Origin of the sequence: Acidovorax sp. KKS102 (genome assembly GCF_000302535.1) — a bacterium.
Classification (GTDB): Bacteria; Pseudomonadota; Gammaproteobacteria; order Burkholderiales; family Burkholderiaceae_C; genus Acidovorax.
In genome coordinates this window covers 2,276,271-2,502,234 of the sequence record NC_018708.1, presented here as the reverse complement: position 1 = coordinate 2,502,234, position 225,964 = coordinate 2,276,271, and the positions used below count along the sequence as shown (strand labels likewise).

The window sequence follows — 225,964 nt, the reverse complement described above, 5'->3', positions numbered from 1 at the left end:
GCGCCGCGCCTGCTCCAGCGCGCCCGCAGCCAGGGGGTGGCCCGTGGGGGTCTCCATGGCCGTAGTGGCGGTCAGCTGGCGCTGGGGGTCGAACAGCAGCGCGTGCGATGCGGCCTGCGCCAGCTCGGCCGCCGGTGTCTGGGCCAGCAGGTCCAGCATCGCCGCCGGGGTGTCTTGCAGCGAGGCCGTGGTCCACAGGGCGCCATCGCGCTGCCAGGTTCGCTCCCGCTGCCAGATCACTTCCGCCACATCGGCAGTCTTGGCGCCGCTCTCGCTGGACTGCAGCACGATGGACGGCGCAAACACCCAGGGCAACGCCGCCTTGCGCCCCGCCAGCAGGCCACAGTGCGCCAGCAGGCTGGACCCGTTGAACAGCGCTGCCACCAGCCCGCCCCGCTGCAGGTGGCCCCGCAGCATGGCGCCAAAGTGCTGGCTGTAGCGTTGACTGATCTCGCGCAATTGCGGCCCGGTGGGGACCAGCCAGCCGGGGATGACGACCACATCCAGTGCCTCAGGGCCCAGGTCTGCGCCGGGCACCGGCGGCGGTGTGGCATCGCGCTCCTGCGGCATGCGCAGCCAGAACCAGCGCACCACAGGCTGCGCGCCCCCGGGGCGCATCGCCGCCAGCATGTTCATGGCGCGCAGGGCGTCCACTGCAGCGGCGGCGGTGCTAGCAATGCTGCCGTGCCCCCAGAGGATGCCCACGTTCAGGCAGGACGGCAGTGAAGTTTTGGCAGTCGGCATGATGGCGATCTTGCCACCCTTTGTGGCCAAACCGCCACCGCTTGACAGTGTTACCGGGCAGTAGCATGACCATGCGACGACAGCGCCACGCAGCCATTGCCCTGCGTTGCGGGACCACACAAACGGAGACACTCACCCATGCACGAACCCTCAACCCACCGCAGCCTTTCAATGGCCCTGACGACCCTGGCTGCAGCCTGCACCACCCTCTTCCTGACGGGCTGCGCCAGCCAGCCAGGCGCTGCAGGCACAGACCGCAGCGTGACCATTGAGCGCACCACCTACGGCGTTCCGCACATCACCGCGAACGACCCCGAGTCGCTGGCTTACGGCGTGGCGTACGCCTACGCGCAAGACAACGTCTGCATGACGGCCGACCAACTCGTGACCGCGCGCGGCCAGCGCAGCAGCACCTTCGGCGCGCAGACCATCGGGCTGCTGGGCCGCCGCTACATCCCCAACGCGCAGATCGACCTGTTCATGGCCGCCCACATGGACGACGCCATGCTGGAGCGCGCGTGGGCCAAGACCAGTGCCGAAACGCAGGCCCTGGCGCGCGGTTATGTGGCTGGCTACAACCGGTTTCTGGCCGACAACGCCGCCACCCTGCCCGAGGCCTGCCGGGGCAAGCCCTGGGTGCAACCCATGACCATGGCCCAGTACCGCCGCATGGCCGAGGTGGTGGCCGTGCAGGCCGGCATTGCCGCGCTGGCCGACGGCATGCTGGGCGCCCAACCGCCCGCCGCCAAGGCGGCGCAGGCACCCGCCGCTGACGTGAACCTGGCCGATGCCGCCCAAGCGCTGCGCGATGTGGGCCTGCTCGACTCGCCCCTGGGCTCCAACGCCTGGGCCTTTGGCAAGGACGTGACGGCCAACGGCAGCGGCATGCTGCTGGGCAACCCGCACTTCCCGTGGAGCGGCCCCAACCGTTTCTATGAAATGCACCTCACCATCCCCGGCCAGATGGACGTGATGGGCGTGGGCATCGGCACCTACCCGATGGTCTCCATCGGCTTCAACAAGGACGTGGCCTGGTCGCACACGGTGTCCACCGGCAAGCGCTTTACGTTCTACGAAGTGACGCTGGCCGAAGGCGACCCCACCACCTACCTGGTGGACGGCAAGCCTGAGAAGATGACCGCCCGCAAGATCAGCGCCCAGGTCCCCAGCCCGGATGGCAAGCTGCAGATGCGGGAGCACACCGTGTGGTCCACCCGCTGGGGCCCGCTGGTGGTGGTGCCCCGCGCGGGCCTGACCTGGAACGCCAAGACCGCCTACGCCCTGCGCGACGCCAACACCGGCAACACCCGCATGATGGATGCGGCCCTGGCCTTTGCGCGTGCCCGCTCGGTGCAAGACCTGCACAAGGCCCACGCCAACCTGGGCCTGCCCTGGGTGAACACCCTGGCGGCGGACCGCAGCGGCCAGACCATGTATGCCGACGTGAGCGTGGTGCCCGATGTGGACGCCGCCCAACTCGCCCGTTGCGCCCCCAGCCAGCCCGCCGCCGCACTGCGCGCTGCAGCCGGCCTGGTGGTGCTGAACGGATCACGCGCCGAGTGCGACTGGCGCCGCGACAGCGCATCACCCGTGCCGGGACTCATCCCCATCGGCCGCATGCCGGTGGCCTTCCGCACAGACTGGGTGCACAACAGCAACGACAGCTTTGTCTACACCCACCCCGGCCAGAAGTTTGAGGGCATCTCTCCCCTGGTGGGCGACGCCAGCCTGACCCGGCCGCGCACCCGCGCCGGTCTGGCCGAGATTCCTGAAATGCTCAGCCGGGGCAAGGTCACGCTGCAGGCCATCCAGGGCCAGTTGTTCGAGAACCGCAACTTCATGGCCCGGGTGGTGGTGCCCGACCTGCTGGCCGCCTGCGACAAAGCGCCCACAGCCGAATCCCGCGACGGCTGCGCGGCCCTCAAAGGCTGGGACCGCCGCAACAACGTCGACGCCCGCAGCGCCCATGTGTTCCGCGAGTTCTGGCGCACCGCGCGCAACATCCCCGGCGTGCACCGCGTGCCCTTCGACCCTGCGCAACCCGTGGCCACCCCGGCAGGCCTGAAGATGGATGACGCCACCACCGCCGCCAAGGTGTGGGAGGCGCTGGACGGCGCCGTCAAGGCCATCCGCACCAGCGGCTACACGCTCGACGCCACGCTGGGCAGCGTGCAACGCCCCGCCATCACCGAAGAAGCGATTGCGCTGCACGGCGGCGAGGAGTTTGAAGGCGTGCTCAACAACCTGGGCCGCCAGGAGCCCGCGCCCATCACCAAGGCAGGCCTGCGCATCGACTACGGCACCAGCTATGTGCAGACCGTGACCTTCGACGCCAAGGGCCCGGTGGCCCAGGCCATCCTGACCTACGGCCAGTCCACCAACCCCGCGTCGCCCCACGCCAACGACCAGATGCGCGAGTTCTCTGCCAAGCGCTGGCACACCCTGCCCTTCCACCGCGACGACGTGGTGAAGGCGCGCGTGGGCGAACCGCTGCGGCTGGTGCGGCCTTGAGCGCCTGCGAGCACTGCGCCTTTTTTACAGGGCGGTGCCTCGCAGGTGCAAGGCCACATGCTGCAGCAGCATGATGGTCTTGCCGTCCTGGATCGTGCCGTTGGCAATGCCGGCCAGGGCGTCGGCCAGCGGCATCTCGATCACCTCGATGTCTTCACCCTCCCCCTCCAGCCCGCCGCCGCTGCGGATGCGGTCGCCGGGTTCGTATTCGGCCACGAAAAAGTGCAGCTTTTCCGTCACCGAGCCAGGGCTCATGTAGGCCTCGAACACCTTGCACGGCTGGCGCACGCGGTAGCCGGTTTCTTCCTCGGCCTCGCGGCGGATGCAGGTTTCGGGGTCGTCACCGTCGAGCAGGCCCGCGCAGGTCTCGATCAGCAGGCCGTCAGCGCAACCGTTGAGAAAGGCGGGCAGCCGGAACTGGCGCGTCAGCACCACGGTGCTGCGACGCGGGTCGAACAACAGCAGTGCGGCACCATTGCCCCGGTCATAAGCCTCGCGGCTCATCGTCTGCCATTGGCCATCGCGCCTGCGCAGCGAGCAGGTGACCTTGCGCAGCACATACCAGTTATCGGAGAGCACCTGGACGTCCAGCAGCTTCACATGCTCGGTGCGGGCGTTCAGCTCGGCGATGGGGACATCGGGCACGGGGCGGCTCATGCAAAGCTCCCTTCGGACTGGCTCGGATGGCAACTTACGGCAGGCGCCAACGCTGACGCGGTGCGGTCTGGTGGTTTGTGCATGTTTTTGACAAAGTTGATTTACGCAATATCATGCACAAACATGCAAATTCGTGCAATCACTAAGACGTAACGCTTCATGCTGACCACCCAACGCAAACAGCTCCTACTCGCTCGACTTCAGCAAGACGGGCAGATCGTGGCCAAGGCATTCAGCGAGGAGCTGGGGATCTCGGAAGACACCGTACGGCGTGACCTGCGCGAGCTGGCGGCCGAGGGCCGCTTGCAGCGCGTGCACGGCGGCGCCCTGCCCGCCTCGGCCGCTGTGGGCAATCTTCAGGCGCGCGAACAGCTGGCCCCCGAGGACAAACGCGCCTTGGGCCGCGCCGGGGCCGCGCTGGTGTTGCCCGGCCAGGTGGTGATCCTGGACGGGGGCACCACGTCATTGCAGGTGGTGCAGCACCTGCCGCTGGACTTGCGCGCCACCGTGGTCACGCACAGCCCGACCGTGGCGGTGGCGCTGGCTGGGCATGCGCAGGTGGAGGTGCTGATGCTGGGCGGGCGCTTGTTCCGCCACTCCATGGTGAATGTGGGCGCCAGCGTGGTCGAGGCCGCCGCCCAGTTGCGGGCCGACCTGTACCTGATGGGTGTGACCGGCGTGCATGCCCAGGCTGGCCTGACCACGGGAGACTTTGAGGAAGCCGCTGTCAAGCGCGCCCTGCACCAGCGGGCGGCAGAGACGGTGGTGCTGGCTTCGCTTGACAAGCTGGGCACAGCATCGCCGTTCAGCGTGGCCCCCTTGCGCGAACTTGCCGCATTGGTGGTGCCTGCCGCCACGCCCCAGGCGCTGCGCAAAAAGCTGGAGGCCGGTGGGGCCAAGGTAGAGATTGCTGCAGGCTGATCCTGCAATCAGGCAATCAGGCAATCAGGCAGTAGCGGTGCCCGCGCCCTGGCGCAGGTGAGCAACCAGAGCTGCGGCAAAGCCCGTCAGCACCGCGCCCTTGCGCACGCAGATTTGCAAGTCGCGCTGCGCCCACGGTTCGTCCAGCTCCACCAGCACCGGCGGCTCGCTCAGGCCCGCCACCTGCAAGGCCGCGCCCCGGGGCACCAGGCCGATACCCACGCCCGCGCCCACCATGCGGCACACGGCTTCAAAGCTGCGCACCTGAATGCGCACATCCAGATGCCGCCCCAGCGCGGCGGCGGCATTGGTCGTGAAGGTGTGGATGGCCGAGCCCGCGTGCAGCATCACAAAGGCCTGGTCCAGCACCTCGGCAAAGCCCACCCGGCCGCACGCCGCCAGCGCATGGCCTGCGGGCACGATGAGCACCAGGCGGTCCTGCCGGTACGGCGACAGCTCGACCCCAGCGCCTGTGCCACTGTCTGCCAGCACGCCCACCTCGATCTCGCCGCTGGCCACGGCCACCACAATTTCGGCGCTGGTGCGCTCTTCCAGGCTCACGCTGACATGGGGGTGCCGCTTGAGAAAGCCCGCCAGGTCATCCGGCAAAAAGGTGTGGGTGGCATGCGTGTTGGCCCACAGGCTCACATGGCCGCGAATGCCGGTGGCAAAGGGGGAGAGGTTGGCATGCATTTGCTCGATGCTGGCCAGCACCTGGCGGGCGTTGCGCAGCAGGGCCTCGCCCGCGCGGGTCAGCGCCACGCCGCGCGTCTGGCGCTCAAACAGCGAGGTGTTCAGCGCCTCCTCCAGCCGCCGCAGCCGGTGGCTGGCCGACGACGGCGCCAGGTAGGCACGCGCGGCGCCGCGTGTGAGGTTGCGCTCTTCGGCAATGGCGACAAACAGGCGCAGGTCGGTGAGGTCGTAGTTCAAAGCGGGCCCCTGGCGTTCGTCAGTAACGAACGCATGGTTGCTGGATCAGCAATTGTGCCTTGCAGCATTCAAAGGCAGGATGCCAACCATCCCGATACAAAGTACGCAAATCGTTCGGCATAACCGTACGAAAAGCGCCAACCCGACACATGCCCTGGAAAAATTGGTCCTCCGAACGCCTTGGTCTCGCCCTCGCCATCCTCGCGGCGCTGGGTTTCTCGTTCAAAGCCATCTTTGTGAAGCTGGCCTATGCCGTACCCCAGCCTGCGCCGGTGGACTCCGTCACCCTGCTGTGCCTGCGCATGGCGTTTTCGGTGCCCGTGTTCGCCTGGGTGGGCTGGCGCGCCAGCCGCAACCTGGCCCCGCTGGCGGGGCGCGACTGGCTGGCCATCGTGGCACTGGGCCTGCTGGGCTACTACGGCGCGAGCATTCTCGACTTCATCGGCCTGCAGTACATCACCGCCAGCCTGGAGCGGTTGATCCTCTTCACCTACCCCACGCTCACCATCGTGATCGGCGTGCTCTTCATGGGCAAGCGGGCCTCTCGCCGGGAGCTGGGGGCGCTGTTGTTGTCCTACGCCGGCATTGGCTTGGCCTTTGCGCACGACCTGCATGTGGCGGGCGATTCGCACGCCGTGTTGGTGGGCGCAGGGTTTGTGTTTGGCTCGGCCGTGTCGTACGCGTTCTACCAGGCGGGCAGCGAGCCGGCCATACGCCGCATGGGCGCGGCGCGCTTCACGGCACTGGCGATGCTGGTCTCCACCGGCGCCACGCTGCTGCATTTTGTGGTGTCGCAACCTGCGGGTGCGCTGGTGCAGCCCGCGCCGGTCTACCTGCATGCGCTGGGCATGGCCGTGTTCTCCACTGTGTTGCCCGTGTTCATGACCTCTGCCGCCATCCGCCGCATTGGCGCCTCCAAGACCGCGCTCATCGGCACGCTAGGCCCCATCCTGACGATCTTTTTTGGCGTCTGGCTGCTGGATGAACCGTTGACCTGGTGGCAGATGGGTGGTGCGGCGCTGGTGCTCGCGGGGGTGATGCTGATCGGGCGCCGCAGCGCACCGACACCCTTGCCGAAGGCTGCCAAGCCTGCAATGTAGGCCCGCCATCGGCCAGACTGGCTAGGGCAGGTTTTCCCGAAAAATGACTTGGCTGCGCGTGGCCTCCACACCGCTCGTGGCGTCCCGCCCGTCCCGCAGGTTGGCAAAGATGCGCACGCAGTTCATCACCGCGCCAAGCGGGTTCTGCGTGATGACCGCATCCATGGTGCCGTCGATCAGCAGCGCGCGGGTGTCCGGCGTGAGGCCGTGGCCGATGAAGACGACTTTGTGCTCCAACCCAGCCTCCTTGAGGGCGCGGCCGATGCCTTCGGCGCCGCCACCGATGTTGTAGATGCCGGCCAGGTCCGGGTGCTGCTCCAGCAGGCTGCGCGCCTGCTGGTAGTTGCGCTCGGCGTCGTCCTGGCCCTCGCGCACGCCCACCACCTGCACCAAAGGGAATTGTTCTTCGAACAAGTGCAGAAAGCCTGCCTCGCGCTCCTCGTGCGCACGGTAGCGCAGCGAGCCCACGATCATCGCCACGCGCGCGTTGCGGCCGTGCGCCGGCGGGCCCATGAAGCGGGCAATGAGGTAGCCGGCGGTACGGCCCGCCGCGCGGTTGTCCAGCCCCACATAGGCCGCCCGGCGCGAACTCGACAGGTCCGAGATCAGCGTGACGGTGGGCACGCCCTGTTCGGCCAGTTGCGCCACGGCCTCGCGCACCACGGGGTGCTCCAACGCCATGAAGGCAATGCCGTCGCAGCGCTTGCCGTGGAGCAGCAGCGCTTTGGCCAAAGCATCCGGGTTGAAGCTCTCGATGTAGGCCGCCTGGCAGCGCACGTTAAAGGGTGCCCAGTGCTCCTGCGCGTAGCCGATCACATCGCCCAGCATCTGCAAAAAGCGGTTGCTGCCCTCGGGGATCAGCACCATCAAACGCAGGGGCTGCGGCTGGGCCTGCAGCGTCGCTTGCGCCTCTGCCTGCGGCAAATACCCAAGGCTGATGGCCGCCTGCATCACGCGCTGCACGGTGGCGCTGCGCACGCCCGCGCGCTGGTTGAGCACCCGGTCCACCGTGGCGGTGGAGACGCCGGACAACTGGGCGATATCGGGGATGCGAGGGTGTTTGGACATAAAAATCAATCAAAATCCATCATTTCATTTGCTGGTATTTGATGGATTCTGCGGATAGTATCACTGCAGCTTCGGTGCCGAAAGGCATCAAATTCGATCAGTACAAACCCTAGATTGCGGCGGCACAGACCGACTGCACAGGAGACAAGCCCATGCCTGCTATCCCTTCTTCCTTCCGCCGACACGCGCCCTGCACCGCCCGCGTGGGCTAGATCGCTGCTGCGGCTTCATGCAATACGAATTCGACTTTGCCAGCGTGCTGGCGAACTGGCCCCAGTTTCTGGAAGGGGCCTGGATGACTATCCTGCTGTCCTTCCCGGCCACGGTGATTGGCTTTGTGGGCGGCACGCTGCTGGCGATTGGCCGGCGCGGCCACACGCCTTGGGTGGCCAAGGCCTGTGGCGCCTATGTGGAGGTGCTGCGCAACACGCCGCTGCTGGTGCAGGTGTTTCTGGTGTTCTTCGGCCTGGCCAGCCTGGGCTGGAAGGTGCCTGCATTTGCGGCGGCGTTGCTGACGCTGGTGATCAACGTGGCGGCCTACACCTGCGAAATCATGCGCGCCGGCATGGACTCGATCCACAAGGGCCAGATCGAGGCAGCCGAATGCCTGGGCCTGACGCGGCGGCAGGTGTACTGGCATGTGGTGCTGCGTCCTGCCATGGAGAAGGTCTACCCCGCGCTCACCAGCCAGTTCGTGCTGCTGATGCTGGCCTCGTCTATCACCTCCCAGATCTCGGTGGAGGAGCTTACGGCCATCGCGGCCCGCGTGCAGTCTGAAACCTTCCGCCCCTTCGAGGCCTACATCCTGGTCGCCGTGGCCTACCTGGTGCTGTCGCTGCTGATGCGTGCCGGACTGTGGCTGTTCGGCCAGATCGTGTTCACGCGCCAACGCAAATTGAGGAGCGCCAAATGATCGACGGCGGACTGAATGCCTACCACCTGCAGTACCTGCTGTTCGGCGCGCTGTGGACCATCGGCCTGTCGCTGATCGCCTTTGTGGGCGGCGGCCTGGCCGGGGGCGTGATTGCGCTGTGCCGCGTCAGCCCCATCAAGGCGGTGCGCTGGGCCACCATTGCGTGGATCCAGATCATCCAGGGCACGCCGCTGCTGGTGGTGCTGTTCCTGTGCTACTTCGGCCTGTCCATCATGGGGCTGGAGCTGCCCGCCATCGTGGCCGCCAGCATCGCGATGATTGTTTACGTCAGTGCCTACCTGGGCGAGATCTGGCGCGGTTGCATCGAATCGGTGCCGCGCACGCAGTGGGAGGCGGCCGAATGCCTGGCCCTATCGCGCACCCAGCGCATGCGGCTGGTGGTGCTGCCCCAGGCGGTGCGCATTGCCACCCCGCCCACGGTGGGCTTCATGGTGCAGATCGTCAAGAACACATCGCTCGCGTCCATCGTGGGGTTCATCGAGCTGGTGCGTGCCGGGCAGCTCATCAACAACTCCATCTTCCAGCCGTTCACCGTGTACCTGCTGATTGCCATCGTGTACTTCGCGATGTGCTACCCGCTGTCGGTCTGGAGCCGCAAGCTGGAGCAGCGCCAGCAGTTTGGAAACCGTGGCACAGCCACCCCTTCTGTGACCACCGCATGAAACGAGAAGACACCATGAACCTCGCCCGAGACGCTGCCGCGCAACCCTCCCAGCCAGCGGCTTCGCCTGCGCCCACCGTCGTTGAGCTGAAGGATGTGCACAAGCGCTTTGGCAGCAACCAGGTGCTCAAGGGCGTGTCGTTTTCCATTCCCAAGGGCCAGGTCGTGGCCATCATTGGCAAGAGCGGGTCGGGCAAAAGCACGGCGCTGCGCTGCATCGACCGGCTGGAGATCATCGACAGCGGCACCATCCACGTGTGCGGCCACGCGGTGCACGACCCGGCCATCGACCTGCGCCAGCTGCGCCAGGACGTGGGCATCGTGTTCCAGAGCTACAACCTGTTCCCGCACCTGACGGTGGAGCAGAACATCACGCTCGCGCCCAAGGCCGTCAAGAACCTGCCCGCCGCCCAGGCGCGCGCCATTGCCGCCCGCACCCTGCAGCAGGTGGGCCTGGCCGACAAGGCGCAGGCCTACCCCGAGCAGCTATCGGGCGGCCAGCAGCAGCGCGTGGCCATTGCCCGGTCGCTGGCCATGGAGCCGCAGGTGATGCTGTTCGACGAAGTGACCTCGGCGCTGGACCCACAGCTGACCGGCGAGGTGCTGCGCGTCATCGAATCGCTAGCCCAGGGCGGCATGACCATGGTGCTGGTCACCCACGAAATGGAATTTGCTGCGCGCGTGGCCGACACCGTGATCTACATGCACGAGGGCAAGGTCTGGGAGACAGGCCCCGGCGGCATGCTGAAGAACCCGCAAACGGCCGAGCTGCGCGACTTTCTGTCGCACGGGCTGTGATCCGTTCCTTTTTTTGATTCCCTTGCCAAAAACCACCAGGAGACATTTCACATGACCGCTTCCCGCACCCGCATCCTGCGCCGCGCCCTGCTCGCCACCGCCGCAGCCGCCCTGTGCCTGCCCGCCATGGCAGACCTGGCCGAGATCAAGTCCGCAGGCAAACTGCGCGTGGGCATCGACTTTGGCGCGCCGTTCTATGGCTATGTGGACGAGAAGATGAAGCCCGTGGGCTCGGACGTGGAAGCGGCCGAGTTGCTGGCCAAGGACCTGGGCCTGACGCTGGAGATCGTGAACACCACCAACTCCGCGCGCATCCCCAACCTGCTGTCGAACAAGGTGGACCTGATCATCTCGTCGCTCTCCATCACGCCCGAGCGCCAGAAGGCCGTGGACTTCTCCATGCCCTACGGCGCCATCCAGGCGGCCGTGGGCGCGCCCAAGAGCCTCAAGCTCACCAACATCGACGACCTGGCCGGCAAGACCGTGGCCGTGACCCGCGGCGGCCCGCAGGACAAGATCGTGACCGAGCGCGCGCCGCAGGCCAAGGTGGTGCGCTTTGATGATGAATCTGCCTCCATCACCGCTGCCGCCACGGGCCAGGCCGATATCGTGGCCATCACGCCGCCCATCATCGCGGCCATTGCCAAGAAGAACCCCGCCCGCGAGTTCGAGACCAAGTTCATCCTGCAGTCCTACCAGTTGGGCATGGCCATGCGCAAGGGCCAACCCGAGCTGATGAAGGCCGTCAACGGCTGGATCAAGACCAACCTGACCAACGGCAAGCTCAACGACATCCACCTGAAGTACGCGGGCGTGCCGATCCCCAAAGAAATCATCGACGGCGCCAAGTAAGCGCCTTCCAACCCAGCGCCTGCAACGTGGGGCGACATGACGGGCGGTGGGCCATGCCACCCGCCCGGCTGCGCCCTGCCCCGCCCCATCACCACCAAAGGAAACTCTTATGAGCCGTCATTTCGGCGCCATCCGCCAGCTGGGCTATGTGGTCCACGACATCGAAGCCGCCATGGACTACTGGAGCAAGACCCTGGGCGTGGGCCCCTGGTTCTACAACCCCAAGGTTCCGATCAAGAACTATGTCTATCGGGGCGAGTCGCACGAGCCGCACAACTCGGTGGCGCTGGCCAACTCCGGCTACGTGCAGGTCGAGCTGATCCAGACCCGCAACGACGTGCCCTCGATGTACCGCGACTTTTTGCAGGCCGGGCGCACCGGGCTGCAGCACGTGGCCTACTGGACCAGCGACTACGACGCGGACCTGGCGCGCCTGACCGCCCAAGGCTTTAAGGCGCTGATGAGTGGCGAGGTGGGCGAAAAGGGCCGGTTTGTGTACTTCGACACCGAATACCACCCCGGCACGGTGATCGAGCTGTCGGAAGTGGCTGGCCCCAAAGGCCGCATGTTCGACCTGATCCGCGCCGAGTCGGAAACTTGGGACGGCAAGACCGACCCGGTACGTCCTTTCCCGGACCTCTCCAAGATCTGATTTCAAGCCAAATAGCCCTCTAGTGCTTATCTTTAAAGCGCTAGCAGCTATCAAAACCATAGTGCACTCTGCCCATGTCCCCAGACCGCTTTGAAGCCACCTATCTGATCGAAACCCCGCTGGACCCCGCCCACGTGGCCGAGGTACTGGCGGGCGAGCAATCGTGTGGCACCTTCACCCGGGTGGAGGGCGAGACCGATGCGCTGCGCGAACGCGCCCGCGCCACGGTCGAATCCATCGAGCTGCTGGACGTGGCGCTCGTCCCCTCGCTGCCCAACGGCTGGATGCAGCGGCGCGGCATGTTCGGCACGCCGCAGACCTGGCAGCGCGCCCGGCTGCGCGTGAGCTTTCCGTGCGGCAACATCGGCCCCAACCTGCCGACGCTGGCAGCCACGGTGTCGGGCAACCTGTTCGACCTGGGCGAGGTCACCGGTTTGCGTCTGGAGTCGATGAAGCTGCCCCGCGCCTACCGCGAGCAGTTTGATATGCCCCGCCAAGGTATTGCAGGCACACGCGCGCTGACCGGCGTGCAGGGCCGCCCGCTCATCGGCACCATCATCAAACCCAACGTGGGTTTATCGGCCGAAGAAACCGGTGAACTGGCGGGCCGCCTGTGCGCCGCCGGGGTGGACTTCATCAAGGATGACGAGGTGTGCGCCAACCCGGTGCACGCCCCGCTGGCCGACCGCGTGAAATCCGTGATGCGCCGTGTGCGGGCCCACCAGGACAAGACCGGCAAGCTCGTGATGGTGGCGTTCAACATCACCGATGAGACCGACGCCATGCGCCGCCATGCCGACCTGATTGCCGCCGAGGGTGGCAGTTGTGTGATGGTCAGCCTGAACTGGTGCGGCTACTCCGCCGTGCAGACGCTGCGCCGCCACACCCCGCTGGCCCTGCACGGCCACCGCAACGGCTACGGCGCCCTGTCGCGCCACCCGCTACTGGGCTTTTCGTTCAACGCCTGGCAGACGCTGTGGCGCTTGGCGGGTGTGGACCACATGCATGTGCACGGCCTGCAGGGCAAGTTCTCGCAGACCGATGAGGAAGTGATCGAGTCCGCCCACGACACACTGGCCCCGCTGTGCGAAGGACTGGATGACCGCGTGCTGCCCGCCTTCTCCAACGGCCAGTGGGCCGGCACGGTGCCCGCCACCTGGGACAGTGTGCATAGCAACGACCTGCTGTTCATGTCCGGTGGCGGCATTCTGGCCCACCCCGATGGCGCGGCCGCTGGCGTGGCCAGCCTGCAGCAGGCTTGGGACGCGGTGCAGAAAAACGAAACCCTGGCGGAGCGCGCTGCACACGCGCCAGAGCTGCGCCGGGCCATCGAATTCTTCGGCAAGAAGTGACGAAACCATGACGACCACGGCCCCCTTGTTCGGCTGGTATGGCGACGACTTCACCGGTGCCACCGACACGCTGGCCGTGCTGGCCCAGGCGGGTCTGCGCTCGATGCTGTTCCTGGGCGTGCCCAGCGCCGAGGCCCTGGCAGCGGCCGGGCGGCTAGACGCTGTGGGCATTGCGGGCGCCGCACGCGCCATGCCGCCCGAGGCCATGCGCGCAGAACTGGCACCCGTGGCCCGTTTTTTCAGGCAGATCGCGCCCACCGTGTTGCATTACAAGGTGTGCTCCACCTTCGACAGTGCACCCCATGTCGGCAACATTGCCTGCGCCATCGAAACACTGCACCCCAGCGTGGAGAACCGCTGGGTACCTATCCTCGGCGGCCAGCCCAGCCTGGGCAGATACTGCGCCTTCAGCAACCTGTTTGCCGCAGCCGGCACGGGGGGAACCGTCTACCGCATTGACCGGCACCCGACGATGCACCGGCACCCGGTGACCCCCATGGCAGAAGCCGACTTGCGGGTGCACCTGGCGCAGCAGGGTTTGCAAGGCATCACGGCACTGCATTACCCGCTGTACGAAGCAGACGCCTTGCCCGGCTCTCTGAACACCCTGCCGGGCCATGGCGCGACCGCTGTGCCCGAGGTGTCCAATGTGTCCGATACGCCCTTCGTGCCTACGCTGCTCGACCTGACCAGTGCAGACCAGCTGGCCAGCGTGGGGCACCTGCTGTGGCAACAAGCCCAGCGCGCCCGCCTGCTCGCCGTGGGGCCCAGCTCCGTGGCCCAGGCGTTGATCGCGTGCTGGGGGGCGCAGGTCAGCCCACCTGCCCCTGCCTTGGCACCATCGCCCAGCCCCGTGTTCGCCTGGGCGGGCAGCCTGTCACCCATCACAGCGGCCCAGGTCCAGGCCGCAACGTCTTATCAGCGCATCCCGGTGGACGCGCACCGGCTGACCCATGACACCGACTACGCCCAGGCCGCCCAACGCGCAATATGCGCCAGGCTGCAGCAGGGCCATCACGTGCTGGCCTACACCGGGCCCACGGACGGCGCTTCTGCCCCGTCCGGTGGTGCTTCAGCGGCCGTCGCCCCCGCCAGTGCGGCCCTGGTCGCCCGCGTGGTGCAGGCGCAGGCCGACAACGGTACGCCGCTGCGGCGCGTTGGCATTGCGGGGGGCGACACCTCCAGCCACGCCGTGCAGGCACTGCACCTGTGGGGGCTGTCGTACCACACCACGGTCTGCCCCGGGGTCACGCTGAGCCGCGCGCACAGTACAGACCCATCGCGCCACGGGCTGGAGCTGATGCTCAAGGGGGGGCAGATGGGCGGAACGGACCTTTTCGAAAGACTGCTGGGCGCGGGCTGACGGAAATATCCAGGCGATAAAAAGCCCGCACATCGCGGGCTACTGGGCAGGCCTTGCGCGAAGGCCCGAGAGAAAAGCAGTGCGGCAGGCACGCCCACCGCCATCCCATCACACGCGAGGCACCGGGGTCCCCGAGTTCACGCACAGCGCCATGTTCAGCGCCTTGATGGCGGTCTTGTAGTCCTCGCGTTCGATCACGAACTGCATGTTCACCTGGCGCAGGGTCTGAGACACGCAATTCACGTTGACGCGGGCATCGGCCAGCGCCTGCGCAGCCTTGGCCAGCACGCCGGGGATGCCGATGTTGGAGCCAATGGTGCACACGATCGCGCTGGGCTTGATCGTCACGACCTGGTAGTCCTTCTGCAGCTCAGCCACCAGCTCGGGTGTGACCTGGTTGTCCCACACCAGATGGGCGATGGAGTTGGCGTTGGTCGCCTTGAGGATGTAGCTCACATCGTGCTTGCAAAACACGTTCATCAGGCCCGCATCAAAGCCGACGGTACCCACCATGCTGGGGTCGTGGATTTCGATCAGCGTGACCTTGTCGGTGCCGGTCACGATCTCGACGCGCGCGCGCTCGCCCACGAAGTCTTTGGTGATGAGCGTGCCGGGGTGGTCGGGCTCAAACGTGTTCTTCAGGCGGATCGGGATGCCGGCCAGTTCCATGGGCTTGGCGGCCTTGGGATGGATGGCTTCCATGCCCACGTCGGCCAGCTGGTCGGCCACGTCGTAGTTGGTGGCGCCCACCACAATGGCGTTTTCCAGCCCCACGAGGTTGGGGTCGGCGGACGACAGGTGGAATTCCTTGTGGATCACAGCCTCGGCGGGGCGAACTTCCACGGCGATCTTGCTGAAGGTGACCTCGGAGTAGCCCCGGTCGAACTCGCGCATGATGCCCTCGGTGCCTTTGGTGTAGCCCGTGGCCACCACCACCTTGTCGCTCAGGTCCAGGCCCTTGAAGCTGTTGGCAATGCGCTCGTCAATCGTCCAGGCTTCGTTGTCGTCAAAACCGGCCAGGTCCATCAGCAGTGCATTGACGCCATTGGCCTTGAGGATCTCGACGGAGTTGAACGCGCTGTGCGACTCGCCAATCGAGGCCAGCACTTCACGCGCCGCGAGCAACACGTCCTTACGGCTCAGGTAGCCGCTGGCCAGCACGTGCTGCATGGCGTTCAGATATTCGCGCGCCTGGGCAATGCGCTGATCAATAAAGGCATCGGCCACATCCAGCGGCAGGCCCAGGTCGGCGTAGCCCGCGTTGAGCTTTTTAAGGCTGGAAGCCAGCTGCGTCAAAGCATCCTGGTAGCCCTTGCCTTCGGCAAACAGGGCATAGATGCCGCGCTCACCCGTCTTCTTGTGCTCCAGCAGCTGGTTCGTCACGCCCGAGTAGGCGGACACCACGTAGATCCGGCCGTTGATGCGCTTGGGGTCGTGCAGGACGATGTGGCGCAGCACATCGCCAAAGGCGGTCATCGAGGTGCCGCCGATCTTCTCGACAGAGATCTTGGAGTTTTGAACGTCTTGCATGGACAGGCTCAGGGGAGCAAAAAGGTTGGAAAGCTGGACGAATGCTCTGCCAAGGGGCTCAGCGGCAGGAAACCCTCTATTTTCCACGACTTTTACCGGGGCACTTTGACGCAGGCCATCTTGATACAGGTGCCGTCAGCGCTCGAATAGCGTTGACCTGCGAAGCAGACGCAGGCCCCAGGCGCCGATCCATCACCAGACTGGGGACGTGGCGGCGTTTAGGAGAGTGGCTCGGGAGGCGCTGCGGCAGCCTCTTCGGCGCACAGGCCCCATTGGTCCCAGTCCTCGCCAAACAGCTCTGAAGGGTGCTGGGTGCGGTCAGAGCCATTGCCGCAGCGCATGGCATTGGCTGGGCAGTAACGATCGCACCCCCAGCACACCCGCTCCGGATGGGCGGGGGCTTGGGGGAACCTTTTGGCTGCTGCCATGGCGGCGCTCAGGCGATTGCGACTGCTGCCTTCGCTCGGATCGTCAGATCACTTCTTCTGCGGCGGCACATCCGTGCAGCTGCCATGCGCAATCTCCGCCGCCATACCGATGCTTTCGCCCAGCGTGGGGTGCGGGTGGATGGTCTTGCCGATGTCCACGGCGTCAGCGCCCATCTCGATGGCAAGAGCGATCTCGCCGATCATGTCGCCCGCGTGGGTGCCGACCATGCCGCCGCCCAGGATCTTGCCGTGGCCATGGGCCTCGGGCGAATCGTCGAACAGGAGCTTGGTCACGCCTTCGTCGCGGCCGTTGGCAATGGCGCGGCCGGAGGCCGTCCAGGGGAACAGGCCCTTCTTGACCTTGATGCCTTGGGCCTTGGCCTGGTCTTCCGTCAGGCCCACCCAGGCCACTTCGGGGTCGGTGTAGGCAACGCTCGGAATCACGCGGGCGTTGAAGGCGGCGGCTGCCAGCTCCTTGTTGCCCTGCAGTTCACCAGCGATGACTTCAGCCGCCACGTGTGCCTCGTGCACCGCCTTGTGCGCCAACATGGGCTGGCCCACGATGTCGCCGATGGCAAAGATGTGCGGCACGTTGGTGCGCATCTGGATATCAACGTTGATGAAGCCACGGTCCGTCACCGCCACGCCAGCCTTCTCAGCAGCGATCTTCTTGCCGTTCGGCGTGCGGCCCACAGCTTGCAGGACCAGGTCGTACACCTGCGGCTCAGGGGCAGTGCCGCCCTCTTCCGCTGGCGCGAACGTGACCTTGATGCCTTCAGGCGTTGCCTCAGCACCCACGGTTTTCGTCTTCAACATGATGTTGTCGAAGCGCTTGGCGTTCATCTTTTGCCAGATCTTGACGAGGTCTCGGTCAGCGCCCTGCATCAGGCCGTCCATCATTTCCACCACATCCAGGCGCGCGCCCAGCGTGCTGTAAACCGTGCCCATTTCCAGGCCGATGATGCCGCCGCCCAAAATCAGCATGCGCTTGGGCACTTCCTTCAGTGCCAGGGCGCCGGTGGAATCGACCACGCGCGGGTCGTTGGGCATGAAGGGCAGGCGCACGGCCTGGCTGCCAGCAGCGATGATGGCCTTCTTGAAGGCGATGACCTTCTTGGTGCCCGTCTTCTCCTGGCCGGTGCCGGTGGTTTCCTCCACTTCGAGGTGGTTGGCGCCGACAAAAGCACCGTAGCCACGCACGGTGGTCACCTTGCGCATCTTGGCCATGGCGGCCAGGCCGCCGGTGAGCTTGCCGATCACCTTTTCTTTATGGCCGCGCAGCTTGTCGATGTTGACGGCGGGCGCGCCAAAGTCCACGCCCAGGTCGGCCATGTGGCTGACCTCGTCCATGACGGCTGCGACGTGCAGCAGCGCCTTGGACGGGATGCAGCCCACGTTCAGGCACACGCCACCCAGAGTGGCATAGCGCTCGACGATGACGACCTTAAGACCCAGGTCGGCCGCACGGAAGGCGGCGCTGTAGCCGCCGGGGCCGCCGCCGAGCACGAGCACGTCGCAGTCCAGATCGGCCGAGCCAGCAAAGCTAGAAGCTACTGGATTGATAGCTGCCGGCACATTATTTACCCGCGCTACAGCCGATTTCTGCTCAGAAACGGCAGGCGCTGAGGATGCGGCAGGCGCTGGAGCGGCTGCGCCTGCACCCTGCACTTCCAGCGTCAGCACCACCGAGCCTTCGGCGATCTTGTCGCCGAGCTTGACCTTGAGTTCCTTGACCACACCAGCGTGGCTGGACGGGATCTCCATGGAGGCCTTGTCGGACTCCACGGTGATCAGGCTTTGCTCGGCCTTGATGGTGTCGCCGGGTTTGACCAGCACTTCGATGATGGCCACTTCGGCGAAGTCGCCGATGTCGGGCACCTTGATGTCGATGATTGCCATGGTGTGTCTTGCCCTTTCGTTACATCACAATGCGGCGGAAGTCCGCCAGCAGCGAGGCAAAGTACACGTTGAAGCGCGCAGCAGCGGCGCCGTCGATCACGCGGTGGTCCCAGCTGAGCGACAGCGGCAGCATCAGGCGCGGTGCGAACTGCTTGCCGTCCCACTTGGGCTCCAGGCTGCTCTTGCACACGCCCATGATGGCGACTTCGGGAGCGTTGATGATGGGCGTGAAGTAACGCCCGCCAATGCCGCCCAGGGAGCTGATGGAGAAGCAGCCGCCGGTCATGTCGGCCGGGCCCAGCTTGCCGTCGCGCGCCTTCTTGGCCAGGTCGCCCATCTCTTGCGAGATCTGGACGATGCCCTTCTTGTCGGCATCGCGGATGACGGGCACAACGAGGCCGTTGGGCGTGTCAGCCGCAAAGCCGATGTGGAAGTAGTTCTTCATCACCAGCTGGTCGCCGTCGAGCGAGCTGTTGAACTCGGGGAACTTCTTGAGCGCGGCCACGGCGGCCTTGATCATGAAGGCGAGCATGGTGACCTTGACGCCGCTCTTCTCGTTCTCTTTGTTGAACTGCACGCGGAAGGCTTCGAGGTCGGTGATGTCCGCATCGTCGTGGTTGGTGACGTGCGGGATGACGACCCAGTTGCGGTGCAGGTTGGCGCCGCTGATCTTCTTGATGCGCGAGAGATCCTTGCGCTCCACCGGGCCGAACTTGGTGAAGTCCACCTTGGGCCAGGGCAGCAGGTCCAGACCCACGCCGGAGCCACCGGCTGCTGCCGAGGGCGCCTTGGCCGCCTGGGCCTTGGTCTGCACGGCGCCTGCCATCACCTGCTTGGTGAAGGCAGCCACGTCGTCTTGCGTGATGCGGCCCTTGGGGCCGGTGCCCTTGACTTCGTCGATGGGCACACCCAATTCGCGGGCGAACTTGCGCACCGAAGGCGATGCATGGGGCAGGCCTGCCGTGGGGGTGCCGGGCTGGTGGGCGGGCACCGAGGCTGCGGCAGCGGCGGGCGCTGCTGCGGCTACAGCCACTGCAGGGGCAGCCACCGCCACAGGGGCTGGCGCCGGTGCAGCGGCCGCAATGGGTGCGGGAGCTGCGGCCGGGGCTGGGGCCGCTGCGGTGGCAGCGCCTTCGAGCACAGCGACCAGATCACCGATGTTGACGGTGTCACCGATCTTGACCTTGAGTTCCTTGAGCACGCCAGCGGCGGGCGATGGGATCTCCATGGAGGCCTTGTCGGATTCGACGGTGAACAGGGATTGTTCGACCTTGATGGTGTCGCCGACCTTGACCAGCATCTCGATGACGGCCACGTCCTTGAAGTCGCCGATGTCGGGCACGCGCACTTCGACTGGGCCAGCAGCCGCAGGGGCAGCAGCAGCCACTGGGGCTGGCGCGGGAGCAGCTGCGGCAGGAGCCGGTGCAGCCGCCGGGGCTGCTGCAGCGCCCGCGTCAGCGGACTCCACCACAGCAATCACCGAGCCTTGCTTGACCTTGTCGCCCAACGCAATCTTGAGTTCCTTGACCACGCCCGCATGGCTGGAGGGGATCTCCATCGATGCCTTGTCGGATTCGACCGTGATGAGCGACTGCTCGGCTTTCACGGTGTCACCCACCTTGACGAGCAACTCGATCACGCCCACCTCGTCGAAGTCCCCGATGTCCGGGACTTGAATATTGACCAATGCCATTGTTCTGTCTCCGTTCGTTTTAAGCGTAGAGCGGGTTGATCTTGTCAGCATTGATGCCGTACTTGGCAATCGCCTCGGCCACCTTGGTGGCGGGCAGCACGCCGTCTTCGCTCAGCGCTTTGAGGGCGGCCACAACGATGTAGTGGCGGTTCACCTCGAAGTGCTCGCGCAGCTTGCTCCGGAAGTCGCTGCGGCCAAAGCCGTCGGTGCCCAGCACCTTGTAGTTGCGGCCCTTGGGCACGAAGGGACGGATCTGCTCCGCATAGGCCTTCATGTAGTCGGTGGATGCGACCACGGGGCCGGTGCTGGTTCCCAGCTGCTGCGCCACAAACGGCACGCGTGGTGTCTCCAGCGGGTGCAGCAGGTTCCAGCGGTCCACGTCCTGGCCTTCGCGGGTCAGTTCGTTGAAGCTCGGGCAGCTCCACACGTCAGCCTGTACGCCCCAGTCGGCAGCCAGCAGCGTTTGCGCGGCCAGTGACTCGCGCAGGATGGTGCCGGAGCCCAGCAGCTGCACGCGCTTGTCGCCCTCGGCGCCTGGCTTGCACAGGTACATGCCCTTGATGATCTGCTCTTCGGTACCCGCCGTGAGGCCAGGCATGCTGTAGTTCTCGTTGAGCAGCGTGATGTAGTAGAAGACGTTCTCTTGCTGCTCGACCATGCGCTTGAGGCCACGGTGCATGATCACTGCGACTTCGTGGGCAAAGGTGGGGTCGTAGCTCACGCAGTTGGGGATGGTGTTGGCCAGGACGTGGCTATGACCATCTTCGTGCTGCAGACCTTCACCGTTCAGCGTGGTACGGCCCGAAGTGCCGCCCAAGAGGAAGCCACGCGCCTGCATGTCACCCGCCGCCCAGGCCAGGTCGCCAATGCGCTGGAAGCCGAACATGGAGTAGTACACATAGAACGGCACCATGATGCGGTTGTTCGTGCTGTAGCTGGTGGCGGCAGCGATCCAGCTGGCCATGCCGCCGGCTTCGTTGATGCCTTCCTGCAGGATCTGGCCGGCCTTGTCTTCCTTGTAGTACATCACCTGGTCGCGGTCGACCGGGGTGTACATCTGGCCCTTGGGGTTGTAGATGCCGATCTGGCGGAACAGGCCTTCCATGCCGAAGGTACGCGCCTCATCCACCAGGATGGGCACCACGCGCGGGCCCAGGGCCTGGTCGCGCAGCAGTTGCGTGATGAAGCGCACATAGGCCTGGGTTGTGGAGATTTCGCGGCCTTCGGCCGTGGGCTCCAAGATGGCCTTGAAGGTGTCCAGCGCGGGCACGGTAAAGCTCTCGTCAGCCTTTACGCGGCGGTGCGGCAGGTAGCCGCCCAGGGCCTTGCGACGCTCGTGCAGGTACTGCATTTCCGGCGTGTCGTCGGCAGGCTTGTAGTAAGGGATCTCGGCCAGCTGGCTGTCAGGGATCGGGATGTTGAAGCGGTCACGGATGTACTTGATATCTTCGTCCGACAGCTTCTTGGTCTGGTGCACGGTGTTCTTGCCTTCACCGGCCTTGCCCATGCCATAGCCCTTGACGGTCTTGACCAGCAGCACGGTTGGCTGGTTCTTGTGCTCGTTGGCAGCGTGGAAGGCCGCGTACACCTTGGCGGGCTCATGGCCACCACGGCGCAGCTCGAACACCTCTTCGTCGGTCATGTGCTCGACGAGCTTCGCGGTCTCAGGGTACTTGCCGAAGAAGTTCTTGCGAACAAAAGCGCCGTCATTGGCCTTCATGGCCTGATAGTCGCCGTCGAGCGTTTCCATCATCAGCTGCTTGAGCTTGCCGCTCTTGTCGCGGCGCAGCAGCTCGTCCCAGCCATTGCCCCACAGCAGCTTGATCACGTTCCAGCCCGCGCCACGGAACTCGCCTTCGAGTTCTTGCACGATCTTGCCGTTGCCACGCACCGGGCCGTCCAGGCGCTGCAGGTTGCAGTTGATGACGAAGACCAGGTTGTCGAGGTTTTCACGCGCAGCCAGGCCGATGGCGCCCAGCGATTCGGGCTCGTCCATTTCGCCGTCGCCGCAGAACACCCACACCTTGCGGTTTTCGGTGTTGGCGATGCCGCGGGCGTGCAGGTACTTGAGGAAGCGCGCCTGGTAGATGGCCATCAGCGGGCCGAGGCCCATCGACACCGTGGGGAACTGCCAGAACTCGGGCATCAGCTTGGGATGGGGGTAACTGGACAGGCCCTTGCCGTCCACTTCCTGGCGGAAGCTGTCGAGTTGCTCTTCGGTCAGGCGGCCTTCGAGGTAGGCACGGGCATAGATGCCGGGGGCGCTGTGGCCCTGGATGTAGAGCAGGTCGCCGCCATGGCCTTCGCTCTCGGCATGCCAGAAATGGTTGAAACCGGCGCCAAACATGCTGGCCACCGAAGCAAACGAACCGATGTGGCCGCCCAGGTCGCCGCCATCGGCGGGGTTCAGGCGGTTGGCACGCACCACCATGGCCATGGCGTTCCAGCGCATGTAGGCGCGCAGACGCTTTTCGATGGCGATGTTGCCGGGGCAGTGGGCCTCTTTTTCAGGCTCGATGGTGTTGACGTAACCCGTGTTCGCAGAGAACGGCAGATCGATGCTGCTCTGGCGGGCGTGTTCAAGAAGTTGTTCCAACAGGAAGTGGGCGCGCTCCGGGCCCTCCTTGTCGATGACGGCGGACAGCGCGTCCATCCATTCACGGGTCTCTTGCTGGTCGGTATCGGAACCGATGCCGAAACCGGCCTGAGGGTCGGGCTGAGCTGACATGCTTTGTCTCCTGTAGGTGTGGCAGCAATTTAGTACGTTGGCTCTAGTTTCGCATATTTTTTCGTAATTTCAAATGGTGCCTATGCATTTCATATTGCAATAATTTGCTGCAAATGCACATGACCCAGCAGACTGGGACCCCGCCAGGGCTCCTCTACACTCCACGCATGGATTCGATGCCCACCGCCCCCTCCCCCACGGCCCCGACCGTGGCTGCGCCCATTCGCTGGTGGCGCAAGTGGTGGCGCGGCTTGTCGCCCACCCGGCAAGACCGGTTTGCCGCACTGGCTCCGCTGGCGGCGGTGCTGATGTTTCTGGCGGCCATCGTGGCGGCGTTCTGGTATTTGCGCGCAGAAGAGGCCGAGCGCGAGCAAGAAGCCCTGCGGCGTGACGTGGAATACGCCCAGCAGCGGGTGCGCTTGCGCCTGCTGGAACGACAAGAGCAGCTCATGCGCATCGCGCGCGACCTGTCCAACCAGGACCTCGGCAAGGCCGAGTTCATCAGCCGCGCCGAGGCGCTGATCAGCCAGTACCCGGAACTGCAGGCCATCACCTGGATCGACGACCGCCGACGCATCCGCGCGAGCCAGGCCGCCCCCACGCTGGCCAGCGGCGAGTTGCGCATTGCAGGTGAAGTGCTCAAGCCAGGAGAAACGGCCGACACCTTTGGCCTGGCGCGGGACCTGCAGCAACCCGTGTACGCCCAGCCGGCAGCCACCACGGGCGACGCCGCCCCGCTGCTGCAGCTGCAGGTGCCCCTCAACAACCAAGGCAAGTTCAGCGGCGTGGTGCTGGGTGAGTACTCCATCGACAGCCTGCTGCGCTATGGCACCCCCACCGAAGTGCTGGCGCGTTATGCAGTGACCCTGCTCGACAGCAAGAACCAGGTGCTGGCGGGCACGCCGCTGGGCCCGCGCAACAAGGCCACGCAGTTGCTCCCCTGGACGCCCAAGGCCAACGAGTACGAGGTACCGGTCTCCCCCGTCGGCAACGGTCTGGTGCTGCGCGCCCAGGCCTACCGCACGTCGCTTGGCGTGGTGGGCAGCGGGCTGTTCTGGCTGGTGGGCACGCTGAGCGCGATGACAGCCTGGATGCTGATCGCCACCTGGCGCCACACCCGTCGCCGAATGCAGGCGCAAGAGGCCCTGGTGGCCGAAACCAACTTCCGCCGGGCGATGGAAAACTCCATCCTCACCGGCATGCGCGCTCTCGATATGGAAGGCCGCATCAGTTACGTGAATGCTGCGTTTTGCCAGATGACGGGCTGGAGCGCGGAAGAGCTGGTGGGTCTGAAGGCCCCCTTCCCCTACTGGCCCGAAGCCGACCACGAAACCCTGCAGGCCAAGCTGCGCGACGAGCTGCGCGGCAACACCATGGCCGGGGGCTTTCAGGTCCGCGTCAAGCGCAAGAGCGGGACGCTGTTCGACGCCCGCCTGTACGTGTCCCCCTTGATCGACGCCCATGGCCAGCAAACGGGCTGGATGACGTCGATGACCGACATCACCGAGCCCAACCGCATCCGCGAGCAGTTGTCGGCATCACACGAGCGCTTCACGATCGTGCTGGAGTCGCTGGATGCCTCGGTGTCGGTGGCCCCCCTCGGCAGCGAAGAACTGCTGTTCGCCAACAAGCTCTATCGCCAGTGGTTCGGATCACAAACCGGCGGGCACCTGCAGCTCGTAGCGCAGGCCGGCGTGGTGCCGGTAGCGGGCAAGGAGCAAAGCGGCATGGACGATGAGGACGGCCTGATGGGCCTGCCTACCGACACACTCACCAGCGCCCGCAGTGAAAACGCTGAAATCTACCTGCCCGACCTGGGCAAGTGGCTGGAAGTGCGCTCGCGCTATCTGAACTGGGTGGACGGCCGCCTGGCCCAGATGGTGATTGCCACGGACATCACCCCGCGCCGACTGGCTGAAGAGCAAGCCCAGCGACAGGCTGAGCGCGCCCAGTCGGTCAGCCGCCTTATCACCATGGGCGAAATGGCATCGAGCGTGGCGCACGAGCTCAACCAGCCGCTCACCGCCATCAACAACTACTGCAGCGGCATGGTCTCCCGCATCCAGAGCGGCCAGCTCACCGAAGAGGCCCTGCTCACGGCCTTGCAAAAGACGGCCCACCAAGCGCAGCGCGCGGGCCAGATCATCCAGCGCATCCGCTCGTTCGTGAAAAAGAGCGAACCCAACCGCGCGCTGGCCGACGTGCATTCGATGGTCAACGAAGCCGTGGAACTGGCCGACATCGAACTGCGCCGCCACAACGTGCGCCTGACGCACTATGTCGCCGCGCGCCTGCCGCAGGTGATGGCCGACACCATCCTGATCGAGCAGGTGCTGGTCAACCTGATGAAGAACGGCGCCGAAGCCATCCAGCACGCCGACCGCCCCGCCCCGAATCGCAGCGTGGAACTGCGTGTGGTGCCCAAGCAGATCGATGATCGCCAGGTGGTGGAGTTTTCCGTGCAGGACACCGGCAAGGGCCTGGCCCCTGAAGTGCTGGAGCGCTTGTTCGAGGCCTTCTTCTCCACCAAGCAGGAAGGAATGGGCATGGGCCTCAATTTGTGCCGCAGCATCGTCGAGTCGCACCAGGGCCGGATGCAGGCGGAGAACCTCTACAATGGCTCGGAGGTTACAGGCTGCAGGTTCTCCTTCTGGCTGCCGCTTGCCAAGCCTGCTGATGCCACTACAAATTCAGTAGCAAACGAACAAAACCCAAGGACTGTTGCATGAGCTTGATTCCGAAAAAAGGCACTGTTTACGTTGTGGACGACGACGAAGCAGTTCGCGATTCCCTGCAGTGGCTGCTGGAAGGCAAGGACTACCGGGTGCGCTGCTTTGATTCGGCCGAGACATTCCTGTCGCGCTACGACCCTCGCGAAGTCGCCTGCCTGATCGTGGACATCCGCATGGGCGGCATGACGGGCCTGGAACTGCAAGACCGCCTGATCGAGCGCAAATCCCCGCTGCCCATCGTGTTCATCACCGGGCACGGCGACGTGCCCATGGCCGTGAACACCATGAAGAAGGGCGCGCTCGACTTCATCCAGAAACCGTTTGATGAAGAAGAGCTGGTCGGTCTGGTCGAGCGCATGCTGGACCACGCCCGCGAAAGCTTTGCCGGTTACCAGCAGGCCGCCAGCCGCGACGCCCTGCTCTCCAAGCTCACCAGCCGCGAAGCGCAGGTGCTTGAACGCATCGTGGCGGGACGCCTGAACAAGCAGATTGCCGACGACCTGGGCATCAGCATCAAGACGGTGGAGGCGCACCGCGCCAACATCATGGAAAAGCTCAACGCCAACACTGTGGCGGACCTGCTCAAGATCGCCCTGGGACAGAACGCGCCCAAGGGCTGATAGCTCTTATTTTGATAGCTATCAGCGCATGTTCCACTAGCGCTACCGGCCATTTTGACTTGTATTTCTGACATGACAGCCCAACTCATCGACGGCAACGCCCTTTCTCGCCAACTTCGCAGCGAGGTGGCGCAACGCGCTGCTGCGCTCACCGCCCGGGGCCTTCAACCAGGCCTGGCAGTGATCTTGGTGGGCGAAGACCCAGCCTCGGCCGTGTATGTGCGCAACAAGGTCAAGGCCTGCGAGAACAGCGGCGTACGCTCCATCTTTGAAAAGTACGACGCTGATCTCAGCGAGGCTGCGCTGCTGGCACGCATCGAAGCCCTCAATGCCGACCCCACGGTGCACGGCATTCTGGTGCAGATGCCGTTGCCCAAACACATCGACCCGCACAAGGTCATCGAAGCCATTGCGACCTCCAAAGACGTAGACGGTTACTCCGTGTTGTCGGCTGGCGAACTCATGGCCGGGCTGGAGGGCTTCCGCCCCTGTACACCCTACGGTAGCATGAAGCTTATCGAGTCCACGGGCCAATCGATCAAGGGCAAGCACGCCGTGGTCATCGGCCGTAGCAACACCGTGGGCAAGCCCATGGCCCTGCTGCTGCTGCAGGCCAACGCCACCGTCACGGTCACCCACAGTGGCACCCCCGACCTGGGCTACCACACCCGCCAGGCCGACATCGTGGTGGCTGCGGTAGGCCGTGCAAACACGCTCACGGCGGACATGGTCAAGCCTGGCGCCATCGTGATCGACGTGGGTATCAACCGCAAGGCCGACGGCAAACTGTGCGGCGATGTGGACTTTGAGGGCGTCAAGGAAGTGGCAGGCTGGATCACCCCCGTCCCTGGCGGGGTTGGACCCATGACCATTACCATGCTGTTGGTGAACACCATCGAAGCCGCTGAGCGGACCGCCGCGCGCTGACCGCGCCCGGGGAAGACGCCAGCCGCTTTGCAACTTGAACCTGCGCCGCCTGGCGCCATATAACCCCGCATGAGCAACGCCCTCCTCGACTTCTCCGACCTCCCCGCCTTTGACCGCATCACCCCGCGGGATGTCGCCCCTGCGGTTGATGTGCTGCTGGAGCGTGCCAACCAGGCCCTGGAGACCGTCACGGCGCCCGACTTTCCTGCCCGCTGGGACGCCATCGCCAAGGTACTGGACGTAGCCACCGAACAGCTCGGACGCGCCTGGGGATCCGTCAGCCACCTCAACAGCGTGGCGGACACGCCTGAGCTGCGCGCCGCCTACAACGCCGCCCTGCCCCGCGTCACCGAGTTCTGGACCCGCCTGGGCGCCGATGAACGTCTCTACGCCAAGTACAAGGCCATCGACCCCGCCACCCTGACGCCCGAGCAGCGCCAGGCCCACCGCAACGCGGTGCGCAACTTTGTGCTCAGCGGCGCCGAACTGACCGGGGCCGCCAAAGAGCGGTTCGCCCAGATCCAGGAACGCCAGGCCGAGCTGAGCCAGAAGTTCAGCGAGAACGCGCTCGACGCCACCGACGCCTTTGCCTACTACGCCACCGCCGAAGAACTGGACGGTGTGCCCGCCGATGTGCAGCAGGCCGCTCTGGCGGCCGCGCAGGCAGAAGGTAAACCTGGCTACAAGCTCACCCTGAAGATGCCTTGCTACCTGCCGGTGATGCAATTTGCCACCCGCAGCGATCTGCGTGCCAAGCTGTACCGCGCCTATGTCACCCGGGCCTCGGACCAGGCCGAGGGCGATGGCCAGAAGTTCGACAACACGGCTCTGATCGGTGAAATCCTGGCCCTGCGCCGGGAAGAAGCCCAATTGCTGGGCTATGCCAACTTTGGCGAAGTGTCTGTCGTGCCCAAGATGGCCCAGTCCCCCGCCGAAGTCATCCAGTTCCTGCGCGACCTCGCCCGCCGCGCCCGTCCCTATGCGGAGAAGGACGTGGCCGATCTGCGCGCTTTCGCCGCAGAACACCTGGGTCTGACCGACCCGCAGCCCTGGGACTGGCCCTACATCTCCGAAAAGCTCAAGGAAGCCCGCTACGCCTTCAGCGAGCAGGAGCTCAAGGCGTACTTCACAGCCCCCAAGGTGCTGGCAGGCCTGTTCAAGATCATTGAGACGCTTTTTGAGGTGTCCATCCGCCGCGACGCGGCACCGGTATGGCACCCTGCGGTGGAGTTCTATCGCATCGAGCGCAACGGCCAGCTGGTGGGTCAGTTCTACCTCGACCAACCCGCCCGCACGGGCAAACGCGGCGGCGCCTGGATGGACGACGTGCGCACACGCTGGCAGCGCCCCGACACGGGCGTGTTGCAAACGCCCATCGCCCACCTAGTCTGCAACTTTGCGGACGGTGTGGACGGCAAGCCGCCCCTGTTGACGCACGACGACGTGATCACGCTGTTCCACGAGTTTGGTCATGGACTGCATCACATGCTGACCCAGGTGAACGAACGCGATGTCTCCGGCATCGGCGGGGTGGAATGGGACGCCGTGGAGCTGCCCAGCCAGTTCATGGAAAACTTCTGCTGGGAATGGGATGTGCTGCGGCACATGACCGCCCACGTGGATACCGGTGAGCCGCTGCCGCGCGCGTTGTTCGACAAGATGATCGCCGCCAAGAACTTCCAGAGCGGCATGCAGACGCTGCGCCAGATTGAGTTCGCGCTGTTCGACATGCTGCTGCACACCGAGCACGACCCGGCCCAGGACTTCATGCCCCTGCTGACCCAGGTGCGGCAAGAGGTGGCTGTATTGCAGCCGCCCGCCTTCAGCCGCACGGCCCACACCTTCAGCCACATCTTTGCGGGCGGCTACGCGGCCGGGTATTACAGCTACAAGTGGGCAGAAGTGCTCAGCGCCGATGCCTACGCCGCCTTTGAAGAAACCGCCGGCAGCGACGGTTTGCCCAGCACCGAAACCGGACGGCGCTACCGAGAGGCCATCTTGGAAGCGGGTGGCAGCCGCCCGGCCATGGAATCTTTCAAAGCCTTCCGCGGACGAGAACCCAGCCTGGATGCCCTGCTGCGCCACCAGGGGATGGCAGAAGAGCTGACCGCCTGAGGCTTAGACCGAACAAACCGCAGACTGCCCCACAACAAACACAGCCCACACGAATGAGGAGAACCCACATGCCCCGTCTTAAGTTCGCTCCTGCTGCAGCTGCCTCCTTGTTGTTGGCCTTGGCATCTGTAGGTGCTCAGGCGCAGGCGGTCTATCGCATTGTCGGTCCGGATGGCAAGGTGACCTTTTCGGACCGCCCCCCCGCCGAGGCTACTGCCCAGCCAGCGCGCAGCAGTGGCGCCCCGGCAAGCCCTGCGGCTGGCAACGGAGCGTTGCCCTACGAACTGCGGCAGATTGCCAACCGGTACCCGGTGACCATCTACACCGGCAGCGACTGCGCGCCCTGCGGCAGCTTGCGCAACCTGCTCACGTCACGCGGTGTGCCTTACACCGAACGCACTGTGGTCAGCAATGAAGACATCGCGGCACTACAGCGCTTGAGCGGCAATTCCAGCCTGCCCTTTGGCACCATCGGGGGTCAACAGTTGGTGGGTTTTTCTGACGCCGAGTGGATCCAATACCTCGACGCGGCGGGCTACCCCAAACAATCTCAGTTGCCCAGCAACTATCGCCAGCCAGCGCCCGCACCACTGGTCGCGGCTAAGCCGGTAGAAGCGGCACCAGCGGCCGCTCCAAAAGCTCCTGCGCGGCCCACGCCACCACCACCGGCGAATGATGGTCCCACACCGAGCAATCCAGCAGGCATCCGGTTCTGACAGTGCCATGTGACCGCTACCTGCCGTGAGACCATTTGTTCACCCAGCAAAAAGGGGCCTTGACAGGCCCCTTTTGCATTGACTTTGCATCAAAAGACAGTGGGCTTGGGAGTGCTCAAGCCACCGCCCTAATCGTCAATAGGTGATCGTCTGCACCCCCTGCGCAGTGCCCAGCAGGCACACGGACGCCTTCTGGTGGGCAAACACCCCCACGGTCACCACGCCAGGCCATTGGTTGATCTCGGATTCGAACGCCAGCGGATCGGTGATGGACAGGCCCTTCACGTCCAGAATGTGCTGGCCGTTGTCGGTCACCAGCGGCTGTCCATCCTTGAGGCGCAGGCTGGCCTGTCCACCCATGACAGCAAAACGGCGCGCAATGTGGTTGGCAGCCATCGGGATCACTTCCACTGGCAACGGAAACTGGCCCAGGGCCTTCACCAACTTGGATTCGTCTGCGATACATACAAAGCGTTCGGCCAGAGCTGCCACGATCTTCTCGCGGGTCAATGCAGCACCGCCGCCCTTGACCATGTGGCCCTGGCCGTCGATTTCGTCGGCGCCGTCGATATAGACGGACAGTGAAGACACTTCGTTGGCATCGAACACGGCAATGCCCAGTGCCTTCAGGCGCTCCGTGCTGGCGACCGAGCTGGACACCGCGCCCTTGATCTGGTCCTTCATGCCCGCCAGGGCATCAATGAACTTGTTCACGGTGGAGCCGGTGCCCACCCCCACAATCTCGCCAGGCACCACATATTGCAGCGCGGCTTGGCCTACCAGGGTCTTGAGTTCGTCTTGGGTCAGGGGAGTGGTGGTCGTCATGGGAGAAAATCGGGGGTAATCCTGAATTATCCCTCCATGTCCCTCATCCCCTACGCCATCACCCGCCCCTTTCTCTTCGGCATGGATGCCGAGGCCGCACACGAACTCACCATGGACATGCTCGCGCGCGGGCAGCGCACGCCGCTGCAGTGGGCCTGGTGCAACGAAACGGTGAACGACCCCATCACCCTGGCGGGACTGCAATTTCCCAACCGCGTGGGCATGGCGGCGGGTCTGGACAAGAATGCACGCTGCATCGACGCGCTGGGCGCCATGGGTTTCGGCTTTGTAGAAGTGGGCACGGTGACCCCCAAAGCGCAGCCGGGCAACCCCAAGCCACGCATGTTCCGTCTGCCCGAGGCCCGCGCCCTCATCAACCGCCTGGGCTTCAACAACGAAGGCCTCGAAGCCTTCTTGCGCAATGTGCAGCAGGCGCAGTTTCGCAAGCAGATCCGCCAACGGCACCCCATGCTGCTGGGCCTGAACATCGGCAAGAACGCCACCACGCCCATCGAGAACGCGACCAGTGACTACCTGATCTGCCTGGAGGGTGTGTACCCCCATGCCGACTACGTCACGGTCAACATCAGCTCGCCCAACACCCAGAACCTGCGTGCGCTGCAAAGCGACGCCGCTCTGGATGCCCTGCTGGGCGCCATCGCCGAGCGGCGTGAGGCCCTGGCCACCCAGCACCAGCGGCGCGTTCCAGTCTTTGTGAAGATTGCCCCCGACTTGGACGAAGCCCAAGTGGCCGTCATCGCTGCGACGCTGCAGCGCCACGGCATGGACGGCGTGATCGCCACCAACACCACCATCAGCCGCACCGCAGTGCAGGGCATGCGCCATGCGGAAGAGACGGGAGGGCTGAGCGGTGCTCCGGTGCTGGAAGCCAGCAACCAGGTCATCCGGCAACTGCGCGCCGCATTGGGCAGCGGCTTCCCCATCATTGGCGTGGGCGGCATCCTGAGCGCCGACGACGCCGTGAGCAAGATTCGCGCAGGTGCGGATGTCGTGCAGATCTACACAGGCCTGATCTACGAAGGCCCGGCGCTCGTCGCAAAAGCCGCCAAAGCCATCAAGGCGTTGCGCTGACCTGCAGGGCTGCGCGAAGCCCGCCTGATGAAAAAACGGAGCCGCTGGTGACAGGGCTCCGTTTTGCTTTTTCTAACGGGCAAGCCGCAGGTTACTGGCCTGCCCCGCAGCCATGTTCAGCGGCGCAGGCGCATCACCATAGGCAGCACAATACCCGCCCACCGAATCAGTCTGCGCGGGCCAGCAACCAGTGCAACGCCCGCCATGGCGGCCACCGCCAGCGGATGCTCCCGCGCAAACCCGGCGGCGCGCAGAGCCAGTGAGGCGTCCGCACCGCCCGAGGGGCCCCCAGCTTGCTCCGCGAGTGCGTGGGCGTGGGCCTGGGCCCGGGCTACGCGGCGGGCACGCAGCCGCTCACGCTGTAGTTCGATACGGTCGAGCACACGCTGCTGCTCCACGGTGGGTGTAGTCCGCGCCACAGGCGCACTCCGTGGTGTGGTGGTGGAATGTGGGGTACTCACAAGCGCTCCTTGATGTCACGCCAATCCTGCGCGAGCTCTCGCCGCGTCAGTGCGAAACCACTGCCCGCACGTTGGGCCACAGACACCAACGAGACCGTGGCAGCCGCCCAGCCAGCAGCCCACACGCCAGCCACCAGCCATGCCACCAGCGTGCGCTGTGGCGAATCCCAAAAGTGCACCAGCACGGCCAGCGACACCATGATGAGCGCCACCACCGTGAGCCCGGCCACCAGGATGGTGAGCACCAGCAATTGCTGAAGGCGTTGTTTAAGGTCCGCCCATTCGAGGCGGGCCAGGTCCATGCGGTCTTCGGCGGCGATGGCCCCCTCGATAAGGTTGGCACGCCAGCGGGCCGCCAAGCCCTCCAGCCCCAGCAGCGAGAGCCAATTCATGTCTTGTCGCCTTTGTGCTGAGCCGTCATATCGGATGAGGGATCAGCGGCAATCAACGGCGCGCCAGCAGGAAACCGACCAACGCGCCCACAGCCAACGCGGCACCTGCCACACGCCAGGGTTCGTCATGGGCATAGCGGTCAGCTGCCAGTGCAGCTTCCTTGGCCTGACGTGCCGCATCCTGGGCGGCGCGAACGGCAGACTCACGCACGTTGTGCATGCCATCGTCCAGACGCTGGCGCAGCAGCTTGATTTCGGGCACTGCGTCCAGATCCTTGTTGGCCAACAGCCCCCGCAGATCGGAAACCAGCTTTTCCAGTTCGCCCTGGGTGGTCGTGGTGTCAGAAGCAGTCATACAAGCCTTTCTGTGTAGTGCCAAAAGTGATGGGAAATCCCGCACGCCAACGTGGAGGACTGAAGTTCATCTTAGCCATCCGCGCAGAAACCCCTCGTAGGACGGGGACGCAAGAGGTTACTGATTGCAAATGGCTTGCCGCAGATCAAACCAGCGCAGCCACATGCTCCGCAATGGCGAGGGCACTTGTCAAGCCGGGCGACTCGATACCAAACAGGTTGACCAGCCCCGCCACCCCATGCACGGTGGGCCCTTGAATGACAAAATCTGCCGCCGGTGCATCCGGCCCGTGAATCTTGGGGCGCATGCCTGCATAGCCAGGGGCCAGAGCGCCATCCTGCAAACCAGGCCAGTATTTGCGCACTTCGGCATAAAAGGCATCGCCGCGCGCGGGGTCCACCTGCAGATCGTCAGGCGAATCCACCCACTGCACGTCCGGGCCAAACTTGGCTTGTCCGCCCAGGTCCAGCGTGAGGTGCACACCCAACCCAGCCGCCTCGGGCACCGGGTAAATCAGCCGGCTGAAAGGCGCCTTGCCCGTCAACGTGAAGTAGTTGCCCTTGGCGTAAAACGCCGTGGGCACATGCTGCGGGGCCAGACCGCCAAATCGCGCAGCCAGCGCGGGGGCATGCAGCCCAGCGGCGTTGACCACGGTGCGAGCGCGCAGGCGCGTGCCATCCACTGCTTCCAAATCAATAGCATCAGAGCCAATAGATGCTAGCGCTAGTGGCGAATTCAGCGCCACAACACCACCCGCATGCTCCAGATCGCCCTGCAGCGCCAGCATGAGCGCATGGCTATCGACGATGCCGGTGCTGGGCGAGTGCAAGGCACCGACGCAGGCCAGCGCGGGCTCCATCTCCAGGGCTTCTTCACGGCTCAGGCGTTGGAGATCGAGCACTCCGTTGGCACGGGCGCGCGCCTGGATGCCTTCCAGGCTGTCCAACTGCGCGGCAGAGGTAGCCACCAACAACTTGCCGCAACGGCGGTGGGGCACGCCGCGCTCCGCGCAGTAGGCATAGAGCAATTCCTTGCCCCGCACGCACAGGCGGGCCTTGAGCGACCCTGCGGGGTAGTACAGCCCCGCGTGAATCACTTCACTATTGCGCGAACTGGTGCCGGTGCCGATGGCGTCTGCCGCTTCCAGCACCATCACCTCCCTACCCTGCAGCGCCAGCGCGCGGGCCACTGCCAGCCCCACCACACCCGCGCCCACCACCACACAATCCACCATATCGATCATCCGTGTGTCTCCATGCCTCACCTGGCGAGTGACGGGTCAGCCTGTTCAAAACCATCGAGCACGTTGACGGCATTGGTGCCCAGCTCGGCCGCCGCATAACCGCCCTCAAGCACAAACACCGTGGGCAGACCGAGCCGCGCCAGCCGCTCGCCCAGGCGCGTGAAATCTGACGAAGCCAGTGCAAACCGCGAGATGGGATCGCCCTCGAAGGCATCCAGCCCCAGCGATATCACCAGCCCATCGGCGCGGTGCTCCGCGATGCGGGCGCACGCCCTCTCCAACGCTTCGAACCAGGTCGCCGCGCTGGTGCCGGCGGGCAAAGGCAGATTGAGGTTGCAACCGCCGCCAACCCCCTCGCCCGTCTCATCGGCGTGGCCCAGGTAAAAGGGGTACTCCGTGCGCGGGTCGCCGTGGATGCTGATAAACAGCACATCACTGCGGTCGTAAAAGATGCTCTGCGTGCCGTTGCCATGGTGGTAGTCCACATCCAGCACTGCCACACGCTGGGCGCCCTGGTTTCGTAGGGTCTGTGCGGCCACGGCGGCGTTGTTCAAAAAGCAATAGCCGCCCATGAAGTCCGGGCCCGCATGGTGTCCTGGCGGCCGTGTGCAGCAAAACGCGGCACGCGTGCCTTGTGCTACGCGAGCCGCTGCGCTGGCCGCCGCATCCGCCCCCGCCTTGGCTGCGGCCCAGGTGCCGGCAGCCATCGGGGTGCCGTTGTCCATCGAATACAGACCGAGGCGCGCCACGAAGTTGTTGGGCTCCACATCGCTGCGCAGCGTACGCACTGGCCACACCGACGGAAAGGGTTGTACTGCAGCGTTGGCGGGGTCCAGCGCCAGCCATTCTGGCCAGGCGGTTTGCAGAAAGGCCAAGTAGCGTGGTGCGTGCACTTGCTCCAGCACGGCACTGCAGTCCACATCAGGAGCCAACATAGAGTGGCCGCGTGCACGCAGGGCCTCCTCCACATAGTCCACCCGTGCGGGCTTTTCAAAACACGGCACACGTTCGCCCCGGAAGAATTCGTGGACGGGCGCATGCCCCTGGTGCAAGGGATTGTGGAAGGTGATCATGGATGCTGCGTTGCAGGTACGAGGGACAAATGTAGCGCGCCAGCCCCCCGCAAAGCTCCATCACCGATCCCTACGACGGTTTTGCGGGCTGCAGGGCCTCCCGGACTGGAAAAGAAAAAATCCCTGCAGATCAAGAACCTGCAGGGATTTTCAAATTGGTGGGTGATACATGGATCGAACATGTGACCCCTGCCGTGTGAAGGCAGTGCTCTACCGCTGAGCTAATCACCCGTCGCAAGCACCTTGGAGAAAGATACCGCTGCGAAAAGTCTGGCAGCAACTGGTGGGTGATACATGGATCGAACATGTGACCCCTGCCGTGTGAAGGCAGTGCTCTACCGCTGAGCTAATCACCCTTGTCGCTGCGACAGCCCTCTATTATGGCACAGCTTTTTTAGGCCGATTGGAGAGTTCTCCAAATTGTTTTGCCACCGCTGGCCTTGTCGATCTGCGTGAGCACCTCGGCATGCGCCGCCTGCTCCTGCTCGCTCGCCCGCAGCACGGGCAGCGCAAGGCCACGCAAATCAATGGCAGCCACCTTCACACCGTCGGCACTGTCATGGCCGTCATCGGTGATCAACAGGGCGTCCTGCCCGCGTGTGAGGTTGATGTACACATCGGCCAGCAACTCGGCGTCGAGCAAGGCACCATGCAGCGTCCGGCCCGAGTTGTCCACGCCCAGGCGGTCGCACAGGGCGTCCAGCGAATTGCGCTTTCCCGGGTACATCTCCTTGGCCATGGCCAGCGTGTCGGTCACGCTCTGCACATAAGTGCCAAACGCCGGGCGCCCCACCAGCTCCAGCTCCTTGTTGAGGAAGCCCACGTCGAACGCTGCGTTGTGGATGATGATCTCGGCGCCCTGCAGGTACTGCAGGATGTCATCCACCACATCCGCAAACTTGGGCTTGTCCTTCAGAAACTCATTGCTGATGCCGTGCACCTTCAGCGCGTCCTCGTGGCTGTCGCGGCCCGGGTTGAAGTACAGGTGCAGATTGTTACCAGTCAGCTTGCGGTTGAGCAGCTCCACACAACCCAGTTCAATGATGCGGTCACCCCCCTCGGCCGAAAGGCCGGTGGTCTCCGTGTCCAGAACAATTTGCCGGGACATCAGTGGTTTTCCTTGGCGTGGTTGATCGTGTACTTCGGAATTTCGACCACCAGATCGGTCTGCGCCAGGATGGCCTGACACGACAGGCGCGACTGCGGCTCCAGGCCCCAGGCACGGTCCAGCAAGTCTTCTTCCTCTTCTTCTGCCGCATTCAGCGAATTCAACCCCTGGCGCACGATGACGTGGCAGGTGGTGCACGCGCAGCTCATGTCGCAGGCGTGCTCGATGTTGATGTGGTTGTCCAGCAGGGCTTCGCAGATCGAGGTGCCTGCGGGCGCCGTTATTTCAGTGCCTGCAGGGCAGTATTCGGGATGGGGAAGGATCTTGATGACGGGCATGGGGTGGTTTTCTTCTTGTTCAGAGGGATGCGCAGGCTCGTATTACAGGCTCGCGACGTTCTTGCCGGCCAGCGCCTGCTGGATACCGCGGTTCATGCGCTGGGCTGCGAAAGCCTCGGTGCCCTTGGCCAGGGCTTCGGTGGCTGCTTCGATAGCCGCTGCATCGTCGCTGTCCAGCTGGTGGCGCAAGGCCACCATCAGGGCGTCGATGGCGGCCCGCTCCTTGGGGCTGAGCACGTCGCCATCCGCATCCAGTGCGCTTTGCGTAGCAATCAACATGCGGTCGGCGTCCACACGGGCCTCGACCACGGCACGGGCCTTCATGTCTTGCGCAGCCGTGGCAAAGCCGTCCTGCAGCATGCGCGCTATTTCGTCGTCCGTGAGGCCATACGACGGTTTCACATCAATGCGCGCCTCCACCCCACTGCCCTGCTCCTTGGCGGCCACGCTCAGCAGGCCATCGGCATCGACGGTGAAGGTCACACGGATGCGAGCAGCCCCTGCCGCCATGGGGGGAATACCGCGCAACTCAAAGCGCGCCAGGCTGCGGCAGTCCTGCACCAAATCGCGCTCGCCCTGCACCACATGGATGGCCAAAGCAGTCTGTCCATCCTTGTAGGTGGTGAAGTCCTGCGCCTTGGCGGTGGGAATGGTCTCGTTGCGCGAGACGATGCGCTCCACCAAGCCGCCCATGGTCTCGATGCCCAGAGACAGCGGAATCACATCCAGCAGCAGCAGGTCACCTGCGGTGTTGTTACCTGCCAGCTGGTTGGCCTGGATGGCGGCTCCCAAGGCCACCACTTCGTCCGGGTTCAGATTGGTCAACGGTTCCTTGCCGAAGAACTCTGCCACGGCCCGTTGCACCTGCGGCATGCGGGTGGAGCCGCCCACCATGACCACGCCCTGCACCTCGTCGCGCTCCAGATGCGCATCGCGCAGGGCACGGCGCACAGCCGCCATGGAGCGGGCAGTCAGATCGGCGGTCACGGCATCAAAATCCGAACGTTTGACGTCAAACTGCACGGAAGCGCTAGATAAATCTGCCTTGAACACTACCAAATCAGTAGCAGTCAGCGCCTCTTTGCATTGGCGCGCCGCCATGCGCACGGCCGACTTGTCGGCAGGCGTGACCGCCTGTTGCCCCACCTGTTGCAGTACCCACTCTGCCAGCGCGGCGTCGTAGTCATCGCCCCCGAGGGCAGAGTCGCCGCCCGTGGCGATCACCTCGAACACCCCCTTCGTCAGGCGCAGGATGGAAATATCAAACGTACCCCCACCCAGGTCATACACGGCGTAGACGCCCTCGCTGGCGTTGTCCAGGCCATAGGCAATCGCTGCCGCCGTGGGCTCGTTGATGAGACGCAGCAGGTTGATGCCCGCGAGCTTGGCCGCATCCTTGGTAGCCTGGCGCTGGGCGTCGTCAAAGTACGCGGGCACGGTGATCACCGCGCCGTAGAGATCGTCGTTGAAGGTGTCTTCGGCCCGGTAGCGCAGCGTGGCGAGGATCTCGGCGCTGATCTCGACGGGTGACTTGTTGCCATCCACCGTAGCGAGACTGACCATGCCGCCCGCGCCAGCGTCGTTTGCGACCACAAAGTCGTACGGCAACTTTCCTGCCTCTGCCACGTCTTTCAGGCCACGCCCCATGAAGCGTTTGGCCGAGGCGATGGTGTTGCGTGCATCCTGGGCTTGCGCCGCCACGGCGTCATAGCCAATCTGACGCCCGCCGTTGGCGAGGTAGCGCACCACCGAGGGCAGCAGCACCCGGCCCTGGGCATCGGGGAGGCATTCGGACACCCCATTGCGCACCGCTGCGACCAAAGAATGGGTGGTGCCCAGGTCAATGCCCACTGCAATGCGCCGCTGGTGCGGGTCGGGGGATTGGCCAGGTTCGGAAATCTGCAAAAGCGCCATGAAATTTCGGATCTCTACGTGGTGGAGCCCGCCATCGCATCAACACGCGAGGGGGCCCTTTGGGAATGCAAACCGCCCTATTGTCCCAGTTGCTCTCTGCGACGCTCAATGTCGTCGGCAAATCGCGCAATGAACATGAGGGCTCTGACCTGGCGGGCTGCGCCCGCATAGTCCTGCTGCTGGTCGATGAGTTGCTCGCACTGCGCCAGCGCGGCACGGTGGGCTTGCGCCACCTCATCATCCAACGCGTCCAGCTCGCTGTCTGCTCGGGCGTCTTCCAGCGCCTCGCGCCACTCCATTTGCTGCATCAGAAAGGCAGCGGGCATGGCGGTGTTGTCTTCGGCACGGATGGGCGCACCGTGCAGTTCGCACAGGTAAGCAGCGCGGCGCATCGGGTCCTTCAGGCGCTGGTACGCCTCGTTGATGCGTACCGACCATTGCATGGCCACACGCTGTGCCGCAGCGCCCTGGGCGGCAAACTTGTCGGGGTGGGCCTCGCGCTGCAGATCCTTCCAGCGCGCGTCGATGGCGCTGCGCTCCTGCGCAAAGCGGCGCGCGAGGCCAAACAGTTCGAAGTCGTCAGATTGCAGATTCATGCGCAGGGGCGAGAGAGAAATCCAAGAAAAAACCGCCAGCACAGAGCGCGTTGGCGGTTTGGTGTGACATCAACGAAAGGCGCTCAGAGGCTGAAAGTTTTTTAGCCAAGCCCGAAAGGCGCGCGAAAACGCCTCAGATCTAGGCGCAAAGCACAGCCATAGCTCGGGCTATGGCGAGCATTTGCAACGACGAGCCGGGGCGTTTTGGCGTGCAAGGCGGGCATGGATCAAAGACTCTCAGCCTCTCAGACGCGGAAGCTCTCCCCGCAACCGCAGCGGTCCCGCTCGTTGGGGTTGTTGAACTTGAAACCTTCGTTCAGGCCTTCACGCACGAAGTCCAGCTCAGTGCCGTCAATGTAGGCCAGGCTCTTGGGGTCGATCAGCACCTTGACACCGTGGTTCTCGAACACGATGTCCTCAGGCTCGCTCTCGTCCACATATTCGAGCTTGTAGGCAAGCCCTGAGCAGCCTGTCGTCTTGACTCCCAGGCGCACGCCCAACCCCTTGCCCCGACGGGTCAGGTAGCGGTTGACGTGCCGGGCGGCGGCTTCGGTCAGCGTAATGGCCATGTCTCTCGATCTATCTGTCAAACAATCAGGCAGCGGTGGTCGTAGCGGCGTGCTTGGTCTTGTAGTCCAGCACGGCAGCCTTGATCGCATCTTCGGCCAGGATGGAGCAGTGGATCTTGACGGGCGGCAAAGCCAGTTCTTCGGCAATCTCGCTGTTCTTGAGCGCCGCAGCTTCGTCCAGCGTCTTGCCCTTGACCCATTCGGTCACCAGCGACGACGAGGCAATGGCCGAGCCGCAGCCGTAGGTCTTGAAGCGGGCGTCTTCGATCACGCCAGTTTCAGGATTCACCTTGATCTGCAGCTTCATCACGTCGCCGCAGGCGGGCGCGCCCACCATGCCGGTGCCCACCGAATCGTCACCCTTGTCGAACGAACCCACGTTGCGGGGGTTTTCGTAATGGTCAACCACTTTGTCTGAGTAAGCCATGATGTGTACCTCTTCAATACGTCCAGAATTTGTGCGGAATCAGTGCGCAGCCCATTGGATGGTGCTGATATCGATGCCGTCCTTGTACATCTCCCACAGCGGGCTCAACTCGCGCAGGCGGGCCACGTTCTCGCGGATGGTGGAGATGGCGTAGTCGATCTCTTCTTCGGTCGTGAAACGGCCAATGGTCATGCGCAGGCTGCTGTGCGCCAGCTCATCGCTGCGGCCCAAAGCGCGCAGCACATAGCTGGGCTCCAGGCTGGCGGAGGTGCAGGCCGAGCCCGACGACACCGCCAGGCCTTTGATGCCCATGATGAGCGATTCGCCTTCGACGAAGTTGAAGCTCATGTTCAGGTTCTGCGGCACACGGCGCTCCAGGCTGCCGTTGATGTAGACCTGTTCGATATCCTTGAGGCCGTCGAGCAGGCGCTGCTGCAAGGCCTTGGCCTTGGCGTTGCTCTCTGCCATTTCTTCCTTGGCGATACGGAAAGCCTCGCCCATGCCCACGATCTGGTGCGTGGGCAAGGTGCCCGAGCGCATGCCGCGCTCGTGACCGCCGCCGTGCATCTGGGCTTCCAGCCGCACGCGGGGCTTGCGGCGCACGTACAGCGCACCAATGCCCTTGGGGCCATAGGTCTTGTGGGCGGTCATGCTCATCAGGTCGATGGGAAGCACGTTCATGTCGATCTCGACACGGCCCGTCGCCTGGGCGGCATCCACATGCAGCAGGATTCCCTTTTCGCGGCACAGCGCGCCGATGGCGGGGATGTCCTGGATCACGCCGATTTCGTTGTTCACGAAGAGGATGCTGATCAGCACGGTGTCGGGGCGGATGGCCGCCTTGAGCACGTCCATGTTGACCAAGCCGTCTTCCTGCACGTCCAGATAAGTAGCTTCAAAACCCTGGCGCTCCAGCTCACGCATGGTGTCCAGCACGGCCTTGTGCTCGGTCTTGAGCGTGATGAGGTGCTTGCCCTTGCCTTTGTAGAAATGCGCGGCGCCCTTCAGGGCCAAGTTGATCGACTCGGTCGCACCACTGGTCCAGACGATTTCGCGCGGGTCGGCACCGATCAGGTCTGCCACCTGGACACGCGCTTTTTCCACCGCCTCTTCGGCCTCCCAGCCCCAGGCGTGGCTGCGCGATGCCGGGTTGCCAAAGTGCTCACGCAACCAGGGAATCATGGCGTCCACCACACGGGGGTCTACCGGGGTCGTGGCGCCATAGTCGAGGTAAATGGGAAAGTGCGGGGTCATGTCCATGGCTGGCTCAGTAAAAGGTTCTGGCTGGCAAACAGAAGAGGCAGAACAAACAGGAAAACGATTAAAACGCGGTCAGGGCAGTGCCGACCCCAGGGCCAGCACCGCGCCTCATAGGTCAGGATTTGGCGAAAACGTTGCCCAGCGCAAACACCGAGTTCGGGGCATTCACGCGAATGGGCTTGACCACAGGGGTGGTGGAGATGGCACGGCGCACCACGGGCTTGTCTTCGATCTGCACGCCCTTGGCGAGCTGCTCGTCCACCAGCTTTTGCAGGGTGACGGAATCCAGGAATTCGACCATGCGCTGGTTCAGCGAAGCCCACAGCTCGTGCGTCATGCAACGACCGGCTTCACCCAGGCAGTTTTCCTTGCCACCGCATTGAGTGGCGTCGATGGGCTCATCTACCGACACGATGATGTCTGCCACAGTGATGTCACCTGCCTTGCGGGCCAGCGTGTAACCGCCGCCGGGGCCACGGGTGGACTCCACCAGCTCATGACGGCGCAGCTTGCCAAAGAGTTGCTCCAGGTACGACAGCGAAATCTGCTGGCGCTGGCTGATGGCAGCCAGCGTGACGGGGCCGTTGTTTTGGCGCAAGGCCAGGTCAATCATGGCGGTGACCGCAAAACGGCCTTTGGTTGTGAGACGCATCGCAAGCTCCTTGTGCTAAGGCTTGTTCGTTGAAGAAACCGCCGTCGCTGACTGTTTGCCAGCGTGGCACCGTCTCCGCCCCTTACTCCGCACAGTCACCTGCCGCGGAGCCCTTCATCGTTGGGCTGTTTTGTTGAGTGTTTTGTGCGAGTATAGCACAAATCCCTATTGATTCTGTCGGGTTAAAAAACCAAATAGTTATTAATCGACTCAATAGTAATTTCTCATCACACACCCGGCCGCAATCCTTTTTCTACAAGGCTACGGAATCGCTGCCGTGGGCTCCAAACGCTTGGTCCTTGAGCCGCGTCAGCTGGTCGCGCACCCGGGCGGCCTGCTCGAACTCCAGGTTGCGCGCATGTTCCAGCATGAGCTTCTCCAGGCGCTTGATCTCGCGGGCCACGTCCTTCTCGGACATGTCCTCCACCTGCGCACGCTGCAGGGCTTCTTGCTCCAGGCGTTCAGCGTCCTTGCCCGCTTTTTCGCTGTACACGCCGTCAATCAGGTCTCTTACCCGCTTGACAATGCTGCGCGGCGTGATCCCGTTGGCCTCGTTGTATGCGATCTGCTTGATGCGCCGGCGTTCCGTTTCGCCCATGGCTTTTTTCATGGAGTCGGTGATGCGGTCGGCGTAGAGGATGGCATGGCCGTTCAAGTTGCGCGCAGCACGGCCAATCGTCTGGATTAGGCTGCGCTCTGCGCGCAAGAAGCCTTCCTTGTCGGCATCCAAGATCGCTACCAACGACACCTCGGGGATGTCCAGCCCTTCACGCAGCAGGTTGATGCCCACCAGCACGTCAAACGCGCCCAGCCGCAGGTCCCGGATGATCTCCACGCGTTCCACGGTATCCACATCGCTGTGCAGGTAGCGCACCTTCACACCGTTGTCCGTGAGGTAGTCGGTTAACTGCTCGGCCATGCGCTTGGTCAGCGTGGTAATGAGTACGCGCTCGTGCTTTTCAACCCGAATGCGTATTTCTTGCAGCACATCATCCACTTGATGGGTGGCGGGTCGCACCTCCACCACCGGGTCCACCAGGCCCGTGGGGCGAACCACCTGGTCCACCACCTGCCCTGAATGGGTCTTTTCATAGTCGGCGGGCGTGGCCGATACAAAGATCACCTGCCGCATGCGCTGCTCAAACTCTTCGAACTTGAGCGGCCGGTTGTCCAGTGCCGACGGCAGTCGAAACCCATATTCGACCAGCGTGGTCTTGCGCGCACGGTCGCCGTTGTACATGGCGCTCAGCTGGCCGATCATCTGGTGGCTTTCGTCCAGGAACATGAGCGCGTCCTTGGGCATGTAGTCGGTCAGCGTGCTGGGCGGATCGCCCGGCGCAGCGCCCGACAGGTGACGCGTGTAGTTCTCGATGCCTTTGCAGTGCCCCACCTCGCTGAGCATCTCCAAATCAAACCGCGTGCGCTGCTCCAGCCGCTGCGCTTCGACCAGCTTGCCGTCGGCCACCAGTTGCTGCAGGCGCTCGGCCAGTTCCAGCTTGATGGTCTCAACGGCGGCCAGCACCTTGTCGCGTGGCGTCACGTAGTGGCTGCTGGGGTACACGGTAAAGCGCGGAATCTTCTGCTTGACACGCCCGGTGAGGGGGTCGAACAACTGCAGGCTCTCGATCTCGTCGTCAAACAGCTCGATGCGGATCGCCAGCTCGGAGTGCTCGGCCGGGAACACATCGATGGTGTCGCCGCGCACACGGAACTTGCCCCGGCTGAAATCCGCCTCGTTGCGCTGGTACTGCATGCGGATCAGCTGGGCAATCACATCGCGCTGCCCCACCTTGTCGCCCACCCGCAGCGTCATCACCATGCGGTGGTAGCTCTCGGGCTCGCCAATGCCGTAGATGGCCGACACGGTGGCCACGATCACCACATCGCGCCGCTCCATCAGGCTCTTGGTGCACGACAGCCGCATCTGCTCGATGTGCTCGTTGATCGCGCTGTCCTTCTCGATGAACAGGTCGCGCTGCGGCACATAGGCCTCGGGCTGGTAGTAGTCGTAGTAGCTCACGAAATACTCCACGGCGTTCTTGGGAAAGAACTCGCGGAACTCGCTGTACAGCTGCGCGGCCAGCGTCTTGTTGGGCGCAAAGATGATGGCCGGGCGGCCCATGCGCGCGATCACGTTGGCCATGGTGAAGGTCTTACCCGAGCCCGTCACGCCCAGCAAGGTTTGGAAGGTTTCGCCGTCATGCAGGCCCTCCACCAGCTTGGCAATGGCCTCGGGCTGATCGCCTGCGGGGGGATAGGGCTGGAACAGTTCGAAGGGGGAATCAGGGAAGCGGACGAACTCGCCGTCTTGCTTTTCAGTTATGACTTCGGTGATATCTGGCATGGGGCGTGGTCAACGGGTGGAGCAGGCCGCCCGTTAAAATCGGCGGAACCCGGCACAGTACACCACGCCTGGATTCTTCGCTACTGACAACCTTTCAAGGATTTTCATGTCTCTGTTCACCGCCGTCGAAATGGCCCCCCGCGACCCCATCCTGGGCCTCAACGAGCAATTCAACGCCGACACCAACCCCAACAAGGTCAACCTGGGCGTCGGCGTTTATTTCGACGACAACGGCAAGCTGCCCCTGCTGCAATGTGTGCAGGCCGCTGAAAAGACCATGATGGAAAAGCCTACGGCCCGTGGCTACCTGCCCATCGACGGCATCGTGGCCTATGACAACGCCGTCAAGAGCCTGGTGTTCGGCGCCGACAGCGAACCCGTGAAGTCCGGCCGCGTGGCCACCGTGCAGGCCATCGGCGGTACCGGCGGCCTGAAGATCGGTGCCGACTTCTTGAAGAAGGTCAGTCCCAACGCCAAAGTGCTGATCTCCGACCCCAGCTGGGAAAACCACCGCGCGCTGTTCACTAACGCTGGTTTTGAAGTGGACACGTACGCGTACTACGACGCCGAAAAGCGCGGCGTGAACTTCGAAGGTTTCCTGGCCAGCCTGAACGCTGCCGCTCCCGGCACCATCGTCGTTCTGCACGCCTGCTGCCACAACCCCACCGGCTATGACATCACCCCCGAGCAGTGGGACCAGGTCATTGCTGCTGTCAAGGCCAAGGGCCTGACACCTTTCCTGGACATGGCCTACCAGGGCTTCGGCCACGGCATCGCCGAAGACGGCGCCGTCATTCAGAAGTTCGTCGCCGCTGGCCTGAACTTCTTTGTGTCCACCTCGTTCTCCAAGAGCTTCAGCCTGTACGGCGAGCGCGTGGGCGGCCTGTCGGTGCTGTGCACGGACAAGGAAGAAGCCAGCCGCGTGCTGTCCCAGCTCAAGATCGTGATCCGCACCAACTACTCCAACCCGCCCACACACGGCGGTGCGGTGGTGGCTGCCGTACTGAACAACCCCGAGCTGCGCGCGATGTGGGAAAAGGAACTGGCCGAAATGCGCGTGCGCATCAAGGCCATGCGCCAGAAGCTGGTCGATGGCCTGAAGGCCGCCGGTGTGAAGCAGGACATGAGCTTCATCACCACCCAGATCGGCATGTTCAGCTACTCCGGCCTGTCCAAGGACCAGATGGTGCGCCTGCGCAATGAGTTCGGCGTGTACGGCACGGACACCGGCCGCATGTGCGTCGCTGCCCTGAACAGCAAGAACATCGACTACGTCTGCCAGGCGATCGCCAAGGTTGTCTGAGCACGATGAGCAGGCGGCGCTCACGCGCCGCTTTGTGAGCGAAGCGCTCCAGAACCCGCACAACGCGGCCCTTCTGGAGCGTTTGCCGTTTCTGGGCCTGCCCGATGCGTGGCTGGTGGCGGGCTGCTTGTTCCAGACGGTGTGGAACCTGCGCTCTGGTCTGGCGCCCACGGCGCACATCAAGGACTACGACCTGTTTTACTTCGATGCATCGGATCTGTCCGAAGCAGCAGAACAGGCCGTTCAGGACCGCGCCACTGCCCTCTTCGCCGACCTGCCGATCACCGTCGAAGCCAAGAACCAGGCCCGGGTGCACCTCTGGTACGAGCGCTGGTTTGGTTATCCGTATTCACCGCTGCAATCCGCCCGCAACGGGATCGAGCGTTTTCTGGTGCCCTGCACCTGCGTGGGTCTGCAACCTTCCAACGCCCCCAGCATTGCGCAACCCACGCTGTACGCGCCGTACGGGCTGGAAGAGCTGTACGCCGGGCTGCTCCAACCCAACCCGGCCTGCCCACATCTTCCGTTGTTTGAGGCAAAGGCAAAAAGCTACCGTGAGCGCTGGCCATGGCTGACGATCCAGGCCGCAGGTCACGTGGCGGCCGGAGGGCCGTTTTACAACGACGACGCGGCGATTTCAAGCGTTTTTGGCCTCAAGCGCTAGAAAAACATGCGCTGACAGCTATCAAAAGAGAAGCAATCACCCCCAGAAAGCGGAGATCAGCCCCACAGCACCGACCGCATCGAGATCGATGCCGACTGATAGCCCGTGTTGAAAAAGCGGGGCATCTCGCTGGGCAGCACGGCCCCCGCTGCGTAAAGCAGCGGCAGGTAGTGCTCGTAAGTGGGGAGCGCCTGCTGGGCGACGGCACCCAGCTTCTGGAAGTCCTGCAAGGCGCCCAACTGGCCCTTTTTGATCTGCTCCTGCACCACGGTGTCGAACTCCGTGGCCCAGTCATACGCTTCGTTGGCGGCCGAGCCACGGCGGGATGCGCGCAGGTTGTGCACGATGTTGCCGCTGCCCACGATCAGCACGCCCCGCTCGCGCAGGGCCTTGAGCTGCTGTCCCAGCACATAGTGCTCGGCCGGAGGGCGGCTGTAGTCCATGCTGAGTTGCATCACCGGGATGCGCGCCTGGGGGAACATGGGCTTGAGCACCGACCAGGTGCCGTGATCCAGTCCCCATTCGCCCTCGTCCACACCCAGCGCAGCGCCCGTGGCCGGGGATTTCAGCTCCTTGGCCAGGCTGCGGGCCACCATCGGAGCGCCCGGCACGGGGTACTGCTGGTCAAACAGCGCCTGGGGGAAGCCGCCAAAGTCGTGGATGGTTTTGGGGTTGGCCATGCCCGTCAGCTGCCAGCCACCGCGCGTGAGCCAGTGGGCCGACACGCACAGGATGAGCTGTGGCTGCACCGCGCGCGCCATCAGCTCCGCGCCCATGGCCTGCCAGCTGCGGCGCCAGGCGTTGTCCTCGATGGCGTTCATGGGGCTGCCATGGCCCACAAACATCACCGGCATGCGGGGCGAAGGCTTGAGCGCCTGCAGCGCGGGCGCCGTGGCAGCACTGCTCAGGGACGTGGTCATGAAGGCTCCCGGAAAGGCGGCCAGGCCTGTGAGGGCGGCCAAAGAGGTTCTGCGTTGCATGGATCAGGGAGCGTAACAAATTATGTATAACGCAGGGAGTGAGCCGGGGCGCACCATGAAGTTCCGGCGCCGTCCTCTCCTTCCAAAAATCACAACCCGAGACAACCTCCCACCCATGCCCACCGCCCTGCCCCAGCCCCTGCGCAACACCCGTGTTCTGAGCCTCGCACTCAACCTGCCCGGCCCCGCCGCCCTGATGCGCTGCGCGCGCATGGGGGCCGAATGCACCAAGCTCGAACCTCCTCCCGCGCCGGGCTACCCCAGCGCCGACCCCATGGGCATCTACAGCCCCGCAGCCTATGCCACGCTGCACGATGGCGTGCGGGTGGTGCATGCCCACCTCAAGACGCCCGAAGGCCAGGCCGCGCTGCATGACGAGCTCGCCCGCACCGATGTGCTGATCACCTCCTTCCGCCCCTCCGCGCTCACCAAGCTGGGCTTGGGCTGGGACGCGTTGCAGGCCCAATACCCGCGCCTGTCGCTGGTGCGCATCGTGGGCGCCGCGGCAGAGCGGGCCGAAGAACCGGGCCACGACCTCACCTACCTGGCCGACGCCGGCCTGGTGACGGGCACCGAGATGCCGCCCACGCTCTACGCGGACATGGGCGGCGCGCTGATGGCCAGCGAAGCCGTGCTGCAGGCCCTGCTGGAGCGCGCCCACACCGGAGGCGGCGTGTGCATCGAAGTGGCCCTGGCCGACGCCGCCGCCTGGCTCGCCCAGCCGCGCCACTGGGGCCTGACCACGCCCGACGGCGACGTGGGCGGCCACCACGCGGGCTACCGCATCTACCCGTGCGCCGACGGCCGTGTGGCCGTGGCTGCGCTGGAGCCGCACTTTGCCGCCAGCCTGTGCGCTGCTGCAGGCCTGCCTGCTACGGGTGACCCCCAGGTGCTGCGCGCCCCCGCCACCCACGCGGCTGTGGCGGCCTTCCTGCGCACTCAGACCCGTGCACAACTCGATGCGTTGGCGGTGGCGCAGGACATCCCGCTGCACACCCTGGCTTGAAGACAGGCGCGCTGACCGATGCAGAAGCAAGGCACCGTCGTCCGCTGGGACGCCAGCCGCGCCTTTGGCTTTATCCGCAGCCCGGACACGTCTGCCGATGTGTTTTTTCATGTGCGGGACTACCGGGGCAGCACCCCGCCGCGTGAAGGGCTTGCCGTCGTGTACGAAGAGATTCACGTGGGCGGCAAGGGGCCCCGGGCTATGGCCGTGTTGCCTGTGGCTCCAACCGTTGGAGCCTTCCAGCCCCAGAGCCCAGCGCGCACGCAGTCAACATCTCCGCACCCAACACGGCGTACGCCTGCGCAGCGCGCAAGTCAGACACAGCCTGCCCCACGCAAACGCCCTGCAACGTCCAGCCAGCCGCCCAACGCTGCTGGTTCAGCGCTGATACACCTGCTGATGCTGGGCTGGGTGGGTCTGGTGGCTTGGGGCCTCTGGGCAGGCCGGCTGCCCTGGTGGGTGCTGGGCGCCGCCATAGGCGTCAACCTCCTGACCTTTCTGGTCTACGCCATGGACAAAAGCGCCGCGCAAAACGGCCAGTGGCGCACCAAAGAGAGCCACCTGCACCTGTTGAGCCTGGCGGGCGGCTGGCCGGGCGCATGGTTTGCCCAGCAATGGCTGCGGCACAAGTCGCGCAAGGCAGAGTTCCGCGCGGTGTATTGGGCGGCCGTGGTATTGCACTGCGCGGCGGTGGTCGCTTGGCTGGGCGGTTGGTTGCGCGGGTTGTAGTGCCGCCGTTGCACCAAAATTTGATAGCAAAGAAGCCATGAAGCACTAGCGCAACAGGCACTTTTTGCACATCAGCGAGCCCTGATCTACAACAGCGCACCGCAGGCTGACGCAAAGACAGCCCACAGACCTACACAGTGTTTACAGGCACCCGGTTTCAATCCCAAGGTCTGAAACACCTTGGGAGATGTCCATGAAACCCTTCGTCCTTGATTCGTCCATGACCAACATGGGCGGCATCTTCTACCCCACCGGCCAGGTGTTCGCACTGTTCCCCGATGAAGACTGCACGCGCCAGGCAGCGCTCGCGCTGCAGGCGGCAAGCCACCAGGGCGATATTGCGTACGCCAGCCCCGAGGTCATCCTGCAAGAAATTGTGCACACGCTGGGTACGGCGGATGCGCCGCTCCCCTCCGTGGGGGCCGAAGGCGACATGGTGCGGCGCATTGCCGACCTGGCGGGCACCGGGCACCACGGCCTGCTGATCGCCATGGCAGACAAAGACGAAGCCGACAGCGTGGTGAACGCCATTGCGTCCGAAGGTGCAGTCACGGCGTTCTACTACCGCACCTTCATCATCGAAGACCTGATCTCGCAGCCCGCCAGCGCTGGCCCGCAGTCGGTGGTGGTGGGCACCCACGCGGCAGAAGGTTAAGGCTCCACAAAATCGCACTGCAGCCGTAGGGGCCGGTTCATAGCGGCTAGCGACTTGTCAGAGAGCCTTTCGGCGTTTCATCCATCGCGCCCACTGTCAATGGACTGCGGCTGCCGCCATCGATCTCAACGCGGCTTGCGTGCGGACGGCTTGGCGGCGCCCGTAACGCGCGGTGGCAAACCAGTGTGCTGGGTCAGGATGCGGCCCTTCTGCGGTTGACCGGGCTTCATGGGCTTGACCTGCTTGACGGGTGCAGCCGTTGCGGCCTTCGCGCCTGTGGGCGTGGAGTTCTTGCGACGCGCGCTCTGGTACCCGCCGTCCGTCAAGGGCTGGAAGGTAGGGATCAGGTGGTGCTTGCCGTTGCCAATCAAATCCGCCCGGCCCATGGCTTTGAGCGCCTCACGCAGCAGCGGCCAGTTGTTCGGGTCGTGGTAGCGCAGGAAGGCCTTGTGCAGGCGGCGGCGTTTTTCGCCGCGCACGATGTCCACCGATTCCTCGGCCTCGTCGCGCATCTGGCGACGCACCTTGGTGAGGGTGTTGCGGCCGGAGTGATACATGGCCGTGGCCGTGGCCATGGGGCTCGGGTAGAACGTCTGCACCTGGTCCGCGCGAAAGCCGTTCTTTTTCAGCCAGATGGCGAGGTTCATCATGTCCTCGTCGCTGGTGCCCGGATGTGCGGCGATGAAGTACGGGATCAGGAACTGCTTCTTGCCCGCCTCTTCGCTGAACTTCTCGAACATCTGCTTGAACTTGTCATAGCTGCCGATGCCCGGCTTCATCATCTTGGTGAGCGGGCCCTGCTCGGTGTGCTCGGGCGCGATCTTGAGGTAGCCCCCCACGTGGTGCTGTACCAGCTCCTTCACGTACTCAGGCGACTTCACGGCCAGGTCATAGCGCAGGCCCGATCCAATGAGGATCTTCTTGATGCCCTTCAATGCGCGGCCACGGCGGTAGATCTTGATCAGCGGGCCGTGGTCGGTGGTGAGGTTCTGGCAGATGCCGGGGTACACGCAGCTGGGCTTGCGGCAGGCGGCCTCGATCTCGGGGCTGCGGCAGCCCAGGCGGTACATGTTGGCAGTGGGGCCGCCCAGGTCGGAGATGGTGCCGGTGAAGCCCTTGACCTTGTCGCGGATGTCTTCGATCTCCTGAATGATCGAATCCTCGGAGCGGCTCTGGATGATGCGCCCCTCGTGCTCGGTGATGGAGCAGAAGGTGCAGCCGCCAAAGCAGCCACGCATGATGTTGATCGAGAAGCGAATCATCTCCCAGGCGGGGATCTTCGTCGCGCCGTCATGGCTGCCGTTCTCATCGGCGTAGCTGGGGTGCGGGCCACGCGCGTAGGGCAGATCGAACACATGGTCCATCTCGGCCGTGGTCAGCGGGATGGGCGGCGGGTTGATCCACACATCGCGCGCCGTGGCGCCTTCGCCATGCGCCTGCACCAGGGCGCGGGCGTTGCCGGGGTTGGTCTCCAGATGCAGCACACGGTTGGCGTGGGCGTAGAGTACGGGGTCGCTTTTGACCTGCTCGTAGCTGGGCAGGCGGATCACGGTCTTCTCGCGCGGAGGGACCTTGAGCTTGACCTTGAGCGCGGGGTTGGGAACGAACTGGATCGGCTGGATGGCGGGATTAGGGCTGTTTTGGTCGGTAGTGCTAGTGCTATCTGCGGCAACCGCTACAGAATCAGTAGCACTTCCGCCGTCTTTGCTGCAGGTACTGCCTTGCGCGGCGGCCTGCTCGCTGGTGGTCATGTAGGGGTTGATGTGGGCTTCCACACGGCCGGGCTCGTCCACCGTGGTGGAGTCGATCTCGAACCAACCCTTGCCGCTTTCGTCGTCCGGGCGGCGCACAAAAGCCGTGCCGCGCACATCGGTGATTTTCTCGACCGGCTCGCGCGCAGCAATGCGGTGGGCCACCTCGACCAGCGCACGCTCGGCATTGCCGTACAGCAGCAGGTCGCACTTGCTATCCACCACGATGGAGCGGCGCACCTTGTCGCTCCAGTAGTCGTAGTGGGCGATGCGGCGCAGGCTGCCTTCGATGCCGCCCAGGATGATGGGCACGTCTTTGTAGGCCTCACGGCAGCGCTGGCTGTAGACGATGGCGGCGCGGTCGGGGCGCTTGCCGCCCACGTCGCCGGGGGTGTAGGCGTCATCGCTGCGGATCTTCCGGTCGGCGGTGTACCGGTTGATCATCGAATCCATGTTGCCCGCCGTCACGCCCCAGAACAGGTTGGGCTTGCCCAGCACCTTGAAGGGCTCGGCGCTCTGCCAGTCAGGCTGGGCGATGATCCCCACGCGAAAGCCCTGGGCTTCCAGCGTGCGGCCGATCACGGCCATGCCGAAGCTGGGGTGGTCCACATACGCGTCGCCCGTCACCAGGATGATGTCGCAGCTGTCCCAGCCCAGTTTCTCCATCTCGGCGCGGCTCATTGGCAGGAACGGGGCCGTGCCAAAGCGCTTGGCCCAGTACGGACGGTAGCTGGTCAAGGGCTTTGCGGCGCGCGCAAAAAAGGAGACGTCAACGGGGGCGTTCATGCAAAGGGGGTCGCGGCCGCCCCCGGTGCGATGGGGGCCTTTGGAGGGCGCGTCTGTGGTGGATAACCCGTGATTTTACGTTGGCAGACGGTTTTTGTCCCCTTGGTAGCCCTTGCCCCTCACTGATACAGGTTTGATGACCATCAAGCATATACTTGCCTTTGTCAATTAATTAACTGACAAAAGCATTCATGAGCAACGTTGCCCCCGCCCCTTCCGGCCCCACCCCCGTGCCCCCAAACGCGGTGAAGGCCGTGCGCCGCTTCAACCGCTTCATCACCCGCCGCATTGGCGTGCTGGACCCATACCTGGGCAGCAAGCTGTCATTGACCGATGTGCGCGTGTTGTATGAACTGGCCCACCGCGAGGCACCCGTGGCCAGCGAACTCGCGCGGGAGCTGGGCCTGGACGGTGGGTACATGAGCCGGATACTGCGGCGTTTTGAACAGTCAGGGTGGATAGAACGCCACGCCAGCGCCAAGGACGCCCGGCAAAGCCTGGTCACGCTCACCGCCGCTGGGCGCGAGGTGTTCGAGCCGCTGCAGCAGCGCTCGCGCGACGAGGCCGCCGCACTGCTCGCGCCCTTGCCCCCGGCGCGGCGCCAAGAGGTGGTGGAGGCCATGGAGCGGATCGAAACCCTGCTGTCCGCCCCCTCCAACGCGGCGGACGGCACGCGCGTCGCCGTTCTGCGCGATCCCCTGCCCGGCGACATGGGCTGGGTGGTGCAGCAGCATGGCGAGATCTATTGGCGCGAGTATGGCTGGGACAACCGGTTTGAGGCTTTGGTGGCAGACATCGCGGCGCAGTTTCTGCGCAAGTTTCAGCCCGCGTGGGAGAAGGCCTGGATCGCCGAACTGGACGGCGAGCGCGTGGGCTCCGTATTTGTGGTGCGCAAATCGCCCACCACGGCACAGTTGCGCATGCTGATCCTCAGCCCCAAAGCGCGAGGCCTCGGCCTGGGCGCCCGCCTGACCGACGAGTGCATTGCCTTTGCACGTGCAAAAGGTTACAAAAAGATGGTGCTGTGGACCAACAGCTGCCTGACGGCGGCGCGCGGTATCTATGCGCAACGGGGTTTTCAGTTGGTCAAGACCGAGCCCTATGAAGGCTTTGGTCAGCAATTGGTGGGAGAAACCTGGGAGCTGAAGCTTTGAATGAGGCTACGCAACCCGCTGCCTGACCAGCAACGCCCAACGCGAGGCCACGGAGCATCTCGATGACTTTGTCCGATCCGCTTTTGATTCGCCCCGTCACGGCCGCCGATGACTTGGCTCGGCTGACCGCCCTCATCCACTCCGCATACGCACCCCACGCGCAGCGGGGCCTGCGCTACTGGGGCACCCACCAGTCCGTGGAAGACACAGCCAAGCGATTTGCTTCTGGCACGGGGCTGGTGATGCTGGATGGAGACGACTATGTGGGCACCGCCACGCTGCGACCGCCGCAACCCGAGTCCACCGTACCCCTGTACCGCGACCCCGCAGTGTGGTCCTTGTGCCAGTTCTGCATCACCCCCGACGCCAAAGGCCGGGGCTACGGCAAACAGTTGCACGCCTATGCCCTGGACTATGCCCGCAAGGCAGGCGCCCGAGTGATGGCTTTGGACACTGCACAACCCGCTACCGCTTTGATAGCAATGTATGAATCCTGGGGTTACCGGGTGGTGGGCGAGTGCGACTGGCGCCCTTTGACCAACTACACCAGCGTGCTCATGGCACGCGACCTAGATCAACAAGGCGGCGTGGACAACACCGACTAAACATTCGGTCCACTGCGTGGCTTGTCACATCACGCAGGGCGCCGTATCACCACTCGCCAATTTCCCGCACGCGCTGAGCCAAATCCGGCATCGCTTCGTCGTCCTGCTCGTCCATCGCGCTGGGCATTGCGCCGGCCGATGCCACCGCACCAGGGCTCGCTGCCGAGGAGCCGGGGGGAGCAATGAAACGGCCAAACAGATGGCTGGCGAGGGAGGTAGGCAAAGGTGCAGAGAGCGAAGTGGCAAACATGGCGGTTCCTTTTCTGATGGCCCGGGTGCTTTCAAATGCGTAGCAACAGCGTAGGCCACAGCAACAAGTCCGCAGTGTAGGAACGCACGCCTAAGGTGTGTGTGACAGAACGCACATTCGCGGCACGATTGGTGTCTATCCATACCCTTCAGGGTCAGGACTGTGACTTCCGTCAAACACAGCCCGATGCAAGCACCCAACGCGCTCGCCGTAAACTCGCTGCCCCATGCCCCAGACTCTGGCCGCCCCGGCGCACAGCGAACTCATCATCAAGAAAAGCCGCTTCATCGGCTGCGTGCAACCCATGGCCGACCGCGCCAGCGCCCAGGCCGCCGTCGATGCCTTGTGGAAGCAGCACCCTGGCGCCGCCCACATCTGCTGGGCCCTGCTGGCGGGCGGCCAGTCGGCGGCAGTGGACGATGGCGAGCCCGGAGGCACTGCCGGCCGCCCCATGCTGGACGTGCTGCGCCACCAGGACCTGGAAGGCGTGCTGGCCACTGTGGTGCGCTATTTTGGCGGGGTCAAGCTGGGCGCGGGCGGCCTGGTGCGCGCCTACACCGACACCATTGCCCAGGCGCTGCTCACCGCCCCCAAGGTCACGCTGCAGCGCATGACCACCCTGCAATGCCAGGTGCCCTATGCCCTGGAGGGCTTGCTGCGCCGAGAAATCGAGGCGGCAGGCGCCGAACTGGTGGATGTGCAGCATGGCACCCTGGTCACCTTGCAACTGCGGCTGCCCCAGACACAAGCGGCACCCTTTGTGCAACGCATCAACGACCACGGGCAAGGCCGCGTGGGCTGGTCGGATGTCGAGGCCTGACCCCGGGCTACGCCTTCATACAAAGGGTTGGGAAGCGCCCCGGCAAGCCCCCCACAGCGTCGTCGTAAAACGGCGTGCATGCCTACAGCGTTGGGGCCGTTCACGCTACACACTCCGGCTTTTCCGACTCCGAAAGAGCCCCATGCCCCAACCGCTCGACACCATCATCATCGGCGCCGGCACGGCGGGTCTGGCCGCCTTGCGTGAAGTGCGCAAGCGCACCGATCGCTACCTCATCGTGAACGAAGGCCCCTGGGGCACCACCTGCGCCCGCGTGGGCTGCATGCCGTCCAAAGCGCTGATCGAGGCAGCCAACGCCTTCCACCGCCGCCACACTTTTGAGGAATTCGGTCTGCGCGGCGCGAGTGCTCTGACCGCCGACCTGCCTGCCGTGCTGCAGCGCGTGCGCGCACTGCGCGATGACTTCGTGGCAGGCGCCACCCAGGCCACCGACGGGCTGGGCAGCGCCCAGAGGTCAGGGCGTGCAACGCTGCTGGGGCCACGTGCGGTGGACATCGACGGCACGGCTTACGCCACACGCAGCATCATCATTGCCACGGGGTCACGCCCCCGCGTGCCCGATGAATGGCTGGCGTTTGGCGACCGCATGCTCACCACCGACACCTTGTTCGAGCAACCCAGTCTCAGCCCCCGCGTTGCAGTGATCGGCATGGGACCGATCGGGGTGGAGCTGTCGCAAGCCCTGGCGCGGCTGGGCCTTGAGGTGGCGGCATTCACCACCGGCCACACGCTGGCCGGGCTGAGCGATCCCACGCTCAATGCCGAACTGGCCGCTCTGCTGAAACAAGACATGGTGCTGCACATGGGCGCTAACGCGCAGCTGCGCGAGGTGCCCGGAGGCATCGAGGTGGCGAGTGGCGCCAACCGTGTGGTGGTGGACCAGGTCATCGCCGCGATGGGCCGAGTGCCCAACATCGAACACCTGGGCCTGGAGACGCTGGGCGTGCCCCTGGATGCGCGCGGTTTGCCCACCGTAGACCCGCAAACCCAACAGATTGGCGGCCTGCCGGTGTTTTTGGCGGGCGACGCCAACACCCACACCCCGTTACTGCACGAGGCGGCCGATGAGGGTCACATTGCGGGCCTGAACGCACTGGCCCCCACGCCCACGCGCTTTCGGCGCCGCACCTTGCTCTCCATCGTGTTCGCCGACCCCAACGTGGCGGTGGTGGGGCCGCGCGTGGCCGACATGGACCCGCACAGCACCATCACTGGCACCGCAAGCTACGCAAACCAGGGCCGCGCCCGCACCGCGCAGCGCAACCAGGGACGCCTGTGCGTTTATGCCGACCATACGAGTGGTCGCCTGCTGGGTGCCGAGTTGTGCGCCCCCGATGGCGAGCACCTCGCCCACCTGCTGGCCCTGGCTGTGCAGCAGCAGCTGACCGTGCATGATCTTTTGGGCATGCCGTTCTACCACCCCACGCTGGAAGAAGGCCTGCGCACCGCCTTGCGCGACGCAGCCCGACAGTTGCCGAACGCCCGCACCTCCGACCTGGCCGCCTGCCCAGCCCTGGGGGTGCCTGCGCTGGACTAAGGCAATGCAGAACAGCGCAGCTTCACCGCCCCCTGCACATGTAACAACCCTCAAGCTCGCTTTTGTAGTGCCGATAAACCACCATTGCCCCAAGGAGTCACCATGGACGTCGCCCTGACCAACAGCATCGTCAACACCGCTACCAGCCTGGCCAGCGCCAAGACGTCCGACGCCCTGAACATGGTGGTGCTGAAAAAGGCGCTCGACATGCAGGCAGTATCGGCCGCCACCATGATCGACGCCATGCAGCAGTCCATGCCCCAGCCTCAGCTGGCCACCAGCGGTACGCTGGGGACCAACGTCAACACGTTCGCCTGAGGGGCTGAGCCCCCTCCTCTCTCTCGGCTCTGGCGGCTCAGCGCAAACGCGCGGGCGACAGCCCTTCCACACCCACGCCCTCGCGCACCAGCTCGTCGGCCAGCGGCTCGCCGCGCAGCAGCTGCCGCGCCAGCAACGAGGCGCCCGCCGCGCTCTGAATCCCATATCCGCCCTGCCCGGCCAGCCAGAAGAAGCCGGGCACATGGTTGTCCCAGCCAATCACCATGTCGCCATCCGGCACAAACGAGCGCAGCCCGGCCCAGGTGTGTGACGGGCGGCGGATCTGGAAGCGGGTCATTTCCTCGATGTGATAGATCCCGGTGGCCACGTCCAGCTCTTCGGGTACCACATCGTGCGGGTGCGTGGGGTCCGCATTGGCCGGTGAGCCCAGCAGTTGCCCCGCATCGGGCTTGAAGTAAAAGCTTTCGTCGATGCCGATCACGGCCGGCCAGTGGGTGGCGTCCATGCCCTCTGGCACGGGGAAGGTGAACGCCGTGCGGCGGCGTGGCTCCAGCCCGATCGGCGGCACGCCTGCCAGGCCCGCCACCACATCGGCCCAGGCGCCCGCAGCGTTGACGAGGGTGGGGGCGGCAAACACCCGCCCATCGGCCAGCGTCACCTGCCACACAGTGCCTTCGCGACGCACGGCCGTGACCTCGGCGTGGGTCAGCACCTGGCCGCCACGCTGGCGCAGGCCGCGCAGGTAGCCCTGGTGCAGGGCGTTCACGTCGATGTCCGCCGCCTCGGGCTCGCTCATGCCTGCGGCCACAGCCTCGGGCTTCATGCAAGGCAGCATCGCCAGCAGCTCGGCATGCCCCACCCACTGCACATTGGGCGAGGTGGCGTGCGCTTCCTCGTAGGTTTGTTTCAGCAAGTCCAGCTGGTCGGGCCCGGCCACATAGACCACGCCCCGGGGCGAGAGGATGGGGTCGGCGCCAAACTCAGGCGGCGGCGCATCGTAAAACGCGCGGCTGGCCCGGGTCAGCGCCTGGATGTTGGGCGTGCCATAGGTCACCATGTAGAGCGCGGCCGAGCGGCCGGTGGTGTGGTAGCCGGGCTGCGATTCCCGCTCCAGCAGCAGCACGCTGGCGCCCTGCCCTCCGGCGCCGGGCTGTACCAGTTGCCAGGCCACGGAGGCCCCGGCAATGCCCGCGCCGATGACGATGGTGTCTACGGTTTGCATCTGCTCCTCCTGCTCAAACGGCCGACACCTGCGCTGCCGATGCCGCACGGTCGTCACGCGGCAGGCTGCGGGCATCGCGGGGGTCGGGTGCCACGGTCACGATGGAGGTCAGCGCGGGTTCGGCGCGCGTCTGCATCAGCTTGGCCATGTCAGGGCGTGGGCGCGCCAGCCCGGCAATGCCCTTGAACGCCTGCTCCAGCGCATGCCCCACGCCCAGCGTGTGGCGGTCGGCACGGAAGCGCCCCACGATCTGCAGGCCAAACGGCATGCCGGCGTCGTCCAGCCCGCACGGCAGGCTGAGTGCCGGGTGGGTGGTGAGCGTGGTCACATACGTGAGCGCCAGCCAGCGGTAATAGTTGGCCTGCGGCTCGCCGTTGATGTGGCTGGCAAACAGCTCGGTCCACGCAAACGGCGATACCGGCGTGGTGGGCGCGAGGATGATGTCGTAGTCCTCGTACAACTTCTGGAACCGCGCCAGGATGCGTGTCTGCTCTGCCTGCGCCCAGGCGCTGTCCAGCAGCGTCATGGCGGCGCCCATTTCGTAATTGGCGCGGGTGTTGGGGCCCAGGCTGGCGGGGTCGCGCTCATAGGCCTCGCGCGTGCTGGCCACAAAGGCCTCGGCGCGCAGCACGTCAAAGCAGCGGTGCACATCGCCCAGATCGATGTCGATGGCGTCGCAACGCGCAAACACGTGCTTCATGGCTCGCACCTTGTTGCGGAACACGGCGCGGATGCCGTTGTCCACAGCGCAGGCGCCAAAGTCCTCGGTGGTGGCCACGCGCAGGCGGCTCAGGTCCACGGTTTCAGGCAGCAAGAAACTCATCGGGTCCAGCGGGTAGCTCAGCGGGTCGCCGGGCGACATGCCCGCCGATGCGGCCAGTTGCAGGCAGGCCTCTTCCACCGTGCGGCCCATGGGGCCAACCACCGAAATCGGCGTCCAGCCCAGCAGCTTGCGCGAGCTGGGCACCACGCCGGGCGAGGGCCTGAAACCCACCACACCACAAATGGACGCCGGAATGCGCAGCGACCCGCCCGTGTCCGAGCCCGTGCACACCGGCAGCATGTCGCACGCCAGCGCAGCGGCCGAGCCGCCCGACGACCCCCCGGCGTTCAGGTTCGGGTTGAACGGGTTGCCCGTGGCACCCCACACGGTGTTGCGCGAATTGGCGCCCGCACCCATTTCGGGGATGTTGGTCTTGCCGGTGACGATGGCGCCCGCTGCGCGCAGGCGTGCCACCAGCACGTTGTCCTCGGCCGGAATGTGTTCGCGGTAGATCTGCGATCCGTAGGTGGTCAGCAGGCCCGCCGTGGCCTCCAGGTCCTTCACGCCCATGGGCAGGCCATGCAGCAGGCCCAGCGGCTCGCCGCGCAGCACCGCCCGCTCGGCCGCCTTGGCCTCGGTGCGGGCGCGGTCGTAGCAGGTGGCGGTGACGGCATTCACATGCGGGTTCACGGCCTCGATGCGTTCAATGCACGCGTCGAGCAGCTCCACCGGCGAAATCTCGCGCGTGCCAATGCAGTGGCGCAGTTCGTTGGCCGTCAGCTCAACCAGGGCTTGGGGGTTTGTGGTGGTCATCTCGGGCTTGTCTCCTTGTTCTGGTCCCACGGGTTCAGTCTGCGGTGATGGCGGCACGCTGTGCAATGGCGCGCATCAGCGGCAACTCCTTGTCGATCAGCTCGGCCAACACCTTGGACGAAGCATAGGACGGCTCGAACCCTACCGCGATCATCTTGTCACGCGTCTCGGGGTCTGACACCACCTGGGCCAGCGCCAGCTCCAGCCGCGACTTCACCGCCGGTGGCAGCCCACGCGGCGCCACCATGGCCAGCCAGGTGTCCATCTCCAGGCCCGGGTAGCCACTCTCGGCCAGCGTGGGCACCTTGGGCAGCAGGGCCGAGCGCTTGCCAGACGTCACCGCAATGGCCTTGATCTTGCCGTCCTTGAGCTGCGGCAGCGCGGCCGACACGGTATCGACAGTGAACGGAATCTGCCCACCGAGCAGGTCGGTCATGGCGGGCGCACTGCCCTTGTAGGGCACATGCTGGATCTTGAGGCCCGCTGCGTGGAAGAACATCTCGCCCGCAAACTGCGACGTGGTGCCCGTGCCGAACGAGCCATACGAATACTTGTCGGGAGCCGCCTTCACCAGGGCCACAAACTGCTTCAGGTCGTTGGCAGGCACATCCTTGTTGGCCAGCAGGATCAAGCCCGTGCGGCCCGTGATGCCGATGGGCTCAAAGCTCTTGACCGGGTCGTAGGGCAGCTTGGCGCGCACCGCAGGATTGACGGTGAAGGTGGTGCCCGAGCTCATGAGCAGCGTGTAGCCATCGGGGGCTGCCCGCGCCACCGACGTCGCACCAATCACCGTGCCTGCACCGGCGCGGTTGTCAATCACCACGCTCTGGCCCAGCTTGTCGCCCAGCTTTTTGCCGATCAACCGCCCCAGTACATCGGTAGCACCACCGGGCGGGAACGGAATCACCAGCGTGATCGGCTTGGTGGGGAAGGCAGCCTCCTGCGCCATGGCCGGGGCCCACGCAGTGGCGCCCAGGACGGCACAGACGGCGGCAGACAAAAGCAGTTGCTTGCGGTTCATGGCGTGGCTCCAGATAAGAAAGTGAGGAGAAAGAAGAGAAAAGAAGGTGCTCAGCCATCAGGCCTGCGCAGCCAGCACGGCCCGCCCGCGCTGTACAAAGCCCTGGTACTGCGCATCGGGCACCAGCAGGCCGCCCGTGGTCCACACCAGGTGGGTGGCCTGGGGCAACACCGCGTCGATGCCCGTGCTGCGCAGCCAGGCCTGCCCGGCGGTGGTGCCCGTCAATATGGCTGGGCCGCTAAAGCCTGCGGCGGCCGAGGGCTCGATGCGCTCGCCCAAGGCGTCCAGCACCCGCACCAGGTGCGCAAACAGGGTGTCGTCGGCCACGGTGAACACGCCTGACAGCAGCGGCCGCATCAGCTCGGCCGCCAGCAGCGATGCACGCGGCACGGCCAGGCCATCGGCCTCGGTGCGGTTGGTCAGGCCCCAGTCGTAGACCGAGGGGTGCTGCCCCACACCTTGCGTTGCATCGGCCATCATTTGCACCATGAAGCATGGCGACTGCACCGGCTCCGCAAAGAAGCAGTGCACATGCGGCCCCAGCACGTGCCGCAGGCCAAAGGTGATGCCTGCGGGCGCGCCGCCCACACCACACGGCAGGTAGACGATGAGCGGGTGCTCGGCATCCACCGCCACACCTTGCTCTGCCAGTTGCTTTTGTAGATGCAGCGCCGCCGCGCTGTAGCCCAGCAGCAGCGAGAACGATTGCTCGTCGTCCACAAAGTGGCACAGCGGGTTGCTGGCCGCCTCGGCACGGCCTGCGGCCACGGCGCGCTCGTAGTCGCCCGCGTGTTCCACCACCTGCACACCACGCTTTCGCAGACGGTCTTTCTTCCAGTCCTTGGCATCGGCCGACATGTGCACCGTGGCCTGAAAGCCCAGGGCCGACGCCACCACACCAATGCTCATGCCCAGGTTGCCGGTAGAACCCACCGCCACCTGGTAGCGGCCCAGCACCTCGCGCGCCTGCGGCGTCGCCAGCGCGCGGTAGTCACCGCCGGGCTGCACCAGCCCATGCTGCAGCGCCAGCCCCTCGGCAAACTCCAGCACCTCGTGCATGCCACCCCGGGCCTTGATGGAGCCGGCGACGGGCAGGCTGTGGTCGGCCTTGATGAACAGTCGGCCTTGCCCCTCGGCCATGCCCAATGCGAGCTGCAGCGCCGTAGCGGGCAGCAGGGGCGACTCCACCACGCCACCTGTTGCGGCTAGCTCGGGGAACACCTGGGCCAGCAGCCCGGCAAAACGCGCCAAACGCGCCGCCGCCCCTTTCGTATCATCCAGACTAATAGTCCTGCCCAATGCGGACATCGCTGCGGCAGGCTGCACCTCCCGGGCTGCGTTGGTCCACAAAGCAGGCTGGGCATTGCGCAAACGGGCAGCCAGCAAGGCATCCAAGGCAGGTTGGGTCTCGGCAGTCGTCATGGCATCTGTGTCTCGAAGAGTGTTGCCCTCATTCTTCGCCTGTCACGCCACCATCACAAACCATTTATATTGAGCGAAACATTAGTATTAATAATGGATATTCGCCTCTCCCCTTCCCTGCTCGCTTGGCTGCGCAGTTTTGATGCAGCGGCCCGCCACGGCAGCTTTACCAAGGCGGCGGCCGAGCTGTGCATCACCCAGGGTGCCGTGAGCCAGCAGGTCAAGCAGCTTGAAGACTGGCTGCGCCGCCCCCTCTTCTTGCGCACCCCGCGCGCGCTGGTGCCCACGCCCGAGGGCAAATGGCTGGCCGTGGTGCTGCGCGAGAGCTTTGATGCCATCGAAAGCACCCTGGCCCAGATGCGCCAACCGGCCGAGGCCGCCACCGCCACGCTGAGCTGCTCTCCCTCGTTTGCCATGAGCTGGCTCACGCCCCGGTTGGGCGACTTCTTTCGCCAACACCCGCACACCGGGCTGCGCGTGTTTGGCGAGTTCCACACGCTGGACCGCACCCGCATGGTGCGCGACGGCGTGAAGGCCGCCGTGCGCTTTGACCTGGGCGGCTACCGCGACCTGAACGCCACCGTGTTCCTGGACGAATGGCTCATTCCGGTGGCCAGCCCCGAGTTCCTGGCCCGGCACCCGCCCATCAACACGCCCGAGGATCTGCACGGAGACTGGCTGCTGCACGACGGCAGCGCCTGGGATGGTGCAGACACCTATGAGGAATGGCAGCACTGGTTTGCGCAAAGGGGCGCCACGCCCCCGCCCTGGGCCGGCGGCCAGCAATTCAACCTGTCGCAACTGGCACTGGGCGCCGCATTGGCCGGCCAGGGCATCGCCATGGGCCGCGCCGCGCTGGTGCTGCAGGACGTGAAGGCCGGGCGCCTGGTGCCGCTGCTGGGACGCAGCGTGCCATCGCGCGCGGCCTATTCGTTTGTGACCACCACCCACCCGAGCCCGGCGATGGAGCTGGTGCGGGAGTGGCTGGTGCAGGAAGCGCAGCGGTTTTGCGCAGAGCGCAGCGAGGTATTGCCTCCATTGGCTTTGCCCTAAACCTAGCATGGCGCAAATAATTTGTATATTTTTCTACTCTTTGATTATAAAAAGAGTATAAATAGCATCATGTCAACCGATCTCATCCCCACCCTCGCCGCCGCCCGCAAAGCCCACCAGATGACCCAGGCCCAGCTGGCGGAAAGTGCGGGCCTCTCCCGCATGACGGTGCAGCGCACCGAAGGCGGCGACCTGGACCCCCGCTATTCCACCCTGGCCGAAATGGCGCGGGTGCTGGGCATGGACATCATTGCCGTGCCCAGCAGCCTGCGTCCCAGCCTGGAGGCGTTCATTCAGTCCGGCGGCAAGTTTCTGGGCCAGCCCGAGGGGGTGGATGCGCCACCCTCGGTCGTGGACAGCCTGCGCCGCTGAGCTTGGCGACGCCCCACCGCACTGGCAGGCCCACGCCCCATGAGCACCTCCATCCGCTACCTGCGCCTGTACCTGCACCGGCCCCCGCAGGCGAGCGGCAGCGCGAGCGAGTCAGGTACGACAGCAAGCCGTCGTGAAGCGATTGGCTACCTCTCGCAGTACGGCGACATCCTGCGGGTTTCGTTTGACGAGAGCTACATCCGCAACCCGCAGCGCCCCACCCTGTCGCTCAGCTACCAGGGCGCGGACGAAGCGGCCACGCAGCAAATTCTGGCGTCGGCGCGCGATGCGCGGCTGGTGCGCACCGACGGGCGCTGGCCGGTGTACTTTCAGAACCTGCTGCCCGAGGGCCACAACCGCGAGCGGCTGGCGCGCGAGCGGGGCTGCAGCCCCGACGACGAGTTCGAGCTGCTGGCTGCAGCAGGCCACGACCTGATGGGCGCGCTGGAGGTGGAACCCGTGCCCGCGCAGGACGGCATCCCGGACGTGGTGCGCTATTGGCACACCACCCAGGGACTGGATGTGCTGGAGCCAGGGTTTGTGGAGTTCCCGGTGGAAGACGCGGCCTCGCTGCCCGGCGTGGTGACCAAGTTCAGCGCGGTGCAGGAGGGCCGCCGCTACACCGTGCACCGCCGGGGCGCGGCGGGCAGCGTCATCCTGAAGCTGCCCACCACCGCCCACCCCGATCTGGTGGCCAACGAGTACACGGGCTACCAGCTGTGCAAGGCGCTGGGCCTGCATTGCGCCGATGTGCAAGTCATCACCCGCGCCGAGGCCGACCTGCCCGACGCCGTGCCCTTCAACGAAATATTGGCCGTACAGCGGTTTGACCACCTGCCCGGCGGCGCCCGCGTGCACATGGAGGAGTTCAACCAGGTGCTGGGCTACACGCCGCGCCAGAAATACGGCAAGTCGCACGGCAAGGGCGTGCTGCAGGACTGGGCCACCATGCTGCGCGTGCTCAACCGCCTGAGCCGCCAACCCGTGCAGGACACGCGCGAGTTTCTGGCGCGCATGGTGGCCTTCATCCTGATGGGCAACACCGACGCGCACCTGAAAAACTGGGCCCTGGTCTACCCCGACGGCCGCGTGCCCCAACTGGCCCCGGTGTACGACCCCGTGTGCGTGGCCGCGTTTTTTGAGGGCGTGCCCGACCAGCAATACGCGGTGAACCGCGCCATCGACAAAACCCTGCGGGCACTGACCTGGGACGACATGGAAGGCCTGATGAAATCGGCCGGGCTGCTGCGGGTGCCCCGGCACCTGGCGCTGCTGCGCGATGTGGTCAAACAGGCCCAGGCCGACTGGCCCGTGCTGCTGCAGGATGCGCCACCGGCAGTGCGCACCACCGTGCAGCAGCGGCTGACCGGTGCCGTCCGCATCAGCCAGAGCACCCGTACGGGCGCGGCAGGCGAAGGCTGAATGCTCACGATTTAATAGCTGTCAGCGCATATTTCACTAGCGCTACAGACCGATTTTGGTCAAATATTTGCTTCAAATACTAGTGCCCAGCGCGGAAGGTGCTTGCCTGAGGCCTTGGATCGTTGGTGGACTCTTCCTGCCCCTCACACCGGCGCCCCAAACCACGCGCCCACCCCCGCCGTGATCGCCATGGCCAGTGCCCCCCAAAAGGTCACACGCCAGGCACCCACAGCCATCCCCGCGCCGCCTGTGTGTGCAGCCAAGGCCCCGAGCAATGCCAAAAACACCAGTGCAGAACCTGCCACCGCATACAGCAGGCTGCTGGCGGGCGACACCACGGCAACAGCCAGTGGCAGTGCGGCCCCTACCGCGAAGCTGGCCGCCGAAGTCAGGGCCGCCTGCACCGGACGGGCAGCGAGTGCCGTGGACACCTGCAGCTCGTCCCGCGCATGGGCGCCCAGCGCATCGTGCGCCATGAGTTGCGCCGACACCTGCTGAGCCAGTTCAGGCGTCAGGCCTCGGGCGACGTAGATGGCGGTCAGTTCGCGCGCCTCAGCCGCCGGGTCAGCAGCCAGTTCGGCCCGCTCTCGGTCCAGGTCCGCCTTTTCGGTATCGGCCTGCGAATGCACCGACACATATTCGCCCGCCGCCATCGACATGGCGCCCGCCACCAGCCCGGCCACTGCCGTCATCACGATGGTGGACTGGCTGGACTGCGCAGCAGCCACGCCCACCACCAGGCTGGCGGTGGAGACGATGCCGTCGTTGGCCCCCAACACGGCCGCGCGGAGCCAGCCAATGCGGTCAGAACGATGGCCTTCGGTGTGGGCACGGCGCGGGGTATGGGGCATAGCGGCTTTCGCGGTGGAGGTGTAGAAGCCCCTACCTTACCGCTGCCCGGCACGCCGAGCCACCCAGGGCGCCACTGCGGGTTGAAGTTTGTTTACATCCTCTTGCACCGCACGCTGTCCGATATCCACAGTTTTGGATAACCTCGCAAGGCAGCGCCACGCAGGTTCCTGGCGTTGAAAGCTCCGTGTTGAGACACCGTCAGTTTCAAGATCATCCGCCCACACCCCGAAAAGGACGCCCATGGCCAAGATTCTGGAAGTGAAGTACGAGAACCAGTCCGATGCACGCGTGTGCGAAGTGGCCTATGAGAGCCAGGCCGACCTGTGCTGGCACGAGGTGGGCTACGCCACACAGGCCACGGGCGATGCGCTGTGGTTCTTTGTGAACTACGAGAACCAGGCCAGCTTCAAGATTTTCAAAGTCAAACGCGAGAGCCAGGCGGATCTCAGGATCTTCAAGGTGGCGCATGCAGAGCAAGCCGGCTGGCGCACGCTGGGGCATACGCTCAAGGGCAAATTGGCCTGACGACGCCGAACACGCCTGAAGCGGCCACCAAGCCCTCCGGCCATGCGGATGCAGGTTGCACGGGTGTACAGCCCCCGCCAACTTCCTCCGCCAAGTCAGGAGCCGTTGTGGGAGACCTCAACCACCGATGTACTTTTGCAGTTGCTCGCCCAGCCCCGTGGCGCCCAAGCGCACCACATCGCCGGGCTTGAGGAACCACGGTGCGGGCTTTTGCCCCAGGCCCACGCCAGCAGGGGTGCCAGTCAGGATAAGGTCGCCCGGCTCCAGGGTCAAGAACTGGCTGATGTACGACACCACGGTGGGCACACCAAAAATGAAGTTGCGTGTGCTGCCGTTTTGCACGCGCTGGCCGTTCACCTCCAGCCACAGGTCGATGGCGTGGGGGTCGGCCACCTCGTCGGCCGTGACCAGCCAAGGGCCGATGGGCGCAAAGGTGTCATAGCTCTTGCCCTTGTCCCACTGGCCGCCACGTTCGATCTGCCAGGCACGCTCTGACACATCGTTGGCCAGCACATAGCCGGCGACATGGCTCAAGGCATCGGCCTCGGTCACATGGCGGGCGCGGGTGCCGATGACGATGCCCAGCTCTACCTCCCAGTCCGTCTTGGTGGCGCCGGGGGGAATGCGCACATCGTCATTGGGGCCGCTCAAAGCGGTCACGGCTTTCATGAACAGCACCGGCTCGGCGGGCGGCTGCATGCCCGCCTCTTTGGCGTGGTCGGCATAGTTGAGGCCCACACACACGATCTTGCCCACACCGCCCACCGGGCTGCCCAGGCGGGGCGAGCCGTACACCGCAGGCAGGCGGCTGGCGTCGATGGCGGCCAGCGCGGACAGGGTGCGGGGGTTGAGCTGTGCGGGGCCGATATCAGGCAACAGCATGGACAGGTCGCGCAGCGTGCCCTGGGCGTCTACCAGGCCGGGGCGTTCTGCACCAGGCTGGCCGTAGCGGATGAGTTTCATGGGGTGTCCTTGTCTCTTGGGATGAATGTGTCTCTTAGACCACCCACCAGCATAGCGGCACGCCGCCTTGCGCGTGTGCACGATTGGCCGCCCCAGACTTGCCCGATGGCGACGCCCCGCTGCCAGCACACAGCCCGCCGCGCGCGTAACATCACGGGGGCCGCCGCTTAACCCAGCAGCTATCACAATGATAGCTATCGAGGCATGAATCACCGGCGCATCAGCCACCTTCCACTCCATCTTGCACCCATGGCACCCGCCACCGCCTCGCCTCCTTCCCCCGAAACGCCCGCGCGCCCGCAGCCCCGCAACCCGACCGACCTGTTCTGGTCCTTCACCTGGCTGGCCCTGCAGGGCTTTGGGGGGGTGCTGGCGGTGGTGCAGCGCGAGCTGGTGGAGAAAAAGCGCTGGATGACGAACGAGGAGTTCGTCGAAGACTGGGCCGTGGCGCAGATCATGCCGGGCCCCAACGTGGTCAACCTCAGCATCATGATTGGGGACCGCTACTTTGGCCTGCGCGGCGCGTTTGCGGCGCTGGCGGGCATGCTGACCTTTCCGCTCATGCTGGTGCTGGCACTGGCGGTGGTGTACGCACAGTTCTCAGCCCAACCAGCCGTGGCCGGCGCGTTGCGTGGCATGGGGGCTGTGGCGGCGGGCCTGATTGCGGGGGTGGGCATCAAGCTGTTTGTCTCCATCCGCAACCACCCACTGGGTCGCCCCCTGTGCCTGGCCATCACGGCACTGACCATCATCGCCATGGCCTGGCTGCGCTGGCCGCTGTTCTGGATCCTGCCGGTAATCGGCGGGGCCGCCTGCCTGCTGACCTGGAGAAAGCTCGCGCCATGAGCACTGCCGCCCCCCTCACCGCACCGCTGATGGCCCTGAGCATCGGCGACTGGTTCAACCTGTTCCTGTACTACCTGTCGCTGTCGCTGCTGGCCGTGGGCGGCGCCATTGCCACCGCGCCCGACATGCACCGTTTCCTGGTCGAACGCCAGGCGTGGCTGACCGACCCGCAGTTCAACGCCTCCATCGCCATCGCCCAGGCGGCCCCGGGCCCGAACGTGCTGTTCATCGCCCTGCTGGGCTGGAACGTCGGCATCAACGCCGGCGGCCCGGGCGTGATGGGCTGGCTGTTGGGCACCCTGGGCATGGCGGTGTGCATGCTGGGCGTGATGCTGCCCAGCAGCCTGCTGACCTGGACGGCCACGCGCTGGGGCCACCGCAACCGCGAGCGGCGCGGCGTGCGCGCCTTCAAGCAGGGCATGGCCCCGGTCGTGATCGGCCTGCTGGTCGCCACGTCCTGGGTGCTGGCCCGCGCCCATGGCGAATGGACCACCGACTGGCCTCTGTGGCTGCTGACCGCCACGGCCACGGTGCTGGTGTGGCGCACCAAGCTGCACCTGCTGTGGATGCTGGGCGCCGGTGCACTGCTGGGTGCGCTGGGGCTGGTCTGAGGGTTTGAGAGACCGGGGTGTGCTGCGCAACCCTCGGCAACGGGCACGATTTCTTTCTCTTTTTTTGAAAGGCACATCCATGCAACTCCGCTCCCTGGGCCGCTCGGACCTGCAGGTCTCGCCCCTGTGTTTTGGCGGCAATGTGTTTGGTTGGACGGCCGATGAAGCCACCTCGTTCGCACTGCTCGACGCGTGGGTGGACGCAGGCTTCAACTTCATCGACACCGCCGATGTGTACTCGCGCTGGGCACCGGGACACACCGGGGGCGAATCCGAATCGGTGATCGGCCGCTGGCTCAAGCGCAGCGGCAAGCGCCACCACATCGTGCTGGCCACCAAGGTGGGCAAGGACATGGGGGATGGCAAGGTGGGCCTGCGCCCTGCCTACATCCGCCAGGCGGTAGAGGCATCGCTTCAGCGGCTGCAGACCGACCACATCGACCTGTACCAGTCACACGACGACGACACCACCGTGCCGCTGGCCGACACGCTGGGCGCGTACGCCGACCTGATCCGGGCCGGCAAGGTGCGTGCCATTGGTGCCTCCAACTACAGCGCCGCGCGCTTGCAGGAGGCCCTGCAGACCAGCGAACGCCTGGGCCTGCCGCGCTACGAAAGCCTGCAGCCGCTGTTCAACCTGTACGACCGCGCCGTGTTTGAAGACGCGCTGCAGCCGCTGTGCGTGCAGCAGCAGGTGGGTGTGATCAACTTTTATGCACTGGCCGCCGGGTTTCTCACGGGCAAGTACCGCACGGCGGCCGACGCGGCCAAGAGCGCACGCGGCGCCAACACCACGGCCAAGTACCTCAACGACCGGGGGCTGCGCATTCTGGCGGCGCTGGACGCCGTGGCACAACGCTACAACGCCACGCCCGGCCAGGTGGCCGTCGCCTGGCAGATGATGCAACCGGGCATCACCGCGCCCATTGCCAGCGCCACGTCAGTAGCCCAGCTGCACGAGCTGGTCACGGCCACCCAGCTGCAACTGGACAGTGATGCGCTGGCCCAGCTGGACGCTGCCAGCGCCCAAGGCTGAATCCAAACAAAAGGGCCCGCGCGTGCGCGGGCCCTTGGCGCATGGCTTGACGGGTTGCGGGGTGAACGGAATGACGCCCCTCAGCCCATAAGCCCATCAGCTGATCCGGCGACCGTTCTCCGCGTAGATCGCCAGGTAGATGGCGTCCGAGCCGATGTAGGGCGCCTTGTTGCCAAAGCCCACGTTGAAGTCGCCAAACGACAGCGAGCGGATGGCGGTCAGCCCGGCGCGCAGGCGCTCGCGTGTGGGCTCCTTGCCCGCGTTCTTCAGGCCTTCGATCATGATTTGCGCGTTGAGCCAGCCCTCCAGCGCGCTGTTGCTGTTCAGGAACGCCGGGTCCCCACCCGTGGCCTTCATCGTGGCCTGGAACTTGCGCACCGCCACCGACTTTTGGGAGTTGGCATCGGGGAACACCTGAACCAGCGCCAGGCCACGCGTGGAGGCCGCCAGCTTGGGCAGCTCCGACGAGATCACGGTGACGGACAGGCCGGCCAGCGGCACGCCTTGCGCCTTGGCACGGAAGGCCTGCACAAACGCGGTGTTGGCCGTGCCCGTAGTGGCCAGCAGCACGGCGCCGGGGCGCTCGGCCGCCACCTTGTCGGCCAGCTCGGCACCGTTCTTGCCGTCCACAGCCAGCGCAAACTCGCCGCCGCGCTCGACCTTGATCTCGTCCAGCGCGGTGGACATGTCCTTGAGCACCTCTTTGCCAAACGGGTTGTCCAGGTACACCACCGCAATGCGCTTGAGGCCCATTTCCACGATCTGCTTGACCAGGCGCTGGGTTTCTTCGCGGTAGCTGGGGCGCAGGAAGAACACGTGCTTGTTGGCCGCTGCACGCAGCGATGTGGCGCCAGTCACCGGACCCACGGTGGGGATGCCCTTGGACTCGATGAGCGGCAGGATGGACGCGGTGTTGGCCGTGCCCAGGGGCGAGATCAGTGCGAACACCGACTGCGCCTCCACCATCTCGGTCACGTTCTTGAGGGTGCGTGCAGCCACATAGCCGTCGTCCTTGACCTCCATGCGGATCTCGCGGCCCAGCACGCCACCGGCGGCATTCACCTCGGCAAAAGCGGCCTTCATGCCCGCCACCTGCTCGATGCCCGCCTGCCCCAGCGGGCCCGTCAGCGCGATGGAGCAGCCCAGGGTGACGGAGCGCGCGGTCAGGGCCTCTTCGGCCGCCATCGCGGTGCGGGCCCATGCGGGCAGGCCAGTGGCGGCGACGGCCTGGGTGGCACGCAAAAGAAATTGGCGACGGCTCATGGTGTGCAAGGCGGGTAAAACAAAGGCGCGGAGGCTACCGGGCACCGCGCCTTTGCACCTGTCCAATGGGCGACAAAGGGTGGCGGCAGCACATCAAATCAGGGTTTCTACCGAGACACGAGCCCTGAGAAACACCAGAGGCGGTGCTCCCCACCAAGACGTTCTGCCCCGCGTACGCTCAGTCGTCCAGCAACTGGGGCAGCAACGTAGCCGCCGTGCCCTTCAGCACCTGGTGGGCCACCTCATCCAGCGCACTGGGCGCGGGGTTGAGCACCACCACCCTGGCACCGGCGGCCCGTGCCTGGTGGGCCAGTCCCGCGGCGGGGTACACCGCACCCGCCGTACCCACCACCAGCATCAGGTCGCACTGCTTGGCCGCCTGCTCGGCGGCTTCCAAGGTCGCCAGCGGCAAAGGCTCGCCAAACCACACCACGCCCGGGCGCAGCAGGTTGCCGCAGCGGTCGCAGTACGGCGGGTGGCCGGCCACTGCGTGATCGACGACGCAGCAGTTGCGCGGGGTGTTGAGCCAGCGGTCCTGAAAGATGTCGCCGTGCAGGCACAGCACGCCGGTGCTACCCGCGCGTTGGTGCAGGCCGTCCACGTTCTGGGTGATCAGGGTGATGCAGTCGGGGTGGCTGCGCTGAAAGTCGGCCAGCGCCCGGTGCCCGGCGTTGGGCGACACGCCGGCCAGCAGGTCGCGCCGGTACTGGTACCAGTCCCACACGCGCTGGGGGTGGGCGCGAAAGCCTGCCTCCGTCGCCATGTCTTCGGGGCGGAACTGTGCCCAGTACCCCGTCTGCGCATCGCGGAAGGTAGGCACGCCCGACTCGGCACTGACCCCGGCGCCCGTCAGCACGGCGATGCGCTGGCTGTGCCGGACCCAGGCTTTCACGGTGTCCAGCATGGAACCCTCGTTGATGCGTGCAGCGGGCCAGGGATCAGGTCCGCTGGCGCAGCGCCTCGTACAGGCACACGCCGCTGGCCACCGACACGTTCAGGCTTTCCACCGCGCCTTTCATGGGGATGCTGACCAGCTCGTCACAGGTCTTGCGCGTGAGCTGGCGCATCCCGTCGCCCTCGGCGCCGAGCACCAGGGCCACGGGGCCTTTCAGGTCTACCTGGTAAATGGTCTTGGGCGCATCGTCGCTGGTGCCGATGCACCAGATGTTGCGCTCCTTGAGTTCGTTCAGCGTGCGCGCCAGGTTGGTAACCATGAAGTACGGCATGGTCTCGGCCGCGCCGCTGGCCACCTTGGCCACGGTGGCGTTGATGCCCACGGCATGGTCCTTGGGGGCGATGACGGCATGCGCGCCCGCTCCGTCAGCCACTCGCAGGCAGGCGCCCAGGTTGTGCGGGTCGGTGACGCCGTCCAGCACCAGCAGCAGGGGCTGCTCGATGCCACCGGCTTCGAGGTCTTCCAGCAGTTCATCCAGCGAGGTGGCCACCTTCACGGGCTCGACCCGCGCGGCCACCCCCTGGTGGCCGTGGCTGCCTGCCAGCTTGGCAATGCGCACACTGTCGGCTTCGATGAGGCGGGCACCGGCCTCGCGGGCGCGGTCGAGAAACTGGCGCATGCGCGCATCGCGGCGCGTGGCTTCGTAGTAAATCTCGATGATGGATTGCGGCGCGGTCTTCAGACGCACGCCCACGGCGTGAAAGCCGAAGAGAACTTTGGGGCTGGACATGGGGGAGATTATCCGCTGGGCGCGACACTATCCATCAGGACACTATCAATTTCATAGCTGCTAGCGCTTGTTTCACTAGCGCCTGCAGCCTAAAAAACTCGAATAATCCTGCCAACCCCTTACACAACACGCCCTGCGTCGATGGTGATGCGCCGCTCGCACTGGGCAGCAATCGCACGGTCGTGGGTCACCAGCACCAGGGTCGTGCCCAGCTCGCGATTGAGCTCGAACATGAGCTTCATGATGGTTTCGCCCGTCGCAAAGTCCAGGCTTCCCGTGGGTTCATCGGCCAGCAGCACGGCCGGTTGCACCACAAAAGCCCGGGCCAGGGCCACGCGCTGCTGCTCGCCACCTGATAGCACCTTGGGGTAATGCGACAGGCGCTGGCCCAGCCCGACCCGCGCCAGCATCTCGGTGGCGGCCTTGCGCGCATCGCGGCGCTCGGCCAGCTCCAGCGGCAGCATCACGTTTTCCAGCGCCGTCAGGTTGCCCATGAGCTGGAAACTCTGGAACACAAAGCCCACTTTCTGGGCGCGCAGCGCAGCCCGTGCATCTTCGTCAATGGCAAACAGGTCCTGGCCGTCCAGGCGCACCGTGCCACGGGTGGGCGTATCGAGCCCCGCGATGATGGACAGCAGCGTGCTCTTGCCCGAGCCCGAGGCGCCAACGATGGCCGCCGTTTCCCTGGCAGCCAGGCGGAAATCGATATCCCGCAGAATGTCGAGGGTTCCGGTGGAATCCGTCACCGACTTGAACACATGCTCCACGGCAATGATGGGGGTGGCGGGCGGTGTCTTGGGCAGCGGGGAGGGTTCGGACATGAAAGGCTCTTTACTTTGATTCGCAATCTGCAGCAACGGCGCCACTTTATCCTGAGCGCATCTATCGGCCTGGTGGTGGGGCTTTGTGCGCCCACGGCCTTTGCGCAGGCCGCCGCCAAGGCAGGGACTGCCGGACGCCCTTCGGTGATTCTGGTGCTGGGGGATTCGCTCAGCGCCGAATACGGCCTGGCGCGGGGCACGGGCTGGGTGGCACTGCTGGAAAAACAACTGGCGCAAGACAAGCTCGCAGCCACCGTGGTCAATGCCAGCGTGAGCGGCGAGACCACCTCGGGCGGCCGCTCGCGCCTGGCTGCACTGCTCGCGCAGCACAAGCCCAGCCATGTGGTGATTGAACTGGGGGGCAACGATGCCCTGCGCGGCCTGCCGCTCAAGAACACCGAAGAGAACCTGGCCTGGATGACCCAGGCGGCGCAAAAGGCCGGGGCCAAGGTCTTGCTGGTGGGCATGCAGGTGCCGCCCAACTATGGCACCGACTACGCGAACAAGTTTGCGGGCCTGTTCACCACCGTGGCGCAGACCCACAAGGCGGCTGTGGTGCCATTTTTCTTGAAGGGTGTGGCTGACGGACCGGACCCGACCCGCCTGTTCCAGCCCGACCGCATTCACCCTCGCGCCGAAGCGCATCCGCAGATGCTGGCCAACGTGTGGCCAGAGCTCAAAAAGCTGCTGCGTTAGGGAGTCGCTGCACGCATCGAGCGGTCAGTGTGCGCTGCGGATCGGGAGGGGCTGCCAGGCGCAAAACGCAGCAATAGCCGTAGCTATTGCGAGTATCTGCAACGCTGCAGACCGCCAGAGACTGCAGATGCACAGGGCGCGGCGATTTGTGCAGCGGACCCCTGTGAAGCAGCCAGGTCACTCAGCCTGCAGGCTGCTCGGGATGGCCTGCAGCGCCCGCTGGCTGGTCATCAGCGGGCTGGTCATCCCCTTGCGGATCGTTCGGCCTGCGCTGTGTTTTGGCCCTCAGCTTCTCTTCCTTTTTTTGTTTTTTGGCGAGTTCGCGCTGGCGTTTTTCGTATCCGTAGTTGGGTGTTGCCAAGGTAGTTGCTTCCTGAAGTTGAGACTCACTGTAACAGGACGGGGTTTTCAGGCCCCTGCCGGGGTGCGCTGCAGCGGAATGACGGCAGCTCGGTACGCATGCCAGCTGGCAAAGCCCAGCACAGGCCCCGCCAGCACCAGGCCCACCCCCCAAAACCACAGCGAGACGGCCACGATGAGGGTGATCAATGCCCCCCACAGCAGCATCACGCCGGGGTTTTCAATCACCACACGGATGCTGGTGATGCCCGCAGTCAGCGCGTCGGTGTCGCGATCCAGAATCATGGGGATGGACACCACGGAGGTGGAAAACACCAGCGCCGCAAACACACCGCCCACCACCGTGTACACCGCCACAAAGCTCCAGTTCTGCGGGTTGAACACCGCCTGCAGCACGCCGGTGGTCGAGGGCATGCCGGTGTTGAAGAACACGGCAAACACCACCAGCGAGGCCCTGCCCCAAAGCAGCTCCAGCACCACCAGCACCAGCACCAGCATGCCCATGCTGCCCATGTGGCTGTCCCAGCAGGTAAGGGATTCGCTCAGCTGCGGCTTCAGACCCGCCTCCCGCCGACGGCTGGTGTCATACAGCCCCATGGCCAGAAAAGGCCCCACCAGCAGACAGCCACTGGCGAGCGACATGGTGTATTCAGGCCGCGTGCGGAACACCCAGCCCAGCACCACGGCCATGGCCCAAAAGCACACGCCGTAAAACACCGCAATGCCAGGCGCTGCTCGTACGTCGTCCAGCCCCCGCATCAGCCACCGAAAAGGGTCGGCCAGATGCAACGGCTGCAGCTGCACAGGTTGCGCCGTCTGGGCCTTTACGCGGTCGGCGATGGCCTCGGCCTGCCGGGCCTCGGAGGTGTCTGGAGTACCAACGGTGTCCGGCCCGGGCTTGGAAGATGTCGCGTTCATGCCGCCACACTAAGCCCGCGCGTTCGGCTGCGCCACTGAGGAAAGCCCGTAGCCCGACCCACATCTGCCCAATGGGCAAGGGGCCAAACAGCAGCTCAGGCGGCGAAGGCCCGCTCCATCGCCTGCTGCAGATCACGCCGCAGGTCCTCCACCGCCTCCAGCCCGATGGAAAAACGCACCAGCGTGCCCGGTTTCAGGTGGGGCGACGGGCGGCTGCGCATGCTGGCGATGGTGTAGGGCACCACCAGGCTCATGGGGCCACCCCAGCTGTAGCCCAGCTTGAACAGGCGCAGGCTGTCGCAGAACACATCCACTTGCTGCTGGGTGTAGCGCGCGTCGATCATCACGCTGAACAGGCCGGCCGCCGCGCCCTGCCCGCCCTCTGCAGCGCCGCACAGCGCCTTCCAGTGGGCATGGCCGGGCGCGCCCTCCAGCGCAGGGTGCAGCACTTGCGCAATGGCGGGCTGCTGCTGCAACCAGCGCGCCAGCTGGCGTGCGGCTTCGTCGTGTGCGCGGTAGCGCAGGCCGATGCTGGGCAGGGCGCGCAGGATCGCCTCCGCATCGTTGGCGCCCACGCCCAGGCCCAGCCGCATGTGGGTGAGCTTGATCTTCATGTGCAAGCCCAGGTCGCGCGTGATGACGCTGCCCATGAGCACATCGCCGCCACCGCTGGGGTACTTGGTGAGCGCATGGGCAGAAATGTCCACGCCCAGGCTGCCATCGCCCGTCAGGTCAAACGGCGCAAACGCCAGGCCCGCACCCCAGGTGTTATCCAGCGCAGTGGTCACGCCGCGTGCGCGGCAGATGCGCACCTGCTCGCACAGGTCGGGGAACTCCATGCTCACCGAGCCGGGAGCCTCCAGCCACACCAGCCGGGTGGCGGACGTGATGCGCGCAGCCAGGTCGGCAGGGTCCAGCGGGTCGTAAAACGCATGGGTGATGCCGAAACGGGCCAGCTCGCCGTTGGCAAAGTCCTTGCCGGGACCGTAGGCGTTGTCGGGAATCAGCACCTCGTCGCCGGACTTGAGCAAGGCCATCCCCACGTTGGCGATGGCGGCGAGGCCGCTGGGCACCAGCACACACTGCAGGCCACCTTCCAGCGCGCACAGGCGTTCTTCGAGGATGAAGGTGGTGGGCGTACCGTGCAGGCCGTAGGTGTAGCCGCTCTTGTCCTTCCACTCCCGCGAGCGCATGGCCGCGACGTTGGGGAAGATGACCGTGGAGGCCTTGAACACTCCGGGCTGGGGGGCTACAAAGCCGTCCGGAGGCTGGTAGTCGTGGTGGACGAGGTGGGTGGCAAGATCAAGGTCGTGGTCTTTCATGCCAGCCATGGTAGCGCGCCGGCCGGTGGTGAACCGGGCGGCGCGTGGGTGCGGTAATCAGGGCTGTGCGGCATACGCCGCCCGCCCCGTGGTCCGGCATTAGCTGGCGGTGACGACCAGCTGGTTGTTGACCGAGGTCACGCCGGTCACGCTTTTCGCGATGGTTTCCGCGCGGTCACGGGCTACGGTAGAGGGCGCGGGGCCGTTCAGGGTGACCTTGCCGTTCACGGTGTCGACGTTGATCTTGAGCGCGCTCAGATCGGGGTCCTTGGCCAAGCCCGCATTCACCTGGGCGGTGATGGTGGCGTCGTCAATCGCGCCCTTGGCGGTGTTGGCGGCGTCCTTGGCGGTAGCTTCTGCATTGGCGGCGCCCTGCTCCATCTTGGTTTCGGCGCTCTGCATGGCGCTCTCGGCCTTCACTCGGGCGTCGGCGGCGGCTTGTTCGGTCTTTTCGACCGCAGAGTCCAGACGCTGGCCCACCGTGGGCTCTTCGGTCTTGCCGCATGCCGCAAGACCCAAGGCCAGGGCGCTGACGGCCAAGATGCTGGCGATGCGGTGGGCGGGACGATCCATCAGGTTTTGGGAATTCATGCTTTGACTCCTTGCGGTTAAGACATGGGCAGACTGTAGGCAACCGGTCCAAGACTGCGGGTCGGACAGGACCGAAGTGCCTGTAGGACGAAGGAGCCTGCGGTCCGCCACCACCGCTGACCTTGCCTATTGGGAAGAGCCGGGGCGCCGAGGTCCCGGGCGCGCGACAATCGAGGGCATGACCCTGCATTCGCTCGCACGCTGGCTTCCTTTTTTGAAATGGCCCCGCCCGGATCGGCAACTGCTCAAAGGCGAGTTCTGGGCAGGCATGACGGTAGGGTTGATGCTGGTACCCCAGGGCGTGGCCTACGCTGCGCTGGCGGGCATGCCTCTGGTCACCGGCATTTATGCATCCCTGATTCCGGCGCTGGTCGCCGTGCTGTTCAGCTCCTCCACCCGGCTGGGGGTGGGCCCCACCGCGCTGACAAGTCTTCTGATCGGCGCCTCCCTCACCGGCTTGGCCGAACCCGGCAGTGCGCAGTGGGTGGCCCTGGCCGCGTGGATGGCCCTGCTGTCGGGGCTGCTGCAGATGGTGATGGGCATCGCGCGATTTGGCTGGTTGCTCAACCTCGTGACCTCGCCCGTGCTCAATGGTTTTACGCAGGCGGCGGCACTGCTGATCCTGGGCTCGCAACTGGCGGCGCTGACCGGGTTACGCGCCGCCGACTGGAGCGCTCTGCTCTCGACGCCCTCGCCCGGCCTGTTTGACCTGACGGCCGCAGGCTTTGGCCTGGGCAGCCTGGGCTTGCTGATGCTGGCGCGCCGCTGGCTGCCGCAGTTTCCGGCCGCGATTGTGGTAGTGGGCGCGGCAGGTGCCTTGAGCTGGGCCCTGGGCTACGCAGACGCGGGGGGTGCTGTGGTGGGCGCCTTGCCCTCGGGCTTGCCCGCCCCCTACTGGCCGGGCGCCCTGTCCTGGTCCAGCTTCAGCGCACTGGTCATGCCCGTGCTGGTGGTGACGCTGGTGAGCTTTCTGGAGACCGCGTCCAGCGCCAAGGTGGAAAGCCAGCGCTCCAAGGAGCAGTGGAACGAAAACCAGGACCTGATCGGCCAGGGCCTGGCCAAGATCAGCAGCGGCCTGTGCGGCAGTTTTGCCACCAGCGCATCCTTTTCGCGCTCAGCCATCAACCTGTATGCTGGCGCCAAGACCGGCTGGGCCACGCTGTTTGCGATCAGCCTGGTGCTGGTCGTGCTGCTGTGGCTGACGCCTGCGCTGTACCACGTCCCGCAGTCGGTGCTGGCGGCGGTCGTGGTCACGGCTGTCACCAGCCTCATCAAGCCTGGCACCCTGCTGCGGCTGCGGCGGGTGTCGCGCGTAGAGGCTGTGATCGGCGGCGTCACCTTTGCCCTGACCCTGGCCACCGCCCCGCGCATGTACTGGGGCGTACTGGTGGGTTTGTTGATGAACCTGAGCCACTTCCTGTACCAGCGCCTGCACCCGCGCATCATCGAGGTGGGCCTGCACCCGGACGGCAGCCTGCGCGACCGGCACCTGTGGCAGCTGCCACCCCTCGCCCCCCGGTTGCTGGCGCTGCGCATGGATGCGGAGCTGGACTTTGCCTCCGCCAGCGCGCTGGAGCGGCGCGTGACCGAGCATCTGGCCGCCCACCCCGAGGTGGTGCACCTGTGCCTGCTGGCCCAGCCCATCAACCGCATTGACGTGACGGGCGTCGAAACCTTTGCCCAACTGCTGGCGCAGATGGAACTGCGGGGCGGCACCTTGCATCTGAGTGGCCTGAAGCTGCCGGTGGAGCAGGTGCTACGCCAAGCCGGCCTGCTGGACCTGCGCCCCGGGCTGGCCATGTACCGGACCGACGCCGAGGCGCTGGTGGCACTGCAGCAGCTTCCCGAGCCCGTGGCGCGGGCGTGAGCCGGGTTTTACCTACGCTGCGACCGCTGTGCCACGGCCTTGTTCTTACTGACGCGCTGGTACACTTGCCTAACTCTCTTTGTTCCAATTTGTGTCTGACTCTGCGGCCTCTCATCTGGTAGATCTGCGCGACCTTCGCCTGGATACTGCCCACGCACTGGTGGCTCAGGCCGGCGGCAGCGAGGCAGCATTGCACCGCGAGGTGCCTTCTCTTTATTTGCAGGGCCTGATCGACGGCCTGTGCGAGTTGTCGCTCAAAGACCCGCTTACGGGACTGGCGAACCGCAGACATTTTCGCGCGGTGCTGGAACGTGAAATCGATCGCGTCACCCGCTCCGGCGAGGCAGCCCTGCTGCTAATGCTGGACATCGACCACTTCAAAAGGGTGAATGACACCCACGGCCATCTGGCTGGCGATGTGGTGCTCCAGTCGGTAGCTCGCACGCTCAGCGCCTGTGTGCGCCCCATGGACACCCTGGCCCGCTACGGCGGCGAAGAATTTGCGGTGGTGCTGCCCGCCTGCCAGGCCGCCTTTGGCCGCGTGGTGGCAGAACGCATCCGGCGCGCAGTGGCCAACACGCCCATCCGCATTTCCCCCACGGTGGAGCTGAACGTCACCGTGAGCATCGGCGGCGCGTTTGCCATGCAGTGGATCCGCTCCACCACCCTGCTGTGGACCGACCGTGCCGACCACCAGCTCTACCAGGCCAAGGCGTCGGGCCGCAACCGTGTCAGCATCGAGGAACAACCCGACAGCACCGTCAGTGCCGAAGAGAAAAGCCTGTTGTTTGGCCCGCTCTACACCCCCTCGGGTTGGGGCGATCTGCCTCCACTGGACCCCAACCCAACAGGCAGCGCCTACTGAAAGTTAGATGATGAGCGACGCGCTGTCCCCCCAACCCACCACGCCTGCAGCCCCTGCAGGCCCTGCCGCCCCCCTGGCCTCGGCCGCTTCTGGTGCCCGCATCATTGCGGTGACCAGCGGCAAAGGGGGTGTGGGCAAGACTTTCGTATCGGCCAACCTGGCCGCAGCCCTCACCCGCCGAGGCCAGCGCGTGCTGGTGCTTGACGCCGACCTGGGCCTGGCCAACCTGGACGTGGTGCTGAACCTGCACCCTAAGATCACCCTGCATGACGTGTTCACCGGCAAAGCCGCGCTGGACGACGCCGTGATCGCCGCGCCTGGTGGCTTTGATGTGCTGCTGGCCGGCTCGGGCATGGTGGAGTATTCGCGCCTCACGCCCGAGGTGCGCAACCAGTTCCTGAATGTGATCCAGGCGCTCACGCCGCGCTACGACGTGGTGCTGCTCGATACCGGCGCCGGCATCTCCGATGTGGTGCTGTTCTCGGTGTCGCTGGCCTCCGAGGTGCTGATCGTGGCCACGCCCGAACCCACCTCGCTCACCGATGCCTACGCCGCCATCAAGGTACTGGCCATGCAGCAAAAGCGCCAACATGTGCGTATGGTCATCAACCAGGCCGCACGCCCGGGCGATGGCCGCGCCATCACCAGCCAGCTGCAGCAGGTGCTCGACCGCTTTGTGAGCACAGAATCCGGCCGCCCCATGCGCCTGATCCACATGGGCGACATCCCGGCCGACCCCTCGGTGCGCGATGCCGTGATGCGCCGCCAGTTGTTGCTGCTGCAGACCCCCGGCTGCCCAGCGGCGCTGGCCATTGCGCAGCTGGCCAACAAGATCGAGTCCACGCTGCTGTCACCAGCGGCCTGACCCGGATACGCCGAGCGGCGCTTGAGGCGCAGCTTGGCCACTGTGACCCACAGGCCCGCCAGCGGGCCTTTGTGCTTTTTTACTGCCGTGAACCCTACCGACACCGTCCTCAACATCTCCTGCTACAAGTTTGTGCCGCTGCCAGATGCCGCCGCGCTGCGCGATGTGCTGCATGAGCGTGCGGTGGCCGCCCAGCTCAAGGGCACCATCCTGCTGGCCGAAGAGGGCATCAACTTCTTTCTGGCGGGCCCGGCCGAAGCTGTGCGTGGTTTTGTGGCTCAGCTGCGTACCGACGAACGCTTTGCCGACCTGGAGCCCAAGGAAAGCTGGTCGGCCACGGTGCCGTTTCGCAAGATGCTGGTCAAGGTCAAGCGCGAGATCATCCGCATGGACCACCCCACCATCCGCCCTGCCGCAGGCCGCGCACCCTCGGTAGACCCGGCCACGCTGCGCCGCTGGCTGGACCAGGGGCACGACGACGAAGGCCGCGAAGTGGTCACGCTCGACACCCGCAATGCTTTTGAGGTGGACGCAGGCACGTTCGACAACGCCATCGACTGGCGCATCGATAAGTTCACCGAGTTTCCCCCTGCACTGCGAGCGCACAAAAGCGAACTGCAGGACAAGACGGTGGTGAGCTTCTGCACAGGCGGCATCCGCTGCGAAAAGGCTGCCATCCTCATGCGCGAGGAAGGCCTGCCGCACGTCTACCAGCTGGAAGGCGGCATCCTGAAATACTTTGAGCTGACGGATGGCGCGCACTACCACGGCGGATGCTTTGTGTTTGATGAGCGCCGCGTGCTGGACACCGGGCTTGCCACCGACACTCCTGCAACGACCGCAGAAAATGCTATCAAATCATGAGCTGCCAGCGCTTGATGCACTAGCGCTACAGCCCATTTTTATCTAAACATCACGCTTTGATCAGGCTTTGAAGCGGTGTTCCGGCAGGGGAATCCATTCCACCTCGCCCGGCACCTGGCCCATAGCCTGTGCCTCCCAGTCGCTGGCAGCCTGCACGATGCGCTCCTTGCGGCTGGAGACAAAGTTCCACCACATGTGGCGCGGCGCATCCAGCGGATCGCCGCCGATCACCATCAGGCGCACGGCACTCTCACCGGCCGACAGAAGCAAAGGCTGGCCGGGTTCCGCCACAGCCAGAATGTGCGCAGGCACCTCAGCGCCGTTCAACGACACCGGTGCATCCACGGTGTACACCGCCAGCTCGGGCACCAGTGTCGGGATCTCCAGGGTGGCGCCCGCAGGCAGCTGCACGTCCAGGTACAAGGTGCGCGAGTAGGTGGCCACCGGCGAGGTCTGACCAAAGGCCTCGCCAATCAACACCCGCACGGTGGCGCCATCCACCAGCAACTCCGGAATGGCCGCCGCAGGCGTGTGCACAAACGAGGGGTCGGCTTCCTCATGGGCGGCTGGCAACGCAGCCCATAGCTGGATGCCATGGTTCACATAAGCCTGGTTCGCAAGGCTCTCCGGGCGGCGCTCGGAGTGCACGATGCCGCGCCCCGCCGTCATCCAGTTGATGGCGCCGGGCTCGATCTGCTGCACGTAGCCCAGGCTGTCGCGGTGCATGATGGCGCCCGAGAACAGGTACGTCACCGTCGCCAGGCCAATGTGCGGATGGGGCCGCACATCGTGGCTGTCGCCCGGTGCCACCGTCACCGGACCGAAGTGGTCGAAAAACAGGAAGGGCCCCACGGCCTTGCGCTGCACCGCGGGCAGCAGGCGGCGCACGGTGAAGCCGCCGCCCAGGTCCTTGGCATGGCCCGTGAGGGGCAGAAAAGAAGTGCTGGGGGTATCGCTCATGCCGCACGCTCCACCACGGTGCTGATCTCGGTCGTCACCGTGGTCATCAGCTTGTGAACCGGGCATTTCTGCGCCACGGTTTCCAGCTCGGCGATCTGGGCATCGGTGAGGTCGCCGCTGACCTGCAGCCGGGTCGCGAGACGGTAGACGCCCGCACGCTCGGCCGAGGCGTCGCGCTCGACCACGGTCTGCACATCGTCCACCGGCAGGCCCTTGCGGCGCGCATACCACAACACCGTGAGCGCCTTGCAGGCCCCCAAGGCAGCGTCATACAGATCGTGCGGGCTCGGGCCGCTGTCGGTGCCGCCCTCTTCCACACTGCCATCGGCCACAAGGTCGTGCGCACGAATGTGCACGGTCTGGGCCATGGGCGCGCCGGGGACGCGCCGCAATTCAACTGCCATGGGGTGTTCTCCTGGTTGTATTGGGGCGCGCCACTGTAGCGCCAAAAGGGGGCTACGCCTTAATGAGAGAGGCGGCGGGCCACGTCGGCCACGCGCTGGCCGAACTGCTTGCCCGTCTCCAGGTCGCCGGGGAACATCTCGGCAGCCGAGGCGTCGGACGGCGACTGGGACATGGCGCCGCTGAACGAGCCGATCCAGTTCACATCGTTGCGCGTGGCCGCCTTGGAGTTGGCGGGCATCATGCCGTTGCCCACCCAGATGCCACCGTGCTGCATGGCCAGGTGGAACATGTAGTCCAGCGTGATCTGCTTGTCGCCGTTGGTGCTGGCGCTGTTGGTAAAGCCAGCGAACAGCTTGTCCTTCCAGGCCTGGCTGAACCAGGGCTTGGACGAGGCGTCGGCAAACTTCTTGAACTGCCAGCTCGGGCCGGCCATGTACGTGGGCGAGCCAAAAATGATGGCACTGGCCGCGGCCAGCGTTTCCCAGCCACCTTCGGGCAGATTGCCCTCTGCATCAATGGCGACCAGCTGAGCGCCTGCGCCCTCCGCCACCGCCTGTGCCAAGCGCTGCGTGTGACCATAACCCGAGTGGTAAACAACTGCGATGTGTGCCATGAGATAACTCCTGTTGAAACGATGAAGGAACGAGACCAGGGGAAAAAACCAAAAGAACGACCGACAAACTATCGACAGAACAACAAAAAACCACGCGATTGAATGCCAGAACCTGCACCCCTGCGGGCTGCAGGCCCTTTATCTACAGACCGGATCAGCGGTCCGAGCGGCGCGCGTCCAGGCTCCAGGCGCCGGCGCCAAAGGCTGCCAGGGCCAGCAGGCCGCCGGTCACGCCCACGTTCTTGAAGAACATGAGCTGCTGCATCATTTGCTTGTCAGCGGGCAAATTCCAGTAGGCATGGAAGAAGAAGCTGGCCACCAGCGTGAAGAAGGCCAGCGCCAGCGCGGCGAACCGGGTGCCCACGCCAAAGATCAGCGCCAAGCTGCCCAGCACTTCGACCGCCGCCGCAATGGCTGCAGCCACCGTGGGCATGGGCAGGCCCACCGAGGTGATGTAACCCACGGTACCGGCAAAGCCGGTGAGCTTGCCAATGCCCGCAGGCAGGAACAGGGCGGCCAGCAGCAGGCGCGATGCCAGGGCCAAGGGGTTTTGCAGGGATGTGAACATGGTGAAGAACTCCTGAGTGAAAGCGGTGACGAAGTAAAGATCAGGCGGCCAGGTCAAACACCAGCACCTCGGCGTCGTGGCCATCGGTCAACGACAAGGTGGTTTCCTTTTCCATCAGCAGCGCATCGCCACCCGACAGGGTCTGGCCGTTGGCAGTCAGCGCGCCGCGCACCAGGTGCACATAGGTCTTGCGGGCGGGGTTCAGCGCCAGAGTGACAGACTCGTCGCCATCCAGCAAACCCGCATACAAGGCTGCATCGGCATGGATCTTCACCGAGCCTTGGGCGCCATCGGGCGACGCCACCAAGCGCAGGGCGCCGCGCTTTTCCGCCTCGGCAAAGGTCTTTTGCTCGTAGCTGGGCGGGATGCCACGCACGTTGGGCTCGATCCAGATCTGCAGGAAGTGCGTGGTCTGGCCTGCAGCGTGGTTGAACTCGCTGTGCTGCACGCCAGTGCCTGCGCTCATGCGCTGCACGTCACCGGGCGGGATGCCCTTGACGTTGCCCATACTGTCCTTGTGGGCCAGTTCGCCCGACAGCACGTAGCTGATGATTTCCATGTCGCGGTGGCCATGGGTGCCAAACCCGGTGCCCGGCGCAATGCGGTCTTCGTTGATGACGCGCAGGTTGCCAAAGCCCATGTGGGCAGGGTCGTAGTACCCGGCGAACGAGAAGCTGTGGAAGGAATTGAGCCAGCCATGGTCGGCGTGGCCCCGGTCTTGCGATTTACGAACAGTCAGCATGTGAGTGCTCCTTTCAAGACTCGAATGTAGGACTGCCACACCCGCTGCGGGCACAGGCGGATTGATGGCAATGTTCAAATAATCTGAATTAACATGGCGCCACCATGCAAAACGCCCGCGATGTCCTCACCCCCGATGCACTGACCATGCTGCAGGTGATTGCCGAGGCCGGCAGCTTTGCCGCCGCCGCACGGCAGCTGGGCCTGGTGCCCAGCGCCCTCACCTACCGCGTGCGCCAGATCGAAGACGCACTGGACGTGCTGCTGTTCGACCGCAGCGCCCGCCAGGCCCGCCCCACCGAGGCCGGGGTAGAGCTGCTGCGCGAAGGCGCGCGCCTGCTGCAGGACATCGATGCCGTGGCCCACCGCGTGCGCCGCGTGGCCACGGGCTGGGAGCCGCAGCTCACGCTGTCGGTGGACGGCATCATCTCGCCCCACACCCTGCTGGAGCTGGTGGACGCGTTCTACGCCATGAAGCCCCCCACGCGCCTCAAGCTGCGCGACGGCATCATGACCGGCACGCTGGAGGCGCTGACCTCCGGCCGCGCCGATCTGGCCATTGGCGTATCGGTCGCCAGCAACAACGTGGCCGGCCTGCAGCAAGGGCTGCTGGGCGATGTTCTCTTCATCTACGTGGTGGCGCCCCACCACCCGCTGGCCACCGCGCCCGAGCCGATCTCCGACGGCACGCTGCTGGAGCACCGCGCCGTGGCCGTGGCCGACTCGGCCACGCGCGGTGGTGCCACCATGGGCCTCCTGGGCGGGCAGGACGTGCTGACGGTGGACACCATGCAGGCCAAGGTGCGCGTGCAGTTGCGCGGCCTGGGTGGCGGTTTTCTGCCCGAACCCATGGTGCGCCCCTACCTGGAGGCCGGTCGCCTGGTGGCGCGCCGCGTGGCCCGGCCGGAGCGCAACGTGCGCGTGCACTACGCCTGGGGCGGCCCTGGCTTCACTGCCCCCGGCCGCGCGCTGCAGTGGTGGCTGAACCAGCTGCAAAGCCCCGCCACACGCCGCGCTCTGCTGGAAAACCACCATCATTTGTGACCCTGATCAAGTGCGCACAGGCCGGCACCGCGTGTAGAGTGGTTGCTGTTGGTTTTGCATCGCATTTCTTTTGCCGACCGTCACCGAAAGGCCTCCCATGAGCAAACCTGATCCTCTCCCCGCCAAACGGCTCCGACGCACCAGCGCCCCTGCCCCTGCGGCCTCCGCAGCGCCGGCCGCCCCCATCACCCCGTCCGGCAAACCGCAGCGCCACTTCGCGATCATTGGCGCGGGCATGGCGGGCATTGTCTGTGCCCGCACCCTGGTCCAGGCCGGCCACCGGGTGACAGTGTTCGAAAAGTCCCACCAGGCCGGCGGCCGCACCGCCACCATCGACAGCCCCTTTGGCAACTTTGATGCCGGTGCCCAATATTTCACCGTGCGCGACCCGCGCTTTGCCCGAGCCATCGACACCGTGCCCGGCATCTGCAAGCGCTGGAGCGCCAATTCGGTCCAGGTGCTGGACGCCGCAGGCCGGGTGGCCGCCGTGGGACTGCCCCACCGCGAAGCCCACTGGGTCGCCACCCCGGGCATGCAGTCGCTGGTGACCACCTGGGCGGAACCCTTGGCCCAGGCAGGCCAGCTGGTCACCCACACCCGCGTCACCCGCATCGAACCCGACGCCGTGAACGCACCCGGGTGGCAACTGCGCACCGAAGGCGCTGGCGGCGAGCAGCATGTGTATGCGGGCTTTGACGCGGTACTGCTGGCCCAGCCCTCGGTGCCCGCACAGGCCTTGATTTCCGGCTCCGGGCTCGACTCCTCGCTGGCCGACGCCATGTCCAAGGTGGCCATCGCGCCCTGCTGGACCCTGATGCTGGCCTACCCCCAGGCCGTACGCCCCGGCCTCACCACGCTCGGCCCGCAATGGAACGCCGCGCGCAGCACCCACCACCGCATTGCCTGGCTGGCGCGCGAGTCGTCCAAGCCGGGCCGCAACGTGGTGGAGCGCTGGACGGTGCAGGCCAGCCCCGCCTGGTCGGCAGAACACCTCGAAGACGACGAAGCCCGCGTGCAGGCCAAGCTGCTCAAGGCATTTGCCGAGGTCACCGGCATCCGGGCCGAGCCCGCGCATGCCGACACCCGCCGCTGGCGCTATGCGCAAACCACCCACCCGCTGGGCAAGAGCCACCTGTGGGATGCCAAGGCCGGCCTGGGCGCCTGCGGAGACTGGTGCCTGGGGCACCGGCTGGAAGATGCCTTTGTGTCGGGCCTGGAACTGGCACTTGCCGTGGCATGACGGGGGGCGTAGGAGCAACGCCGCACAACGGGGGCAGCCCCGCAGCACGCCCAGAGGAGCGCAATGTGGGGCGCTATGTGGGGCGGTTTGCCCCCTCCCCCACGGGCCCGCTGCACGCGGGCTCTCTGGTGGCCGCGCTGGCCAGCTGGCTGGATGCACGCGCGCACAACGGCCGGTGGCTGGTGCGCATCGAGGATGTCGACCAGCCCCGCTGCGTGCCGGGGGCTGACACCTTCATCCTGCAGCAACTGGCCACCTGCGGCCTGCACCCCGATGCCCCGCCCCAGTGGCAGTCAGCGCGCAGCAGTCTGTACCAGCGTGCCCTGGACCAGCTGGTGGCGCAGGGCGATGCCTATCCCTGCGCCTGTTCACGCAAGGACGTCGAAGACGCCCATGCCGCGCAGGGCCATGCCCGCGAGCGGCATGCGGCACTGCCCTACCCCGGCACCTGCCGGCAGGGGCTGCACGGCCGCACGGGGCGCTCCTGGCGCTTCAATGTCACAGACTTCAAGCCAAAACAGCCTATTGCGCCAGTGGATCATGCCTGCAGCGCTACATATTCAGTAGCAGATGGCCTGCTGCATTGGCACGACCGCCGCCTGGGACGCCAGCAGCAACAGGTGGCTAACGCCGTAGGCGACTTCGTGCTGCGCCGCGCAGACGGGCTGTGGGCTTACCAGCTGGCCGTGGTGGTGGACGATGCCGACCAGGGCATCACCGACGTGGTCCGGGGAGAGGACCTGGCAGACAACACCCCGCGCCAGATCCTGCTGCAGCAGGCGCTGGGGCTGCCCACGCCGCGCTATCTGCACACCCCGCTGGTGTGCGGTGACAACGGCGAAAAGCTCTCCAAACAAAACGGCGCCCAGGCGCTGGACCTGGACAACCCCTTACGGGCCTTGTCGCACGCCGCGCTGGCCCTGGGCTTGCCCGCTGTGGCAAATCTGCACAACATTTGCATACCCGACGCACTGGCACAGTGGGTCGCGGCGTGGCGACGAAACTACAATGGCCCACCGTGACCGAATTGACCACAGCCTCCGCCCCCGCCAGTGCTGCGCCCGCAGCCTCCACCGCCCCCACAGCGCCCACTGCACAGGGCTCTGCCCCCGCCGGTGTGACCCACCCCAAAACCATCAAGAGCTTTGTGCGCCGCGCCGGCCGCACCACCACGGGCCAGGCCAAGGCCTTTGAAGACTTCGGCCCGCGTTTTGTGCTGCCCTACACCGCTGCGCCGCTGGACGCCACCGGCGCCTTTGGCCGCAGCGCGCCGCTGGTGCTGGAGATCGGTTTTGGCATGGGCGAGGCCACGGCCCATATTGCCCGCGTGCGGCCAGACGACAACTTTCTGTGCTGCGAGGTGCATGAGCCCGGCGTGGGCGCCCTGCTCAAGCGCATTGGCGAACAGGACCTGACCAACATCCGCATCCTGCAGCACGACGCCGTGGAGGTGATCGACCACATGCTGCCGCCCGGCGTTCTGGATGGCGTGCACATCTTCTTCCCCGACCCCTGGCACAAGAAAAAGCACAACAAGCGCCGCCTGATCCAGCCCCCGCTGGTGGCCAAGCTGGCTGCACGCCTCAAGCCCGGCGGCTACCTGCATTGCGCCACCGACTGGCAACCCTACGCAGAGCAGATGCTGCAGGTGCTGAGCGCCGAGCCCCTGCTGCAAAACACCGCAGACGGCTTTGCCCCGCAACCCGACTACCGCCCGCTGACCAAGTTCGAAAACCGAGGCCTGCGACTGGGCCATGGGGTGTGGGACGTGGTGTTTGTGCGCCGTAACTGACCCAACGACATGCCCCGATCGGCCCGCAGCACACCGCCTATGAAACCCATCCTGCAAAACCTGGTGGAGATGACTGGCCACCGCGACCACCTGCGGCTGGAGGTGTCGGTGCTGTCCACGCTGCAGAAACTCAGCAGCATCATCGAGGTGCGGGCCCTGGAACTGTTCACAGAGGGCGGCGTGCCCCATGTGCGCCCCCGCACCTGGGTGGATAACGGCCAGCTGGTGTCCACCGACTCCGAAGCTGCAGCCGACCCCCGCAGGGAGCCGCTGGACCAGTACCCCGCCCTGCGGGACTGCGTGGACAACCGGGGCGAGCGCGCCCTGGCCTCACCCCGCCGGGGCCGCCATGTGCTCTGGCTGCCGGTGTGGATGCACGACAAGGTCAGCACCTGCCTGGAGATCACCCAGTCGCGCCCGTTCTCGGCCCACAAGCTTGACGTGCTCATGGGCGTGTTTCAGGTGTACCAGAACTACCAGAGCCTGCTCGACTACAGCGAGCGCGATGCGCTCACCGGCCTGTTCAACCGCAAGACGTTTGACGAGCAGTTCTCCCGCTACACCATGAGCGGGCTGGCCAGCCGGTCTGGTGCAGTCACCGAGTCCTTTGCGGCCGAAGAAACCGCCGTGGCCAGCGACAACGAGCCCGTGCAGCAATGGCTGGCGGTGGTGGATATCGACCACTTCAAGCAGGTCAACGACCGCTTTGGCCACCTGTATGGTGACGAAGTGCTGATCCTGATCGCCAACATTCTGCGCAGCTCATTCCGCAGCCACGACCGCATCTTCCGCTTTGGCGGCGAAGAGTTTGTGGTGCTGCTGCGCTCCACCACGCTGAGCACTGCCCACAAGGTGTTCAACCGCTTCCGGCTGGCCGTGCAGGAGTACCACTTCCCGCAGGTGGGCCAGGTGACGGTGAGCCTGGGTTTTGTGAGTACCACGCGCGGTTCGCCCGTCGAAATCCTGGGCCAGGCCGATCAGGCGCTGTACTACGCCAAGGAACATGGCCGCAACCAGGTCTGCTTCTACGACGATCTGGTGGCCAGCGGGCACCTGGCGACCAAGGTCGCCAACGACGACGTCGAATTGTTCTGAGCGGGCTGCGCCCTCCGCAGCCCCCCACCACTTTCTACGAACCGCTACCCAAAGGCGGGTACTGACCAGGCCGGATTCCATCGGCCACCGTGCAGTGCGCAGTGCGGTGCCCCCTGTCAGCCCAGCGATGCAAGGATCGCCTCCACATTCACCTCATCGCGCTGCGCAGGCGTCAGGAAGCGCTCTGCGTAGTCACGCCACACACCACTGGTCAGGAAGAAGCGGAACACCTCGGCATCGATGTGCCGCTCGCGCACCATGTGGGTCATGATCTTGAGCGACTCGGACAGCGTCTTGGGTGGCTTGTAGGGCCGGTCGGCCGCAGTCAGCGCCTCAAAGATATCGGCCAGGGTCATCACACGGTCGGCCAAGGTCAGCTCTGGCGCCTTCAGGCGCCGTGGATAGCCAGTGCCGTCCAGCTTTTCGTGGTGGGACCCGGCAATCGCCGGCACGCGCGCCAGGTGCGGCGGAAACGGCAGACCACTGAGCATGATGATGGTCTGCACGATGTGGTCGTTGATCTTGAAGCGGTCTTCGGCGGTGAGCGTGCCCCGCTGTATGGACAGGTTGTGCAGCTCACCCAGGTGCGCCTCGTACGGCGGCAGCACCATGTCGAAGCCCCAGCGGTTGGCGGGGTTGCCCGCCTCCACCGGCGGCTTGCGGGTGCCCCAGGACACGATGTGCTCCGGCCGGTCGGCCAGCAACGGCTCGTTGGCGGGCAAGGGGCGCACCGGCACGGTCGAAAGCCGCAGCATCTCGGCCGCCGACAGGCCCAGGCGGTCGTCAAAATGCCGCTGCCAGATCTGGCGGCCAATGGCCTTGAGGCGGGCGATGTCCGCCTCGGCCATGAATTCACCCCCGACGTTGCAGCGGGCCACAAAGGCAAAGTCGTCCTGCAACTGTTCGCGCCGTTGCAGCAGCTCGCGCTGCAGGCGCACCGGGTCCACGCCCGACACATGCTGCTTCCAGTAGTCCAGCTCTGCGTCCCGCCACAACACCTCAAAGCGCATGCGCACCTCATGAATGCGGTTGTAGAGCGTTTCCAGCTTGGTGGCCTTGTCGATGATGTGCTCCGGGCTGGTGACCTTGCCGCAGTCGTGCAGCCAGGCCCCCAGGCGGAACTCGTAGCGCTCGGCGTCGGTCATGGTGACCTGGGCAAACGGGCCGTCTTTGGCTGCACACATGCGGTCCATGAGTGCTTCGGCCAGCTCGGGCACCCGCTCGCAGTGGCCGCCGGTGTAGGGGCTCTTGGCGTCGATGGCGTCGGCCAGCAGGCGGATGACGGCGTCCAGCAGCTTCTTTTGGCCTTCGATCAGGCTGCGGGTCTCAATGGCTACAGATAGCGTGCCCGACAGCTTTTCGACGAAGGCCCGGAAATGCGCGTCGTCCTGCGTCTGGTCTGCGATGTAGCGCAGCACCAGCAGGCCCAGGGGCTGCCCGTCGCGGGTGCGCAGCTGCACGCGCAGTACGCGGGCGGGCTCGGTGTCATCGTCGTCTTCGTGCTGGTCACCAGGCTGGGGCTCGGTGTGGTTGATGAAATGCACCATGGCCAGGTGCTCGGGGTAGCGGGACTGCTGCTCCGGGTCCTCGCAATGGCGGGCCGCGCGCAGCAAGCCGGTGCGTTGCGGGTCCACCAGGTACACCGCACCGCCGGTGCAACTGGTGGCGCGCACCAGCTCGTACAGCACACTCGACAGCATCAGGTCAGTGCGCGATTCGGCGCTGATGTGGTGGGTGATGTGCAGGAACTCCTGGATGGTGTCGGACATGCGGTCCATCACCTGCCCCAGGTCGCGCACCTCGCGCACTGGCGACACCCGCCGTTCGGGCCGCCGGAAATCAAACCGCGCCAGCGCCCTGGCCTGCAACGCCAGCCCGAACAGGCTGCGTCCCACCCGTCGGCCAGCGAGCCAGCCCAACGGCAGCATCAGACCGATGAGCGACACCGACAGCCACACCTGCTGGCGCAAATTGTTGTTCACGTCGGCCAGCAGCTCCTTGGTGGGAATCGCCATCAGAATCTGCAGCCCCTGCCAGCGCATCGACGCCAGCGGCAGCGAGCGGCCCAGCCATTCCTCGCCATCGGCCTGCAGGCGGCGCGACTCGCCATCTTTCAGGCCGAGCACCTGCAGAGCTTGCAGGCTGGGCACGCCCAGGTCGTCCAGCGCACGCAGCCGAAGGCCGGGCGTGTTGCCATCGCGCAGCAGCACGCGCGACATGTCGGGGTAGGCCAGCACGCGGCGGTCTTTGTCCACCACCGCAATCTCGGTGCGGGGCATCAGGCGCAGGCCACTGATTTCATGCCCCAGGTCGGTCAGGGCCACGTCCAGGCCAATCACCGCACGCCCGTCCTCGCTGGGCTGGCTCAGGGTGATGCCGACTTCCTGCGTGGTGAAGAACACATAGGGCGATGTGAGGATCTGGGTGTTCTGCTCCAGCGCCTCGGCATACCAGGGACGGGTACGGGGGTCATAGCGGTATTCCGGGCGGACGGCGGAGTCGATCAGCCGCAAGTCCGCGTCGTAATAGCTCCAGCGCCCCACCATGCCCGCCAAGCCGCGCTCCCGCGCCATGGACTGCACCAGGTACGCCGTTTTGGGCGGTGCATCCAGCCGCACCCGCAAGGCCTCGTTGCGCACCGGTCGCACCAGCAGAAACTGCCCGTCCGGGTAACCGATGAACACTGCCGACAGCAGCTGGTTCTGCTCCAGCAGCCGCGCCAGCACAGGCAGACGCCGCAGCCGTGCTGGCAGGGTGGACGCCGAGGCGACCGGGTCGAACGCCAGCAGGCGGATGGTGGCATCGGCCGGGTCCACGATGCGGTGTACCCGTTCGGCGATCAACTGGCTGATGCGCTGCGCGCTCTCGTCCGACGCCGCAATGATGGCCTGGCGCGCGCTGGTGCTGACCTGGTACACCAACAACGCTGTCAGCAACAGCATGGCGGTGACCACCACGGTGGCGATCAGGACCTCAAAGGGGATGGTGATACGGCGCCACCATGGCAGGTGGCCGCCTTGGCCCGCCAAAGCAGCACCATTGCCGCGCAGCACAGCGGACGGCGGCGGGTCTTGGAGGCTGTCGCGCAGGGTGTCCATGCGCTGCACTTTAGGGTGAAAGCCCGCGTTCCGTCACCCTCTTTTTGGCAGCCATGGCTGCCACACCACAGCGGCCGGTGCCGCTGTGGTGGCCCGGGACATCAGCCCAGTTGCTGCGTGACCCAGCCCGTCACCGAGGCCAGCGCTGCAGGCAGCTTGGCCGCGTCGGTGCCGCCAGCCATGGCCATGTCGGGCTTGCCGCCGCCCTTGCCGCCCACTTGTTGGGCCACAAAGTTGACCAGCTCACCGGCCTTGAGCTTGCCCACGCTGTCGGCCGTCACGCCCGCAGCAATCTGCACCTTGTCGCCGTCCACAGCGGCCAGCACGATGGCAGCGGTCTTGAGCTTGTCCTTGAGCTTGTCCATGGTGTCGCGCAGGGTCTTGGCGTCGGCACCGGGCAGCGCGGCAGCCAACACCTTCAGGCCCTTGACTTCCACCGCCTGGTTCACCAGCTCGTCGCCCTGGCTAGAGGCCAGCTTGCCCTTGAGCGCAGCGACTTCCTTCTCCAGAGCGCGCGCATTGTCCAGCGCCTGGCTGATGCGGCCATTGAGCTCGGCCACCGGCGCCTTGAGGGTGCTGGCGGCCTGGTTCACGGTGTCTTCCAGGTTCTGCAGATAGGCCAGCGCGTTGGCGCCCGTCACCGCTTCGATACGGCGCACGCCTGCGGCCACGCCGCCTTCGCCCACCACCTTGAACAGGCCAATGTCGCCCGTGCGCTGCACGTGGGTGCCGCCGCACAGTTCGCGGCTGGTACCGATGTCGAGCACGCGCACGGTTTCGCCGTACTTTTCGCTGAACAGCATCATGGCGCCGGTCTTCTGGGCCGATTCGATGTCCATCACGCGCGCGTCGGTGGCCGTGTTGGCCAGGATTTCTTCGTTCACGCGGCGCTCGATCTCACGGATCTCGGCGGCGGTCACGGGTGCGTTGTGGGCAAAGTCGAAACGGGTGCGGTCGGCATTGACCAAGCTGCCCTTTTGCTGCACGTGGCTGCCCAGCACTTCGCGCAGGGCCTTGTGCATGATGTGCGTGACCGAGTGGTTGCGCATGGTGGCGGCGCGCACGGCCGTGTTCACCTGGGCCTGTACCGTGTCGCCCACGTTCAGCGTGCCCTCTTCCAGGGTGCCGTGGTGGCCGTACACATCGGCCTTGATCTTGAGCGTGTCGCCCACCGCAAAGCGGGCGGAGCCGCTGGTGATCACACCCTCGTCGCCCACCTGGCCGCCGCTTTCGGCGTAGAACGGAGTCGTGTCCAGCACCACCACGCCGTTTTGACCCGCTTTCAGGGCTGCAGCGCTTGTCCCGTCTACGTAGATAGCTACGATTTTTGCAGTCTCAGCTAGGTGCTCGTAACCGGTGAACTGGTTGGCGGCACCGGTGTACTCCAGCGCCTTGTCCATCTTGAACTTGCCAGCAGCACGTGCCTGGGCCTTCTGCTTTTCCATGGCGGTCTTGAAGCCAGCCTCGTCCACTTCCACGTCGCGCTCGCGGCACACGTCGTTGGTCAGGTCGAGCGGGAAGCCGTAGGTGTCGTGCAGCTTGAAGGCCACGTCGCCCGGTAGCACCTTGGCGCCGCCATCCAGCGCGGCGTCCAGAATTTCCATGCCGTTGGCCAGCGTCTCAAAGAAACGCTCTTCTTCGGTCTTGAGCACGTCGGTGATGCGCTGCTCCTGCTCGCGCAGCGATGGGTAGGCATCGCCCATCAGGCGCACCAGGTCGGCCACCAGCTTGTGGAAGAACGGCGTCTTCTTGCCCAGCTTGTAGCCGTGGCGGATGGCGCGGCGCACGATGCGGCGCTGCACGTAGCCACGGCCTTCGTTGCTGGGGATCACGCCATCACTCACCAGGAAAGCGGTCGCGCGGATGTGGTCGGCAATCACGCGCAGGCTCTTGTTGTTGAGGTCGGTCACGCCGGTTTCGCGGCCTGCGGCCTGGATGAGCTGGTCGAACAGGTCGATCTCGTAGTTGCTGTGCACGTGCTGCAGGATGGCGGCGAGGCGTTCCAGGCCCATGCCGGTGTCCACACAGGGAGCGGGCAGCGGGGTGACAGCACCGGTTTCGTCCATGTTGAACTGCATGAACACGTTGTTCCAGATCTCGATGAAACGGTCGCCGTCTTCGTCGGGGCTGCCTGGAGGGCCGCCAGGGATCTCAGGGCCGTGGTCGTAGAAGATTTCGCTGCAAGGGCCGCACGGGCCGGTGTCGGCCATCATCCAGAAGTTGTCGGACTTGTAGCGACCGCCCTTGTTGTCGCCGATGCGGATCACACGCTCGGGCGGCAGGCCGATTTCCTTGGTCCAGATGTCATAGGCCTCGTCGTCCTCTTGGTAGACCGTGGCCAGCAGGCGCTCGGGCGGCAGCTTGTAGACGGTGGTGAGCAGTTCCCACGCCCACTTGAGCGACTCGCGCTTGAAGTAGTCGCCAAACGACCAGTTGCCCAGCATTTCAAAGAAGGTGTGGTGGCGCGCGGTGTAGCCCACGTTCTCCAGGTCGTTGTGCTTGCCGCCGGCACGCAGGCAGGCCTGTACGGACACCGCCCGGTTGTAAGGGCGCTTGTCGGTGCCCAGGAACACGTCCTTGAACTGCACCATGCCCGAGTTGGTGAACATCAGCGTGGGGTCGTTGCCAGGCACCAGGGGGCTGGACGCCACAACGGTGTGGCCCTTGGAGACGAAGAAGTCCAGGAAGGACTTGCGGATGTCAGCGACAGAAAAAGTGGGAGTGCTCATGGTGTTGTGGAGTGGTTGCACGGAGCAGGCAGACCGCAGGACCCGCGCCTGTGCGCTGCCTGTCGCTGCCCCTATGGGGACCAACCTTTCATTATAGGTTTGCAGCCCTGGCGCCCGTGGCAGCGGTGCGACAGCAAAGGGCGGCACAGGATTTGCAGGTTCCATGCCTGCCCCTCGCCTCCAATTCGCCCAGCGACCAATGGCCCGCGCTCGAAAATTCGCTTGCGCGCTTTTGATATCTTGTTAATATATTAATAACTTCATCGCCCAACGCACCCAAGGAGCCCCCTGTGAACCCACAACCCCGCTGGCAAGGCATCTTCCCCGCCGTCACCACCAAGTTCCATGCCGACGAGTCCATCGACGCCGAAGGCACGGCACGGCACATCGACTTCCAGATCCGTAACGGCATTCACGGGCTGGTCACCTGCGGCTCGCTGGGCGAGGCCAGCACCCTCACGCTGGAAGAAAAGCTCCAGGTCGCCAAAATTGCCCTGGAAGCAGCCGACGGCCGCGTGCCCGTGCTGGCCAATGTGTCCGAGACCAGCACCCGCGAGGCCCTGCGCTACATCGACGGAGGCAATCGGCTGGGTGTGGCGGGCTACATGGTCATGCCCTCGGTGATCTACGTGGCCGACGCCCGCGAGGCCATGGCCAACGTCCGGGCCATGGCCCATGCCGCCCAGCGCCCGCTCATGGTCTACAACAACCCCGTCGCCTACCGCGTGGACCTGACGCCCGAGCACATGCTGGAGCTGGCCGACTGCGAATGGATTGCCGCCATCAAGGAAAGCACAGGCGACATCCGCCGCATCACCGACCTGCGCAACACCGTGGGCAACCGCTACCAGCTCTTCCTGGGCGTGGACGACCTGGCCTACGAAGGCCTGGCCCTGGGCTGCGACGGCCTGCTGGCCGGCGTGGGCTGCGCCTTCCCGCGCGAAACGGTGGCGCTGTACGAGCTGATGAAGGCGGGCAAATTTGCTGAAGCCCTGCCGCTGTACCAATGGATGACGCCCATGCTGCACCTCGATGTATCGAACAAGCTGGTGCAGAACCTCAAGCTCATCGACGTGCTGGTGGGTGTGGGCACCGAGCACATGCGCCGCCCCCGCCTGCCGCTGGTGGGTGAAGAGCGGGCGTTTGTCGAGCGCGTGGTGCGCAAAGCGCTCGAAACCCGCCCGACCCAGTACCAGTCTGTGGCCTGAGACACTAAGCCACTGCCCCACCACGACCACAGCACCATGCAACACATCCAAGTGATCGACTCCCATACCGGCGGTGAGCCCACCCGGCTTGTCATTGGCGGATTTCCGGACCTGGGCACTGGCACCATGGCCGAGCGGCGCGAGCGGCTGGCACGCGAGCACGATGCCTGGCGCGCCGCCACCGTGCTGGAGCCGCGCGGTAGCGACGTGGTGGTGGGCGCGCTGCTCTGCGCACCGCAAGACCCCGCCAACGCGGCGGGCGTGATCTTCTTCAACAACAGCGGCTACCTGGGCATGTGTGGCCACGGCACGATTGGCCTGATCGCATCGCTGGCCCACATGGGCCGCATCCAGCCTGGCGATCACCGCATCGAAACGCCGGTGGGCACCGTCACCACGACCTTGCACGCCGATGGATCGGTGAGCGTGCGCAATGTGCCCGCCTACCGCCTGCACCACCAGCTGGCGGTGGATGTGCCCGGCTACGGCCGCGTGGTGGGCGATGTGGCCTGGGGTGGCAACTGGTTCTTTTTGATCTCGGACCACGGCCAGCGCGTGGCGAGCGACAACCTGGAGGCACTGATGCACTACACCTGCGCCGTGCAGCAGGCCCTGAAGGACCAGGGCATTCGCGGCGACAACGGTGGCGAGATCGACCACATCGAACTATTTGCTGACGACGACAGCACCGATGATCCCGCGGACAGCCGCAACTACGTGCTGTGCCCCGGCAAAGCCTACGACCGCTCGCCCTGCGGCACCGGTACCAGCGCCAAAATTGCCTGCCTGGCCGCCGATGGCAAGCTCCAGCCGGGTCAGGTGTGGCGCCAGGCCAGCATCATCGGCAGCCAGTTCGAGGCAAGCTACACGCTGCAGGACGGTGGCAAGCTCATCCCCACCTTGCGTGGCCGTGCCTACATGAGTGCCGAAGCGACCCTGCTGATCGACGACACGGACCCCTTCGGCTGGGGCATCCGGCTGTAAACCGCCTTCTCCCACAGCACAGGCCCCATGCAAACCACCGACGTCCTTGTGATCGGCGCTGGCATCGTCGGCGCGGCCTGTGCCCATTCGCTCGTGCAGGCCGGGCTGTCGGTGCGGATCATTGATGCGCGCCTGGGCGGTGCCACGGCGGCAGGCATGGGCCATCTGGTGGTGATGGATGACAACCCGGCTGAGCTGGCGCTGAGCAAATCGTCGCTCGACCTCTGGCACGCATTGGCACCGCAGATGGATGCTGGCTGCGCCTTCACCGCCTGCGGCACGCTCTGGCTGGCTGCCAACGAGGAAGAGCTGCTGGCTGCGCACGCCAAGCGCGCCACCTTGCAAGCCCAAGGCGTGGCCTGCGAGATGCTGGATGCCGTAGCCCTCGCCCGCGCAGAACCTGCGCTGCGCCGCGGCCTGGCGGGCGCGCTGAAGGTGAATGGCGACAGCGTGGTTTATGCCCCGCGTGCCGCCCAGTGGCTGGTGGCCCAGGCTGCAGCGCATGGATCCGTGGTTTTTGAACAGGCCGAAGCCGCGCAGATCGACGGCCACACCGTCACCCTGCGCGACGGCAGTCAGCGCAGCGCGGGCGCCATCGTGCTGACCAGCGGCATCCAGGCCCCGCAGCTGTGCCCCGGCCTGCCGCTGCGCCCCAAAAAGGGCCACCTCGTCATCACAGACCGCTACCCCGGCACCGTGCACCACCAGCTGGTCGAGCTGGGCTACATCACCAGCGCCCACCACAGCGATGGCACTTCGGTGGCCTTCAACGTGCAGCCCCGGCCCACCGGGCAGTTGCTGATCGGCTCGTCGCGCGAGTTCGACACCACCGACCCGGCCGTCAACAACACCGTGCTCGCACGCATGCTGCAGCGGGCGCTGACGTACCTGCCCGGCCTAGCGGACCTGAACGCGATCCGCACCTGGACGGGTTTTCGCGCCGCGACGCCCGACAGCCTGCCCATCATCGGCCCCCTCCCTGTTCACCCCCACCTGTGGCTGGCCGTGGGGCATGAGGGGCTGGGTGTGACCACGGCCCCCGCCACCGCACAGCTGCTGGCCGCGCAGATCACCGGCAGCACCCCGCCCATCGACCCCATGCCCTACGCCGCGCAGCGTTTTGATTCCTGGGATGTTGCATGAAGCGCTCCGCCTCCCACACCCAGACCGTGCAGATCGTCGTGAACGGAATCCCCCGCCAGGTGCCAGCGGGCATCAGCGTGGCTGCCGCGCTAGCGCAACAACCGCCGGGCACCACCCGCACCTCGGTCGCTGGCGAGCCGCGCGCGCCGCTGTGTGGCATGGGCGTGTGCCACGAATGCCGCGTGCGCATCCAGGGCCGCATCCGCCTGGCCTGCCAGACGGTATGCGCCGAAGGCATGGCCATCGACACCGATGCGGGCACGGCTCCCGGGATCGCCACACCATGCCCCTGACCCCCATGCCCGCACCCGCCCCCATGCACGAACGCTGCGACATCCTCATCATCGGCGCGGGCCCGGCAGGCATGGCGGCGGCCCTTGCCGCTGCGCCCAGCAGCGCAGCCATCACTGTGGTGGACGATAACCCCCAGCCCGGCGGCCAGATCTGGCGCGACGGCCCGCAGGTGGCCCTGCCGCCGCTGGCACAGCAGCACCGTGCGGCCTTGGCCAAACACGCCAACATCCGCGTGCTGACCGGTACCCGGGTGGTAGGCCTGGGCGCACGCCAGCCCACCGACAAGGCCCCCGCCCTGCTGCTGGAAGACGCTGACCGGGGCTGGACCCAGCACAGCCACCGCATCATCCTGTGTACCGGCGCACGCGAGCTGCTGTTGCCCTTCCCCGGCTGGACGTTGCCCGGCGTGACGGGTGCGGGTGCGCTGCAGGCCCTCATCAAGGCGGGGCTGGACGTGCGCGGCCAGCGCATCGTGATCGCTGGCACCGGCCCGCTGCTGCTGGCGGCTGCCGCCACGGCCACGCAGGCGGGCGCCACCGTGGTGCGCATTGCCGAGCAGGCCTCCTGGGCAGCACTCGCGCGCTTTGCGGCGCAACTGCCACGCTGGCCGGCCAAGGCGCTGCAGGCGCTCACCTTGATCCACCCGGGCTTGCGCGCAAGCACCCATGTTCTGGAGGCACAAGGCACCACCCAGGTGCAGTCTGTGCGGCTGCGCAATGGCGCGCACGCAGAAGAAACCATCGCCTGCGACCGCGTGGCCTGCGGCTTTGGCCTGGTACCCAACACCCAGCTGGGCCAGCTACTCGGTTGCGTGCTGGGCGGACCGCTGAGCGGCGGCCTCGGTCTGGCAGTGGACGCGCAGATGCGCACCACGGTGCACGGCGTTTTGGCGGCCGGGGAAAACACGGGCGTTGGCGGCAGCGAACGTGCCCTGGTGCAGGGCGCCATTGCAGGCCACACAGCCGCAGGCCACGTGCAGCAGGCCCAGGCACTGCGCTCGCAGCTTGCGCGCTGGGAAAGGTTTGCCCAGGCACTACAGACTTCGTTTGTGCTGAACGAGCAGCTCAAGGCCCTGCCCCGGCCTGACACCCTGGTGTGCCGCTGCGAAGACGTGGCCTATGCCGACCTGGCACCACGCCAGGGCTGGATCGACGCCAAGCTGCACACCCGCTGCGGCATGGGCGCCTGCCAGGGGCGCATTTGCGGTGCAGCCACACAGCACCTGTTTGGGTGGACACCGACCGCGCCCCGGCACCTGCTGGCACCTGCACGCATCGGCACCCTGGCCGCCTGCGGCGGGCCTGCGCCGGAAGGCCCCAGCGCAGCGACGCCTGCCTGACCCGAAGCCTTTTCTCCAGCTCTGCAGCGACGTCCCCCCACAAGCAACAGGCATTCATCTTGCTTGCAAATATATCTATCAGATATTAAAAATCCAACCTCCCCAAGCCACCTGCCCACGCTCCTTGCACCCCGAGCACTGCACCATGCCATCCACCCACAGCCCCGCCCCACCACCTGCTGCCACGCCACGTGCACCTGTTCGCTGGGTGCTGGCGCTGTCCTCGCACATCCTGCGCACCGAGCGGCAGGTGCTCACGGGCCTGATGACGTTGCTGGTGCTGCTCATCCTGCTCAACGTGGTCACGCGCTACACCGGGATGCCCATCTACTGGGTGGACGAAGCGGCGGTCTACACCGTGGTGTGGCTGACCTTTGTAGGCGCGTCGGTCATGACGCGGCTGCGCATGGACTTTGCCGTGACCATGCTGACCGACCACCTCGGCGCGCGGGGTGCCCAGGCGTTCAAAGTGGTGGCCACCTTCGGCGTGCTGCTGTTTGGCCTGGCCATGTTGTTGATGTGCTGGGTGTGGATGGACCCCATCGGCATTGCACGCTACGGCTTTGACGCCAAGGAGTTTGCGGCCGAGAGCTTCAACTTTCTCTACACCGAGCGCACCCAGACGCTGAACTGGCCCACCTGGGTGCTGCAGCTCATCCTGCCGATCTTCTCGGCCACCTTCAGCGTGCATGCGCTGGCCAACCTGCTGGAAGACATGGGCGCCGCAGAGCGTGTGCAGCACGCAGGCTTTGATGTGGTCAACGCCGACGCCGTGAACTGAGCGCCATCCACCCCTGCAAACCCACCGAGCCCCGACCATGATCACCACTCTGTTCTTCCTCGCCGCCTTGATGGTGGGTGTGCCCATTGGCGTGTGCCTTTGCCTGTCGGGCGCTGTCTACATCCTCAGCATCGGCAGCCCGGTGCTGTTCCAGTCCTTCCCCATGCAGATGTTCGGCGGGGTGGACAGCTATGGCCTCATCGCCATCCCGCTGTTCATCCTGATCGGCGAGATCATGAACAGCGGCGGCATCACGCGGCGGCTGGTGGACCTGTCGATGGCTTTCATCGGCTCGGTCAAGGGCGGCCTGGCCTACGTGAACATCCTGGCGAACATGCTGGTGTCGTCCATCATCGGCTCGGCCACCGCGCAGGTGGCGATCATGTCGCAGGTCATGGTGCCCGAGATGGAGAAGCAAGGTTACGACAAGACCTTTGCGGCAGGCCTCACGGTGTATGGCGGCATGCTGGGCCCCATCATCCCGCCCTCGGTGATGTTTGTGGTCTACAGCGTGCTGGCCCAGGTGGCCGTGGGCGATATGCTGATTGCGGGCATCCTGCCCGGCGTGCTGCTCACGCTGCTGTTCTTTGTGGTGATCGCGCTCATGGGCTTTGTCTACAACTACCCGCGCAGCGAAAAACGCACGCTGGCCCAGCGCGCGCGCACCGTGGCGCAGGCCAGTCCCACGCTGCTCATCCCCATCATCATCGTCGGCTCCATCCTGAGTGGCGTGGCCAACCCCACCGAATCGGCCGCCGTGGGCGCGCTGGTCTCGGCCCTGGTGGGACGCTATGTGACCAAGGAATTCCGCTTCAGCGCCATGCCAGCCATCCTGCTGCGCTCGGCGATCTACTCGGCCATCGTGCTGTTTCTGGTGGCGGCGGCGGCCGTGTTCTCGTGGCTGCTGATCTACGGCAAGGTGCCGCAGATGGTGGCCGCCTGGGTGCAGACGGTGGCGCACGACCCGGTCACCTTCCTGCTGCTCACCAACGTCATCCTCCTGGTCATCGGCACGGTGATCGACGGCATCCCCGGTCTCATCATGACCGCGCCCATCCTGCTGCCGATTGCCACCGAGGTCTACCACATCGACCCGCGCCACTTTGGCGTGGTGATCGTCGTCAACCTGGTGCTGGGGCTGATGACCCCACCCGTGGGCCTGAGCTTTTTTGTCGCCTCGGCCGTCACCGGGGCCAAGCCCGGAAAGATGTTCATCGTGACACTGCCGTTTTTCATCATCAGCTGCTTGGCGCTGGTGATGTTGTCGCTGTTCCCCAGCCTGTCGCTCGGCCTGCTCAAGTAGCGGGGCATGCCGTTCGACAGATCCGTCCCCCTCCCAACGTTCTTTCACACGGAGTTCACCATGACGACCCAGCCTGCCCGCCCAGTCTCCCGCCGCCACTTCATCCAGCGCCACGCCGTGGCCGCAGCCGCCGTCACGGGGCTGGGCTTTCCGGCCCTGGTGCGGGCGGCAGATGCCAAGGAATTCCGCCTGGGCCTGATCACGCCCGCAGGCCACTCGTGGAACCGCGCCGCGCTGCAGTTTGGCGAGGCACTGAAGAAGGAAACCGACGGCCGTTTGAGCGTCACCGTCTTCCACTCGGGCCAGTTGGGCAACGAGGCCGCGATGATGCAGCAGCTGCAGTCTGGCGCGCTCGATATGGGCTGGATCCAGGCGGCCGAGCTGGGCTCGCGGGTGTCGAGCATCGCGGCCATCAACGCGCCCTATCTGGTGCGCTCCACGCCCGCCGTGGCCAAGCTGGTCAAGCACCCGGCCGCCACCAAGCTGCTGGAGGTGCTGCCGCGCGAGACCGGCACCATCGGCCTGGGCTGGGGCATCACCGGCATGCGCGCCGTGTTCTCCACCAAAGACATCAACCTGCCCACCGACATCAAGGGCATGAAGCTGCGCATCAACCCCACGCCCGTGTACCGCGACTTTTATCAAATGCTGGGCGCAGCCCCCACGCCCATCCCCACGCCCCAGGTGTTTGATGCAATGAGCAACGGCCAGGTGGACGGGCTGGAGGCCGACATCGAGTTCTCGTGGAACCAGCGCTTTGACAAGGTGGCCAAGACGCTGCTGCAGATGAATGCGCTGTTCATGCCGTTTGCGCCACTGGTGTCGGGCCGCATCTGGCAGGGCCTGGACGCCAAGGACAAGGACCTCATCCGCAAGCTGGTGGCGCAGTCGCTCGATGCACAGATCAACGACATCGTGACCACCGAGGCCGGGCTGATCGAGAAGTTCAAGGGCACGTCCATCGCGTTCAAGACGGCATCGGCCTTCAACCCCGACAGCACCATCCAGGAGTTCGACAAGCTGTGGCTGCCCAAGGCGCCGCAGATTGCCGAGCTGCGCAAGGCGGGCGCCAGCCTGGCTTGATGGCAGCGGGGCCGCTACCGCAAGCCACTAAGATGCGGTCCGCAACCCCGCTCCCCACACCCTGCTCCACATGACCACCCGCAGTGCCCCCACCCAGCGAGACCCCGCGCCCAAACGGCGTGCGGCCGACGTGGCATATGACGCCATCGAGGCCATGATCTCCACCCTGCAACTGCAGCCCGGCTCCCCCGTGGTGGAGGCCGAAATTGTGGAAAGCACGGGCCTCGGCCGCACCCCCGTGCGCGAGGCCCTGCTGCGCATGGTCTCCATCGGGCTGATTGCGCAGCAGCCGCGGCGCGGGCTGCTGGTGTCGCACATCGACCTGGCCGACCACCTGGACGTGATCCAGACCCGCCGCGTGCTGGAGCGCCTGATCGCGTCATGCGCCGCGCGGCGCGCCACAGCGCCGCAGCGCCAGGCCATCGTGCAGTGCGCCGAAAAGATGGTGGAAGCCGCCGCACGCGGCCACTTGGAAGACTACATGCAGGCCGACCACGCGCTGGACGTGGTGGTGCACCAGGCCAGCCAGAACCACTCGGCCGTCAAATGCGTGCAGCCGCTCATCGTGCAGTGCAGGCGCTTTTGGTATGCCTACCAGCATGAGGGCGAGGTGTCCGAAGGCGCGCGCGCCCACATGCAGCTGGCCCAAGGCATTGCCAGCGGCGACGAAGCGCACGCCATGGCCGGAGCGGAGCAGCTGATGGAGTACCTGGAGCGGTTTGCGCGGCGCATCATCGACCGGTAGGCTCCAGGCCCTTCGGCAAGGAAAGTGGTGTAGCTCGCCCACCCACTACACATTTGATAGCAAACAAGCCATGTTACACTAGCGCATGGAGCCAAAAAGGCATTGAAAATGCATTCAGAGAGGCTGTTTGCGATCCCGTAGGGGACTACGCGCAGGCTCTCAGTGCATGGAACCGCCCTATTCCGCCACCTGCTGCCCCAGCAGGATGCGCTGTTCCAAGAAGCGCCACAGCCGCTCGTCCTGGCTGAACGACACGTTAAAGCGCAGCCAGCCCGTGGGGCGCGGCTCCACTAAAAAAAGCTGACCGGGGCCGAGCATGATGCCCGCGCCCGTGGCTTCCTTCGACAGCTCGGCGCTGTCAGGCAAGTCGGGGTGGCGCGCCCACAGGTACATGCCTGCCTCGGGCTCATGGAACAGCTCGAAGCCCAGGCTCAGCAAGCGCCGCCCCACCGCACGGTGCGCCTCGGCCAGGCGCTCGCGCAATGATTTGAGGTGCTTGCGCCAGCGGCCATCGGTCACCACGCCGAAGGTGATGCGCTCGGTGATCTCCGATGACGTCAGCCCCGAAATCATCTTGAGCTGCACCAGCTCATCCAGCAGGTCGCGCCGCGCCGCCACATAGCCTGTGCGCAGGTTGGGCGAGATAGTCTTGGAAAAACTGCCGATGTAGACCACGCGGCTGAGTTGGTCCAGGCTGGCCAGCGACGGACGCACGGTCGAATCCATATCGGCGTAGATGTCGTTCTCCACCAGCACAAAACCATGTTGCTCGGCCAGTTGCAGCAGCCGGTGCAGGTGCGCGACCGACGCCATCGAGCAGGTGGGGCTTTGCAGACGCGGCTGGGTGAAGAACACCGTGGGCCGGTGCGCGGCCAGCAGCGACTCCAGCGCAGGCAGGTCGTAGCCCGTGGGAGTGCGCGGCACGCCCACCACCTGCGCGCCCGCAAAGCGCAGCATGAAGTGCAGGTTGGGGTAGCCGGGGTCGTCCACCAGCACCACATCGCCGGGCTTGACCAAGCGGCGCGCCACCAGGTCCAGCGCCTGGCTGGAGCCCTGGGTCAGCAGCACCTGGTCGGCATCCACCGCCAGGTGGTGCTCGGCCAGCGACTCGGCCACCACCATGCGCAGCGCCATGTGGCCGTGCGGCAGGCCATAGCCGTCCAGCTCCGGGCCATCAGACGACAGCTGGCGCATGCTGCGCTTGACCGCATCGCCAAACAGCCAGTCGTGTGGCAGCCAGCCACAGCCCGGTTTCATCGGCAGGTTGCGGTTTTCAAAAATTTGTTTGAGGTACCAGCGCGCATCAAAACGGGGCACCGGCCGCGCTGGCGCACCAGCCCCGGGCGCCACGCCTTCATCGCCCCGCCGCTTCACAAAAAAGCCCGCGTTGGCGCGCGACACCAGCCAGCCCTGCGCCACCAAGCGGTCGTAGGCCTCGACCACGGTGAACACGCTCACGCCATGCGCAGCGGCAAAAGCGCGGATGGATGGGAGCTTGCTGCCGGGTTTGAGCACCTGCCCAACGATCAGGCCCCGCAGCCCATCAACGATCTGGCTGACCAGCGGTGTCTGCAGGTCCGGGCTGAGAGTGAGCATCAGGAGGGGAAAAAAGGAGGCGAATTGTGCACCGGCTTGGCGCACACCAAATCAGGGATTGCCTGTACAGGATTTTAGACCTGCACAGTGCGCGCCAAACAGCGCTGCGCTGTACATGGACGGTGTGTGGCGCGACTTCCAGAATCCGCTCCATTCCTTCATTTCCTCGTCAACCACCACGCCGACCACCATGCAGCAAGACCGCCACTTCACCAACGCCGCCCTTCTCACCCGCCGCCACGCCGCCGTCGCCCGGGGCGTGGGCCAGGCCCATGACCTCTTCATCCAGAAGGCCCGCAACGCCGAGCTCTGGGATGTGGAGGGCCGCCGCTTCATCGACTTCGCCGGTGGCATCGCCGTGCTCAACACCGGCCACCTGCATGCTGGGGTGATCGCCGCCGTGAAGGCGCAGCTGGACCTGTACACCCACACCTGCTTTCAGGTGGTGGCATACGAGCCCTACGTGGAAGTGTGCGAGCGCCTGAACACGCTGGCCCCCGGCGCGTTCGCCAAAAAGAGCCTGCTGCTCACCACCGGCGCCGAGGCGGTGGAAAACGCCATTAAGATCGCCCGCGCCTACACCAAGCGCCCCGGCGTAATCGCCTTCACCGGCGGCTACCACGGCCGCACCAACCTCACGCTGGGCCTCACGGGCAAGGTTGCGCCTTACAAGATCGGGTTTGGCCCCTTCCCTGGCGAGACCTACCACGCCCTGTTCCCCAACGCGCTGCACGGCGTGAGCGTGGAGCAGGCGCTGCATTCGGTAGAGCTTATCTTCAAGAACGACATCGAGCCCGAGCGCGTGGCGGCCTTCATCGTCGAGCCCGTGCAGGGCGAAGGCGGCTTCTACGTCGCCCCGCCCGAATTCATCAGCGGCCTGAAGGCGCTGGCCGACCGCTACGGCATCCTGCTGATTGGCGACGAGGTGCAGACCGGCGCAGGCCGCACCGGCACCTGGTTTGCCAGCGAGCAGTGGCCCGTGGCGCCCGACCTGATCACCACGGCCAAGTCGCTGGCGGGCGGCTTTCCGCTGGCGGGCGTGGTGGGCCGGGCCGATGTAATGGATGCGCCCGCCCCCGGTGGCCTGGGTGGCACCTACGCAGGCAGCCCCGTGGCCTGCGCCGCCGCGCTGGCCGTGATCGAAGCCTTTGCGCAAGAAAGCCTGCTGGCCCGAAGCCAGGACATGGGCGCACTGCTGGTGCGCGGCCTGAAAGACATCGCAGCCAAGGTGCCCGCCATTGGCGATGTGCGCGGCCTGGGCGCCATGGTGGCGATCGAGCTGTTCGAAAACGGCGACCTGAGCCGCCCCGACGCTGCCCTGACCAAGCAGGTCGTGGCCGAGGCCGCGCGGCGTGGGCTGATCCTGCTGTCGTGTGGCACCCATGGCAACGTGATCCGCATCCTGGTGCCGCTGACCGCCTCGGACGAGCTGCTGCACGAGGGCCTGGCCATCCTGGCCGACAGCCTGGAGGCCGTGGCTGCGGCCACGCACTGACATGCGCCCGGCCCTTCACTCCACCTACCCGGCACCGCCCGCGATGAACCAGCCTGCCGAACCCCTGGTGCGCTTTACCGGCGTGCAAAAGACCTACGACGGCGAGCAACTGGTGGTGCGCTCGCTGGACCTGGACATACAGCGCGGCGAGTTCCTGAGCCTGCTGGGCCCGTCGGGCTCGGGCAAGACCACCACGCTGATGATGCTGGCCGGGTTCGAATCGCCCACGGCGGGCGACATCCTGCTGGACGGCAAGCAGATCACGCGCACGCCGCCGCACAAGCGCAACTTTGGCATGGTGTTCCAGAACTACGCGCTGTTCCCCCACCTTACGGTGGGCGAGAACGTGGCCTACCCTCTCACGGTGCGCAAGGTGCCCAAGGCCGAGCAGGCCGAACGCGTGAAGAAGGCGCTGGACATGGTGCGCCTCGGCGGCATGGCCGACCGCCTGCCCGCACGCCTGTCGGGCGGGCAGCAGCAGCGCGTGGCCCTGGCGCGCGCGCTGGTGTTCAACCCGCAGCTGGTGCTGATGGACGAGCCCCTGGGCGCGCTCGACAAGCAGCTGCGCGAGCACATGCAGATCGAGCTGAAAGAGCTGCACCGCCAGCTGGGCGTGACCTTTGTGTACGTGACGCACGACCAGGGCGAGGCACTGACCATGAGCGACCGCGTGGCCGTGTTCAACGAAGGCGTGATCCAGCAGCTGGCCGATGTGGAGAGCCTGTACGAAACCCCCAGCAACCGCTTTGTGGCGGGTTTTGTGGGCGACAGCACCGTGCTCTCGGGCACGCTGCAGGGCGCGGGGGCAGACGCCGCCATCCAGATGCCCGGCGGCTTCCTGCTGCCCGGCATCAACGTGAACCAGGCCCCGGTGGGCGCGCGGGTGCAAGCTTGCGTGCGGCCCGAGCGCATCGTGCTGCACCCGCAGTCCGAATATCCCCGGCCCAACGCCATTCCGGCCACTGTGACGCGCACCATTTACTACGGCGACCACCTGCGCCTGGTCTGCGAGCTGGGCCACGGCCAGGAGCCGGCCACGGTCAAGCGGGCCTTGTCGCCCCTGGGCACCAGCCACGCGCAGCCGGGCGACCAGGTGTTGCTGGAGTTCCCGCCCGCTGCCACACGCATCTACGCCGTGTGAGGGTGTTGCACAACCCCGCTGCACCCTCACCGCCCTCCCTCTTCCCTCTCAATTCCCTGTCCCCGTCCCTCCACTACCCAAGGAAATCTGCACCATGAAAAAGAGCCTCATCGCCTGCGCATCCCTGGCTGCCTGCCTGGCCCTGCCCAGCTTTGCGCAACAGCAACTCACCGTCGTGAACTTTGGCGGCGCCAATGCCAATGCGCAGAAAAAGGCGTTCTATGAGCCCTACGAAAAGCAGGGCACCAAGATCGTGGCCGTCGAATACAACGGCGAGCAGGCCAAGGTCAAAGCCATGGTCGAGACCAAGAAGGTGACCTGGGACGTGGTGGAGGTCGAATCGCCCGACGCCGCGCGCGGCTGCGATGAAGGCCTGTACGAAAAGCTGGACTACAGCAAGATCGTGCCCAAGGCCGATCTGCTGCCAGCCGCCGTGCACGAATGCGCCGTGGGCATCTTTGTGTGGTCCACCGTCATGGCCTACAACGGCGACAAGCTCAAGACCCCGCCCACGAGCTGGGCCGATTTCTGGGACACCAAGAAGATCCCCGGAAAGCGCGGCATGCGCAAGGGCGCGCGCTACAACCTCGAATTTGCGCTGTTGGCCGATGGTGTGAAGCCCGCCGATGTGTACAAGGTGCTGGCCACCAAGGACGGCGCCGACCGCGCCTTCAAGAAGCTGACCGAACTGAAGCCCAACATCCAGTGGTGGGAGGCCGGTGCCCAAGCGCCCCAGTTCCTGGTGGCGGGTGATGTGGCGCTGACCACGGTGTTCAACGGCCGGATCGACGCGGCCAACCGCGAAGGCCGCAACCTCAAGATCTACTGGCCCGGCGGCATCTACGACCTGGACTACTGGGCCATCCCCAAGGGCACGCCCAACAAGGATGCGGCCGTGAAGTTCATCGCCTTCACCATGCAGACGCCCCAACAGGCGGCCTACGCGCAGAACATCGCCTACGGCCCGGCCAACAGCAAGGCGCTGGCGTCGCTGGACAAGAAGGTGCTGGACGACCTGCCCACCTCGGCCACCAACGCCAAGGAAGCGCTGCAATTCAACGTGGGCTTCTGGGCCGACCAGGGTGAGGCGCTGGAGAAGCGCTTTGCCGCCTGGGCCACCCAGTAAGCCTCCTGTATTGCCCCTTTGAAGATGCCCTTGTGAAACGCTGAGAGCAGGACACCCGCATGCAAGCCACCCTGGCCCATCCCCATGCCATTGCCCCCGAAGGCAGCCCCCCCGGTGCGCTGCGCCAGGCCCTGGCGCGCGCCGAGTCACGCCGCAAATGGCGCGCCTTTGCGCTGACCTTGCCACTGCTGGTGTTCCTGCTGCTCACGCTGCTGGTGCCCATTGCCGCGCTGCTGCAGCGCGCGGTGGAAAACCCCGAAGTCGCCAACGCCCTGCCCGCCACCATGCGCGCGCTGGACGGCTGGGACCGCAAGGACGCCCCCGGCGCACCCGCCTACGCCGCGCTAGTGCAAGACCTGGCCCGCCTGCCCGACAGCTCCGACGCCGGGGCGCTGGCGCGGCGGCTCAACACCGAAGTGCCCGGCGCGCGCTCGCTCATCATGGGCGCGTACCGCGCGCTGCCCGTGGCGGGCACACCCGAGGCCATCCGCGCGCAGCTGCTGGACAAAGACCCGCGCTGGGCCGATGCCCCACTGTGGCAGGCCATCGCCAAAAACGGCGCCCGCTGGACGCCCGACTACCTGCTCGCCTCGGTGGACCTGCAGCGCGACGCACTGGGCCACATCGAGCGCATGCCCGAGGAACAGCGCGCGTTTGGCGGCATTCTGCTGCGCACCTTCCACATCAGTCTGGTGGTCACACTGGTGTGCCTGCTGCTGGGCTACCCGCTGGCCTGGTGGCTGGCCACCCTGCCCGCCCGGCCGGCCAATGTGCTGATGATTCTGGTGCTGGTGCCGTTCTGGACCTCCATCCTCGTGCGCGTGGCCGCATGGATCGTGCTGCTGCAGTCCGAAGGGCTGGTCAACCGCGGCCTGATGGGCCTGGGTGTGATCGAGCAGCCGCTGGCGCTGCTGTTCAACCGCACGGGCGTGGTGATTGCCATGGTGCACATCCTGCTGCCCTTCATGATCCTGCCGCTGTACAGCGTGATGAAAAGCGTGCCGCCCACTTACCTGCGCGCGGCGGTGTCGCTGGGCAGCTCTCCTGTGGCCGCGTTCTTCCGGGTGTATGTGCCGCAAACCTACCCCGGCATTGGCGCAGGCGCGCTGCTGGTCTTCATCCTGGCCATCGGCTACTACGTCACGCCCGCGCTGCTGGGCGGGGCCGACGACCAGATGCTGAGCTACTACATCGCCCGCTACACCAATGTGGAAGTGAACTGGGGCATGGCCTGCGCGCTGGGCGCCCTGCTGCTGGCGGCCACGCTGGTGCTGTATGGCGTGTACCGGCGCTTTGGCAAGGCCGAGTTGAGCCTGGGCTGACCCCAGGTGGACCCATCTTCTGACGCAGAAAGCCGCTGACCATGTTCCGCCTTCCCTCCTTCCCCCTCTATGCCACGCTGGCCGACAAGCTCGGCTGGTGGGCCGTGCGCGCGCTGTGTGTGGCCGTGCTCGCCTTCTTGCTGGCGCCCATCCTGGTGATGGTGCCGCTGTCGTTTTCCGAGAGTTCGTTTCTCGCTTACCCCATCCACGGCTGGTCGCTCAAGTGGTACCAGAACCTGTTCGAATCACCCGAGTGGGCGCGCGCCACGCGCAACAGCTTCATCGTGGCGCCTGCGGCCACGCTCATTGCCACCGTGCTGGGCACGCTGGCGGCGGTGGGGTTGTCGCGGGCCGACTTCCGCTTCAAGGGGCTGCTCATGGGCATCCTCATCGCGCCCATGGTGGTGCCCATCATCGTGGTGGGCGTGGCCACCTACCTGTACTTTGCGCCGCTTGGGCTGGCCGATAGCTACCTGGGCCTCATCGTCGTGCATGCCGCGCTGGGCGCCCCGTTTGTGCTGACCACCGTGCTGGCCACGCTGGCAGGCTTCAACCACAACCTGGTGCGCGCTTCGCTGAGCCTGGGCGAGACGCCGCTGAACACCTTCTTCCGCATCACGCTGCCGGTGATCGCGCCGGGCGTGATCTCGGGCGCTATGTTCGCGTTTGCCACCTCGTTCGACGAGGTCGTCGTCACGCTGTTCCTCGCGGGCGCCGACCAGTCCACCTTGCCGCGCCAGATGTTCAACGGCATCCGCGAAAACATCTCGCCCACCATTGCCGCCGTGGCCACGCTGCTGATCCTGTTCACCACCAGCCTGCTGCTGGCGCTGGAGTGGTTGCGGGGGCGGCGCGCATGACCGACATGCTGCCAGTGGCTGCCACCTTGGCGACCAACGCAATGCGTCCGGGCGTGCTAGCCTTTGGCTAGACCCCGGCCCTGCGGGCAAACGCGCCTGGCTTTTTTGGCGCCTGGCTTTTCTTTCGTCTCTCCTTCGTTACGCCCCTCTTTCTGGAAGCAATCCCATGGACATGAAGACCTCCCCCCTCGCCCTGCTGAACGACCCCACACTGCTCAAGACCGACGGCCTCATCAACGGCCAGTGGATCGCAGGCAGCAGCCGCTTTGATGTGAACGACCCGGCCACAGGCCTCAAGCTGGCCGATGTGGCCAACCTGGGCCCGGCCGATGCAGAGGCCGCCATTGCCGCCGCCAATGCCGCCTGGGGCCCCTGGAAGACCAAAACCGCCAAGGAGCGCAGCATCATTCTGCGCAAGTGGTTCGATCTGCTGATGGCCAACCAGGACGACTTGGGGCGCATCATGACCGCCGAGCAGGGCAAGCCACTGCCCGAGGCCAAGGGCGAGGTCGCCTACGGCGCCAGTTTTGTGGAGTGGTTTGCCGAAGAAGCCAAACGCATCAACGGCGAGACCCTGCCCCAGTTCGACAACAACCGCCGCCTGCTGGTGCTCAAGCAGCCCATCGGCGTGTGCGCGGCCATCACCCCATGGAACTTCCCGCTGGCCATGATCACGCGCAAGGTCGCGCCCGCACTGGCTGCAGGTTGCCCTGTGGTCATCAAGCCCGCCGAGCTGACGCCGCTCACCGCCCTGGCCGCCGCAGAGCTGGCCATCCGCGCGGGCATCCCGGCCGGGGTGTTCAACATCCTGCCCGCAGACAGCGACAACTCCATCGCCATCGGCAAGGTCCTGTGCGCGAGCGACGTGGTGCGCCACATCAGCTTCACGGGCAGCACCGAAGTGGGCCGCATCCTGATGGCGCAGTCGGCCCCCACGGTCAAGAAAATGTCGCTGGAACTGGGCGGCAACGCGCCCTTCATCGTGTTCGACGATGCCGATGTGGACAGCGCCGTGGAAGGCGCCTTCGCCAGCAAGTACCGCAACGCCGGCCAGACCTGTGTGTGCACCAACCGCTTTTACGTGCAGGAAGGCGTGTACGACGAGTTCGTGGCAAAGTTCGCCGCCAAGGTGAAGACGGCCAAAGTGGGCAACGGCTTTGAGGCCGGTGTGAACCAGGGCCCGCTGATCGAAGAAGCCGCACTGACCAAGGTGCAGCGCCATGTGGACGATGCACTGGCCAAGGGCGGCCAGGTGGTGGCGGGCGGCCAGCGGCTCACCGCCTTGGGCTCGGGCCAGTTCTTTGAACCCACGGTGGTCGCCAACGCCACGGCCGACATGCTCTGCGCCCGCGAGGAAACTTTCGGCCCCTTCGCCCCGGTGTTCAAGTTCAAGACCGAGCAGGAAGCCATCGACGCAGCCAACAACACCGAATTCGGCCTGGCCAGCTACTTCTACAGCCGCGACGTGGGCCGCATCTTCCGCGTGACCGAAGCGCTGGAATACGGCATGGTCGGCGCCAACGTGGGCATCCTGGCCACCGAGCACGTGCCTTTTGGCGGCGTCAAGCAGTCAGGCCTGGGCCGCGAGGGCTCGCACTACGGCATGGACGACTATGTGGAGATCAAGTACCTGTGTGTGGGAGACATCCAGAGCGGCAAATAAATGCTGGCACAAACAGCTATTAATTTGATAGCTGCTTGCACATGAATATCAAACACCAGGGCGCATTGGGAGCACAAAAATACCCCACTGCGACCTGGTACGCTCAGCAGCGTCACTCCACCGCCTGGACGCAACGGTAAGTCGCTTCGAAACGACCCACCTGATTGGCGAGTTCTGCCGCGAGGCCATACTTGGCGCAGTGCTTCTCTGCCGCCCTGAGCGCTCCATCCGAGCCCAGAGTGGAGTTTTCCCAACTGATCGACACTGATTTTTCATTTCCGACAACGATGAAATGCGCTGGCGGCGAATACGCGCAACCACCAAGACTGGTAGCCCAAACCAGCAACCAGGCTGGCACCCAAGCGGCCACAGATTTTTGAAGGCCATCCATGCGGTTACAGTGTATCGGACAGCCTCCGCTTTTCCGCAGCCGCCACTGCGGCCCAGTGAGCTCTCATGTGGTCGGACCATAGCCAAACCGGCACTGGAGTTTGAGCTTGCAGATGCTGCCTATAATCCCGACTGCTGCGGGTGTAGTTCAATGGTAGAACGGCAGCTTCCCAAGCTTCATACGAGGGTTCGATTCCCTTCACCCGCTCCATATTCCCGACATTCCAAGCCTGCCAGGCAACAACGTCTGGCAGGCTTTTTCATGGGCGAATGTCGGCATGCTGCGCCGCCTAGCGACTTGGTGCGGCAGGCCGAGGGCTCTGCCTTCGGTCACAAACCCCTTGCGCGGGGCTCAGCCCGGTCTCGTTAACGAAGTCCGCTTTGGTAGCTGCGGCCTGGAGCCACAAGCCGGCCGCCGATGAGCTCAGGGCAAGACCAGAGCCTGCTGGCTTTCAAAGACTCTCTGAACCCCTGTCACCGGATCCACAAACTCCAGTGACCTTGCCAGCAACTGCAAGGGCCGCGAATAGTCACCTTCGGGCGGGTCGTTGACCACGGGGTAGAACGGATCGTTGCGCAGCGGCAGTCCCAGGGCCGCCATGTGCACGCGCAACTGGTGCCGCTTGCCAGTGATGGGTGACAGGCGGTAGCGTGCCCAATCACCGGCCACCTCCAGCACCTGCATGTGGGTGTGGCTGTTGGGCTCGCCGGGCACTTCGTGCATGCGAAAGAACTGCGGGCTTTCTTCCAGACGGCTGGCATGGTCGCGGGGAAAGACTACGTCCGCGCGCCAGGGCGCAATCGCGTCGTAGTGCTTGATGATCTGCCGGTCACGGAACAAGGCCTGGTAGACACCACGGGTGGGCTGCTGCACCGACAACATCACCAGCCCGGCTGTATCGCGATCAATACGATGCAGAGGTGACAACTCGGGTAGCCCCAGTCGACGCTTCAGCCGCACCAGCAAGGTGTTTTGCAGATAACGACCCGAGGGCGTAACCGGCATGAAGTGAGGTTTGTCCGCCACTACCAGATACTCGTCCTGGTACAGCACGGTTTCGCTGAAGGGCAACGCGGGCTCCGCCGGGAGGCTACGGTAGTAGTAAAGACGCACACCACCCTCGAAGGGCCGTTCGGGCTGAACAGCCTGCCCGTGCTCATCCACCACATCACCCGCCTTCATGCGGTCGTACCAGCCATCACGGGACACTGCGGGCAGTCGATGCACCAGGAAATCCAGCATGCTGCCCTGCCCGCGTGTGGGCAGCACCACACAGCTGGGGCTCACCCCGTCGCGCACCGGGAGTACATGGGGATGACGGGGGTTGTGCATGGCGTGCGAATTCTAGGAGGGATCAACGTGCATAAGAACACAGCATCAGACCACGCAACGGCCAACGTGTCCCCGGAGCCCCGCACGACAAGAAGATCGTCCACGCGTTCCCACTCTGTAGGACAAGCGCGCCAAAAGGCCTGCAGCTCAGTGCGAAGGGCCCAAAGTCACGTTCTGCGGGCTAGCATGACCGTTCTATGACGAGCCCTCCGACCAACCACGATACCAACCCATCACCCCACCCCGTCGCTCAACCTGTATCCCCAAGGAAGCAAGCCAGCCGCGGGGTACGCATAGCCTGGGGTGTGGCGGCGGGCGTGATGGGGCTGCTTTTGATCGGCGCGGTGACTTTGACCCAGTGGGACTGGAACCGCGCCAAGCCCTGGCTGAACCAAGCCGCCAGCGAAGCGAGCGGACGACAGTTTGCGGTGGAAGGCGACCTGTCCGCTTCCTGGCACTGGCCGCAGCCCCTCGAAGAGGGCTGGCACCGCTGGGTACCTGGCGTCACCGTGCAGGGCACGCAGCTGGTTCTGCAAGACCCGCCAGGGTTCGCCCGCACAGGGAAGAGCGCAGAACCGCGCCCCACGGCCAGCGCGGAGGTGGCACGCGCGTCGCTCAAGCTCTGGCCGTTGCTGGCACGAGAAGTGGTGATTGATACCCTGGAACTCTCTGGTCCGGATATCTCGCTGGCTCGGCTGCGCGATGGCACCAACAACTGGACCTTCCCCCAAAAAGACCCCACCGATACGAAGACTCGCTGGACGTTCAGTGTCCATCAGCTGGTGGTTCGTAAAGGCCGACTGGGGTATTCCGACGCCACACAGGACCTTGATCTGACCGCCCGTGTCGATACCTTGCCAGAAGATACGGCAATGGCGCCGCCACACGCAGCAGCCTCGTCTGCGGCCAGCGCAGACGTTGCTTCTGGTTCCACAAGCTATGGTGTGCGATTCGATGTGACGGGTACGCTGGGCAAAGCGCGCATCGAAGGCCACGGCAAGGCCGGTTCCGTCCTCACACTGCGTGACAAGGAAGTGAACTACCTACTGCAATTCACAGCCAAGGCGGGCAGTGTGGAAACAGCGGTTCAGGGCATTTTGGCCAACCCGGGCGCCCTGTCAGGCATGGATTTTCAGGTCATGCTCAAGGGCGCCAGCATGGCGGATCTGTATCCACTCACGGGCCTGGTTCTGCCCAACACACCTGCGTTTCAAACCCAGGGCCGACTGCAGGGTAGCCTGCAGCCAGGCCGCGCCGTGTGGAACTACCGTGACTTCACCGGAACAGTCGGTCAGAGCGATCTCCACGGCAATCTGCGCTTTGTATCAGGGGCGCCGCGCGGCAAGCTGTCGGGAGCCATCACATCTAACCAATTGCGGCTTGCAGACCTGGGGCCAGTGCTCGGGAAAGCCACCACGGCGAAGGCCCCAGCGGGTCGGAATGGCAGGGTATTGCCCAACGCGGCCTTTGCCACCGATCGTTGGAGCAACATGGACATGGATCTGAAATTCTCGGGACAACGAGTGATCCGCCCCGACAGCCTGCCACTGGAAGACCTCAGCGTGCACGCGGTGCTCGACGATGCAGTGCTGCGCCTGGAGCCTTTGCATTTTGGCGTAGCCAAAGGCCAGATTGAATCAAAGCTGGTGCTGGATAGTCGCAAACGACCGCTCACCGTACGCATGGACACCCGCGTGCAAAACCTGCGACTCGCTGCCTTGTTCCCCGAGGTGGAATTGACGCGTAAAAGCCTGGGCCGGTTGGATGGGGCCATCGCATTGAATGGTCAGGGCAACTCCGTGGCGCAATGGCTCGGCACAAGCAACGGCGAGGCGCGCCTGTATGTGCGCGAGGGAACCCTGAGCCGCGAACTGCTGGACCGCGCTGCGCTCAACGTCGGCAGCATTGTGATTGGCAAACTGTTTGGCGACGACAAGGAGGTGCAGCTCCGTTGCGCAGTGGCAGACCTGGCAGTGCGCGAAGGGGTCGCCACAGTACGCACTGCCAAGCTGAGCACCAACGAAGCGGTGGTGGATGTCACCGGCACCATCGACATGGCGGACGAACGCCTGAACCTGAGCGTGAAACCTGCATCCCTGGAGTGGAAGTTCTTTTCTTTGCGCACTCCGTTGTATGTACGTGGCACGTTGGGCAAGCCCGACGTGGGCGCAGAACCGGGCCCCTTGCTGCTGCGTGCAGGTGCAGCCATTGCCGCTGCGGTGGCCGCACCTGCAGCGTTGGCGCTGATACCGGTCACAGTCCCCGGCGCTGACGACGATGCGCAGTGTGCTCCCTTGCTTGCGCAGGCCACACAACCGGTCAAGGCGGGGCGTGCTCGCGCTCCGGCCACGCGCACCCCAGCACGCTAGAAAACACCTATACATCGCCTCTGGTGGTGTATACCCCCAGCGGCCATCACCAATGAAAAAGCCCACGGTTGACGCCGTGGGCTTTCGCGGACTTGCGAGGAACGCAAGGTCAGTCGGTCGTTGCCTCTTCCGGCTCTGCAGGTTCAGACTTCGCCGAGCGCTCCTTCTTGGGCAAAGGCTGGATGTCCAGAAGAACTTCGGGTGTTTCCACCCCCTTGTCGTCCTTCTTCATCTCGATGTCCACAGTCAGGCGCCCACCCTCGGTCAGGCGGCCAAACAGCAGCTCGTCGGCCAAGGCACGGCGGATCGTGTCCTGAATCAGTCGCTGCATTGGGCGCGCGCCCATCAGGGGGTCGAAGCCTTTCTTCGCCAGATGCTTGCGCAAGGCGTCGGTGAAGGTGACTTCCACCTTCTTTTCGGCCAGCTGCGTTTCCAGCTGCAGCAGGAACTTGTCCACCACGCGCAGGATGATCTGTTCGTCGAGCGCCTTGAAGTTGACGATGGCATCCAGCCGGTTGCGGAACTCGGGCGTGAACAGGCGCTTGATATCGCCCATCTCGTCGCCCGCCTGCCGCGGGTTGGTAAAGCCGATGGTCGCCTTGTTCATGGTCTCGGCGCCGGCATTCGTGGTCATGATGATGAGCACGTTGCGGAAGTCGGCCTTGCGGCCGTTGTTGTCCGTCAGCGTGCCATGGTCCATGACCTGCAGCAGCACATTAAAGATGTCCGGGTGCGCCTTCTCGATTTCATCGAGCAGAAGCACCGCGTGTGGCTTCTTCGTGATGGCTTCGGTCAGCAGACCCCCCTGGTCAAAGCCCACGTAGCCCGGGGGCGCGCCAATCAGGCGGCTCACAGCATGGCGCTCCATGTACTCGGACATATCGAAGCGGATCAGCTCGATGCCCATGATGTAGGCGAGCTGTTTGGCCGCTTCGGTCTTGCCGACACCCGTGGGACCGCTGAACAGGAACGAGCCGATGGGCTTGTCGCCCTTGCCCAGACCCGAACGCGCCATCTTGACAGCGCTGGCGAGCACCTCAAGCGCCTTGTCCTGACCGAACACCACGCTCTTGAGATCACGCTCCAGAGTCTGCAGCTTGCCACGGTCGTCGTTGCTGACATTGGCGGGCGGAATGCGCGCGATCTTGGCCACGATCTCTTCGATCTCGGCCTTCCCGATGGTCTTCTTGCGCTTGCTGGGCACCAGGATGCGCTGCGCGGCACCGGCCTCATCGATCACGTCGATGGCTTTATCAGGCAAATGGCGGTCGTTGATGTACTTGGCACTCAGTTCGGCTGCAGCCTGCAGGGCTGCAGCAGCGTACTTCACGCTGTGGTGCTCTTCAAAGCGGCTCTTGAGGCCCTTCAAGATGTCGATGGTCTCGGCCACGCTGGGCTCGACCACATCCACCTTCTGAAAGCGGCGGGACAAGGCCGCATCCTTTTCGAAGATGCCACGGTATTCCGTAAAGGTGGTCGCGCCGATGCACTTGAGCTGGCCGCTGGAAAGCGCCGGCTTGAGCAGGTTGGATGCATCCAGCGTGCCGCCCGAGGCCGCGCCCGCACCGATCAGGGTGTGAATCTCGTCAATGAACAGGATGGCGTTGGGCTTGTCCTTGAGCGACTTGAGCACGCCTTTCAGGCGCTGCTCAAAATCGCCACGGTACTTGGTGCCCGCAAGCAGCGCGCCCATGTCGAGCGAGTACACCGTGGCCTCGGCCAGAATCTCAGGCACGTCGTTCTGCGTGATGCGCCAGGCCAGACCCTCAGCAATCGCGGTCTTGCCCACACCGGCTTCGCCCACCAGCAGAGGGTTGTTCTTGCGGCGGCGGCACAGAATCTGGATCGTGCGCTCGACCTCGTAGTTCCGGCCGATCAGCGGGTCGATCTTGCCGTCCTTGGCCGCTTGGTTCAGGTTCTGGGTGAACTGTTCCAGCGGCGAGGCCTTTTCATTGCGCTCGCCACCACCGCCTTCTTCGCCCTCGGCCTGGTTCTCGGCCTTGGCGGGTTCTGGCGGCTCGCCCTTCTTGATGCCGTGGGCAATGAAGTTGACCACGTCCAGGCGCGTGACGCCCTGCTGGTGCAGGTAGTACACGGCGTGCGAATCTTTCTCGCCGAAGATGGCCACGAGTACATTGGCGCCGGTCACCTCTTTCTTGCCGTTGCCCGTGGACTGCACGTGCATGATGGCGCGCTGGATGACCCGCTGGAAGCCCAGCGTGGGTTGCGTATCCACCTCGTCGGTCCCGGCGACCTGAGGCGTATTGTCTTTGATGAAGTTCGACAGCGATGAACGCAGATCATCGATGTTGGCCGAACATGCGCGCAGCACCTCCGCTGCGCTGGGGTTATCGAGCAATGCAAGCAACAGATGCTCCACGGTGATGAACTCGTGGCGCTGCTGACGGGCCTCAACAAAGGCCATGTGCAAGCTGACTTCCAGTTCCTGGGCAATCATGTGAACTCCTTTGTGCTTGCGTGGAAGGGATAACTGTAGATCGGGACAAAAGACCTGTTATTCAACAGGCTCACTGACACATTGCAGTGGGTGGCCCGCCTTGAGGGCGGCGTCAAGCACTTGCTCTACCTTGGTGGCAGCCACATCGCGCGAATAAACGCCGCAAACGCCTTTGCCATCAAGGTGGATCTTCAACATGATCTGGGTGGCCGTTTCGCGGTCCTTGCTGAAAAACTCCTGCAGCACCACGATGACGAACTCCATGGGCGTGTAGTCGTCATTGAGCATGACCACCTGGTACATCTGGGGCGGCTGGGTCTTTTGGGTGCGCCTCTCGAGCACGACCGAACCGCCGTCATCCCGCGCAGGCCGAGTCACCGGCGGCGCGGTGGGGGGTGAAGGTGGTTTTGTTGCCATGAAAATCATTCTAGCGACCCGAAGAAGGTGCTGCTGCAGGAGAAGCTGGTTGTGGGGCAGGTATTTTTCAAGCCAGCCGTTGACCGAAACTCTGGCAGAACAATCCGTCACTCATAGACTACATTGGCTGCACCAGCGCCTACTTGGGCCGTCCACGCTGCAAGGGCCGCATCGCTGGGGTAAAAACGCGCGTTTTCGCCCAGTTGCAACTCCGCCACTGCGGCCGCGTCGTCCGACTGGCAGCGCACACCCATGCGCACGCGCAGCCCGTGCACCAGTTCCCCCTCGGCGACCTCTTCACGCACCGGTGGAAACTCGCGCACCAGGCGTGGCACATCTGGCGCCTTGTCACCCACGGTCACATGCAGATATTTGCCAAACCGGCAACGCGCGCCCGCCAAATCCCACACCTGCTGCACCTTGACGCGCAGGCCGCCGCTGAAGTGGTCCAGCTGCAACCTTCCCATCATCACCACAAACTCGTCCTCCTTGAGCTGGTTGCGGTAGGTATTGAGCAGCGCTTCATCCGCAGACGCTTCGATCACTGCAGACTTGTCGTCCAGTTTGAAGAGCCCCAGCTTGCCACGTTGCCCGTTGATGACCCGGAAGTCGCTGATGATGCCGGCCAGGACCTGGGGCTCACGGCTATCCAGCAGCTCGTCGATCTGTGTGCGCACAAAACGGCGCACCTCCGTCGCCACTTCATCAAATAGGTGGCCAGACAGATAGAACCCAACGGCAGTTTTTTCCAGCGTGAGCCGCTCCTTGATGCCCCAGGGCGTTGCATCCACCAGGTCTGGTTCCTGCGTGCTGGAGCCATGGGCGTCGTCGCCCATCATGTCGAACAACCCCCCCTGGTTCACGTTGGCAAGCATTGCGGCGGCGAAGTCAAACGCACGGTCAATCGAAGCGACCAGGGCTGCCCGGTTGAGATGGATGGTGTCAAAGGCGCCAGCCTTGATCAGTGCTTCCACCGTGCGCTTGTTCATGCGGGCCTTGTCCACCCGCACACAGAAATCAAACAAACTCTTGAAAGGCCCCTTCGTCGAGCCCTGTGGCCCCTCTCCACGCCCTTCGCGGGCGGCGACGATGGCTTCAATCGCCTGTTGACCCGTGCCTTTCACGGCCCCCAGGCCATAACGGATGATCTTGTCGGTGACGGGTTCGAACCGGTAAAAGCCCCGATTCACATCCGGCGGCTCAAACGACAGCCCCATCTTTTGCGCGTCTTCAAACAACACCTTGAGCTTGTCGGTGTCATCCATTTCCACCGTCATGTTGGCGCAGAAGAACTCGGCGGTGTAGTGCACCTTGAGCCAGCCGGTGTGATACGCCAGCAGGGAATAAGCAGCTGCGTGCGACTTGTTGAAGCCGTAGCCCGCAAACTTCTCCATCAAGTCGAACACCTCGTCAGCCTTCTCCTGGCTAATGCCCTTCTCGGCAGCTCCCTTGCGGAAAATGGCGCGGTGCTCGGCCATTTCCTCGGCCTTCTTCTTGCCCATGGCCCGGCGCAGCATGTCGGCGCCGCCCAGGCTGTATCCGCCCAGGACCTGAGCGGTTTGCATCACCTGCTCCTGGTACACCATGATCCCGTAAGTCTCGGCCAGCACGGGCTCCACCAGCGGGTGGGGGTAGATGACCTCTTCCTTGCCATGTTTCCGATTCACGAAGCTGGGAATCAGGTCCATGGGCCCTGGCCGGTACAACGCGTTCAGGGCGATCAGGTCTTCCAGCCGGCTGGGGCGCGCCTCTTTCAACATGCCCTGCATGCCGCGGCTTTCAAACTGGAACACCGCTTCGGTCTTGCCCTCGGAGAACAGCCGGTACGTCGGCCCGTCGTCGAGCGGAATGTTCTCGAACGCAAAGTTCTCCTGGCCCTTGTGGCGTTTGATGATGAACTCGCGCGCAATCTCCAGAATGGTGAGCGTTGCCAACCCCAGAAAGTCGAACTTGACCAGTCCGATGGCTTCCACGTCGTCCTTGTCGTACTGGCTCACGGCCGACTCGCTGCCCGGCTGCTGGTACAGCGGGCAGAAATCGGTGAGTTTGCCAGGCGCGATCAACACGCCGCCGGCATGCATGCCGATGTTGCGCGTCATGCCCTCGAGCTTTTGCGCCATCTCGATGACGGTCTTGACGTCTTCTTCCTTGCGCACGCGCTCGTAAAGCATGGGCTCCAGCTCCAGCGCGTAGTTGTTCTTGTCGCCTTCCTTTTTCACCTCAGGCGGATAGGCCAGGGTGTAGGACATGCCGGGCTTGCCGGGCACCAGCTTGGAGATGCCATCACAGAATGTGTAGCTCATGTCCATGACCCGGCCCACGTCGCGGATCGCAGCCTTGGCCGCCATCGTGCCGAAGGTGGCGATCTGGCTCACAGCGTTCTTGCCGTATTTGTCCTTGACATAGTCAATCACCCGATCGCGGTTGGACTGGCAGAAATCGATGTCGAAGTCAGGCATCGACACGCGCTCTGGGTTCAGAAAGCGCTCGAACAGCAGGTTGTATTGCAGCGGGTCCAGGTCGGTGATCTTCAGCGCATAGGCGACCAGCGAACCGGCACCCGAACCACGGCCCGGCCCCACCGGGCAGCCATTGTTCTTCGCCCACTGAATGAAGTCACCCACGATCAGGAAGTAACCGGGAAACCCCATCTTGAGAATGGTGCCCAGCTCGAACTCCAGTCGCTCCACGTAGCGTGGTCGCTGCTTGTCTCTTTCGGCCTCGTCAGGGAAGAGATGCTTCAGGCGCTCCTCCAACCCTTCGAACGACGCGTAGCGAAAATACTCATCGATGGGCATGCCATTGGGCGTCGGAAAGTCCGGTAACTGCGGTTTGCCCAACACCAGGGTCAGATTGCAGCGTTGCGCAATCTCGACCGTATTGGCAATGGCCGATGGCAGGTCGGCAAACAAGGCCTCCATCTCCGCAGAGGTCTTGAAATACTGGTCGCGGGTGAACTTGCGCACCCGGCGGGGGTTGGCCAGGATTTCCCCTTCAGCGATGCAGATGCGGGCCTCGTGCGCCTCGTAATCGTCAGGACCAGCAAACTGAATCGGGTGGGTTGCCACGACAGGCAGACTCAGTCGTGCAGCGAGCTGGGCTGCAGCAACCACATGGGCTTCATCGTCAGTGCGGCCAGCGCGTTGAAGTTCCACATAAAACCGGTGCGGGAAAATGCCCGCCAGACGCAACGCAATGTCCGCAGCGCCCGACTCATCCCCCTTCATAAGCGCCTGCCCAACCGGACCGGCCTGAGCGCCAGATAAAGCGATCAATCCCTCGGATAACTCCTCCAGCCATGCCCAGGTGCTCAACGCCAGGTTTTTCACAACGTTGCGCGTCCAGGCGCGGGCCAACAGCTCCGAAAGGTTCAGATACCCCTGCCGACTCTGAACCAGAACGATGAGACGCGACGGGGGTGCACCCGCCTCGCCTTCGAGAAAGATCTCCGCCCCCAGGATGGGCTTGACACCCTTGCCCCGCGCTTCCTTGTAGAACTTGATCGCGCCAAAAAGATTGTTGAGATCGGTGATAGCCAGAGCGGGCTGGCCGTCTTTGGCAGCGGCTTTGGCCACCTCGTCGATGCGATTGGTACCGTCAACGACGGAGAACTCGGTGTGCAGGCGCAAATGAACAAACATGCAGGCATTGTAGAAACCTCGGCGGCTCACGGTAGCACTGGCGCCCGCCGCGCCTTGGCGCGGCAGGCGCCGCCGGTACAATGCTTTTTCGTGCCTGAAATGGTGGTGGCAGCTTGTGTGTCGGGTGTGTTCAGTGCACTCGCCCACAGCAAAACCCCTGAGCCCCTTTTGGTGCACCTTCTTTTTTCTTTGCTGAAAGCTGCTTGCGATGCTGCGTGCCCCACTGCCCCTTGTTTCCGCCCTGCTGCTGGCTGGTTTGCTGGCTGGCTGCTCCAGCACCACGGTCGATAAAACGGCGGGCTGGAGCCCCAATCGCATTCACTCGGAAGCCCAGGACGAGATGAACAGCGGGGCCTACGACAAGGCCGTTCCGCTGCTGGAAAAGCTGGAGGGTCGTGCTGCAGGGACCCCTCTAGCCCAACAGGCGCAGATCGACAAGGCCTATGCCCACTACAAGGCGGGCGAAAAAGCGCAGGCCATCGCCACGCTCGACCGGTTCATGAAGCTGCACCCTGCAAGCCCGGCTCTGGACTATGCGCTGTACCTGAAAGGCCTGGTCAACTTCAACGACAACCTGGGCCTGTTCTCGTTCATCTCGCGCCAAGACCTGTCCGAGCGCGACCAGAAGGCTGCCAAAGACTCCTTTGAAGCTTTCAGCGAACTGGTCACGCGCTTTCCTGAATCCCGCTACGCGCAGGACTCGCGCCAGCGCATGACCTACATCGTCAATTCGCTGGCGCAGTATGAAGTGCATGTGGCGCGCTACTACTTCCAGCGTGGCGCCTATGTGGCAGCCATTGGCCGCGCGCAAGTGGCACTGGCCGACTACCAGGGCGTGCCAGCGCTTGAAGAAGCGCTGTATATCCTGATCCAGTCCTACGACGCGCTCGGAATGACCCAGCTGCGCGACGACGCCCGACGCGTAATGGACAAGTCCTACCCACAAAGCGCCTATCTGAATGGCGGCTTCAAGGGCAAGTCGGATCCGTGGTGGAAGGTTTGGTAAGCGCCATCAACGCAGACTCGAATTCTTCGGGCGATTCCAGCCTGCGCATCGGAGGCAATGCGGCCAGCAAGCGCTTGCCGTAACCCATCGTCACGAGGCGTGTATCGCCCACCACCAAAATACCCCGGTCGGTTTCATGCCGGATCAAGCGCCCGGCCCCTTGCTTGAGTGCAACCGCAGCCTCCGGCAGTGCGTACGATGTAAACGCTTTGCCACCCGCCCTTTCGATGTGCTGGGTGCGCGCCTCCACCAACGGATCTCCCGGGGGTGGGAACGGCAGCTTGTCGATGACCACCAGTTGCAGAGCATCGCCCGGCACATCAAACCCTTCCCAGAACGAAGCCGAGGCCACCAGCACACAACCCGGTCGGCCGTGTGACGCGCCTTCGCGAAAACGCTCCATCAAGCGCCGCTTGGGCCACTCCCCCTGCACCAACACCTCCAACGCGCCGGAGGTCTGCCAACGTGCTTTGAGGGCATCGCCAATGGTGCGCAAGGCCTTGAGCGTGGTGGTCAGCACCAGCGCACGCCCGCCCAGCGGCTCGGCGGCCAGCGCAACCCACTCCGCCACACTGCGGCTGTGGGACGGATCCGCAGGCGATGGCAACTGGCGCGGCACATACAAAGCCGCCTGTCGGGCATAGTCAAACGGACTGGCCACGCGAAGGATGCGTGCATCCTTCAGTCCGGCTCGTTCGGTGAACCAGGTCAAGGCCTCATCGGCACCCAGCGTCGCAGACGTGAAAATCCACGCCCTGCCCATATTTGCGGCCGGCTCTTCAGGCCAGGCTTCGCACTCCGAGGTTTCTGCGGGCAACGTCAGAATCCGGGTGCGCATGGCATCTGCAATGTCCAGCGGAGACTCGATCAGGCGCAACTGGTTGCCCACATCGAGCCAACGTACCGCATCGGCCTGACAAGGCCCAGAAAACCTGGCCAGCCGTGCCAACAGTGCACTGCCACGTTCGTACAGACGCTCCAGATCGGGCGATATTTCGCTCACTGTGTCCAGCGCCTCCAGCGACTGCGCACATGCAGATCCCAATGCGCGCAACGCGGCATGCCTCGCAGCGCCCGATAGACCCTCGGGAGCCTCTTCCGTCCAGCGCACTCTGGCCCCTGCTGCAACGCCATTCGCTCCCTGGAAAATCGCGTTGCCTACAACCAGACGAAGGTCCCGCGCAGACAACTCCAGAAGCTGCGACAGCCCCGCCCAGTCCGCCAAGCCGCGTGCATGCTGCAATCCGGCGATCAGCAGGTCGCGGGCAAAGTCCATCCATTGCCCCGTGGAAATCTGCGTCCCCAAAAACTGAACGCCGGTCTCATTGATCTGGTGGGCCTCATCGAAAACGACCACACGCACCGTCGGTAGCAGCTCGGCCATGCCCGACTCGCGCACCGCCACATCGGCAAAGAACAGGTGGTGATTGATGACCACAATGTCCGCAGCCAACGCTTCGCGCCGCGCGCGGTGGACATGGCATTCCCGAAAGCGAGGACACGAGGACCCCAGGCAGTTCTCACGCGTCGAGGTAACCAGCGGAATCACCGGCGAGCGCTCATCCAATCCGGTCAGCTCGGCCAGATCCCCGGATACGGTCTGGCGCGACCAGTCCTCCACCTTGGCCAGCACGCGGGCAACGCCACGGTCCTGGGCCTGGACATCCAGGCGTGCCTGCTGCATGCGATGCAGACATAAATAACTGGCGCGCCCCTTCAGCAGGGCCATGCGAACGGGCTGCCCCAGGATCTGGGCCAGCCGAGGCAGGTCGCGCGCGAACAACTGGTCCTGCAGGGCCTTGGTCGCTGTAGACAACAGCACCCGCTCACCACTCAGCAAGGCGGGCACCAGATAGGCGTAGGTCTTGCCCACACCGGTACCCGCCTCCACCACCAGCGCGCCCCCTTCTGCAATGGTCTGAGCCACCGCAACGGCCATCTGGGTCTGGCCGTCACGCGGTTGAAAATGCCCGTCCGCCCGAGCCAACACACCACCGGGGGCAAACACCTCGGGCACCATGGCCACCAGCGACATCAGGCAGGCTCTTGGGGTGCGAGTTGCCGCTCCAGCCGCTCCATGGCGTCCCGCAGCACCAGCCGGCGCTTTTTGAGACGGCGCAAGGTGAGTTCGTCGGGCGCCGCGTCGGGCGTACACCGGTCGATGAGCGCATCGAGATCGGCGTGTTCCATGCGCAGTTCGATCAACTGGCGGTGGGGGGAGTGCAGACTGGGTTTCAAGGCAGAGGGCCACGGGCATGGCAAAAATGCCACAGGCGGGCGGATAATACGCGCTTGGCCCGCTTTCCACGACAGGCGTTCGCGTAGGCTCCCCCACAATCTGCAGCATGACCAAAGCGTTTCGCCTCATCGCCTCCACCGGCATCCACAAGGGTGACCGCGAATACCAGCAAGACCAGGTGGCACTGATCTCCCATGAACGGCACAACGGCTGCGTGCTGGGTGTGGTCGCCGACGGGATGGGTGGCCGCAGCGGCGGGCGCAAGGCGTCGGACCAGGTCATGATGACGGCGCGCCAGTTGTTCGAGCGCTATTCGCCCGACACCGACGACCCGGTGGCAATGCTCAAGAACATGGTCGAAGAGGCGCACATCGTCATTCGGCTGACCGCCATCTCGGCAGAGCAAGAACCCCACAGCACCATCGCGGCGTTTCTCATCAACCCCCGGGGTGACTGCCACTGGGTCCATGCGGGCGACTCGCGCATCTATCACTTTCAGGGTTCCCGGCTGGCGTTTCGCACCAGCGACCACTCCTATGTGCAAGCGCTGGTCGACCGGGGTGAGCTGACGGAAGCCGAGGCCAACAACCATCCCCACTCCAACATCCTGGTGGGCTGCCTGGGCACCGAAAGTGACCCGCCCATCACGACCCATGTGATTCCGCAGCTTCAGCCGGGCGATGTCTTGCTGGCCTGTAGTGACGGGGTGTGGCACTACTTTTCTCCTACTGAGCTGGCATCGGTGGTCGATTCACTGTCCCCCCGGGAGGCGACAGAGTTCCTGATTGAAAAAGCCCGCTCCCGCGCACGTGGAGGCGGCGATAACCTGTCGCTGGTGGTCGTCAAGATCGAGGCGTTGGCCGAAGAGAAAAAGATTGCGCGCCTGACGCCCCTGGACATGGGCCGGCCCTGAGGATCTCGTCCGCTCCACCAGCCGGGAGCAGGGGTAGTGCAGGGATTTCATCGGGTAGTGATGAGACTGCCCCACCCTGCCTCCCTATTGGCTGATGTGCCTGGGATCTCCCGCCCCTTCTGATCGCCTGTCCCCCTGCGGGTTTTCCCAATTCAACGCATCGGCGCAGACGCGGCAGGCGCCGGCAAGGGCGCAGCAGGTTTGCGGCCTTGGGCCAAGGCATCGGCTCTGGATTTTTCAACCCGCGCGCGACGCTCGTCCGCAGCCTGGAGCGCCTGTTCATGTTTGGCACGCGACTGGGCCGCGCGATCCGCGTTGGCGGCAGCACGTGTGGCCTGCTCAGTCGCCTGAGCCTGGGCGCGGCTGTTTTGTTGCTGCGCGCGTTGGTGCGCTTCTGTGTCGCGCTGCGCCTTGGCAGCGTCCGGGTCAGCCGCCGGCTTGCGAACCTGTGCCTCGGCACGCTTGGCCGCAGGGGGGACGGCCGTTTGCTTGTCCTCGATGGCCCGCAGGCGCTCTGCCGCTTTCTCCCTGCGCTCGGCGTCGTTGAGTTCCATTTCCTGCGCGCGCAGTCGGTCGTGGGTCTCCCGCGCCTTGGCGCGTACGCCGCGCAAGCAGTCCTCTACCGCAAAGCGCTGGTAGCACACCGCCTCTTCCTGATGGCGCCGGGCTGTCAGCGCCTCGCGTTCGCGTGCGATACGGTCACGCTCCGTCTTTCGATGCGCTGCTGCCGACGCAGATGCGGAGTCTGCCCCCGCCTCCGTGGCAGCACGGGCCGGAGCAACCAGCACAGGCACCACTGAGCAAGCCAGCACCACCAACGCAGCCCACAAACGCCCACCGGTCTTGCTCATGTCAACCCCGTATCCACCGTGCGGCGCTCAAGCGCCAGAAATTCCTTGGATTGCATCTCGTTGAGCCGCGACACCGTGCGTGGAAACTCGTGCGCCAGTGGCCCCTCGGTATACAGCTGCTCAGGCGGCACGGCCGCCGACAGAATGAGCTTGACGCGCCGGTCGTACAGCACGTCCACCAGCCAGGTAAACCGCCGCGCTGGCGATGCCATGCTCACGGGCATGTACGGAACATCGGACAGCAGCACGGTGTGGAACTGCGTCGCAATCTCCAGATAGTCGTTCTGCGACCGGGGCCCGCCGCAGAGAGTCTTGAAGTCAAACCACACCACCCCGCCAGCCTTGCGCCGGGCTCGAATTTCGCGCGCTTCGATATGCAGCACGGGGTCTTCGTCATGCACTTCGGCGAGCTGGTCAAACGCCTGGTTCATCTCGGCGTCCGCCTCGGGGCCCAGTGGCGTGTGATACAGCTTCACATGCTCCAGCGTCCGGCGGCGATAGTCGGTGCCGTTGTCCACGTTGACCACTTCAAGCCGCTCATTGAGCAGGTCAATCGCCGGCAGGATGCGGTCGCGATGCAGCCCACCGGGGTAAAGGTCGTCCGGCTTGAAATTGGAAGTGGTCACGAAGCCGACGCCGTTGTCGAACAACGCCACCAGCAACCGGTGCAGGATCATCGCGTCCGTGATATCCGCAACATGGAACTCATCAAAACAGATGAGCTTGTAGCGTTTGGCGATGCGCTCGCCCAACACGTCCAGCGGATTGACGGTGCCCTGAAGGGCTGCGAGTTCGCGATGGACTTCGCGCATGAATTCGTGAAAGTGCAAACGCACCTTGCGCTTCAGGGGCACAGCGTCAAAAAAGCACTCCATCAAAAAGCTCTTGCCCCGCCCCACGCCGCCGTACATGTAGACGCCACGCGGAATCTCGGGGCGGTTGATCAGCTTCTTGATCGCGTTGGAGCGCCGTGCCTTGTACTGAGCCCACTCGTCAGCACAGCGCTGCAGGGCATCCACTGCACGCAGCTGGGCGGGATCGCTTTGGTAGCCTTTGGCGGCCAGCTCGGCCAGGTAAGCCTGTTTGACGGTCACTTTGTGGATGCTCTGATACTACAAAAATAATAGCTACAGGCGCATGTAAATCATGCGCTTGCAGCTGATTGAAGCCTCAATCAGAAGTTCAGAGTGCGCTTGTCCACTGCCAGCGCTGCTTCTTTGGTGGCTTCGCTCAGGCTGGGGTGGGCGTGGCAGATGCGCGCGATGTCTTCGCTGCTGGCCTTGAACTCCATGGCCACCACGGCCTCGGCGATCAGTTCGCTGGCCTGTGGGCCCACGATGTGCACGCCCAGAATTTCATCGGTCTCAGCGTCCGCCAGCATCTTGACCATGCCGGTGGTGTCGCCCAGCGCGCGTGCGCGGCCGTTGGCGAGGAACGGGAAGCTGCCAGCCTTGTACTTGACGCCATCGGCCTTGAGCTGCTGCTCGGTGCGGCCCACCCATGCAATCTCGGGGCTGGTGTAGATGACCCAAGGGATGGTGTTGAAGTTGACGTGCCCGTGCTGGCCTGCAATGCGCTCAGCCACGGCAACGCCTTCTTCCTCGGCCTTGTGCGCCAGCATCGGGCCACGCACCACGTCGCCCACCGCCCAGACGCCCGGCAGGTTGGTCTTGCAATCGCCGTCCACCACGATGGCACCGCGCTCGTCCAGTTGGAGGCCCACGGCTTCGGTGTTCAGGCCGATGGTGTTCGGCACGCGGCCAATGGAGACGATGAGCTTGTCCACATCCAGCGATTGGGCTTCGCCCTTGGCGTTGGTGTAGGCAATGCTCACGCCCTTCTTGCTGGTCTTGATCTCGCCGACCTTCACGCCCAGCTCGATCTTCAGGCCCTGCTTATCGAAGGCCTTCTTGGCTTCCTTGGCGATCTGCTCGTCCACGGCACCCAGGAAGGTCGGCAGGCCTTCAAGGATGGTGACTTCAGCACCCAGGCGACGCCACACCGAGCCCATTTCCAGGCCGATCACGCCCGAGCCGATCAGGCCCAGCTTCTTGGGCACGGCACCGACGCGCAGCGCGCCATCGTTGGACAGCACCAGTTCTTCATCAAACGGCGTGCCGGGCAGCGCACGGGCGTTGGAGCCGGTGGCGATGATGATCTGCTTGCCGGTCAGGGTCTCTTCAGCGGCCCCAGCCACCTTGATCTCGTAGCCACCTTCGACGGCCTTGGCGAACGAGCCACGGCCGTGGAAGAAGCTGACCTTGTTCTTCTTGAACAGGTACAGGATGCCGTCGTTGTTCTGCTTCACAACGGTGTCCTTGCGGGCAATCATTTTGGCCACGTCCATCTTGACGCCGGTCGCCGTGATGCCGTGCTCGGCAAAGTGCTTGTTGGCATGCTCGAAGTGCTCGGACGACTGCAGCAGCGCCTTGGAGGGGATGCAGCCCACATTGGTGCAGGTGCCGCCGGGTGCGGGGCCGCCCTTGTCGTTCTTCCACTCGTCGATACAGGCGACGTTGAAGCCCAGCTGGGCGGCGCGGATGGCGGCAATGTAGCCACCGGGGCCGCCACCGATGACGATCACATCAAATTGTTTGCTCATGGGAAATCTCGTTCAGTCAGTTGGAGAAAGACCCACCGGCGGGCAGGACCAGAGGCCGGGCCACGCGGGTGGGTCGATGCAGTCAGGGGATCAGATGTCGAACAGCAGGCGCGATGGGTCTTCCAGCGCGTCCTTCATCGCCACCAGGCCCAGCACGGCTTCGCGGCCGTCGATGATGCGGTGGTCATAGGACATGGCCAGGTAGTTCATCGGGCGGATCACGATCTGGCCGTTTTCGACCACGGCGCGGTCCTTGGTGGCGTGTACGCCCAGGATGGCCGACTGGGGCGGGTTGATGATGGGTGTGGACAGCATGGAGCCGAACGTGCCGCCATTGGAGATGGAGAACGTACCGCCGGTCATTTCTTCAATGCCCAGCTTGCCTTCAGCAGCCTTCTTGCCGAACTCGGCGATCTTCTTCTCGATGTCGGCGAAGCTCATCTGGTCTGCATTGCGGAGGATGGGCACCACCAAACCGCGTGGCGAACCCACGGCGATACCGATGTCGAAATAGCCGTGGTAGACGATGTCGTTGCCGTCCACCGATGCATTCAGCACGGGGTACTTCTTCAGGGCGTGCACAGCAGCCTTCACGAAGAAGGACATGAAGCCCAGCTTGGTGCCGTGTTCCTTGGTGAAGCTGTCCTGGAACTTCTTGCGCAGGTCCATCACGGGGGCCATGTTCACTTCGTTGAAGGTGGTCAGGATGGCGTTGGTCGACTGCGACTGCAGCAGACGCTCGGCCACACGGGCGCGCAGGCGGCTCATGGGCACGCGCTGCTCGGGACGGCCGCTCAGGTCTTCCTTGCCGGCAGGCGCTGCCACCTGGGGCAGTGCCTTGGTGGGCACGCCAGTGGGAATCACGCTGGGCGCAGCCACGGCAGCCTTGGCGCCGCCCGCCACAGCGGCCAGCACATCACCCTTGGTCACGCGGCCATCCTTGCCCGAGCCGGCCACAGCCGAGACAGACAGGTTGTTGTCGGCCAACAGCTTGGCGGCGGCAGGCATGGCCACATCGCCCTTGGAGCTGCCAGTAGCTGCGGGGGCGGCAGCAGGTGCTGCCGCAGCCACGGGAGCTGCGGCTGCCGGAGCAGGAGCTGCAGCACCGGCCTTGCCTTCGGTGTCTATCTTGGCGATGAGCTGGTCCGCCACCACGGTGGCGCCGTCGCCCTGGATGATTTCTGCCAGCACGCCAGCGGCGGGCGCTGGCACTTCGAGCACAACCTTGTCGGTTTCGATTTCGATCAGGATTTCGTCCACAGCCACGGCTTCACCGGCCTTTTTCTTCCAGGTCAGCATGGTGGCTTCGGCCACGGATTCGGACAGCTGGGGGACTTTGACTTCTACGATAGCCATATCAATTCTTTCGGAATGGGGTTTTGTTCTGTTGTCGGGTCGCAGCTGGCCTTACTTGGTCAGGACAAAACCCTTGAGCTTGGCAAACGCGCCGTCCACCAGCGCCTTTTGTTGTTCCTGGTGCAGGTGCGAGTAACCCACGGCTGGCGATGCCGAAGCAGCGCGGCCGGAGTAGCCCAGCTTCTGGCCTTCGAGCATGTTTTCGTGGATGTAGTGCTGCACGAAGAACCAGGCTCCCTGGTTCTGTGGCTCGTCCTGGCACCACACCACGTCGGTAGCGTTCGGGTACTTCTTCAGTTCGGCAGAGAACGCCTTGTGCGGGAAGGGGTACAGCTGCTCGACACGCAGGATCGCCACATCGTCGGCTTCCTTCTCGGCGCGCTTCTTCACGAGGTCGTAGTACACCTTGCCCGAGCATGCGATCACGCGCTTGACCTTGGCGGCCTTTTTCACGATCGCTTCATCCTGCTCGGGGATCACCGTCTGGAAGCTACCCTTGGTGAACTCGGACAGCGGCGAGGTGGCGTCCTTGTTGCGCAGCAGCGACTTGGGCGTCATGATGATCAGCGGCTTGCGCAGATCACGCACCATCTGGCGACGCAACACGTGGAAGATCTGGCTGGCCGTGGTGGGCTGCACGATCTGCATGTTGGTGTCGGCAGCCAGCTGCATGAAGCGCTCCAGGCGGGCCGAGCTGTGCTCAGGGCCCTGGCCTTCGTAGCCGTGGGGCAGCATCAGGGTGATGCCGTTCACACGGCCCCACTTCACTTCGCCCGAGGCGATGAACTGGTCGATCACCACTTGCGCGCCGTTAGCGAAGTCGCCGAACTGCGCTTCCCAGATCACCAGGGTGTTGGGGTCGTTCGATGCATAGCCGTATTCGAAGCCCAGCACCGCCTCTTCGGACAGGATGGAGTCGATCACAACAAACGGGGCCTGGTTGTCGGCCACGTTTTGCAGCGGCACGTAGGTACCGATGTCCCACTTCTCGCGCTTTTGATCATGGATCACGGCGTGGCGGTGCGTGAACGTGCCACGGCCGCAATCCTCGCCAGACAGGCGCACCGGATAGCCGCTGGCCACCAGCGACGCAAACGCCATGTGCTCGCCCATGCCCCAATCCACGGGCATATCGCCACGGCCCATTGCGGCACGGTCGTCGTACACCTTCTTGACGAGCTGGTGTGGCGTGACGCTATCGGGGATGGTGGTGATCTTCTCGGCCAGGCGCTTCCACTCGGCCAGCGGGATGGCGGTGTCACCAGCATCCGTCCACTTTTTGCCCAGGAACGGGCTCCAGTCCACGGCGTACTTGCTCTTGAAGTTGGTCAGCACCGGATCGACCGTGTGCTTGCCCGCGTCCATGGCGGCGCGGTAGGCCTTGACCATGTCATCGCCCAGCGACTCGCCCAGACCTTGGGTGGCAAGCTTGTCGGCGTACAGCTTGCGGGTGCCGGGGTGTGCGCCGATCTTCTTGTACATCAGGGGCTGCGTCAGAGCCGGGGTGTCCTGCTCGTTGTGGCCCAGCTTGCGGAAGCAGATGATGTCCACCACGACGTCTTTCTTGAATTCCATGCGGAATTCAAGCGCCAGTTGGGTGGCCAGAACCACGGCTTCTGGGTCATCACCGTTCACGTGCAGCACGGGCGACTCGATCATCTTCACGATGTCGGTGCAATACAGCGTGGAGCGTGCGTCGCGGGGATCGGAGGTGGTGAAACCGATCTGGTTGTTGATGATGATGTGCACCGTGCCGCCCGTGTAGTAGCCACGGGTCTGGGCCAGCGCCAACGTTTCCTGGTTGACGCCTTGGCCCGCAAAAGCTGCGTCGCCATGGACCAGCACAGGCAGAACCTGCTTGCCATGGGGGTCGGCACGGCGATCCATGCGAGCGCGCACAGAGCCTTCGACCACCGGGTTCACGATTTCGAGGTGCGAAGGGTTGAATGCCAGCGACAGGTGAACCGGGCCGCCGGGGGTGGTCACGTCCGAACTGAAGCCTTGGTGGTACTTCACGTCACCTGCGGGCAGGTCTTCGGGAGCGGTGTGGTCGAACTCTGCGAACAGGTCCTTGGGCATCTTGCCCAGGGAGTTGACCAGCACGTTCAGACGGCCACGGTGGGCCATACCGATCACGATTTCTTGCACGCCCTTGGCGCCGGCAGACTGGATGAGTTCATCCATCGCAGCGATGAAGCTCTCGCCACCTTCGAGCGAGAAACGCTTTTGACCTACGTACTTGGTGTGCAGGAAACGCTCGAGGCCTTCAGCGGCCGTCAGGCGGTCCAGGATCTGCTTCTTCTTGTCCGCGCCAAAGTTGGGCTTGCTGCGGATGGTTTCCAGCTTCTCTTGCCACCAGCGCTTCTGATTCTGGTCGGTGGCGTACATGTATTCGGCACCGATGGAGCCGCAATAGGTCTCGCGCAGCGCGTTGATCAACTCGCGCAAGGTCATCGACTCTTTGCCGAAGAACGTGTTGCTGGTGTTGAACACGGTTTCCTGGTCGGCATCGCTGAAACCGTAGAAAGAGGGTTCCAGCTCGGGAATTGCGGGACGCTCGGTGCGCTTGAGCGGGTCCAGATCGGCCCAACGTTGGCCCACGTTGCGATAGGCGGCGATCAGTTGCTGTACGGCCGTGCGCTTGCGACCCAGCTCCGAGTCGGCACCGGTCGCCACCACCACCTTGGTGCCGCCTTGCTTGGCGCGCTCTGCGAAGGCATTGATGACGGGCAGGTGCGGAACGTCTTTGGCGTTGCTGCCATCCACGGCCGGGACGTGCTGCAGCGCATCAAAGTACTCGCGCCACGTATCTGGCACGCTACCGGGGTTGGCGAGATAGTTCTCGTACATCTCTTCGACATAGGGCGCATTGCCGCCGAAGAGGTAAGTGTTGCCTTGGTAGGCTTGATAGACGGATGTCGTATCGCTCATATTCCGCTGACCTCCGCTTTCCTTGGGAAAGCATTAGCTGGTTGAGAAACCTTCCGCGACACGGCTGAACCGGTTGGCGGATGCGACTGTGGCTGGGGAAGGGCCTTGGTACGGCCGCCATTGTGCCACTGAACCAAAGTCCACCCCTAAAAAATGGATGCGGCCATCACTGCATCCTCCAAAAATCCGCTTCGACTGGCGCCTCGCGTACATTCCGGATATCCCATTTCAAACCCAACTCCATGCCGCATCAACACCTCCAGGACAAAGCCTTTTTGCTGCTGCTCACCGTCGTCACCATCGCATTCGGCACGATCCTGTGGCAGTTTCACGGAGCCGTTTTCTGGGGTGTCATTCTTGCCATCCTCTTTGCGCCACTGCATCGCAAATTGCTTAGAAAAATGCCAAGGCACCCCACACTGGCGGCGCTGTGCACGCTTGGCCTGTGCCTGGTGGTGGTGATCCTGCCCATGGCCGCCATCACGGTGTCGTTGATTCAAGAAGCCACCGCCATCTATGAGCGCGTACGCTCCGGCCAGATCAATTTTGGACTGTACCTGCAACAGGTCATCGCCGCCCTGCCCGCCTGGGCCGTCAACCTGCTCGATCGCCTGCAACTGACCAGCGTGAGCGAGCTTCAACAAAAGCTTTCATCCTTTGCAGTGCAGGCCAGTCAATTCGTTGCGACGCAGGCGCTGAGCATTGGCCAAAACACGCTGGAGTTCATCGTCAGCTTCGGCATCATGCTGTATCTGCTGTTTTTCCTGCTGCGCGACGGTGCCAGCCTGGCGAAGCGCATCGGTCAGGCCACCCCCCTGGAAGAGGCCCACAAACGTCAACTGGTGGGCAAATTCACCACCGTGATCCGAGCCACGGTCAAAGGCAACATTGTGGTAGCTGCCTCTCAGGGCGCGCTGGGCGGCATGATTTTCTGGATCCTGGGCATCCAGGGCCCTGTGCTGTGGGGGGTTCTGATGGCCTTCCTGTCGCTGTTGCCCGCAGTGGGTGCCGGGCTGATCTGGGTGCCCGTCGCCATTTACTTTCTGGCAACCGGTGCCGTGTGGCAAGGGGTGGTGTTGACGGCGTTCGGAGTCTTTGTGATCGGGCTCGTGGACAACATCTTGCGCCCGGTTCTGGTGGGCAAGGACACCAAGATGCCCGACTACATCGTGCTGATCTCCACCCTGGGCGGCATGGCCTTGTTCGGCCTGACAGGGTTTGTGATCGGCCCCGTGATTGCGGCCTTGTTCATGGCCAGCTGGGACCTCTTTGCACCCTCGGCTGAAACGGACGCCCCCACCCGGTGATACCCGCTTTGCCCAGGCCAAGCGCGCCAATATCCCGGGGCATCACGCCCCAATGACCTCAGATAAGCTGAGCAGCAAAAACAAAAGCCTCCCAAGGGAGGCTTTTGGCGTAAAACGCACTTGAAAGTACGTTTTTGAATCGGGTGGTAGGACGTACAAGATTCGAACTTGTGACCAACGGATTAAAAGAGGCTGCCCGGCCTTTTTTCCAAGTCCTAAACCACGGCTTTCAGACGCACGCACCATGTCACCGGGTGCCAAGCGTAGCCAAATTTTGCTGTCTGCAGCTACGTTGGAGCTACGTTTTATGAGTGACCAAAAACATACCTTTGCCGCGCCAGTCAAGGCCCCTGATTGTTGGGACTGGATCAGGCCCGAGGACGTCGCGAGGCATGCCATCGCTGCGTTCTATTGGGCTTGCAACACCGTCAAAGCACCAAAGGGAGAGCGATTTCTTGCACCAGATGGAAGGCCCTACGCAGATCGGGAAACCTTCGCAGATTGCATGACCCATTTCTTTGACCTCCGCATCAAGGCGGAGGCCCATGCGCTGGGCATTGGCCACTACGCACCTGAAGCACAGATGTTTGAACGGTGTTCTCAACGGAACGCGCGATAGATCACTGAGCTTGTCCACAAAACCCACAGGCCGAAGGCCCGGCGACCCCCCGTCGCTTGCGACGAACGGGGGGTGGGAGCCGGGGAACCTGTGGGGGCTTGTGGTCAAGCGGCGTCCGCAGATTGACCAATTCTGGCCAATGGACTAACCCTAATCGTCTCATCCGCATCAGTCTGGCTTCAGGTGATCGGTTCGATCTCGGCCAGGTATTCAGTCAGCTCGGCATTGCGTCGCTTGCCGTCGAGACCGTGGTGAATTTCGCGATGGCAAGTCGGGCAGATCGCACCAACGAAGCGGGGGTGGTCTAGACCTCCGTCAGAGACACGAGTTGTATGGTGCGGCTCCAGGTAAGGACTGCCATCGATCCGCTTAAACGGCGCAGGTTCGTGACAGGACTCGCACTCGCCGCGCGAACGGAGCAGCACATAGTCCCTAACGGCTCGGCTGCGAATATAGAGCTTCTTTTTAGCCTCCTTGCCGCCGATCCCTTCACTGGCGCCAAACGCTGATAGTGCTCGCTTGCGGGCTTCATCTAGATCTAGCGTCGGTATAGCTGAGGTTATTTCTTCGACCTCCTCGGGTGGCAAGTCATGGGTTTCTCTACCTACTGGGACTAAATGGAACACGATGATTTGCCGATCGCTCCCCTCTCGGTCTGGGCCGCGCTGGATGCTGTGGCTGACATATGTGAACTCTCCGACGTATTTCTGACCTTTTCCCTTCCCTAGAGACTCGAACACATGCAGCGCGCGGCCATCCAGGGCATGGTTGGCAATGGAGAGGTTGCCCTTGGTGAGTTGCATATCCCCGACCTGCCCCTCACCGGTATACGAGAAGACACCAGCACTATCAAACGCATCGCGATAGCCGTACTGTGTACCTGAGTCGCCAGTGAACAAAAATATGGCCGGCGTTCTGTTGGAAGGAGAAATACCGCTCTGGCGGCTACCGCCGTATGGCACATTGATGTCCGGCCATCTGCGCCATGTCGTAGGTGCTGGCCAGCTTCTTTGCGTTCCAGCCCAACGGATCAAGAGGGGGAATTTCAGCTACTCCAGATACCTCCGGTGCGGCACCTGTGACAGACGAGTCCACCGCATTAAAAATGGCCTCGCTTGCGTCTGCAGCGTTGCCAGCATTTTTGGCGCTCGATGCAATGGTCTTGGCATCCTCTGGCGTGATGGAGCCAGCGCGCACTGCTGCATCAAGCTCCTGCCGAGCACCCCGCAGCATTGATCGGGTGCTGCCTTCATTGCGATCACGCGCATCCAACTCAATGGCGTCGGCCCGCACATCATTCAGACCGGCAATCTCCTGCGTGATTTCATTGATGCGAGCCTTTTGATCGGCTCGGTTGATGTAGGACGAGGCTGTTGCTTGCTCAAGGCGGTATTGCGCATCAGCAAGGCGCACACCAAGCACCTGCTCGCGCGTCGATCCAACTTGGTCCAGGCTTTCCAGCAGTTTGGAGCGGTTTACCCCAGCGGCTTCCACCGCTCCTGCTCCCTCTGCGGGAACTCCAGCGGTTGGGCCTGCTGGCTGTGCTCCCACAGCTTGCGGCGCTTCGCTTGGCTGGATGACAGCTGGGGCTGTTTCAGGTACTTCGGATGCTTGCGGTACGTCTTGGACATTCACTGGCTCCTGCGGGCGAACGACAAAGCCGCCATCGACCGGGATCACTGCCCCGGGCGTTTTCTTGGCGGCCAGCTTTGCAGCCATTTGCGTCTTGAAAGGCAGGCCGGATGGATTCAGGATGTCGGTGGGCGCGATGGCGCCCTGGCCCTGCGCCGCTGCCTTACTCAATCGGTCGGCCACTGAGTCAACTTGCGCGGGCGCCTCGGCTGCTGCACGGGCAATGCGCTGATCTGGCGTCATTCCTTGCTCGGCCTGCATGCGGCGCTGCACATCGGCCGGGGTGATGCGGCCGATGTCGAAGTCGCGCACGTAGGCGCGGGCTGCTGGCGTGTTCACCGAGCGCAGCCCGTCCAGGTAGTTCTGCACAGGGTCGGTGGGCAAGCTCAGGTCAGCCGGTGCAGTGCTTTTGCGTGGTGCGCGCTGCGTCAACTTGTCCAGTTCAGCGCTGCGACTTGCAAGTTCTGCTTGGATGCCAGGCTGGAAATCAATGCCGTTGTCATAGTTGACCTCGCCGATGGGCGCCAGTGACAGGGTGCTGACTGGCGGGCTTGCCGGGTCAAAGTTGTGGACCACACCTCCAATCTCTGGCGCGGCCTCCGGCGCTGGCTCGTTCTCTTTCAACAAGCGGTCCAGCAGCTTGCGGTTGTACTGCTGCACGCCCTTGGCCACATCGTCCCGGTTGACCACGGCGTATGCACGCAATGCGTCCTGCCGCGCGCCATCAGGCAGTGCCAGGATCTGGTCGCGCACAGGGTCATCCACTGGCTCCGGCATCGGCTCTGCTGCCGCTTGCTCGTCCACCAGCGGGGCACCAGCCTCCACCGCCTGGGCCTTGGCCTCCGTTCCGGCGTTCACCGAGCGGGTCATGGGGCCAGATTCGGGCACGGTTTCGGCGGCGCGGATGGCGTCGGCGGCTTGCTGGGCTGGCGGTTTGGCAAAGCCGCTCACAGCATTTGCGCCACCACCCATGGCCATGCCCGACAGCAGGCCCATCACAGCGGCCTGATCCACCCCCTCGTCCAGCGGTTTGCCCAGCGCTGCGTTCTGGAGCACCTGTTCCTGCACGGACTGCGGCAGTTCTTCCAGCACACCCTCGGACACCGCACCCTCCAGCGCGCTGCGCACCACACCCTTGCGGACAGCGGGGTTTGCTGCGGCGCTGGCCAGCATGGTGTCCACATCGGCAATGCCAAGTTTCTGCGCCACCTTGCCGCCCAGCAGCGTGAAAGCGCCCGTCAGCGCACCCGACGCCCCAGCCAGGGCGGACTGATTCATGGACAGCGTTCCGTCTGGCGTAGCCTGACGAATACCCTCAGCGCTGGAGCCTGCCCCAACAGCCCCCTCTCCAATTGCGCCAGCCAGCACGCCAGAGACTTTGGGCGCTAACGCTGTGACACCACGGCCAATCACGCCCCCCATCCCCATCAGCGGTGCAGACTCGACCAGGGTGTGGCCAATGACGCTCGGGTTTGCCAGCGCAGCACCCATCTTCCCCATGAAGCCGTCTGCCTGGCTGACAGCTTGGAACGCCTGCTTTTGCTTGTCCGAATACTGCTCGTTCAGGATTGCCTTGGCATCGCCGGGGCGAAAGCCAGCATCCTCCAGAGCCTTACCGGCGACGCCTCCGCTCAGAAGGTCGGCCATGCCAACAAACGCCTCTGGAACCGCAATCGCACCCTTGAGTGCGGACACCCCAACATCCTTGGCCACGGCGCCCCAGGTGCGGTCTGGCGCTGGCGGCTCGGGCATCTTGTACCCAAGCGCTCCGGCCAATGTTGCCCGGTCCATGTCTGGGTAGTAGACCTGCTGGATCACGCCCAGGGCAGACTCGTCGCTCAGGCCCTCCAGTTCCGGGATGCGCTTGCGGGCTTCTTGCAGATTCATGGGTGGCCTTCTTAAAGCAGTTTCAGTTGCCGCGCGCGCAGCGTCTCGACCTCAGTGAGCGGCGCACCTCCAGCAGCCGCTTCTTGGACGCGCAAAGTCAGCGCATGCCGAGCCATCGGTGATGCGAAGTCATCGCCCAGGGACTGCGGCGAGCGCGCCTCCTGTTTTGGCTCCGCCAACGGCTCTTGCGCTGGCCGATCTGCGCCACTTGAGCTGGAGCCAAAAAACGATTGCAAGGTGGCGGGCCGCCCACCGCTGTAGCTTGTCGCGGGGGGCGGTGAAACTGCCTGCTGCATGGTGGTCGTAGGTGCTGGCTTCGGCTCGGCCTTGCCCGTGGCGCTCGGGGAGGCGGGGGCACGAATACCGAGCGGATCTGCGGCCGACGCCGCGCCCCCCTGTTTTGCCGTGGGCATGTAGGGGTCCAGCAGTTTGTTCATGCGCAAGGACACGGCGGCCCGGTCTGCCAACAGCTTGTCTGCGCCTGGCGAACCGGGCTGCCAGTTGCCATCGGCCATGGCCTTGTACATGGCCGAATCCATGGCTTTGGCCTGGACCTCCAACGCTGCGTAAGACCGTTTCACCGGGTCCGGTAGCTTGCTTTCCTGCTCGAACACCAGCTTCTTGCGGGCAGCTTCTTCTCGGGCGATGCCAAGATGCCCGGCAGAAATTCCAAGTTGCTGCTGCTGCATCCGCAACTGTCCAGCGTCGTTGTCCGCCTTTTGATTCAGGCTCGCCACCTTCAAGGAGCGGTCAAAGTCTCCCGAGGAGAGATCACGCTGGGCCTTGCCGGTGTTCAACAACATCTGCAGCCCTGCCGCATAGTCACCTTTGCCCATCTCCCACGCGCCCAAGGCCCCCTGCATCAGTTCTGCGCGGCTCAACGTCTGGGTGGGCACCCCAGGTACATCCGACACCAGGGTGAAACGTTTGGACTTTGGGTCGTACCCCAGCATCGCGGGCACATCCGCATTGGGGTTGACGTACTTTTTCAGCTCGCCCAGAAACTCGTCATCATTGAGTTTCCCCAGCCGGTCCACTTCCGCCTTGCGGTCGAGATCAAGTTGCGCGGCCTTGCGCTGGCCGGATAGTCGCTCCATGGCGCCAACGTCGCGGCGGGCCACAGCCAAGCGCTCCAGGGCGCCAACACGGTCCAGTTCCGTCGCCTGACGCATCGTGACGGTGGGAACGGGCGATGCGCCAGCCTCCGAGGGGACCGATGTCGTATGGGTGGCGGGCAGCCCAAAGCGTCGGTTCTCCACATTCGCATAGCTGGCCGCCTCATCTACTGCCGCCTGCCCGCCCTGGCCGTGCAGCATCTGCGCTGATGGGTTGCTGAACCCCGAGGTGTTTTTGCCGACCGCCTGGCCGGTGCGCTGCAGATCCTCGACCTCGGAGAATGCGACGTCTTCCGCGCGCTGGAGCTTGTCCGCCCGATCCCATCCGGCTTTTTTGCGGGCGAATTCCTCGGCGTCGCGCTCGTCCTGCACCGCCTGGCGTTTGGCGTTCAGCGCATCATGGAAGGCGCGCATGCCGAAATTGAAACCGTTGTCGAAAGCGCCCATAGCGTCCGCCCCTGTAGCGTTGATGCGGCCCGACACGGGCCCTGGTGGCTACTCTCGCTTGGGTTTCCTCGGAGTCAACGCCGAGGTCTACTTTCCTCCTGGCTGCAGCGCCTATGCCAAGTTTGTGCTTGTGTATCCTGTCGGCTACAATAAAACCATGTACAGCGTCATCGAAACGGAGGAATTCGCCCAATGGATGGCGAGCCTGCGCGATACGCCAACTCGCATTCGGTTGCAGCGGCGTCTAGGGAAAGCGTCGCGCGGCAACCTGGGCGATGTGAAGCCGGTTGGCGGCGATGTTTATGAAATGCGCGAGTTCTTCGGCCCCGGCTGGCGCATGTACTACGTGAAGCAAGGGGCCGCGATCATCCTGATGCTTGGTGGTGGCGACAAAGCCACCCAAGATCGCGACATTGAACGAGCCAAAGCAATGGCTCTGGAGTTGCAAAATGAGCAAGATCAAGACCCGCCCGTTTGACATGGCCAACTACCTCGGCACCGAGGAAGAGGTAACAGAGTACCTGCGCCAAGTTCTGGAAGAAGGCGACCCTGCTGAGTTGGCCGCAGCTTTGGGAGATATTGCCAGGGCCAGGGGCATGACCCAGCTCGCGCGCGATACAGGGCTGTCCCGGGAGAGCCTTTACAAGAGCCTGTCTGGTGAACGTGCGCCCAGCTCGGACACCCTGTTCAAAGTCATCCACGCCATGGGGTTCAAGCTGACCCTTGAGCCCGCACACGCCTGAGCCATGACTGATATTCAACTGCGCGGACTGGTTCTTCAACACCTCTACTCAAAACGAGGTGACCACAATTACCTCCCGAAAGGAGGTGACTTCAATCCTCCGTTGCAGGAAAGTGACTTGATTCGCATCTGTGATCAGCTGCTGCAGCATGGGTTGGTGAATGCAAAAATAAGCGAGCTTTTGAGGGGCGGTCGCTTACTGTTGGTCTGCAACATATCGGCGCGTGGTGTTGACGTAGTAGAGACTGGCATATCACCAGATTTGAGGATAGATCTCATGACCAACCAGACAGTAAACATCTCTGGCTCATCCTATGTGACTGTCGGAAACAACAATCAAATATCCATTCAGCACAGCGTGCAGGAATTGGTGAAGGTGATTGAGTCCAGCAACGCGACGCCAGAGCAAAAAGCGGAGGCAAAGGGATTGCTCAGACAATTCCTTGAACATCCTCTCTTGGCATCGATTGCTGGTGCTGCAATAGGTCTTCTCTGACAATACACCCCCCCCACGAGCGCAACACGCCGCCAGGTGTTGGCCAGTTCATCCAGACCGGCGAAGTCATCGCATAGCCTGCACTACTCTGCTAAATTTCTCCGCCAAATAGGAGCGTACGCATGAATAAACTGGTTCAGGTCTCGGTGCTAGGTTTCGCTGTGGTGGTGGCGGGGTGTGCGAGCCTTGAGACAGACGTGAGGAACTACACCACCCTTCCTCCGAAGACGGCGGATGGATACGGTTCTGTCTTCGTCTACACATCCCCGGAGGAGAAATCGTCCCTGGCGCACGCCGAATACCTGCGAAAAGTGAAGGCCGGCTTTGCAAAAAACGGCTTCAAGGAAGGTGCACCGGGCAATACTGACTTCGTTGCGTTTTTCCACTACGACATTGAGCAATCCGGCGTCCGCGCGAATGTCTCTACGCCCATCTACATCGGTGGCAACTCTGCATTTGCGGGCGGATTCAATGCGGCTCAGGCAGCTGGTGGCAGCTCGGTATCCACACAAACCCAATGCACACGCATGTTTTCGATGCGGCTTTTCCGCGCTCACGATTTCGCTGCGGCAGACCGCGCAAAGGGTGAGCGCCCAACACCAGTCCACGAACTGCGGGCTGTGAGCACGGGGTCAACGTGCGATCTGGGACAAGTGCTCCCAACCCTCATTGATGCGGCCTTTGAAAACTTCCCTGGAGAGAATGGCCGAACCGTTCGAGTAACCAAGCCGCTTTAACGCGGACCCGGCATTTTCCCGAGCGCCCACGAAGTTCCAATCCCCGCAGCCGCTCCCAAAATCGTGCTCATTGGATTGCTGCTGGCAGCGATTTGATCCTGGCCATTTTTGAAAGAAGCCTGCGCGCCATACATATTCGTCGCGTTGCTTCCAAACTGGCCCGCCATCGTCCCCGCAGCCGTAATGCCTGCATTCATTCCGGCCGCCCCCTGGTTGGCGATGGTTGTTCCTGACGCCCCAAGACCGGCCCCGGACATGGTGGCCTGCATGCCCATGCTTGGGTATCCGGCCAGCGCGTTCGTTGCCCTGTCCGTCAGCGCGTAGCCCTCCTGCCGCGCCTGGGTACGAGCACCCGTTTTGGCCTGCGCCGTGCTCAGGGCCTGCGCCATGCTCATCTGGTTGCCCAGTGCGGCCATCTTCCCATCTGCTGGATTGACGCCCTGGCGGGCCATGGCGCGCCCGCTCTGGTCCTTCGCCGCAGCGAACGACTGCGCCACATCGGCCCCTGCCTGTCCCGCCAGCTCTTCGCGCTTGGCCTCCGTGTTGAAGGTCTGGGCGTCCTGCGCCAGCGTGTCCTGCATCGTGGTGAGCACTCCACGCCGGCCGAGCGTCCACTTGCGGTCTTCCTGGCTCTGGTCATAGGCTGTGCGCGCTGTGTCCAGGCCGAACTGCATCTGCTCTTTTTGCAGCGGCAACGTTTCATCCGACTGCTGCAGGAGGCGCTGCATCGCGCCATCCTGCACGCCCATGCTCTTGATCTGCGCCTCAACCAGGCGCGGATCTGGCGAGGGTGCGTTACTTGATTTGGACCCCATGGTCAGTCCTCCAGAAAGCGGCAGTTCTCCCGCCACATGACAAAAATCACCACATCGCCGCCGTCTGGCGCCGCGCCCTTGAGCCGGGCCTCTTCTTGGTAGCCGAAGTGCTTGTTCAAGCGCATGGCCTCGGTGTTGCTCGCGTTGACGTATCCGCTCAGGCGCTGGACGCCACACACGCGAAATGGGTATGCGAAACCTGCCCGCAGAAAGTCGCGGGTCATCCAGCGCTTGCCGGGAACACCCGCCAGGTGGACCCAGATGTTTTGCCCGTTGAAGCCTTCATAGATGGCTGCGGCCACCAACTCCCCGTGCTTGCGCAGCCCAATGCAGCGCATGCCATCGGTGCGGGCAAGGCCCTGGATCAGGGACTGCGCAAACGGCAGCACCCGGTCCAGGTCGTAATCAAATTGAGAGGTGACGGACACAGCTTCCCAGCGAACGGCCCGACACGGGCCCTAACGGCTACTGTCCCTCCGGTTTCCTCGGAGTCAACGCAGTGCAAAGTTAGTAGCTGCTAGCCGTTGACTCCGAAAGCAATTGGTGTATGGGGTCTTATTGACGGTATGGGAAAGAAAGGAGAGAATGCAAGCACCGTGATACCTGACGCACGGATACTTCAATGAGCACAACTGCTATCAAACACCATTTTTCCCCGGGCAAGACGACATCGCCTGGCGGAGAGGTGCGCGTGTTCAAAAGCGCGAAGTCGCCGAAGAAGGTAAATCCGTCACTGGTGCCTATCCCGAAGCTATCGGAAAAGACTCGCCGAACTTTTGAGGCTATTTCCGACCCAAAGAACGCCCACCTTTTCACGGTGGAAGCTTCGCTCAAGGCATTTGCTCACATCGAAGTTTGATTCGGTGTAGGCTTGGCAACCAAACTTACCAGAGCTCTCTGGGATTTACTTGAGAGCTTGGGCGAGGACGCAGGCAACTTTGCCGCCGAATTTGACCATTGGAAGTCCCTTGGTTCCTCTGGCGAGTACAGCCATTTTTGGTTTGGTAAAGATGGTGCATATAGCGCTCCGAAGGTAAACGGAGTTGCGAACATGCTGCGCCATGTTCATTTGGCACCGCAAGCAGATGTAGCGCAGCTCAGACGCTGGAAGCATGCTCACCGCAAAGGCTCAAGAAAGACCAGCGACAGGGCTCTTGTGTATGTAAGCGACCCATACAGCGGACACTTACTGATCTACATCTTGGACGAGCCTAATGCTCACGCGGTTGCCGATATGGCTACCGCGCCCCATCGGGCGGCAATGCTGCAGTATGCCAAGATTGCCGACCACTTCCTGCAGACGGGGCTGGTTTTGGCGTAGTCCAACGCCTCAATGCACTGCTGCGCCCTTACCACCCCGCCAGCGCCACCCGCTTCCAGGTATTGGCCGCCGTGCAGAAGTAGGCGTAGTTCGCATCCCAGGCAATCTGCCCCTGGGTTCCGGCCGAAGTGGCAGTGGCAGGGACTGCGGTCACCCCACCCAGCACCGTCATGCTGCTCAGGATGTGCAGCGGTAGCGGGGTGCCTGATCCAGCCCGGTTGTACGACACCAGATACCCGATCCCTGCGCTGTAGGCCATTTCGACACCCGATCCGGAAGTCGGTGCCGACACCCCGGTTGCACGGATCGTCTTGCTGGCCTCCACGCGCCCATTGGCCTCCACTGCCACGCCGGAAGCATTCGAGTTCGTCACCTCCAGGGTGGCCTCGGTGGCGCTGTTGCCGGTCAGCTCCAAGGCGGTCCCGCTGTCGTTGACCACAGACATCACCGGCACGCCCGCTTGTGCACCCTTCACCCAGGCCACAGGGACAGCCCCGCCCACACTGCGCATCACCTGCAGCGGGATACCGCTCGCGTTGTCCGATCGCATGCGCAGGTACGGTGCATCCGTGGTCATGCCCAACGTCATCAGCTGCTTGTTATTGGCAGTCATGCCGCGCAGCTCGCCGCGATCCAGCACCCAGCGGGCGCTGCTACCTGGCCCCGTCGTCAGCAGGCCCTGACCAATGCGCACCTCACCGTTGAAAAGGAAGGAATTGCCATCCCAGAGCAGCCCAGTGGGTGCGATGACCGGCGTCCCGTTGACCGTGATGTTGGTGGCCACGATTCCACCGGTCCCGCCGCTGTAGAAGTCGGTGTTGTAGGAGCCAACGTAAAACGTGGACGAATTGGGCACACCCCACACCACATAGGGTTCGTTTGGATTGATGCCTGTTGCCCCACCGTTGCTGCTGAAAATCGTGTAGTCGCCCACCACATAGCCATGGTTGGCCAGCGTGATCGCGTCGGTGGATGCAGCAGCGCCACTCGTTGGCAGCGCTGGCTTGCCAAAGCTCACCTTATGTTGCCCGCCCGAGTAGCCCAGGAAGAAGCCCTTGCCCGCGTTGTAGTCCGTCTGCCCGCCCCGGATGTGCCCGGTGTTCTCCACACTGATCGTCTTGCCGTTGATGGCATCTGCCGCCAGCTGCGCCCCGGCAATCGTGCCCGTCACCACCAGGGAGCCGTCGATGTAGGCTGTCACATCCACCCAGGTGCCAGGGTTCCCGGCCACACTGCACTCCTTGGCGCCGCCCGTGTAGCTCACGATGTCCCCCTTGATGGGAGTCGTTGGCACCGCACCGGCTGCGCTGGCAATGCTGGCGATCTGCGCTGCCGCCGTCGTGGCGCTCCAGGCCCCGGTAATCTTGGTCACGATGTTTCCACGCACGCCGGTACTCCCTGCGCCACCTGTGGCGCCCGCTTTCTGCTTGTAGATCGCCTGGGCGTCATAGGCCGTCGCCCCTGTTCCATCGGGGCGGGTGTAGGCAATGGCGTACTCCACGCGCGCCGTGTCGGCCGTGGCGGCGCTGTGCGCAGCAATGGTCGCCGTGGTGGTCCCCGTACCAGACACCCCACCCGCAGTGATACCGGTTGCTGTTCGCGTCACGCCCGTGATGGTGCAGGCCACGCCGGACACGAACACCTGCAGCGTGGTGCCTGATCCCGCGTAGCTGCTCACCGTGCCGGCCGAGTCGCTGGGCAAGGCATGCGACGGGTTGCTCATCGCCACCACCGGGGCATCCACCCCATCGACCGTGCGCACCAGGGTCACGGCATCCGTGATGCCATCACACACCGTCGTCACCGTTACCTTGGTGTTCGCCCCGAAGTCCGCCTTGCGCAAGTAGGCCGTGCTGGTGGCCACGGCAGAGTTCTGCGTGACAACGCTCCCACCAGAGGCCGCCGTGTAAAGCGTGACCGTAGGCGATGTGGCCCAGGTGACGTTGGCAGTGGTGTTCTGCTTGAGCACATCCAGTCGGATTGCGTCAGGCGTCTGCACCGCATTGGCGCTGTTGGCCTTGAACACTAGGCTGTCGGCAGTCAGGATGGCCGTCTTGGCGCTGGCTCCGTCTGCCCCGTTGGTGCCATTGGTCCCGTTCGTGCCGTCCGACCCGTTGTAGGACAGCAGGCGCGCGGCCGCCCACTCCGTGTAGGCGATGGCGTCCGTGTCCGTCACGCTGGCGGCCGTGGCCATGGTCGCCCACAGGTACTGCCCACCGCTGGCCGGGATCGTGGTGGACCAGGTGCCAGCCCCAGAGGTGGGCAGCGTCCCCGTCAGCGCCTTGGTCGAAAACGTCCAGGTGGCATCCGCACCGGGGTTGGTGATCGTCGGCGCCGTTGCGCCGGCCGTGCGCATGTAGAGGTACACCGTGGCCGTGTTCAGCCCGTTGGCCCCATTGGCGCCGTTGTCGGCCAGCTTCACTGGGGTGGACCACTCCGCAACCGGGATGCTGTCTGTGTCCGTCGCACTCGCGGCCGTGGCCACCGTGACATACAGTGGGTCCGTGCCAGTCGGTGGCGTGCTCGCCCATCCTGTGCCGGTGGGCAGTGTCAGCGTTTTGGTCGAGAACGTGTAGCTGGATGCCCCGCCGCTTCCGTCCGACGTACCCCCCGGCTTGTGCGCCGTGGTCAGGGCCGTGGCCGAGCGCCGGTAGGCGAACACCTGGGCCACATTCTGCCCAGCCGCACCGGTATCCCCCTGCTCACCAGAGATTCGCACCGCCGTACCCCAGGCAGGTGCCGCAGCGGGTGGCACCACCACGCGCGTCTGCATCCACAGGTATTCCCCCGAGCCCAGGCTGGGTGGCGCCGTGGTGTAGCCGGTCGTTGGTGCCGTGGTGGCGCTGGTGTTCTTGGCGTACTGGGCCTCCAGATACTGTCCCGCTGCCCCGGTGGCCCCGGCCGCGCCGTCCAGCCGAACCGGAGTGGACCATGACCCGCTCACCGCATTGGTCAGCACATCCCGCAGCGCCGTGCTCATGTACAGCGGGTTCGACCCCGAAGGTGGTGCGTCGCTCCACCCCTGTGCCGTGGGTTCGCTGGCCGTGCTGGGCGCCGATGGTGCCGATGCAGCCCGGATGAATACATAGTCGGCATAGAACCCGCTCACCCCCTGCAGCGCCTTGGTCAGCACAAAGTCCTTGGTCAGGGTCGGCCCGCCCGTCACCGCCGCCTGCAGCGTGATGACCGCCACCTTGGTCGCATCGGGCCAGGAGCCTTTGGCCGTGGCGCTGTATGCGCCCGTGCTGCTGTTGATGCTGGCCGTCACCCCCTGGCCGTTGGCCGCAATGGAGTACGTCACCCCGCTGGTCAGCTTGGTCGCCCCTCGATACACCTCCATGGTGCCCGTGGCCGCGCCAAACCCGCCCGACACAGGGGCGCCAGAGCTGTTGCAGGCCACGCCCGCAGAATCGTTCGTCAGCCGAGCCGTGTACGCATCGGCACCGTCGCGCAGCTTCACCAGCGTCACAAAGTCGGTGTACGTTGTGCCCCCATCCGTCAGCGTGATGCTGAACGCAGCGGTATCGCCCGTCATGTCGGCCACATTGATGGTGGCCGTGCCCACCGCCCCGGCAGCCGTCACCGTCACATCGGCAGGCATGGAGCCTGAATACCCCGACAGCGCCGCCCACTCCAGGGTGCCGGTCAGCGATCCTGTCACGTTGGCCGTCAGCGTCACCGTCGTGTTGACGGGGCTGCCCGCTGCGTCGTACTTGAAAATCTGGCTGCTGTACGACAGGTAGATGCCCGCCTCGGATGTGATTTCATCGAGCGTGGGCCCGGTAGCGCCTCCCACCTTGAGCGAGCCGTTGATATACACCGTGCCCGTCACAGTGTCCACGCCGAAGGGAATGCGTGCCGCACCGGGGCTTGCCGGGTCGATCTCCCCGGGGCCTGTGCCCACCGTTTCGCTCGCGCCCACAAAGGCGATCTTGTCGGCCTGCAGAATCAGTGCCGACGAGCCCACACCCGCCGCACTGCTGGTCGCCGCCAGGCCAATCCCGGCCACCGCCCCGCCCGCGTTGAGCTTGAGGGTGTACTGGGCCTCCAGTCCGTCCGCGCGACTGGCCACGGCGCTCATGCGCTCCTCGATCTTGGCGCTGTTGCCCGTTCCGGCGTTCACATAGGTCGAGCCATTCCAGCGGTACAGCAGCTCTGCGTCGTTGGTCAGCGGGTCGGCATCTGCATCGGGGTTCGTCACCCGGTAAAACTTGCGCGGGTCGCCCACTGGAACCGCTGACACCAGCGCCGCCAGGGTGGCATACGGGGACGCCGGCAGATTGGGCAGCAAATCGGTCGAAGCCACATCCACCGTCAGCCGCGCCTCCAGCTGGGTGATCTGCTCTGCGCGCGCCTCGTCGGCTGTCACGCTGGCCACCTGCACCTCGCGCACGCCGGCCTGCGCCGTTTCCACCGCTGCCGTGAGTGTTTCGCTCACCATGGCCAGGGACCGCGCCTGGTCCTGCACCACAGTCTCCACGCGGCGGATGTCGGCACCGCGTTGCGTCGCTTCATCCAGCACACTGCGCGCCAGGGCTGCGCGAACCTCCTGGGCCAGGTTGTTGAAGCGGGTGGGGTCATCAATCTGCTGGGACAGCGCTTTGAACAGGCTGGACTGCTGGATCGCCGCGGCAAACTGCTGGGCCGACACCGAAGCCGTCACGCCGCCACCCAGGTCGATTTCCAGGCCACCCGAGCCAAACGTCGGTCGGGCCGACAGTACCCGGCCCAGCTTGGCAATATCCACCCCTGCCAGGTCGCGCACCGTCAGAACGCGCTCGGCCGCATCACCGCGCGATCCCTCACGCACCTCCAGCCGCTCAGTCACCGCCGCCACCCACCGGGCCAATGCAGGGTCGGCGGGATTCACCCGGGGTAGGGCGGGAAGTTTTGCTTTGTCGCTCATACGGCCTGTAGCTCCTGGGTGCTGCCCGCGACAACCACGCGGGTCACGCGAGACTGAGATTCCACGTCCACCTCAAACTCCAACCAGCGGCCGGAGGGCAGACGTTGTGGGTTGATGTTGGTCACTGTGGCGGTGTGCACCAGGGTGCCGTCGCCATACAGGCGCAGCGTCACCGGGGCAGCCGGGGTCTGGTCCCCGTACACCTTGAGCCAGGCCATGGAAGCCTGGGCGGGCATCGTCATGCGTTTGGACTTCCAGCGCGCCGTGCGCCGCGTCTCTCCACCGAACACCGCCAGAATGCTGGTCCCACTGGCGACAAACAGCGTGTCGCTCACCAGCTCGGTGTACGAGGCATCTGCCTGCAGGGCCACACGGCCCAGCTTCTTGGTTGCCAGGTCGAAGGCCAGGCACCCCTTGGTCCCGTTGTTGTAGAACAGGTAGTACACACCCTCATGCTCCATGGCGAACATTGAGCTGGGGGTCAGCGCCTGCCAGTCCTCGCGGGTGAACAGCCCCTGGCTCACCACCTTCACGCCCGTGGGGTCGGCCACGCACAGACCGTCAGGCGATGCGTACAACACGCCGCCCTGCACTGCAGCAATCGAGCGGGCCGACGCGCAGCTCTGGTTGCTCTCCATCTTCACAGCCGACATCGAGGCCGAATCTGCACCGCTGATGAAATACGGATTCCCAGTGGTCCCCACGAACAGCGTCTGCCCGAACACACCCATGCCGACAATCGGGTGCTCCGTCGTCACCTGGTACTCCACCGGCCAGGCATACGGCACGTAGGGCTCGCAGAACGCCACCGTGTTGCCGGTGAACCCGGCCATGATCCCGTTGGGCATCCCCACCAACCCGCGCAGGTCAGCGGGCGGCTCCAGCCAGGTGGTAGTGGGCAACACCTCTCCCAGCGCGGAGGCGGCCACGTTGCCGGTATAGGAGGTTGTGGCAATGGGTAGCTCTACCTCGAACTGAAACGCGGCCGAAGCACTCCCCACATTGCTGCGGTAGATGCGCCAGTGGGTGATGGCACGGCTGGCGTAACTCCCCCCGGCGCCCACGGCGGGCAGGCCCAGTGCCAGCGTGTCGTTCTGGTCCAGCTCCACCAAGTCGCTCACCGGAGACGGCGCCGATTCCTCGCCCCAGTCGCTCACAAACGTCACCACGTAAAAGCGGGTTTCCACCTCCCGGCGCACGGCGTATGGCACCAGGGCCGTCACACCGCCCATGGTCGTGACCAGACTCTGGATTTCGGAGTTCTCCCGGCTGATCCGCTCCCAGCGGTCCAGGCCCTTGGCCTCGATGGCCCGGATCAAGGATGCACCTCGCTGCTGCATCGAAATCAGGCGCTCAGACACACCCGCCTTGACAGCTTCCTGCGCCACGACCGCCTCGCTGTAGGTCTGCATGGCTAGTTCATAGGCTGCCAGCGCCGCGTCATAGACCACCCAGTCGGGATGGCGCACATAGTTTCCACCTTCTGCACCATAGCCCTCCAGTGAATACTGGCCCACCGTGGGCTTGGTCGGAGCTGTCGGGCGGCTTCCCGGCGCCGTGCCGCCCGGGGGTACAGTAGAGGCACTGGCCAGCACCTGCGCGAACTCGCGCGCCAGGGCGTCCAGCTCGTTGCGCTCGCTCTGCGCATAGTCGGCCACCGACAAGATCACGTCCGCCGCGTTGGTGATCGTCTCGATCATGTTGGTGTTCAGCAGCGGGGTCGTTCCATCCGGCCCCAGAAGCGCTGCCAGCGCAGGCGACACCGTGGCGGTATTGAGCTGGAACTTGTAGGCCATGCAGGGCAGCGGGATATACAGCTTGCCTGCGCTCTCCACCGCGCCTAGCGGCGAAGGCTCCAGCCCCAGCTCAGTCGCCCGCGCCGTCGTGATCTCCGCCACCAGACACCAAGGTTGCGCCTGCAGCGCTGCCGGCACGGCGGCATTCGACGGGAACAGCAGGCCATAGTTACCGTATGGCCCCGCCAGAATCGTCGTCCCCTGAAAATGCTGGCTTGCCCCAGAAGGCATCCGGTGCGCCGCGATGGCCGCGCGGATCGAGCGCGCACCCTCTCCGTAGCAGAACGTGTCCGCTTCTTCCCAGGTCACTTCGTCCACCGCCGTCACCGTCACCACGGGCTTGGCCGGTAATGGCACGCCCAGCTGGCGGTCAGCACCCGTGATGTCCATGGCGCGCGGAGGCTGCGCGGTTCCGCTGTCGATGCTGTAGTAGGTGCGCTTGTTCACGTCCCCGTTGATCTGCCCACGCACATAGCTGCGTGCCTGCGTGCTGGTGATCCAGGGTTGTGATGGGTCGATGCGAAACAGCGACTTGGTAGCCGCCACCGACGTACCCACTGATACATCGCTCTTGAGCGGTCGGAACTCAGCGGTGCCCGCGAACAGGTTGCTGTTCTCCTGCGCGGCAGCATCCGGCAGAGCCCGCGCAGACACGGACGGCATCTCGCCGCCGAAGTTCTCAATCTTGATGACGGCCATGGGTGGCGCTCCCTGTCACTGGCCAGGCTTCGCGGTGCGCCCGGACATCAAGCGCGTGGCCCGTAGCTTGTCCTGCGTAATACGCTCGCTCTCGGCTGCAGTCAGCGAGTAGTTCACTGACGGTAACGGCGTACTCAGCGACGGTGGCGGGGGGAGCGTCAGCGATTCGGCGGGCCGCGTCGGACAGTTGTGCGCGCAGGCTGTCAGAAGCAGCGCGCAGGCTGTCAAGCTCAGTGCGCAAAAGCGCTTCACGGGTTCGGGCAGCATTGATGGCCTCCTGGTACGTCTTGTTGATGGCGCGCTCGTCGGCGCGGGCCTGGCTCACAGCATCCAGGCGCTCGTTCGTCTGCTCCAGCCGGACCTCGGCCACGGCGGCGTCCATGCGGGCGTCCTGAAAGAACCAAGCAGCAAGTGCAGCGAGCAGGGCTGCTGCGACATGGGTGTAGATCACGACGCCTCCTCCCGGCACAGCTTGCGTTCGGCCTGGCGGCGGTTCTGCAGGCCCTGCACGTACTGGCCGTCCGCATAGCTCCAGTTCGGCGTTCCATCCGGGCGCCGCGCAATCAGGTCGCAGCCGGCCAGCACGTTGCCCGCGTTGATCTGGCGCACGGCGGCGCTGTTGCACGCCCCGTCCTTGCCCACATTGATTGCGAAGATCGTCAGACCGACAAGGCGGCTCGCCGTGAGGTAGTCCCAGTTCACGCAGCCCAGCACCGCATAGCCGTACTCCAGCAGCGTGGTCTTGTTCACCTCGCGGCACTGGTCGTCGGTCAGCTTGGCGCCCACCGGGGCAGCCCAGTCAGTGCGGCCCGCGCAGTAGGTCGGCAGGCCACCGGCCAGGTTGTCGCGGTACACCTGCAGAACGTTGCCCTCCACCCGCTCCAGCGTCGAGAAAGCCAGCGGGCTGGTCAGTGCGGCCAGCAGCACGGTCGGGATCGCTCCCTTGCGCAGCAGGGCAACCGGCTTCTGCGGTGCGCGCGGCAGGGTGAACGTCATTGATACATCCCCATCTTGGCCGCGTGCTCCTGGCGCTCGCGCTCGGCACGTTCCTCGATCAGCTTGCGCTCGGCCACGTACACCCGGCGCTTGTGCACCGTCTGGTACACCTGCAGCACAAAGCCCAGCAGGCCGATCACCATACCGAACACGATGGCGAACTCGTTGAGCGTCAGCCCACCGATGAACGCCGTGGCCCCGCCACCGTAGGTCATGCCTGTAGCCAGCTTGGAGCCCACAAAGGTGGTGGTGTGCTGTACGGCCTGGTCGGTGGCCTGCTGTTTGAAGTCCATTCGCTACTCCTGAGTCCAGATTGCGCACATGCTTCACGCAGTCGCTTTGATGTAGTAAGTCATACCCTGTGGGGCTGTGACGTTCGGCACCCAGAACAGCGTCCCGATGTCGTAGGAGGCTTGGTAGATCGTGGCAGCAGTGCTGCCACCATAGGCAACAGCCGCAAATACACCGTTGCCGTAGGTGACTGATGCCCAGCTGGCAGAACTCGGCAAGGTTCGAGCTGTCCAGGTGATCCCATCTGGTGATGTGGCGGCTGCTGTGTCGCCGTTGGAACGCGAACGAGATAGGGCGAAGGAAGGAAACGACCGGCTGCCACTGCACTGCGAAGTCCAAACCCTGGGGCTGAGTACGGGGGTGAGGCGGGATCTGTACCGCCAAGAAAAGAAACCAAAAGCAGCGCTACGCCAACCGGAGCGGTCAATCCGGCAAGCCCTTGACGACAGGGGCAAAACCGCAGCGCATTCGTTGAGTGCGCTGCGGTTTACGGGCAAAAGCCACTTCACAAACTTTGAACCGGTGCGTGAATTCCCCCTGGCAAGTAGCCCACCAGTAGCTCCGGCATAGGACGCCATCCTGTGCCCTTCCCTGCTTCGGCAGGGCTTTTATTCCCTCCCCTCCTGCCTTGCGCAGGGGTTCGCCCCGCCTGTCGGGGCTTTTTTCTTCCCCACCAGCCCACCACCGCGTGGGCTTTTTCTTTGGAGCCTGCAATGACAAAAATCACCGGTGATGCCGTCGCGCTGGTCAGCAAATACACGCGCTTCGACCCAGCCAACCCGGAGAAGACCGCTGCCGATGAGTTCAGCATCGTGAGCAAAGACAACCTGACCAAGGAAGGTGCACTGCGCGCTCATTGGGCAAAAGATGGCTACATCCTGGTCGGCATGGCCCGCATTGAGATCGAGCTGCTGCCGCAGAAGGAAATCACCACGAAAGCTGTGGCCACGCTGCGCCAGCAGAAGGAGCAGGTTCTTGCCACCGCACAGGCAGAAGCCACCCGCATCGAAGGCCAGATACAGAGCCTGCTGGCGATTGAGCACGTCGTAGAAGCCTGACATGGCCCGCAAGTTCCGCTGGACGCGCGCCCTCTACCGCCGCGCGCACCGCGAGGCCCGTGTCTATGACGGCTACGGGTTCATGTACCACGGTGAGCCTGCCCTAGTCCGGCGCTGGCGCGAGCTGTGGGACCAGCACCCGCAGCACGACGACCCGCTGACGCGGCCCCACTGGCAGCGATACCAGCCAGACGACGGAATCCCGTTCTGAATTCACCCAGCCCGCACCCAGCGGGCTTTTTTCCGCCCAGGAGGCGCAATGCAAAACGTACACGACACCTTCCAGCGCATCTTTGCAACCAACCCGGCAGTGCCTCAAAAGATGACGCGCAGCGAGATCAATGACGACGACACGTATGTGATCGATGTTGCCCGCCGCACGATTGTTGGGCAGTACGGGCCATCAAGTGCAACCGCTCAAGTAGCGCGCACACAAGGCCTCCCTCTGCGGCCTGGACAGGCTCTGCTGCGAGGGATGCAGCTCAAGGGTTCGGGGTTGATTGATCTGGAGGCAGCATGACACGCGCCCCCTCATACCTTGACGACAACACCCGCACATTTGCCCGCACCTGCCCCGGCTTTGGCAAGACAGCAGCCCAGCAGGCCATAGCAATCGAGGTGTACCGCACACCGCTTTACAAGCGCCTGCTTTGGGCCTTCTGCCGTCGCGGCTGGTTGATCGTTCCCGCTGTGATTGCAGGGCTGGTGCTGTCCGGCTGCACATCAGACATTGACGACGCGATTGCAGTGCATGCCGATCTTGCCGATGCGATTGCGCAGGCGGGGAAGGGAGAGGCGCCATGAGGTTCCTCGCAGAACTCCGCGAACGATACCGCCAGTACCGCCTGGGCAACTCTCGATGGGTTGCGCTTCGGGCGGCTTGGTTTTTGACAAGGAGCAGGTAATGCACCCAATGCTTCAAGAGTCTTGCGATGAGGCCGTGGCCTGCGCGCAGATCGAGTACGACCAATCACACCGAGGAACATCAAATGAGCATCGCCACACTGATTTTGGGCAACAGCGGCAGCGGCAAGAGTACCAGCCTGCGCAACTTGGACCCAGCGCGGACGCTGCTGATCCAGTGCATCAAGAAGCCCCTGCCTTTCCGCACTAAGGGCTGGGTAACGCGCGTCACGCTCAAGGGTGAGGGTAACGTGATCCAGACCAGCGACCCAATGGTGATCGAGAAGATCCTACGCACCGCACCTCATGATGTGATCGTGGTGGACGACTACCAAGCCGTGATGGTGGACGAACTCATGACCCGCAGCAGCGAGAAAGGCTATGAGAAGTTCACGGACATTGGAAAGCACGCATTCAACGTGTTCCAAGCGGCGGGAGCGCGGCCAGAGCATCGCCGGGTCTACATCCTGGCGCACACGCAGACTGACGACTTTGGACAGGTCCGCATGAAGACCGTCGGCAAGATGGTTGATCAGACGCTGGTGCCAGAAGGCTATTTCACCATCGTCCTGCGCACCGAGATCATCAACGGCCAATACCTGTTTGCCACGCAGACGAACGGTCAGGACTGCTGCAAGTCGCCCATCGACATGTTTGCAGACCAGCACATCCCAAATGACTTAGCCGCCGTAGATGCCGCGATCTGCGAGTTCTATGGCATCACCGAAACCGCCTGATTTTCCAACCACGAAAGTAACGACCATGTATCAACTTGACACCCAAGCAGCACGCCACGCAGACACCGCAGGCGCAACCATCAAAGAGATCGGCAAGTATGTTGGCGAATTCACACAAGCCCAGGACATCGTGACCAAGAAAGGCGGGCGCGGCGTTTCCTTCATCTTCAAGGCCAACACCGGCCAGAAAGCCAATCTGGCCATCTACACCACTGGGGCAAACGGCGACCGCTACCAGGGCTATGACACGCTGATGGCCATCATGACCTGTATGCAACTGCGAGGCATCAAGCCAGCGCCTGGCAAGGTAACGCGCTACGACTACGACACCAAGAAGGAAGTGATCGAAGACGGAACCGTGTTCCCCGATCTGCACAAGCCGATTGGCGTGCTGCTGGAAACCGAGGACTACGAAAAGCAGGATGGAAGCATCGGCACACGCATGGTTTTGAAGAACGTTTTTCAGCCCGGAACCGAGCTGACCGCAAGCGAAATCCTCGATAAGAAAACGCAGCCTGTCGCGCTTGCAAAAATGGTGGAAGGTTTGCGCCATCGCCCATTGAAGGGCGCACGGCCCACAGCGCCTCGCAGTGCCGATGGCGCTGGCGGGCCACCTGCCGGGCATCCTGCATCGTCTGGCTTTGACGACATGAATGACGACATCCCTTGGTGATATGCCAGTCAAGGATTACGCCGCATACGCCCGGTCACCCAAAGGCGTAGCAGCCAGGGCAAGGGCGCATGCAAAGTATCTTGCCAAACGCGAAGCACAGAAACCACAACCCAAGGCCAGCACTGCCGCAGTCGCTGGCCTTCTTCTTTCATGGGGAAGAAATGACTAGCCTCTACGAGATAGCCGCGGCCTACCGTGAAGACGCCCACCGCCTGGCCGACCTTGATCTGCCGCCCGAGGTAGTGACCGACACCCTTGATGCCATGAGCGGTGAACTGGAAGTGAAAGCGCAGAACGTGGTGTTTTTCGCCCGCGATCTGCAAGCCACAGCCGCCGCGATCAAGGATGCCGAAGAGCAGATGGCAAAGCGAAGGAAAGCAATCGAGAACCGCGCAAGACACCTGCTGGAGTACGTGCAGGGCTGCATGGAAACCGCAGAAGTGCAGAAGATCGAATGCCCGCATTTCCGGCTGGCAATCCAGGCCAAACCGCCCAGCGTGGATGTGTACGAGCCGGGGCTACTGCCTGCCGAGTACATGCGTGTGCCCGAGGCGCCACCAGCAGCACCAGATAAGAAAGCGATTGCCGACGCCATCAAGGAAGGCAGAGAAGTGCCAGGCGCACGGCTGGTGCACGGCACGCGGCTGGCGATCAGCTGACCCACCCAGCAACCCAACCCCCAAGCCCGCCCAGTGCGGGCTTTTTCATGGAGTCCCCATGTTCAAGAACCTGATCGTGTACCGCATCGCCCAAGGCTGGGCACCAGACCTGCAGGCCGCAGAGGAAGCCCTAGCCAAGGCACCATTCATGGAATGCGGCGCCACCCAAGAGAAATCCATCGGCTGGGTTCCACCGCGCGGCGAGGCCCACGGCGCCCTGGTCGAGAGCATCGGCGGCCAGTGGATCGCCCGCCTGATGACCGAAACCAAGGCCATCCCCGCCAGCGTGCTGGCGCGCAAGGTCAAGGAGAAGGCCGACCGCATCGAAAAGGAAACCGGCCGCAAGCCCGGCAGAAAGGAAAGCAAGGAGCTGAAAGACGAGGCCAAGCTGGACCTGCTGCCCATGGCCTTCACCAAGCAGGCCAGCATGTGGGTATGGATCGACCCAGCAGCCCACCTGCTGGTGCTGGACACCGGCAGCCAGGGCCGCGCGGATGAGGTGGTCACGCTGCTGGTCGAGGCCCTGCACGGCCTGTCCGTGTCGCTGCTGGACACCCAGACCAGCCCGCAGGCCGCCATGGCGCACTGGCTCAAGGAACAGGAGCCGCCCCAGGGCTTCACCGTGGACCGCGAGTGCGAGCTCAAGAGCGCCAGCGAGGAAAAGGCTGTCGTGAAGTACGGCCGCCACCCGCTGGACATTGCCGAGGTTCAGGCCCACATCGACGCGGGCAAGCTGCCCACCAAGCTGGCGATGACCTGGGATGACCGGGTTTCGTTCGTGCTCACCGAGGGCCTGCAGGTGCGCAAGCTGCAGTTCCTTGACACCGTTTTCGAGGGCCAGAAATCGGACGAAGGCGGGTTCGATACCGATGTGGCGATTGCCACGGGCGAGCTGGCGAAGCTGATCCCGGACCTGATCAAGGCTCTGGGCGGGGAGGCAGCACCATGACCGCTCACCCCCCCCCGCAAAAACCACGCCTGAACCCCAAGACCCTGCGCGTGATGCGCAAGCGCCGTGAATGGCGTTGCCGCGCGCTGGAGGCCTCCGTTGCCTTTGCCACTTGGCCCGCAGGAAAACCCGGCCGCGAAGCAATCGAGGCCGAAACCATCAAGAGTCTGAACAAGGTTCGCCAGTGGTTCCGCTCTCCAGAGGCGCAGGTGGTTGTGCAGGCCATCCAGCGCCGGGCTGTGGCCGCATTCCGCAATCAATTCGATAGCAAACAAACATGACACAACAAGCGCAAGAGCCTGAAAAGGCCCAGAAACCAGAGCCGCGCACCTGCCTGGGCTGCGGCGCCCGCCACCCCATCAACGAGGACGGCACGCCAGTGGGCGGCGCCCTCCCCTGCGGACATTGACCATGACCAAGCCACAAAAACCCGCCGGGTTCTCCCTGGCCAACCCAGTCCCACAGACCAAGTGGGAGGCCCAGCGCGCAAAGGAACGAATCGACTTGTCCGACCACCAGACCATCCCCCATCTGAACAGCACCATGCGCGGGCGGTACGAGGGCAAGGAGCTGCAGTACAGGGGGCGGAAGTGAGAAAGACCAGCACCTACGCCCGCAAGCGCGCCCATCAAGGCGCCTTCGACCGCAACCGGCACGAAGTCATCAACCCGGTGACCGAGGCCGTATCGAGGCTGACATTCAGAGCCTGCGCACCGACACCGGACTGCAGGCGTACATGGGCGCCGACGCGGCCCGCGTTGCCAACATGGCCGGGCGGCTGGTGTATATCGTCTGCCACGCTGCCGGGCTGCACGGATTGGGCGAAACACCGGAGGCCCGCATCCTGGCTGGCACTGCAAACGCCCTGGCCGACATTGCAGAGACGCCCGCAGAGTTGGACCGCCAGCGCGGCGCTGTGATTGCAGGGCTGCAGGCCATCGACAGGCTTATGCCCAAGCTGCACACGTTCAGCCTGGCTGCTGGCTCGCTGGAGCTGGACAACCTGCTGCACAGCGCGAACGGCATGGGCACTGCTGATGTGCGGCGCGCGCTGGGGATGCGGGCATGACCGAACCCCGCGAACCCACCGATCGACTGGGCATTGGAGCAACAGACATGACAGACAACACACAACCCGAGGCGCTGAGGCTTGCCGATGCTTTGCACGCCGCAGTGCAGACATACCCACAAGCCAGTGAAGACGAGCCGGGCGGCTATTGCACCGAGCAAGACCAGTTGATGGATGCAGCCGCCACCGAGCTATGCGTCCAACACACTCGCATCGCAGAACTGGAAGCCCAGCTTGAATCAATCGGCGCAGGCGGTGTGAATGGCCCGCTGATGGGCCAGCCGCAGGCCATGCCCGACCTGTCAGCACTGACAGAGCGCGGGGCGAAGGCATGGGCAGGAGTAGATGCGCAGGGGCTGCGGGATGGCGTGGCAAGTGCGGGGAGTGGTCCGGTGTACCAAGCGCGCTATCGAAACGGGTTCTGGCAAGACTCTTCGCGCGAGCGCTTTGAGTACCTGCAAAGCCCGGAAATCACTTCCGCAGAAGATTGGGAAACGCGCATCCTCTATATCCAACCCTCTCCCCCAGAGGGAATGGTGGGAGGGTGGCAGGACATTGCCACGGCGCCAGAGGGCCAGATGGTGGTAGTCGGATGGCTGGATCATGAAGACACCGAACACCCGGAGCGCCACGATTTCGACCTGCTGGAAGATGGCTGTTGGCAGCAGTGGCATGAGCGCGCCGAGCATGTGGAAGTCATCGGCGGCCATGGAGTTAGCTACACGCCGCCGTACACAGTCTGGATGCCAGTCAGCCCCATCCCCACCTCACCTGCGGATAGCGGGAAGGGGGAGTGATGGCTGACCTTGTGCTTCCGCTCAAGCGCGAGTATTTCGAGGCCATCCGAGACGGCAGCAAGACCGAGGAATACCGCCTGTGCACGCCGTACTGGCAAAAGCGGCTCGCGGCCCACTTCGGCTTGTACGACCGCATCGTGCTGACGCTGGGCTACCCGGCGCGCGATGACCACTCCCGCCGCCTCATCCGCCCATGGCGTGGCTACACGATCAAAACCATCACGCATCCGCACTTTGGCCCCGATCCCGTGCAGGTGTATGCGATCAATGTGCAGAAAGACCCCTCATGACAAACCAACAATCGGCGCCAGAAGCGCTGCGACTGGCTGATGAATTGGCGCAGCGCTGGGGAGAAAACATGGTGTGCTCCGAATTGGAAGCCGCCGCCGAACTCCGCCGCCTCCACTACGAGAATGCATGGCTTGCCGCCCTGGTAGAGGCACAGCAGGCCGCCCCATCGGCTGCGGACCGCGTAAAGCTACCAGAGCCAGACACCGCAGAAACGGCGCCGTGGACTGGCTGGAAAGTGAAGTATCACAGCCCCGACCAGATCATCGGCTACGGCAACCAGCAGTTCAACGCTGGCCGCCAGTTCGAGGCCGAGCGGCTGGCCGCACTGCGGGCACAGCAGCCGACCACTCATGTTCAAAATCCAGCAGAAATCGAACACGTTGCAGGTGACGTGTCGAAAAACGGGCCGGGATCGAACATGGCACAGCCCGCCCCATCGGCTGCGGCAGCGGTGGGTGAGGTTGAGCCTGTCTTTTGGATGAACGAGAAGGGCCACACATGGAGCCACAGCGACTGGAAGCAATTCCCGAAGCATCGCGCGAAATACCCTATCCCTCTGTATGCGCATCGGCCAGCATCCCCAGCCCTCCCCCACGCCCCAGGCAGACAGCGCCCCAGCCGAAGCCGTGCAGCGCATCGTGCACCTGCGCACCGACCGTGAGCGCCGCGTCTACGTGGCGGGGCCGATGACTGGCCTGCCCGAATACAACTTCCCGCTGTTCAACGCCACCGCTGCGCGCCTGCGCTCCGAGGGCTGGCATGTCGAGAACCCCGCAGAGCACGGGCACGTCGAAGGCGCAGGATGGGCCGACTATCTGCGTTGGGACATCAGCCGCATTGCCACCTGCGGTGCGATCTATCTGCTGCCCGGATGGTCGAAGTCCAAGGGCGCAACGCTGGAGGTGCACATCGCTAGCGTGCTTGGCCTGCAGGTGCTGCTGGCAGATGGTGCAGAGTCCCCCACGGCACAGCCAGCACCAGCCGCCACGCCCACCGCCGCGTCGCTCGCCTGGAACGCACTGCGTGACCTGACTGGCCCGCTGGGCGAGGATGGCGTGAAGATCATGGGGCACATCCGCACCTACGCGCAGCGCCAGTATGAAGCCGGGCTTGCTGAGGGCCGGGCAGCACCAGCCGCCACGCCCCAGGCAGACAGCCAGCCAGCGCCATCGACATGGTGCTGCACTGCCCCGCATGCGGGATGCAGCACATCGACGCCTCGGAACCGCCAGTGGAATTTGAGCCAGGCGCCGCGCAATGGAACAATCCGCCCCACCGCAGCCACCTGTGCCACGGCTGCGGCCACATCTGGCGCCCTGCTGATGTGCCCACCAACGGCGTGAAGGCAGTCAAGACCACAGGCAAGGCAGACAGCCCCATCGCAGCCCGTGCCCCAGGCAGACAGCCAGCCAGCGCCAGAACCTGCAGACATCATTGCAGGCGCGCTGCAGACCAGCCGAGGGCATGCCATGGAGCTAATGCAGCAGGCTGTGGACGCAGACCGCGCAGCCCGTGCCGGCAGACAGCGTGACAACACCAGCGGGTGGGGCGGTTGCAGAAGTAGTGATGGCGATTCGCCCACCGAAGGCGTCACCGGCATGGCTTCCTCACAAAATCATCCACGCATCATTGCAATGGTTGGACAGCGTTCCAGTCGGAACCAAGCTCTACACCACCCCACCCGCCCAGGCGGCAGACAGCGTGACGGCACCAGCCTACTCCATTGACGCGGACCCGCAAGGCATCCGCGCGCGAGTGGCTGAGGCAATCACCGGTGCGCTGGCGTTTGGAGCACAGGGCGCCAATCCGCCGCCAACAGGGCATTGGCTTGCACCCTTCTGGGAGATGGCAAGAGAGGAGGCCAGCTGCAACAGGCCAGTGAGCAGCGACACGCTGTACCTGCTGCGTCGCCTGCTATCCAACCAGCACACACTGACCGGCTCTGAATTCCGTGAAGAGTTGACAAAGATCGTAGGGGAAGCCACCCAGGCGGCAGACAGCGTGCCTGTCGCGCCATTTGATGATCCCAAGGTGCAGGCTGTGTACGCCATCCTGTGTAGCGACGTACAACCTCCAGAGGGTGAGCACTGGGAAGGGTTCGCAGCGCGACGCATAGTGGACGCCATTTCGGCAGACAGCGTGCTGGAGGACGCGGACCCGATCCGAGCGCTGATTGCAGAGCACGCCGCCATCCTTGACCAGAACGAGTCGGCCTACTTTGAGCTGTGCTACCACCGCGCGACCGGATGGATGGCCTGGATCACCGACAAACCTCTGTGCATGCCTCCCGTGGTCAACCCGGACCGCAAGGTGCTGGCGCAGGGCCAAGGCGATACCGCTGACGAAGCGTGCCGCGACGCAGCCCGCAAGCAAGGAGGTGCGTGATGGGAGGCGATCAGGAAGAACTGCTTGAGCTGTTGCACACACCCATCCGCCCACCGCGAGCGGGCACACCCGGCGAGGGCATCTACCTAAAGCTCTGGCAGGACTACATGGCCGCCGACCCGGGCCGCCTGCACACGATCCTTTGGAGCACGGGGTCCGGCGTTGGCCAGCGCGAGGCCTCCGTCTGTGCGTCGTACATGACATTCATGGGATGCAACGGCGGCGGCTGCTTCACGCACGCTGCCGAGCAGTTGCTGACCCTCAGCGATCTGCACAGCTACACGCACAGCGCCGAAGGCCGATTCCTAATGGCCTGGGCACTCGAAAACCGGCGCTCGCGCGGCATGAATGGAGGCATCCGCACCATCGAGGCCATGCTTGCGAAGTCTGACGCATTCGTGGCCACGGCCTTCGACCGCCGCGTGGACTGGGATGCGTTCACCGACATCACCACCGCAGACTACGACACCGTGGAATGCATGGTTGCGTGGTGGTCTGGCCGCGATGCCACCGAGATGCGCGCCATCGCCAAACCGATGATCGAGGCCGAGAGCAAGCGGATTCTGAGCAGCCTATTCAAGGCCAAGGAACCGGCTGCCTGACAGCCCCCACCCCATCAACAGCCCCGCTCATGCGGGGTTTTCTTTTTTCTGGAGGCAGTTATGCCAGCAGCAAAGCATCCACCTTGGGAGCTTCTTCGCGAATACCTTTCGTACGACGGAGCCACCGGAAAATTTTCTTGGAGGTGCGCTCCTCCACGTAGCCGAATCAAAGATGACCCAGGATATGTCCACAGAAATGGATACATCGTGATTCGCTGCCTTGGGCAAAGAAGTTATGCACATAGGCTCGCTTGGTTCTTCCACTACGGGTTTCACCCTGGCTCCGAGGTTGACCACATCAACGGAATCAGGACGGATAACCGAATCTCCAATCTTCGCCTCCTGCCGGCGGGACTCAATGTCCAGAACATGCGACGGCCGTCGAAGAGAAGTACAACAGGGCTCCTTGGCGTGTCGCTCGTTAAAAAGAACGGGACCTATCGGGCCTCTATTTGCTGTGCTGGCAAGTCGAGAAACCTTGGCTACTACAAGACACCAGAACTCGCTTACGAGGCCTATGTGAAGGCAAAGCGCGAGTTGCACAGCCCATGCACGCTGTAACTATCACTTGGGAAGTTGCGGATCGCCAATACCAGCTCCACCACTCCAACTGCCCCACCTGCCGCGCCGCTGGCACTGCCCCTGGATCAAGGGAGAGGTGCCCGGATGGCGCTGCTCTGTGGGCCACCTATCAGCAGGCGGGAGAACCGCCGCATTTCACCTGGCTGCGCAAGCGCCAGCGAGGAAGGAAGCCATGACCACCAAGGAAAAGGAAATTTTCACCACCGAAGAAGCGGCCGAAATGATGGGCTGCGCGCCTTCCACCATTGAGGAATATGCTCGCAACCGGGTGTTGCCCGGCCTGCGCATGGGCCATGAATGGCGTTTCCCGCGCGAGGCGTTCATGAAGGCCATCAACACCCTGGCCATCACCGGTGAGTTGCACCGCGAGTCGCCCAAGCGCAAGCCGAAGGCAGTGGCCGCCAATAAGGACAAGGGCGCCAAACCCGGCCGGCGTAATCCTGTCCCTGAGCTGCCTACACTGCGCTCAGTCGGCTAGACAGATCCTCACCCCGGAGCGAGGCATACCGAAGCACCATGCTGTAGTCGCTCCACCCCATGATCTTGCAAATCTCCACATCGGAGAAAACCCACCGGCCATCCTTGCCACGCAGCTCGAACCAGCGGCAGCACGCTTCATGCCGAAGGTCATGCTCTGTCATGTTGGGTAGCCCAACATGGCGAAACAGGCTGCGGAAGCGCGAGGTGAGCTGGTTCGTGGTGCGCTTCAAGTCGCCTTTGCTTCCATCCCAGTAGCTGAACACCAGGCCCACGCGCCCCTCGCACCAGGCGCGCAGTTCTGCGGCAATGCCGGATTTAAGGGGCACCGTGCGCGGCTTGGCGGCCCCACGGTGGCCCTTCGACCCTTCCACATTGATGAAGCCCCTGGCCCAGTCGATCTGCGACACCCGCAGGGTGTATGCCTCTTTCATGCGCAGGCCGGTATCGAGCACCAGCCGCAGGAACATTTTTGCTTCGGGATCAGGTGCCAGGGCGCGCAGCTTGCCCGGCAGCTTCACCCCATCAAGCGCCTGCAGGACCAGTGATTCCTCGCCTGGCGCCAGCCTTCGCTCGCGCGTAATGTCCTTCTTGGCCGCCAGCCCCGCCCGTGTGGCGTCCGCCGTGTCGCGGTCAGAGTAAACGCTGTAGCCGCGGGGGAGCTGGCGCAGCGGATTCGGCGGTATCGCCTCACCGGCAGGCACAGTGCGCCGCCAATGCCAATCCAGCACCCGGGCCAGCGCGCCCACCCTCTTGCGGATCGAGCCCGGCGCCAGGTTCCCAACCTTGCGCCCGAACGCCCCGCGCACATCCCCCCTCCCCGTTTTCAGCTTGCGGACGTAGCCCTCAACCCACTGGTACGTCATATCCGCCACCGCAACGCCGCGCAGGTCATCGCGCTGCATCACCGCCAGAAGCTCCGCCTCATTGGGCGCCACGGACGCATGGTTCAGATAGCCCTGCACCACCGCCGAAAGAAACTGCGAATCCTGGGTGGCCTTTTCCTGCTTCTGCTTCGCCTCTGCGGCATTCATCAGGACCTGGGGCACCACGCCCTGCTTGAGCAGACCGTCCACCTGGGCCTTGAATGCCTCGGCTTCTGCCAGGGTGTCGAAGGTATAGAACAGCGGTTTGGGCAAAACCTTGTTCTTGATGCGGAGCTGGAATTTATCCCCTCGGGGCTGGATGCTGGCCATAGGGGCGTGATGGTAGCGGGTAGCGGCGGGTAGCGTGCTACCTTTTCTGGGTAGCAGAACACTCGCTGCCAGCCATTTCTAGGCCCAAAACAAAAAAGCCCGCTACCGTATTGATAGCAGGCTTTCCATATTCCACAAGGATTCGGGTGGTAGGACGTACAAGATTCGAACTTGTGACCAACGGATTAAAAGTCCGCTGCTCTACCAACTGAGCTAACGTCCCGCCCGATTGCAACCATCGTATCGATTGCTGCAAAGCCTTGGATTATAGCGTCTTTTTCCCTGCCGATTTGGAATCGGTTGCAAGTTTATCGAGTACCCAGCCGGCCGCGCATTGACCGAAGGTCGCAGTCACGGCAACCACCGATCCGTAGCCATGGCAGTTCAAAGATCCATCGCCATCGATGTTGCAGGAGGCATCTGGCGGAGCTACCGCCTCGCGGCTGAAAATACAGGGGACCCCGATCTTCTTGCCCTCACGCGGCGCGCCGTGGTGCTTGCGCAGCTGGTAGCGCATCTGTGCCAGCAGCGGGTCGTGGGTCGTGAATGCAAGATCATCCACATCCACCTTGTGCGCATACCGCTTGCCGCCTGCTGCGCCCACGGTGATGTGCAGCACACCATGGGCGCGCGCCCACACCGACAACGCCGTTTTGGCCTTGATCTGGTCACACGCATCAATCAGTGCATCCACAGGCGTCTGCAACAAATCCGGCCAATTTCCGGGCTCCACAAACTCCTCAACGCAGTGGACGGTGCATCCTGGGTGGATTTGCGCGATGCGATCGCGCATGGCCAAAACCTTGGCTTGCCCTACGGTGTCGGTCAATGCGTGGATCTGGCGGTTGATGTTCGATTCAGCGACATGGTCCAAATCGATCAAGGTGATTTGAGCGATGCCACTGCGAGCAAGCGCCTCCGCAGCCCAGGATCCGACACCGCCAATACCAACAACGGCAACGTGGGCGGCACGGATTCTGGCTGCACCCTGCACGCCATAGAGCCGCTGAAGCCCGCCGAAGCGACGCTCCAATGCGTGCTCCGCCGCCTCGTCTGCGGCAGGTTGCGAGGCCAAGGCCACACCAACCGCCGTCATTTGAGCCTTGAGAGGCGCTCTTTGGCAGCAACGGCCGCTTCAGACTGCGGATAGGCTCGCAGAAGGTCTTCCAGCGTCTTGCGCGCGGTGCGGGTGTCCTTGAGCTCAATCTGGCAATTGGCGATGGACAGCGCGGCCTCGGGCGCACGTGCGTGCGTGGGGGCCTCGGCCAGCATCTGCTTGAAATTGCCGATGGCTTCCTTGTACTCGCGGGTCGCGTACTGGGCATTGCCCAGCCAGAAACGCGCAGAAGGCACGTAACCGCTGCGCGGATACTGCCGCACGAAGGCTGCGAAAGCGGCACTGGCGTCAGGGAACTTGCCGGACCGAAACACAGCCAGGGCCGCTTCAAAGTCCCGCTTTTCCGCCGGGTCTGCCTGAAACTCGCGGCCATCCACCGTGACCTTGATGGGCTCGAACTGCCGCAACCGCTCGTCCACGCCTTGGGCAATGTCCTTCTGGCGGCGCTGCAGTTCACCCACATCGCGCAAAAGCTGCTCATTCTGGCCGTTCAGCTTGGCCTGCTCGGCGCGCAAGGTCTCGATCTGGGTCTGCAAATCCAGCAGGCTGCGGCGCAGCTGAGCGTTTTCTTCGCCGAGCTTGCGCACCTCTTCGGCAGAGCGCTGCTGAGACAACTGCAGGCCATCCACGCGTTGTCGCATCTCCAGGATGGCGCGCCGCGCCTCGCCGTCTTCAAAGATCGCCGCATGGGCGGAAGACAGCGACGCGGCGAGCATCGCGGCCATTGCCAGCGCCCGCAGCGAAAAAACCGGTGCAGCGGGCGCCATCAACGGTACGACAGTTCAGCGCGACGGTTCTGGGCGCGGGCGTCTTCGGTGGTGCCTTGGGCTGCAGGCTTTTCCTTGCCGAAACTCACGGCCTCGACCTGGCTGTCAGGCACGCCCAACAAGCCCAGCGAACGGCGCACAGCTTCTGCACGCTTCTGGCCCAGGGCCAGGTTGTACTCGCGGCCGCCACGGTCATCGGTATGACCTTCGATCATGACCTTGCGGTTGGGAGCCGCCTTAATGAAGCGGGAGTGTGCTTCGATCATCGATTGGAACTCGGGCTTGATCACGTAGCTGTCGTAGTCGAAGTACACGACGCGCGCAACGCCAACGGGGCCTGCGCCGTCACGGCCGGACTGGCCAAGGTCCACGCCAGCCACACCGCTTTGCGACGTGTTGCCGGAATTGGCACCGTTGTTGGCACCACCCATGGTGGAGGTCGCATTTTTGTCCTCGACAGGCACATCGTCCAGCTTCACGCCAGAACTGCAGCCCGCCATGAGAGCGGCAACGGTGAGGGCAAGGGTAATACGTTTCATCATCCAAATTTCTCCTGAAGGCTTGATAACTGAAATTGCAAATAAGTTCATTGCTTTTGGAACGGGCCCCAGTCCGGCTCACGGATGTCGCCGGCCTGGCCGGCGAGACGCGCCTTGATCTTGCCGTCCAACGTGGTGGTCATGAGGGCCTCACGGCCCTGCTGCTGGGTGGCGTAAACAATGAGGCGGCTGTTGGGTGCAAAGCTGGGATTTTCGTCGGCCGTCGTGTCAGTCACTGCATTGACGGTGCCCGTGGACAGGTCCATCACGTGCAGCTTGAACGCCCCCCCCACGCGGGAGATGTAGGCCAGCCAGCGACCATCGGGACTCACGCTGGGCGAGATGTTGTAGGTGCCGGTAAAGGTCACGCGCTCCGCATTGCCCCCTGACGCGCCCACCTTGTAGATTTGCGGCGCACCTCCCCGGTCGCTCACAAAGAAGATGCTGCGGCCGTCGCCTGAGAACACGGGCTCGGTATCGATGCCAGAGCTTTGCATCAGTCGGCGCGGCTCGCCGCCATTCGCGTCGATGGTGTACAGCTGCGAACCACCGTCGCGGCTCAATGTCACTGCCAGCGTGCGGCCGTCTGGTGCCCAGGCTGGTGCACTGTTGGAGCCACGGAAGTTCGCGATCAAGCGTCTGCGACCTGTGGCCACATCGTGCACATACACCACCGGCTTGCGCGATTCGAACGACACGTACGCCAGCTGGCCGCCATTCGGAGACCACGCGGGCGAGATGATGGGCTCGGGACTCGACAGTGCGGACTGGGCGTTTTCGCCGTCGGCATCTGCCACCCACAGGCTGTAACGGGGGCCGGTCTTGGTCACATAGGCAATGCGCGTCGAGAAGATACCGCGCTCGCCGGTGAGCTTTTCGTAGATGAAGTCGGCAATGCGGTGCGAGACCAGACGCAGGTCGCCCTGCGTAACGACAAAACTCTGCCCGCCCAGGTCTTGCCCCTTGACCACATCCCAAAGGCGAAAGCGCACATCAAAGCGCCCATCCGCCAATCGCGTGACGCTGCCAGTGGCCAGCGAATCCGCACTCTTCTGGCGCCACAGCGCGACATCTGGCCGCGCGGTTTCATCCAGCGCTGCCCCCGTTGCATCAATCGCGCGGAACTGCCCGCTGCGCTCCAGGTCTGCCTGGACGATGGCTGCGATTTTTTGGGGTGATTGCGCCTCACCGCGAAATGGAGCGATGGCGATGGGCAACTGGGTCAGCCCGACGCCGGTGACTTCCACTCGGAACTGAGCAAGCGCGGGAATGGAGGGAGAGGCGATGAGTGCGGCCAGCAACTGGCGGCGCAAGGGAAGCAGCGGGGCTGCGGGAGATGGGTGTTGGGAGATTCGATCTGTGGTCATTGGCATCCAGCAGTGGCCGAACAAGTGCCGAAAGGGCAAACCCGAATGTTACACACAGCGGCGAGCCCCCTGTGACAAACTGTGCGCGACACACCGTGCCGGACAGGCTTCACATGGCACAAACGTAGAATCCGGCCGACATGCAAGCCACCGACACGGGCACGACGCCTGCCCCCGCACCCAATCCCCCCACAACCTTGATGGCGCGCCTGAAGCGGCTGTCGGTGTACTTTGGCGACCAGCGAATGGCCTGGAGCCTGGCCATTGTTGCCACACTGGTGGGCGCCATCACGGAGCCCTTGATCCCCGCCCTGTTGCAACCCCTGCTGGACAAGGGCTTTACCCAGGGCACCTTGCAACTGTGGATGGTGCCCCTGGCGATTCTGGGGGTCTTTTTCGTACGTGGCGTGGCCCAGTTTGTGGGCCAGTACGCGCTGGCACGCATTGCCAACGAAGGCATGCTGACACTGCGCCAGGCTCTGTTTGATCGTGTTCTGGCCGCTGAGATGGGATTGTTTGGGCGCCAGTCGGCCAGCGCGCTCTCCAATACGGTGGTCTATGAAGTGCAGACCGGTGCGACATTGCTGGTGCAGGCCCTGCTCGGCCTGTCGCGCGACGGGTTCACGCTGGTCGCGCTGCTGGTCTATTTGTTGTACCTCAATTGGCAGCTCACACTGATCGTTGCCGTTGTTGTTCCAGGGGTCGCCTGGATCATGAAGACCTTGTCGCGGCGGCTGTACCACCTCACCAAGAGCAGCCAGCAGGCCACCGACGAGCTGGCCTATGTGGTCGAAGAAAACGTGCTGGCACACCGCATGGTGCGCCTGCATGGCGCACAGGGGGGTCAGGCACAACGCTTTGCCGACCTGAGCCGCAGCCTGCGCCGCCTGGCCATCAAGTCCACCATCGCCTCTGCGGCGATGACGCCGCTGACCCAGTTACTGGCCGCCGCCGCGCTGTCGGTGGTGATCTGCATTGCGCTGTGGCAGAGCCGGGGTGCCGTCGATGTGAAGGATGTGACCGTGGGCGGGTTTGTGTCGTTCATTACGGCCATGCTGATGCTGATCGCGCCGATCCGGCGCCTGGCGGATGTGGCCAGCCCCGTGACCCGGGGTGTCGCCGCCTTGGAGCGCGGCCTGGGGCTGCTGGGCGACACCGGCGCGGAAACCGGCGGCACCTACCGCAAGGACCGCGTGCAAGGCGCGCTCACCCTGAACAACGTCACCGTGTCGTTTGGCACCGACCACGCCCCCGCCTTGGACGGGGTCAGCCTGCAGGTGGCCCCGGGCGAGATCGTGGCGCTGGTGGGCCCCTCCGGGGCTGGCAAGACCACACTGGTCAACCTGCTGCCGCGTTTTGTCCTGCCTTCCGCAGGCACCGCCGCCGTCGACGGGCATGCCTTGCAGGACTGGGACCTGGCGTCCCTCCGGTCGCAATTTGCGATGGTGAGCCAGGACGTGGTGATGTTCAATGACACCATTGCCGCCAACGTGGCTCTGGGCCAGGCCGTGAACGAAACCCGCGTGCTGGAATGCCTCGCTGCCGCCAACCTCGCCGAGCACGTGGCCGGTCTGCCGCAGGGCATCCACACGGTGGTGGGGCACAACGCTACGCAGTTGTCCGGCGGGCAGCGTCAGCGGCTGGCCATTGCTCGGGCCTTGTACAAGGACGCTCCCATCCTCATCCTGGACGAGGCGACGTCTGCCCTGGACACCGAATCGGAACGCCTGGTGCAAGAGGCCCTACAGCGCCTGATGCAGGGCCGCACGACCCTGGTCATTGCACACCGGCTGTCCACCATCGAGCATGCCGACCGCGTGGTAGTGATGGAGCGCGGGCGCATCGCCGAGCAAGGCACCCACAGCGCGTTGATGGCGCTGGGTGGGCTGTATGCGCGGCTGCAGACACGCGCCGCGGCGGGCTCAGGGACCATCGCTGAATGAGCAGGCGCGGCACGACTGGTGCTGGCCTTTGCTGATTTCTCAACAGTCCGCAGGGCCCGCTTTGCACAAGCCCTCTATGTGCTGCTGGCGCCTGCCTTGGCTACTTGGCTACCACTTGCCCCGGTTGGGCTGGCGCTTCCGAATGGCCGCGGCGATTCTCTCCGCAGACTCGGTACGGCTCACACGCAAGGCGAAATCGGCGGCGGTCAAGCCCAGCTGGTTCTTGAGCGTAGGGTCGGCCCCTTCATCCAGCAGCAACTGCACGGCCTCGGTAGATCCGTAATGCGCCGCCATCATCAGCGGCGTGGTGCCGTTGGGCGATGCTGCGTCGATGTAGGCGTGGTTTTCGAGCAGCAATGAAATGATCACCGCGTGCTGCGGCGAACCTGCAGATGCGGCGTAGTGCAGCGGCGTCCAACCGGTCTTGTTGACATCGGCATCGCGCGCGATGAGCGCCTTGACGGCCTCTACGTTGCCCTTGATGGCAGCCATCATCAACGGACTTTCGTCCTTGGCGTTGCGGGCCTCTACATTCAGTCGTCGGGATGCCAGCAACGCAGCAACGGCCTTGTTTGCGCCATTTTGCAGGGCAATCGTGAGCCCCACCTGCCCCTTGGGGTCACGGGTGTTCGGGTCAAAGCCGCGGCGCAGCAGCGCAGTGATTGCATCCCCATCATCGCGCAGGATGGCCACAAAAAAGTCTTCATAGGCACCCGCCCAGGCCCCGGCAGACACCAGGCCCAGCGCCACAGCGGCCAGGGCAGAACGTCGTTGCAGGTTCATGCCATCACCTCCGGGAACAAGCGGTCGAAATTGCGGCTGGTGGCCTCCGCCACCACCTCCAGCGCCAGCCCCTTGGTCTCGGCCACCTGCCGGGCCACATGGGGCACATACGACGGGTTGTTGGTCTTGCCACGGTAGGGCACTGGGGCCAGGTAGGGGCTGTCGGTCTCGATGAGCATGCGGTCCAGCGGCACAAAGGCCACCACGTCGCGCAGCTCCTGCGCGCTCTTGAAGGTGACGATGCCCGAGAACGAGATGTAGTAGCCCCGATCCAGCGCGGCGCGCGCCACCTGCATGGACTCGGTAAAGCAGTGGAACACGCCGCCCGCCTGGTTGCTTGCGCCATCCTCGCCCTCTTCCCGCAGGATGGCCAGCGTATCGTCGGACGCACTGCGCGTGTGGATGATGAGCGGCTTGCCACAGGCCCGCGCCGCGCGGATGTGGGTGCGGAAACGGTCGCGTTGCCATTCCAGGTCGGCAATGCTGCGCCCGCCCTTGCGGTCTTCCATGCCGTAGTAGTCCAAGCCGGTCTCTCCAATCGCCACCACGCGGGGCAGTGCGGCGCGGTCCAGCAGGTCCTGCACGCTGGGTTCCGTCACGCCCTCGTTGTCGGGGTGCACACCCACTGTGCTCCAGAAGTTGTCATGGGCCAGGGCCAGGGCGTGCACGCCCTCGAACTCTTCCATGGTGGTGCAGATGCACAGGGCCCGGGTGACCTGCGCCTCGGCCATGGCCTGGCGGATGGCGGGCAGCTGGCTGACCAGTTCCGGGAAGTTGAGGTGGCAATGCGAATCGGTGAACATGTGATGAAAAACAAAAAAGCCGACCAGCCAGCGCGGGTCGGCAGGGGGCGGCGGCGGCGCGGTCAGATCGTCTGGGTAGGACGGTCCGAGCCCAGCGCAGTTCCCAGCAATTCCTCGATCTTGGCCTTGAGCTGGCGGGATTTTTCGTCCTTGGGGAACTGGATGCCCACGCCCTGGGTGCGGTTGCCTGCGGCACGAGCGGGTGTGACCCAGGCCACGCGGCCTGCCACGGGGTAGCGCTGGGTGTCGTCTGGCAAGGTCAGCAGCACATACACATCGTCGCCCAGCTTGTAGTCACGCTGGGTGGGCACAAAGATGCCCCCTTCGGCAAAAAAGGGAATGTACGCGGCATAAAGCGCGGCCTTTTCCTTGATGGCCAGCTGCATGACGCTGGGACGGGGCGCGGTGGATGGACTGCTCATGGGTGGGGTGCGGCTTAGTGTCTGGAGTGTAGGGTGTTTCGCGCCTGGGCGACAAGCGCCTCCAGCATGAGCCCGCCATTGAACGGATGGTCCGCCGTGCGCGCGGCCTTGGACAGTGCGCGCGACCAGCGCGTGAGCGCGCCCAGCGGCGGTGCCTTGGGCAGGTCGGCGGGCGCAAAGTAGCGTGGTGCGGCGCCCACGCTGGCGGCCAGCAGGTCGTGGCAGAGCTTTTGCAGCGCGTCGATCACCTGGGCCGGAGCCCAGTCGCCCAGCGCCGTCACATCGCCCCGTGCCACCGCCTGCGGCAAGGCGGACCAGGCCTGCGGGCTGCGACCCGACTGGGCCAGGGCCAGGGCATCCTCGGGCCGCCCGCCTGCCGCGCGCAGAAACGACGCTGCCGCATCCCGGGCCAGGCCCTGGGCCTGCAACCACGCGAGGCTGTCGGCCTCGGCCGGCCAGACCATGGTGTGCCCCAGGCAACGGCTGCGGATGGTGGGCAGCAGCTGGTGCGCAGCCTCGCTGGCCAGCACAAAACGCACGTCGCCAGGCGGTTCTTCCAGCGTCTTGAGCAGCGCGTTGGCCGTCACATGGTTCATCTGCTCGGCCGGGTAGACCAGCACGGCCTTGCCTTTGCCACGCGCCGAGGTGCGCTGCGAAAACTCCACCGCATCGCGCATGGCTTCCACACGGATCTCGCGGCTGGGCTTGCGCTTTTTGTCGTCGATGTCGGCCTGGGCCTTTTCCGACAGGGGCCAGCCCAACGCCATCATCTGCACCTCGGGCATCAGCACGCACAGGTCGGCATGGGTGCGCACATCGATGGCGTGGCAGCTGCCGCACTGGCCGCAGGCGCCCCGCTCTGTGGGTGCATCGCACAGCCATGCGCGCACCATTTCCAGCCCCAGGGCGTACTGCCCCAGACCCGACGGCCCCTGCAGCAGCCACGCATGGCCGCGCTGGGCCAACAGGCTGGTGCGCTGTACGGCGATCCAGGGCGCCAGCGCCACAGTGGCTTCACTCATTGCGGCCCTCCCTGCGTGGCCACCATGATGGCCAGCCAGCCCTTGCGCACGAACACGCTGGTGAGCTGCTGCCACACGCGATGGCGATCCTGCGCTGCATCCAGGCGCGCAAAACGCTGGGGCGCTGCAGCGGCGCGGTCGGCATAGCCCTGGGCCACGCGGCGGAAGAACTCGACCGGCTGGGCCTCGAAGCGGTCGGGCACACGCGCACCGGCCAGGCGCTCGGCCGCCACCTCGGGGGCCAGGTCAAACCACACCGTCAAATCGGGTTCACGCATCAAATTGGCCTCAGGCGCTAGTCCCGTCTGCGCCAAGCGCTCCAAAGTTGATAGCACACCGAGATCAAAGCCGCGCCCTGCGCCCTGGTAGGCAAAGGTGGCGTCGGTGAACCGGTCGCAAAGCACCACGTCGCCCCGGGCCAGAGCGGGCTCGATCACATTGCGCAGATGATCGCGGCGGGCAGCAAAGATCAGCAGCGACTCGGTGAGCGCATCCATGGGGTCGTTCAGGACCATCTCGCGCAGCTTTTCGGCCAGCGGTGTGCCGCCCGGCTCTCGGCTCACGGTAACCGTGCGGCCCTGGGTGCGGAACGCCGCGGCCAGGCCCTCGATGTGCGAGGACTTGCCTGCACCGTCGATGCCTTCAAAGGTGATGAACAGACCGGGTCGTGACATGGGCGCCTTGGTTCAAGAAACGGTTTACTGCTGTCCGCGCTGGTAGCGGTTGACGGCGCGGTTGTGCTCCTCCAGCGAGGCGCTGAAGTGGCTGCTGCCATCGCCCTTGGCCACAAAGTACAGCGCGCGCGTGGCCTGCGGCTGCACAGCGGCCAGCAACGCCGCCTTGCCAGGCATGGCGATGGGCGTGGGCGGCAGGCCCGCGCGGGTGTAGGTGTTCCAGGGGGTGTCGGTCTGCAGGTCGCGCTTGCGCAGGTTGCCATCAAACTTCTCACCCAGGCCATAGATCACCGTGGGGTCGGTCTGCAGCAGCATGCCCACGCGCAGGCGGTTGACGAACACGCCCGCAATCTGGCCCCGGTCGCTGGCCTTGCCGGTTTCCTTTTCCACGATGCTGGCCAGCGTCAGCGCCTCGTCCGCCGACTTGAGCGGCGTGTCGGCCGCGCGCTGGGCCCAGGCTGCCTCCAGATGGCGGTCCATGGCGTGCATGGCCCGGCGCAGCAAGGCGATGTCGCTGGAGCCTTTGGCGTAGGTATAGGTGTCCGGGAAGAACCGCCCCTCGGGCGCTACGCCGGGGCGGCCCAGCTGGGCCATCAGCGCTTCGTCGGTCAGGGTGGCAGCATCGTGTTTGAGCTGCTCTTCCTTGGCCAACGCCTGGCGCACCTGGCGCCAGTTCCAGCCTTCGACCAAGGTAAGTGCGCGCAGGGCCTCTTCGCCCCGGGCCAGCTTTTGCAGCAGGCTGATGGGCGTGGTGCCGGGCGGGACTTCGTAGTTGCCGGCCTTGATGGCACGGTCTTGCCCCGAGACGCGGAACCAGGCATACAGCAGGCGCGCGTCCGTCTTGACCCCAGCCGCCACCACATCGCGGGCCACGCCGCGCGGCGTGGTGCCGGGCTCGATGGCCAGCTCCAGCGGCTCCGGGCCCAGGTCCAGCGGCTGGTGCAACCACCAATACGCAGCGCCGCCCAGTGCGATCCCCACCAACACGATCAAAGCCAGTAAACGTCGCACAACCCTGCTACCAATATGTATGAATCAGGGCATCATAATTCAGCGATGACCTACCCCTTGAATGGCATTGCCCACCTGTCCCACCTCGGCGTGATTCGCGTGGAAGGCGAAGACGCCGCCAAGTTTCTGCACGGCCAGCTCACCCAGGATTTCGCCCTGCTGGGCATGGACCAGGCCCGCCTTGCGGCCTTCTTGTCGGCCAAGGGCCGCATGCAGGCCAGCTTCATCGGCTTCAAGCGCAGCGCCACCGAGGTGCTGCTGGTCTGCAGCCGCGACCTGCTGCCCGCCACGCTCAAGCGCCTGTCAATGTTTGTACTGCGCGCCAAGGCCAAGTTGACGGATGCCACCGGTGACTTTGCCCTGTATGGCATCGCTGGAGACGCTATCAATGCCGTAGCTGGTAGCGCACAACCAGCTTGGTCCAAGGCCGATTTGGGCACTGCAACGTTGGTGCACCTGTACCCCGCCGACGGCACCCCGCGCGCCCTGTGGGTGGCCGCCGCCACGGAGCCCGCGCCCGCAGGCCCTGCGCTGGATGCCACGCTGTGGCTCTGGAGCGAAGTCATCAGCGGCGTCGCCACGCTGACCACGCCAGTGGTCGAAGCCTTTGTGCCCCAGATGCTCAACTATGAATCGGTGGGCGGCGTGAACTTCAAGAAAGGCTGCTACCCCGGCCAGGAAGTGGTGGCGCGCAGCCAGTTCCGGGGCACGCTCAAGCGCCGCGCCTACATCGCCCACGCAGCGGCTGAGGTGGCGGTGGGCGCCGAGGTGTTCAGCACCAGCGACCTCGAACAGCCCTGCGGCACCGTGGTGCAGGTGGCCGCTGCGCCGGGCGGCGGGTTTGACACCATCGTGTCGCTGCAGATTAGCGCCGCCCAAGAGGGCGCCCTGCAGGTGGGTGCAGCAGGCGGCGTGCCGCTGTCGTTGTTGCCCCTGCCCTACCCCCTGTTGGACGATATCTGAGCCAAATCGGGCGAATGCGCTAGTCGAACATGCCCGAGCAGCTCTCTTTTCAATAGCAAACCATCAGAGCTTGCGGGCCATGGCAATGTGCGCAATGCCCGCCTCTTCGTACGGCTCGCCCACCACCGCGAACCCCGCCCGGCGGTAAAAGCCCTCGGCGCTGCGCTGGGCGTGCAATTGCACTTCGGCATCGCCCCGGGCACGCGCCGCGTCCACCAGCGCATCCAGCAATTGGCGACCCCACTGCGCGCCGCGGACCGACCGGTCCACCGCCATGCGGCCGATGCGGCCCACGCCGGGCGCGTGCTGCAGCAGGCGGCCCGCAGCGACGGGCATGCCCAGCCGGTTGTACAGCACAGCGTGGCGCGCCGAGATGTCATGCCTATCGGCCTCGACCTCGGCCGGGATGCCCTGCTCGTGCACAAACACATCGGTGCGCACGCGGCCGGCATCGCGACCCAGAGTGTTCCAGTCGCCCGTGCGCACCTCGGCCATCTCGGCGCCCGCTTCAAAGCCTTCAAAGATCGCGCGCAATGCGGGCGGCACGGGGCGAGATGTCTGCGTGGCCGGGTCGGCAAACACATAGACCAGTTCGGCCGAGATCAGCAGCCGGTCGCCACAGAAAATGCCCGCCGTGAACAGGCACGACGAATTGCCAATGCGCGCGCACTTCAGGCCCACATCCAGCGTGTCATCCAGCCGCGCCGAAGCGTGGTACTCCACCGTGGCCTTCTTCACATACATCTCGCCGCCCAGCGCCAGCATGCTCGCCTCGTACGGCAGCGCCAGCGCGCGCCAGTACTCGGACATGGCGGTATCGACATACATGAGGTAGTGCGCGTTGAACACGATCTTTTGCATGTCCACCTCGGCCCAGCGCACGCGCAGGCGGTGGAAACAACGGAAATCACTGCGTTGCATGGGTTGGTTTACTCCAGGTGAAAAGCCAGGCGCAGCGCACGGGCCGCGTCGGCATGGGCCTTGCGCGCCTCGGGGATGGCGCGGCCCATCTTGATGAATTCGTGGGTCACGCCCCGATAGATGTCCAGGTCCACCGGCACACCCGCCAGGCGCAGCTTGTCGGCGTAGTCCACGCCTTCGTCCACCAGCGGGTCGCATTCGGCCAGGCCGATCCAGGCTGGCGCAACGCCTTCCACATCCGGCGCCAGCAGCGGGGCAAAACGCCAGTCTTCGCGCTCCTCGCGCGTGGTCACGTAGTGGCCAAAGAACCAGCTGATGGCAGGCTCCTCCAGCACGAGGCCGCGCGCAAAGGTGGCGTGCGAAGGCGTGTCTTGGTGCGCGGCGCAGCCGGGGTAGATCAGCAGCTGCAGCGCCAGAGGCAGGCCTGCATCGCGCGCCAGGATGGCGTTGACGGCAGCCAGCGTGCCGCCTGCGCTGTCACCACCCACGGCCAGGCGTTGAGGGTCAGCGCCCAGGCGCTCGGCGTTGGCAGCGAGCCATTGCAAGGCATCCCACGCATCGTTGCTGGCCGTGGGAAAGCGGTGCTCCGGCGCCAGCCGGTAGTCCAGCGAGACCACCATACAACCGGCCAGACGCGCCAGCTCGCGGCACAGGATGTCGTGCGTGGCAATGTTGCCGATGGTGAAGCCGCCGCCGTGCGTGTACAGCAGCACGGGCAGGCCCTTGTCCGTACTGGGCGCGTACAGCCGTGCGGGCAGCTGTGCACCGTCGCGGGTGGGGATCTGCAGGTCTTCCACCTGCGCCAGCGCGGCTTTGGGGACTTCCAGCACGTCGGCGCCTGCCTGGTAGGCGATGCGTGCCTCTTGCGGCGTGCGCGTGTGCAGCGGTGGGTGCCCGGCGCGGGCCATGCGTTCAAGCACGCTGCGCATCTGCGGGGTCAGGCGGGTGTGGTGGATGTGCAGGTCGGTCAACGGTCGGGGTCTCGGCAAAAAAAACAACGGCCCGCGCGGCGGCGGGCCGCTGAGGGGTGGGTTACTTGAAGCTCAGTCTCACGGGTGCAGCGCCGGGCAGGCCGTCATAGGTGGCCGTCACCGACAAGCCGGCCTTGGGCGGCAGCAATGCGGAGAACGAGCCTAGGCTGATCAGGTCGCCCGGCTGCATGGCCAGGCCCTCCTGCGCCAGCGCACCGGCCAGCCACACCACCGCATTCAGCGGGTGGTCCAGGATGTCGCTGCCCTTGCCACCACCCAGGCGCGCGCCCGCGCCATCGGTCAGCGACACGTTCATGTCGGTCAGGGCCTTGAGCATGGCAAAGCGCTCGCCCCGGTACGCCGGCACGGCAATCGGGGCACCCGCCACACCCAGGCGCGCACCCACGTTGATGGCCGTCACGCCTGCGCCGTTGAGCTTGGGCGGCGCCTGCACCATCAGGTCGGGCAACTCGATGAAGGGGATGATCTGGTCCACGGCGTCCAGCACGTCCATGGGGGTTTTGGCCTGGTTGATGGCGGCGCTTTTCACACGCACCAGCATGTCGGCCTCGTACAGGGGGCGGGCACCGAAGGCCGCATCCACCGTGGCGCCACTGGGCAGCACCATGCCCTCGTAGAGCTTGCCCCACACGGGCTTGTCGGTGTTGAAGCGCTTTTGCACGGCGGGGTTGGTCAGGCCGGCCTTGTAGCCAATCACCTTGCCCATGCGCTGAGCCAGCAAGGCGTTGACCTTGCCTCGTGTGCAGGCGCCATCGGCGTCCGTCAGGTTGTCGGGGTTGGCGGCGGGGGTCTTGGCGACATAGTTGGCCACCAGGTCGGCGGCCTGTGCGTCGGTCAGGCACTGGGCCTGGGCGCTTGTCACAGATGCGACGGCTACCAGGGCCGCCATCAGGGTTTGCTTCGTTTTCACACGTGTCTCCTCCTTGTAAAGTGGTCTCAGAACTTTTTCAAAGGCTGGCGAGCTATCGTAATCGCTGGCACTCCCATTCACACATTCTGTTGCACCATGGCTTTCATCTACTACGTCACCCAGATCCAGTTTGAATTCGGCGCTGTCCAACTGCTCAAGCAGGAATGCGAGCGCGTGGGCATCACCCGCCCGTTGATCGTGACGGACCCCGGCGTGAAGGCCGCAGGCGTGCTGCAAAAGGCGCTGGATGCGCTGCCCGGCATGGCGGTGGCCGTGTTTGACCAGACCCCGTCCAACCCCACCGAAGCCGCCGTGCGCGCTGCCGTGGACATGTACAAGGCCCAGGGCTGCGACGGCCTGATTGCCGTGGGTGGCGGCTCGGCCATCGACTGTGCCAAGGGCATCGCGATTGCCGCCACGCACGAAGGCCCCCTCACCCACTACGCCACCATCGAGGGCGGCTCGCCGCGCATCACCGACCGCGCCGCGCCGCTGATCGCTGTGCCCACCACCAGCGGCACGGGCAGCGAGGTGGCGCGCGGCGCCATCATCATCGTGGACGACCACCGCAAGCTCGGCTTTCACTCGTGGAACCTAGTGCCCAAGACCGCCATCTGCGACCCGGAACTCACCCTCGGCCTGCCCCCCATGCTCACGGCTGCCACGGGCATGGACGCAATTGCGCACTGCATGGAGACCTTCATGTCCGCCGCGTTCAACCCACCCGCCGACGGCATTGCGCTGGACGGCCTCACACGCGGCTGGGCGAACATCGAACAGGCCACCAAAAACGGCAGCGACCGCGATGCACGCCTGCACATGATGAGCGCCAGCATGCAGGGCGCAATGGCCTTCCAGAAGGGCCTGGGCGCCGTGCACTCGCTCAGCCACAGCCTGGGCGGCGTAAACCCGCGCCTGCACCATGGCACGCTCAATGCCATGTTTTTGCCCGCCGTGGTGCGCTTCAACGCGCAGGCCGAATCGGTGCAGAAGGAAAAGCGCCTGGAGCGCATGGCCCACGCCATGGGCCTCCAGTCTGCGGGCGACATCCCCGAAGCCATCCGCGACATGAACGCCCGCCTAGGCCTGCCCACGGGCCTGGCCGCCATGGGCGTGAACGAGGCGATGTTCGACGACATCATCAAGGGTGCGATGGCCGACCACTGCCACAAGACCAACCCGCGTATCGCCACGCCCGAGGAATACCGGGACATGCTGGCGCAGTCGCTCTGAACCCAGCCGCGTCGCCCTTGGGGCAAACGCCGCGCACCCGAGCGCGGCAGCCCAGGGCGCGGGAAACCAGCGCGTGCCAGTGCCCTTGTCAGGAGCACCTTGCGCGCGCCGGTAGCTCCGCAGTTTTACAAAACGTCACACATCAGCAACACCCCGCCGGTGGTGCTGCGCAAAACCGCGCTCACAACTTCTCACAAGATAGACTCGCCGCTGTCAACAATTAATTAACCATTCATTACCACAGGGGTTGTGGGGAGGACCACCGTCGATGCGCACTGGAAATCTCACCACCTGGCTTCTGCGGGGCACCTACCCCCGGCTGTATGTGTCCATCGTGGCGATCATCCTGCTGGTCACGGGGGTGCGCTACCACTACCTGCTGGCTGCAGAAACTGACGAAGCCCTGCAGCAAGGCTCCACCGAACTGCGGCGCGCCAGCGACCCATTGCAGCTGCGCCTGGCCGCCGAGCCCGCGCCCGATGCCGACACTGTCACCCGCATCCTGACCGAGGGGCTGGCGCAGGCCGCGCCGGCGGTGGCGTCCATCAAGTGGCAGGCCGCCGACCAGCCCGCCATCGAGGTCACCGCCTTTCCCTACCCCGCCGTCGCTCCCAAATGGTTTACCGATTGGCTGGACCTCTCTGCCCCGGTGCAGCAGTCTGGCCTGGCGCTGGCAGATGGCACATTGGGCCGACTGACAGTGACGGCCCATCCGCAGCCCCTGACAGACCAGGTGTGGGCCACGGTGCTGGTGCAGGCGCGCATCTCGGCACTCAACATCTTCACCATCTTCTTTTTGCTGACGCTATTGCTGCGCGCCAATGCCCGCATGCTGCAGCGCCTGGCCCAGGCCACCGATGCGTTTCGCCAGGGCTATCTGAGCACTCGCATGGAGGTCACCGGCACGCTGGAGTCCCGCGCCATGGCCGAGACCTTCAACGACATGGCGGGCAAGGTGCAGTCCCTGGTGCTGTCATTGCATGAAACGCAGCGCCAGCAAAGCGAGCAACTGCACTTCACCCGCCAGTTGATCGATGCCCTGCCCCTGCCCGTGTTTGTGCGCCATGCCGACGGCACCTACCTGGACGCCAACCGCGCATGGCAGCGCCTGTTCCAGTCACAGCCAGGTGCTGACGGCGCCGCAGGCGCCAGCCTGCCTGCCGAACTGGCCCCGGAACGGTCGGCCCACATCGCCAGTGCGCACGACAACGAAATCCGCATCCGCCCGCCCCACCAGCCCCCGCTGGACATGGCCTACTACGAAGCGCCCTTCACCAGCACCAACGGCGAGCTGGCTGGCACCATCGGTACGCTGGTGGACGTGACAGAACGCAAACGCGCCCAGGAGGCCCTGCGCGCCGAAAAGGAGCGTGCCGAGGTCACCCTCGCCTCCATCGGCGACGGCGTCATCACCACCGACCTGGGTGGGCGCATCGAGACCATCAACGAGGCCGCGCAACTCATGACCGGCTTTACCGCCGACCAGGCGCTGGGCCGGCAGCTGGACGACGTGTTTCGCCTGTACGAAGAGCCCGCCAGCCGCACCGCCAGCGCGGCCGCCGAACGCGACACGCAGCCCGGCGGGCTGCAGCAGGCCACCTACGAGGTACTGATCCACCGCTCGGGCGAGCGCTACGCCATCGAGTACACGGCCGCCGCCATCCGCGAGGGCAGCGGCCACGCCACAGGCTGCGTGCTGGTGTTCCGCGACGTGACCGAAACACGCAACCTGCGCCATCAGATCTCCTGGCACGCCCGCCACGATGCGCTCACCGGCCTGTACAACCGCGCAGCGCTGGCCGAAAAGCTCACGCACGCCCTGTTTGTGGCTCGCAACCATCAGCTGCTGCTGGCAGTGTGCATGCTGGACCTGGACCACTTCCAGGCGGTGAACGACACCTTTGGCCAGCGCGTGGGCGACCGCCTGCTCAAGGAAGTGGCCCGGCGCCTGGGCGCCTTCATCACACCCCAAGAAGCCGTGGCCCGCATGGGCGGCGACGAGTTTGTGCTGCTGCTGGGCGAACAGCCCGATGTGCCCGCCATCGAGGCGCGCCTGGCCGTGCTGATGCAACAACTGGCCGCGCCCTATGCGATTGACGACCGCCTGGTGAACATCACCGTCAGCATTGGCGTGGCCGTGTTTCCCCAAGACGACGCCAACCCCGACACCCTCCTGCGCCACGCCGACCAGGCCATGTGCCAGGCCAAGAGCTTCGGGCGCAACCAGCTGCACGTGTTCGATGTACAGCACGACCACGCCGTGCAGACCCAGCACACCCGCCAGACCCGGGTGGCCCGCGCACTGCACGCGGGGGAGCTGGTGCTGCACTACCAGCCCAAGGTCAACCTGCGCACCGGCGAGATCATCGGGCTGGAAGCCCTGCTGCGCTGGCAACACCCGCAGGAAGGACTGCTGGGCCCGCAGCACGTGCTGCAGCTGGTGGAGGACACGGACCTGCAGGTCGAACTGGGCGAATGGGTGCTGCGCCAGGCCCTGGCGCAGATGCGGGTATGGAGCGATGCCGGCATGGGCTGGGAAGTCAGCGTCAACATCGCGGCGCCCCACTTCCACCGGCCCAACTTTGTGCAGCGGCTCAAGGACATCCTGCACACCTGCCCCGAGGTGTCTCCCGCACGACTGGAGCTGGAGATCCTGGAATCCGCCGCGCTGGAAGACATGCAGTACATGCGCCGCATGATGCAAAGCTGCCAGGCCCTGGGCGTGCGTTTTGCGCTGGACGACTTTGGCACCGGCTTTTCGTCGCTGTCGTACCTCAAGCGCCTGCCCGCCGAGACCATCAAGATCGACCAATCGTTTGTGCGCGGCATTCTGGAGGACGGCGACGACCTCACCCTCGTCAAAGCCATCGTGGCGCTGGCGGCTGCGTTCCACCGCCATGTGGTGGCCGAAGGGGTCGAAACCGCTGAGCACTGCGTCAAGCTGCTGGAGCTGGGCTGCGAACGCGCGCAGGGGTACGGCATTGCCAAGCCCATGCCTGCGGTCGATGTGCTGCCCTGGGCCCGCGACCACGCTGCACGCCATGCTGCACGGGCGGTGCAAGAGGCAGCGCGCCGGTCTGCCTCGACCTAAGAACCTGTTCAAAGTCTTTTTGGAGATTGCATTTGAGTGCAATCGGGATGAATGGATGCTTCGGATGCGCCGCATGGGCTCATGCCCATGCAAGCAGCCGGGGCGTCCAATCGCCCGATTTCACTCCAACCCTGCGGGCAAGTGCCTTGCCGGGCGGCCTGCGGCGTTGCGGCGCTTGCCGATAGCACGGGCTATCGGCGGCGCACCGCGCCTTGCATCCCATCCCGGCAGGGTACTTGTGCAACTCCAAAAAGACTTTGAACAGGTTCTGAGAGCCTGCGGCCAACGCAGCGGTCCCAGCGGGCGACGATGGCGCTGCGGCCCCGCCGCACTACAACGGCTGCACCGCGCCCATGTCCGGCCGCTCCAGCCACTCGCGCCACTCATCCACCAGCTGCTGGCTGGCGCGCGTGGCCGCGAGCCACGCCTGGGCCCGGGCACGGCTGTCCGTGCCGTAGTGGGTGAAGTCGTTGCGGTCGGGCAGCTTGGCATTGGGCAATCGGCGCACCCAGTCCGGGTCGGGTGACAGCACCACCATGTTGTCGAGCGCCGACGTGGCCTTGTGGCGCCACTTCAGCCCCTTGTCCAGCCAGCCCGGCACCACGCGGTGTTGGAAGTGGGGGTAGAGCACGATGCCGCCAGCACCCGCACGCAACGGCTCGGACGCGGTTTTGAAGACTTTTCCGCCGGAAGCGCTAGTGCTCATTGCCTGAGCAGCTATCAATTCAGAAGCATCACCGTTCGGCAGCCCATAGGCAAGATGCAGGTGGTAGTCGGTGATGCCACCGTCCCAGTAGGCGCCCCGGGGCGCACCCGGGATGTTGTGTACGGCCTGCAAGACAAACGGGATCGAGCAGCTGGCCTGCAGCGCTTGCATGAAGTTGTCTGCGCTCAACCCCACCTGCCGGGTGCGGTAATCGGTCGTGGCAAAAGGCAAGGCGGCGCCTGACGAGGAAAACACCACCCGCTCCAGCCAGGCCCCCATCGCCTTGCGGTGCACGGTGTTGGTCACGAACGCCCCCAGATACCCCAGGGGCGTACCCAGCGCATGTTCGCGCCCCAGCACATGGCGGCCCCGGGATGTGACGATGTGCAGGCGGTAGCGCGGGTGGCTCAGCACCTCCTGCACCCGCCCGCCATAGAAGGCCTCCAGGTTCTGGCCGAACCGCTCGCTCACATGGGCAGCCGTGGGACGCTTTTTGCCGGGTGGCAACTCGTAGTCCTGGTGGATGTAGTCGTGTTCCAGCCGTTCAAACGCCGCCACCGACTGCTGCAGGCAGGCTGTTGCCATGCGCCAGGCGCCGATGGAGGCACCCACCAGGTGCACCGGCTGGTCAGAGCGCGGTAGCCATTCCCCAAAAATGAACCGGTCCATCGGCCCCAGGATCAGCCCCTTGGGGCCACCGGCCGCCGCCGGGATCACCCCCACATCAGCGGGCTGCAGGCCCTGTTGTTCGAGGTGTTGGCGGGCGCGGGGGCCAGCGTGGATGCGCAGTGCTTTCATGGCGCCAATTGTCGCAAAGCGGCTGGGGCAGCACAGTCAATCCGTAGACCGCCCCAGCAGCGCCCTCCCCATGGCAACCGCCTGACCCGCTACCGGGCTGCTAGACGATGAAGTCCGCCGCCGCCTCCGGCCGGGCCGTCCAGTCGATGGGGTCTTGCTGCAGCACCATGTCAATGTCGAGCCCCAGGGCCAGCCCCACTTCGCCGGGGAAGGACACTGCCAGCTCCTTCTCGTTGAGCTCAGCCTCGCGGGCGCGGGCGCGCCAGGCGGCCAGGTGGATCACGCCTGCCAAGGGTTCGTACACCTTGTTGTCAAACGGCGCATGCTGGTGCTGCAGGGCATCAATCACCACCTCGGGCAGTTGCCAGCGGCGCGCGCAGCCCGCGGTGACCTGGCCATAGCTGTAGCCAAAGATGCGCTGCTCGATCTTGTCGCGGCGCAGGTCAAATGGCGCTACCAGGGTGTTGACCGACTGGGCCTTCTCGGGGTCGGCCAGGTGGATCACCAGCTCGCCCAGCGCATGCAGCAAACCGGCGGTATACGCCGCGATCTGGTTGTGGTGGACGATGCCCGCCAGCGAGCGCGCGAGCTTGGCGGTGTTGAGGCTGTAACGCCAGAACTGCTGCATGTTCACCCCGGGCACCGAGCGTGACGTAGTGCCCAGCGGAGCCGAAGTGACCAGTGTGCGCAGCTGTGCGGTGCCCAGCAGCGCCAGCGCCTCGGGGATACCCGCAATCTGCCCGGGCAGCTGGAAGGTGGGGGAATTGGCCAGCTCCAGCAGGCGCGCGGCCAGGGCCGGGTCGGTGCCAAACAGCTGGTTCAGGCGCCGCAGGCTGGGCTCAGCGTGGGCCAGCTCGCTCATCAGCAGCGCCACGGCGCGCGGAAGGCTGGGCAGTGCCACAGGTTGGGCCAGCAGTGCGTTCAACTCCATGGGGTACGGCGCCGGTGGTTGGTTCAGGTGCTGGCGATTATGGGCCCCTGCACGGCCAAAAAACCACCGGCGGCACAGCGGGCTGCGTCAGCGGCCTTTGGCCTGTTGCAACTTCGCAAATGCCGACGCCATGGCCGACTGCTGCACAGGCTCGGGCCCACGGCGCTGGGGCTGTGCATAGCCACGGGCTGCGCCCTCAAAGCGGTTGTCACGGGGAGCGCCCCGGTCACCGCCCTGGCGTGGTGGTGCGGCATCCAGCTTCATCGACAGGCCGATGCGCTTGCGCTCCACGTCCACTTCCATGACCTTGACCTTGACGATGTCGCCGGTCTTGACCACCTCGCGGGCGTCGTTCACAAACTTGTGCGCCAGCTGGCTCACATGCACCAGACCGTCCTGGTGCACGCCCAGGTCCACAAAGGCGCCGAACTGGGCCACGTTGCTCACCGTGCCCTCCAGGATCATGCCTTCCTTCAGGTCCTTGATGTCTTCCACGCCGTCATTGAAGCGCGCCACCTTGAAGTCGGGGCGCGGGTCGCGGCCGGGCTTTTCCAGCTCGGCCAGGATGTCCTTGACGGTGATCACGCCAAACTTTTCGTTGGCGAACAACTCGGGCTTGAGCGTCTTGAGCATGTCGGCGCGGCCCATCAACTCGGCCACCGGCTTGCCGGTCTTTTCTATGATCTGCTCGACCACCGGGTAGGTCTCGGGGTGCACGCCCGTCATGTCCAGCGGGTTGTCACCGCCGCGAATGCGCAAGAAGCCCGCGCTCTGCTCAAAGGTCTTGGCGCCCAGGCCCGCCACTTCCATCAGCTGCTTGCGGCTCTTGAACGCGCCGTTGGCCTCGCGCCAGCGCACCACGGCCTTGGCCACGCTGCCCGACAGGCCCGACACACGCGACAGCAGCGGCACGCTAGCCGTGTTCAGGTCCACACCCACAGAGTTCACGCAGTCTTCCACCACCGTGCCCAGGGTGCGTGCCAGCTCGCTCTGGTTCACGTCGTGCTGGTACTGGCCCACGCCGATGCTCTTGGGGTCGATCTTGACCAGCTCGGCCAGTGGGTCCTGCAGGCGGCGAGCGATGGAGGCGGCGCCGCGCAGGCTCACGTCCACATCAGGCATCTCTTGCGATGCGTATTCGCTGGCGGAATACACCGAGGCACCCGCCTCGCTCACCACCACCTTCTCGATGGCGCGGTCGGCCTTGGCGGCCATCTTGATCAGATCGGCGGCCAGTTTGTCGGTCTCGCGGCTGGCCGTGCCGTTGCCAATCGCAATCAGGTTCACGCCATGTTTTTCCACGAGCTTGGCCAGTGTGAAGAGCGAGCCATCCCAGTCGCGCTTGGGCTCGTGCGGGTACACCGTGGCGGTCTCCACCAGCTTGCCGGTGGCGTCCACCACGGCCACCTTCACGCCGGTGCGGATGCCGGGGTCCAGCCCCATCACTACGCGCGGGCCGGCCGGTGCGGCCAACAGCAGGTCGCGCAGGTTGTCGGCAAACACCTTGATCGCCACCTTCTCGGCCTCGTCGCGCAGGCGGGCAAACAGGTCGCGCTCGGTGGAGAGGCTGAGCTTCACGCGCCAGGTCCAGGCCACGCATTTGCGGATCAGGTCGTCCGCCTTGCGGCCCTGGTGACTCCAGCCCAGGTGCAGGGCGATCTTGCCTTCGGCGATGCTGGGCTTGCCAGGTTCGGGCTCCACCGGCAGCGCCAGCTTGGCTTCCAGAATCTCCAGCCCGCGCCCGCGGAACACCGCCAGCGCGCGGTGCGAGGGCACGCGGCCAATCGGCTCGTCGTAGTCGAAGTAGTCGCGGAACTTGGAGACCTCGGGGTCGTTCTCGTTCTTGCTGTCCACCTTCTTGCTGCGCAGCAGGCCCTCGGCCCACAACCACTCGCGCAGGCTTTGCACCAGGGCAGGGTCTTCGGCCCAGCGCTCGGAGAGGATGTCGCGCACACCGTCGAGCACGGCGGGCACGGTGGAGAAATCGGCGCCGGGCTTGCCGTCGTCCAGCACTTCGGGCGGCTTGGTGAACGCGGCGGCCTCCACGGCAGGGTCCAGCGTGGGGTCGGCAAACAGCTTGTCGGCCAGCGGCTCGATGCCGAACTCGCGCGCAATCTGGCCCTTGGTGCGGCGCTTTTGCTTGAACGGCAGGTAGATGTCTTCCAGCTCTTGCTTGGTGGGCGCGGCGGCAATGGCGGCACGCAGAGCGTCGGTCAGCTTGCCTTGTTCGTCGATGGCCTTGAGCACGGCCACGCGGCGGTCTTCCAGCTCGCGCAGGTAGGCCAGCCGTGCCTCCAGTTCGCGCAACTGAATATCGTCCAGCCCGCCCGTCACTTCCTTGCGGTAGCGGGCGATGAACGGCACCGTGGCACCGCCGTCCAGCAGCTCCACCGCTGCACGCACCTGTTGTTCACTGACTTTGATTTCTGCGGCCAACTGCCGAACGATCTGCTGCATGGGTGGGGCGGACTCTCTGAAACTCGGTCAAACAAAAAAGCGAAGCGCGCGAGTTTGCCACAGGCGGTTTGGCAGCCCGGAGACGGGGCGGCGGATTGTTCTCAATACTGGAACAGTTAGTTTACGACTGAGTGGTTTTTCCCTGAACACCATCGGCGTACAGTTCATCCCATCGATGAGCCGAACCCGCAAGGCGACTCACCGAACCCGGTTCAGGAATGGTTTTTGACCCGGCTTTTTTGAGACGCTTTTTTTAGCTTTTAAGGATTTTCATCATGAACAAGACCGCCCGTTTCCTCTCCGTCGCCGCTGTTGCCGCTTTCGCCGCCTTTGGCGCCCATGCCGATGAAGCCGATGGCTCGCAATTTGCCCTGAAGTTCGACACCAACCGCACCCGCGCTGAAGTGCAAGCCGAAGCTGTAGTGGAAGCCAAGACCCACAACATGGAACCCGCAGGCTCGCGTGTGGTGACCTACAAGTCCACCGCCGACCGCGCTGCCGTGCGTGCACAGGCTGCCGAAGCCGTGCGCACCGGCCAGATCCCTTCGGGCGAATTCAGCGCCATGTAATTTGGCAGACCAACTGCTTAGGTTGGATTGAAGCAGTTGCGGGACTTCCCATGGCGGTGGCACTTCGCGCGGTGCGGGTGCTGCTGCCATGGGGAGTGTTAACTGAACCGCAGGGGCGGGCAGGCAAAAAGGGCTCCTTTTGGGAGCCCTTTTTGTTGGTGCCTGCCGTGTAGCCGCGCCCCCCAGGGGCGCCAGGCGCGCCCCTGCAACGTCGCTTACAGCGACGGGTCGATCAACACCTTGGCGCCGGTATTGCGCGGGCCGTAGAACGCGATGGACTCGGCGCTCAGCGCCCCCGCCAGCGACACGGTGCGCGCGTAGTGGCTGGCGAACGTGGTCTTCAGCTCGGCCGCCACACGCTGGCGCAGCGCCTGTGTCGCCTCGTCGCCAATCTTCTGCAGAAACGGAAACAGCAGCCACCCGCCCATGCCCCAGGCCATGCCAAAGGTGCGGTGCACTTCGGTCGGGCGCGTGTCCAGGTGGCCGTACAGGTACACCTGCTTGTGCACTGCCGAGCCGTAACGGCTGTATTCCTTGGCCTTGCGGTTGATGGCGGCCTCCATGCACTGCAGGATCTGCCCGGCCAGCGTGCCGCCGCCCGTGGCATCAAACGCAATGGTGGCGCCCGTGGCGGCCAGCGCGTCGGTCAGATCGGCCATGAAGTTCGGCGCACTGCTGTCGCACACATACTGGGCGCCCAGTTCTCGCAGCAGCGCCGCCTGCTCGGGCTTGCGCACGATATTGACCAGGCCGACGCCGTCCTTCTGGCAAATCTTGAGCAGCATCTGGCCCAGGTTGCTGGCTGCTGCGGTGTGCACCAGCGCGGTGTGGCCTTCGCGCTTCATGGTCTCCACCATGCTCAGCGCCGTCAGCGGGTTGACGAAGCACGATGCCCCCTCGGCCGCCGTGGTGCCCGGGGGCAGCGGCAGGCACTGCGCCGCCGGCATGGCGCGGTATTGCGAATACATGGCGCCACCAATCACCGCCACCGTGCGGCCCAGCAGTGCCTGCGCGGCGGGTGATGCACCCGCAGCCACCACCAGGCCCGCGCCTTCGTTGCCCACCGGCATGCTCTGACCCAGGCGTGCCGCCATGCCTGGCATGGCGCGCTCCGGGATGCGCGCCGTGGCCACCGGCCGCTCGGCCGTGCCCGTGACCTGCACGGTGGACAAATCGGCTGGGCCCAGCAGCAGACCGATGTCCGACGGGTTGATGGGCGTGGCCTGCACCTGGATCAGCACTTCGTCAGGCCCTGGCGTGGGCACGGGTGTCGGCTCCAGGGTGATCTGCAAGGTGCCATCGGCTTGCACAAGCGAGCGCAATTGCAGCGCGGTGGTAGGGATGGAGGGGTTCATGGAGGACTCGCAGGTAGAAGATGGGACAAAGGGCCTGCGCGCTGGACCGCGCAGTGTGGTGAAAGGGTGCCGTATTCAACGGCGCTGCACCACTACCAACCTGCATTCTTGACCAAGCTGCGCCAACGCGCTGTCCCCTCGGTGAATGGCTGCCCACCCATGCGCAGCCCCCCATTCACTGGGGCGAACGATGCACGCAGTGCGCCGCAGCTACGGGCCAGAAACGCTTTCACACACTCAGTCCAAAGTCATGCACGTGTCGCTTGACTTAGAGTGCGCTCCAACTTTCAGAATCGTTCCCATGGCATCCCTCCTCACCATTGCCGAAGTCGCCAAGCGCACAGGCCTCACCGCACACACCCTGCGCTACTACGAGCGCGCCGGGCTGATTGCGCCAGTGGCGCGTGCACCCGGCGGCCAGCGCCGTTATGCGGCGTCGGACATGGAATGGATCGGATTCCTGCTGCGCCTGCGCGAGACCCAGATGCCCATCGGGCAGATGCAGGCCTTTGCGCGGCTGCGCAGCGAAGGGAACGCCACCGCCCCCGAGCGGCGCCAGTTGCTGGAACAGCACCTGGCGCAGGTGCTGGCAACGATCACCGCCATGCAGCAAGCCGCACAGGCCCTGCAAGCCAAGATCGCGCACTACCGGGGCCTGGAAGCTTCCCTTCGACCCACCCCGTCGTCCACCCACCAAGGAAGCTCCCATGTCCCCCGAAACCCAACCCCGCTATCTCCAGGGCCTCGCCAAGCTGCGCGAAATCGACGGCCACGCGGGTGAGCGTGTCGTCGCCAGCCTGGCCGACATTGCCCCCGACTTTGCCCGCTACCTCATCGAGTTTCCGTTTGGCGACATCTACTCGCGCCCTGGGTTGGACCTGCGCAGCCGCGAGATCGCGGTGATTGCCGCACTGACCGCGCTGGGCAACGCCACACCCCAACTCAAGGTGCATTTGCAGGCCGCGCTGAACGTGGGTGTCACCCGCGAAGAGATCGTGGAGGTGCTGATGCAGATGGCGGTGTACGCGGGCTTTCCGGCCGCGCTCAACGGACTGGCCGCGGCACGCGAGGTGTTTGCAGCGGCCGACGCACAACCACAGGCCGCTTGAAGCGCCCTGCCGCCCCGCCCTGTCCTGCCGGATGCGGCTGCAGCGGGGCGATCGCCTATTTGGCGGCCCCCACCGGCATCGGTCGCACCAGCCGCACCGGCAGCTTGCTGGCCCGCGCGGCATCGCCGCGCGCCTCGCCGGTGGACAGGTTCACCGCCCAGCCATTGATCATGGCGGCCTGCCGTGCGCCATCGCCCGCGCGGCCCTGGGCGATGTTGCCGTAGGTGTACTGGTTGACGCTGGGCGCACTCACGTTGGCGGTAGACGACCAGTGCCACTGGCCCGGCGCCGCCGGAAACAGGATGGGGTTGAGGCCCGGGGGCGACAGCGACTTGTCCACCAGCCGCTGCAACTCGGCCGCGCGCGGAATGCGCCAGCCCACGCCCTCGGCCTTCCAGCGCTCAGAGGCCAGGGCCGTGGCCTCGGCCCGGTCCAGCAGCAGGGGCTGGCCGGTGCAGGTCTTGCCGTTCCACTGCATGCCCTCCACACAGCGCGGCCAGGCCAGGCCGGCGCGCTGGTCCAGCACATAGGCGCCATCGGCGGACAGGGACCAATCGGCGGCCACCTGCGAATCGGCGGCCTGCGCAGGCCCGGCCAACAGGGCAACCAACAGCGGGGGGATGAGCGGCAACAAGGTTTTCATGTACAAAAACAGGGACGATCAAAGCAAGGGAAAAGTCGGCAGACTGAAGAGCACCAGAGGGACCACAGGAATCAGAACCCGCCTCGCCAACACCCTAACCCGGCAGCAGCACCTGCGCCACCCACCAGATCAAGAAACACGCACGGCGCGCCGCTTGTCCGTGCGGCCACCCACGCCCACACCTGCCAGCGTGCCTGACGCGGCCAACGCCTCGGCCAGGAACCCCACAAAAGCCTGCACCCGCGTCGAAAACTGGTGCCGCTGCGGATACACCGCATAGATGTCGGCCGCAGGCGTGTGGTACTGCGGTAGCACGGGCTCCAGCAGGCCCTGGGTAAGGTGGCGGTTCACGTCCCACTCGGCGCGCATCACGATGCCGTGGCCCTGCAGCGCCCACAACACGGCAATCTCGCCGTCGTTGGTGGTGAGGTTGCCGGTGATCTTGATCGACTCGGTGTGCGCCTTGCTGCCACGCCCGGTGGTCAGGCGCCACAGGCCGTAGGCCTCGTCGCCCTGGCGGATGCCGATGCACTGGTGCTCCATCAGGTCGCGCGGCACACGAGGCCTGCCGTGCTGCGCCAGGTAGGCGGGTGCGGCGCACAGCACACGCCGGTTGGGGGCCATGCGGCGGGCAACCACGCGGCCATCGGGCGGCTCGCCAAAACGCACGCACACGTCGTAAGCGTCGTCGGTGATCGGCGGCGGGTGCACCGATAGCTGCAGTTGCACATCCACCTCGGGGTACTGGCGCACAAAGTCCGAGATCACGGGGGCGATGTGCATGCGGCCAAAACCCAGCGTGGCATTCACGCGCAGCAGGCCCTTGGGGCTGGCCTTGGACTGCACGATGAGTTCGTCCAGCGCGTCGATCTCGCGCAGGATGCGGCGCGCGTGCTCCAGCAGCAACTCCCCCTCGGGCGTGAGGCCCATGCGGCGTGTAGTGCGGTTGATGAGCACCACACCCAGGCGCTTTTCCATCTGCGCCAGGTGTTTGCTCACGGCGGCGGTGGTGACGCCCATTTCACGCCCAGCGGCGCTCAGACTGGGGCTGGCGGCCAGTGCCGAAAAGAAACCCAGTTCTGCGGGCTGGATGGTGGAGCTCATCGCGGCATTATCAACTGCAGGTTAACGATGGATTCACTTGGCCGCCGTTTTTACAACGAGCGGATGCCTACAGTCGCTCTCACTGTTTTGTTCCACCCGTTTTTCGCGGCCCGGCATCCCCACAGGCCTTCCCCGACGCTTTCACGCACCAAGATCAGAGACCTTCATGAAAACCTACCAAATCGCCACCATCCCCGGAGACGGCATCGGCAAAGAAGTGATTCCCGCCGGCCAACGCGTGCTCGAAGCCCTGGCCGCCCGCCACACGGGCCTGCAGTTCCAGTTCGAGAACTTCGGCTGGGGCGGCGACTGGTACCGCGCCCACGGCGTGATGATGCCGGCCGATGGGCTCGATGTCTTGCGCGGCAAGGACGCCATCTTGTTCGGCTCGGCGGGCGACCCGGACATTCCCGACCACATCACGCTGTGGGGCCTGCGCCTCAAGATCTGCCAGGGCTTCGATCAGTACGCCAACGTGCGGCCCACGCGCATCCTGCCGGGCATTGACGCGCCCCTGAAGCGCTGCACCCCCAAGGACCTGGACTGGGTCATCGTGCGCGAAAACTCCGAGGGCGAATACTCCGGCGTGGGCGGCCGTGTGCACCAAGGCCATCCGATCGAGGCGGCCACCGACGTGTCCATCATGACCCGCGTGGGGGTGGAACGCATCCTGCGTTTTGCCTTCCGCCTGGCGCAGTCGCGCCCCCGCAAGCTGCTCACCGTCATCACCAAGAGCAACGCCCAGCGCCACGCGATGGTGATGTGGGACGAGATCGCCGCGCAGGTGGCCACCGAGTTCCCCGACGTGAAGTGGGACAAGGAGCTGGTGGACGCCGCCACGGCCCGCATGGTCAACCGCCCCGCCACGCTCGACACCATCGTTGCCACCAACCTGCATGCCGACATCCTCAGCGATCTGGCCGCCGCACTGGCGGGCAGCCTGGGCATTGCGCCCACCGGCAACATCGACCCCGAGCGCCGCTACCCCAGCATGTTCGAGCCCATCCACGGCTCGGCATTCGACATCATGGGCAAGGGCCTGGCCAACCCCATCGGCACCTTCTGGTCGGTGGTGATGCTGCTGGAGCACCTGGGCGAGGCCGACGCCGCCCGCGCCGTGATGCAGGCCATCGAACAGGTCACCGCCAACCCCGCCCTGCACACCCGCGACTTGGGCGGCACGGCCACCACGGCGCAGGTGACCGACGCCGTGTGCGCGCTGATCGGCAGCGCACCGCTGCAAAAGGCAGCCTGAGTCGCGTAGCCCCCACGCACTTCGCCCTGCCTCACGACCCGATGACCCCACACATCGACACCCAGGCCCGCCACTGGCTGCGCAGCATGTTCGATGCTGCCATCGCCTCGGCCCAGCCCGCCGTATGCCTGCCGCCGCACCTGCCCGCTCCGCCCCGGGGCCGCACGGTGGTGATCGGCGCGGGCAAGGCGTCCGCCCAGATGGCGCAGGTGCTGGAGGCCCACTGGCCCACGCCGCTATCGGGCGTGGTGGTCACGCGGTATGGACATGCTGCCGCCTGTCAGCACATCCGCGTGCTGGAAGCCGCCCACCCTGTGCCCGATGCGGCGGGCCTGACAGCCGCGCAACAGATGTTGAAAGCGGTGGAAAGTCTCACGGCAGACGACCTGGTGATCGGCCTGTGGTCGGGCGGAGGCTCGGCACTGCTGCCCTTGCCTCTGCCAGGCATCACGCTGCCCGACAAGCAGGCCCTCAACCAGGCCCTGCTGCGCAGTGGCGCCAGTATTAGCGAGATGAACTGCGTGCGGCGCCACCTGTCGGCCATCAAGGGCGGGCGGCTGGCGCTGGCGTGCGGCCCCGCCCGCGTGGTCAACCTGGTGATGTCGGACGTGCCTGGCGACGACCCGCTGGACGTGGCGTCTGGCCCCACTGTGGCCGACCCGACCACCCGCGCACAGACGCTGGCCATCTTGCAGCGCTACCGCATTGCGCTGCCGCCCGCCGTAACGGCCGCACTGGACACTGCCGCCAGCGAAAGCATCAAGCCCGGCGACACCCGGCTGGGCCCCATCACCACCCACGTCATTGCCACGCCCGACCTGGCCCTGCAGGCAGCCGCCCAGGTGGCGCGCCAGGCGGGCATCGAGCCCACGCTGCTCGGCGACGCACTGGAGGGCGAAGCCCGCGACATGGGCACGGTGCTGGCCGGTGTCGCTCGCTACGCCGCCAAGGCCCCGTCGCCGCTGCACCGCGTGCTGCTGAGCGGCGGCGAAAGCACCGTCACCCTGCGCGCACCCGCCCCCCGGCAACCCATGCCAACCCCAGGGCGCGGCGGGCGCAATGTGGAATGCCTGCTGTCTATGGCCCTGTCGCTCAAGGGCTTGCCCGGCGTGTACGCCTTGGCTGGCGACACCGACGGCATCGACGGCCTGGAGCCCGTGGCTGGCGCCATTGCCACGCCCGACACGCTGGAGCGCGCTGCCGTGCTGTGCCAACACGCCACCGCCGCGCTGGACGCGCACGACGCCCACACCTTTTTTTGCGCGCTGGGCGATGCCGTGATCACTGGGCCCACGGGCACCAACGTCAACGACTTCCGCGCGATCCTGATCGCAGCCACGGGCTGACGCCCTGCGCCCGCGTCCCCAGCAGCCCTGCAACCCAAAGAACCACCAAAACCACAGCCCCACGGAGACAACCATGACACGCCTTGCAACCCCGCACCACCCACCGTCAACGCCGCCCACAGCGCCATCCACACGCCGCCACCATCTGCTGGCACTGGTCGCCCTGGCTACCGCTGCCTGTGCCCTGCCCAGCGCACCGGCGCGCGCGCAGGCCTGGCCGGCCAAGCCCGTCACCATCGTTGTGCCCTTTGCGGCCGGCGGCACTACCGATGTGCTGGCCCGTGCGCTGGGCGAAAAACTGGGCACGGCCCTGGGCCAGCCCGTGATCGTGGAAAACCGGGGCGGCGCGGGCGCCACCATCGGGGCCGACTACGTGGCCAAGGCCCCTGCCGACGGCTACACGCTGCTGATGGGCGCGGTGCACCACACCATTGCAACGAGCGTGTACAAAAAGCTCAACTACGACTTTCAAAAGAGTTTTGCACCCATCACCACCGTGGCGCTGGTGCCCAACGTGCTGGCCGTGAGTGCGGCCACGCCCGCCAAGGACGTGAAGGAGCTGGTGGCGCTGATCAAGGCCACGCCCAACAAGTTCTCCTACGGCTCCAACGGCGCGGGCACGGCGCAGCACCTGATCGGCACGCAGTTCGCCACGTCCATCGGCCAGCCCCTGCTGCATGTGCCCTACAAAGGCAGCGGCCCGCTCACCACCGACCTGCTGGGCGGGCAGGTGTCGATGTCGTTCGACACCGTCACCCCCGTGCTGCCGCACATCAAGGCGGGCAAGCTGCGCGCCCTGGCGGTGACCACGGCCAAGCGCTCGTCCACCCTGCCCGACGTGCCCACGCTGCAAGAAAGCGGCTTTGCGGGCTTTGACATCGGCACCTGGTTTGGTGTGCTGGCCCCCGCCCGCACGCCCGCCGATGTGGTGGCGCGGCTGAATACCGAAATGGTCAAGGTCATCCAGTCGCCGGACTTTCAAAAGCGCATGCAAGACATTGGCGCCGAACCCATCGGCAACACCCCCGCGCAGATGGCCGAGCAGATTGCGGCCGACACCGCACGTTTTGCCAAGCTGGTGGCCGACAACAAGATCACGACCGACTGACCCAGTGGCAAAGAGGGGTTGCGAAGGGTGGTCGCAAAGGGTGGCTGGCGAGGTGAATGGCCAAGGTGGGTTGGTATAAACCCACGATGACCGACACCGCCGCCCCCATCGCCAACACCGTACCCGCTGCCCTCGTCCGCGCGCTGGAAGAGCGCGCCTTCAACGCCTGGCCCGCGCACCAGACGGTATTTCACCGGGGCTGGGTGTTCCGGCTGTCGGGCGGGTACACCAAGCGTGCCAATTCGGTCAACGCGCTGGTGCCCGGCGCGCCGTTTGACGGTGTACGCGAGGCGGCGGCGGCGCTGTATGCGCGGCATGGCTTGCCCGCCGTGTTCCGCATCTCCCCCCTGGCCCCGGCCGAGGCCGACCAGGAGCTGGCGGACGCGGGCTACCAGCACTTTGACCCCTCGCTGGTCCTGCACCGGCCGCTGGCGCTGGGCGCGGTGCCCCGGCCCGATGGCACCACGATGGTCAGCACCTCGCCATCGCCTGCGTGGCTGGAAGGTTTTGCGGCGGCCAACGGCGTGGCGCCGCACCACCGCAACCTGCACCGCAGCATCCTCGACGCCATTGCCCACCCGGTGGGTTATGCGCTGCAACACGACGCCCAGGGCCATGCCGTGGGCTTTGGCCTGGCGGTGCTGGAGCGCGGAGCCGTGGGCCTGTACGACCTGGCCGTGGCGCCCGAACACCGGGGCGGCGGGCGCGGACGCGCGCTGGTGCAGGCCCTGCTGCACTGGGGCGCCGAGGCCGGGGCGACCAGCGCCTACCTGCAGGTGCGGGCGCAGAACACGCCGGCGCTGCGGCTGTATGAATCGATGGGGTTCAAGACGGCCTACGGCTACCACTACCGGGTGCCGGGCTGAGGTTGGCTTCTGCACCTCTCCCACAGGGTGCGAGGGGCCCGGGACCAGCGCAGCGGCCCACGCGGCGCCTTCCCGCGTGGGTTTGAAGCCAAACAGGCCGCAAGCGCCAGTGAATCATGCGCAAGCTGCTATTGATTCAATAGCAAATTATCCACCGATCAACGGTGACTCAGCTTGCGCACGGCCCAGTCACCCAGGCTTTGCACGGCCTGCACAAAGAAGATCAGCACCAGCACCACGGCCAGCATGATCTCGGGCAGAAAGCGCTGGTAGCCGTAGCGGATGCCCAGGTCACCCAGGCCGCCGCCGCCAATGGCGCCGGCCATGGCCGAGTAGCCGGTCAGGCTCACGAACGTGATGGTCAGGCCCGCCACAATGCCGGGCAGCGCCTCGGGCAGCAGCACCTTCCACACGATCTGGCTGGTGGTGGCGCCCATGGCCTGGGCGGCTTCGACCAGGCCGTGGTCCACCTCGCGCAGCGCGGCCTCGACCAGGCGGGCCACAAACGGGGCGGCGGCAATGGTCAGCGGCACCACGGCGGCGGCGGTGCCGATGGACGAGCCGGTGATGAACCGCGTGAACGGGATGATGGCCACCAGCAGGATGATGAAAGGCGTGGAGCGTACGGCGTTCACCAGCCAGCCCACCAGCTTGTTGACGGGGCCGTTCTCCAGCACCCCGCCGTCATCGGTCAGGCGCAGGAACACGCCCAGCGGTACCCCCAGCAAGCCCCCCACCAGGCCGGAGATGCCGACCATGATGAGCGTCTCCCACAGCGACGAGGCAAACAGATCCAGCATGGCTGGCGTGAAGTTGTTGAACATGATGTGTGCTCCCTCTTAACCGGCCACGGCCACTTCTTCCACCTCGACCCCGCCCGCGCGCAGGTGCGCCACGGCGCCCCGCACGCTCTCGGCCTCGCCACTGGCGTACACGGCCAGCGAGCCAAAGGTCTCGTCCTGGATCTCATCCACCTGCCCGTGCAGGATGCTCATGTCCACGCCAAACTGGCGGATCAGCTGCGACAGGATGGGCTGGTAGGCGCTGTCCCCGGCGTACGACAGGCGCAGCAGCTGGCCCGTTCGCCCGGCACCCAGCTGGCCTGCGAGCTTGCGCACATGGTCCAGCACGCTGGCGGGCAGCTCTTGCGGCAAGATTTCGTCGATCAGGCTCTTGGTGATGGCCTGCTGCGGGCGGGTAAACACGTCCAGCACCCGGCCCTGCTCCACGATGCGACCGGCTTCGATCACGGCCACCCGGTCGGCCACCTGCTTGATAACCTGCATCTGGTGCGTGATCAGCACCACCGTCAGGCCCAGCTCGCGGTTGACCTGGCGCAGCAGGTCGAGGATGGAGCGCGTGGTTTCCGGGTCCAGCGCCGAGGTGGCTTCGTCGCTCAGCAGCACCTTGGGGCGGCTGGCCAGCGCGCGCGCAATGCCCACGCGCTGCTTCTGCCCGCCGCTGATCTGCGCCGGGTAGCGGTCGGCCAAATGGGCCAGCCCCACCAGCTCCAGCAGCGGGTTCACACGCTCGCGGATGGCGGCCTTGTCCATGCCCGCCAGCTCCAGCGGCAGCGCGGCGTTGTCAAACACCGTGCGTGACGACAGCAGGTTGAAGTGCTGGAAGACCATGCCGATCTCGCGGCGCGCCTCGCGCAGTTGTGCGTCGTTCAGCTGGGTCAGGTCCTGCCCGCCCACGATGACCTGGCCCGTGGTGGGCCGGTTGAGCAGGTTGATGACCCGCACCAGCGAGCTTTTGCCCGCGCCGCTCTTGCCGATGATGCCGAACACTTCGCCCGGCTGGATGGTGAGGTCGATGCCTTTGAGCGCCTCGACCGGGCCTTGTGAGCCCTGGTAGGTTTGGGTGATACCCCGTAGTTCGATCATGAAACACAAAGGGCCGCCACACGCCGGGCGGCGCGGGTTCGGCCCCAAAAGACACAAAGATCAGGGAATGTACTATTGCGCCATAAAGAATCAAACTATCAAAAAATAAAGTAATAAGACATCAAAGTTATTTGCACGGTGCGGCCGACTCCAGACTACGCTCCCGCGGGCACCGCCACCCGACCATTCACCTTGCGCGACACCAGCGCGCCCAGCACCAGCACTCCCAGCGCCGCCACAGAGAACACGGGCGCAATCCAGCCCCGGTCCACACTGGCCGCCACCAGCAGCACCCCCAGCGACTGCCCCAAAAACAGCAGACACGCAAACAGCGTGACGGCCGTGCCCCGCGCCTCGGGCGCCATCTGCGTGGCCTGCACCTGCAGCGTGTTGTGCAGCATGTAGAACCCCACCCCGGCAAAGAAGCAGCCCAGCACACCCCAGGCCGCCACCGGCCCCCAGGCCAGCAGCAACAGGCCGGCGGCGATCAGCGATGCACCCACCAGCGCCAGGCCCCGCTCGCCCAGCAGCGCCAGCCAGCGGCGTGCCAACAGGCTGTAGATGAGCCCGCCCACGCCATACAGCACCATCACCCCACCGGCGGCCGAGGCCGACAGCCCAAACCCGTCCACCATGCGTGCGGGCACAAAAGCCAGCGTGCCAAAGGCCAGCGCACCCTCCACCGCCACCACGGTCAACACCCAGCGCACCCGGGGCATGCGCAGCAGCGCGGCCGTGTTGGCCAGGTACGCCGACAGCGAAAACGCGGGTGGCACCGCACTGCCAGCCACAGGCGCGGGCGTGCCGGCAGCCATGGCGCGGGACTGCCGCCACAGCAGGCTGGCAGCCGTCAAAAACAGCAGCGACAGCACCACAAACGCCGCCCGCCAGCCCAGCGCCTCCACCGCAAAGCCGCCAAACCACTGCCCGGCCATCATCCCCGACACCGTGGCCACCATCAGCTGCGCCAGGGTCTCCTGCCGCAGTTCGTACGGCACGTTGTCACCAATCCACGCCATCGACAGCGGGATGATGCCCGCCGCCGACGCCCCCATGGCCGCACGCGCCGCCACCAGCACCGGCAGCGTGGGCGCCAGCGCCGTCACGCCACTGAACAGCGCGCAGGCAAACGTGGCGCCAATCACCACGCGCACCTTGCCCAGCCGGTCGCCCAGCGGGCCATAGAACAACTGCAGCACGCCGTAAGACACGGCAAACGCCGCAATGACGGCCGACGCATCGCCCGTGGTGACAGAAAACTCGCGTGCCAGAGACACCAGCATCGGGTCGCAGACACGCATGGAAGCCATGCTGCAAAAGGCTGCCAGGCTGATCACCCGCAGCATCGTCGAAGAAGAGGTCATATGACCCGATTGTGGTGCGGCTGGCGTCGGGCCGCTGTCACCACAAGGCAAGCACCCTGGAGGCTGAAGGTTGGGCGCGCTGCACACCGCCTGTTGCGAGCCTGTTGCGATTCAGAGCGGCTTACAAAACTCAGCGAAGCGGTTCTGGCTAGGCGCTGTGTCGCAGGCAGTACGAGCAGTACGACAAGACACAGCAACGACGCCAGAAGAGTTTTGTTAGCCGCTCTTATTGCGTGGCAAGCGCGGCTCCAGCACTTACCATCGGTCCCTGATTTCCACCAAGGAGCACCCACCCATGAGCATGAACAAGCGCAACTTCGTCGCCGCCGGCATGGGCCTGGCAGGCCTGTGGACCGCCACGGGCAACAGCCACGCCGCCACGCGAGCCAAGGCCCCCAGCGGCCCCACGCTGCTCACCATCAGCGGCGCCATCACCCAGTCCAACCGCGGCGCGCTCGATGCCACCATCGACCAGATGATGGGCAAACACGGCATCCAGTTTGACAAGGCCTTCGCGCTGGACGCCGCCGCCCTGGCGCGCATGCCCGCCGTCACCATCAAGCCCACGCTCGAATACGACAGCAAGCCCCACACGCTCAAGGGCCCCCTGCTCACCACCGTGCTGGCTGCCGCCGGCGTGGCCGCTGGCAGCCCCGTGCAACTGGGCCTGCGCGCGGTGGACGGCTACAACGTCAACATCAGCATGGCCGACGTGCAGGCCTACCGCATGATCGTCGCCACCCACATCGACGGCCAGCCCATGGCCCTGGGCGGCCTGGGCCCCCAGTGGGCCGTGTACGACGCCGACGTGCTGCCCGCCTTCAAGGACAAGCCCGTGAAGGAACGCTTTGGCCTGTGCCCCTGGGGGCTGTACCACATTGAGGTGAAAAAGGCCTGAGCCCATCCAGGCCCAACGCCAAGGAGCGGCTGAGCACCAGCACGGCAAAACCCGCCACCCAACAAAAAGAGCGACCTCAAGGTCGCTCTTTTTTTGATAGCTGCCAGCGCATGATTCACTATCGCTACCGCCCTATTTCGTTCTAAATCAGCCCCGGCGCCGCCCCATGCGCACCGCCAGCGCCGCCAGCGAGCCCGCCGTGGCCAAGCCCACCACCCCCAGCCAGCCCCACTGCGCCAGCGCCAGGCTGCCCAGCGCCGCCCCGGCCGACATGCCGATGAACATGCCGGTGAACAGCAGCGCATTGAGCCGGCTGCGCGCCGCAGGGTCGATGCCGTACACGATGGTCTGGTGCGCCACCAGCGTGGCCTGCACGCCAAAGTCAAAGCCGATGGCACTGGCCACAATCAAGCCCAGCTGGGCCTGCGCAGGCAGCAGGGGCGCCAGCGCCATCACCGCAAACGAAGCAGCCGCCAGCCCCGCGCCGTAGCGCGTCACCACCTCGGGCCCGCGCTTGTCGGCCAGGCGCCCGGCCAGCGGGGCTGCCAGTGCACCCGCCGCCCCGGCCAGGCCAAACGCGCCAGCCGCAGCCGTGCCCAGGTGGAACTGGCTGTGCAACATCACCGCCAGCGTGGACCAGAACGCGCTGAAGCCCACGGCCAGCAGCCCCTGCGCCCAGGCCGCACGGCGCAGCGCCGCGTGCTGGCGCCACAGCGCCACCATAGAGCCGATCAGCGCGCCATAGCCCATCTGCGTGGTGGGCGCAAAGCGCGGCAGCCCGCGCCACACCGCCACCGTCAGCAGCGCAATGGCCACCGCCGCCGCCACATACACCGTGCGCCATCCCCACTGCTGCGCCACAAAGCCGCTGACCACGCGCGACAGCAAAATGCCCAGCAGCAGCCCCGTCATCACGATGCCCACCATGCGCCCACGCTGCGCGGCCGGGGCCAGCGTAGCGGCGGCGGGCACCACGTCTTGCGCCACCGTGGCTGCCAGGCCCACGGCCAGGCTGGCCGCCAGCAGCGCGCCCATGCCGGGCGCCAGGCCGCTCAGCAGCAGGGCCAGCATCAGCGCGATGGACTTGATGACGATGATGCGGCGCCGGTCAAACCGGTCGCCCAGCGGCGCCAGCAGCAAGATGCCCAGCGCATACCCCAGCTGCGTGAGCGTAGGCACCAACCCCACCACGCGGCTGTCGGCCTGCATGTCGGGCCCCAGCACGCCCAGCATGGGCTGGCTGTAGTACAGCGACGCCACGCTCAGCCCCGCCGTGGTCGCCAGCAGCAACAGCAGCGGCGCACTTACGGCGCTTTCTACAGGCGGCGCCACCGGGGCCAGCCCCGCTGCACCGCTTGCATGCACGTTTTGAATGGAAGACATCACAACACCATGGGTTAAAAAGGAATGGTGCGATTGTTCTAGCCCGCCGCCGCGCTGGGTAGTAGGCTGAATTGCAGATTCGTTATACGCTTGGCGTATGACCAACACCCTGCCAGCCTTGCAACCCGGCGCCGACCGCATCGAGCTGATGCAGACCTTTGTCCGCATCGTCGAGGCTGGCAGCCTGTCTGCCGCCGCCCAGCAACTGGGCACCAGCCAGCCCACCGTGAGCCGCCGCCTGCAGGCGCTGGAGCGCAGCCTGGGCGTCAAGCTGCTGCAGCGCTCCACCCATGTGATGAAGCTGACGGAAGACGGTGACCGCTGCTTTGCCCACGCCAAGGCCCTGCTGGAAGACTGGCGCGCCATGGAGGACGACCTGCGCGGCACGGCCGACACCCCGCGCGGCACCCTGCGCGTGCTGGCGCCGCACGCCTTTGGACAAGACCAGTTCATCGCCCCGCTGATGGCCTATCTGCGCCGCTACCCCGAGGTGGACGTGGAATGGATGCTGCATGACCGCCGCCCCAACTTCATCGCCGAAGGCATCGACTGCGCCATCCAGGTCGGCGCCGTGGACGACCCCAGCGTGGTGGCGGTGCGTCTGGCCGAAGTGCCCCGAATCGTGCTGGCCGCCCCCGCCCTCATGGCCGGGCGCCCCACGCCCCAGCACGCGCAGGACCTGCAGCCCCTGCCCTGGCTGGCCCTGAGCACCTTCTACCGCCGCGAGGTCACGCTGACGCAAGAGCCCGGCGGCGAAGCCCACACCTTCGGCATCACCCCGCGTTTAGCCACCGACAGCCTGTACGCCCTGCGCAGCGCCGCCCTGGCCGGGCTGGGGGCGTGCATTTCATCGGCGTGGATCGTGGACAACGATGTGAGGCAGGGGAAGCTGCTGCACCTGGTGCCCAACTGGCACGCGGCGCCGCTGCCGGTGTACTTGGTGTACCCGTATGCGCGGTTTTATCCGGCGCGGCTGCGCTTGTTTTTGGAGGCGATGCGGGGGGCGATGCCGGGGTTGGTGGGGATGCGGGCGGTGGGGTGAGGTTTGTAGCGGGTGGCAGTAACCGGCCAGACGTAGCCGGTAGCAAAATCCGATTGATCGGTCACTTCAGCTTCATTCTGAGAGCGGACAGTGAACGCATATCATTACAAGGTAGCCTCCACCATGGGGCGGCTCAACCATATCTTGTCGCTGGCCTCAGTCTCGATCCCGGTCAGTGGCATAGCGCCCTGAGCAGTAATAGCACCGGTACTCCAAACCGTGTTCTTCGTTCCAAGTTTCTAAGTCACCGAAAGTCACGCGCGCGCCGCAAATTGAGCAGTCGGCAGGCAAGTCATCTCCATCCTCGTTCTCGCAGAACGTGCAGCGATAGCCCGTTCCAGATTCTTGATTGACCACCATCGTGTAGTTGCCGCAATGGTCGCAATGCATACGAACAGGATCCGCGTCAGGATCCTTTGGGTCCATAGGGTTCGCTTTCTCAACCTCGTCAGCGTTCTTAAGGGCGTCGTGCAGCTTGAACTGGTATTCGTCGGAGAGAACTGAGAAGATGGCTTTAGTCTCTTCCGGTATTCGCTTCTCAACGTCCACGACCCCGTAGTAGTCAAGGAACTCCAGAACGGAGCGGAAAAGACGGCCGATGGCAATCCGCGCGGTAGGCACGTCCATCTCGAATTTGTGGTGTTCGATGTCATTCCGTAGCTTCTTAAGCCACTCCAAATCCTTCCTGAAATCTCCAGCAACGGCGTCCTTCTCTTCGTTATTGATGAAGTTGACTGCTTCCCACAAGCCGATGGTCTTAGCAGTCGCCGGGTCAATCTTTGCCGCGAAAGGGTTGGCGTAAATCAGTAATGGGTGCTTTTCGGTGATGTGGTGCTTGAAGATCAGCTCAATAAAGTGCGCCATATGTAACACGCAGAACTTGTATGCCTTACGGTCACCGTTGTCCCCTTCTTGGAACTTCTTAAGCGCCTCTTCCAGGCTGTCCATCGCGTTATCAAGCAAATCAAGCCTGTGGCTCATGTGATCATCCTCCCTTGGTCTTCATCGATAGGACCTGCATGCCGCCGCAGATAGTGAGCGCTTTTGCTGAATTGCCGCCGCTCCGGCCAATTTTCTAAACGACTACGACGGCTCGATAGCGGTCAATCCTCTCGCATCCATTTCGAAATTCAAAGAAAAAAAGAGCACCACAACATTCGCTCTCAATTTCATAGCTGATACCGCATATAGAAAAAGCACTATCGGCATATTTGGGATTGAATCAGCTCCCAAGGCGCGCTCTTACCCCAACTGATCTAGGCTCCCCACACGCCATCGCCGCCCGCCTTTGCTGGGTAACCCGCCGGTATTCCACCTAAACAGCTAGCCGCCCAACACGCTCCTCAGTCACCCTCACATGGCGCACCAACTCGGCCTTGCACATGTCAAAACCCGCGCTGAATCCTTCCGCATCTTCCACCCGGCGAGCAAACACCTGCGCCATTGCCAGCGCCTCTTTCCAAGCCGTCGCGCTGACCTGCTCCCCCACCGTCAGTTCCAGCGTCCGGTTCGGCAAACCTCCCCCCGCCGTGGGTGCAAACGCCATGGGCGTCATGTCATACGCAGGCGCCAGCTCATAAGGCCTGCGCCCCTCTGACAAACACGAGAGATTGCCGCTGTGCATGTCGGTATTGCCGATCAGGGTGCCAAACGCCCACAGCAGGCAGGCCGTGTCGAAGGCCTGGGGGGTGATGACCCCGGACTTCCACAACGCCCTGGCGATCACCGGCCAGTTGCCGCCGCTGCCGACAAACTCGGCGTCCAGCGCGGCGAAGGAATGCAGCGCCCTTCGCCCGCGCGCACCCAACCGGTCAAACCGCTGCACTTCCAGAAACCGTTGGGTGCCGTGCATCCAGGTCATGGATTGCGCGGCAGGAACACCATGGTCCCGCAGCACCTGCAGGGCGATGTGTTCGCCCAGCAGCAGGTCGCGCCAGCGGGCGCTGACGGGGGTGTCGAGTTCTGCGGTGAACTTGACCATCACATGCGCGGCGGTGCCGTCGGCCTGCTCTGCGTAGGCGGTGAACTTGGGTTGTTCCCCGGCGGCAGACGAGCCCGCCACTTCGCCGCGTGCGGCCAGGTCGGCCAGCTGGGCGTAGGTGTGCAGCTTTTGCGCCGCTGCAATGGGCACCGGGTCGGGCGCGTTGACGAACTGGTCGCGCGCGGTGGGGCCGATGAGCAGGTTGCCGGGCATGTCGTCGCCCTGGTCCAGGATGGCGCGCAGCGCATGGGTGTCGCTCCAGTCGCCCAGCCGCTCGGGCAGGCCCAGGCGCTGGCCGTGCCGCTGGCAGTAGGCGCGCCCCAGGTAGCCCTGCGGGCGCATGTCAAAAAGCCACCAAGGCAGGCCGTCGCTGTGCAGCCGGGCCCCGCCCGCTTCTACCATCACAAAGCCCTGCGGGCATACCGGGACGAGGGTGCCCAGGGTTTCGAGCGCGCCCTGGGGGGTGACGCGGTACACGGCGGCCTCCAGATCGGCGCGCTGGGGATCGCGGAGTGTGTATTGAATAGATCTTGCCGCGCCAAAAGGCACCACCTCGTCACCCAGCGCGCTAAGCGCCCGCGAGACGGTGGGCTGGCTGACCTGCAGCGCCTGAGCCAGCGCCTGCGCCTTGGCGGGGCCGGGGCGTAGCAGGGGGCGGATGGCGTTGGCGTAGGTCTGGGCGGCGGAGGGCATGCCCTAAGGATACGCCGTTTGAATTAAAAATTGAATAGATAAAAGAATAGATAAAACAGGCTGAATGAACGCATCGGGATCGCCCGCCTACGCCGGCAACCGCACCGCCGCCTCCCGCAACGCGTCGGCAAACGCCATCGCCGCCGGCTTTTGCTGCGTGCCCCGGCGGTAGGCCAGGTACAGGTCCAGGTGCACCACGGGCTCGCGCAGCATGGCGACGCCCAGGCCCTGGCGCAGGCATTCTTCCAGCGCAAACGAGGGCACGATGGCGCTGCCACGGCCTGCGCGCACCATGCCGATGAGGGTGCCGATGAGGTTCATGCGAGGGCGCTCCTGGTGGGCCAAGCCCAGGCGGGAGAGCTGCTTTTCGATGACCACCTGGATGGGGTTGCCCGACGGCAGGCTGACCAGGGGCACGTCTTTGAGGCGGCTCCAGGGCTGGCTGTCGGACAACTGGCCGCTGGTGTGCGCCGCATCGGGCGGGCTGATGCGCATGAGGCGGAACTTGCACAAGGGCTGGCGCGACAGCCCCACGGCGGGTTTGACGAAGAAGCCAAAGCCGATGTCGGCCTCGCCGTCGAGCACACGCTGGCGCACGGTGCCTACCTCAACGTCGCTGAGCTGCACCTGCACGCCGGGGTGGCTTTGCGCAAAGCCGCGAATCACCTCGGGCAGCAGGCTGGCCGAGATCATGGGGGTGGCCGCCACCAGCAGGCGCGAGCGCACGGCGGCCTCGTTGCCGTCCAGCACGGCGCCCAGGGCGCGCAGCTCGCCCACCACGCGCTCGGCCACGGGCTGCAGGCGGCGCCCGGCGTCGGTCAGCGTGATCGACCGCGTGGTGCGGTCAAACAGGCGGGCGCCCACCTGGTCCTCCAGCTCCTTGACCAGCATGCTCATGCCCGAGGGCGACAGGTGCACCTGCTCGGCCGCCTTGGCAAAGCTCTGCAGGCGCGTGACCTCCAGAAAAGCGTGGAGCTGGCGGGTGCTGACATTCATCAGCTTTGATGAAGAATTCATCAGAATTTTCCGTTTGATCAATGTCAAGAGTGTCGTTGTAATTGTCCTGTAACGCCCTTCTAACGACTAGAGAGACAAGCCCCATGCCCCAGCTGCCCACCCTGCGTGCCAACGCGCACCCGCCCTCCCCCCAACGCCGCAGCCTGGTGCTGGGCGCGCTGGCCGCCACGGCGGCAGCCGCCACGCCCCGGGCCTGGGCGCAGACGGGTGCCGATGCACCGGTGCGGCTGGTGGTGCCGTTCACGCCCGGCACGGGCATCGACCTGATTGCGCGGCAGATTGCACAGCCGCTGTCTGACCGGCTCAAGCGCCCGTTTTTTGTGGAGAACAAGGCGGGGGCGTCCGGCATCATCGGCACGCAAGAGGTGGTGCGCGCAACGCCCGACGGCACCACGCTGCTGGTCAGCGTGAACACACTGGTGATGAACATGGCGCTGTACCCCAAGCAGGGCTTTAATCCGCTGACGGACCTGGTGCCTGTGAGCCAGACGAGCTGGGGGCAGCTGCTGCTGGTGGCGTCGGCCGGGTCGAAGATCGAATCGCTCAAGGACCTGATGGACCGCGCCCGGGCCAAGCCCGGCTCGCTCAACTACGGCTCGCCGGGTGCGGGCACGCCGCACCACCTGGCGATGGAGCTGCTGAAGAACCGGGCCAAGATTTCGCTCACCCACATCAGCTACCGGGGCACCGCCCCCGCCGTGACGGACCTGCTGGGCGGGCAGATCGACGCCATGTTCTTGCCCATCCACGTGGCCTTGCAGCATGTGAAGGCGGGCAAGCTGAAGGCGCTGGCCATCAGCTCGGACACGCCCCACCCGCTGCTGCCCGAGGTGCCGTCACTCGGCACGCTGAAGCTGGGCGACCTGAACGTGGACATGTGGTACGGCGTGTTTGCCCCCGCAGGCACACCCCGCGCCATGGTGGACCGGCTCAACACCGAGCTGCGCGACGTGCTGGCATCGCCTGCCGTGGCCAAGTCGTTCGAGACCCAGGGCATGACGCCCGCCCACAGCTCGCCAGACGCGTTCCAGAAGCTGGTGACCGCTGACGCCAAGCGCTGGGCCGACCTGATCAAGGCCCAGGGCATCACCGCCGAGTAACCACGACCACCCGCACCCAGCGGTGGCCAGTAGCGCGCCGCACTGCACAACACTGCATCGCGGCCAGTGTCGAACCGACCCGTACCGAACAACACCAACAACATGAACCAGCAAGCAACCGTGGCGCCGCAGCAAGACGCCGAAGTGATCATCGTGGGCGGCGGCCCGGTCGGCATGGGCCTGGCCATTGAGCTGGGCCAGCGCGGCGTGAGCGTGATCGTGGTGGAGCGCTATGTGCAGCCCCAGCCCATCCCCAAGGGGCAGAACCTGACGCAGCGCACCATGGAGCACTTTCACTTCTGGGGTGCCGAAAAGCAGCTGCGCGCAGCGCGCACTATTCCGGTCGAATACGGCATTGGCGGCCTGACCGCACACGGCACGCTGCTGGGGCCCTACAGCTACGACTGGCTGCAGCGCGACCTGGTCAAGCCCTACTACTTCACGGCCAACGAGCGGCTGCCGCAGTACGCCACCGAGGCCGTGCTGCGCCAGCGCGTGGCACAGCTGCCGTCGGTGCAGACCCTCTACGGCTGGGAGACCAGCACCGTGGCACAGGACGATGCGGGCGTTTCCGTCACCATCCAGCAGCGTGGCGACGGCAAGGCACAGCGCGTGCTGCGTGGCGCCTATGTGGTGGGGTCGGACGGCGCCCGGTCGGTGGTACGCGAGCAGGCGGGCATCACCCACACCCGCACCGACCACGACCGCATGATGGTGCTGCTGGTCTTCAAGTCCAAAGGCCTGCACCAGCTGCTGGAGCGCTACCCCGGCAAGTCTTACTACAACGTGCTGCAGCCCGAGCTGAAGGGCTACTGGAAGTTTCTGGGCCGGGTGGACCTGGGCAGCACCTGGTTCTTTCATGCACCAGTGCCGCCAGGCACCACCAAAGACAACTTTGACTTTGCGGCCTACCTGCACGAGGCGGTGGGCGCGGAGTTTGAGGTGGAGTTTGAGCACATCGGCTTTTGGGACCTGCGCTTCATGCTGGCCGACAGCTACCGCAAGGGCCGCGTCTTCATCGCGGGCGATGCCGCGCACAGCCACCCGCCCTACGGCGGCTACGGCGTGAACTCGGGCCTGGAAGACGCGCGCAACCTGGGCTGGAAGCTGGCCGCCGTGCTGCAGGGCTGGGGCGGCGAGCGCCTGCTGGACTCGTACGACGCCGAGCGGCGCCCGGTGTTTGCGTCCACCATCAACGACTTCATTGCGCGGTCCATCGAGACCGACAAGGAGTTCCTGGACGCCTATGACCCGGCGCGCGACCAGGCCGCGTTTGAGGCCGCGTGGCAAGCGCGCGCCCAAGGCGCCGTGGGCGAGGTGCATGCGTTTGAGCCGCACTACGAGGGCTCGGCCATAGTGTGGTGCAGCGAGGGCCGCACCACCAGCGCCAAGGGCTCGCACCAGTTCACGGCGCGGCCGGGCCACCACCTGGCACCCGCCACGCTGCCCAGCGGGCGCAACGTGTTTGAGGAGCTGGGCGCAGGCTTTTCGCTGCTGGTGGTGGGTGGCGATGGAGCGCATGCGACCTCGGTGCAAGCCTTTCGCGAGGCAGCGGCGGGCCTGGGCCTTCCGCTGCGGCTGGTGGACTGTGGTGACGGAGGCGAAGGAACCGAGCCCGCACGCTATGGCGCACCGCTGGTGCTGGTGCGACCCGACCAGTTTGTGGCCTGGACGGGGCGGGCTGGCGGCCCGGCAGTGACTGCGGAGCAGGCCCGCGAAGTGCTGGCGCGGGTGGCGGGGTAGGCCGTGGCGCACGGCTGAAACGAATCGTGCGGAGGCGCGGAGCAATGCCGCGCAAGGGCGCGCGGAGGGGCGCAAAGGGGGCGCAGGTCCTGCAGCCACCGACGCGCTTGCCTGAATGAACAGAGGCAGGCCAGAAGGCAACAACCCGTTGTACCGGGGTTGCCAAGGTGTGCGGAGTAGCAACAATGGCGGGGCCTCACCCCTCGCCTTTTGCACCCACTCCACCAAGGACCACCCCGTGGCTGCTGCCCAAAAATCCCCACCCACTGCCATGGGCCGTGCGCCCAACACCACCGCCCCAGACACGGCAACCACCGGGCCTGCCGCATCGGCACTGATCGACCAGCGCATTGCCGACCTGGGCGACTGGCGTGGGCAGGTGCTGGCGCAGGTGCGCCAGCTGATCCACGAAGCCGCGCCCGGTGTGGTGGAAGAGTGGAAGTGGCGCGGCACGCCGGTGTGGTCGCTGGGCGGAATCTTGTGCACGGGCGAGAGCTGGAGCCTGTTGACGGCCTCGCAGGGGATCGCGTTGGAGCGCAATCGGGATGAATGGATGCTTCGGATGCGCCGCATGGGCTCATGCCCATGCAAGCAGCCGGGGCGTCCAATCGCCCGATTTCGCTCCAACCCTTCGGGCAGTGGTCTTTGCGGGTGGTCTGCGGCGTTGCGGCGCTTGCCAATAGCCGAGCTATTGGCTGCGCACCGCGCCTTGCACCCCATCCCGCAAAGACCGCTGCGCGCCCCCTGCGAGGCCGTCAACAGGCTCCAAAAGACAGCGGTAAAGCTCACGTTTCTCAAAGGCGCCGCCCTGCCCGACCCGGCGCGCCTGTTCAATGCCAGCCTGGACGGCAACGCACGCCGCGCCATTGATATCCACGATGGCGACACGCTGCCTGCCGATGCGTTCCGCGCGCTCATCCGTGCGGCGGTAGAGCTCAATGCGCTGGGCAGCAGCAAGGCCCGCAAGGGCCGGGCACCGGGGCGTACCGGGTCGGCCGCATAGGCCCCAGCATTCAGACCAACGGAAGGATCACCCCATCATGCTGTCGCACGTGTTTGTGGGCATTTCAGACTTTGAGCGCGCGCTGGCGTTTTACCGGCCCTTGCTGAGCACGCTGGGCGTGAAGGAGCGCTTTTGCGAACCCAGCCGGCCCTGGGCAGGTTGGGAATCCACCCCCGGCCCCCGCCCGCTGTTTGTGATTGCCCGCCCCTTCAATGGCGAGGTGCCGCAACCCGGCAACGGCACCATGGTGGCCTTTGCGGCCGCCACACGCGACCAGGTGGATGCTGCGCACGCCCTAGCGCTGAGCCTGGGCGCCGTGTGCGAGGGCCGCCCGGGCCTGCGGCCCGAGTACCACGCCCATTACTACGGCGCGTATTTTCGGGACCCGGATGGCAACAAGCTGTGCGTGGCGTGCCACGCGGCGCTGCTGTAAGAAACTGTTCTAAGGCCCGCCCTCAATCAGTCAGCGACTGGTAGCGCCACTGCACATTCATCACCAGCACCTCCCCCTGCGCCAGGGTGCGCAGGCCGGGCTGCCCAGGCTGGTGAAAGGCATCGATGGGCTGGGTGATGGGCTCAAAGCAGAACGCCGGGCCCTGCGGCGGGCGGTAGACCAGGCAGTAGTGCTGGGCCGTGCCGCCGTCTTTTTCAAAATCGGGCATGCGGGCTGTGAGGCGCAGGCCACGCTCGGGCCAGTCGATCTGCGCCGTGCCGCCCCAGCCGGTGTAGGCGTTGTCGATGAGGCCGCCGTTGGCGGGCGCGCCGCAGTTCAGGTCCCAGCCAGGTGGAAACTGCTGCGTGTTCTCCGTGGGCAAAGGGTCATCGCCACACAGCCACACACCCTGCACCGGCGCCGTGATGCGCGTGCCAGGCGTGCGCGGAAACCAGGGGTGCAAGCCCAGGCCGTAGGGCAGCGGCTGCGCGCCCAGGTGCCGCACCTGCACCGACTGGTCCAGGCCGCCCTCCGCCAGCCGGAAGGTCTGCACGCACTCGTACTCGTAGGGGTTGCCGTCAAAGCGCTCGGAGCGCAGTTGCATCTGCAGCGTGTCGGGCGCGGGCCGGGTCAGCTGCCAGGGCTGCAGCCACCCGTCGCCGTGGATGGGGTACGGCTCGCCCACGCGGTTGGGACGCATGGGGTGGAACTGCCCCGCATGCTCAAACCCGCCGCCGCTGATGCGGTTGGACCAGGGCACCATGGCAAAGGATGCGAGCTGGTACAGGTCGGGCGTGGCGCCATCCCATGGGCGCCACAGATCGATGCGCGCGCCCGCCACTTGCGGGTCGTCGATCTGCCAGGCCGCCACGCTGCCGCCGAGGGTGGGCACCAGGCCCAGGTGCTGCCCCGCGTGGTGCAGCCAGACGATGGGGTGGGATGAAGAGGCCTCGGTCATGGGCGGTGTGCTTTCTGCGGGATGGAGAAAAAAGGAGGTGGCGGAGCTAAGGCCCCGCCGCTGCGCATGGCGCCAGCGTCAGCCGCCAAACAGGTGTGCGGGCACGCCAGGCGTGGAGATGTCAACGGCAAACAGTGCACCCGCCAGCGGCTCGGCCGCGAGCTGTTCGGGCGTGAGGCCCGTGCGTGCCGAGGTGATGTACAGCGTGCGCAGGTCCGCACCGCCAAAGGCGCAGTTGGTGACCTGGCTCACGGGCAGCGGGATGCGGGCCAGCTCTTCGGCCGTGTCGGCGTCGTGGCAGGTGACGCAGCCACCGCCCCAATGCGCCACCCACAGGCGTCCCTGCGCGTCGGTGGTCATGCCGTCGGGCACGCCGTCGGCGGCGGGCCAGCGCTTCCACAGCGTTTTGTCGCTTACGGTGCCGGTGGCTGGGTCGCAGCGGTAGCGGTAGGTGGTGCCCTGCACCGTGTCGTTGAAAAACATGGCCGGGCCCTGCGCGGTGGTGGCCCACGTGGGGCCGTTGGTCACGGCAAAACCATCGTCGTGCCGCACGCAGTCGCCGCTGACGGTATAGGTGTAGAGCGCGCCCGTGGGGGCCTCGCACGCAAAGTCCATGCTGCCGCCCCAAAAGCGCCCCTGGGCGTCGCACTTGCCGTCGTTGAATCGGTTGCCTGTGCGCTCTGGCTCGGGCTGGTGCAGGTAGCGCGGGGCGATGTCGGCAGCGGGGTCGAACAGTGCAAAGCCCCGGCGCAGGGTGACGATGAAGCCGGGGGCGTTGGTGCGCTCGGCAATGGCAGAAATCTCTTCGTCAAACGTCCAACGCTGGTGGGCGCTGGTGGCCGGGTCCCAGCGGTGCAGCTCGCGCTGCAGGATGTCCACCCAGTACACCGCCTGCTCACGCACCGACCACAGCACCCCCTCACCCAGTGCGTTGCCCAGTGCGACCACGCAGCGCACGGCGCCGGTTGTTGTTGGAGCAGAGGCGGACGCGCCGCTGGACGGTGGGATGGGGGTATCCAGCGAAGGGCGCACGTTGGTTGTCTCCGGTCGTTTTTTGCATCGGCCTGCCACCAGGCACTTGACGAGCGGCATCTTATCAACGCCAATTGATGCTTGAAATGAATTTCTTTGCCATTGATTGATTGCAATATTGATATGACACAGCTTTTTACCCCCTCCTCTTCGTCGACCGACGCCACCGGCGCCCCCCAGGGCCTGGCGAAATTCCCCAGCCTGCAAGGCCGCGCCGTGTTTGTGACGGGCGGCGGCAGCGGCATTGGCGCGGCCATCGTGGCGGCGTTTGCCGAACAAGGTGCCCGCGTGGCGTTTGTGGACGTGGCGCGCAACGCGAGCGAAGCCCTGGCCCAGCACATTGCCGACGCAGGCCTGCCCCGCCCCTGGTGGCGTGTGTGCGATGTGCGCGATGTGAGCGCCCTGCAAGCCTGTGTGGCCGAAGCGGCGGCCGAGCTGGGCAGCGACTTTGCGGTGCTGGTGAACAACGTGGCCAGCGATGACCGGCACACGCTGGAGTCCGTAACCCCCGAGTACTACGACGAGCGCATGGCCATCAACGAGCGCCCCGCCTTCTTCGCCATCCAGGCCGTGGTGCCCGGCATGCGCAGGCTGGGCGCGGGCTCTGTCATCAACCTGGGCTCCACCGGCTGGCAGGGCAAGGGCACGGGCTACCCTTGCTATGCCATTGCCAAGTCGTCGGTGAACGGCCTCACGCGCGGGCTGGCCAAGACGCTGGGGCAGGACCGCATCCGCATCAACACGGTGTCGCCGGGCTGGGTGATGACGGAGCGGCAGATCAAGCTGTGGCTGGACGCCGAGGGGGAGAAGGAACTAGCGCGCAACCAGTGCCTGCCAGACAAGCTGCGGCCGCACGACATTGCGCGGATGGTGTTGTTTTTGGCGTCGGATGATGCGGCGATGTGTACGGCGCAGGAGTTCAAGGTAGATGCGGGGTGGGTTTGATTTTTTGAAGTTTTTTTGAGCTCTGGCGCTTATCCGTTAAGCGCTGGTAGCTATTTTTTTTGTAGTTTGTGAGTGTGGGTGCTGGTCTGGCGGCGTACTCGGGTTAAGGGCGGAGGCCGGGAGTCGCCCGGCGTGCGAGTAACTTTCTTTCGCGTCGCCGAAAGAAAGTCACCAAAGAAAGGGCGACCCTACTGCGCGCGTCCCTTCGCTGCGCTACGGACAACCTGCGATGCTCGGACAGGGGGTGCGCCGCAGAACTCACTGCGCGCTACGCGCTCCGTTCAAACAACTGCGGCAAGTCAGTGCACGAAGTGCGTGTGTCCTTCGGCACACGCGCCACCCCGCGCCCTGCGCGCCCCAGGCGCATCCAGAAGGGAACCCGAGGGACATCCACACGGGCCATTGCTTCGCTGCGCTGCGCTCGGCCCCGTCTCGCGGGCGCAAGCGCCACGCGCTGCGCAAACTGGGCCGAGCGCAGCGATGGCCCGAATGGATGTCCGGCTGTTTGGATGTTTGGCCCCCCACCCCTGCTGGCTGCGCCTGCGGCGTGGCGGTTGTGGGGTGAGCATGGGCGTCGCAGCGCCCATGCCTCGTGAACTGACTCGCCGTGGATGTCCGAGCGGCGCGCGCAGCGCAAAGCGAGTTCCACGGCGCACCCCGCAACCGACACGCCGCAGGTTTGCCCCTTCGCACAGCGAAGGGGTCGCAGACTGGGGGTCGCCTTTCTTTTGGGTACTTTTCTTTGGCGAAGCAAAGAAAAGTACCTCGCCCGCCGGGGCGACTCCCGGTCTCCGCCCTCAGCAAAGGCATGCGGCACATTCAGCACACGAAAACAAACACTACAAAATCAATAGCTACCAGCACATATCCCACTAGCGTACCCAGCCAATATCAACCAAAACCGTCAATCCCCCACCTCCAACCTCCGCCCATACTGCACCAGACTCGTCTGCTTCAACGCCTTCATCATCACCTTCGCCGCCGGCGACAACAGCCGGTCTGCCCGCGTGATGATTCCGAACGCATCCATATGGCACGGCATCGCCAGCGGCAACACCGTCACGATCCCATGCGCTGCGTAATAGCGCGCCACATCCTCCGCCACCACCGCAATCATGTCGCTCTGCTGCAGCATGCGCGTGATGAACAACAAGGCCGATGTCTCCACCGTGTGCAGCGGCGGCGCCAGCCCGTCCTGCTGGAACATCAGGTCAAACCGGTGCCGCAGCACGCTGCCCGCAGGCGGCACGATCCAGCTGGCCGAGACCACATCGCGCAGCGTCAACCCGCTCATGCTCGACAGCGGGTGGCCCGGGCGGGTCATGGCGCAGACCAGCTCCTCCGTCAGCGACTCATAGCGCAGGTTCTCCTTGTCGTGCTCCTCATACAGGCGGCCCACCACGATGTCGAGCTTGCCCTGCTCCAAGCGCTCCAGCAGCACCGGGCTGGTTTCGATGTCGAGCGAAATACGCAGGCTGGGGTGCTCCTGCTTGACCTGCGCCACGGCGGCGGGCAACAGGCTCAGGCCCGGTGAGGTGATGGCGCCGATGCCCACCTGGCCGTAGTGCCCGCGCTTGAGCGCACCGATCTCGTCGTGCGCCTGGTTCAGGTTGGCCAGGGCCATGCGCGCGTGGCGAATCATGGTTTCGCCATACCAGGTGGGGCGCATGCCGCGCGGCAGGCGGTCGAACAGCGACACCTCCAGCACGTCCTCCAGATCCTTGAGCAGCTTGGACGCGGCGGGCTGGGTCATGCTGAGCACCTGGGCGGCGCGGTGAATGTTGCCCTCCTCGGCCAGGGCCACCAGCAGCAGCAGTTGGCGCGTCTTGAGGCGGGCGCGGATGAACCAGTGGTTGTAGGTGCTCATGAATGGATGGACGGAAGGAAGAGAAAGAGGACGAGAAAAGGGAGGGGTTTTCCAGAATGCAAAGAACGATATGTATTTTGTCTAAAAAACGATTGGATTGATATCAAAACCTTACCTAGACTTCGCCGCAACTGCAACAAAGGCCCCTCTCCATGAAGCTCGGCGACCTCCAGCTCAGCCCCCGGCACCTGATCAATGGCCGGTGGGAAATCGGCACCACCACCGGCATCAGCACCAACCCGTCGGACACCCGCGAGGTGGTGGCCGAATACGCCCGCGCCGACCGCAACCAGACCGAGCTGGCCGTGCGCGCTGCGGCCGATGCCCTGCCCACCTGGAGCCAGAGCACACCCCAACGCCGCGCCGACGTGCTGGACATGATTGGCAGCGAGCTGCTGGCCCGCAAGGACGAGCTGGGCGCACTGCTGGCGCGTGAAGAAGGCAAGACGCTGCCCGAAGGCATCGCCGAGGTGGCACGCAGCGGGCAGATCTTCAAGTTTTTTGCGGGCGAGGCGCTGCGCATTCAGGGCGAGCTGCTGGCCTCGGTGCGCCAGGGCGTGCAGGTGGACGTGACCCGTGAGCCCGTGGGCGTGGTGGGCATCATCGCGCCGTGGAACTTCCCGTTCGCCATCCCGGCCTGGAAGATCGCCCCTGCCCTGGCCTACGGCAACACCGTGGTGTTCAAGCCCGCCGAGCTGGTGCCCGCCTGTGGCTGGGCGCTGGCCGAAATCATCAGCCGCAGCGGCCTGCCCGCCGGTGCGTTCAACCTCATCATGGGCAGCGGCCGCGAGGTGGGCCAGACGCTGGTGGACCACCCGCTGGTCAACGCGCTGAGCTTTACCGGGTCGGTGGCCACGGGCGACCGCATCCTTCGCGCGGCCTCTGCACGGCGCGCCAAGGTGCAGCTGGAGATGGGCGGCAAGAACCCGCTCATCGTGCTGGCCGACGCCGACCTGGACCAGGCGGTCGACTGCGCGCTGCAGGGCTCTTACTTCTCTACCGGCCAGCGCTGCACGGCATCGAGCCGCCTCATCGTCGAAGCCGAGGTGCACGACGCCTTTGTGGCGCGCCTGCGCAACCGGCTGGCCAGCCTGAAGGTGGGCCACGCGCTGGAGCGCGGCACCGAGATGGGCCCGGTGGTGGACGACAACCAGCTGGCGCAGAACCTGAGCTACATCGACATTGCGCGCAATGAGGGAGCGGAGCATGTCTGGGGTGGCGAGCGCCTGGAGCGCCCCACCCCAGGCCATTACATGAATCCCGCCCTCTTCCTGGCCCGCCCCGAGCACCGCGTGGCGCGCGAGGAAATTTTTGGCCCCGTGGCCTGTGTGCTGCGGGCCGACGACTACGACCACGCACTGGCTCTGGCCAATGACACGCCATTTGGCCTGTGCGCGGGCATCTGCACCACGTCGCTCAAGCGCGCCATGCACTTCAAGCGCCACGCCGCCGTGGGCATGACCATGGTGAACCTGCCCACGGCGGGGGTGGACTTCCACGTGCCTTTTGGGGGCCGCAAGGAATCGAGCTACGGCGCCCGCGAACAGGGGCGCTACGCGGCCGAGTTCTACACCACCGTCAAGACGGGCTACATGCTGGCCTAAGAAGGTGGGAAGGAACCCAACATGCCCGCTCATGTCGCCAGAACACTCCCGCTCGTCGTTGCAAATGCTCGCCATAGCCCGAGCTATGACTGCGCTTTGCGCCTAGAGCGGAAGCGTTTTGGCAACCTGCTCTGGCACGCTGGATCCCTTCCCACCTTCTGAACCATCCTTTATCGCATCGCTGCTTTTCCATCCCGCAACCGTCGTCAACCAACCATTACAGACAGGAGACAAGATGATGAAAATGAACCGCCGCACCGTTGCTGCCGCCTTGGCCAGCGTGCCCGTGGCCGCCTTGCTGCCCGGCGCCGCCTGGGCGCAAAAGCCCCTGGTGCTGGGCTTCAGCCAGGTGGGGGCCGAGAGCGAATGGCGCACCGCCAACACCGAGTCCATCAAGTCGGCCGCCAAGGAGGCCGGCATCGAGTTGAAGTTCTCGGACGCGCAGCAGAAGCAGGAGAACCAGATCAAGGCCATCCGCTCGTTCATCGCACAGAAGGTGGATGTGATTGCGTTCTCACCCGTGGTGGAGTCGGGCTGGGAGCCCGTGCTGCGCGAAGCCAAGGCCGCCAAGATCCCCGTGGTGCTGACCGACCGCGCGGTGAATACCAAGGACACATCGCTGTACGTGACCTTCATGGGCTCGGACTTTGTGGAAGAAGGCCGCAAGGCCGGCCGCTGGCTGGTGGAGAAGATGAAGGACCAGAAGGGCGAGGTCAACATCGTCGAGCTGCAAGGCACCGTGGGCTCGGCCCCTGCCATCGACCGAAAGAAGGGCTTTGAAGAAGTCATCAAGGCCGACCCCAAGTTCAAGATCATCCGCAGCCAGACCGGCGACTTCACCCGTGCCAAGGGCAAGGAAGTGATGGAAGCCTTCCTGAAGGCCGAGGGCAAGAAGATCAACGTGCTGTACGCACACAACGACGACATGGCGATTGGCGCCATCCAGGCCATCGAAGAGGCCGGCATGAAGCCCGCCAAGGACATCGTGATCATCTCCATCGACGCTGTGAAGGGCGCCTTCGAAGCCATGATCGCCGGCAAGCTCAACGTGAGTGTGGAGTGCAGCCCCCTGCTGGGCCCGCAACTCATGGCCGCAGTCAAAGACATCAAGGCTGGCAAAGCGGTGCCCAAGCGCATCGTGACCGAGGAAGGCATCTTCCCGATGGAAGTTGCGGCCAAGGAAATGCCGAACCGGAAGTATTAACCCCCTGAGGCGCTGCGCGCCTTCCCCCTTTCTCTCGCATCGCTGCGCGATGCGGGAAGGGGGACGCCACCGGCGCCCGCAAGTGAAACGCAGCCTTCGCTGCATGGCGGCCCTTGGGCGGTGGCACTGGCCTTAGATCGAGCCAGTTGCGGCGGCCTGTAGAGGACTTCAGGCGTCTAACAAAAAAACAAATTCACACCAGGAGACAGACTCAAATGAAGCGTGCAATTTTCAAGGCCGTGCTGGCCACCGTGGCACTGGCTGCCATTGGCGCCACGTCCGTGGCATCGGCCCAGGACAAGGGCACCATCGGCATCTCGATGCCCACCAAGTCCTCGGCGCGCTGGATTGCCGATGGCGACAACATGGTCAAGGTGCTCAAGGACCGGGGCTACAAGACCGACCTGCAGTACGCCGAAGACGACATCCCCAACCAGCTCGCGCAGATCGAGAACATGATCACCAAGGGCGCCAAGGTGCTGGTGATTGCGTCGATCGACGGCACCACGCTGTCCAAAGCGCTGCAAAACGCGGCCGACAAGGGCGTAAAGGTCATTGCCTACGACCGCCTCATCAAGGGATCGAAGAACGTGGACTACTACGCCACGTTCGACAACTTCCAGGTCGGCGTGCTGCAGGCCACCTCCATCGTGGACAAGCTGGGCCTCAAGCAAGGCAAGGGCCCGTTCAACATCGAGCTGTTCGGCGGATCGCCCGACGACAACAACGCCTTCTTCTTCTACGACGGCGCCATGAGCGTGCTGCAACCATACATCGACAGCGGCAAGCTGGTAGTGCGCAGCAAGCAGACCGGCATGAACAAGGTGGGCACGCTGCGCTGGGACGGATCGGTGGCCCAGGCGCGCATGGACAACCTGCTGTCGGCCTACTACGGCAAGGACAAGGTGCATGCGGTGCTGTCGCCCTATGACGGCATCTCCATAGGCATACTGTCCTCCCTCAAGGGCGTGGGCTACTGCACCGCCCAGCAGCCCTGCCCCGTGGTCAGCGGCCAGGACGCTGAGGTGCCTTCCATCAAGTCCATCCTCAAGGGCGAGCAGTCTTCCACTGTGTTCAAGGACACCCGCGAGCTGGCCAAGGTGGCAGCCAACATGGTGGACGCCGTACTGACGGGCAAGCAGCCCGAGATCAACGACACCAAGACCTACAACAACGGCGTGAAGGTGGTGCCCTCGTACCTGCTCAAGCCGGTGGCGGTGGATTCTTCCAACTGGAACGCGGTGTTGGTAGGAAGCGGCTACTACAAAGAGTCTCAGATCAAGTGAGCGCGAGCGGCTTCTGCATCTAAAGCCGCAGCCTGCGCATGCCACCGGGGCAGCGCAGGCGGCCTGCAACCGGGATGGGGCCAGAGGCCCCACCAACAGACTGAGAGACCATGCTTCTTGAAATGCGGAACATCCGCAAAACCTTCCCCGGCGTGGTGGCGCTGAACCAGGTCAACCTGCAGGTGCAGGCCGGGGAGATCCATGCCATCGTCGGCGAAAACGGGGCGGGCAAATCCACGCTGATGAAGGTGCTGTCGGGTGTGTATCCCCATGGCAGCTACAGCGGCCAGATCCTGTTCGACGGGCAAGAGCGCGAGTTTGCGGGCATCCGCGACAGCGAGCACCTGGGCATCATCATCATTCACCAGGAGCTGGCGCTGGTGCCGCTGCTGTCGATTGCAGAAAACATCTTTCTCGGCAACGAAACCGCACGGCACGGCGTCATTGACTGGATGGCCGCCCACAGCCGCGCCCAGGCGCTGCTGCACAAGGTGGGCCTGCGCG

General features: G+C 64.9%; 211 protein-coding genes and 4 tRNA genes (2 of these 215 only partly in view). 111 read left to right on the top strand and 104 right to left on the bottom strand.

The window, feature by feature from the left end:
* A protein-coding gene (locus C380_RS11485; protein WP_148279952.1) for a GlxA family transcriptional regulator crosses the window boundary here: on the bottom strand, nt 1–744 show its 5' portion. Its footprint begins 354 nt before the window's first position; only the first 744 of its 1,098 coding nucleotides appear in the window; the start codon lies at nt 742–744; its stop codon lies beyond the left edge, outside the window.
* Between the two features lie 138 nt (nt 745–882).
* On the opposite strand from C380_RS11485, the gene C380_RS11480 reads away from it, so the two are divergent.
* Nucleotides 883–3,255, top strand: coding sequence for a penicillin acylase family protein (locus C380_RS11480; protein ID WP_015014016.1), 2,373 nt, complete (start codon nt 883–885; stop codon nt 3,253–3,255).
* A gap of 24 nt (nt 3,256–3,279) precedes the next feature.
* Here C380_RS11480 and C380_RS11475 read toward each other — a convergent pair whose 3' ends face one another.
* Nucleotides 3,280–3,912 (bottom strand): NUDIX domain-containing protein, encoded by a 633-nt coding sequence (locus tag C380_RS11475; protein ID WP_015014015.1) that lies wholly within the window; start codon nt 3,910–3,912, stop codon nt 3,280–3,282.
* 159 nt (nt 3,913–4,071) lie between these two features.
* Here C380_RS11475 and C380_RS11470 point away from each other — a divergent pair, with 159 nt between their 5' ends.
* Complete coding sequence (locus C380_RS11470; RefSeq protein ID WP_015014014.1) at nt 4,072–4,833, top strand: DeoR/GlpR family DNA-binding transcription regulator; 762 nt, start codon at nt 4,072–4,074, stop codon at nt 4,831–4,833.
* 24 nt (nt 4,834–4,857) lie between these two features.
* Here the strand turns inward: C380_RS11470 and C380_RS11465 are convergent, their stop codons facing one another.
* Nucleotides 4,858–5,763 carry a LysR substrate-binding domain-containing protein gene (locus C380_RS11465; protein WP_015014013.1) on the bottom strand — a complete coding sequence of 302 codons (906 nt, stop codon included), beginning with the start codon at nt 5,761–5,763 and terminating at the stop codon, nt 4,858–4,860.
* A gap of 149 nt (nt 5,764–5,912) precedes the next feature.
* Between C380_RS11465 and C380_RS11460 the strand changes: the two genes are divergently transcribed.
* Nucleotides 5,913–6,863, top strand: a complete 951-nt coding sequence (locus tag C380_RS11460; protein ID WP_015014012.1) for a DMT family transporter — start codon at nt 5,913–5,915, stop codon at nt 6,861–6,863.
* Between the two features lie 21 nt (nt 6,864–6,884).
* On the opposite strand, the gene C380_RS11455 is transcribed toward C380_RS11460, so the two are convergent.
* Entirely contained in the window at nt 6,885–7,931 is a 1,047-nt protein-coding gene (locus C380_RS11455) for a LacI family DNA-binding transcriptional regulator (RefSeq protein WP_015014011.1), read from the bottom strand.
* Between the two features lie 229 nt (nt 7,932–8,160).
* Between C380_RS11455 and C380_RS11450 the strand changes: the two genes are divergently transcribed.
* The 7 genes from C380_RS11450 (at nt 8,161) to C380_RS11420 (ending at nt 14,543) form a co-directional block, all read left to right on the top strand.
* Entirely contained in the window at nt 8,161–8,844 is a 684-nt protein-coding gene (locus C380_RS11450) for an amino acid ABC transporter permease (protein ID WP_015014010.1), read from the top strand.
* Complete coding sequence (locus tag C380_RS11445) at nt 8,841–9,527, top strand: amino acid ABC transporter permease (protein WP_015014009.1); 687 nt, start codon at nt 8,841–8,843, stop codon at nt 9,525–9,527. Before C380_RS11450 ends, C380_RS11445 begins: the two co-directional genes overlap by 4 nt.
* Nucleotides 9,528–9,541: 14 nt before the next feature.
* Nucleotides 9,542–10,324, top strand: coding sequence for an amino acid ABC transporter ATP-binding protein (locus C380_RS11440; RefSeq protein WP_015014008.1), 783 nt, complete (start codon nt 9,542–9,544; stop codon nt 10,322–10,324).
* A 51-nt stretch (nt 10,325–10,375) separates the two neighbouring features.
* On the top strand, nt 10,376–11,176 hold the full coding sequence (locus tag C380_RS11435; protein WP_015014007.1) for a transporter substrate-binding domain-containing protein: 801 nt from the start codon (nt 10,376–10,378) through the stop codon (nt 11,174–11,176).
* A gap of 109 nt (nt 11,177–11,285) precedes the next feature.
* Entirely contained in the window at nt 11,286–11,828 is a 543-nt protein-coding gene (locus C380_RS11430; RefSeq protein WP_015014006.1) for a VOC family protein, read from the top strand.
* Nucleotides 11,829–11,902: 74 nt separating this feature from the next.
* On the top strand, nt 11,903–13,180 hold the full coding sequence (locus tag C380_RS11425; protein ID WP_015014005.1) for a ribulose-bisphosphate carboxylase large subunit family protein: 1,278 nt from the start codon (nt 11,903–11,905) through the stop codon (nt 13,178–13,180).
* A gap of 7 nt (nt 13,181–13,187) precedes the next feature.
* A complete protein-coding gene (locus C380_RS11420; protein ID WP_015014004.1) occupies nt 13,188–14,543 on the top strand; it encodes a four-carbon acid sugar kinase family protein in 1,356 nt (451 codons plus the stop codon).
* Nucleotides 14,544–14,651: 108 nt separating this feature from the next.
* On the opposite strand, the gene C380_RS11415 is transcribed toward C380_RS11420, so the two are convergent.
* The 5 genes from C380_RS11415 to aceE all read right to left on the bottom strand — a co-directional run bounded on the left by C380_RS11415 (nt 14,652) and on the right by aceE (nt 22,821).
* The gene (locus C380_RS11415) at nt 14,652–16,073 is read right to left on the bottom strand and encodes an aspartate kinase (protein ID WP_015014003.1); all 1,422 of its coding nucleotides are present in this window, start codon (nt 16,071–16,073) and stop codon (nt 14,652–14,654) included.
* Between the two features lie 218 nt (nt 16,074–16,291).
* Complete coding sequence (locus C380_RS11410) at nt 16,292–16,501, bottom strand: DUF3079 domain-containing protein (protein ID WP_015014002.1); 210 nt, start codon at nt 16,499–16,501, stop codon at nt 16,292–16,294.
* Between the two features lie 48 nt (nt 16,502–16,549).
* The gene (gene lpdA, locus C380_RS11405; RefSeq protein ID WP_015014001.1) at nt 16,550–18,400 is read right to left on the bottom strand and encodes a dihydrolipoyl dehydrogenase; all 1,851 of its coding nucleotides are present in this window, start codon (nt 18,398–18,400) and stop codon (nt 16,550–16,552) included.
* Nucleotides 18,401–18,419: 19 nt separating this feature from the next.
* Nucleotides 18,420–20,093 carry a dihydrolipoyllysine-residue acetyltransferase gene (gene aceF, locus C380_RS11400; RefSeq protein ID WP_015014000.1) on the bottom strand — a complete coding sequence of 558 codons (1,674 nt, stop codon included), beginning with the start codon at nt 20,091–20,093 and terminating at the stop codon, nt 18,420–18,422.
* A 19-nt stretch (nt 20,094–20,112) separates the two neighbouring features.
* A complete protein-coding gene (gene aceE, locus C380_RS11395; protein WP_015013999.1) occupies nt 20,113–22,821 on the bottom strand; it encodes a pyruvate dehydrogenase (acetyl-transferring), homodimeric type in 2,709 nt (902 codons plus the stop codon).
* Between the two features lie 167 nt (nt 22,822–22,988).
* On the opposite strand from aceE, the gene C380_RS11390 reads away from it, so the two are divergent.
* The 5 genes from C380_RS11390 (at nt 22,989) to C380_RS11370 (ending at nt 29,931) form a co-directional block, all read left to right on the top strand.
* The gene (locus C380_RS11390) at nt 22,989–25,550 is read left to right on the top strand and encodes a PAS domain S-box protein (protein ID WP_043565349.1); all 2,562 of its coding nucleotides are present in this window, start codon (nt 22,989–22,991) and stop codon (nt 25,548–25,550) included.
* Nucleotides 25,547–26,173 carry a response regulator transcription factor gene (locus tag C380_RS11385; RefSeq protein WP_015013997.1) on the top strand — a complete coding sequence of 209 codons (627 nt, stop codon included), beginning with the start codon at nt 25,547–25,549 and terminating at the stop codon, nt 26,171–26,173. Before C380_RS11390 ends, C380_RS11385 begins: the two co-directional genes overlap by 4 nt.
* 72 nt (nt 26,174–26,245) lie before the next feature.
* Entirely contained in the window at nt 26,246–27,100 is an 855-nt protein-coding gene (gene folD / locus C380_RS11380; protein WP_015013996.1) for a bifunctional methylenetetrahydrofolate dehydrogenase/methenyltetrahydrofolate cyclohydrolase FolD, read from the top strand.
* Between the two features lie 69 nt (nt 27,101–27,169).
* The gene (locus C380_RS11375; RefSeq protein ID WP_015013995.1) at nt 27,170–29,215 is read left to right on the top strand and encodes a M3 family metallopeptidase; all 2,046 of its coding nucleotides are present in this window, start codon (nt 27,170–27,172) and stop codon (nt 29,213–29,215) included.
* Between the two features lie 68 nt (nt 29,216–29,283).
* Nucleotides 29,284–29,931: a DUF4124 domain-containing protein gene (locus C380_RS11370; protein WP_015013994.1), complete on the top strand. Its 648-nt coding sequence runs from the start codon at nt 29,284–29,286 to the stop codon at nt 29,929–29,931.
* A gap of 135 nt (nt 29,932–30,066) precedes the next feature.
* On the opposite strand, the gene rpiA is transcribed toward C380_RS11370, so the two are convergent.
* The gene (gene rpiA / locus C380_RS11365) at nt 30,067–30,756 is read right to left on the bottom strand and encodes a ribose-5-phosphate isomerase RpiA (protein WP_015013993.1); all 690 of its coding nucleotides are present in this window, start codon (nt 30,754–30,756) and stop codon (nt 30,067–30,069) included.
* Between the two features lie 36 nt (nt 30,757–30,792).
* Here rpiA and C380_RS11360 point away from each other — a divergent pair, with 36 nt between their 5' ends.
* Nucleotides 30,793–31,848: a quinone-dependent dihydroorotate dehydrogenase gene (locus tag C380_RS11360; RefSeq protein WP_015013992.1), complete on the top strand. Its 1,056-nt coding sequence runs from the start codon at nt 30,793–30,795 to the stop codon at nt 31,846–31,848.
* A gap of 116 nt (nt 31,849–31,964) precedes the next feature.
* On the opposite strand, the gene C380_RS11355 is transcribed toward C380_RS11360, so the two are convergent.
* From C380_RS11355 to uvrB, 16 genes are all read right to left on the bottom strand, one after another.
* Nucleotides 31,965–32,309 carry a hypothetical protein gene (locus tag C380_RS11355; RefSeq protein WP_015013991.1) on the bottom strand — a complete coding sequence of 115 codons (345 nt, stop codon included), beginning with the start codon at nt 32,307–32,309 and terminating at the stop codon, nt 31,965–31,967.
* On the bottom strand, nt 32,306–32,701 hold the full coding sequence (locus tag C380_RS11350; RefSeq protein WP_015013990.1) for a phage holin family protein: 396 nt from the start codon (nt 32,699–32,701) through the stop codon (nt 32,306–32,308). The genes C380_RS11355 and C380_RS11350 overlap by 4 nt, the downstream gene beginning before the upstream one ends.
* Before the next feature lie 52 nt (nt 32,702–32,753).
* Nucleotides 32,754–33,056 carry a DUF883 family protein gene (locus C380_RS11345; RefSeq protein ID WP_008904788.1) on the bottom strand — a complete coding sequence of 101 codons (303 nt, stop codon included), beginning with the start codon at nt 33,054–33,056 and terminating at the stop codon, nt 32,754–32,756.
* 145 nt (nt 33,057–33,201) lie between these two features.
* Nucleotides 33,202–34,299, bottom strand: coding sequence for an NAD(P)/FAD-dependent oxidoreductase (locus C380_RS11340; RefSeq protein ID WP_015013989.1), 1,098 nt, complete (start codon nt 34,297–34,299; stop codon nt 33,202–33,204).
* Nucleotides 34,300–34,316: 17 nt separating this feature from the next.
* Complete coding sequence (locus C380_RS11335; protein ID WP_015013988.1) at nt 34,317–35,372, bottom strand: histone deacetylase family protein; 1,056 nt, start codon at nt 35,370–35,372, stop codon at nt 34,317–34,319.
* Between the two features lie 156 nt (nt 35,373–35,528).
* Nucleotides 35,529–35,603, bottom strand: a tRNA-Val gene (locus tag C380_RS11330).
* A gap of 50 nt (nt 35,604–35,653) precedes the next feature.
* Nucleotides 35,654–35,728 (bottom strand) — tRNA-Val (locus tag C380_RS11325).
* A gap of 38 nt (nt 35,729–35,766) precedes the next feature.
* The gene (gene dnaQ, locus C380_RS11320) at nt 35,767–36,480 is read right to left on the bottom strand and encodes a DNA polymerase III subunit epsilon (RefSeq protein WP_015013987.1); all 714 of its coding nucleotides are present in this window, start codon (nt 36,478–36,480) and stop codon (nt 35,767–35,769) included.
* Nucleotides 36,480–36,818, bottom strand: a complete 339-nt coding sequence (gene fdx, locus C380_RS11315; RefSeq protein WP_015013986.1) for an ISC system 2Fe-2S type ferredoxin — start codon at nt 36,816–36,818, stop codon at nt 36,480–36,482. Before fdx ends, dnaQ begins: the two co-directional genes overlap by 1 nt.
* 42 nt (nt 36,819–36,860) lie before the next feature.
* Nucleotides 36,861–38,732 carry a Fe-S protein assembly chaperone HscA gene (gene hscA / locus C380_RS11310; protein WP_015013985.1) on the bottom strand — a complete coding sequence of 624 codons (1,872 nt, stop codon included), beginning with the start codon at nt 38,730–38,732 and terminating at the stop codon, nt 36,861–36,863.
* A gap of 77 nt (nt 38,733–38,809) precedes the next feature.
* Nucleotides 38,810–39,328 carry a Fe-S protein assembly co-chaperone HscB gene (gene hscB / locus C380_RS11305; RefSeq protein WP_015013984.1) on the bottom strand — a complete coding sequence of 173 codons (519 nt, stop codon included), beginning with the start codon at nt 39,326–39,328 and terminating at the stop codon, nt 38,810–38,812.
* 245 nt (nt 39,329–39,573) lie between these two features.
* Complete coding sequence (gene iscA / locus C380_RS11300; protein ID WP_015013983.1) at nt 39,574–39,897, bottom strand: iron-sulfur cluster assembly protein IscA; 324 nt, start codon at nt 39,895–39,897, stop codon at nt 39,574–39,576.
* Nucleotides 39,898–39,922: 25 nt separating this feature from the next.
* Nucleotides 39,923–40,324 (bottom strand): Fe-S cluster assembly scaffold IscU, encoded by a 402-nt coding sequence (gene iscU, locus C380_RS11295; protein ID WP_015013982.1) that lies wholly within the window; start codon nt 40,322–40,324, stop codon nt 39,923–39,925.
* Between the two features lie 39 nt (nt 40,325–40,363).
* Nucleotides 40,364–41,584: an IscS subfamily cysteine desulfurase gene (locus C380_RS11290; protein WP_015013981.1), complete on the bottom strand. Its 1,221-nt coding sequence runs from the start codon at nt 41,582–41,584 to the stop codon at nt 40,364–40,366.
* 115 nt (nt 41,585–41,699) lie between these two features.
* Nucleotides 41,700–42,236, bottom strand: coding sequence for a Fe-S cluster assembly transcriptional regulator IscR (gene iscR / locus C380_RS11285; RefSeq protein ID WP_015013980.1), 537 nt, complete (start codon nt 42,234–42,236; stop codon nt 41,700–41,702).
* Nucleotides 42,237–42,489: 253 nt separating this feature from the next.
* The gene (gene uvrB / locus C380_RS11280) at nt 42,490–44,580 is read right to left on the bottom strand and encodes an excinuclease ABC subunit UvrB (protein WP_015013979.1); all 2,091 of its coding nucleotides are present in this window, start codon (nt 44,578–44,580) and stop codon (nt 42,490–42,492) included.
* A 106-nt stretch (nt 44,581–44,686) separates the two neighbouring features.
* Between uvrB and C380_RS11275 the strand changes: the two genes are divergently transcribed.
* Together C380_RS11275 and C380_RS11270 are read left to right on the top strand one after the other, a co-directional pair.
* A complete protein-coding gene (locus C380_RS11275; protein ID WP_015013978.1) occupies nt 44,687–45,883 on the top strand; it encodes an amino acid aminotransferase in 1,197 nt (398 codons plus the stop codon).
* Nucleotides 45,876–46,547, top strand: coding sequence for a nucleotidyltransferase family protein (locus tag C380_RS11270; RefSeq protein ID WP_015013977.1), 672 nt, complete (start codon nt 45,876–45,878; stop codon nt 46,545–46,547). The genes C380_RS11275 and C380_RS11270 overlap by 8 nt, the downstream gene beginning before the upstream one ends.
* 56 nt (nt 46,548–46,603) lie before the next feature.
* On the opposite strand, the gene ygiD is transcribed toward C380_RS11270, so the two are convergent.
* Entirely contained in the window at nt 46,604–47,509 is a 906-nt protein-coding gene (gene ygiD, locus C380_RS11265) for a 4,5-DOPA dioxygenase extradiol (protein ID WP_015013976.1), read from the bottom strand.
* A gap of 133 nt (nt 47,510–47,642) precedes the next feature.
* On the opposite strand from ygiD, the gene C380_RS11260 reads away from it, so the two are divergent.
* The 3 genes from C380_RS11260 (at nt 47,643) to C380_RS11250 (ending at nt 49,917) form a co-directional block, all read left to right on the top strand.
* The gene (locus tag C380_RS11260) at nt 47,643–48,533 is read left to right on the top strand and encodes a CoA transferase (RefSeq protein ID WP_015013975.1); all 891 of its coding nucleotides are present in this window, start codon (nt 47,643–47,645) and stop codon (nt 48,531–48,533) included.
* 18 nt (nt 48,534–48,551) lie between these two features.
* On the top strand, nt 48,552–49,262 hold the full coding sequence (locus C380_RS11255; RefSeq protein WP_015013974.1) for a cold shock and DUF1294 domain-containing protein: 711 nt from the start codon (nt 48,552–48,554) through the stop codon (nt 49,260–49,262).
* Nucleotides 49,263–49,455: 193 nt separating this feature from the next.
* A complete protein-coding gene (locus C380_RS11250; RefSeq protein WP_015013973.1) occupies nt 49,456–49,917 on the top strand; it encodes a hypothetical protein in 462 nt (153 codons plus the stop codon).
* 125 nt (nt 49,918–50,042) lie between these two features.
* On the opposite strand, the gene C380_RS11245 is transcribed toward C380_RS11250, so the two are convergent.
* Nucleotides 50,043–52,454, bottom strand: a complete 2,412-nt coding sequence (locus C380_RS11245; RefSeq protein WP_015013972.1) for a YgiQ family radical SAM protein — start codon at nt 52,452–52,454, stop codon at nt 50,043–50,045.
* Between the two features lie 191 nt (nt 52,455–52,645).
* Between C380_RS11245 and C380_RS11240 the strand changes: the two genes are divergently transcribed.
* On the top strand, nt 52,646–53,608 hold the full coding sequence (locus tag C380_RS11240) for a bifunctional helix-turn-helix transcriptional regulator/GNAT family N-acetyltransferase (protein WP_015013971.1): 963 nt from the start codon (nt 52,646–52,648) through the stop codon (nt 53,606–53,608).
* A gap of 62 nt (nt 53,609–53,670) precedes the next feature.
* Nucleotides 53,671–54,213, top strand: coding sequence for a GNAT family N-acetyltransferase (locus tag C380_RS11235; RefSeq protein WP_015013970.1), 543 nt, complete (start codon nt 53,671–53,673; stop codon nt 54,211–54,213).
* A 46-nt stretch (nt 54,214–54,259) separates the two neighbouring features.
* Here C380_RS11235 and C380_RS11230 read toward each other — a convergent pair whose 3' ends face one another.
* Nucleotides 54,260–54,463 carry a hypothetical protein gene (locus C380_RS11230; protein WP_015013969.1) on the bottom strand — a complete coding sequence of 68 codons (204 nt, stop codon included), beginning with the start codon at nt 54,461–54,463 and terminating at the stop codon, nt 54,260–54,262.
* A 226-nt stretch (nt 54,464–54,689) separates the two neighbouring features.
* On the opposite strand from C380_RS11230, the gene C380_RS11225 reads away from it, so the two are divergent.
* From C380_RS11225 to C380_RS11215, 3 genes are all read left to right on the top strand, one after another.
* Entirely contained in the window at nt 54,690–55,283 is a 594-nt protein-coding gene (locus C380_RS11225; RefSeq protein WP_015013968.1) for a YigZ family protein, read from the top strand.
* A gap of 142 nt (nt 55,284–55,425) precedes the next feature.
* Nucleotides 55,426–56,841 carry a dihydrolipoyl dehydrogenase gene (locus tag C380_RS11220; RefSeq protein ID WP_015013967.1) on the top strand — a complete coding sequence of 472 codons (1,416 nt, stop codon included), beginning with the start codon at nt 55,426–55,428 and terminating at the stop codon, nt 56,839–56,841.
* A 102-nt stretch (nt 56,842–56,943) separates the two neighbouring features.
* Nucleotides 56,944–57,159 carry a YjfB family protein gene (locus C380_RS11215; protein ID WP_015013966.1) on the top strand — a complete coding sequence of 72 codons (216 nt, stop codon included), beginning with the start codon at nt 56,944–56,946 and terminating at the stop codon, nt 57,157–57,159.
* Nucleotides 57,160–57,196: 37 nt separating this feature from the next.
* Here C380_RS11215 and C380_RS11210 read toward each other — a convergent pair whose 3' ends face one another.
* From C380_RS11210 to C380_RS11195, 4 genes are read right to left on the bottom strand one after another with little or no spacing between them, the layout of a single operon-like run.
* Nucleotides 57,197–58,342 carry an FAD-binding oxidoreductase gene (locus tag C380_RS11210; RefSeq protein ID WP_015013965.1) on the bottom strand — a complete coding sequence of 382 codons (1,146 nt, stop codon included), beginning with the start codon at nt 58,340–58,342 and terminating at the stop codon, nt 57,197–57,199.
* Between the two features lie 13 nt (nt 58,343–58,355).
* The gene (locus C380_RS11205) at nt 58,356–59,918 is read right to left on the bottom strand and encodes an amidase (RefSeq protein ID WP_015013964.1); all 1,563 of its coding nucleotides are present in this window, start codon (nt 59,916–59,918) and stop codon (nt 58,356–58,358) included.
* A 34-nt stretch (nt 59,919–59,952) separates the two neighbouring features.
* The gene (locus C380_RS11200; RefSeq protein WP_015013963.1) at nt 59,953–60,939 is read right to left on the bottom strand and encodes a tripartite tricarboxylate transporter substrate binding protein; all 987 of its coding nucleotides are present in this window, start codon (nt 60,937–60,939) and stop codon (nt 59,953–59,955) included.
* A 57-nt stretch (nt 60,940–60,996) separates the two neighbouring features.
* Nucleotides 60,997–62,361 (bottom strand): D-serine ammonia-lyase, encoded by a 1,365-nt coding sequence (locus C380_RS11195; RefSeq protein WP_015013962.1) that lies wholly within the window; start codon nt 62,359–62,361, stop codon nt 60,997–60,999.
* Between the two features lie 93 nt (nt 62,362–62,454).
* Between C380_RS11195 and C380_RS11190 the strand changes: the two genes are divergently transcribed.
* From C380_RS11190 to C380_RS11180, 3 genes are all read left to right on the top strand, one after another.
* The gene (locus tag C380_RS11190; protein WP_015013961.1) at nt 62,455–63,414 is read left to right on the top strand and encodes a LysR substrate-binding domain-containing protein; all 960 of its coding nucleotides are present in this window, start codon (nt 62,455–62,457) and stop codon (nt 63,412–63,414) included.
* 69 nt (nt 63,415–63,483) lie between these two features.
* Nucleotides 63,484–63,786 carry a helix-turn-helix transcriptional regulator gene (locus C380_RS11185; RefSeq protein WP_015013960.1) on the top strand — a complete coding sequence of 101 codons (303 nt, stop codon included), beginning with the start codon at nt 63,484–63,486 and terminating at the stop codon, nt 63,784–63,786.
* Between the two features lie 39 nt (nt 63,787–63,825).
* On the top strand, nt 63,826–65,208 hold the full coding sequence (locus tag C380_RS11180) for a type II toxin-antitoxin system HipA family toxin (protein WP_015013959.1): 1,383 nt from the start codon (nt 63,826–63,828) through the stop codon (nt 65,206–65,208).
* 143 nt (nt 65,209–65,351) lie between these two features.
* Here the strand turns inward: C380_RS11180 and C380_RS11175 are convergent, their stop codons facing one another.
* The gene (locus tag C380_RS11175; RefSeq protein ID WP_015013958.1) at nt 65,352–66,059 is read right to left on the bottom strand and encodes a VIT family protein; all 708 of its coding nucleotides are present in this window, start codon (nt 66,057–66,059) and stop codon (nt 65,352–65,354) included.
* Between the two features lie 241 nt (nt 66,060–66,300).
* Between C380_RS11175 and C380_RS11170 the strand changes: the two genes are divergently transcribed.
* Nucleotides 66,301–66,585, top strand: coding sequence for a DUF6150 family protein (locus C380_RS11170; protein ID WP_015013957.1), 285 nt, complete (start codon nt 66,301–66,303; stop codon nt 66,583–66,585).
* Nucleotides 66,586–66,702: 117 nt separating this feature from the next.
* Here C380_RS11170 and C380_RS11165 read toward each other — a convergent pair whose 3' ends face one another.
* Nucleotides 66,703–67,548 (bottom strand): fumarylacetoacetate hydrolase family protein, encoded by an 846-nt coding sequence (locus C380_RS11165; RefSeq protein ID WP_015013956.1) that lies wholly within the window; start codon nt 67,546–67,548, stop codon nt 66,703–66,705.
* 249 nt (nt 67,549–67,797) lie between these two features.
* Here C380_RS11165 and C380_RS11160 point away from each other — a divergent pair, with 249 nt between their 5' ends.
* The 3 genes from C380_RS11160 (at nt 67,798) to C380_RS11150 (ending at nt 70,041) form a co-directional block, all read left to right on the top strand.
* Complete coding sequence (locus C380_RS11160; protein ID WP_015013955.1) at nt 67,798–68,394, top strand: chromate transporter; 597 nt, start codon at nt 67,798–67,800, stop codon at nt 68,392–68,394.
* Nucleotides 68,391–69,005, top strand: a complete 615-nt coding sequence (locus C380_RS11155; protein WP_015013954.1) for a chromate transporter — start codon at nt 68,391–68,393, stop codon at nt 69,003–69,005. Before C380_RS11160 ends, C380_RS11155 begins: the two co-directional genes overlap by 4 nt.
* A gap of 79 nt (nt 69,006–69,084) precedes the next feature.
* Nucleotides 69,085–70,041 (top strand): aldo/keto reductase, encoded by a 957-nt coding sequence (locus C380_RS11150; RefSeq protein ID WP_015013953.1) that lies wholly within the window; start codon nt 69,085–69,087, stop codon nt 70,039–70,041.
* Between the two features lie 96 nt (nt 70,042–70,137).
* On the opposite strand, the gene C380_RS11145 is transcribed toward C380_RS11150, so the two are convergent.
* The 4 genes from C380_RS11145 to C380_RS11130 all read right to left on the bottom strand — a co-directional run bounded on the left by C380_RS11145 (nt 70,138) and on the right by C380_RS11130 (nt 73,810).
* Nucleotides 70,138–71,304 carry an ABC transporter substrate-binding protein gene (locus tag C380_RS11145; RefSeq protein WP_015013952.1) on the bottom strand — a complete coding sequence of 389 codons (1,167 nt, stop codon included), beginning with the start codon at nt 71,302–71,304 and terminating at the stop codon, nt 70,138–70,140.
* Between the two features lie 178 nt (nt 71,305–71,482).
* Nucleotides 71,483–72,208 (bottom strand): NAD-dependent deacylase, encoded by a 726-nt coding sequence (locus tag C380_RS11140; protein WP_015013951.1) that lies wholly within the window; start codon nt 72,206–72,208, stop codon nt 71,483–71,485.
* Nucleotides 72,209–72,242: 34 nt separating this feature from the next.
* Nucleotides 72,243–72,989 carry a 23S rRNA (guanosine(2251)-2'-O)-methyltransferase RlmB gene (gene rlmB / locus C380_RS11135; RefSeq protein WP_015013950.1) on the bottom strand — a complete coding sequence of 249 codons (747 nt, stop codon included), beginning with the start codon at nt 72,987–72,989 and terminating at the stop codon, nt 72,243–72,245.
* Nucleotides 72,990–73,108: 119 nt separating this feature from the next.
* Entirely contained in the window at nt 73,109–73,810 is a 702-nt protein-coding gene (locus tag C380_RS11130) for an ABC transporter ATP-binding protein (protein ID WP_015013949.1), read from the bottom strand.
* A gap of 15 nt (nt 73,811–73,825) precedes the next feature.
* Between C380_RS11130 and C380_RS11125 the strand changes: the two genes are divergently transcribed.
* Nucleotides 73,826–74,506, top strand: coding sequence for an arylesterase (locus C380_RS11125; protein ID WP_015013948.1), 681 nt, complete (start codon nt 73,826–73,828; stop codon nt 74,504–74,506).
* Between the two features lie 181 nt (nt 74,507–74,687).
* Here the strand turns inward: C380_RS11125 and C380_RS24460 are convergent, their stop codons facing one another.
* From C380_RS24460 to C380_RS11110, 4 genes are all read right to left on the bottom strand, one after another.
* Entirely contained in the window at nt 74,688–74,867 is a 180-nt protein-coding gene (locus C380_RS24460) for a hypothetical protein (RefSeq protein ID WP_082564946.1), read from the bottom strand.
* A gap of 47 nt (nt 74,868–74,914) precedes the next feature.
* Entirely contained in the window at nt 74,915–75,784 is an 870-nt protein-coding gene (locus tag C380_RS11120; RefSeq protein ID WP_015013947.1) for a DUF2189 domain-containing protein, read from the bottom strand.
* 95 nt (nt 75,785–75,879) lie between these two features.
* Nucleotides 75,880–77,115 carry a PLP-dependent transferase gene (locus C380_RS11115; RefSeq protein ID WP_015013946.1) on the bottom strand — a complete coding sequence of 412 codons (1,236 nt, stop codon included), beginning with the start codon at nt 77,113–77,115 and terminating at the stop codon, nt 75,880–75,882.
* Nucleotides 77,116–77,205: 90 nt separating this feature from the next.
* A complete protein-coding gene (locus C380_RS11110; protein ID WP_015013945.1) occupies nt 77,206–77,697 on the bottom strand; it encodes a BON domain-containing protein in 492 nt (163 codons plus the stop codon).
* Nucleotides 77,698–77,875: 178 nt separating this feature from the next.
* Between C380_RS11110 and C380_RS11105 the strand changes: the two genes are divergently transcribed.
* The 4 genes from C380_RS11105 (at nt 77,876) to C380_RS11090 (ending at nt 82,158) form a co-directional block, all read left to right on the top strand.
* Nucleotides 77,876–79,564, top strand: a complete 1,689-nt coding sequence (locus C380_RS11105) for a SulP family inorganic anion transporter (protein ID WP_015013944.1) — start codon at nt 77,876–77,878, stop codon at nt 79,562–79,564.
* A 91-nt stretch (nt 79,565–79,655) separates the two neighbouring features.
* Nucleotides 79,656–80,429, top strand: a complete 774-nt coding sequence (locus C380_RS11100; RefSeq protein WP_043566426.1) for a GGDEF domain-containing protein — start codon at nt 79,656–79,658, stop codon at nt 80,427–80,429.
* A gap of 10 nt (nt 80,430–80,439) precedes the next feature.
* Nucleotides 80,440–81,294 carry a MinD/ParA family protein gene (locus C380_RS11095; RefSeq protein ID WP_015013942.1) on the top strand — a complete coding sequence of 285 codons (855 nt, stop codon included), beginning with the start codon at nt 80,440–80,442 and terminating at the stop codon, nt 81,292–81,294.
* Nucleotides 81,295–81,381: 87 nt separating this feature from the next.
* Nucleotides 81,382–82,158: a sulfurtransferase gene (locus tag C380_RS11090; RefSeq protein ID WP_043566424.1), complete on the top strand. Its 777-nt coding sequence runs from the start codon at nt 81,382–81,384 to the stop codon at nt 82,156–82,158.
* 60 nt (nt 82,159–82,218) lie between these two features.
* Here C380_RS11090 and C380_RS11085 read toward each other — a convergent pair whose 3' ends face one another.
* The 5 genes from C380_RS11085 to C380_RS11065 form a co-directional block, all read right to left on the bottom strand.
* Nucleotides 82,219–83,118: a pirin family protein gene (locus C380_RS11085; RefSeq protein WP_015013940.1), complete on the bottom strand. Its 900-nt coding sequence runs from the start codon at nt 83,116–83,118 to the stop codon at nt 82,219–82,221.
* Nucleotides 83,115–83,522 (bottom strand): OsmC family protein, encoded by a 408-nt coding sequence (locus tag C380_RS11080; protein ID WP_015013939.1) that lies wholly within the window; start codon nt 83,520–83,522, stop codon nt 83,115–83,117. Before C380_RS11080 ends, C380_RS11085 begins: the two co-directional genes overlap by 4 nt.
* A gap of 59 nt (nt 83,523–83,581) precedes the next feature.
* Nucleotides 83,582–84,136 carry a flavodoxin family protein gene (locus C380_RS11075; protein ID WP_015013938.1) on the bottom strand — a complete coding sequence of 185 codons (555 nt, stop codon included), beginning with the start codon at nt 84,134–84,136 and terminating at the stop codon, nt 83,582–83,584.
* Between the two features lie 154 nt (nt 84,137–84,290).
* Nucleotides 84,291–84,704 carry a DoxX family protein gene (locus tag C380_RS11070; protein WP_015013937.1) on the bottom strand — a complete coding sequence of 138 codons (414 nt, stop codon included), beginning with the start codon at nt 84,702–84,704 and terminating at the stop codon, nt 84,291–84,293.
* A 40-nt stretch (nt 84,705–84,744) separates the two neighbouring features.
* Nucleotides 84,745–85,446, bottom strand: a complete 702-nt coding sequence (locus C380_RS11065; RefSeq protein ID WP_015013936.1) for a pirin family protein — start codon at nt 85,444–85,446, stop codon at nt 84,745–84,747.
* A 104-nt stretch (nt 85,447–85,550) separates the two neighbouring features.
* Here C380_RS11065 and C380_RS11060 point away from each other — a divergent pair, with 104 nt between their 5' ends.
* The 5 genes from C380_RS11060 to C380_RS11040 all read left to right on the top strand — a co-directional run bounded on the left by C380_RS11060 (nt 85,551) and on the right by C380_RS11040 (nt 90,616).
* Nucleotides 85,551–86,489, top strand: a complete 939-nt coding sequence (locus C380_RS11060; RefSeq protein ID WP_015013935.1) for a LysR family transcriptional regulator — start codon at nt 85,551–85,553, stop codon at nt 86,487–86,489.
* Nucleotides 86,490–86,724: 235 nt separating this feature from the next.
* Nucleotides 86,725–87,729 (top strand): NAD(P)/FAD-dependent oxidoreductase, encoded by a 1,005-nt coding sequence (locus C380_RS11055; RefSeq protein ID WP_043566421.1) that lies wholly within the window; start codon nt 86,725–86,727, stop codon nt 87,727–87,729.
* Nucleotides 87,726–88,751, top strand: a complete 1,026-nt coding sequence (gene gluQRS / locus C380_RS11050; RefSeq protein WP_083871608.1) for a tRNA glutamyl-Q(34) synthetase GluQRS — start codon at nt 87,726–87,728, stop codon at nt 88,749–88,751. The genes C380_RS11055 and gluQRS overlap by 4 nt, the downstream gene beginning before the upstream one ends.
* The gene (trmB, locus tag C380_RS11045; RefSeq protein WP_015013932.1) at nt 88,748–89,521 is read left to right on the top strand and encodes a tRNA (guanosine(46)-N7)-methyltransferase TrmB; all 774 of its coding nucleotides are present in this window, start codon (nt 88,748–88,750) and stop codon (nt 89,519–89,521) included. Before gluQRS ends, trmB begins: the two co-directional genes overlap by 4 nt.
* 39 nt (nt 89,522–89,560) lie before the next feature.
* On the top strand, nt 89,561–90,616 hold the full coding sequence (locus C380_RS11040; RefSeq protein WP_015013931.1) for a GGDEF domain-containing protein: 1,056 nt from the start codon (nt 89,561–89,563) through the stop codon (nt 90,614–90,616).
* Nucleotides 90,617–90,732: 116 nt separating this feature from the next.
* On the opposite strand, the gene C380_RS11035 is transcribed toward C380_RS11040, so the two are convergent.
* Together C380_RS11035 and alaS are read right to left on the bottom strand one after the other, a co-directional pair.
* The gene (locus C380_RS11035) at nt 90,733–93,714 is read right to left on the bottom strand and encodes an HD domain-containing phosphohydrolase (RefSeq protein WP_015013930.1); all 2,982 of its coding nucleotides are present in this window, start codon (nt 93,712–93,714) and stop codon (nt 90,733–90,735) included.
* 101 nt (nt 93,715–93,815) lie between these two features.
* Nucleotides 93,816–96,443 (bottom strand): alanine--tRNA ligase, encoded by a 2,628-nt coding sequence (gene alaS / locus C380_RS11030; protein WP_015013929.1) that lies wholly within the window; start codon nt 96,441–96,443, stop codon nt 93,816–93,818.
* A 290-nt stretch (nt 96,444–96,733) separates the two neighbouring features.
* On the opposite strand from alaS, the gene C380_RS11025 reads away from it, so the two are divergent.
* From C380_RS11025 to C380_RS10985, 9 genes are all read left to right on the top strand, one after another.
* On the top strand, nt 96,734–97,651 hold the full coding sequence (locus C380_RS11025) for a dihydrodipicolinate synthase family protein (protein WP_015013928.1): 918 nt from the start codon (nt 96,734–96,736) through the stop codon (nt 97,649–97,651).
* Nucleotides 97,652–97,687: 36 nt separating this feature from the next.
* Complete coding sequence (locus C380_RS11020) at nt 97,688–98,635, top strand: 4-hydroxyproline epimerase (protein ID WP_015013927.1); 948 nt, start codon at nt 97,688–97,690, stop codon at nt 98,633–98,635.
* 27 nt (nt 98,636–98,662) lie between these two features.
* On the top strand, nt 98,663–99,778 hold the full coding sequence (locus tag C380_RS11015; protein ID WP_015013926.1) for an FAD-binding oxidoreductase: 1,116 nt from the start codon (nt 98,663–98,665) through the stop codon (nt 99,776–99,778).
* Nucleotides 99,775–100,071: a 2Fe-2S iron-sulfur cluster-binding protein gene (locus tag C380_RS11010; RefSeq protein WP_015013925.1), complete on the top strand. Its 297-nt coding sequence runs from the start codon at nt 99,775–99,777 to the stop codon at nt 100,069–100,071. Before C380_RS11015 ends, C380_RS11010 begins: the two co-directional genes overlap by 4 nt.
* Nucleotides 100,062–101,411, top strand: coding sequence for an FAD/NAD(P)-binding oxidoreductase (locus tag C380_RS11005; RefSeq protein WP_015013924.1), 1,350 nt, complete (start codon nt 100,062–100,064; stop codon nt 101,409–101,411). Before C380_RS11010 ends, C380_RS11005 begins: the two co-directional genes overlap by 10 nt.
* A gap of 145 nt (nt 101,412–101,556) precedes the next feature.
* Nucleotides 101,557–102,192, top strand: a complete 636-nt coding sequence (locus C380_RS11000; protein WP_043565346.1) for a TRAP transporter small permease — start codon at nt 101,557–101,559, stop codon at nt 102,190–102,192.
* Between the two features lie 37 nt (nt 102,193–102,229).
* A complete protein-coding gene (locus C380_RS10995) occupies nt 102,230–103,495 on the top strand; it encodes a TRAP transporter large permease (protein WP_015013922.1) in 1,266 nt (421 codons plus the stop codon).
* Between the two features lie 60 nt (nt 103,496–103,555).
* Nucleotides 103,556–104,578, top strand: coding sequence for a TRAP transporter substrate-binding protein (locus C380_RS10990; RefSeq protein WP_015013921.1), 1,023 nt, complete (start codon nt 103,556–103,558; stop codon nt 104,576–104,578).
* Nucleotides 104,579–104,648: 70 nt separating this feature from the next.
* The gene (locus C380_RS10985; RefSeq protein ID WP_015013920.1) at nt 104,649–105,323 is read left to right on the top strand and encodes a GntR family transcriptional regulator; all 675 of its coding nucleotides are present in this window, start codon (nt 104,649–104,651) and stop codon (nt 105,321–105,323) included.
* A 177-nt stretch (nt 105,324–105,500) separates the two neighbouring features.
* Here the strand turns inward: C380_RS10985 and C380_RS10980 are convergent, their stop codons facing one another.
* The gene (locus tag C380_RS10980) at nt 105,501–106,919 is read right to left on the bottom strand and encodes a PLP-dependent aminotransferase family protein (RefSeq protein WP_043566416.1); all 1,419 of its coding nucleotides are present in this window, start codon (nt 106,917–106,919) and stop codon (nt 105,501–105,503) included.
* A 190-nt stretch (nt 106,920–107,109) separates the two neighbouring features.
* On the opposite strand from C380_RS10980, the gene gabT reads away from it, so the two are divergent.
* From gabT to C380_RS10950, 6 genes are all read left to right on the top strand, one after another.
* Nucleotides 107,110–108,414 carry a 4-aminobutyrate--2-oxoglutarate transaminase gene (gene gabT, locus C380_RS10975; RefSeq protein WP_043566413.1) on the top strand — a complete coding sequence of 435 codons (1,305 nt, stop codon included), beginning with the start codon at nt 107,110–107,112 and terminating at the stop codon, nt 108,412–108,414.
* A 1-nt stretch (nt 108,415) separates the two neighbouring features.
* Nucleotides 108,416–109,555 carry an ABC transporter ATP-binding protein gene (locus tag C380_RS10970; protein ID WP_015013917.1) on the top strand — a complete coding sequence of 380 codons (1,140 nt, stop codon included), beginning with the start codon at nt 108,416–108,418 and terminating at the stop codon, nt 109,553–109,555.
* 94 nt (nt 109,556–109,649) lie between these two features.
* A complete protein-coding gene (locus C380_RS10965; protein WP_015013916.1) occupies nt 109,650–110,681 on the top strand; it encodes an ABC transporter substrate-binding protein in 1,032 nt (343 codons plus the stop codon).
* Nucleotides 110,682–110,740: 59 nt separating this feature from the next.
* Nucleotides 110,741–112,003 carry an ABC transporter permease gene (locus C380_RS10960; RefSeq protein WP_015013915.1) on the top strand — a complete coding sequence of 421 codons (1,263 nt, stop codon included), beginning with the start codon at nt 110,741–110,743 and terminating at the stop codon, nt 112,001–112,003.
* Nucleotides 112,004–112,044: 41 nt separating this feature from the next.
* Nucleotides 112,045–112,863, top strand: coding sequence for an ABC transporter permease (locus C380_RS10955; RefSeq protein ID WP_015013914.1), 819 nt, complete (start codon nt 112,045–112,047; stop codon nt 112,861–112,863).
* A gap of 166 nt (nt 112,864–113,029) precedes the next feature.
* The gene (locus C380_RS10950) at nt 113,030–114,526 is read left to right on the top strand and encodes an NAD-dependent succinate-semialdehyde dehydrogenase (protein WP_015013913.1); all 1,497 of its coding nucleotides are present in this window, start codon (nt 113,030–113,032) and stop codon (nt 114,524–114,526) included.
* Nucleotides 114,527–114,638: 112 nt separating this feature from the next.
* On the opposite strand, the gene C380_RS24980 is transcribed toward C380_RS10950, so the two are convergent.
* On the bottom strand, nt 114,639–114,917 hold the full coding sequence (locus tag C380_RS24980) for a hypothetical protein (protein ID WP_148279951.1): 279 nt from the start codon (nt 114,915–114,917) through the stop codon (nt 114,639–114,641).
* Between the two features lie 136 nt (nt 114,918–115,053).
* On the opposite strand from C380_RS24980, the gene C380_RS10945 reads away from it, so the two are divergent.
* Nucleotides 115,054–115,127: transfer RNA gene (locus C380_RS10945), tRNA-Gly, on the top strand.
* 213 nt (nt 115,128–115,340) lie between these two features.
* Here C380_RS10945 and C380_RS10940 read toward each other — a convergent pair.
* Nucleotides 115,341–116,249: a pseudouridine synthase gene (locus tag C380_RS10940; RefSeq protein ID WP_015013912.1), complete on the bottom strand. Its 909-nt coding sequence runs from the start codon at nt 116,247–116,249 to the stop codon at nt 115,341–115,343.
* Between the two features lie 197 nt (nt 116,250–116,446).
* On the opposite strand from C380_RS10940, the gene C380_RS10935 reads away from it, so the two are divergent.
* Nucleotides 116,447–118,618: an AsmA family protein gene (locus C380_RS10935; RefSeq protein WP_015013911.1), complete on the top strand. Its 2,172-nt coding sequence runs from the start codon at nt 116,447–116,449 to the stop codon at nt 118,616–118,618.
* A gap of 109 nt (nt 118,619–118,727) precedes the next feature.
* Here the strand turns inward: C380_RS10935 and clpA are convergent, their stop codons facing one another.
* The 3 genes from clpA to dnaE form a co-directional block, all read right to left on the bottom strand.
* Nucleotides 118,728–121,076 carry an ATP-dependent Clp protease ATP-binding subunit ClpA gene (gene clpA, locus C380_RS10930; protein ID WP_015013910.1) on the bottom strand — a complete coding sequence of 783 codons (2,349 nt, stop codon included), beginning with the start codon at nt 121,074–121,076 and terminating at the stop codon, nt 118,728–118,730.
* A 57-nt stretch (nt 121,077–121,133) separates the two neighbouring features.
* Nucleotides 121,134–121,502 carry an ATP-dependent Clp protease adapter ClpS gene (gene clpS / locus C380_RS10925; RefSeq protein WP_015013909.1) on the bottom strand — a complete coding sequence of 123 codons (369 nt, stop codon included), beginning with the start codon at nt 121,500–121,502 and terminating at the stop codon, nt 121,134–121,136.
* 98 nt (nt 121,503–121,600) lie between these two features.
* Nucleotides 121,601–125,134 (bottom strand): DNA polymerase III subunit alpha, encoded by a 3,534-nt coding sequence (dnaE, locus tag C380_RS10920; RefSeq protein WP_015013908.1) that lies wholly within the window; start codon nt 125,132–125,134, stop codon nt 121,601–121,603.
* 208 nt (nt 125,135–125,342) lie between these two features.
* Between dnaE and C380_RS10915 the strand changes: the two genes are divergently transcribed.
* Nucleotides 125,343–126,140 carry an outer membrane protein assembly factor BamD gene (locus C380_RS10915; protein WP_015013907.1) on the top strand — a complete coding sequence of 266 codons (798 nt, stop codon included), beginning with the start codon at nt 125,343–125,345 and terminating at the stop codon, nt 126,138–126,140.
* Here the strand turns inward: C380_RS10915 and C380_RS10910 are convergent.
* Entirely contained in the window at nt 126,103–128,175 is a 2,073-nt protein-coding gene (locus tag C380_RS10910; protein ID WP_015013906.1) for an ATP-dependent DNA helicase, read from the bottom strand. The genes C380_RS10915 and C380_RS10910 overlap by 38 nt on opposite strands.
* Complete coding sequence (locus C380_RS24455) at nt 128,175–128,378, bottom strand: YdcH family protein (RefSeq protein ID WP_015013905.1); 204 nt, start codon at nt 128,376–128,378, stop codon at nt 128,175–128,177. Before C380_RS24455 ends, C380_RS10910 begins: the two co-directional genes overlap by 1 nt.
* Nucleotides 128,379–128,485: 107 nt before the next feature.
* Here C380_RS24455 and C380_RS10900 point away from each other — a divergent pair, with 107 nt between their 5' ends.
* Complete coding sequence (locus C380_RS10900; protein WP_015013904.1) at nt 128,486–129,292, top strand: PP2C family serine/threonine-protein phosphatase; 807 nt, start codon at nt 128,486–128,488, stop codon at nt 129,290–129,292.
* Between the two features lie 152 nt (nt 129,293–129,444).
* Here the strand turns inward: C380_RS10900 and C380_RS10895 are convergent, their stop codons facing one another.
* The 5 genes from C380_RS10895 to C380_RS10875 form a co-directional block, all read right to left on the bottom strand.
* The gene (locus tag C380_RS10895; RefSeq protein ID WP_015013903.1) at nt 129,445–130,143 is read right to left on the bottom strand and encodes a hypothetical protein; all 699 of its coding nucleotides are present in this window, start codon (nt 130,141–130,143) and stop codon (nt 129,445–129,447) included.
* Nucleotides 130,140–131,237: a cell division protein ZapE gene (zapE, locus tag C380_RS10890; protein WP_015013902.1), complete on the bottom strand. Its 1,098-nt coding sequence runs from the start codon at nt 131,235–131,237 to the stop codon at nt 130,140–130,142. Before zapE ends, C380_RS10895 begins: the two co-directional genes overlap by 4 nt.
* A gap of 80 nt (nt 131,238–131,317) precedes the next feature.
* Nucleotides 131,318–132,745 (bottom strand): dihydrolipoyl dehydrogenase, encoded by a 1,428-nt coding sequence (gene lpdA, locus C380_RS10885; RefSeq protein WP_015013901.1) that lies wholly within the window; start codon nt 132,743–132,745, stop codon nt 131,318–131,320.
* A gap of 90 nt (nt 132,746–132,835) precedes the next feature.
* Entirely contained in the window at nt 132,836–134,101 is a 1,266-nt protein-coding gene (odhB, locus tag C380_RS10880) for a 2-oxoglutarate dehydrogenase complex dihydrolipoyllysine-residue succinyltransferase (protein ID WP_015013900.1), read from the bottom strand.
* Between the two features lie 51 nt (nt 134,102–134,152).
* On the bottom strand, nt 134,153–137,032 hold the full coding sequence (locus tag C380_RS10875; RefSeq protein WP_015013899.1) for a 2-oxoglutarate dehydrogenase E1 component: 2,880 nt from the start codon (nt 137,030–137,032) through the stop codon (nt 134,153–134,155).
* A 242-nt stretch (nt 137,033–137,274) separates the two neighbouring features.
* Between C380_RS10875 and C380_RS10870 the strand changes: the two genes are divergently transcribed.
* Complete coding sequence (locus C380_RS10870) at nt 137,275–138,339, top strand: AI-2E family transporter (RefSeq protein ID WP_043565344.1); 1,065 nt, start codon at nt 137,275–137,277, stop codon at nt 138,337–138,339.
* A gap of 798 nt (nt 138,340–139,137) precedes the next feature.
* On the opposite strand, the gene C380_RS10865 is transcribed toward C380_RS10870, so the two are convergent.
* From C380_RS10865 to C380_RS10855, 3 genes are all read right to left on the bottom strand, one after another.
* Nucleotides 139,138–139,761, bottom strand: coding sequence for an HNH endonuclease (locus C380_RS10865; RefSeq protein ID WP_238544095.1), 624 nt, complete (start codon nt 139,759–139,761; stop codon nt 139,138–139,140).
* 142 nt (nt 139,762–139,903) lie between these two features.
* Nucleotides 139,904–142,477, bottom strand: a complete 2,574-nt coding sequence (locus C380_RS10860; RefSeq protein WP_015013896.1) for a hypothetical protein — start codon at nt 142,475–142,477, stop codon at nt 139,904–139,906.
* 11 nt (nt 142,478–142,488) lie between these two features.
* Nucleotides 142,489–144,039, bottom strand: coding sequence for a hypothetical protein (locus C380_RS10855; RefSeq protein WP_015013895.1), 1,551 nt, complete (start codon nt 144,037–144,039; stop codon nt 142,489–142,491).
* A gap of 157 nt (nt 144,040–144,196) precedes the next feature.
* On the opposite strand from C380_RS10855, the gene C380_RS10850 reads away from it, so the two are divergent.
* The 4 genes from C380_RS10850 (at nt 144,197) to C380_RS10835 (ending at nt 146,014) form a co-directional block, all read left to right on the top strand.
* Nucleotides 144,197–144,517 carry a type II toxin-antitoxin system RelE/ParE family toxin gene (locus C380_RS10850; protein ID WP_043566409.1) on the top strand — a complete coding sequence of 107 codons (321 nt, stop codon included), beginning with the start codon at nt 144,197–144,199 and terminating at the stop codon, nt 144,515–144,517.
* Nucleotides 144,489–144,782 carry an addiction module antidote protein gene (locus C380_RS10845; RefSeq protein WP_015013893.1) on the top strand — a complete coding sequence of 98 codons (294 nt, stop codon included), beginning with the start codon at nt 144,489–144,491 and terminating at the stop codon, nt 144,780–144,782. Before C380_RS10850 ends, C380_RS10845 begins: the two co-directional genes overlap by 29 nt.
* Before the next feature lie 3 nt (nt 144,783–144,785).
* Nucleotides 144,786–145,277, top strand: a complete 492-nt coding sequence (locus C380_RS24975) for a hypothetical protein (protein WP_148279950.1) — start codon at nt 144,786–144,788, stop codon at nt 145,275–145,277.
* A gap of 122 nt (nt 145,278–145,399) precedes the next feature.
* A complete protein-coding gene (locus tag C380_RS10835) occupies nt 145,400–146,014 on the top strand; it encodes a DUF4136 domain-containing protein (protein ID WP_015013892.1) in 615 nt (204 codons plus the stop codon).
* Here C380_RS10835 and C380_RS10830 read toward each other — a convergent pair.
* Both C380_RS10830 and C380_RS10825 read right to left on the bottom strand, forming a co-directional pair.
* The gene (locus tag C380_RS10830) at nt 146,011–146,829 is read right to left on the bottom strand and encodes a hypothetical protein (RefSeq protein ID WP_015013891.1); all 819 of its coding nucleotides are present in this window, start codon (nt 146,827–146,829) and stop codon (nt 146,011–146,013) included. The two genes, C380_RS10835 and C380_RS10830, sit on opposite strands and share 4 nt — an antisense overlap.
* A gap of 2 nt (nt 146,830–146,831) precedes the next feature.
* Nucleotides 146,832–147,257: a GNAT family protein gene (locus C380_RS10825; RefSeq protein ID WP_015013890.1), complete on the bottom strand. Its 426-nt coding sequence runs from the start codon at nt 147,255–147,257 to the stop codon at nt 146,832–146,834.
* A 194-nt stretch (nt 147,258–147,451) separates the two neighbouring features.
* Here C380_RS10825 and C380_RS24970 point away from each other — a divergent pair, with 194 nt between their 5' ends.
* Entirely contained in the window at nt 147,452–147,688 is a 237-nt protein-coding gene (locus tag C380_RS24970; RefSeq protein ID WP_148279949.1) for a hypothetical protein, read from the top strand.
* A gap of 12 nt (nt 147,689–147,700) precedes the next feature.
* On the top strand, nt 147,701–148,150 hold the full coding sequence (locus tag C380_RS10820; RefSeq protein WP_015013889.1) for a type II toxin-antitoxin system YafO family toxin: 450 nt from the start codon (nt 147,701–147,703) through the stop codon (nt 148,148–148,150).
* A 28-nt stretch (nt 148,151–148,178) separates the two neighbouring features.
* On the opposite strand, the gene C380_RS10815 is transcribed toward C380_RS10820, so the two are convergent.
* The 5 genes from C380_RS10815 to C380_RS10795 are packed head-to-tail and all read right to left on the bottom strand — an operon-like array spanning nt 148,179 to nt 156,840.
* Complete coding sequence (locus C380_RS10815) at nt 148,179–153,056, bottom strand: DUF1983 domain-containing protein (protein WP_015013888.1); 4,878 nt, start codon at nt 153,054–153,056, stop codon at nt 148,179–148,181.
* A complete protein-coding gene (locus C380_RS10810; RefSeq protein ID WP_015013887.1) occupies nt 153,053–155,551 on the bottom strand; it encodes a hypothetical protein in 2,499 nt (832 codons plus the stop codon). The genes C380_RS10815 and C380_RS10810 overlap by 4 nt, the downstream gene beginning before the upstream one ends.
* Nucleotides 155,532–156,002: a hypothetical protein gene (locus C380_RS10805; protein WP_015013886.1), complete on the bottom strand. Its 471-nt coding sequence runs from the start codon at nt 156,000–156,002 to the stop codon at nt 155,532–155,534. Before C380_RS10805 ends, C380_RS10810 begins: the two co-directional genes overlap by 20 nt.
* The gene (locus C380_RS10800; protein WP_015013885.1) at nt 155,999–156,547 is read right to left on the bottom strand and encodes a lysozyme; all 549 of its coding nucleotides are present in this window, start codon (nt 156,545–156,547) and stop codon (nt 155,999–156,001) included. The genes C380_RS10805 and C380_RS10800 overlap by 4 nt, the downstream gene beginning before the upstream one ends.
* Entirely contained in the window at nt 156,544–156,840 is a 297-nt protein-coding gene (locus C380_RS10795; protein ID WP_015013884.1) for an HP1 family phage holin, read from the bottom strand. Before C380_RS10795 ends, C380_RS10800 begins: the two co-directional genes overlap by 4 nt.
* A 711-nt stretch (nt 156,841–157,551) precedes the next feature.
* On the opposite strand from C380_RS10795, the gene C380_RS10790 reads away from it, so the two are divergent.
* The 20 genes from C380_RS10790 to C380_RS10705 all read left to right on the top strand — a co-directional run bounded on the left by C380_RS10790 (nt 157,552) and on the right by C380_RS10705 (nt 168,021).
* Nucleotides 157,552–157,896, top strand: a complete 345-nt coding sequence (locus C380_RS10790) for a hypothetical protein (RefSeq protein ID WP_015013466.1) — start codon at nt 157,552–157,554, stop codon at nt 157,894–157,896.
* Between the two features lies 1 nt (nt 157,897).
* On the top strand, nt 157,898–158,107 hold the full coding sequence (locus C380_RS10785) for a hypothetical protein (RefSeq protein WP_015013465.1): 210 nt from the start codon (nt 157,898–157,900) through the stop codon (nt 158,105–158,107).
* Between the two features lie 48 nt (nt 158,108–158,155).
* On the top strand, nt 158,156–158,416 hold the full coding sequence (locus tag C380_RS10780; RefSeq protein ID WP_015013883.1) for a hypothetical protein: 261 nt from the start codon (nt 158,156–158,158) through the stop codon (nt 158,414–158,416).
* Complete coding sequence (locus C380_RS10775; RefSeq protein ID WP_015013882.1) at nt 158,413–158,700, top strand: hypothetical protein; 288 nt, start codon at nt 158,413–158,415, stop codon at nt 158,698–158,700. The genes C380_RS10780 and C380_RS10775 overlap by 4 nt, the downstream gene beginning before the upstream one ends.
* A gap of 185 nt (nt 158,701–158,885) precedes the next feature.
* Complete coding sequence (locus C380_RS10770) at nt 158,886–159,536, top strand: hypothetical protein (RefSeq protein ID WP_015013881.1); 651 nt, start codon at nt 158,886–158,888, stop codon at nt 159,534–159,536.
* Complete coding sequence (locus tag C380_RS10765; RefSeq protein WP_148279947.1) at nt 159,514–160,209, top strand: hypothetical protein; 696 nt, start codon at nt 159,514–159,516, stop codon at nt 160,207–160,209. Before C380_RS10770 ends, C380_RS10765 begins: the two co-directional genes overlap by 23 nt.
* Before the next feature lie 68 nt (nt 160,210–160,277).
* Complete coding sequence (locus C380_RS10760; protein WP_238544094.1) at nt 160,278–160,868, top strand: siphovirus Gp157 family protein; 591 nt, start codon at nt 160,278–160,280, stop codon at nt 160,866–160,868.
* 58 nt (nt 160,869–160,926) lie between these two features.
* On the top strand, nt 160,927–161,817 hold the full coding sequence (locus C380_RS10755; protein ID WP_015013878.1) for a recombination-associated protein RdgC: 891 nt from the start codon (nt 160,927–160,929) through the stop codon (nt 161,815–161,817).
* A complete protein-coding gene (locus C380_RS10750) occupies nt 161,814–162,098 on the top strand; it encodes a hypothetical protein (protein WP_015013877.1) in 285 nt (94 codons plus the stop codon). Before C380_RS10755 ends, C380_RS10750 begins: the two co-directional genes overlap by 4 nt.
* Nucleotides 162,095–162,226, top strand: coding sequence for a hypothetical protein (locus C380_RS25695; protein ID WP_255342844.1), 132 nt, complete (start codon nt 162,095–162,097; stop codon nt 162,224–162,226). The genes C380_RS10750 and C380_RS25695 overlap by 4 nt, the downstream gene beginning before the upstream one ends.
* 2 nt (nt 162,227–162,228) lie before the next feature.
* Entirely contained in the window at nt 162,229–162,411 is a 183-nt protein-coding gene (locus C380_RS10745) for a hypothetical protein (RefSeq protein WP_015013876.1), read from the top strand.
* Between the two features lie 142 nt (nt 162,412–162,553).
* Complete coding sequence (locus C380_RS10740) at nt 162,554–162,886, top strand: hypothetical protein (RefSeq protein ID WP_015013875.1); 333 nt, start codon at nt 162,554–162,556, stop codon at nt 162,884–162,886.
* Nucleotides 162,883–163,683, top strand: coding sequence for a hypothetical protein (locus tag C380_RS10735; RefSeq protein WP_148279946.1), 801 nt, complete (start codon nt 162,883–162,885; stop codon nt 163,681–163,683). Before C380_RS10740 ends, C380_RS10735 begins: the two co-directional genes overlap by 4 nt.
* Nucleotides 163,683–163,973 carry an RNA-binding protein gene (locus C380_RS10730; protein ID WP_015013873.1) on the top strand — a complete coding sequence of 97 codons (291 nt, stop codon included), beginning with the start codon at nt 163,683–163,685 and terminating at the stop codon, nt 163,971–163,973. Before C380_RS10735 ends, C380_RS10730 begins: the two co-directional genes overlap by 1 nt.
* Nucleotides 163,970–164,635 carry a hypothetical protein gene (locus C380_RS24965; RefSeq protein ID WP_148279945.1) on the top strand — a complete coding sequence of 222 codons (666 nt, stop codon included), beginning with the start codon at nt 163,970–163,972 and terminating at the stop codon, nt 164,633–164,635. The genes C380_RS10730 and C380_RS24965 overlap by 4 nt, the downstream gene beginning before the upstream one ends.
* The gene (locus C380_RS25560) at nt 164,535–165,317 is read left to right on the top strand and encodes a DUF4406 domain-containing protein (RefSeq protein WP_015013872.1); all 783 of its coding nucleotides are present in this window, start codon (nt 164,535–164,537) and stop codon (nt 165,315–165,317) included. The genes C380_RS24965 and C380_RS25560 overlap by 101 nt, the downstream gene beginning before the upstream one ends.
* Before the next feature lie 295 nt (nt 165,318–165,612).
* Nucleotides 165,613–166,359, top strand: coding sequence for a hypothetical protein (locus tag C380_RS24030; protein ID WP_148279944.1), 747 nt, complete (start codon nt 165,613–165,615; stop codon nt 166,357–166,359).
* The gene (locus C380_RS10715) at nt 166,359–166,961 is read left to right on the top strand and encodes a hypothetical protein (protein WP_015013870.1); all 603 of its coding nucleotides are present in this window, start codon (nt 166,359–166,361) and stop codon (nt 166,959–166,961) included. The genes C380_RS24030 and C380_RS10715 overlap by 1 nt, the downstream gene beginning before the upstream one ends.
* A gap of 60 nt (nt 166,962–167,021) precedes the next feature.
* Nucleotides 167,022–167,522, top strand: coding sequence for an HNH endonuclease signature motif containing protein (locus tag C380_RS25865; protein ID WP_015013869.1), 501 nt, complete (start codon nt 167,022–167,024; stop codon nt 167,520–167,522).
* A gap of 193 nt (nt 167,523–167,715) precedes the next feature.
* Complete coding sequence (locus tag C380_RS10705; RefSeq protein WP_015013868.1) at nt 167,716–168,021, top strand: helix-turn-helix domain-containing protein; 306 nt, start codon at nt 167,716–167,718, stop codon at nt 168,019–168,021.
* Here the strand turns inward: C380_RS10705 and C380_RS10700 are convergent.
* From C380_RS10700 to tolB, 6 genes are all read right to left on the bottom strand, one after another.
* Complete coding sequence (locus tag C380_RS10700; RefSeq protein WP_015013867.1) at nt 167,999–169,216, bottom strand: site-specific integrase; 1,218 nt, start codon at nt 169,214–169,216, stop codon at nt 167,999–168,001. The two genes, C380_RS10705 and C380_RS10700, sit on opposite strands and share 23 nt — an antisense overlap.
* 147 nt (nt 169,217–169,363) lie before the next feature.
* Nucleotides 169,364–169,439, bottom strand: a tRNA-Lys gene (locus C380_RS10695).
* Between the two features lie 42 nt (nt 169,440–169,481).
* On the bottom strand, nt 169,482–170,312 hold the full coding sequence (locus tag C380_RS10690) for a ThiF family adenylyltransferase (protein WP_015013866.1): 831 nt from the start codon (nt 170,310–170,312) through the stop codon (nt 169,482–169,484).
* Nucleotides 170,309–171,100, bottom strand: a complete 792-nt coding sequence (gene ybgF, locus C380_RS10685) for a tol-pal system protein YbgF (RefSeq protein ID WP_015013865.1) — start codon at nt 171,098–171,100, stop codon at nt 170,309–170,311. The genes C380_RS10690 and ybgF overlap by 4 nt, the downstream gene beginning before the upstream one ends.
* Nucleotides 171,100–171,642, bottom strand: coding sequence for a peptidoglycan-associated lipoprotein Pal (pal, locus tag C380_RS10680; RefSeq protein WP_015013864.1), 543 nt, complete (start codon nt 171,640–171,642; stop codon nt 171,100–171,102). The genes ybgF and pal overlap by 1 nt, the downstream gene beginning before the upstream one ends.
* A 44-nt stretch (nt 171,643–171,686) precedes the next feature.
* Entirely contained in the window at nt 171,687–173,006 is a 1,320-nt protein-coding gene (gene tolB, locus C380_RS10675; protein ID WP_015013863.1) for a Tol-Pal system beta propeller repeat protein TolB, read from the bottom strand.
* Between the two features lie 140 nt (nt 173,007–173,146).
* On the opposite strand from tolB, the gene msbA reads away from it, so the two are divergent.
* Complete coding sequence (gene msbA / locus C380_RS10670) at nt 173,147–174,949, top strand: lipid A export permease/ATP-binding protein MsbA (protein WP_015013862.1); 1,803 nt, start codon at nt 173,147–173,149, stop codon at nt 174,947–174,949.
* A gap of 108 nt (nt 174,950–175,057) precedes the next feature.
* Here the strand turns inward: msbA and C380_RS10665 are convergent, their stop codons facing one another.
* The 6 genes from C380_RS10665 to mltG form a co-directional block, all read right to left on the bottom strand.
* Nucleotides 175,058–175,732, bottom strand: coding sequence for an ankyrin repeat domain-containing protein (locus tag C380_RS10665; RefSeq protein ID WP_015013861.1), 675 nt, complete (start codon nt 175,730–175,732; stop codon nt 175,058–175,060).
* Nucleotides 175,729–176,535: a TatD family hydrolase gene (locus C380_RS10660; protein ID WP_015013860.1), complete on the bottom strand. Its 807-nt coding sequence runs from the start codon at nt 176,533–176,535 to the stop codon at nt 175,729–175,731. The genes C380_RS10665 and C380_RS10660 overlap by 4 nt, the downstream gene beginning before the upstream one ends.
* Nucleotides 176,536–176,597: 62 nt before the next feature.
* Complete coding sequence (locus C380_RS10655) at nt 176,598–176,957, bottom strand: PilZ domain-containing protein (protein WP_015013859.1); 360 nt, start codon at nt 176,955–176,957, stop codon at nt 176,598–176,600.
* A gap of 14 nt (nt 176,958–176,971) precedes the next feature.
* The gene (locus C380_RS10650) at nt 176,972–177,979 is read right to left on the bottom strand and encodes a DNA polymerase III subunit delta' (RefSeq protein ID WP_015013858.1); all 1,008 of its coding nucleotides are present in this window, start codon (nt 177,977–177,979) and stop codon (nt 176,972–176,974) included.
* Nucleotides 177,976–178,653 (bottom strand): dTMP kinase, encoded by a 678-nt coding sequence (tmk, locus tag C380_RS10645; RefSeq protein ID WP_015013857.1) that lies wholly within the window; start codon nt 178,651–178,653, stop codon nt 177,976–177,978. The genes C380_RS10650 and tmk overlap by 4 nt, the downstream gene beginning before the upstream one ends.
* A 24-nt stretch (nt 178,654–178,677) precedes the next feature.
* On the bottom strand, nt 178,678–179,664 hold the full coding sequence (gene mltG / locus C380_RS10640) for an endolytic transglycosylase MltG (protein WP_304412176.1): 987 nt from the start codon (nt 179,662–179,664) through the stop codon (nt 178,678–178,680).
* Nucleotides 179,665–179,709: 45 nt separating this feature from the next.
* On the opposite strand from mltG, the gene C380_RS10635 reads away from it, so the two are divergent.
* Nucleotides 179,710–180,627: a folate-binding protein YgfZ gene (locus tag C380_RS10635; RefSeq protein WP_015013855.1), complete on the top strand. Its 918-nt coding sequence runs from the start codon at nt 179,710–179,712 to the stop codon at nt 180,625–180,627.
* Nucleotides 180,628–180,690: 63 nt separating this feature from the next.
* Here the strand turns inward: C380_RS10635 and C380_RS10630 are convergent, their stop codons facing one another.
* The 3 genes from C380_RS10630 to C380_RS10620 all read right to left on the bottom strand — a co-directional run bounded on the left by C380_RS10630 (nt 180,691) and on the right by C380_RS10620 (nt 183,450).
* Nucleotides 180,691–181,548, bottom strand: a complete 858-nt coding sequence (locus C380_RS10630; RefSeq protein WP_015013854.1) for a YbgC/FadM family acyl-CoA thioesterase — start codon at nt 181,546–181,548, stop codon at nt 180,691–180,693.
* Nucleotides 181,549–181,556: 8 nt separating this feature from the next.
* Complete coding sequence (locus C380_RS10625; protein ID WP_015013853.1) at nt 181,557–182,519, bottom strand: alpha/beta hydrolase; 963 nt, start codon at nt 182,517–182,519, stop codon at nt 181,557–181,559.
* Nucleotides 182,520–182,580: 61 nt separating this feature from the next.
* Nucleotides 182,581–183,450 carry a 2-keto-4-pentenoate hydratase gene (locus tag C380_RS10620; protein ID WP_015013852.1) on the bottom strand — a complete coding sequence of 290 codons (870 nt, stop codon included), beginning with the start codon at nt 183,448–183,450 and terminating at the stop codon, nt 182,581–182,583.
* A 96-nt stretch (nt 183,451–183,546) separates the two neighbouring features.
* Here C380_RS10620 and C380_RS10615 point away from each other — a divergent pair, with 96 nt between their 5' ends.
* Nucleotides 183,547–184,683 carry an iron-containing alcohol dehydrogenase gene (locus C380_RS10615; protein ID WP_015013851.1) on the top strand — a complete coding sequence of 379 codons (1,137 nt, stop codon included), beginning with the start codon at nt 183,547–183,549 and terminating at the stop codon, nt 184,681–184,683.
* A 268-nt stretch (nt 184,684–184,951) separates the two neighbouring features.
* Entirely contained in the window at nt 184,952–187,774 is a 2,823-nt protein-coding gene (locus tag C380_RS10610) for an EAL domain-containing protein (protein ID WP_015013850.1), read from the top strand.
* A gap of 331 nt (nt 187,775–188,105) precedes the next feature.
* On the opposite strand, the gene C380_RS10605 is transcribed toward C380_RS10610, so the two are convergent.
* The 3 genes from C380_RS10605 to C380_RS10595 all read right to left on the bottom strand — a co-directional run bounded on the left by C380_RS10605 (nt 188,106) and on the right by C380_RS10595 (nt 192,666).
* On the bottom strand, nt 188,106–189,278 hold the full coding sequence (locus C380_RS10605) for a patatin-like phospholipase family protein (RefSeq protein ID WP_015013849.1): 1,173 nt from the start codon (nt 189,276–189,278) through the stop codon (nt 188,106–188,108).
* Between the two features lie 100 nt (nt 189,279–189,378).
* Nucleotides 189,379–190,209, bottom strand: a complete 831-nt coding sequence (locus C380_RS10600) for an HDOD domain-containing protein (RefSeq protein WP_015013848.1) — start codon at nt 190,207–190,209, stop codon at nt 189,379–189,381.
* Between the two features lie 87 nt (nt 190,210–190,296).
* On the bottom strand, nt 190,297–192,666 hold the full coding sequence (locus C380_RS10595; RefSeq protein WP_015013847.1) for a Tex family protein: 2,370 nt from the start codon (nt 192,664–192,666) through the stop codon (nt 190,297–190,299).
* Nucleotides 192,667–192,941: 275 nt separating this feature from the next.
* On the opposite strand from C380_RS10595, the gene C380_RS10590 reads away from it, so the two are divergent.
* Nucleotides 192,942–193,235: a DUF4148 domain-containing protein gene (locus tag C380_RS10590; RefSeq protein ID WP_015013846.1), complete on the top strand. Its 294-nt coding sequence runs from the start codon at nt 192,942–192,944 to the stop codon at nt 193,233–193,235.
* Between the two features lie 215 nt (nt 193,236–193,450).
* Here the strand turns inward: C380_RS10590 and C380_RS10585 are convergent, their stop codons facing one another.
* Nucleotides 193,451–194,590 (bottom strand): zinc-binding dehydrogenase, encoded by a 1,140-nt coding sequence (locus tag C380_RS10585; RefSeq protein ID WP_015013845.1) that lies wholly within the window; start codon nt 194,588–194,590, stop codon nt 193,451–193,453.
* Between the two features lie 301 nt (nt 194,591–194,891).
* On the opposite strand from C380_RS10585, the gene C380_RS10580 reads away from it, so the two are divergent.
* Both C380_RS10580 and C380_RS10575 read left to right on the top strand, forming a co-directional pair.
* Nucleotides 194,892–195,371 (top strand): MerR family transcriptional regulator, encoded by a 480-nt coding sequence (locus tag C380_RS10580; protein ID WP_015013844.1) that lies wholly within the window; start codon nt 194,892–194,894, stop codon nt 195,369–195,371.
* Nucleotides 195,298–195,699 (top strand): carboxymuconolactone decarboxylase family protein, encoded by a 402-nt coding sequence (locus C380_RS10575; protein ID WP_015013843.1) that lies wholly within the window; start codon nt 195,298–195,300, stop codon nt 195,697–195,699. Before C380_RS10580 ends, C380_RS10575 begins: the two co-directional genes overlap by 74 nt.
* 55 nt (nt 195,700–195,754) lie before the next feature.
* Here C380_RS10575 and C380_RS10570 read toward each other — a convergent pair whose 3' ends face one another.
* Nucleotides 195,755–196,342: a DUF1566 domain-containing protein gene (locus tag C380_RS10570; protein ID WP_015013842.1), complete on the bottom strand. Its 588-nt coding sequence runs from the start codon at nt 196,340–196,342 to the stop codon at nt 195,755–195,757.
* A gap of 129 nt (nt 196,343–196,471) precedes the next feature.
* Nucleotides 196,472–197,446 carry a LysR substrate-binding domain-containing protein gene (locus C380_RS10565; RefSeq protein WP_015013841.1) on the bottom strand — a complete coding sequence of 325 codons (975 nt, stop codon included), beginning with the start codon at nt 197,444–197,446 and terminating at the stop codon, nt 196,472–196,474.
* A gap of 166 nt (nt 197,447–197,612) precedes the next feature.
* Here C380_RS10565 and C380_RS10560 point away from each other — a divergent pair, with 166 nt between their 5' ends.
* The 4 genes from C380_RS10560 (at nt 197,613) to C380_RS10545 (ending at nt 202,021) form a co-directional block, all read left to right on the top strand.
* Nucleotides 197,613–198,701 (top strand): tartrate dehydrogenase, encoded by a 1,089-nt coding sequence (locus C380_RS10560; protein WP_015013840.1) that lies wholly within the window; start codon nt 197,613–197,615, stop codon nt 198,699–198,701.
* Nucleotides 198,702–198,742: 41 nt separating this feature from the next.
* Nucleotides 198,743–200,047 (top strand): glycerate kinase, encoded by a 1,305-nt coding sequence (locus C380_RS10555; RefSeq protein ID WP_015013839.1) that lies wholly within the window; start codon nt 198,743–198,745, stop codon nt 200,045–200,047.
* Nucleotides 200,048–200,120: 73 nt separating this feature from the next.
* The gene (locus C380_RS10550; protein ID WP_015013838.1) at nt 200,121–201,155 is read left to right on the top strand and encodes a tripartite tricarboxylate transporter substrate binding protein; all 1,035 of its coding nucleotides are present in this window, start codon (nt 200,121–200,123) and stop codon (nt 201,153–201,155) included.
* Between the two features lie 86 nt (nt 201,156–201,241).
* On the top strand, nt 201,242–202,021 hold the full coding sequence (locus tag C380_RS10545; protein WP_043566397.1) for an N-acetyltransferase: 780 nt from the start codon (nt 201,242–201,244) through the stop codon (nt 202,019–202,021).
* A 158-nt stretch (nt 202,022–202,179) separates the two neighbouring features.
* On the opposite strand, the gene C380_RS10540 is transcribed toward C380_RS10545, so the two are convergent.
* The 3 genes from C380_RS10540 to C380_RS10530 all read right to left on the bottom strand — a co-directional run bounded on the left by C380_RS10540 (nt 202,180) and on the right by C380_RS10530 (nt 205,271).
* Nucleotides 202,180–202,845 carry a methionine ABC transporter permease gene (locus tag C380_RS10540; RefSeq protein WP_015013836.1) on the bottom strand — a complete coding sequence of 222 codons (666 nt, stop codon included), beginning with the start codon at nt 202,843–202,845 and terminating at the stop codon, nt 202,180–202,182.
* A 15-nt stretch (nt 202,846–202,860) separates the two neighbouring features.
* Complete coding sequence (locus C380_RS10535) at nt 202,861–203,907, bottom strand: methionine ABC transporter ATP-binding protein (protein WP_015013835.1); 1,047 nt, start codon at nt 203,905–203,907, stop codon at nt 202,861–202,863.
* Nucleotides 203,908–204,062: 155 nt separating this feature from the next.
* Entirely contained in the window at nt 204,063–205,271 is a 1,209-nt protein-coding gene (locus C380_RS10530) for an MFS transporter (protein ID WP_043565338.1), read from the bottom strand.
* 301 nt (nt 205,272–205,572) lie between these two features.
* On the opposite strand from C380_RS10530, the gene C380_RS10525 reads away from it, so the two are divergent.
* A complete protein-coding gene (locus tag C380_RS10525; RefSeq protein WP_043566394.1) occupies nt 205,573–206,169 on the top strand; it encodes a molybdopterin-dependent oxidoreductase in 597 nt (198 codons plus the stop codon).
* A gap of 147 nt (nt 206,170–206,316) precedes the next feature.
* Here the strand turns inward: C380_RS10525 and C380_RS10520 are convergent, their stop codons facing one another.
* Nucleotides 206,317–207,552, bottom strand: coding sequence for an MFS transporter (locus tag C380_RS10520; protein ID WP_015013832.1), 1,236 nt, complete (start codon nt 207,550–207,552; stop codon nt 206,317–206,319).
* Between the two features lie 97 nt (nt 207,553–207,649).
* On the opposite strand from C380_RS10520, the gene C380_RS10515 reads away from it, so the two are divergent.
* Nucleotides 207,650–208,594 carry a LysR family transcriptional regulator gene (locus C380_RS10515; protein WP_015013831.1) on the top strand — a complete coding sequence of 315 codons (945 nt, stop codon included), beginning with the start codon at nt 207,650–207,652 and terminating at the stop codon, nt 208,592–208,594.
* A gap of 156 nt (nt 208,595–208,750) precedes the next feature.
* Here the strand turns inward: C380_RS10515 and C380_RS10510 are convergent, their stop codons facing one another.
* The 3 genes from C380_RS10510 to C380_RS10500 all read right to left on the bottom strand — a co-directional run bounded on the left by C380_RS10510 (nt 208,751) and on the right by C380_RS10500 (nt 212,285).
* Nucleotides 208,751–209,575 carry a hypothetical protein gene (locus C380_RS10510; protein ID WP_015013830.1) on the bottom strand — a complete coding sequence of 275 codons (825 nt, stop codon included), beginning with the start codon at nt 209,573–209,575 and terminating at the stop codon, nt 208,751–208,753.
* 334 nt (nt 209,576–209,909) lie between these two features.
* On the bottom strand, nt 209,910–211,268 hold the full coding sequence (gene yjjJ / locus C380_RS10505) for a type II toxin-antitoxin system HipA family toxin YjjJ (RefSeq protein WP_015013829.1): 1,359 nt from the start codon (nt 211,266–211,268) through the stop codon (nt 209,910–209,912).
* 87 nt (nt 211,269–211,355) lie between these two features.
* Nucleotides 211,356–212,285 (bottom strand): LysR family transcriptional regulator, encoded by a 930-nt coding sequence (locus tag C380_RS10500; RefSeq protein WP_168162364.1) that lies wholly within the window; start codon nt 212,283–212,285, stop codon nt 211,356–211,358.
* An 83-nt stretch (nt 212,286–212,368) separates the two neighbouring features.
* Here C380_RS10500 and C380_RS10495 point away from each other — a divergent pair, with 83 nt between their 5' ends.
* The 4 genes from C380_RS10495 to C380_RS10475 all read left to right on the top strand — a co-directional run bounded on the left by C380_RS10495 (nt 212,369) and on the right by C380_RS10475 (nt 216,564).
* Entirely contained in the window at nt 212,369–213,385 is a 1,017-nt protein-coding gene (locus C380_RS10495; RefSeq protein WP_015013827.1) for a tripartite tricarboxylate transporter substrate binding protein, read from the top strand.
* Between the two features lie 102 nt (nt 213,386–213,487).
* A complete protein-coding gene (locus C380_RS10490) occupies nt 213,488–215,128 on the top strand; it encodes an FAD-dependent monooxygenase (protein WP_015013826.1) in 1,641 nt (546 codons plus the stop codon).
* Nucleotides 215,129–215,399: 271 nt separating this feature from the next.
* Nucleotides 215,400–216,131: a DUF1801 domain-containing protein gene (locus tag C380_RS24445; RefSeq protein WP_085944660.1), complete on the top strand. Its 732-nt coding sequence runs from the start codon at nt 215,400–215,402 to the stop codon at nt 216,129–216,131.
* Nucleotides 216,132–216,168: 37 nt separating this feature from the next.
* Nucleotides 216,169–216,564 carry a VOC family protein gene (locus C380_RS10475; protein WP_015013824.1) on the top strand — a complete coding sequence of 132 codons (396 nt, stop codon included), beginning with the start codon at nt 216,169–216,171 and terminating at the stop codon, nt 216,562–216,564.
* A gap of 22 nt (nt 216,565–216,586) precedes the next feature.
* On the opposite strand, the gene C380_RS10470 is transcribed toward C380_RS10475, so the two are convergent.
* A complete protein-coding gene (locus C380_RS10470; RefSeq protein ID WP_015013823.1) occupies nt 216,587–217,522 on the bottom strand; it encodes an aldose 1-epimerase in 936 nt (311 codons plus the stop codon).
* Nucleotides 217,523–217,600: 78 nt separating this feature from the next.
* Nucleotides 217,601–218,554: an SMP-30/gluconolactonase/LRE family protein gene (locus tag C380_RS10465; protein WP_015013822.1), complete on the bottom strand. Its 954-nt coding sequence runs from the start codon at nt 218,552–218,554 to the stop codon at nt 217,601–217,603.
* Nucleotides 218,555–218,677: 123 nt separating this feature from the next.
* Between C380_RS10465 and C380_RS10460 the strand changes: the two genes are divergently transcribed.
* Nucleotides 218,678–219,499 (top strand): SDR family NAD(P)-dependent oxidoreductase, encoded by an 822-nt coding sequence (locus C380_RS10460; RefSeq protein WP_015013821.1) that lies wholly within the window; start codon nt 218,678–218,680, stop codon nt 219,497–219,499.
* Between the two features lie 904 nt (nt 219,500–220,403).
* Here the strand turns inward: C380_RS10460 and C380_RS10455 are convergent.
* Complete coding sequence (locus tag C380_RS10455) at nt 220,404–221,366, bottom strand: LysR substrate-binding domain-containing protein (protein ID WP_015013820.1); 963 nt, start codon at nt 221,364–221,366, stop codon at nt 220,404–220,406.
* Nucleotides 221,367–221,518: 152 nt separating this feature from the next.
* Between C380_RS10455 and C380_RS10450 the strand changes: the two genes are divergently transcribed.
* The 4 genes from C380_RS10450 to mmsA all read left to right on the top strand — a co-directional run.
* Nucleotides 221,519–222,970, top strand: coding sequence for an aldehyde dehydrogenase family protein (locus tag C380_RS10450; protein ID WP_015013819.1), 1,452 nt, complete (start codon nt 221,519–221,521; stop codon nt 222,968–222,970).
* Between the two features lie 238 nt (nt 222,971–223,208).
* Nucleotides 223,209–224,174, top strand: coding sequence for an ABC transporter substrate-binding protein (locus tag C380_RS10445; RefSeq protein ID WP_015013818.1), 966 nt, complete (start codon nt 223,209–223,211; stop codon nt 224,172–224,174).
* Nucleotides 224,175–224,389: 215 nt separating this feature from the next.
* Complete coding sequence (chvE, locus tag C380_RS10440; protein ID WP_015013817.1) at nt 224,390–225,460, top strand: multiple monosaccharide ABC transporter substrate-binding protein; 1,071 nt, start codon at nt 224,390–224,392, stop codon at nt 225,458–225,460.
* 110 nt (nt 225,461–225,570) lie between these two features.
* Nucleotides 225,571–225,964, top strand: partial view of a multiple monosaccharide ABC transporter ATP-binding protein gene (gene mmsA, locus C380_RS10435; RefSeq protein WP_015013816.1) — the start only. The gene runs 1,124 nt beyond the window's last position; the window shows 394 of its 1,518 coding nt (coding positions 1–394); its start codon is at nt 225,571–225,573; the stop codon falls past the right edge of the window.

Bases quoted from the DNA above. Each gene is read 5' to 3' on its own strand.
- C380_RS11185 (WP_015013960.1), top strand. From the start codon at position 63,484: ATGTCAACCGATCTCATCCCCACCCTCGCCGCCGCCCGCAAAGCCCAC.
- pal (WP_015013864.1), bottom strand. From the start codon at position 171,642: ATGATGAAACGTATTACCCTTGCCCTCACCGTTGCCGCTCTCATGGCG.
- C380_RS10460 (WP_015013821.1), top strand. From the start codon at position 218,678: ATGACACAGCTTTTTACCCCCTCCTCTTCGTCGACCGACGCCACCGGC.
- C380_RS10800 (WP_015013885.1), bottom strand. From the start codon at position 156,547: ATGACGTTCACCCTGCCGCGCGCACCGCAGAAGCCGGTTGCCCTGCTG.
- C380_RS10580 (WP_015013844.1), top strand. From the start codon at position 194,892: ATGGCATCCCTCCTCACCATTGCCGAAGTCGCCAAGCGCACAGGCCTC.
- C380_RS11035 (WP_015013930.1), bottom strand. From the start codon at position 93,714: ATGGACACCCTGCGCGACAGCCTCCAAGACCCGCCGCCGTCCGCTGTG.
- C380_RS10985 (WP_015013920.1), top strand. From the start codon at position 104,649: ATGACCACCCGCAGTGCCCCCACCCAGCGAGACCCCGCGCCCAAACGG.
- C380_RS10490 (WP_015013826.1), top strand. From the start codon at position 213,488: ATGAACCAGCAAGCAACCGTGGCGCCGCAGCAAGACGCCGAAGTGATC.
- C380_RS11290 (WP_015013981.1), bottom strand. From the start codon at position 41,584: ATGGACATGACCCCGCACTTTCCCATTTACCTCGACTATGGCGCCACG.
- aceE (WP_015013999.1), bottom strand. From the start codon at position 22,821: ATGTCAGCTCAGCCCGACCCTCAGGCCGGTTTCGGCATCGGTTCCGAT.
- C380_RS24965 (WP_148279945.1), top strand. From the start codon at position 163,970: ATGACAAACCAACAATCGGCGCCAGAAGCGCTGCGACTGGCTGATGAA.
- C380_RS11015 (WP_015013926.1), top strand. From the start codon at position 98,663: ATGCAAACCACCGACGTCCTTGTGATCGGCGCTGGCATCGTCGGCGCG.
- C380_RS10455 (WP_015013820.1), bottom strand. From the start codon at position 221,366: ATGAGCACCTACAACCACTGGTTCATCCGCGCCCGCCTCAAGACGCGC.
- C380_RS10955 (WP_015013914.1), top strand. From the start codon at position 112,045: ATGTTCCGCCTTCCCTCCTTCCCCCTCTATGCCACGCTGGCCGACAAG.
- C380_RS11385 (WP_015013997.1), top strand. From the start codon at position 25,547: ATGAGCTTGATTCCGAAAAAAGGCACTGTTTACGTTGTGGACGACGAC.
- C380_RS10780 (WP_015013883.1), top strand. From the start codon at position 158,156: ATGCAAAACGTACACGACACCTTCCAGCGCATCTTTGCAACCAACCCG.
- C380_RS11480 (WP_015014016.1), top strand. From the start codon at position 883: ATGCACGAACCCTCAACCCACCGCAGCCTTTCAATGGCCCTGACGACC.
- hscB (WP_015013984.1), bottom strand. From the start codon at position 39,328: ATGAATCTGCAATCTGACGACTTCGAACTGTTTGGCCTCGCGCGCCGC.
- C380_RS10910 (WP_015013906.1), bottom strand. From the start codon at position 128,175: ATGTCGCTGGTGGCCATGGTGCCCGAGGTGTTTGCCCCCGGTGGTGTG.
- C380_RS11165 (WP_015013956.1), bottom strand. From the start codon at position 67,548: ATGAAACTCATCCGCTACGGCCAGCCTGGTGCAGAACGCCCCGGCCTG.
- C380_RS10520 (WP_015013832.1), bottom strand. From the start codon at position 207,552: ATGTCTTCCATTCAAAACGTGCATGCAAGCGGTGCAGCGGGGCTGGCC.
- C380_RS10540 (WP_015013836.1), bottom strand. From the start codon at position 202,845: ATGTTCAACAACTTCACGCCAGCCATGCTGGATCTGTTTGCCTCGTCG.
- clpS (WP_015013909.1), bottom strand. From the start codon at position 121,502: ATGATTTTCATGGCAACAAAACCACCTTCACCCCCCACCGCGCCGCCG.
- C380_RS11055 (WP_043566421.1), top strand. From the start codon at position 86,725: ATGGCGGGCATTGTCTGTGCCCGCACCCTGGTCCAGGCCGGCCACCGG.
- C380_RS11020 (WP_015013927.1), top strand. From the start codon at position 97,688: ATGCAACACATCCAAGTGATCGACTCCCATACCGGCGGTGAGCCCACC.
- C380_RS11200 (WP_015013963.1), bottom strand. From the start codon at position 60,939: ATGAACCGCAAGCAACTGCTTTTGTCTGCCGCCGTCTGTGCCGTCCTG.
- aceF (WP_015014000.1), bottom strand. From the start codon at position 20,093: ATGGCATTGGTCAATATTCAAGTCCCGGACATCGGGGACTTCGACGAG.
- C380_RS11425 (WP_015014005.1), top strand. From the start codon at position 11,903: ATGTCCCCAGACCGCTTTGAAGCCACCTATCTGATCGAAACCCCGCTG.
- C380_RS10870 (WP_043565344.1), top strand. From the start codon at position 137,275: ATGCCGCATCAACACCTCCAGGACAAAGCCTTTTTGCTGCTGCTCACC.
- C380_RS11455 (WP_015014011.1), bottom strand. From the start codon at position 7,931: ATGTCCAAACACCCTCGCATCCCCGATATCGCCCAGTTGTCCGGCGTC.
- C380_RS11075 (WP_015013938.1), bottom strand. From the start codon at position 84,136: ATGGCACACATCGCAGTTGTTTACCACTCGGGTTATGGTCACACGCAG.
- C380_RS10630 (WP_015013854.1), bottom strand. From the start codon at position 181,548: ATGCAACGCAGTGATTTCCGTTGTTTCCACCGCCTGCGCGTGCGCTGG.
- C380_RS10845 (WP_015013893.1), top strand. From the start codon at position 144,489: ATGAGCAAGATCAAGACCCGCCCGTTTGACATGGCCAACTACCTCGGC.
- C380_RS11475 (WP_015014015.1), bottom strand. From the start codon at position 3,912: ATGAGCCGCCCCGTGCCCGATGTCCCCATCGCCGAGCTGAACGCCCGC.
- C380_RS10765 (WP_148279947.1), top strand. From the start codon at position 159,514: ATGGCATCACCGAAACCGCCTGATTTTCCAACCACGAAAGTAACGACC.
- C380_RS11360 (WP_015013992.1), top strand. From the start codon at position 30,793: ATGTCCCTCATCCCCTACGCCATCACCCGCCCCTTTCTCTTCGGCATG.
- odhB (WP_015013900.1), bottom strand. From the start codon at position 134,101: ATGGCTATCGTAGAAGTCAAAGTCCCCCAGCTGTCCGAATCCGTGGCC.
- C380_RS10575 (WP_015013843.1), top strand. From the start codon at position 195,298: ATGTCCCCCGAAACCCAACCCCGCTATCTCCAGGGCCTCGCCAAGCTG.
- ybgF (WP_015013865.1), bottom strand. From the start codon at position 171,100: ATGGCGCCCGCTGCACCGGTTTTTTCGCTGCGGGCGCTGGCAATGGCC.
- C380_RS10550 (WP_015013838.1), top strand. From the start codon at position 200,121: ATGACACGCCTTGCAACCCCGCACCACCCACCGTCAACGCCGCCCACA.
- C380_RS10510 (WP_015013830.1), bottom strand. From the start codon at position 209,575: ATGAGCCACAGGCTTGATTTGCTTGATAACGCGATGGACAGCCTGGAA.
- C380_RS11190 (WP_015013961.1), top strand. From the start codon at position 62,455: ATGGATATTCGCCTCTCCCCTTCCCTGCTCGCTTGGCTGCGCAGTTTT.
- C380_RS11085 (WP_015013940.1), bottom strand. From the start codon at position 83,118: ATGAGCGATACCCCCAGCACTTCTTTTCTGCCCCTCACGGGCCATGCC.
- uvrB (WP_015013979.1), bottom strand. From the start codon at position 44,580: ATGCCAGATATCACCGAAGTCATAACTGAAAAGCAAGACGGCGAGTTC.
- iscU (WP_015013982.1), bottom strand. From the start codon at position 40,324: ATGGCTTACTCAGACAAAGTGGTTGACCATTACGAAAACCCCCGCAAC.
- C380_RS11375 (WP_015013995.1), top strand. From the start codon at position 27,170: ATGAGCAACGCCCTCCTCGACTTCTCCGACCTCCCCGCCTTTGACCGC.
- C380_RS10565 (WP_015013841.1), bottom strand. From the start codon at position 197,446: ATGAGCTCCACCATCCAGCCCGCAGAACTGGGTTTCTTTTCGGCACTG.
- C380_RS11060 (WP_015013935.1), top strand. From the start codon at position 85,551: ATGCAAAACGCCCGCGATGTCCTCACCCCCGATGCACTGACCATGCTG.
- C380_RS11110 (WP_015013945.1), bottom strand. From the start codon at position 77,697: ATGAATTCCCAAAACCTGATGGATCGTCCCGCCCACCGCATCGCCAGC.
- C380_RS10760 (WP_238544094.1), top strand. From the start codon at position 160,278: ATGCAAAGTATCTTGCCAAACGCGAAGCACAGAAACCACAACCCAAGG.
- C380_RS10590 (WP_015013846.1), top strand. From the start codon at position 192,942: ATGAACAAGACCGCCCGTTTCCTCTCCGTCGCCGCTGTTGCCGCTTTC.
- C380_RS10655 (WP_015013859.1), bottom strand. From the start codon at position 176,957: ATGAGCAGTCCATCCACCGCGCCCCGTCCCAGCGTCATGCAGCTGGCC.
- tmk (WP_015013857.1), bottom strand. From the start codon at position 178,653: ATGTCACGACCCGGTCTGTTCATCACCTTTGAAGGCATCGACGGTGCA.
- C380_RS11145 (WP_015013952.1), bottom strand. From the start codon at position 71,304: ATGAGCCGTCGCCAATTTCTTTTGCGTGCCACCCAGGCCGTCGCCGCC.
- lpdA (WP_015013901.1), bottom strand. From the start codon at position 132,745: ATGAGCAAACAATTTGATGTGATCGTCATCGGTGGCGGCCCCGGTGGC.
- C380_RS10525 (WP_043566394.1), top strand. From the start codon at position 205,573: ATGAACAAGCGCAACTTCGTCGCCGCCGGCATGGGCCTGGCAGGCCTG.
- C380_RS10980 (WP_043566416.1), bottom strand. From the start codon at position 106,919: ATGCTCACTCTCAGCCCGGACCTGCAGACACCGCTGGTCAGCCAGATC.
- C380_RS11175 (WP_015013958.1), bottom strand. From the start codon at position 66,059: ATGCCCCATACCCCGCGCCGTGCCCACACCGAAGGCCATCGTTCTGAC.
- C380_RS24980 (WP_148279951.1), bottom strand. From the start codon at position 114,917: ATGGATGGCCTTCAAAAATCTGTGGCCGCTTGGGTGCCAGCCTGGTTG.
- C380_RS10560 (WP_015013840.1), top strand. From the start codon at position 197,613: ATGAAAACCTACCAAATCGCCACCATCCCCGGAGACGGCATCGGCAAA.
- dnaE (WP_015013908.1), bottom strand. From the start codon at position 125,134: ATGTTTGTTCATTTGCGCCTGCACACCGAGTTCTCCGTCGTTGACGGT.
- C380_RS10735 (WP_148279946.1), top strand. From the start codon at position 162,883: ATGACCGAACCCCGCGAACCCACCGATCGACTGGGCATTGGAGCAACA.
- C380_RS10935 (WP_015013911.1), top strand. From the start codon at position 116,447: ATGACGAGCCCTCCGACCAACCACGATACCAACCCATCACCCCACCCC.
- chvE (WP_015013817.1), top strand. From the start codon at position 224,390: ATGAAGCGTGCAATTTTCAAGGCCGTGCTGGCCACCGTGGCACTGGCT.
- C380_RS10605 (WP_015013849.1), bottom strand. From the start codon at position 189,278: ATGAAAGCACTGCGCATCCACGCTGGCCCCCGCGCCCGCCAACACCTC.
- C380_RS10450 (WP_015013819.1), top strand. From the start codon at position 221,519: ATGAAGCTCGGCGACCTCCAGCTCAGCCCCCGGCACCTGATCAATGGC.
- C380_RS10960 (WP_015013915.1), top strand. From the start codon at position 110,741: ATGCAAGCCACCCTGGCCCATCCCCATGCCATTGCCCCCGAAGGCAGC.
- alaS (WP_015013929.1), bottom strand. From the start codon at position 96,443: ATGAGCACTCCCACTTTTTCTGTCGCTGACATCCGCAAGTCCTTCCTG.
- C380_RS10705 (WP_015013868.1), top strand. From the start codon at position 167,716: ATGACCACCAAGGAAAAGGAAATTTTCACCACCGAAGAAGCGGCCGAA.
- C380_RS11105 (WP_015013944.1), top strand. From the start codon at position 77,876: ATGACCCTGCATTCGCTCGCACGCTGGCTTCCTTTTTTGAAATGGCCC.
- C380_RS11230 (WP_015013969.1), bottom strand. From the start codon at position 54,463: ATGTTTGCCACTTCGCTCTCTGCACCTTTGCCTACCTCCCTCGCCAGC.
- C380_RS11445 (WP_015014009.1), top strand. From the start codon at position 8,841: ATGATCGACGGCGGACTGAATGCCTACCACCTGCAGTACCTGCTGTTC.
- C380_RS10815 (WP_015013888.1), bottom strand. From the start codon at position 153,056: ATGAGCGACAAAGCAAAACTTCCCGCCCTACCCCGGGTGAATCCCGCC.
- C380_RS10900 (WP_015013904.1), top strand. From the start codon at position 128,486: ATGACCAAAGCGTTTCGCCTCATCGCCTCCACCGGCATCCACAAGGGT.
- yjjJ (WP_015013829.1), bottom strand. From the start codon at position 211,268: ATGCCCTCCGCCGCCCAGACCTACGCCAACGCCATCCGCCCCCTGCTA.
- iscR (WP_015013980.1), bottom strand. From the start codon at position 42,236: ATGCGTCTCACAACCAAAGGCCGTTTTGCGGTCACCGCCATGATTGAC.
- C380_RS11080 (WP_015013939.1), bottom strand. From the start codon at position 83,522: ATGGCAGTTGAATTGCGGCGCGTCCCCGGCGCGCCCATGGCCCAGACC.
- C380_RS10660 (WP_015013860.1), bottom strand. From the start codon at position 176,535: ATGTTCACCGATTCGCATTGCCACCTCAACTTCCCGGAACTGGTCAGC.
- C380_RS11430 (WP_015014006.1), top strand. From the start codon at position 11,286: ATGAGCCGTCATTTCGGCGCCATCCGCCAGCTGGGCTATGTGGTCCAC.
- C380_RS11440 (WP_015014008.1), top strand. From the start codon at position 9,542: ATGAACCTCGCCCGAGACGCTGCCGCGCAACCCTCCCAGCCAGCGGCT.
- C380_RS11115 (WP_015013946.1), bottom strand. From the start codon at position 77,115: ATGGCTGGCATGAAAGACCACGACCTTGATCTTGCCACCCACCTCGTC.
- gluQRS (WP_083871608.1), top strand. From the start codon at position 87,726: ATGACGGGGGGCGTAGGAGCAACGCCGCACAACGGGGGCAGCCCCGCA.
- C380_RS10700 (WP_015013867.1), bottom strand. From the start codon at position 169,216: ATGGCCAGCATCCAGCCCCGAGGGGATAAATTCCAGCTCCGCATCAAG.
- C380_RS11130 (WP_015013949.1), bottom strand. From the start codon at position 73,810: ATGTCCGAACCCTCCCCGCTGCCCAAGACACCGCCCGCCACCCCCATC.
- C380_RS11260 (WP_015013975.1), top strand. From the start codon at position 47,643: ATGCCCACCGCCCTGCCCCAGCCCCTGCGCAACACCCGTGTTCTGAGC.
- C380_RS11240 (WP_015013971.1), top strand. From the start codon at position 52,646: ATGAGCAACGTTGCCCCCGCCCCTTCCGGCCCCACCCCCGTGCCCCCA.
- C380_RS11255 (WP_015013974.1), top strand. From the start codon at position 48,552: ATGCAGAAGCAAGGCACCGTCGTCCGCTGGGACGCCAGCCGCGCCTTT.
- C380_RS10895 (WP_015013903.1), bottom strand. From the start codon at position 130,143: ATGAGCAAGACCGGTGGGCGTTTGTGGGCTGCGTTGGTGGTGCTGGCT.
- C380_RS25865 (WP_015013869.1), top strand. From the start codon at position 167,022: ATGCCAGCAGCAAAGCATCCACCTTGGGAGCTTCTTCGCGAATACCTT.
- C380_RS10515 (WP_015013831.1), top strand. From the start codon at position 207,650: ATGACCAACACCCTGCCAGCCTTGCAACCCGGCGCCGACCGCATCGAG.
- C380_RS10915 (WP_015013907.1), top strand. From the start codon at position 125,343: ATGCTGCGTGCCCCACTGCCCCTTGTTTCCGCCCTGCTGCTGGCTGGT.
- C380_RS11275 (WP_015013978.1), top strand. From the start codon at position 44,687: ATGTCTCTGTTCACCGCCGTCGAAATGGCCCCCCGCGACCCCATCCTG.
- C380_RS11220 (WP_015013967.1), top strand. From the start codon at position 55,426: ATGCCCCAACCGCTCGACACCATCATCATCGGCGCCGGCACGGCGGGT.
- C380_RS10665 (WP_015013861.1), bottom strand. From the start codon at position 175,732: ATGAACCTGCAACGACGTTCTGCCCTGGCCGCTGTGGCGCTGGGCCTG.
- C380_RS11210 (WP_015013965.1), bottom strand. From the start codon at position 58,342: ATGCAAACCGTAGACACCATCGTCATCGGCGCGGGCATTGCCGGGGCC.
- C380_RS11415 (WP_015014003.1), bottom strand. From the start codon at position 16,073: ATGCAAGACGTTCAAAACTCCAAGATCTCTGTCGAGAAGATCGGCGGC.
- C380_RS10445 (WP_015013818.1), top strand. From the start codon at position 223,209: ATGAAAATGAACCGCCGCACCGTTGCTGCCGCCTTGGCCAGCGTGCCC.
- C380_RS11225 (WP_015013968.1), top strand. From the start codon at position 54,690: ATGCCCCAGACTCTGGCCGCCCCGGCGCACAGCGAACTCATCATCAAG.
- C380_RS10600 (WP_015013848.1), bottom strand. From the start codon at position 190,209: ATGGAGTTGAACGCACTGCTGGCCCAACCTGTGGCACTGCCCAGCCTT.
- C380_RS11160 (WP_015013955.1), top strand. From the start codon at position 67,798: ATGGCACCCGCCACCGCCTCGCCTCCTTCCCCCGAAACGCCCGCGCGC.
- C380_RS10610 (WP_015013850.1), top strand. From the start codon at position 184,952: ATGCGCACTGGAAATCTCACCACCTGGCTTCTGCGGGGCACCTACCCC.
- C380_RS10835 (WP_015013892.1), top strand. From the start codon at position 145,400: ATGAATAAACTGGTTCAGGTCTCGGTGCTAGGTTTCGCTGTGGTGGTG.
- C380_RS11410 (WP_015014002.1), bottom strand. From the start codon at position 16,501: ATGGCAGCAGCCAAAAGGTTCCCCCAAGCCCCCGCCCATCCGGAGCGG.
- tolB (WP_015013863.1), bottom strand. From the start codon at position 173,006: ATGACCACAGATCGAATCTCCCAACACCCATCTCCCGCAGCCCCGCTG.
- lpdA (WP_015014001.1), bottom strand. From the start codon at position 18,400: ATGGCAATCATCGACATCAAGGTGCCCGACATCGGCGACTTCGCCGAA.
- C380_RS11435 (WP_015014007.1), top strand. From the start codon at position 10,376: ATGACCGCTTCCCGCACCCGCATCCTGCGCCGCGCCCTGCTCGCCACC.
- C380_RS10715 (WP_015013870.1), top strand. From the start codon at position 166,359: ATGGGAGGCGATCAGGAAGAACTGCTTGAGCTGTTGCACACACCCATC.
- iscA (WP_015013983.1), bottom strand. From the start codon at position 39,897: ATGGCCATTACGCTGACCGAAGCCGCCGCCCGGCACGTCAACCGCTAC.
- C380_RS11470 (WP_015014014.1), top strand. From the start codon at position 4,072: ATGCTGACCACCCAACGCAAACAGCTCCTACTCGCTCGACTTCAGCAA.
- msbA (WP_015013862.1), top strand. From the start codon at position 173,147: ATGCAAGCCACCGACACGGGCACGACGCCTGCCCCCGCACCCAATCCC.
- C380_RS10615 (WP_015013851.1), top strand. From the start codon at position 183,547: ATGGCTTTCATCTACTACGTCACCCAGATCCAGTTTGAATTCGGCGCT.
- hscA (WP_015013985.1), bottom strand. From the start codon at position 38,732: ATGGCGCTTTTGCAGATTTCCGAACCTGGCCAATCCCCCGACCCGCAC.
- C380_RS11010 (WP_015013925.1), top strand. From the start codon at position 99,775: ATGAAGCGCTCCGCCTCCCACACCCAGACCGTGCAGATCGTCGTGAAC.
- rlmB (WP_015013950.1), bottom strand. From the start codon at position 72,989: ATGTCCAGCCCCAAAGTTCTCTTCGGCTTTCACGCCGTGGGCGTGCGT.
- C380_RS11345 (WP_008904788.1), bottom strand. From the start codon at position 33,056: ATGACTGCTTCTGACACCACGACCACCCAGGGCGAACTGGAAAAGCTG.
- C380_RS11215 (WP_015013966.1), top strand. From the start codon at position 56,944: ATGGACGTCGCCCTGACCAACAGCATCGTCAACACCGCTACCAGCCTG.
- C380_RS11350 (WP_015013990.1), bottom strand. From the start codon at position 32,701: ATGAATTGGCTCTCGCTGCTGGGGCTGGAGGGCTTGGCGGCCCGCTGG.
- C380_RS11460 (WP_015014012.1), top strand. From the start codon at position 5,913: ATGCCCTGGAAAAATTGGTCCTCCGAACGCCTTGGTCTCGCCCTCGCC.
- C380_RS10875 (WP_015013899.1), bottom strand. From the start codon at position 137,032: ATGAGCGATACGACATCCGTCTATCAAGCCTACCAAGGCAACACTTAC.
- C380_RS10810 (WP_015013887.1), bottom strand. From the start codon at position 155,551: ATGGCCGTCATCAAGATTGAGAACTTCGGCGGCGAGATGCCGTCCGTG.
- C380_RS10850 (WP_043566409.1), top strand. From the start codon at position 144,197: ATGTACAGCGTCATCGAAACGGAGGAATTCGCCCAATGGATGGCGAGC.
- C380_RS11005 (WP_015013924.1), top strand. From the start codon at position 100,062: ATGCCCCTGACCCCCATGCCCGCACCCGCCCCCATGCACGAACGCTGC.
- C380_RS10940 (WP_015013912.1), bottom strand. From the start codon at position 116,249: ATGCACAACCCCCGTCATCCCCATGTACTCCCGGTGCGCGACGGGGTG.
- folD (WP_015013996.1), top strand. From the start codon at position 26,246: ATGACAGCCCAACTCATCGACGGCAACGCCCTTTCTCGCCAACTTCGC.
- C380_RS11180 (WP_015013959.1), top strand. From the start codon at position 63,826: ATGAGCACCTCCATCCGCTACCTGCGCCTGTACCTGCACCGGCCCCCG.
- C380_RS11340 (WP_015013989.1), bottom strand. From the start codon at position 34,299: ATGATCGATATGGTGGATTGTGTGGTGGTGGGCGCGGGTGTGGTGGGG.
- C380_RS10555 (WP_015013839.1), top strand. From the start codon at position 198,743: ATGACCCCACACATCGACACCCAGGCCCGCCACTGGCTGCGCAGCATG.
- C380_RS10745 (WP_015013876.1), top strand. From the start codon at position 162,229: ATGACCAAGCCACAAAAACCCGCCGGGTTCTCCCTGGCCAACCCAGTC.
- C380_RS11250 (WP_015013973.1), top strand. From the start codon at position 49,456: ATGAAACCCTTCGTCCTTGATTCGTCCATGACCAACATGGGCGGCATC.
- C380_RS10470 (WP_015013823.1), bottom strand. From the start codon at position 217,522: ATGACCGAGGCCTCTTCATCCCACCCCATCGTCTGGCTGCACCACGCG.
- C380_RS10990 (WP_015013921.1), top strand. From the start codon at position 103,556: ATGACGACCCAGCCTGCCCGCCCAGTCTCCCGCCGCCACTTCATCCAG.
- C380_RS10950 (WP_015013913.1), top strand. From the start codon at position 113,030: ATGGACATGAAGACCTCCCCCCTCGCCCTGCTGAACGACCCCACACTG.
- C380_RS24970 (WP_148279949.1), top strand. From the start codon at position 147,452: ATGAGCACAACTGCTATCAAACACCATTTTTCCCCGGGCAAGACGACA.
- C380_RS10855 (WP_015013895.1), bottom strand. From the start codon at position 144,039: ATGGGCGCTTTCGACAACGGTTTCAATTTCGGCATGCGCGCCTTCCAT.
- C380_RS10865 (WP_238544095.1), bottom strand. From the start codon at position 139,761: ATGCAACTCACCAAGGGCAACCTCTCCATTGCCAACCATGCCCTGGAT.
- C380_RS11070 (WP_015013937.1), bottom strand. From the start codon at position 84,704: ATGTTCACATCCCTGCAAAACCCCTTGGCCCTGGCATCGCGCCTGCTG.
- C380_RS11370 (WP_015013994.1), top strand. From the start codon at position 29,284: ATGCCCCGTCTTAAGTTCGCTCCTGCTGCAGCTGCCTCCTTGTTGTTG.
- C380_RS10970 (WP_015013917.1), top strand. From the start codon at position 108,416: ATGCGCCCGGCCCTTCACTCCACCTACCCGGCACCGCCCGCGATGAAC.
- C380_RS10790 (WP_015013466.1), top strand. From the start codon at position 157,552: ATGACAAAAATCACCGGTGATGCCGTCGCGCTGGTCAGCAAATACACG.
- C380_RS10650 (WP_015013858.1), bottom strand. From the start codon at position 177,979: ATGAGTGAAGCCACTGTGGCGCTGGCGCCCTGGATCGCCGTACAGCGC.
- C380_RS10795 (WP_015013884.1), bottom strand. From the start codon at position 156,840: ATGGACTTCAAACAGCAGGCCACCGACCAGGCCGTACAGCACACCACC.
- C380_RS10775 (WP_015013882.1), top strand. From the start codon at position 158,413: ATGACACGCGCCCCCTCATACCTTGACGACAACACCCGCACATTTGCC.
- C380_RS10830 (WP_015013891.1), bottom strand. From the start codon at position 146,829: ATGGGGTCCAAATCAAGTAACGCACCCTCGCCAGATCCGCGCCTGGTT.
- C380_RS11150 (WP_015013953.1), top strand. From the start codon at position 69,085: ATGCAACTCCGCTCCCTGGGCCGCTCGGACCTGCAGGTCTCGCCCCTG.
- C380_RS10785 (WP_015013465.1), top strand. From the start codon at position 157,898: ATGGCCCGCAAGTTCCGCTGGACGCGCGCCCTCTACCGCCGCGCGCAC.
- C380_RS11420 (WP_015014004.1), top strand. From the start codon at position 13,188: ATGACGACCACGGCCCCCTTGTTCGGCTGGTATGGCGACGACTTCACC.
- C380_RS11450 (WP_015014010.1), top strand. From the start codon at position 8,161: ATGCAATACGAATTCGACTTTGCCAGCGTGCTGGCGAACTGGCCCCAG.
- C380_RS10755 (WP_015013878.1), top strand. From the start codon at position 160,927: ATGTTCAAGAACCTGATCGTGTACCGCATCGCCCAAGGCTGGGCACCA.
- C380_RS24445 (WP_085944660.1), top strand. From the start codon at position 215,400: ATGGGCCGTGCGCCCAACACCACCGCCCCAGACACGGCAACCACCGGG.
- C380_RS11120 (WP_015013947.1), bottom strand. From the start codon at position 75,784: ATGAACGCGACATCTTCCAAGCCCGGGCCGGACACCGTTGGTACTCCA.
- C380_RS11235 (WP_015013970.1), top strand. From the start codon at position 53,671: ATGACTTTGTCCGATCCGCTTTTGATTCGCCCCGTCACGGCCGCCGAT.
- clpA (WP_015013910.1), bottom strand. From the start codon at position 121,076: ATGATTGCCCAGGAACTGGAAGTCAGCTTGCACATGGCCTTTGTTGAG.
- C380_RS25560 (WP_015013872.1), top strand. From the start codon at position 164,535: ATGCGCATCGGCCAGCATCCCCAGCCCTCCCCCACGCCCCAGGCAGAC.
- C380_RS11095 (WP_015013942.1), top strand. From the start codon at position 80,440: ATGAGCGACGCGCTGTCCCCCCAACCCACCACGCCTGCAGCCCCTGCA.
- C380_RS11195 (WP_015013962.1), bottom strand. From the start codon at position 62,361: ATGACGACTGCCGAGACCCAACCTGCCTTGGATGCCTTGCTGGCTGCC.
- C380_RS11170 (WP_015013957.1), top strand. From the start codon at position 66,301: ATGGCCAAGATTCTGGAAGTGAAGTACGAGAACCAGTCCGATGCACGC.
- C380_RS24975 (WP_148279950.1), top strand. From the start codon at position 144,786: ATGACTGATATTCAACTGCGCGGACTGGTTCTTCAACACCTCTACTCA.
- C380_RS11390 (WP_043565349.1), top strand. From the start codon at position 22,989: ATGGATTCGATGCCCACCGCCCCCTCCCCCACGGCCCCGACCGTGGCT.
- C380_RS10570 (WP_015013842.1), bottom strand. From the start codon at position 196,342: ATGAAAACCTTGTTGCCGCTCATCCCCCCGCTGTTGGTTGCCCTGTTG.
- C380_RS10500 (WP_168162364.1), bottom strand. From the start codon at position 212,285: ATGAATTCTTCATCAAAGCTGATGAATGTCAGCACCCGCCAGCTCCAC.
- C380_RS10750 (WP_015013877.1), top strand. From the start codon at position 161,814: ATGACCGCTCACCCCCCCCCGCAAAAACCACGCCTGAACCCCAAGACC.
- C380_RS10475 (WP_015013824.1), top strand. From the start codon at position 216,169: ATGCTGTCGCACGTGTTTGTGGGCATTTCAGACTTTGAGCGCGCGCTG.
- C380_RS11065 (WP_015013936.1), bottom strand. From the start codon at position 85,446: ATGCTGACTGTTCGTAAATCGCAAGACCGGGGCCACGCCGACCATGGC.
- rpiA (WP_015013993.1), bottom strand. From the start codon at position 30,756: ATGACGACCACCACTCCCCTGACCCAAGACGAACTCAAGACCCTGGTA.
- C380_RS10740 (WP_015013875.1), top strand. From the start codon at position 162,554: ATGGGCGCCGACGCGGCCCGCGTTGCCAACATGGCCGGGCGGCTGGTG.
- C380_RS10690 (WP_015013866.1), bottom strand. From the start codon at position 170,312: ATGACGGCGGTTGGTGTGGCCTTGGCCTCGCAACCTGCCGCAGACGAG.
- C380_RS10770 (WP_015013881.1), top strand. From the start codon at position 158,886: ATGAGCATCGCCACACTGATTTTGGGCAACAGCGGCAGCGGCAAGAGT.
- C380_RS10965 (WP_015013916.1), top strand. From the start codon at position 109,650: ATGAAAAAGAGCCTCATCGCCTGCGCATCCCTGGCTGCCTGCCTGGCC.
- C380_RS10495 (WP_015013827.1), top strand. From the start codon at position 212,369: ATGCCCCAGCTGCCCACCCTGCGTGCCAACGCGCACCCGCCCTCCCCC.
- C380_RS11000 (WP_043565346.1), top strand. From the start codon at position 101,557: ATGCCATCCACCCACAGCCCCGCCCCACCACCTGCTGCCACGCCACGT.
- C380_RS11155 (WP_015013954.1), top strand. From the start codon at position 68,391: ATGAGCACTGCCGCCCCCCTCACCGCACCGCTGATGGCCCTGAGCATC.
- C380_RS10995 (WP_015013922.1), top strand. From the start codon at position 102,230: ATGATCACCACTCTGTTCTTCCTCGCCGCCTTGATGGTGGGTGTGCCC.
- C380_RS10860 (WP_015013896.1), bottom strand. From the start codon at position 142,477: ATGAATCTGCAAGAAGCCCGCAAGCGCATCCCGGAACTGGAGGGCCTG.
- C380_RS10535 (WP_015013835.1), bottom strand. From the start codon at position 203,907: ATGATCGAACTACGGGGTATCACCCAAACCTACCAGGGCTCACAAGGC.
- C380_RS10545 (WP_043566397.1), top strand. From the start codon at position 201,242: ATGACCGACACCGCCGCCCCCATCGCCAACACCGTACCCGCTGCCCTC.
- gabT (WP_043566413.1), top strand. From the start codon at position 107,110: ATGCAGCAAGACCGCCACTTCACCAACGCCGCCCTTCTCACCCGCCGC.
- C380_RS11335 (WP_015013988.1), bottom strand. From the start codon at position 35,372: ATGATCACCTTCCACAATCCCTTGCACCAGGGGCATGCGCCCGTCCAC.
- C380_RS10595 (WP_015013847.1), bottom strand. From the start codon at position 192,666: ATGCAGCAGATCGTTCGGCAGTTGGCCGCAGAAATCAAAGTCAGTGAA.
- C380_RS11245 (WP_015013972.1), bottom strand. From the start codon at position 52,454: ATGAACGCCCCCGTTGACGTCTCCTTTTTTGCGCGCGCCGCAAAGCCC.
- C380_RS10585 (WP_015013845.1), bottom strand. From the start codon at position 194,590: ATGAACCCCTCCATCCCTACCACCGCGCTGCAATTGCGCTCGCTTGTG.
- C380_RS11140 (WP_015013951.1), bottom strand. From the start codon at position 72,208: ATGCTGGACACCGTGAAAGCCTGGGTCCGGCACAGCCAGCGCATCGCC.
- C380_RS11040 (WP_015013931.1), top strand. From the start codon at position 89,561: ATGAAACCCATCCTGCAAAACCTGGTGGAGATGACTGGCCACCGCGAC.
- fdx (WP_015013986.1), bottom strand. From the start codon at position 36,818: ATGCCCGTCATCAAGATCCTTCCCCATCCCGAATACTGCCCTGCAGGC.
- dnaQ (WP_015013987.1), bottom strand. From the start codon at position 36,480: ATGTCCCGGCAAATTGTTCTGGACACGGAGACCACCGGCCTTTCGGCC.
- C380_RS10730 (WP_015013873.1), top strand. From the start codon at position 163,683: ATGGCTGACCTTGTGCTTCCGCTCAAGCGCGAGTATTTCGAGGCCATC.
- C380_RS11205 (WP_015013964.1), bottom strand. From the start codon at position 59,918: ATGACCACCACAAACCCCCAAGCCCTGGTTGAGCTGACGGCCAACGAA.
- C380_RS10530 (WP_043565338.1), bottom strand. From the start codon at position 205,271: ATGACCTCTTCTTCGACGATGCTGCGGGTGATCAGCCTGGCAGCCTTT.
- C380_RS10635 (WP_015013855.1), top strand. From the start codon at position 179,710: ATGACCTACCCCTTGAATGGCATTGCCCACCTGTCCCACCTCGGCGTG.
- C380_RS25695 (WP_255342844.1), top strand. From the start codon at position 162,095: ATGACACAACAAGCGCAAGAGCCTGAAAAGGCCCAGAAACCAGAGCCG.